Origin of the sequence: Bacillus sp. FSL R9-9834 (assembly GCF_038006905.1) — a bacterium.
GTDB lineage: Bacteria > Bacillota > Bacilli > Bacillales > Bacillaceae_G > Bacillus_A > Bacillus_A pacificus.
The window spans coordinates 2131616-2362301 of record NZ_JBBOWD010000001.1; the positions used below are offsets into that span (position 1 = coordinate 2131616).

A 230686-nucleotide genomic window follows, 5' to 3' on the forward strand; every position below is an offset into this window, starting at 1 on the left:
CTGAAGAATGTGAGATGTGTGGCAAAAAGAATCAAGCAATTGAAATGCACCACATTAGAAAGTTAAAAGACCTAAAAGGGAAAAAAATGTGGGAGCAGATGATGATATCCAGAAAAAGAAAAACCATGGCATTATGCCAACAATGTCACATAGATTTACATTTAGGTAAATTAGATTGATAAATGGAGAGCCGTATACTTGGAGACAAGTACGTACGGTTCGGGGGGGAGTATTTGGAAACCTATCATAGAAATATGACAAGGCGCTGGGTGCTTACCCTACTTTGAAGAAACTGTTATAGAATCAGATGGAATAAAAGGATTAAAACACTTCGCTTTGTATCATGATATTACTGATGAAACAATTGCGGAAGCGAAGCGTGTGGCTAGAAAGCGTGTCGTTCTGAAAGACCATTTCCGTAGTTCTAGATTTGAAAAACATAATTTTTACGTATACAAAAGAAAAAGTGCTAAGTTTCACTTTGGTGTAATTGACCCTTGCTAATTGTTTGAAAAGATGTATAATAAGCAATAATTAATTAAATATACTGTCTGTGATGAAGAGAGTAGTCTTTTTTAGAAGGAAAGCGAGCTAGGGATGGTGTGAGCCTAGTGCGGAAGAAAAAGATGAAGCGCACTTCGGAGATGCTTCTTGAACGAATAGTAGAGTAAGCCGAGGCCCCCTGTCCTCGTTATAAACGGGAAAGTGGTTCGTAATGAATAACAAGGGTGGTACCACGGGTTCAAACTCGTCTCTTTTTTAGAGACGAGTTTTTTGTATTTTAAAAATGAAGGAGGTTGTAGCATGGATTATAAAAAGCAGTTTGCAGAAAGTTTATCTAATATTTTTACGAATGAATTAACGCAAAAGCAAATTTTAGATTTAATTGAAACACCGAAACAAGATGAATTCGGAGATGTTGCATTTCCATGTTTTTCACTTGCGAAGCAATATAAAAAATCACCAGCTATTATCGCAAAGGAAGTTGCAGAGAAATTAAGTGATCCGTTTTTTGCGAAAGTAGAGGCTGTTGGTCCTTACGTAAATGTCTTTTTTAATCGTGAAACGGTAAGTGATGAAGTATTAAAAACGATTTTAGCGGAGAAAGAAGAGTACGGTCAAAATCATTTTGGATGTGAAAAGACTGTAGTTATCGATTATTCGTCTCCTAATATTGCGAAACCTTTTTCAATGGGGCATTTACGTTCTACAATGATTGGAAATTCACTGAAACATATCGCTGAAAAATGTGGCTATGAAGTTGTAGGGATTAATTATATTGGAGACTGGGGAACACAGTTTGGAAAGTTAATTACCGCTTATAAAAAATGGGGCAATGAAGCAGTAGTGAAAGAGGATCCAATCCGTGAACTATTTAAGTTATATGTTCAATTCCATGAAGAGGTAAAAGACAACGAAGAATTAGAAGAAGAAGGACGCGCTTGGTTTAAGAAATTAGAAGAAGGTGATGAAGAAGCTGTTGAGCTTTGGAATTGGTTCCGTAACGAATCTTTAAAAGAATTTTCTCGTATTTATGAACTTCTCGGTGTTGAATTTACTAATTTTCAAGGAGAAGCTTTTTATAATAATTTGATGGAAGCTTTTATTGAGATTTTAGAAGAACATGATTTGCTTGAAGAGTCAGAAGGCGCGTTAGTCGTTAATTTAGAAGAAGAGGGAATGCCGCCTTGCTTAATTAGAAAATCCGACGGTGCAACGATTTACGCAACACGTGACTTAACGGCAGCGTTATACCGTCAAAACACATATGCATTTGATAAAGCGCTATATGTAGTTGGCCCAGAACAAAGTTTACACTTCAATCAATTTTTCACTGTATTAAAAAAGCTGGGCTACACTTGGGTTGACGGCATGGAACATGTACCGTTTGGGTTCATTTTAAAAGATGGTAAGAAAATGTCGACACGTAAAGGAAGAATTATTTTACTCGAAGAAGTACTTGAGGAAGCAATCGAACTTGCAAAACAAAATATTGAAGAGAAAAATCCAAACTTAAAACAAAAAGAAGAAGTAGCGAAGCAAGTCGGTGTTGGCGCAGTTATCTTCCACGATTTAAAAAATGAGCGTATGCACAATATCGAATTTTCATTAGAAAATATGCTGAAATTTGAAGGAGAAACAGGACCGTATGTACAGTACACACATGCACGTGCTTGCTCTATTTTAAGAAAAGAAAGTGTAGAATTTGAAACATGTACATTTGCTTTAAAAGACGATCATAGCTGGAGTGTCGTAAAATTACTAAATAAATTCCCGCAAATAATTGAAGCAGCTTTCAATAAAAATGAGCCATCGATTATTTCGAAATATATATTAGATGTAGCACAATCATTCAATAAATATTATGGTAATGTTCGTATATTAGAAGAGAGCAAAGAAAAAGACAGCAGACTCGCATTGGTTTATGCTGTGACGATTGTATTAAAAGAAGGGTTACGTTTACTTGGGGTGGAGGCACCTGAGGAGATGTAAAATAAATAGGTATACGTATCATAATAGATATGTATGCCTATTTATTTTTATAGAAAATATGTAAGTAACAGTTATATTTTATAAAGTTTAAACTTTTTTGGAATTGTTTCAGGTGTAGGAATGTCCGCATAAGATGGAGAATTGTAATGTCATATAAAAAGGAGGCGTTAAACTTGAAAACGTATGATTGGAACAATAAACTAACATATTTAAAAAACACGAGAGATTTATATTACAACGACGATTATGTAAGCTTTTTAGTAAATACAGTTTGGAAGATTACTAAGCCTGTACATATCGTTGATTACGGTTGCGGATATGGTTATTTAGGCTTAGTATTAATGCCATTACTTCCAAAAGGATCAAAGTATACCGGCATTGATAGTGGAGAAACTTTATTAGCTGAAGCGAGAGCGTTATTTCGTTTACTTCCATATGAGTCAGAATTTATGGAGGGGGATGCTACAGAAATAGAATTAAACGATAAATACGATATAGCAATCTGTCATGCCTTTTTGTTACATATGAGTTCACCAAAAACGATGCTAGAAAAAATGATACATTCAATTAAAAAGGGCGGAAAAATAATCTGTTTTGAACCACATTGGATTTCTAATATGGCTTCTTATTTACTAGATGGGGAGAAACAATCGGAATTTATTCAGCTAGGTGTTTTGCAGAAATTATTTGAAAGTGATACGCAAAGAAATGGTAAAGATGGCAATATAGGCATGAAAATACCGATGTTTTTAAGTGAACTAGGCGTAAAAAATATTCAATGTAGAGTAAGTGATAAAGTGAACTTTTTAGATTCTAATATGCATCATAATGATAAAAACGATTTGTATCAATCATTAAAAGAAGAAGGGATTGCTGGTAATCCCGGTGATAAGCAACAATTTGTAGAACGTTTAATGGCTAGAGGATTAACATATGATGATGCGCTAGCTCAATATGAAGCTGAGCTCCGATTTTTTAAGGCATTTCATCTTCATTCTTCTTTAGTATATGCTCCGAATATGAAAATTACATTTGGTGAAATAGAATGTTAAAGGAGCAATACGATGAAAAATGTCGCTTAATGTCGGTAAGTCGATATTCGACATATAATCGCTGATATAATTTGAAAATCGCCGATAAAACGAAAGAATCGCTGATATATTTAAATAATCGCCGATATAATTTCATGTACTGATTTCAACTATATAAAAATAAGATCCATATGTTACGTTATTCCAGTTAATCAAACAAAATACAGAGAAAAACAATCAATTTTACTATATTTTGTTATAAATTCGAATAATATTAAATAATACTATCCATTATAGGAGATTTTAGTTGAATACCTACAATATGATGTGTAAAATCTAAGCAAGTAGCAGTTTAAATATAAATTTGAGGTGAATACATGCTAGATTTTGAGCAGTTAGATGCTTGTTTGAAAGACAAGAGATTTATAGATGGATTACAGGGAATAAATAATGAAATTTCATATATAAAAGAAACGAATACTTTATCTTATGTGAAAAAGTGGCTTGCTAATATTCCTTCACATAAGGAGTTTGATATATTAATACGTCTTACTGATGAAGGGCTTATGCACCAATACAGTTCATTCCTCATTCGCTACGCCTATAAAAAATTCCCAAATATGAGAACGCTCTCTTTATATTGTGATGAGTTAATTGATGAGCGGAAAATACTTGAAGTAGAACAGTTGTTAAAAGACTCATTAGAAGAGGTAAATAAAGAAGAGATAGACGTTGATCTTTTAGCGAAAACATATTTTACGTTAGTACGATGTTTGTTGGAAATGAAACGAAATGAAGAAGCTCTTTTTTATATGCAAAAGGCAGAGGAGTACAGTGCACGTGCTGTATTTGATAAATGGGGCTACGTGTATATGCATACAGGTGAATGGGAGAAAGCAGAAGAACAATTTATAGCTGGTATGCAGCATAAAGATTGTGAAGAGTTATCTATCTATTTATTATCACAGTTATATGCGAATAAGGGAGAACAAAAACGTGCATTACAGCTAATTGATGATGCGATTGTAAAGTTCCCGCAAGTACCATATTTTCATTTTGAAAAGGTGAAATATTTATTAGATTTAGGGAAGTATGAAGAAATGTTAGTGGTAATTGATAACATAAATAAGCAGCTTCCTTATCATGCGTATAAAACTTACTTTGTACATTTACGTGCAGAAGCGCTTTACAAAATGAATAGAATTGTAGATTTACAACAGTTATTAAAAGAAGAAAAAAGTTTAAAAGAGTCTTTATATCATAATTTAGAAAAAAATCCAGATGGCCAAAAGGTTCACTTACCGATCGTTCCAATTGTACAAAAGGATAATTATTGTGTACCGACAAGTTTAGAAATGATGTTGCAGTTATGGGGAGAAAAACGTACACAAGATGAGATAGCAGAGTTTATTTTTGATATGACAGGCTCGAAGTTTTCAGATACTGTTTCTTATTTAGAAGAATTAGGTTATGAATATCGTTATTTTAAAGGGAATGTAGAAAATTATAAGAGACTGTTAGATCAGGGGATTCCCGTCTTATTAAGTATAGATATTGAGCATGCTTCACATGTACAAGTACTAGCTGGATATGATGATACATTGCAGGCCTTTTATGTTCAAGATCCGAACTTTATAGAGCCAGTTATTGTGGAATATAGTAAGTTACAAGAAAAATATCGTTATACAGGTTGTTTAGCGATTACATTTGTTCCGAAAGAAAAGAAGGAACAGCTATCATTTTTAAATGAAGAAGAGAATACTTATTTCAAATCAATTTTTTCTTTAACGGATCATTTAGATGAACAAGATAAAGAGGGGATTCATAAGTTAGTACAGTTTTTAAAAGAGACAAGTGATAATCCGAATATGTGGTTATATACGGTTAAGCATTTAGATGTTGAAGTAGATAAAGAATTTATTTTATATTGTATAGAAAATTTAATGGAGAAGTTTCCAAACTCGGACTTTGTTAAATTACATGGTGCGCAGTGCTTTATTCGCCTTGAAGAGTTAGAAAAAGCTGGGCACATGCTTGTAAGTGTTGAGAAGAAAAATAATCGTGCCTTATATCATTTAATAAACGGAAGGTATGCTTTTGAGCAGGAAAGTTATATAGAAGCAATTTCAAGTTTTCGTTCCTCGTTACAATTAGACGCGGATCAGCCGATTGCTTGGAGTTTTCTCGCTTTATCGTATATGTATATCGACCAGTCTGAAAAGGCGTTGCAGTTTTCTCAAGTAGCTTTAGAGCGTAGTCCTGAAAGATTCACTTTAACGAATCACGGGTTAATATTGATAGATTTAGAAAGATATGAAGAAGCGTATGAAATCTTTAACGATCTGTTAAGAGAGTATAAAAATGAAGCACATGTATGGTATGAGCGAGCGAGATGTGCACATCATTTAGGGAAATTATATTTAGCAATAAAAGGGCTTAAAATAGCAATTCATTTGGATAGTAATGCACCTTACATTTATACAAAACTTTCGGAAATATACGAATCTGATTTGAAGGATGAAGAAAGTACGAAAGAAGTTTTATTAAAGGGTATTGAGAATTGTGATGATAAGGCACCTCTATACGTAAAACTTGGGGATTACCATTTCCAAAATGATAGTCTGGAAGAAGCGGAAACATTGTATACTCGTGCTTTAGAAGAAAATCATGATGATGTATATTCTCACTTCGGACTTACGCAAGTTTATATGGCAAGAGAACAATATAAGGAAGCAAAAGAATATATTCTCAGTATCGAAAAACAAATTGAAAAGAGCCAAGATTTCCTTATGAACGCTGGAATGGTTTTATGGGATGCTGAAGTTGAACTTGGTGGAAGTGAAGAAGGATTTAAAGTAGCATTGTCTAAGTTAGAGAGTGGTATAAAGCAGAGCGAATATAATGTAGCAAGTGCGTTAGATGAATATGTGAATCGAATGAAAGGAACGGTATTTGTACAACGAGGAATAGCATTCTTAAGAACGTTACAAAAAGAAAGAAATGACGTAAGTGAATATGACTGTTATACAGGTATTTTATATGAGTCGATTGGACAGTACGGCCAGGCGATGAAAAGATATAATAAGGCGATAGAACAAAAAGAAACGGCATTACCGTATTACCGAATTGGTGAAACACTTATGGCATTAGGACAATTAACGGAAGCAAAACAAGCGTATGAAAGATGTTTAGAGCTTGATGGGAATTTCATTGGTGTACATTTACAGCTTGCGGAAATATATGAAAAAGAAGAAAATCGTTCTAAAGAACAAAGTCATATGGTTCAGGCGATGAAAGAAGAGCCGTTGCATATTAATATGGAATATTTGGCACAGCTTTCAGTAGAAATGAATCTTCAGGAAGAATTGCTGGCTGAACTAGAACAATTAGCGGACGAAGTACCTGAAATATGGCGATTAGATGCGATTGCATATGTGTATGGAGCAATGAATGAAATAGATAAAGAACAAGTACAGATTGAAGAGGCACTACGATTAGATGGCGAGCATACAGAAGTTTTATATCATTATGCAAAAGTATTAGTGAAAAATAGAAATGCAAAGGCAATTGAAATTGCGATGAAAGTGATACAAAAAGATGTGAATAATGAACGTATATTTGATGTATATGTAAAAGCGATAGAACAACATAAGAAATGGTCTAACATACGAGATTTTCTTCATATATTAAAAGTAAAAAAGGCAGACAGAAGTATGGCGTTTATGTATGCTGCATCTGCGGTTACAGAAAGATGGATTGAACGTCAACAAAATGAACAGCCGAAGAAATCTATAATTACAAGAGCTTTTTATCGCATGAAAAACCGTGCGAAAGAAATTTCTATTATTACTACGATCATTGATTTATATGAAATTTCGTTACAGTTAAATCCGAAAAATAGTATGGCAGCGCAGCGATTTGCGCTATTTTACGAGAATGTGACGATGAATAAAGAGGCAATAGGTGTATTGCAAACATCGTTAGAAAGTAAATGGGATTACGATGTAGCCAAGCAACTTGTAAATCTTTTCATAGAGTGTGAGGAAGAAGATAGGTTACGGGATGCTGCAGAATTAACGAAGCAAATGGTTCGAGAGTTACCAGATGATTATGATACGCTTCTTTTACAAGCACAAGTATTCTTTAAAATGGGAGAAGAAAGAAAAGCAGAAAAGATTACTTTACAATTAACGGAGCAAACACCGTTTGTAAGTAGAGCGTTTCTTGCTTTAGGAGAAATATATCAAAGTCAAGAACGGTTTGAAGAGGCAATTCACGTATTAGAAAATGCTTCTATACATCATCCGAATGAAACAGCAATTCTTCTTTCTTTAGCATCTTCTTATCATGGTGCCGGCCAAACACGAAAGGCAGAAGAAATAGCAAATGAAGCATTAAAAATTGATGCGAGTGATTTGTTAGCGAGATACGATCGTGCTTGTTATTTAGCGCAGTTAAACAGAAATGAAGAGGCGAAGGAAGAGCTTGAAATTGTACTTCGTGAGGATGAGTCGGGATTTTTCGCTGAACTTATCGAGGATGATGAAAATTTAGCAGCATTGCGAGAATTTGAAAAGTAATTGTATAACAATCACGAAAAAGGGTATAAATGAAAATATATTTTGAATTAGTTGACAATTTATTATCCAATGGCATAAAATAGCTTTTAACAAAGTATACAAATCTGAAGACGAGAAAGAGTAAAATAGTGTACTGTTCTACAGAGAGCCGGTATGTTGCTGAAAGCCGGTGTGCAGACGTTATTTGAAAATCATCTCCGAGGAGCCGAGGCTGAAAGTAAGTAAGCCCGGACGGATGTCTACCGTTACAAAGAACACGTATGATAGTACGTTGCTAAGTGCTATTAGCGAAGAGCTAATAGAATTAGGGTGGTAACGCGGTTAAACCCGTCCCTACTTCATAGGGACGGGTTTTTTGTGTGCTTTAAAACATAAAAAGGAGTGATTGTAGATGAAGAAAGTAGATGTAAAAGAGTCAGCTGTAGGGAGAGAAACACGTATTCGTAAGCAGTGGAACGAGCAAAGTATTTTCGAGCAATCAATTCAGAATCGAGAAGGCGCACAATCGTTTGTTTTTTATGAAGGACCACCAACGGCGAATGGATTACCGCATGTAGGTCATGCGCTTGGACGAACAATTAAAGATGTAGTAGCAAGATATAAAACGATGTCTGGTTATAAAGTGTTAAGAAAAGCGGGATGGGATACACACGGTTTACCTGTAGAATTAGGTGTTGAGAAACAACTTGGTATTTCTGGTAAACATGAAATCGAAGAGTATGGAATTGAACCATTTATTAAAAAGTGTAAAGAGAGTGTATTCACATATGAGAAGCAGTGGCGTGAATTCACTGAAAGTATCGGTTATTGGGTAGATATGGATGATCCATACGTTACGTTAGAGAATCCATATATCGAAAGTGTATGGCATATTTTAGGGACGATTCATGAAAAAGGTTTATTGTATAAAGGACATAGAGTTTCACCATACTGCCCAAGCTGTCAAACTTCACTAAGTTCACATGAAGTTGCACAAGGGTATAAAACAGTAAAAGATTTAAGTGCAACAGTTAAATTTAAAGTGAAAGATAGTGAAAATGAATATTTCCTAGGCTGGACGACAACACCTTGGACACTTCCAGCCAATGTTGCGCTCGCTGTACATCCAAATATGGAATACGTGAAAGCGAAACAAGAAGGTCATGTATACATTGTTGCGAAAGAACGTGTACAAGATGTATTAAAAGAAGACTATGAAGTATTATCTGTCCATAAAGGCGAAGAATTAGTAAATACATCTTATATGCCACCATTTCCAATGAAGGAAGTTACAAATGGTTACCACGTTATCGCAGCCGATTTTGTCACGGCAGATAGTGGTACAGGACTCGTTCATATCGCACCGGCATACGGGGAAGACGATTATAGAGTCGTTCAAAGTGAAGGATTGTCATTCTTGCATGTTGTAGATGAGAAAGGTGAGTATACAGAGGCAGTACCATTTTTGAAAGGTAAATTTGTTAAAGATAGTGACGTAGATATCGTTCGTTATTTAGCGAAGGAAGGCTTACTATACCATAAAGAAAAGTATGAACATAGCTACCCGCATTGCTGGCGCTGTGATTCACCACTTCTTTATTATGCAGGAGAGAGTTGGTTAATTCGAACGACTGCAATTAAAGATACATTTTTACAAAATAACGATACTGTTACTTGGTATCCAGACCATATGAAACATGGACGATTTGGTAAGTTTTTAGAAAACATGGTGGACTGGAATATTAGCCGAAATAGATATTGGGGAACACCATTAAACGTATGGGAATGTGAAAGTTGCGATCATCAATTCGCACCGAAAAGTATTGCTGATTTAAGAAAGCATAGTACGAAAGAGACACCTGAAGACTTAGAATTGCATAAGCCATATGTAGATGAAGTGCAAGTTTGCTGCGAAAAATGCGGAAGTAAAATGAATCGTACACCAGAAGTAATTGATGTTTGGTTTGATAGTGGTTCGATGCCATTTGCGCAATATCATTATCCGTTTGAAAATAAAGAGTTATTTGAAGATCAGTTTCCAGCAGATGTAATTGCAGAAGGCATTGATCAAACACGCGGCTGGTTTTATAGTTTATTAGCAGTATCGGCACTATATACTGGAAAAGTACCGTATAAACGAGTGCTATCACTAGGGCATGTATTAGATGAAGAAGGACAGAAAATGTCTAAAAGTAAAGGGAATGCACTAGATCCAGTTGATTTAGTAAATCAGTTTGGTGCAGATGCTTTAAGATGGGCACTTCTCGTTGACAGTGCTCCGTGGAATGCGAAGCGTTTTTCTGAAAGAACAGTATTGGAAGCGAAATCTAAGTTTGTAGATACATTAGTCAATGTGTATAGCTTCTACGTTTTATATGCAAATTTAGATGAGTATAATCCAGATGAAACATATGACGTAAAGCGAACGAAATTGGATGAATGGGTATTATCAAGATTGCATAGTACAACGAAAAAAGTGAGAACTGCACTTGATGATTATCAATTTACGAATGCAGCTCGTGAAATCGCGACGCTTGTAGATGAAGTAAGTAATTGGTACGTAAGGCGATCGCGTAATCGTTTCTGGGAGTCTGGTATGAATGCTGAAAAAGCAGCTGCGTATGAGACACTTCATGAAGTACTTGTGACAATTAGTAAATTAATTGCACCATTTACACCGTTTGTCGCTGAAGATATTCATTTAAATTTAACTGGAAGTAGCGTTCATTTAGAGGATTATCCAATTGTAAATGAATCACTACTTCAACCGAAATTAGAAGCGGAGATGGATGCAGTTTTACAAGTTGTTGAACTTGGAAGAAGTAACCGTAATCAACATTCTTTAAAAGTAAAACAGCCGTTAGCGGAACTTGTATTACTTGAGCATAATGAAAATGATATGGATTGGGAATCTTATCGTGATATCGTCATGGATGAGTTAAATGTAAAAGCGTTCCATGTTGAACTCGATGAAACGAAATACACGTCTTATCAATTAAAGTTGAACTTTAAAACGGCTGGGCCGAAGTTTGGTAAAAATGTGAATGCAGTAAATGGTTGGCTAAAACAATTACCACAAGACGAGGTACAAAACTTTGTTTCTACAGAAAGAGCGGTTTACGAAGTAGCATCAGGAGAAGAAATAGTTGTAACGACTGAAGATGTAGTAGTAGAGAAAGTTGCGAAACCTGGATTCTCTAATACAACTAACGGACAATATACAGTAATGTTAGATACGAATGTAACGGAAGAATTGCTACAAGAAGGGGTAGCACGTGAATTCATTCGCGCCGTTCAAGAATATCGTAAGCAGTTGAATTTACCTGTTAATTTACGAGTAGATGTAATTCTTGATACAGAGGAAGAACTACAGCAAACGTTAACGAATCATAAAGAGTTGTTGGAAGAAAACTTACTCGTTAAACAATTTACATTTGGTCACTTAACGAATGAAGATGATGAACTATCTTTAGGTGAGACGAAAGTTCGTATTAAATTAAGCGCGACTAAGTAAAGAAAAGGAAGTTGGAATCATTCCAACTTCCTTTTTTGTATGATAGATATTTATCCGGCTAATTTTTTCATAATCGATTCGATAGGACCTCAAGAAAATTTCTTTCTAAAGTATTGTTTTCGCTTTACACATAAATATTGAGAAAATTTCACGCCCCCTGAATGGAAAGGTAATAGAATTGTTCATAGAGAATTACTCGTAGATTCAATTTTTATTCCCCCCATTTTATGGGGAATGATTGCCTAGTGGTAATGGGATAAGGTTGAGCTACTTTATTAGGGGGAGTGGTTCTATGTTTAATAAAAAAATGGTGGCAATGGCAATGACTGTGCCGTTAGTAATGGGGACGATTACTACAGTTTCGGCATTGGAAAAACAACAGCAAGTAAAGCTAGAAGCTTATTCGCCGCAGAAAAAAGCAACTGAATATTTAAAAGAAAATGCTGCGCAGTATGGATTAAAAGCAGACCTTTCAGACTTACAATATATTTCTACAACAGAAACGTCAGTAGCTTCATATGTTAGGTTCCAACAAGTTGTGAATGGTGCGCCTGTATTTTCAAAACAAATTACAGTTACTCTTAACGGTGAGGGAAAAGGAGTACTTGCTGTTTCTGATTATCAATCTGTTAAAGGTGTGAAGGAAGCTACGACAAAAATTAGTGAAAAAGATGCAATACAAAAATCAATGGCGTATGTTGGAGAAGCAAGTGAACAAAACTTATGGGCTCCTACAGAGAAAGAATTTGGATATATTATTGAAGAGGGAATTGCTCGTCCAGTATATAAAGTTGTAGTCCATTCTAATAATCCATTTGGTGCATGGGAAACATTTGTTGATGCAGAAAATGGAAAGTTAATTAAAAAGGTTGATATAAACCGTAAAGCAGAAGGATCAGGAAAAGTATTTTTACCTAACCCAGTCGTATCTAGCGGTAGTAAAGTAGGTTTAAAAGATAATAATGATGCAGATTCAACAGAGTTAACAAACCAATTAAAGACTGTTACGTTAAAAGGTTTAGATGGGACAGGATTTTTAATTGGAGAGTATGTAACGATTTCTTCAAAAGCAAAAACGAAATCTACAAACTTACAATTTAACTATACACGTGCAAATGATAGCTTTGAAGATGTGATGTCGTATTATCATATCGATACTTTACAACGTTACATTCAAAGTCTAGGTTTTAAAAATATTAATAATCGCTCTATTAAAGTGAATGTAAATGGAACGACGGCGGACAACTCATTTTATTCTCCGACAACGAAAGCTTTAACATTTGGTACTGGCGGAGTAGATGATGCAGAAGATGCGGGTATTATCGCACATGAATATGGACATTCGATTCAAGATAATCAAGTTCCTGGTTTTGGTAGTTCGGCAGAAGGCGGAGCGATGGGAGAAGGATTTGGAGACTTCTTAGGTGCTACGTATGAAGATGCAGTATCAACTACAGGGTACGGAAAAGCATGTGTTGGAGAATGGGATGCGACTGCTTATTCTAGTTCAGATCCAACGTGCTTACGCCGATTAGATAATAATAAAGTGTATCCGAAAGATATTACGAATGAAGTACATGATGATGGAGAAATTTGGGCACAAGGCCAATATGAAATGGCACAAGCATTTGGTCGTGATGTAGCAACGAAAATTATTTTACAATCGCACTGGTCGTTAACACCAAACTCTAAATTCAGTGATGGAGCGAAAGCGATTAAGCAAGCGGATGCTCTTTTATATGGCGGACAACATGCTGCGGATATCGATCGTATTTGGGCAGCGAGAGGAATTAGTACGAATTAATATAAAAAGTCGTGGCATGTATAAGCCACGACTTTTTAATTTGCTTAAGAACTGGTACTAGTAAAGTAAGCTATATGAATGATAATGTGAATTTATTCGCATTTCATTTGTTTTTTTCGTCTTTAAAAACAAAATGCTCTTTAAATTTTCTAGACTCTACTTTTTGACCATTTCTCATGGAGCGGAAAGGGTGTTCTTGCCAAGTAATAATTACATCAACTTCATCCGCTTTTGTAGAAACTGGAAAATTAACATGTTCAAATCCAGTTTTTCCACTTGCTAAACGACTTTCCTTTAGAGAAAAGAGTTCATATTTCGTTTTTGTTTTTGGTTCGTTGCGGAATACTTCGACTTGTACGTTATATACTTCACTGTTTCCAACATTTTTTACTGAAAATTGATAAGTTTGGAATTCATCTTTTTTAGCTTGAAGCTTTTTTTTGTTTACTTTTTTCGGTTCAGCAATATTCACTTGCCATTGATCAGAGTTTTGAGAGATAGGTAAAGATTTTGGTGAATAGGCGTACGTTTCATTCACTACAATTAGGCATAACAAAAGAAGAAAGAAACTAATCGCTTTTTTCATATAAACACCTCGCTATAAAATTTTTATTAATATGCGTAAATAAAACGGTAAATATGTAATTAAATGGAAAAATGTGATACTTTGATTCAAATGAATTTGAAAAAACTTGAAAAAGTAGTAAATGGTGAAGGATTACAAGAATCGTTTCATCTTATCGAGATGCATGGTGTCTGCATAGATTCCAAAAACATGAAAGAAGGAAATTTATTTGTTCCAATCATTAGGGTGAAAGATGGGCATGAGTATGTGAAAGAAGCAATGGATAATGGAGCTGTCGCTTCCTTATGGAAAAAGTCTTACGGTACTCCGCCAAAAGGGATTCCAATTATATTTGTAGATGACACTTTGTTTGCTTTGCAACAATTGGCACAATTTTATCGAAGAGAGATAAATGTAAAAGTAATTGGAATTACAGGTAGTAATGGCAAGACTACGGTAAAAGATATAATAGGAGGTATTTTAAGTTCAACTTATCGAGTGCATAAAACAAAAGGTAATTTTAATAGTCAAATCGGTTTGCCGTTAACAATTTTAGAGATGAAACGAGATACAGAGTTTTTAATACTTGAAATGGGAATGAGTGAAAAAGGACAAATTCGAAATTTATCACGAATAGCACAGCCAGATGTAGCGATTATTACAATGATTGGACAGTCACATCTAGAGACGCTTGGATCAAGAGAAGAGATTGCAAAGGCTAAATTTGAAATTATAGACGGATTAAATGACGATGGACTGTTCCTATATAATGGCGACGAGCCATTACTTTCTCAAAATATTAATATGCTAGGTATAGAAAGTAAGTCATTTGGTGGAAAGTATACAAATGATTTGTTTCCAACGAACGTACAATTAGATGAATATGGTGTTCATTTTAAATTAAATAATACAAAAATACAGTACGATGTTCCCTTACATGGAAAACATAATATTTTAAATGCGATTGTCGGAATTGCTGTAGGGCAATTTTACAAAGTCCCTATAGAAAAAATACAAGAAGCATTGCAGCAAATAAATATTACACAAATGCGCTTTCAGTTTTTAACCGCTAAAACAGGTTTTACAATTATTAACGATGCATGGAATGCAAGTCCCTCCTCAATGAAGGCTGCAATTGAAACGTTACAGAAATTAAATGCCTATGAGAAAAAAATAATCGTAATTGGGGATATGTTGGAGTTAGGGAAGGAAGCTAAAACATATCATAGAGAAATTGGTAAAATGTTAAATGAAGAGAGCATCCAATATGTATTTACGTATGGAGCGTTATCTGAAATCGTAGCGGAAGAAGCAAGAAAGAACTATCATACAGGAAAAGTACAGTCATTTGATAATAAAGACGAGATAGCAGAGGAAATATTGAAAGTTATAACGAAAAAGGATGTTGTTTTATTGAAAGGTTCACGTGGAATGGCTTTAGAGGAGATTGTACAAAACTGGATGTGAAAAATTTAAATATATTTAAAAATTACTTGCAATTTATAAACCGAAGAGATAGAATACTCTGTAAATATAAAAAGTGATGATCAGGAAAAGTACATGATGCAAAGGTCTACAGAGAGCAATCGGTTGCTGAGAAGATTGTGATACCGCATGATGGAAAGACACCTGTGAGTGTTGCTTTGAACGTGATAATTAGTAAAAGCAAACGGTACCTACCGTTATCAGGACTAAGATGGTCATTATGACAATTTGGGTGGTACCGCGGAAAAATCCGTCCCTATTTATAGGGGCGGATTTTTGTATTCTTTGAAAGGAGGTGAGTGACCGTGGATGATGACGATGATAACAATAACGTAAATAAATATAAATTTACTGGAGGGAAATGTAATGAAGCGTTCACTCACAAAAGAATGTACAAAGCAAAGCGGAAAAGTTGTATTACTTCAAGGATGGGTAAAAAAGATTCGTCATCTAGGTAATGTTAGTTTTTTATTAATAAGGGATCGATCAGGGGTTATGCAATGCGTATTAGAAAACAAGCTAGCTGGATTTAAAGTAGATGTGGAAAGTGTTGTTCAAGTCGTAGGCCAAATAGTAGAGACTTCGAAAACAGAATTAGGGATTGAAGTGCTTGCTCACGAAGTGAAAATATTAAATGGCGCAGAACCACTTCCATTTGAAATAAATAAAAAGAAGTTACAAGTCGGCTTAGATCAACTACTGAATGAACGGGTATTATCATTAAGACATGAGCGAACCGCGGCTATATTTAAAGTGAAATCTACGCTCGTCCAGAGCTTTAGTGAATTCCTTATAGAGAACGATTTCACACGTATATTTACTCCAAAAATTGTTTCGCAGGGGGCAGAAGGAGGAGCAAATGTTTTTAAGCTGCCATACTTCCAAAAAGAAGCGTATTTAGCTCAATCACCACAGTTTTATAAGCAAATGATGGTAGCGGGAGGATTAGAACGTGTTTTTGAAATTGCACCTGTATATAGAGCGGAACATCACAATTCTTCCCGTCATTTAAATGAATATATATCGTTAGACGTAGAGATTGGCTTTATAAATGATTTTCATGAAGTGATGCAATTAGAAACGGATGTTTTAAGATATATGTTTCAACAAGTAGCAAAAAACTGTGAAAAAGAGCTACAACTATTACAAATAGGAATACCTGTTATTACTGAAATACCGAAAATTACATTGTTACAAGCACAAAAAATCTTGAAAAGTAAGTATCGTAAAGAATCTCCTGTAGGGGATTTAGATACAGAAGGTGAAAAGCTACTAGGGAAATATGTGAAGGAAACATATAAGAGTGAATTTGTTTTCATTACACATTATCCGAAAGAAGCGAGACCGATGTATACGATGCCGAATAACGAGAATCCAACTATTACTGATTCGTTTGACTTACTATATAAAGGATTAGAAATAACTTCAGGGGCACAGAGAATTCATAATTATGAAATGTTACTAGCTTCTTTTAAAGAAAAAGGATTACATCCAGATACATTTCAATCTTATTTAAATACATTCCGATACGGTTGTCCCCCGCACGGTGGTTTTGGAATTGGATTAGAGAGAATTGTATACAAACTGTTAGAATTAACAAATGTACGAGAGGCGAGTGCTTTTCCAAGGGACTGTACAAGGCTTATTCCTTAATGATAAGAGAAGGAAATGCATCCGTTGCGCTATTTTATAGTGTAACGGATTTTTTAGTTCGCAAAATTCAGCACTTTCTCATCAAATTTTAATGGAAGCTTAATTGTGCTCTCTTTTTTCATCTTTAATATAAGCGGTAGATACGAAAGATATATAAGGTGAAGGGAGAAATATTACATGCGTATTTTAGTTGTACCATCAGGATTTAAAGAAAGTTTAGGGGCGAAGGAAGCTGCTGATGTAATGAAAGAAGGGATTTTAAAAGTTATGCCACTTGCTACTGTAGAGACTTTACCGATGGTTGATGGCGGGGAAGGGTTTACAGAGGCAATTATAAATATTACTGGTGGAAAAATGTATAACGTACAAGTAACGGGACCTGTTGGAGACGAAATACAATCTTATTTTGGTATTTTTGAAACGAGAAATGGTGAGCGTACAGCTGTTATTGAAATGGCGCTACAGAAAGTACAAGGTGAAATTAAACATACTATATTAGAAAAGAGAAATGAGATAGAAGTGTTTGTAATTACGGTAGAAACAAATGATAAGCAAAGTAAGGTAGTTGAGATTGAAAAAACAACTGGTCAAATTCAATTGTTAGAGAAGCCGATGACAAAAATTACAGAAGAGCAGGCAAAAGAAATTGCAGTGCAGCAAGTGCCAGGGAATGTAAAGAGAATTAGGCTTGAGCAAAAAAATGAAAAGAATATATATGTAATAGAAATAGAGAAAAGTGCAAATGAGAATGTGATAGTAGAAATTGAAGAAAATACAGGCGCTTTTATTGGTACTTCACAAATACAAAAAGTTATAACAGAAGAGCAGGCGAAAGAAGTTGCGTTACAAAAAGTACAAGGTGGTTCTATCGAGAAGGTAAGTATAGTTGATATAAATGGTATGGCTACCTACCAAATTATAATAAAAAAACAAACAGAAACGGTTGATGTAAGAGTACATACAATAACAGGAGAAATTATATCAACTACATCGGTAAATAATGCTATTCAGCAAAAGGAGTCATCACAACAACAAGATGAAGATGATCAAGAAGAAGGCAATGATGATCAAGAAGATGATGACGAAGGATAATCACAACAATAAACGGGTTCTCATCAAATTTTAATGTTTCTCACAGTTTTCTTTCATTTTAACATTTTAGTATGTAAGTAAGAAAGAAATAAAGAGGAGGAACATGAAATGAAATTATGGATTGGAATTGTAATGGTGCTTTTAATTGCTGGAGGGACAGCATATGGTGTAAATGCAATGGAACATGAAGAAACGGGATTTGAAGAGACAAAAGAAAAAAGTTATAAAAGTAAAGAGCTTAGTCCGGAAACAGCTAAACAAATTGCAGTTGAAAAGGTAAATGGAGTTGTAGAGGAAATTGATGTAGAACGTATGGACGATAATGGTGTATATGAAATAGAGGTAGAAACAAATGTAGGTGAGGAAGAAATATATATTAATAAGAAAAACGGGAATATCATAGCGGAAAAGGAATTTGAATTAATAAAAAATGAAGATGATGATGAACAAGATGAAGACGATATGGATCATGATGATCTAGATGATTAATAACACTGCTTTATTGTACAAAGTTACAATGGAACATTCTTTTCGACAAAAAAATTAATATATAGCTTGACAGTTACAAATATAACCGATATACTTCATATTAATTTCAAAAGAAAATATATTCTAAATATTAAAATGTGTTGAATAGGAGTAGTAAGGTCGTATATTTGTACAGAGAGCTATGGGTTGGTGTGACATAGTCAAATGACATCCTGAACTCGCCTAGGAGCAGTAAGGTGGAACGGAATCACATTCTTAGTAAATCTTAACGGTTAACCTTCGATATTAGGTTTGTAATCAAACGATTACTACTAAGGTGGATTCATAATAGAATCAATAAGAGTGGTACCGCGTTAAGCAAATGGCTTAGCGTCTCTTTATATAGAGACGCTAAGCCATTTTTTTATTTTATAGAAATAGAAATGGAGGGTTTATTTGAATTGGTCTATATAATTTGATTATTTATATAAATAAATTTAATTAGGAGGAAAATAAGATGAAACAGACAGAGCAATGGACTTCGAAATTAGGTTTTATAATGGCTGCAGCAGGATCGGCAATTGGACTTGGCGCAATATGGAAGTTTCCTTATATCGCTGGGAAGAGCGGGGGAGGAGCATTCTTTTTAATCTTTATATTATTTACTGTATTAATTGGATTACCACTACTTATAGCTGAATTTATGATTGGACGCAGTACGCAGAAACAAGCAGTTGGCGCATTTAAAAGTATTGCACCAAATACAGGATGGCACTGGATTGGACGCCTTGGTGTTGGAACGTGTTTTATATTACTTTCGTTTTATAGTGTTGTAGGTGGATGGGTATTCATTTATTTATTCAGAGGAGTAACGGGACAACTTATTACTCCAGGACAAAATTACGGTGCATTATTTACTGAAACAATTGGAAATCCGGCTTGGGCAATTATGGGACATTTCGCTTTTATGTTCATTACGATTTGGGTCGTATCAAAAGGTGTACAAAACGGAATTGAAAAGGCAAGTAAATATATGTTGCCAGCGTTGTTCGTTTTATTTGTCGCTCTTATTATTCGTTCATTAACACTTGATAATGCAATGAAAGGTGTGAAGTTTTTCTTACAACCAGATTTTTCAAAGATTACTTCAGAAAGTATTTTGTTCGCAATGGGTCAATCATTCTTTGCGATTAGTATCGGGATTTCAATAATGGTCACATATAGTTCCTATTTAAATAAAAAAGAAAGTTTACCAAAATCAGCAATAACAATCGTTGGGTTGAATTTATTTGTTTCATTATTTGCGGGTCTTGCTATTTTTCCAGCTGTATTTTCATTAGGAATGGAACCAACAGAAGGGCCTGGATTACTATTTATCGTATTACCATCTGTATTTAGTCAAATTCCATTTGGTGGGTTTTTCTTAACAGTATTCCTTGCACTATTTACATTTGCGACATTAACATCGGCATTTTCTTTACTAGAGACAGTTGTTTCAGCATTAGCAAATGGGGAACAAGAAAAGAGAACGAAATTATCATGGATGATCGGTTTCGGCATTTTCTTAGTAGGTATACCATCAGCGTTATCATTTGGAATATGGAGTGATATTACGATTTTCGGAAAGAATATTTTTGATGCAGTAGACTTCTTATCTAGTAATATATTAATGCCACTTGGTGCACTATTTATTAGTATTTTCGTTTCATTTAAAATGGAAAACAAGGTATTAGAAGCAGAGTTTTTTGTAGGTGGTAATTATGGAAAGAAAGTATTTACTTGTTGGGCGTTTTTACTTCGATTTGTAGCACCACTCGCAATCATTATCGTCTTTTTAAATGTAATAGGGATTATTTAACAGTAGATGTTATAATATTCAGTAAAAAAAGAAGGTGATGATCATAAAGGCGAATTTGATAGAAACAGGGGAATACATGCATATTAGAGGGAAAAAGCTATACGTTGAAACACATGGAAATCCTAAAAATAAGCCAGTTCTATACTTGCATGGTGGACCGGGGGAAAGTTGCTATGATTTTTCATTTCATCAAGCGGAACGTTTAAAAGATTCTTTATATGTAATTATGATAGATCAAAGAGGTGTTTGTCGCTCAGAAAAAATTACTGAAGACGAAGCTTTTGGATTAAATGATTTGATTGAAGACTGTGAGGAATTAAAAAAAGTATTACAAATTGAGAAATGGTCTGTAATTGGACATTCTTTCGGTGGATATTTAGCATTGTTATATGCATCGATATATCCAAGTTCAATAGAGAAAATAATATTTGAAGGACCAACTTTCGATTTCGCATTAACAAGTAGGGCTTTGTTACAAAAGGCAGGGCATTTATTAAAAAAGTATGGAAAAGGAGAAGTAGCAAAAGAGTGCTTTGCTTATTCATCTAGCGATGCTTGTTCAAAAGAGTTGTTAGAAGCTTATATAAGAATAAGTGATGAATTAGAAGAAAAAAGAATGGAACTTTACAATTATAAGGAAGATGTGACAGACGAGAGTTTATATAGTGATGAAGAGTGGGAAGAATTTTCAAATCGCTCCAAGATTCATTTTGATAGATTAAAATTAGAAGGAGCATTTCATACTTCATTATTACGAAAAATAAAAGATGTACAAAATCCAATGCTATTAATTGTAGGAAAACATGATGTAGTAACGTGTGAAAAACAAATTGAAATATTTAATAAAGATGCCCGAAACGGCAAGTATATCGTATTTGAAGAGAGCGGTCATTCACCTCATTATGAGGAAGCAGATAGATTTGCAGAAACAGTCATACATTTTTTGAAATGAAGAAAAGGGTGCTTCTCTAAATAAGAAGCATCCTTTCTAAATTTCTGGATATGTGATTGTAATGCTAGGCCACTTACTTTGCCAATTCTTTTTTATAACTCTGTTTTTGTATATATGTAATCGTTCTTTTGATTCAAGAAAATGAGCTGTTGGTCTCACTTGTAAGGAAAGGACATCTTCAATACCGCACGGAGCTGTTAATATAACATTGTTTTTTTCGTCTAATGTAACCCCTAAAGCCGTTGCTGTTTCAGGAAATTTAGAAATAGCATCAACAGAAGAAGAGTACGGTAGCATATTATTCACTACATGCATACGAGCTTGATTTTTTACTGACCAAGGTATAGAGGCATCCAAATTTATTAGTTTCTTTTCTAATAATTGTTCGTATATCTCATCTTTACGAAAAGGGTCAAAATAAATGACATCAACGTCTGGTGTAGTTGTTCTTATTTCGTAGTTATGTAAAGTATCCCAAATTTTAGAACGAACAAACCCGGCGCAAATCCACCAATCAGGTAGCTCAAGTGATTTTGCTAATTGTAATACGTTCATCATCCATTCGTCGTTTTCTATTAAGCGAATGATATGTTGCTCTGTTTGGATATTCATTGATATATTCACCTTTCTAGTAAATTAATGTATTAGTTCAATAATCCATAAAATCCAGTAAGCACCTGGTACAAATAGTAGTTGTGCTAATAATGTACCGAAAAGTCTAGAAATCATTAGCCAACCGTACATTTTACTCATAGACTCAGCACCATTCTCTGATTGTAAAGCACGTTCTGTTAAAAGAGCGATGCGTGGATCGAGTAGTACGGTTAATAAAATTGTAGCAAAACCATTTACAAGACCAGAAGCTGTACTTGCGTTTGTTGCATAATCTGGATTTAGAAAAGAAGCGTAAAGGGCAGAAAGAACACCTGCTGTATAAATAGCAGTAGCAAACATATTAATAAGCATAATACGTTTTGGAATACCACCAATGCGTAGTCTATGAATCATTTCTAACTTTGGAAACCGTACATATTTTTTTGTGTACTTTAACTTTTGAATGTTATTCGTCTTCATCATTCGAATGAATGAACCATCTGTTTCAAAATTTTGAATGACGTATCCAAATAGTTTTGTCAAAGTTGGATACAGTATAATTGCAAGTAATGTACCGATAGAAGCAGATAATAGAACGAGACGTATAATATGCTCTAAATCAATAGAAGAATCTAGTTTTGCTTCATCGACAATACCACCGATTAAAAAGGCTTGTAGTAAGTTAGATGTTCTAGAAATAAGCAGTACCATTCCTACGACGGATAAGGCAACGGCAATCTTTTTTAAACGTACACCAGCTAATCGAATACTATAAGAGCTAGTTTCAACCGCATGGATAATAATTGTGAAAGCCATTATAAAAATTAACGTAATTGACATTTGTTTCACCAGTTTCTATTAAAATAATTGTAACTTTTTCACTTTACCATATGTATCTTTTTTTGTAACTGAAAGTATGTGACATAGGAAAAGTAATTTTTCAGAAAAAAAGATAATGATAGTATTATAATAAAAGAGGTAATAGGAAAAGCTGTTATAGGTTACTTATAAAGTAAAATGAGTGGGGGATTGAAACGTGTACACAACATATTTATTTGATTTAGATGGAACATTGGCGGATCCGAAAGAAGGAATTATAAATTCAGTATTGTATGCAGTGAACTACTCACCACTTAGCAAAGCTTGAAGTGGGAGCTTCTCAGTTCCACGATGAAAGCAACCTTTCGTCTCCCTGAGCGTTACTTCGGGGCGTTCCATCCCTAGATGACCAACGATTGGATGTTCTCTTTATACGGTTGATATTTTACGCAGGAACCGAATGGCTTGGTTTTCGCACTCTATTTTCTTCCTGCAACCTGCTATATCAAGTTATCAAAGAACCTCATATAGCTAGTTTATCAAAATTTTTTGACTACTGTCAAACCGAAATTCATCTCCCACCTATCGTTGGGCTACACCCTTCACACGCCCCAGGAAGGAGAATTCTTTCGGGGAATTCGTTAAAAAAAGTTGGCATCGAAGAATTACATGTAAGTGAATTAGACTCATTTATTGGTCCGCCCATCCAGCAATCATTCGTAGAGAGATATAATATGAATGAAGGAGAAGTTGAACGAGCTGTTTTTTATTTCAGAGAGTATTTAAAGCAGCGTGGATTGTTAGAGAATAAAGTATATGAGGATATTCCAAATCTTTTGAAACAATTAAAAGATACCGGAAATCGTTTATTTATAGCAACTTCAAAGCCTACTATATTTGCTGAACAAGTTATAGAGCATTTTCAACTAACAAATTATTTCGAAGGTATCATTGGAAGTAATTTAGATGGTACAAGAATAAAAAAGAAGAAATCATTGCTCATATTTTACAAACAAATGAAGAACTTAATAAAGAAGAAATTGTTATGATTGGAGATAGAAAGCACGATATAATCGGTGCGAATTATAATGAGATTGCTTCAATTGGTGTTTTATACGGTTATGGTAGTGAAACAGAGTTGACTGAAGTTGGTGCGACTCATATCGTAAATGATGTAAAAGAACTACATCATTTTTGTTTAGAAAATAGTTTGATAAAGAAGTAAATATAGAGACTAATAATCCCTTTATAACGTATGATGATGAAATCGTTTTTGTTTAAAGGGATTTTTTATATGTAATCGAATATGTATAATTAGACATTTTTAGCATGAAAAATTTGTATGAATAAGAGGAGGGATGTCAGAATCAAAAGATTAGTAGTAGAAGTTTATCAATAAAAGTTTGAATCTTCTGTTAAAGGAGGGGTATAATTGGAGCTAGTTATTATATTATTAGCACTTAGTTTACTTATGTTTGTAGCTTATAGAGGCTTTTCTGTTATTTTATTTGCACCGATTTTTGCTTTATTTGCGGTATTTTTGACAGAGCCTAGTTTTGTATTACCTTTCTTTTCGAATATTTTTATGGAGAAAATGGTAGGTTTTATTAAACTATATTTTCCTGTATTTTTACTTGGAGCAATATTTGGGAAAGTAGTAGAAATGTCAGGAATTGCGGACTCAATTGCAAAGACAATTATAGAGTTGGTTGGTGAAAAACGTACAATATTAGCAATTGTATTAATGGGGGCTATTTTAACGTATAGCGGTGTTAGTGTGTATGTAGTAGTGTTTGCTGTATATCCATTCGCAGCAAAGCTGTTTCGACAAGCGAATATTCCAAAACGTTTAATCCCTGGAACGATTGTTCTTGGAGCAGTCACGTTTACGATGGATGCGCTACCTGGATCACCACAAATTCAAAACGTAATACCTACAACTTTTTTCAAAACGGACATTTATGCTGCACCGATACTTGGAATTGTAGGAGCAATTTTTGTTCTTACATTAGGTTTACTATATTTAGAGAGTAGACGTAAGAAGGCAAAGGCAGCAGGAGAAGGATATTTTGGTTTTAACGATGGTAATACTGAAATGGCAGCTTCTTTACAAGTAGAACAAAAAGATATGCCGTTACTGAAAAGCCTTGAAATTACAAGAGCACAGCAAGTAATTGCTTTTATACCACTTATTTTAGTAGGTGTAATGAATAAAGTTTTTACTATTATGATACCGAAGTGGTATCCGAATGGTTTTGATTTTTCTGCAATTGGTATGAAGGCATTTGGAAAAGTAGAGTTAAGTGCAGTAGTTGGAATCTGGTCAGTAGAATTGGCACTTATTATAGGTATAGTAACAACGTTATTATTATATTGGAAACGAGTCGTAACAGGATTTCAAGCTGGATTGAATACAAGTATTGGCGGAGCGTTACTTGCGACGATGAATACAGGAGCTGAGTTTGGATTCGGTGGTGTTATCGCAGCACTTCCAGGTTTTGCGATTATGAGAGATGGCATTTCTGCCACGTTTACAAATCCGCTAGTGAACGGAGCAGTCACGACGAATATTTTAGCTGGCATTACAGGTTCTGCATCAGGAGGAATGGGAATCGTTTTAAGTGCAATGGGTGATAAGTTTATTGCAGCAGCTAATCAATTCGATATTCCGTTAGAAGTAATGCATCGTATCGTATCAATGGCATCAGGAGGAATGGATACATTACCACATAACGGAGCTATCATTACTATTCTTACAGTAACTGGGTTAACACATAAACAATCTTATAAAGATATATTTGCTATTACAGTTTTGAAAACGCTTGCTGTATTTTTAGTTATCGCGTTCTATACTTTAACAGGAATTTATTAAATAGATATTTTATAGACGAAAATATTAATTAGGGAAAGAAGAGGTGGAGTACTTGCAAGAAGTTGCTGAATTTCGTATGCCGAAGTCTGTATTATATGGAAGAAATTCGCTTGAAAAACTGGGGGAACAATCCAAGAAGTTTGGAAAAAGAGCTTTTATAGTAACTGATACAATTATGGAGAATTTAGGATATGTTGAGAGTTGTATACAACAATTAAATACAAAAGGTATTACCGTTATTACATATAATAAAGTAAATGCTGAGCCTACAAATATACACGTGTTAGAGGCGTTAACTATTTGTAAAGAAGAAAAGTGTGATTTTATTATCGGTCTTGGTGGTGGAAGTTGTATTGATGCAGCAAAGGCAGTTGCGGTGTTATATACAAATGGCGGAGAAGTAGAAGATTATGTCCAAAAGGATATGGAAATAGACAATGATCCGCTACCGCTCATTGCAATTCCAACAACTTCGGGTACTGGGTCAGAAGTAACAAGTGTAGCAGTAATTACGAATAAACGAACAGATGTAAAAATGATGATGAAACATCCGAGTTTTACCCCGCAAGTAGCGATTATTGATCCGATTTTAACACGTTCTGTACCACCTCATATTACAGCAGCAACAGGGATAGATGCATTATGTCATGCAGTCGAAGCATATATTTCTAAAGTTTCACAATCACTTACAGATGTACTCGCTCTTTCCGCTATTGAAAGTATTATGAAATATTTACGTATTGCATATGAAGATGGAGAGAATATGGAGGCAAGAGAAGCGATGATGATTGCTTCCTTACAAGCTGGAATTGCATTTTCAAACGCATCTGTTACATTAGTTCATGGCATGTCAAGACCAGTAGGAGCGTTATTTCATGTACCACATGGTATATCAAATGCAATACTATTACCTACAGTTTTAGAGTATACAAAAGTGAGTGCAGTAAAAAGACTAGCAGAAATTGGACGCTGTTTAAATAAAGATATGTATTCCTATTGTGATGAAGAAGTAGCCGATTACACGCTCGGGGAAATAAAAAAACTTTGCTTTGATCTTCGTATTCCAAATTTAAAAGAATACGGAATTGGTGAGGTTGAATTTGAAAAAGCTATTTCTAAAATGGCATCTGATGCAATTGAAAGTGGAAGTCCAGCAAATAACCCACGTGTGCCATCCTATGATGAAATTAAACAGTTGTATCGAGAATGTTTTCATTATCGATATGAAGATTCTATAAAAACATTAGAGTTTTAATTTCAGAATATTCTTATAAAATTTCCTTGGAAATAGTTAAAACAAGACTTTATATTTTGAACGTAAAGTCTTGTTTTATTATGTATAATATACATAATAAAATGTTTGAATCAGGTTATAAAAATAGTGTGAGGTAGGTGTAGTAGTTATGAAAACAATAGGATTAATTGGTGGTATGAGTTGGGAATCAACTGCTGAATATTATCGAATCATAAATGAAGAAATAAAAAAGAGATTAGGAGGGTTACATTCAGCAAAATGTATAATCAATAGTGTGGACTTTGAAGAGATTGAACGGTTCCAATCTAACGGAGATTGGAATGGAGCAGGAGAGGTATTAGGGAATGCAGCATATTCGTTACAGAGTGCAGGGGCAGATTTTATAATTATTTGTACAAATACAATGCATAAAGTAGTTGAGAAAATAAAGGAGAATATTCATATTCCAGTCTTACATATCGCAGATGCAACTGCGAAAGAAATGAAAAGAAAAGGTATTCAAACTGTTGGTTTACTTGGAACAAAATATACAATGGAGCAAGATTTCTATAAATCACGTATTAAAGAGAATGATATAAAAGTCATAGTACCATTAGAAAAAAATAGAGAAAAAATAAACGAAGTCATATATACAGAATTATGTTTAGGAAAAATCGTATCTCAATCCAGAGAGTATTATAAAACAGTTATAGAAGATTTAGTGCAAAAAGGCGCACAGGGTATCATTTTAGGTTGTACAGAAATAGGATTATTAATAAAGCAGGAAGACGTATCAGTTCCAATATTCGATACGACTTATATACATGCAGTTGAAGCAGTTAATTTCGCTGTAGAAGATAGATCATAATTATATTATGTAATCTAATTTGTATATGTGGAAAACATTCAGAAAATATTTTATAATGTAAGTGGTTACATGTAAGGGGGAATGCGTATGTTTTCAGTTCGACCAATCGCATTTGTACATAATGAAAGAAAGGAAATAAAAGACGATGAGTGGGGAGAAGTAAAATCCTATATTACTTTAACTGAAATGTATACAGAAGAAAGTATACAAGGGATTGAAGATTTTTCTCATATTGAAGTTGTTTTTTATTTTCATAAAGTAACTGATGAACAAATTCAATATTTTGCTAGATATCCTAGAAATAATCATGATTATCCTAAAGTAGGTATTTTTGCACAGCGTGGGAAAAATCGTCCGAATCGTATAGGAGCAACCATTGTAAAGGTAATCAAAAGAGAAGGTAAATCCATTATTGTTGAGGGGTTAGATGCTATTGATGGCACCCCTGTATTGGATATAAAGCCAATAATGAAAGAGTTTATGCCGAAAGAAGAAATTGTACAGCCTAAATGGGCAACGGATATAATGAAACAGTATTGGAAGGGGAATGGAGTAAAATGAGAATATATGAGGCAACAATTGCAGATTTAGATGGACTAGCATCAGTTTTTAATAACTATCGTATGTTTTATAGACAAGATTCCGATCTAGAAGGAGCAAAAGTATTTTTACGAAATCGAATCGAGAAAAAAGAATCAGTTATTTTCGTGGCAGTTGAAGATGGGGAATATATTGGATTCACACAATTATATCCATCATTTTCTTCTATTTCGATGAAAGAATTATGGATTTTAAATGATTTATTTGTACAAGCTGCTAAGCGCGGGGCAGGAACAGGGAAAAAATTATTAGAAGCTGCGAAAGGATTCGCCTTAGAAAATGGTGCAAAAGGTGTAAAATTACAAACAGAGATTGATAATTTATCAGCACAGCGATTATACGCTGAAAATGGATATTTGAGAGATAATCGTTATTTCCATTATGAATTAACTTTTTGAGATATGTATAGTTAAATGAGATGTTTTCACTCTGTGAAATAAAAAATCATTTATAGTTCCCTTTCTATACTAAAGGGAAGGAACTTATATAATGTTATATATTATATAAATATTGGTACACTGCTTAATGAAAGTGGTGTACTTTTTTATTTTATAGATCCCGTATACTTCATTTACAATAACAATTAATTTGGTTATAAAAATATATATTGTTTTTTGAATTTCTGGTCTAATTAAAAGTGTTTATATGAGAGTAAATACAGTTAAAGAGATAGCGACTGCTTAAGGAAATATAAATAGCGTTCTTTCCTTAAGAAGAGCGTTCAAGTAGCTGTTTAATTTGGTAACTGCTAGCATCTGTATTTTAGGATGTATAAAGTTAATAACTAATGATTGATAAGAAATCTTATTAACAACAGTTTAAACAAGGTTTCTGATTTTACCAACGTGGCAGGATAGCTGAATAAGAAGATTTAAAGTGCAATTTTCAAATACATACAATTGGATTGTATTTTCATTTGACAATTTTAGTACGTTCGTACTAAAATTGGTGTATGGAAAATAAAAAATTAAATCGTCGAACACAAATTATTGAAGATGCTATAAAAGTACTTGTTGAAGGAGGTTATTCAAATGCTTCGATTGGAAATATTGCTAAAAAAGGAGGGATTAGTAAAGGAGTTGTAACGTACCATTTTCCAAATAAAGAAGAATTGATGAAAGCTGTTGTTGAATATTCTTATGCGCTTGCGGTTCCTTATATGGGGAAATCTATGGAAGGCTTAGATAGTGCCCCTGCATTTCTTCGTGGATATATCGAATCGAATTTAAGGTTTATGTTTGAGCATAGAAAATACGTGATGGCAATTATTGAAGTTGTTTCAAATGCTCGAACTGAAAATGGGGAATTACTTTACAAAAATGAAGATGAATCTATATATGAACCGTTAATCGAGATTTTTAAGTGGGGGCAAGAAATTGAAGGGAGTTTTAGAGAGTTTTCACCTCTTATAATGGCTAAAACTATACGAAGTGTAATTGACTCAATTGGACCGCGAATTGCAAAGGAAGATGTTTCAGATATGGAAAAATTAATAGCTGAAATAACTGATACGTTTGATTTTGCCACTAGAAAAAATATTTAAAAGAAAAGGAGATGAAATAGTGGGGGCTTCTAAATTTAAGCGGTTAAATAAAAAGGTTATTGCTGCAAGAAAGATGGAAGGGATTATCTCCTTATTTGTATACATAGTCATCATTGTTACATTGCTATATTGTACGTTCACATTCCATTGGCCCGAATGGATTGTCATTATTACAACGTGTTTAGCGATTATTTCCCTTCCTTTTGAATTATATTGGGCACCAATGTGGAGATATCGTATATGGCGATACAAAATAAACGAAACTAGTATTCAAATTCAAAAAGGTATTCTGTTTAAAAGAAAAATATTAATACCTATGGGGAAAGTTCAGCATATAGATGCGAAGCAAGGTCCTATTTTAAAAAGGTATCATTTATATACCCTTACGCTATCAACGGCTGCAGGTAGCCATCATATTCCAGGATTAGCTGAAGAAACGGCAGATTCTATCCGAAAAGAAATTGAAATCTATGCGAGGTTATATGATGAACAAGTCTAAGAATAAGAATCAACAGCTTCATCCAGTTTCGATTCTTTACTTCATCGTTGTAGCTATAAAAGAATCTTTATCTTATATTTGGTTGTTTCCCTTATTAGTTTTGTTGGTACATAAACAAATGGGAAACCAAATTTCTACAGTGAAAATTGGAGTAATAGTAAGTGTATTTCTGATTATGATGTTTTTAATTGTAGGAATTTTAAAATGGAAATCCTTTATTTATGAAATTCAAGAGAAGGCGATCTATATTCAATCTGGTTTGATTATGATCAAGAAAAAATGGGTAACGCCTGATCGTATTCAATCTATTGATTCTACAATTCGTGTGTACGATCATTTTTTTTCCACGCTAACACTTACTATTGAACTTGCAGGTGGAGATGAATCCAGTATCACCTTTAGTTGTATATCAAAAGAAGAAGAACGACGTATTCGAGACATTTTACAAGTGAATTTACAGGACGATACCATAGGTGAAATAGATGAATCAATACTTCATTTGTCAAATAGTGATTTAGCTTTACACAGTTTTTTGTCACCGAAATTTGGAGTTATCTTAATGATATTAACCCTGGGCTTACTCAAATATTGGGATATGACAAAAGGAGGCAATCAAAATACCTTATTCACTTTCTTATTCAATTGGTTTGGATCAAATTGGATTGTGATAACAATCGTTCTTGTTTTGATTATATCGTTCATTCTCTCATTATTACTTACTTTTGAAAGTGACTACCATTTCACGATCAAGAAAAATTGTAAAGATGAATTAGAAGTTGAACAAGGGCTATTGGAAAAGAAATATCGAACAATTACCAATAGCCGTATACAGGCACTTCTAATAATTGAGCGACCATTACATCGCTTATTAGGGTATGCATCTATTCAAGCTATTGTTATTCGTAATAGTCAAAATGAGCAAAATGAAAAAAGCATTGCAATCATCCCTTTTGTTAAAAAGAAAAAAGTGAAAACTTTACTGAAGTCTTTTACTGGTTATCAAAAAAGTGATTGCTTACAGCAGCTTACTAAAGGAGCTTCTTTTCATTATAAAGTCCTCCCTTTTATAGTAGGACTTCTTATTGCAATTGCAATATGGTTATATATACCAGCATATTATCATTACTTCGCAATAATAGTCCCCTTTATCCCTTTATTTTTAGGGTGGATGGAATTTAAAATGATTGGTTGGAACCAAAATGAACATTTTTTAACGCTTCAATATGGAAGTTTATCTCGTAAAACAGTCATTATTAAAAGAGGGCGTATTCAGTGGATTTCCGTACGACAGACAAACCTACAGGAAAAACAGCATTTAGCATCTTTGAAGTTAGCAATTGCTTCAGGTAAGGAAAATATTAAGTTTTCATTGAGCCATATTCCAGTAGATGCTGCAAACTATATTTATAAAAATACGCTAAAGATAAAGAAAGAGGGATAAATATGAAAATCTTTTTAGGAATAATCGGGCTTGTTATTTTGGGGATTGGTGTTCGCGCTCTGTTTTCTGGGACATTCATTCTAGAAAACGTCATTCCGAGTATTTCGCATACAGCAGGTAATATTCTTTTGATTATTATTAGTATTGTTTTAATTGCATTTGGATTCAAGGATCATAAAGAGTAATAGAACTAAATAATAAAATAAACCATAATCATTCTATTTTTGTGAAACACTAAACTTAAACTAGTACAAACTTTTTTATGAAAATCCGATATTTAGTTAAAAAGAAACGCCATTTTGATCAATATTTTTTCAAAATGGCGTTCTTCATTATCAAATAAAGAATTCATAAACAACTTTTTTAGCAATCTTTATTCTTATCGGAATTAGCCCCTCAACATGTATTTGAGAAAATCATTCCCAATGTTGTAGAAGATGAAGTTATTTGTGGTGCGAACAGGATCAGATGTACAGAATTATACTGCTTTTTGATATTGTTTAATCTAAACAATGTGAAGACCCTTTGGTGAATTTTTATTGGTAATTTAAAATCCAATTTGTCGCATCTTCAAAGTTTTCTGCAATGTAGTTTGGTTCAATATGTGCCCACTTGTCTCGGTACGTATGTAAAGCGTCGTATCCAGCACCTGTTCGTACTAAAATCGTTGTCGCATTCACTTTTGCTCCTGCAACGATATCAGTCCAGCGATCACCAATTACAGCACATTGTGTTAAATCAAGCCCGTGTTTTTCGGCTGCTTGTAGCAGCATGCCTGTATTTGGTTTACGACATTCGCAACCATCACCGTGTTTATGAGGACATACGTAAATATCATCAAAACCGAAGCCTTTTAATTCTTGTGAGAAATCGGCTATGGTCGCTATCCCATCCGCGATACCTGGTTGATTTGTAAAAGAGAAAAATTTTATATGATTAGCTTTTAATTTTTGCAGTGATGCTTTTGTAAAAGGAAATAATGTAAATGATCCTGGGTAATGTATGGTAGTATCGCCACCAATTGTACCGTCACGATCAATGAAAATTGCTTGAATGTTTGTCATAGTTATAGTCCTTTCAATTAACAAGTAGTTTAAAAATGTTTTACAAATCGATATCCATTCACTTCATATCCTAATTTTTTGTAAAAAGGATGAGCTTCTACTCTTTTTGTTCCACTAACTAGCCATGTGCCAATGCAATTATGCTTCTTTGCTAATTGCTCTGCATAATCCATTAATGCTTGCCCAACGCCTTTCCGTCGTATTGTAGAATCAACGCTAATAATTGAAATTTCTCCATACCGAGTTACATCTTCTAAATTTTCACGTATACGAAACCCAAGTAATCCAAGTATAGTTTTTTCTTCCTCATAAACATATAACAAATCAAAAGGACTCATTTGTACGAATTGCAATCGGTTGTTCATATCTTCATACGAAATAGAGGAACCTTTTAATTCTTTTGTTAAAGAACAAAGTGCATCTATATCGTCTATCGTAGCTTCACGAATTTCAAAAGACATATTATCCACTCCAATTAAATGTAATCAAACATTAAGTATTCTATTAAAAAATATTTATTCCTGCTATGAAAATAAATATTTTATAATGATATATAGATAGTTGTATGTTATTCTTTTCCTAGTTTGTATTGGAAATGGAAAGAAGGGGAATGTATGTTAGAAGTAAATATCCGTTCTGCTGGATATGAAATAGGTGAAAAAACAATTCATGATATTGCCTTTTCGATTGAGCAAGGCGAATTAGTTGCTCTTATTGGCGCAAATGGTGCCGGGAAAAGTACAACGATTAAAACGATGCTCGGGTTACTTGTAAATGTGGATGGTGAAATATCATTTGGCGAGAAGAAAAATCCGTATGCATATGTGCCAGAACACCCGACGTATTATGATTATTTAACGCTTTGGGAACATATTGAATTATTAATGGCTGCTCGCGAGAACGAAGCCGGAAGCTGGGAACGGAAAGCTGAAGAGTTATTACATATGTTTCGAATGGATAAGCATAAACATGAGTATTTATCAAAGTTTTCAAAAGGGATGAAACAAAAATCGATGCTTATATTAGCATTTTTAACTGAACCAGATTTTTATATCATTGACGAACCTTTTATCGGTTTAGATCCGGTAGCTACGAAAGAGTTTTTAAGTTATTTATATAAAGAAAAAGAACGCGGGGCAGGAATTTTACTTTGTACGCACGTATTAGATACAGCTGAAAGAATTTGCGAAAGATTTTTACTCATCTCTCAAGGTACATTAGTCGCAGATGGCCATTTAGAGGCAATTCAAACGTTAGCAGAAAGGCCAGGAAGTTCATTATTAGACTGTTTTGATGTAATTGTAAGGCGTGAACAACATGATTAAAAAACAATTTTATAAAAGATTATGCCATGAACTAGGGCGGAAATGGAAGTCCATACGTTCTATAACGGATTGGACGGTTGCGCTATATATTGTTATTCCAGCATTTATATTTATGGGGATTTATTATCGTTCACTATGGACGGAAGAATTATCGATGGGAGAGACTGTTTATTTCGGATTAAGTCTACTCGCATTTTATGCGATTACATATGGAAGAGGAGTTCGCTCATTTTTTGAGCAAGCGGATAGTTTATTTTTAATTTCGTACCCCGCTCACATGCAAAAATTAATCCAGTATGGCATGACATATACGTTTATTCGAATAGCAATAACGAATGTAGTAGTTGTTGTTGCGATGTTACCAGTGTTGATGAAAAGTATTGGAGTGACGAAGATACAAGTCGTATTATTTTGGCTATTCTTTACTGTATTTCGATTTTTGTTGGCGTTATTAACGAGATTTATTCATGTACGTGTGGGGAAACGATGGCTACTATGGATTATAAAAAATGTAATATTTTCTATAAGTCTATCCTTTTTTGGATTGAGTTTGTTTCTTATTTATAAAAATCCATTGTATTCTATACTAAGTATCGGTCTAACAGTGTTTCTAATTATCATATTGATAAAAGAAAAATTAAATTATAAAAATTGCTTTTTTAAAGAAGTTGAGAGAGAAAAAGAAGAAAGTATGCGCTGGACGAGTCGGATTATACAAGTTGGTGGTCATACAGCTAAACCGAGTAGTTCGAATAAAAAGGCGTGGATGTTTCCATGTTCTAAAAAGTTTTTAGGGAAGAAAAAGGATTCTCGTATTGTTGAATCCTTTTTAAAAGAATTTTTCCGTACAAGTAGTGCGCGAATATTTTATATTCAAATTGTATGTATAAGTACTGTTAGTATTATTATGAGTCCGAAGTGGATTGCCGCTATTATTCTTGCATTTGCTTTATTTGCAATTTCCCGTTATGCGCGCGACTATTGGAATGAGTTTACGAACAAAATGTTTCTTCATTTATATTGTGATGAAGGCAAATTACTCTTGTTAAGATGGAAGACAGATCGCTATTTATTGTTTCCAGTAATACTTTTGTATGGAATAGTTATACTTTCTCATTTTTATTTATTGCCAGCTGTAATTGCCGGGATTATTTTTATAGTATTAATTGGTTGGATAGTATTCTTACCATAGAAAAAAGAGCCGAAAAATGGCTCTTTTTTCTAATCCGTAACACATTGATAAATAAAATATACTAAAACGAGTATGCTTGCGGCGGAATACATGACATCTAAAGTCATCGGATCTCCTCCTCATTGTTGTTGTATTTTATTGTATGAAATCTTACAATTTCATATTCAAGTGAAAAATATGTGAACGTTAACAAAATTGTAAAGTGCAAAAATTACAATCATTTTGTATAATAGAGAAAACAACCGTTATATAAAATATAATGAGTGAAAGGGGAGGAAACATACATGCCAAATTGGTTTAGAAAAACCTTAGTCGCATTAATTACCGTATTTACATTTGGTTTAGTGACGCCTCCTTCCATATTGCTTGATAATGCCAAAGCTGCGGACAAGCCTACGAGCACAGCTGGGCAACAAAATTTGGAGAGTACGTCCTATACATATGAAGAAACGAATGACAGGTTAACCACCGATACTTTTATTACGTATGCAATGCAAGAAGCAGAGAAGCAGTCGATGCAAAAGTTTGGAACTAAAATTGGTCCAGTAATTGAAGATGAATTTAAAGATGTAATATTACCGAAAATTGAAGAGGCAATTGCTGAGCTTGCCAATGATGTACCAGAAGATTCACTACAATCATTAGCGATTTCCCAAAAACCAGCTGGTGGGAATAATGAAAAAATCTTTCACGTTTATGACACGAAATCAGGAAATGACTTATTGCGATTTCATGTAAGGAGAGATCATCCACCGCAAGATGGTTACTATTTTAATTTCCACTATCACCGTTTTGATGATGGGTACTCTGGACACCATGAGTTAGGGAATATTTATTGGAATACGAATGTACCACCAAAGTGGCTTTCTTAAAAAGAACAAGAGAAAATCTTGTTCTTTTTTTATGTGTATAGAAGGGTAAGACAACGGCGGTGTTGAATAAAATAGGTTTAGCAAAAAGAAGAAAAGGGAGTATGGGAATGCAAAAATATATTGTTTTTGACTTTGATGGCACATTAGTAGATTCACAAAATATATTTGTACCAATCTATAATCAAATTGCTAAAAAGCACGGATATAAAACGGTAAAGGAAGAAGAAATTGAGTATTTACGTAAATTAACGATGCCAGAGAGATGTAAACAACTCGATGTACCATTGTATAAACTACCGATATTAGCACTGGAGTTTTATAAATTGTATCAACCTGCCATAAAAGATCTTATTTTGTTCCATGGGATGAAGGATGTATTAGATGAGTTACATAAAAAAGGCTACGGAATTGCAGTCATATCATCCAACTCAGAAGAGCATATTCGGGCATTTTTACACAATAATAATATAGAAAATATACAAGAAGTATATTGTTCTAAAAATTTGTTCGGTAAAGATAAAATGATAAAAAGATTTTTAAAATCGAAAAAAATAACTGAGCAAGATATGTTATACGTCGGTGACGAACAGCGAGACGTAGCAGCGTGTAAAAAGGCTGGGGTGAACGTAATATGGGTATCTTGGGGATATGATGTCATTGAAACAGTGAAAAAAGATGCACCAGATTATATGGTCAATACACCGATGGAAATTGTGCAAGTAGTACAAGGAGCGTATTCTTAATAGGAATAAACTTCGAGCAGGCATTCATCATATGTAATTTTGGGTAGCGTATACACCAAATGTAGAAATGTAAGGGGGAATATACATGAAAACAATTACAACATGGCAAAACAATATACAAATAGTAAAAGATGCAGCGAATATTGTAGAAATTTCTAAAGGTTTTTCACCGGATAAAAAATATATAGTTACGACAATTGATAATGAAAAATATTTGTTACGGATTGGCGATATACAAGAGTATGAAAGAAGGAAAATAGAGTTTCAAATTTTAAATGAAATGGCAAAACGTAACGTACAGGCACAAAGGCCGATTGAAATAGGTATATTGGAAGAAGAAGGTGTATGCTATAGTATTTTTTCATATTTAGAAGGGGAAGATGCGAAGAAGCTATTGCCTACGTATACACCAAAAAAACAATATGAAATTGGCATAGAGGCAGGAAAAGATTTAGCAAAAATGCATACATATGAAGCTCCTAATGATACACTTCCATGGTATGAAAGAGCCATGAAAAAACATCAAAAATATGTAGAGGCATACAAAACATGCGGAATAAAAATAAAAAATGATGATAAAATCATTAAGTTTATTGATGAAAATGAAATGTATTTACAAAATCGCCCCAATCAATTTCAACACGATGATTTTCATTTAGAAAATATAATTGTACGGGATGGGAAATATGTAGGTGTTGTTGATTTTAATGGTTATGATTGGGGCGACCCACTTCATGATTTTGTAAAAATAGCACTATTTGCAAGAGACATTAGTATTCCGTATTCAATCGGACAAATAGAAGGATACTTTAATGGGAGAATACCAGAGGAGTTTTGGAAATTATATGCGGTATACGTAGGTATGACAGTGTTCTCATCAGTTGTATGGACATTACGAGCAGCACCACATATGTTAGATGATACGCTAGAGCGTCTTACTGTAGTTTTAGAGGATCATAAAGACTTTGAGCTATTAAAGCCAATTTGGTTTCAACCAGAAAAAATTGATATAAAAAAATAAAAGGCAGGTGTGAATCACATCTGCCTTTTATTTTTTACCATTCTTCGTTTTGAAGTAGTTGCAATGCTAATTTTAAATCCACATCTTCTTGTATATGTTCCGGAGTCCATGGGATATGTATATGTGGTTGTATACCAATTCCGGACATTCCTTCGCCTTTATCTATAATTGAAAGTCGTGAAGTAGGGTAGTAAAGAACGAATGTATCAGCCCATTCCATTACTGCTAAATTAGAATAATCATTTACACCAGCAGTAGGACGACCTATTACTTTTACTTTCAATGATTTTTTTGCAACTTCTACAAAAGAATCGCCAGAACTCCCACATGTAACATCTGTTAATATAACTACTCTACTAGGTGATTTTCGTCCGTGTATTTTTAATGATTGAAGTTCTTTTGGTAAACTAGAAGTATTAAATGTAACGAATCCTTTTTTATAATTCTTTTTTAAATCTTGAATAAACATATTAGTGAATAATTTGGAAAGTTCGTCTAAAGAATCATAATCTTCCCTTTCGATGTCTTTCATACGTAAATGAAAGTTTCGTTCTGTATGATTTAATTGCATTGTTTCTGAAGAATCGAAAAGAGAAATTTCTTTGTCTTCAAATAAGTAAGGAAGTAGGTTGAAAAATGCATCATCACTCCCGCCACGATTTAATCGCACATCTATGATTAAATTCGGAAAAGCATTAAGCTCCTCTTTGTGTGAGTCTAATAATGTATTGATAGCTTCAGCATTTGCGAAGTCCGTCAAAGTAATTAAGAGTGTATTTTTATTACATTTTTCTATTGAATATATAGGTGTATATTTGCTCTGTTTATACTTTTGTAAAGTAATTGTGTGGGTCAATCCATTTTCATCTATAAGTGTACAATTTGAAAACTTTGATAAAACATATCCCCATTTTTCACGTTCATATGAATTCTCATTTAAATACTTCTTATATTTTATTAATAAATCAGGGATTTTCATATTGTCTAATGCAAGGATAGCTTGTCCTTTTTTTACTCTTTTTTCAGCTGAAGTAGATGTAATATATAAGCGATCTTCGTATCTTTTCACTTGGAAGCCCACATTGTTAAGAGGTTGATCGCTAGTGCTAATTTTGAAAAACATATGATTGTCTTTATAGTCTAGTAAGTAGTCATTTACAATTTCAGTAAAGCGTACTGGTGTTAGTTCTCCTTGTTCCTCTAGTTTCTCGATTGAATGTAAATAAGTAGTGGGATCGTCCCATCCTTTCTTATCTATACAGCCTGAATAATCGTGATGAGTAATTGAAACAACTTCTTTGAAAATTTCTGTGTACATAGCTTTTCCTCCAGATAATTTAATTAGATAAATAATAGAATTCGGTATCCTTTATGTATTATCCTTTTTACATAGAGAAAAGGGGAATAGAGGGAAGAGTTATCGTCCCTCTATTAAAATATTTATTTTGTTTTCTTAAATGCAAGTGGCTGAGTACTAAGTGTAGCTGGCACATGTAACTGAAGCGATGGAAATTCACCACTCACATTCATTTCATAAGCGAATAATAAACTCATTTTCATTTGGAATAAATCAACTTTTGCAGAAAAGATGTCGTAATGATGATGCGTTAATTGAATGTCCATCTCCATAAATTGTACAAATAACGAATCATCTCGTTTGTATACTTGTAATGTTCCGTATGCAGGGTGTTCAAAAGTACCAGTATAATCCTCTAACTTGTGCGAAGGTGTAGTCCCTTTCATTTGTTCTGGGAGGGATTCAGTTGCTTCTTTCATCATTTCCTTCATTTTTTCAGTATCTTCTACAGCACGTTTATGCCAATCAATGGATTCTAATTCAAGTAGTTCGTCATAAATTTGATTAGCGAGATAAGTAGGAAGTAATGTTCCTCCAGCATTCGTTAAAATGACAAGGCCTATGTTTTCTGTTGGTATGAATGAAACAAGCGCTGAAAATCCATCGATATTACCGCCATGATGAATCACTTTTTTACCACGATAAGCGCTAATAAACCAACCAAGACCGTAACTATTTAATGGAGATTCAGGGAGTGATAAAACCGGTTGGTCTGGAATGGAATTGTGTGGTGTATACATTTGTTGTAATAATTCAGAGGAGATTAATTCATGATCTCCAAATTTTCCTTCATTTAAGTGAAGAAGTACCCAATTTGCCATATCTTTAATTGTAGAATTGATACAACCAGCAGCGCCAACGGTATCAATGTTGCGGAATGGAACTTCTTTTATTTCACCGTCATTTTCAATGTAAGGTAAAGCGTATTCATCTGTCGTTTGTGAATCGGTAACAGAGAAGTTTGTATGTCTCATATTTAAAGGTTCTAAAATATGTTCTGTAGTGTATTGCTCCCACGTTTGATTCGTTATGTTTTCTACAATATAGCTAATTGTCGCATACATTAAGTTGTTATATAGAAATGATGTGCGGAACGGTGCATCAAGTGGTAAATGTTTTATTTTTTCAACGAGATCTTTTCGAGATAAGGAAGAGCTGTACCAAAGGGCATCATGACGACTTACCCCGGTACGATGAGAAGCTAAATCTCGTCCTGTAACTTGTGAACTAGCAAGTAGTTCAGATAAAGAGAAGTTAGGTATATAAGACTGGACAGGAGTATCCCAATTAAACCTTTTTTGCTGTGCTAACAAACTTAATGAAAGTGTGCCAAAAGCTTTCGTTGAGGAACCAATTGCGAACAAAGTACGCGGTGTAACTGGTTCTTTTGTCTCTAAATTTCGATAGCCAAATCCTTCTGAAATAATAACTTCACCGTCTTTTATAATAGCTACAGCAGCTCCCGGAACGTTTAAATCCTTCATCATTTTTTCAACCGTTTTTTGTAAAGAAGTCATAACAGGCGTTTCAATTTTAGACATACTTCTAACCTCCAAATATAATTTTTGTTCTACCGCACTATACTTTCGGTAATAGAAAATAAAAACCTTTATAAATATGGAAAGTTAATAATTTTGTAAGGATGAATGAAATTATTATTTATTTAGAATTTTGTTTTTATTATAATTAATTTAAATTAATATTTAGAAAAGATGGTGAAGAAGTGTGCTAATAATAAAGAAATTGCGCTGTGATAATAAAAATAATCCGATAGGTATAGATTCGAAAGTTGTTAAAATTAGTTGGCAACTCGAGTCGAGTAACCGAAATGTAAAACAACTTGCGTATCAATTGCAGGTTGCGAAGGATAAAGAGTTTCAAACTATAGTATTCGATTCGCAGAAGGTAGAGACAGATCAAAGTTTATATATACCAATCAATTCGTTTTCATATAGTAGGGAAACACGCTATTTTTACCGAGTGAAGGCATGGGATAATCATGAAGAAGAGTCAGCTTGGTCAGAAGTAGCATTTTGGGAGACTGGATTACAAGGGCAAGATAATTGGAGCGGGAACTGGATTGCTGCGAAAAAAGAGCGCACGAAGGTAATGTCTTTTAATAAAAGCTTTTCTATTAAAAAATTAGTTGAAAAAGCACGTTTATATATCACTAGTTTAGGATTATACGAGGCTTCTATAAATGGAGAGCGTATTGGAGATTGTTATTTTACCCCAGGATGGACAAGTTATGATAAGAGAGTGTTGTATCAAACGTATGATATAACGCATGTATTAAAGATTGGTCAAAATGATATTTCCGCAATGGTAGGAAATGGGTGGTATAAAGGGCCGATTACTATGCATCATGTACGTAATTATTACGGGAGAAGGAGAGCGATAATTGCTCAAGTACATATCACGTATAAAGATGGAACGAAAGAAAAAATTGTAACAGATGAAACATGGAAAGTAACTCCAAGCCCTATTTTGTATTCGGAAATTTATGAAGGAGAAGTTTATGACGCTAGGCTAGAAGAAAGTGATCAAGAGCTAGAAGATGTTGAAGTAATTGAGCATGCCAAACAAATAATTGTTGCACAGGAAAATGAAGCGATTCGTAAAATGAAAATTATAAAACCAATCGCTATTTCAAAACTACCAAATCATGAATGGCTTATTGATATGGGACAAAATATGGTAGGTTGGGTTCGGTTTAAAGTCCGTCATGTTTATACTGGACAAAAGATAGAATTGCATCATGCTGAAATATTAAATAAAGACGGTAGTTTTTATAATGGAAATCTCCGCAAGGCAAAACAAAAAATAGTGTATATAGCAAAAGGAGAGGAAGAGGAAACGTTTGAACCTCATTTTACCTACCAAGGCTTTAGGTATGTGAAAATAAGTGGATTAACCCAGCCGCCTCAAATAGCAGATTTTGAAGGGTGTGTATTACATACAGATATGGAAAAAGCGACAGCATTTGAAACGTCTAATCCATTAATCAATCAACTTCATCATAATGTGGAGTGGTCTCAAAGAGGGAACTTCTTTGATGTACCAACAGATTGTCCGCAGCGAGACGATCGACTTGGATGGACAGGAGATGCACAAATGTTCATTGGGACGGCTACACAAATTATGAATGTGCAATCGTTCTTTAAAAAGTGGCTCCAAGATTTATCATTAGACCAAAATGTTAACGGAGCAGTGCCGTTAGTTATTCCAGATGCATTTGGGAAAAGACCGGACTTTGATTTAGATACTTCTGGCGGTTGGGGCGATGCAGCAATTATTTGTCCATGGGTTCATTATTTACATTACGGAGATGTATCCATTTTAAAAGAACAATATGACAGTATGAAGAAGTATATAGATTACATACGTTCACAAGGTGAAAATGAGTATTTATGGGATACAGGCTATCATTTAGGGGATTGGCTCGCATTAGATACGAAACCTGATGTATATGAAGGCGGAACAGACAAGCATTTTATTGCGACAGCTTATTATGCGTATTCTACATCGCTTTTACGAAAGGTTGCTGAGATTTTAGGTGAAAATACAGATGCTAAGTTTTATGCAGAGCTACATGGAAATATTGTTCAAGCGTTTCAAAATGAATTCGTTACACCGAATGGTAGGTTAATTTCAAATACACAAACAGCCCACATATTAGTACTTCTTTTTGAATTAGTGAAAGATAATATGAAGGAGAAAGTATTTAATCGCTTAATTGAGCTTTTAAAAGAAAATAAAAATCATTTAACAACAGGTTTTATAGGAACACCGTATTTAAATTTAATATTAAGCAAGTTTAACCGTCATGACCTTGCTTGTAAGCTTCTATTTCATGAAGATTATCCATCATGGTTATACCAAGTGAAACAAGGTGCCACAACGATTTGGGAACATTGGGATGGTGTGAAAGAGGATGGAGCCCTTTGGAATGATAGTATGAATTCGTACAATCATTACGCATATGGTTCTATCGTTGAATGGATATACCGATATATTATTGGATTAGAAGTGGATGAAACAAAACCAGCATATAAACATTTTTATATTCAGCCTCATTTTAATTCTAATCTAGATTGGGTTTGTATTAAGCGTGAAACAGCATATGGGGAAATTAAAATTGATTGGCGTGTAGAACATGGACAAGCAGTATTAAACGTTGATGTGCCAACAAATACATCTGCTACATTACGAATAGTGGAAGATGATTGGAGGTCAAGTGATATGCCTGAAATGAAATTAGGTTCAGGCGCATATGAATTTAGATTTTGTAAGAACATACAGAAGTAGAATTTTGTTAAGTATAGAAATGTTTTTTTATAAATTTAGTTTGTTCAATCTGTTAGCATTAAATTTATGATAAAATCCATATAGACTAGAGATTTGAAAGAAGGTTTTTCTACATATGAAACATGCTGAAAATGAATACTTAAATTTATGCCGCCATGTAATGGAGCATGGTACGAAGAAAGAAGACCGTACAGGGACAGGCACTGTATCTGTATTTGGATATCAAATGCGTTTTGATCTAAGTAAAGGTTTTCCTTTATTAACAACAAAGAGAGTGCCGTTTCGACTTGTAGCAAGTGAGCTACTTTGGTTTATGAAAGGTGATACAAATATTCGTTATTTATTGCAGCATAATAACAACATTTGGAATGAATGGGCATTTAAGAGTTGGGTAGAAAGTGACGAGTATACGGGTCCTGACATGACTGATTTCGGTCTTCGCTCACAACAAGATGAGGAATTTAAAGTTCAGTACGATGAGCAAATGGAATTGTTTAAAAAGAACGTTTTAGAAGATGATGACTTCTCAAATAAATATGGTTATTTAGGAGACGTATACGGTAAGCAGTGGCGTGCTTGGAAAACGACAGCTGGTGAGACGCTTGATCAATTAAAAGATGTAATTGAAATGATTAAAAAAACGCCAGATTCACGTCGCCTAATTGTATCTGCTTGGAATCCTGAAGATGTACCAAGTATGGCATTACCACCTTGTCATACGTTATTTCAGTTTTATGTAGCAGACGGTAAACTTTCTTGTCAGCTATATCAAAGAAGTGGTGATATATTCCTTGGAATTCCATTTAACATTGCAAGTTACTCGTTACTAACACATTTAATTGCACATGAATGCGGACTTGAAGTGGGAGAATTTGTTCATACAATTGGAGATGCCCACATTTATACGAATCATTTTGAGCAAGTAGAAAAGCAATTGGCGCGTGAACCACGTCCGTTCCCAAAACTTACATTAAATCCAGATGTGAAATCTGTGTTTGATTTTGAAATGGAAGATTTAACGATTGAAGGATATGATCCACACCCAGCAATTAAAGCACCGGTTGCAGTGTAATTGTAGAGGAGATGAAAAGATGATAGTTTCATTTATGGTCGCAATGGACGAGAATAGAGTAATTGGTAAAGATAATAATTTACCTTGGCGTTTACCGAGTGAATTACAATATGTAAAGAAAACAACGATGGGTCATTCGCTTATTATGGGAAGAAAAAACTATGAAGCGATTGGTAGACCGCTGCCTGGAAGACGTAATATTATTGTAACTCGTAATGAAGGGTATCATGTTGAAGGCTGTGAAGTAGCACATTCTGTAGAAGAAGTGTTTGAGCTATGCAAAAATGAAGAAGAGATCTTTATTTTTGGCGGAGCGCAAATTTATGATCTCTTTTTACCTTACGTAGACAAGTTATATATAACAAAAATCCATCATGCATTTGAAGGAGATACATTCTTCCCAGAAATGGATATGACAAATTGGAAAGAAATTTTTGTTGAAAAAGGTTTAACGGATGAAAAAAATCCGTATACGTACTATTATCATGTATATGAGAAGCAACAATAGTAAAAAAGATTGATGTGAAAATTCACATCAATCTTTTTATTTGTATCCATCAATATAGGTTTAAAGATGAGATTCGATAGTGCTATAATGAATGGTAGCATGTAAAAATGCTAAAATTTTCAAGAGTATTAAGATAGAAAGAGGAGGAGAATCGATTGAGAAAGGTATGGGGGATTCTTTTTCTTTGCTTAACATTCATGTTAGTCGGATGTGGTAAAGAAGAAAAACCACAAGAAGCATTTGATACATATGCAAAAGCATGGAATAAACAAAAATTTGCAGAAATGTATGATCAATTGTCAGAAAAGGCGAAAAAAGATATTTCAAAGAAAGAATTCACTGAGAAATATGAAAAAATTTATTCTGGCATTGAAGTGAAAGACTTAAAAGTAGAAGCAGGAGAAGTAAAAGAAGATAAAAAAGATGAAGGTCCTGTTCCTTTTAAAGTAAGCATGGATACTGTTGGTGGTAAAATCAATTTTGCCCATGAAGCAAAAATGGTGAAAGAAAAGGATGGAGATAAAGAATCTTGGAAAATAGATTGGACTCCTGATTTTATATTCCCAGGTATGACGAAAGATAGTAAAGTGCGTATGCAAACGACAGAGCCGAAGCGCGGAGAAATATATGACCGTAACGGTAAATATCTTGCGGTAAATGGTAAAGCTTCTGAAATCGGATTGATTCCTGAAAAATTAGGGGATGCAGCTCCGCAAACGAAAGAAACGGTAGCGAAGTTACTAAATATGGCTGTCGAAGAAATTGACCAAAAACTAGCAGCTAAATGGGTAAAACCAAATTACCTTGTACCAATTGGAATATTGCCTGAAGGAGCAACACAAAATACGTACATAGATTTACCTGGTGTTGCAACAAAGCCAGTAAATGTTCGCTCATATCCATTGGGAGAAGAAGCCGCACATCTTACTGGCTATATTGGAAAAGTGAATGCTGAAGATTTAAAAACGTTACAAAAGAAAGGTTATCAAGCAGATGATCCAGTAGGTAAAGCTGGTTTAGAGCAAGTACTGGAAGAAAAGCTACGCGGTAAAAAAGGTGGTCGTGTCTTCGTAGAAGATGCACAAGGAAAAGAAATTAAAAATTTAGCAAAAACAGATGCTGTTGATGGAGAAAATGTAACTTTAACGATTGACAGTGCAGTTCAAACCGAAATTTATAATGAAATGAAAAATGAGGTAGGATCAAGTGCAGCAATTAATCCAAAGACTGGAGAAACACTTGCACTTGTGAGCACGCCAGCTTATAACCCAAATACCCTTACAAGAGGGGCGTCAAAAGCGCAACGTGATGCGGTAAATAATGATCCGAAAAAACCGATGACGAATCGATTTACACAATTATCAGTTCCAGGATCTGTATTTAAGCCGATTACAGCTGCAATCGGTCTTGAAACGAAAACAATTGATCCAAAAGAAGAGTTAAAAATTGAAGGATTAAAATGGACAAAAGATTCTTCTTGGGGTAATTATTATGTAACACGTGTAAAAGATGCAAATCCGATTGATTTTGATAAGGCGATGAAATACTCGGATAATATTTATTTCGCACAAGAAGCTTTGAAGATCGGGAAAGATAAATTTATGAGTGAAGCGAAAAAATTCGGATTCGATGAGAAATTACCAATTGAATATGGATTCCCAGCTTCTAAAATCGCAAATGATGGTATTAAAAATGATATTCAAATGGCAGACACAGGGTATGGACAAGGACAAGTATTAATGACGCCACTCCATCTAGCATTAACGTACGCACCAATTGTTAATGAAGGAAACATACCTTCTCCATATATAATTAAAACAGATAAGCAACCAAAAGCTTGGAAAGAGAATGTAATTTCAAAAGGCAATCAGGATATATTAAAAACTGCTATGACGAAAGTAATTAATGATCCAGATGGTACTGGGAAAATTGCTAAAATTGATGGCATGACTCTTGCTGGAAAAACAGGTACAGCGGAATTAAAAGTATCAAAAGAGGCTGAAGGAAAAGAATTAGGCTGGTTCGCTGCATTTGATTTAAATTCACCAGATATGGTTATTACTATGATGATTGAAGATGTAAAAGGTAGAGGCGGAAGTAATATTCCAGCTGAAAAAGTAAAACATGTATTTCAAAAATAATATGTAATAAAAGGTTAGCTCTATAATTTGTAGAGCTAACCTTTTTCTATGAAGGAATCCTTAATATCTGTATACTGAATTTTAAGGAAACAAAACAAATCATTAACTTACGAAAAAAAAGTAGCTATTTTTTATTGACATCGAACGAAACTTTTCGTATTATACTTACATAAGGTAAGTTATTTACTTTCAAATTATAAATCTCAAATTAAAGATAAAATGTAGAAAAGGGAGAGAATACAATGACAAAAGTACTATTTATTACAGCAAATCCAAATTCAGCAGAAGGTTCTTTCGGAATGGCAGTAGGGGAAGCTTTCATCGAAGCTTATAAAAACGAACATCCACAAGATGAAGTTGTAACAATTGATTTATTCAATACTACAGTACCAGCAATCGATGCAGATGTATTCGCTGCTTGGGGTAAATTTGCAGCAGGTGAAGGATTTGAAGCTTTAACTGAAGCTCAACAACAAAAAGTTGCAGCAATGAACACAAACTTAGAAACATTTATGCATGCAGATCGTTATGTATTTGTAACTCCAATGTGGAACTTTAGCTATCCACCAGTAGTAAAAGCATACTTAGATAACTTAGCAATTGCAGGTAAAACATTCAAGTATACTGAAAATGGTCCAGTTGGCTTATTAGAAGGTAAAAAAGCACTTCACATTCAAGCGACAGGTGGCGTTTATTCTGAAGGAGCATACGCAGCTGTAGACTTCGGCCGCAATCACTTAAAAACAGTATTAGGATTTATTGGTGTAAATGAAACTGAATATATTGCAGTTGAAGGTATGAATGCAAACCCTGAAAAAGCACAAGAAATTAAAGAAGCAGCAATTGCTAATGCTCGTGAATTAGCAAAACGTTTCTAATATAGAATGGTTAAAAAGTCCAAACACTTGTTGTTTGGACTTTTTTTCTTCTTTTTCCTTCGTTTGTCTAGTATAATGAAGGTCGGAATGATAATAGGTGGGGGTTCTGTATGATTCAAACGTTTTTTAAAATCTTTTATTTAATTTTAATCGTAATTGCGATTACACCAAGAATGTGGCGTCTTAAAAGACAAGTAAATACGATGTCGCCACAAGAAAAAGATAACGCTGTGTACAAAACGACAAATTGGTTTGGTAAGAAAATGGTGCGCGTAGCTGGGGGAACAGTAGAAGTTAAAGGACTTGAAAATGTTCCGAAAGATAAGCCGGTACTAGTTGTAAGTAATCACCAGAGTAATATGGATATCCCTGTTTTACTAGGTTATTTAAATAAACCAATTGGCTTCGTTTCAAAAGCGGAGATTAAAAAGTTTCCAGTTGTACCAACTTGGATGGAACTTATGAATTGTGTATTTATGGATCGTAGCGATCGTCGCCAATCACTTCAAGCGATTAAAGATGGAATTGAACTATTGAAGAATGGACATTCTATCGTAATTTTCCCTGAAGGAACGAGAAGTAAGGGTGGCGAAATTGGAGAGTTTAAGGCTGGGAGTTTTCATCTTGCTGTAAAATCTGGTGTAGCAATCTTACCTGTAACATTAGATGGGACATATAAAATGTTTGAAGCGAATGGAAATCGTATGAAGCGAGCTCGTGCAACAGTAACAATTTCTAAGCCGATTACACCTGAAGAGTATGCGACTATGGATATTAAAGAGTTAACGAAGTATACACAGGATGTTATCGCATCACAATTACATAAGTAATAAAAAAGGTTTCAGCTTACATTAAGCTGAAACCTTTTTTATGATGCTGTAGGTAGGACGTAAAAGAGTACGCAGAAGAACATCATCGCACTACCACCTAATACGAAAAGATGCCAAATGGCATGGTTGAAAGGTAACTTTTCCCAAAGAAAGAATATAGCTCCTACAGAATATAAAATTCCACCTGCTAAAAGTAGTGAAAAACCATGTCCAGTTAGATTTTCATAAAGTGGTTTAATAGCAACGATTATGAGCCATCCCATTATGATATAACATAGCGTCGATGCCTTAATAAAGCGACGTACAAAGAAAATTTTGAAGATGATACCTCCGATTGCTAGTGTCCATATAATTGCGAGTAACGTCCAACCTAATGGTCCACGAAGCGTAATAAGTAAAAAAGGAGTATATGTGCCAGCGATTAATAAATAAATGGCTGAGTGATCTAGTATAGTAAATAATTTTTCTACTTTTGGATGGTGAATGCTATGTAACAATGTCGAAAACAAGTACAGTAAGAACATGCTTACACCGTAAACCGTAAATGCAACAACAGCAGATGCGGTACCATGCTTAGAGGCATGAATAATCAATATGATTAAGGCAGGGATGCTTAAAATGGCACCGATACCATGTGTAATTGCATTTGCAATTTCTTCTTTCACAAATTGTGTCATTCGTGTCATTTTTTCAGTCATAATGGTAATCCTTTCTACTATCATAAAATAATATGTCTTTTCCCTTACCATATCATACACAAGGGCAATAGAAAATGAAATTTGTATAATTGATTATATTTTTGAATTTTTTTGACAAAAGTCAATGGATTTGTTGACGTTTTCAAACTTTTTTGACAAAATAAAATTATGTAATAGTAGGACAAGGAATCTACTAATAAAGGGGATGGAGAAATGTTTTCAAATATTGGCTTTCCAGGATTAATTTTAATTTTAGTAGCTGTACTTATTTTATTTGGGCCGAAAAAATTGCCGGAAATCGGAAAGGCTTTAGGGGAAACGTTAAAAGAATTCAAAAAATCAACGAAAGAATTGACTGATGATGCATTTCAAGAGAAGGAAAAGAAAGAAAAAATGTAATGAATTTTCTTCGAAATGGATAAATAAAGTGTGGTGAACGAGATGGAAGATCGGGAAATGAGTGTAGTAGAACATATAGTTGAGCTTCGCAAACGAGTAATATATACCGTGTTATCCTTTGTACTATTTTTAATTGTTGGGTTTACTTTTACGAAGGATATTTATTTTTGGCTTGTAAAAGACTTACCAATGAAATTAACTGTTCTCGGTCCAAGTGATGTATTGTGGATTTTTTTCTCGATTGCTACAGTATTTGCTATCGTTTGTACAATTCCTTTTGCTGCTATACAAATTTGGTTATTTGTAAAACCGGGTTTACATCCAAATGAACAAAAGATGACGTTAATGTATATACCGGTATTGTCTATATTATTTATTGCAGGTTTATGCTTTGGATATTTCGTTGTAATGCCGTTTTTATTTCATTTTTTAACTACTATAGGTAATGAAATGTTTAATACGATGTTTACGACAGAAAAGTATTTTCATTTTGTTCTTAATTTAACAGTTCCATTTGCTGTAATTTTTGAATTACCAGTAGTAGTAATGTTTTTAACGAGTATTGGACTATTGACGGCGGAATTTCTAATAAAAATAAGAAGGTATGCTTACGTAGCATTGATTATCATTGCATCGTGTATATCACCGCCAGATTTTTTATCACATAGTTTAGTTGCGGTACCGCTTATTTGTATTTATGAAATTAGTATCGCTTTATCAAAGATTGTTAATAAGCGAAAAAAGAAAAGAGAAGAAGAAATTCAGTCGAAAAGTGCCTCGTTATAAAGGCACTTTTTTTATCCCACTTTAATGGGCAGTAAGACCCCCACCTCAAAATTTAGCGAAAGCAAAGAAGTTAGGTGGGGGCCGGGCTGCCCATAAAAGTCCGATTGGTTCAACTAATAATCAGTGGGGGCTGAAGAAAACCCCCACTGATTAAAGTTTCACTTTATTTATTTGTTATACTCTAGTTATAAACGTATACAATATAGAGAAGAAAAAAATTATAGAATCTCCAAAATTTAGACAAACTTTGCGCTTTTATAAGTTTATACTGAATATATTAAGCAATATACGGATAACGAGTCCTTGTCTTATTAGGAATTTAGGATGGGGGATGGATTAGGTGAAGATGAATAGAGTATAAATCTTTTAACCATAAGGACTACAGAGATTGTCTAAGGATACTTTTGTATTCATGGGAGTCGCCACTTTAAACAACGTGTTACAGCGTAAAGTAGAAGAAGTTCAAAAATCCAATGAAAAAGAGGATTGATATTGTGATTACGAAAAGTTTTTATTTCACTCATTCAACAGGGGAGTGTATTAAAATATTTGAAATCCCTGTCCTACAAGCGCAGCATCCATTATCGTTTCTAATACAGTCTCGTCTTCAATTATTTATTGCAAAAATTCAAAAACAAAAGCACCCAAGATTTTCGTATTCTTTCCGTGAATATTTACAAAATTGTTTGAAGTGGAATGATTATTTAAATGTATATAAAACAAATACTCTTGAAAAAAATGCATGATATAGAGTGGGGACAGGGTTAAGAGCTCTGTCTTTTTCATTTTAGATATAAAAATATAATTAATTTAATGAAATTTCGTTTCAAATTGTTGAAAGCAATGGGAATACTAGTATAATAACAAGGAGAGCGTATTGGAAAGGGAAGAATATAATATGCAAAAAATTAAAATTGTAACAGATTCAACGGCAGATTTATCACAAGAGGTAATTGAGAAATATGACATTCATGTTCTACCATTATCAATCTCTGTAAATGGACAAACATATTTAGATCGCGTTGATCTACAACCAGATGAATTTATTGAAGAAATGATTAAATCAGAGGAACTACCAAAAACATCACAACCAGCAATGGGTACATTTGTAGAAATGTATGACAAGTTAGGTGAAGATGGAAGTGAAGTACTTTCCATTCATATGACAAGTGGAATGAGTGGTACTGTGGCAACTGCAAATAGTGCTGCATCAATGACCGACACAAAAGTAACAGTTGTTGATTCGCAATTTATTACACATGCTTTAGCATATCAAGTAGTTGAAGCTGCGAAAATGGCAAATGAAGGACGCTCACTAGAAGAAATTTTAAAACGTGTAGATGAAGTAAGGAAGAATACTCGTTTATATGTAGTAGTAGATACATTAGAAAACTTAGTGAAGGGTGGGCGTATCGGTAAAGGAAAAGCGTTTATCGGTTCGTTGCTTAATATAAAACCAATTGCTAGCCTTGAAGATGGTGTTTATAACCCTGTAACGAAAGTGCGTAGCCAAGGTCAAATTGTAAAAACGTTAGCTAAGTTATTTGAGGAAGATACAGCTGGGAAAGTTATAAAAGCTGTGGCAATTCCGCATGCGAAAGCAATTCCTTTAGCTGAAAATGTAAAAGCGGCTGTTGAAAAAGTAAGTGGATTTGCTAAATCAGAAATTTTCTTTACAACGCCTATTATTAGTACTCATACAGGTCCGGGTGCAATCGGATTTATGTATTTAGCAGAGTAATAAAAAAGCTACTTGAAATTTATTTCAAGTAGCTTTTTTATGTGAATAGAAAGTAAGAAATAAGAAGGGCTATACAGGCACTCCCGCTAATGATATAGCGAGTCTGTAAATATTCATTCATAGAAAACACCCACTAATTAAAGTTTCACTTTATGATTTTCTATAGTATATGTTGGATATAGAAGATAAGTAGTTACGTTATACATGTAACGTGTTAATTTTTTCATTCACTTTCTTAGCATGTGTTTCGCCATTATAAGTGAAAGTTTGACCTAAAAAGAGTACATGCAGTTGTTCCCACGGTAACATACGTAAATTCCAATTATTTCGAAGTCTTGTTATTGCCTCACGAGGTGTTTCATCGGCGAGTGCAAAAGCTCCGTAATGCATTGGTATAAAGTGTGTAGCATTTAAATCTAAATAAGCTTGCACTGCTTCTTCAGGTGAAACGTGAGATATTTTCATAAACCATTCTGGTTCATAAGCTCCAATTGGCATAAGGGCAATATCAATTGAAAAGCGTTTGCCAATTTCTTTGAAACCTTGGAAATAGCCACTGTCTCCACAAAAATAAATGGTTTCCTCCACATTTTCATTTTTAATAATCCATCCACCCCAGTGAGATGTGTTCATATCAAATAATGATCTTCTCGTCCAGTGCTGAGCAGGTACGAAGTGAAAGGAAACATCATCAATAGTCGTACTTTCCCACCATTTATACTCTTCTACATTGTTGAATTTTTTACGAGTAAATAATTTTTTTAGCCCAATGGGTACTAAGTATAATACGTCATCATTAAGTTGGCGAAGTGTTGAAAAATCTAAATGATCATAATGACCGTGTGAAATGAGGACAATATCAATTTTAGGTAGTTCTTGTATAGAAAGACCAGGTTCAGTAAGTCTTGAGACTAGCTTCAATTTATTGGCCCATACTGGATCCGTTAATATATTAAGTCCATTCGTTTGGATAAGAAAAGTGGAATGCCCAATCCATGTGACAGTCGTTTTTTCAATATTACTTTGCAAAAATGCACTTTGTTTAACGGGTGATTGTTCTACTAAGAAAGAAAAATCTTTTTTGTTTTGCTTTCGTTCTTTACGCCAGCGTATAAAAGAGCGAATTGATTTTTTTGTACTTACATTATCCATATTTTCATAGCGCTTTGCCATGAACATCACCTCATTTAAAATCGTTGTAATTGTATTGTACCGAAATGTTGTTAAGGAATACAGTGTATAACATGGATGAATGTTTAAGGAATTGTTAAAAAATAGGGGGATCTATTTACAAAAGTAACAATAAAATTAGTTTTGCAACTTCTATTTAGAGAAATAATAGTGAAAAAATATATTTTGTCTAGTAATTCGCTTGAAATAAAGAAGTAACATACGTAAATTCGTACGATTTCGTGAACAAATGTAGTAAACAATTTTCTCGTAGTGTTAACTTTTGTTATGATAAGCATAGCCTATTTAAATTTAGGATAGAGAAAAGAGGTTTATAAATGAAGCGTTATCAAAAAATAATTGGTCTTATGGTTGTATTTTGTCTCTTTGTACTTGCTGGATGTAGTGGATCAGGTTCAAAGCTTCGTAAACCATTAAATTGGGATTTAGAAACTTTCCAATTTACAAATCAAGATGGAAAGCCATTTGGTACAAAAGATTTAAAAGGGAAAGTTTGGGTTGCAGATTTTATGTTCACAAACTGTCAAACAGTTTGTCCGCCAATGACTGCTAATATGGCAAAATTACAGAAAATGGCGAAGGAAGAGAAATTAGATGTTCAGTTTGTATCATTTAGCGTAGATCCTGACCTTGATAAGCCAGAAAACTTGAAAGCTTTCATTCAAAAGTTTACAAAAGATACAAGTAACTGGAACTTGTTAACAGGTTATTCGTTAGAAGATATTACAAAGTTTTCAAAAGATAATTTCCAATCACTTGTAGATAAACCAGAGAATGGTCAAGTTATACATGGAACATCATTTTATTTAATTGATCAAAACGGAAAAGTAATGAAAAAGTATAATGGTATTAGCAATACGCCGTATGAAGACATTATACGTGATATGAAACGATTAGCAGAATAAAAAGAGGGGTGCAGATTAAAGCACCCTTCTTTTTTACATTAGTCTATGGATAAAATGTCATGTTGCTGTGGAAGTTTTGGTGCCCGAATTTCTAAAACGCCATTTTGATATGAAGCTTTCGCTGCTTTTTTATTAATTGAATACGGCAACTTAATTAATCTTGATGCTTCTGAAATGGAACGTTCTCGGCGATAATAGTTATGGGATGTTTGCTCTTCTTCTTCCAGTATCTCTTCTTTTACAGAGACTTTTAAGTATTCATTTTGTATTTCAATTTGAATTTGTTCTTTTTGTATACCTGGTAGTTCAGCTGTAACAACGAGTTCTTCGCCAACTTCGTATAAATCTACAGGGAATGTTAATAAACGATTTCCTTTTTGGAAAAAATGATTTAAATCAGCAATTACATTGCGAAGTGGTGTTTGCTCGAAGAAATCATCAATTTGCTTTAAATAATTGCGAACCGGTGGGCGAGAAGAGTCTTTTTTTTCTTCACTCATGGTATTCCCTCCTAGAAATCAATTTGCAATATCATATGACAAAAGCGGAGAAAGGTGATTGCCTAATTTTCATGTTTTCATAAAAAATTGTTAAAAATGTGAAATGGAGTGATTTTTTTATAGTTTTTGGTCGCCATATTCAGTTGATTATGCTAGTATAAATAGGGTTGATATAGTAGTATAGAGACAGAATGAAAACTGAAAGAGGGTAAGAAGTATGTGTGGTTTTGTAGGATGTTTATGTGAAAACCCTAGAGAGTTTTCAGAAACAGAAAAACATCAATTTGAAAATATGAACACGATGATTTTCCACCGTGGTCCAGATGACGAAGGATATTTTCGTGATGAGCATGTACAATTTGGCTTCCGCCGTTTAAGTATCATTGACTTAGAGGCAGGACATCAGCCGCTAACTTATGAAAATGATCGATATGTAATTATTTTTAATGGTGAAATTTACAACTATGTAGAATTACGTGAAATGTTACTTGAAAAAGGTGCAACGTTTGCAACGCAATCTGATACAGAAGTTATCATTGCATTGTATGCACATATGAAAGAAAAATGTGTAGACTACCTTCGTGGTATGTTTGCATTTATGATTTGGGATCGTGAAGAAAAGAAACTTTTCGGTGCACGTGACCACTTCGGTATTAAACCTTTATACATCGCACAACAAGGTGATACTACATTCTTCGCATCTGAGAAGAAAAGTATTATGCATGTGATGGAAGATAAAGGCGTTAACCCAACGTCATTACAACATTATTTTACGTACCAATATGGTCCAGAGCCAGAAACATTAACAATTGATGTTAATAAAATCGAACCTGGTCATTATTTCGTAAAAGAAATCGGTAAAGAGATGGAAATCCATCGCTACTGGAAACCTTATTTCAATGCTTCAAGTGCAACGAAAGAGGAGCATATCCAAGCAATTCGTGATGTGTTATATGATTCAGTAAAAGTGCATATGCGCAGTGATGTACCAGTAGGTTCATTCTTATCTGGTGGTATCGATTCATCTATCATCGCTTCTATCGCAAGAGAAATGAATCCAAATCTTTTAACATTCTCTGTTGGGTTTGAGCAACGTGGTTTCAGTGAAGTTGATGTTGCGAAAGAAACTGCTGAGAAATTAGGCGTTAAAAACCATAACGTATTCATTTCAGCGAAAGAGTTTATGGATGAGTTCCCAAAAATCATTTGGCATATGGATGATCCTTTAGCAGATCCAGCAGCTGTACCGTTGTACTTCGTTGCTAAAGAAGCACGTAAGCATGTAACAGTTGTTCTTTCAGGCGAAGGTGCAGACGAGCTATTTGGTGGTTATAACATTTATCGTGAGCCAAACTCACTGAAAATGTTCTCTTACATTCCTAGCCCAGGTAAGAGCGTTCTAAAAGCACTAAGTGGTGCTCTTAAAGAAGGCTTTAAAGGAAAGAGCTTCCTAGAGCGTGGATGTACGCCAATTGAAGAGCGTTACTATGGAAACGCGAAAATCTTCCGTGAAGAAGAGAAAGCTGAATTAATGAAGTATTACAATGAAAGTGTTAACTATATGGATATCACGAAACCATTGTATAACGAAATTAAAGATTATGATGATGTAAGCAAAATGCAGTACATTGACATGTTCACATGGTTACGCGGTGACATTTTATTAAAAGCTGATAAAATGACAATGGCAAACTCATTAGAACTTCGTGTACCGTTCTTAGATAAAGAAGTATTCGATGTTGCATCTAAAATTCCAACTGAATTTAAGATTGCTAACGGAACTACGAAAGCTATTTTACGTGAAGCAGCACGCGGAATCGTTCCAGATCACGTATTAGATCGTAAAAAACTTGGATTCCCAGTACCAATTCGTCACTGGTTAAAAGACGAAATGCATGATTGGGCTATCAATATTATAAACGAGAGTAAGACAGAGCATTTAATCGACAAACAGTATGTATTAAACTTACTGGAAGCACATTGTGCAGATAAAGGCGATTATAGCCGTAAAATTTGGACTGTACTTGCGTTTATGGTATGGCATCAAATTTATGTTGAGCATAAATACGATACGAATAAGTTCCACGAAGAAACGAAACGTGCCTATAGCTTAGTTTAATTAGAAAAACCTTAAGATCGTATATGGTCTTAAGGTTTTTTTCATAAATAGGACGTATTATTGATACAATAATAGTAAAAGGATGGACAACATATGATTACGTTTGAAAAAGTAACTGTAGAAAATGAAAACGTTGTAAAAGAAATGTTTCGCTCACATAGTTTAAGTGAGAAACAGGTACAGTATTGTGTGAAAGTCGATGATACATATATTGGTGTAATAGATTATCGTGTTCAAGGGGAGACTGCGATTTTATCTCAGTTAATTATTCACTTTGACTATCAAAGTTACGGTTATGGGACAAATACATATTTCACATTTGAAATGATGATGAAAGAAAGAAATGTGAAAGAGATAAAGGTATTACAAACGGAATTAACAGAACCAGTGAAATCTTTCATAGAGAGCTTTGGATTTAATGTGGAAGACGGAATATATGTGAAGAAAATATAGCGATGAGTAGTTATGCGGGATAAATATAAGGCAGGTGGATGTATGACGATGACTTCTGGTCTTGTATTAATTGGAGGGTGTTTTTTAGTAGCGGAGCTAAGCCATATGTTTATTCGAAAAAGAATGAATAAGAAGAGAAAGCCGTATGAATTACAATATGCTCCAGTGTTTTTCCTTTTGTTTTGTATGCTACTTACATTACAAAACATAACGAACTTTCCACCTCTTTTAAATGTTTTTTTAAAGTTCGGTTTGCTGTATAGTACCACTGGCATAGCCCTTTTATTTCTTTTATTTTGCATACGTTATATTCACTATCAATCGTATATATTTATATTAAATTGGTTAAAGCAAAATGATAGAAACCGCCTTACATAAGGCGGTTTTTTATTTACGTTATGTATTGACTGGAATTACAATTACTTTCTTATGCCCATTACTTTTTTACATGTTACGCTTAAAAAATTTGAGTAGTAAATAGGTACAAAAATATTTTGAATAAAAATGAGGGCGGAATTATATATATTGAAAAAGTTTTCTGATATATCTATTGACAATGTATGAGATATACATTAATCTTTAAGTGTAAATGATAATCAATTTCATCTAGGAGGGCTTATGACACGCACTAAAAATATTCTTATACTTTGCGTTATGTTACTAATGGTCGTAATCGCAGGGTGCGGTAAAGAAGAAGAGAAGAAAGATAAAGATACATTAGTAAAGGCAAAAGATTCTTATAGTATAAAGCATGCAATGGGCGAAACGACAGTAAATGGTACGCCAAAAAGAGTTGTTGTTTTAACAAATGAGGGTGCTGAGGCACTTTTAACTGTTGGAGTAACGCCAGTTGGAACGACGAAACCACGAGCTGGTGATGAATGGTATCCTCATTTAGCGAAAGAGTTAAAAAATACGAAAGTAGTAGGAACTGAGCGTGACATTAATTTAGAAGCAGTAATGAAGCTTCAGCCGGATTTAATTATCGGAAATAAAATGCGTCACGAAAAAATATACGAGCAGTTAAAAGAAATCGCGCCAACAGTATATGCTGAAACATTACGCGGTGATTGGAAAGAAAACTTCACACTTTATACAAAAGCTGTAAATAAAGAAAAAGAAGGGCAAAATGCTCTAAATGATTATAAAAAGCGTATTGCAGCAATAAAAGGACAATTAGGTGATAAAATTAATTCTAAAGTTTCAATTATTCGCTTCGTCCCTGGTGATGTTCGTATTTATCAAAAAAATTCATTCTCAGGTGTTGTATTAAATGATATTGGATTTAAACGACCACCATTACAAGATAAAGATGAATTTGCAATTAAAGGAATTACAAAAGAGCAAATTCCAAATATGGACGGGGATTATTTATTCTATTTCACATCTGATAAAGACGCGGATAAGAATAATGAAGGAAATACATTAGCAAAAGAATGGACAGAAGATCCACTATTTAAACAACTGCAGGCTTCTAAAGATAATAAAGTATTCCAAGTAGATGAAGTGATTTGGAATACAGCAGGTGGTATTGTAGCTGCAAATCTTATGTTAGATGATATTGAAAAATATTTTCTGAAGTAAATGAATAATCTAGTGCATCACTTTAAATAGGTGATGCACTTTTTATTTTGTTAAAATACAGAAAATTCCTTCTTTTGAGTGTGCATAAGTTGTACAATTAAAATAATCATGAAATAAAGGAGTGGGAATAAATGAAAGCTACTCATAAAGATTGGGTTTTATTTAACGGAAGAATTGTAAATACGAAGGAAGAACAGCCGATGATTCCATTAGAGGAGAGAGGCTTTCAATTTGGTGATGGTATATACGAGGTATTCAGACTATATGATGGGAAGCCACATTTATTAGATTTACATTTAGAACGATTCTTTCATTCTATGGAAGAAATAAAATTAATTCCACCGTTTACTAAGGAAGAGTTAGTGGAAGAGTTATATCAAATGATTGAAAAAAATCAATTTCAAGAAGATGGTAATGTATATTTGCAAATATCAAGAGGTGCTCAAGCACGTAATCATGTATATGAGTCAAATATGCAACCAACATATTTTGCAAACATTGTTTCTTTTCCAAGGCCAATCACGGCTATGGAACGAGGAATAAAAGTTACTGTAGAAGAGGATATACGCTGGAAGTTTTGTCATATAAAATCCTTAAATCTGCTACCTAATATTATGATTAAAAATAAAATAAACGAACAAGGCTATCAAGAAGCGATATTAGTACGAGAAGGAATTGTAACGGAAGGGTGTCATTCAAATTTCTTTATGGTGAAAAATAATAAATTGATTACACATCCGGCTGACAATTTCATTCTACACGGCATTACACGTCACTACGTTATTACATTAGCGAAAGAGTTACATATCGAAGTAGAAGAAAGAGAATTTTCACTTCAAGAAGTGTATGAGGCCGATGAATGCTTCTTCACAGCGACGCCACTTGAAATATTCCCAGTCGTTCAAATTGGTGACGAGCAGTTCGGAAAAGGCGAAAGAGGACCGATTACAAAGAAACTCCAAGTTGCATATGAAGAAAGTATTCGTTTGTTTAAAGTTACGAACTAATATTGAAGAAAAAAGCTGGTATTACTCCAGCTTTTTTTCATGATATAATTCAAGCATAGGACAAGATTTGAAAACGCTGTAAAAAGGGGATTTAATGTATGAATTATGAAGATTTTAAAGAAGTAATTCACGGTAGACGAAGTGTTAGAAAGTTCACGGAACAAGAAGTAGCCACTAGTGATATAAAAGATATTATTGATTGTGCTCGTTATGCACCGAGTGATACAAACTCACAAACTTGGGAGTTCTTGGTCATTATGAACCGAGAGAAAATTAAAGAAATTGAACAAATGACATGGGATGCATTACATAAACTTGCGGCAAAAGCGGCAAAAAACGGAGAAGAGAAAGCGGGGAAATTACTTACACGTTCTTTTGGACCATATGCAACAGCTTTCTCGGAGGCACCAGTATTAATCGTATGTTTGGCAACGCCATATGAATCAAAGTTTCGTGAAAAGATATTTGATCCGATTGCTTTTGTTCCAGATTCAGTTTGGGAAGAAGAAGGAATTAAGAGCAGTTGTTTAGCGGCACAAAACTTAATGTTGGCTGCACATGCGAAGGGGCTTGGTACATGCCCAATGACAGGACCGGTATTGTTAGCTCAAGATGAACTACGACAATATTTACAAATTGAGCCTGAAAAGCAAATAAATATGGTTATATCGCTCGGTTTTCCGAAAGATAAGCCGAAGAAACTTCCAAGAAAAGAAGTAGATGAGATTACAACATTTGTTTTTTAAAGCTCAAAATAAAAGGACATTGAATAAACAATGTCTTTTTATTTTGGATAGGTATGTAATTAATCTGTTAGGCTAAAATGATAGATAAGAGGGAATTACTATTTATCCCAATTTATTTCATAAAAAAATTAATGTTCTATTAAGGAAAGTATGATACATTAATCGTGAGCAATATTCTATTTGTTCATGAAAGTGTTGAAAATAGTTTTAAAATTTAAAAGTTATTTTTGTATAATAAATTATAATGAAATGACAGGGGGGATGAATTTTGAAAAAATTCATAATCACTGGATTGTCTGTATTGTTATTAGCCGGTTGCGGCGCTCCACAAGAAAAAGAGGGTGCACAATCAAAGCAGGAAGAAAGAGTTGTAAACGCAAGTAATGAGAATATAGTAGTATTTCCTGAAGGAGCAGTGCCAGTCGGAGAAGGAAAAGTAAAAGTTATTACACCAGACGGTACTTCTGAGAATGGTAATATACCAGCTGTATTCATTAAAAAGGATACTTTAATTCAACACGTTGAATTAGAGCTCTCAAATTTTCAAAATGATAAAGAAACATTCGTATTTGTAGATCGAGTGTTTGCAGATAAATATCAAGTAACTAGTACAACACAGACAACAGTACAATTAAAAGAAAAGACGCTTGAAACAGGTAGTCATACGATTACGGCAGTTCAGTATGAAAACAATGACCCGAAAGGAAAGGTTATTAGTTTTAATCAAGCAACATTCGAAACAAAACCAGCGTCATAAGAAGAATAAAAAGTACATTACTCAAAAAGTAGTGTGCTTTTTTGTTTATACTAGAGGATGTAATAGTGAATCACTTGTTTCGTTTTCTAATATGATTAAATTAGGAAGAGATCACTTGTTACTACTATGACAGAAAAAGCGGTTGAAGAGGTGAACCGGTATATTTTTATCTTCTTGATTAATATGATGATGTCAGTAATTTGGTTTATGATGCAAGTTACGCTCCATTATCAAATTTATGACTTATCGATAGGGTCTATTTGTTTTACCATTGTTTAGCTATTATATGATAAACTCGGAATAAGGTAAGTTTCAGAAGAAAAATGTAGGTATTTCATTTGAAATGTCGAATAGTACGTACGATGTCGTAATAACAAATTTTCTATTGTTTACTGTGAAACAGGAGAAGGAGAGATAGTAATGAAACGAGCTCTTATAAATATTGATTATACATATGATTTTGTAGCAGAGAAAGGTGCTTTAACTTGCGGTAAGCCAGGCCAAGAAATTGAGAAGGAAATTGTCCATTTAACGAAGCAATATATTGAAAATGGAGATTATGTTGTCTTTGCGATCGATAAACATGAAGAAAATGATGTATATCATCCTGAATCAAAATTATTCCCGCCTCATAACATAACGGGTACAAATGGAAGAGATTTGTTTGGTGAATTACAAGATGTGTACGAAACATATAAAGATGCAGAGAATGTATATTACATGGATAAAACGCGATATAGTGCATTTGCAGGAACAGACCTAGAGATGAAGTTACGAGAAAGAGGAATAGAAGAAGTGCATCTTGTAGGGGTTTGTACTGATATTTGTGTTCTTCACACAGCCGTAGATGCTTATAACAAAGGATTTAAAATTGTAGTTTATGAAAAGGCAGTTGCATCTTTTAGTGCGCAAGGGCATGAATTTGCACTTGGACATTTTAAATCTTGCTTAAACGCAGAAGTGAAGTGAAAAAAAAGAGGCCTTTAAAAAAAGGTCTCTTTTTACGTTTAAATTGAGACGAGGTTTTGCTCAATTAATTTTTTTATAAATGGGCTAATATTTTCTGGTAGCTTATCGAAATCAAAAAATTGTACACTTAATGATTCGATCCCATCAGCTTTTAGCAAGCCGCCTTTAATGTCTTTGCAAAGATATGCGATTGTTATAGGATAAAACTCATCCCCGTTTGGTAATTTTACAAAAAATTCTTTTCCAGAAAATACGCTTATTAACTGTAAGGTTCCTATTTCAATCCCTGTTTCTTCGAACACTTCTCGTCTCCCAGCTTCTTCTGTTGATTCACCAAGTTCAACGAATCCACCAGGGACACCCCAAATACCATTCTGCCTTTGTTGAAGTAATATTTGTCCTTGTTTATTGAAAACAGCTACAGCAACTCCTGCTAGATTGAGTGGTCTTGATCCGACAACTTTTCTAAGTTCTTCAATATATCCCATTGTATGTAACCTCCGTAAGAAAAAATAAGAGCAAATATACTATTTGTTGTTGTGTAAATATTTTCCTCTTTATAAGAGGGAGAGATGTCCTATAACCTATTTGTTTTATTTGGTAAAATATACATCAAAAAAGGTCAAACAAAATCTTTGACCTTTTTTGACCAAGTGTTATAATAAAGATAGAAAGAGATAATCTTTCATTCATAAATAATAAGGAGGAAAAAATATGCGTAATTTATTTCCAGAGATAACAAAACGTCAAAATGGTATTTTTGATTTTGGGCCTTCTTTATTAGAAGGGATGACAGATGCTTTCTTTAAACCGATGAACATGGATACTTTTAAAGTAGATGTTCATGAACAGTCTGATAAATATACAGTAAAAGCAGATTTACCTGGTTTTCAAAAAGAAAACATTCGAGTTGAATTTGAACAAGATGTATTAACGATTCAAGCAACTAATCATAATGAAGTGGAAGAAAAAAATGAGAATGGCATATATATTCGTAAAGAACGTTCTATAGGTTCTGTAACTCGACGCTTTAATTTTCAACAAGTTGAGGAAGAAAATGTTAAAGCAAATTATAAAGATGGCGTACTGACAATTGAATTGCCAAAATTGAAAGAAGAAAAAAACAGTAAAACAACAATTAATATCGAATAAAAGAGCTGATAAATTCAGCTCTTTTTTTATCTAGTTAATGAATAAATTAGTTGAAATCGTAATGAGTAGAATAAAGTTTTAACGTTTAAAAAATTTCACGATTAGCTCCCCTTAGGTTATTAAAAAGGGTATATTTAAAGGGAAAGGAAAAGAACAGCTAGACATACTGTTTAAAGTGAATTAGTAATAAAGCCAAAATACATAGTAAGGGTAGCAGCATTTTAGAGTAGATAATAGATTGTTCTAGAACAAACTGAGACGATTATGAATTTTTTAATTAGTAAGGAAGTGGTTAGATGAGTTTATTAACGTATACTGAAGAATTTTTTAATTATGTAAGAGAGTTTTTACTTTTAAGATTTTTACTATTTGCTTTCGTTCTAATCATTATTTCATTTGTCATAAACCGCATTATTGATTGGTTTTTTAGGAAATCAAGCTTTTTTGATGAAGAGGTAGAGCAAACGATTCAAAGTGTGATTCGATCTATTTTTAGATATATCATTATCATTAGTCTAATCATATATTTAATTAGCCAATTTGTAGATATAAAAAGTATCATTGCAGGCGCAGGGATAGCGGGGGTTGTTATCGGTTTTGCTGCACAACAGATGCTGAAAGATGTTATATTAGGCTTTGCGAGATTAGCGGACAAAGAGTTTCGTGTTGGCGATTTTGTTACTTTTAACGGAACAAACTCAGGAACGATTGAGGAAATTAGTATTCGTTTTATGCAAATTCGTGAATGGTCAGGAAAACTCCTTACCATACCACACGGAGAGATTAGAACGATACAAAATTTTAATAAAGGCTGGATGCGCGTAATTGAACGAATTACGGTAAGTTATCAGGAAGATCCGACAAGAGTTAAGGAATTGTTAGAGGAAGTTTGTGTGAACTGTAATGAAAAATTGGCCTCAAGTCTTTATAAAGTAGAGGATGAAGCTGTTGAACCTTTTAAATATGTAGGTGTTACAGATTTAAATCCGAATCTGAAATACGTTGGATATGAATTTTGTATTACAGGTTTAATAAAGCCAGAAGATTATTTTGAAACTTCTAGACAAGTAAGATTTGAATTAATGTCTATATTTCATAAGAATCGAGTACAAATGCCAGCAGCAAATATGGTCGTTACTACTGAAAGTTTACAGCATACCTATAGCGGACAATCTGTATCGGACAGCTAAAGTAGAATAGTTTGGTAACGGAAATGCTGCTTTCAACATTGGATAGAAAAATAATAATAAAATGATCGATATAAACAAAGAGCTGAAGAAATTCAGTTCTTTTTAATTTGTAGAATTTAGAAATTTCTTAATGTTATAATGATAGATGGTGATGAAAATGAACTTTGAAGAAAAAGAGATGCATCGTTTAGAGGCATTAAAAGCAATTGCTGAATTATTAAATGAAGCAACAGACTTACAAGACATGTTGGAAAAAGTGTTACATACATTGTTACAAGTTATGAATTTGCAAACAGGCTGGATCTTTTTTATTGATGAAAGTGGAAAGCACCGTATGCTTGTGGATGAAAACTTACCGCCAGCTCTTACGTGGCAAGAGAAGAAGCCGATGTGTGAAGGAAATTGTTGGTGTGTAGAGCGTTTTGTGAATGGCAGATTGGAAAAGGCGACAAATATTATTGAATGTAAGCGAATAGAGGATGCGATTGAATGTAATTGGGGAGATACCGAAAATGTTACGCACCATGCGACAATTCCTCTTAGGTCTGGATCGGAGAAGTTTGGTCTATTAAATGTCGCCTCTCCTCAAAAAACACATTTTTCAGAGGAAGAATTAGCATTATTAGAATCAATTGCATTTCAAATAGGAACAACTATACAACGTATTCAATTAGTAGAGAAAGAACGTAAATATGTAGTTGTAGCAGAACGAAATCGACTTGCACGTGATTTACATGATTCAGTAAAACAATTGTTATTTTCTATCATGTTAACCGCAAAAGGTACGCTAAATATGACGCAAGATAGAGACTTGCAAGAGATGTTGAGCTATATTGGAGAATTATCACAGGAAGCATTACAAGAGATGACACTCTTGATTTGGCAATTAAGACCGGAAGGATTAGAGAAAGGGTTAGCTGAAGCAATTAAAAATTACGGAAAGTTGTTAGGAATTCACGTGGAAGTTCGAATTGATGGAATGGTTTCAATTGGTGATGAAATAGAAGAAGTTTTATGGCGTATTAGTCAAGAAGCGATACATAATTGTAAAAAACATGCTTCGTGTGAAAAGGTACATGTTCTTTTAAAAATAGAAGATAACGAGTTATATTTTTGCATAGAGGATAACGGAATAGGATTTATACAAGATCAGGTACGAGAGTCAGCACTCGGCTTAAAAAGTATGAAGGAACGTATTCAGTTAATGAGGGGATCATTTCAAATAAAAACGGAGCTGAAAAAGGGGACGAAAATTGAAATTCAATTGCCAGTTTGAAGGGGAGAAGAAGGTTGAAAATTAAATTACTACTAGTTGAGGATCATCATATCGTTCGAAGAGGACTTGTATTCTTTTTGAAAACGAGAGAAGAATTTGAAATTGTTGGGGAAGCAGAAAATGGAGAAGATGCGTTAACATTCGTCCAAACAAAAAGGCCAGATGTAGTATTAATGGATCTATCAATGCCGAAGATGGATGGCATCGAAGCAACAAAACGAATAAAACAATATGATGAAACGATAAAGATACTAATATTAAGCAGTTTTTCAGAGCAAGATTATGTTTTACCAGCACTTGAAGCCGGAGCAGATGGTTATCAATTAAAAGAAGTACAACCTGAGCAACTTGTAGCTTCTATTATTGCAGTACATGAAGGAAATACGAATTTTCATCCGAAAGTAACACCAGCACTATTAGGACGATCAGTAGTCAAGAAAGAAAAAGAAAACCCTTTTTCTATGTTAACGAAAAGAGAACAAGAAGTACTTCGTGAAATTGCGCAAGGGCGAAGTAATAAAGAAATTGCAGCAGTGCTTCATATTACAGAACAAACTGTAAAAACACATGTTTCAAATGTTTTAGCTAAATTAGAAGTAGATGATCGTACGCAAGCTGCATTATATGCGGTGAAATATGGGGTTATTTAGGAGGAGTGTATGAAAGTAAGGACTACATTACAGCGGTACATGTCAAGTTTGTCTGAGGCTAGTTATTTTAATGGTACGGTACTAATTGCAAAAAATGATGAAATATTGTTAAGTGAAGCATTTGGAACAGCGAATTTCACATTTAACATTCCTCATACTATTGATACAAAATTTCGAATTGGTTCATTAACGAAAGGGTTTACCAGTACAGCAATTTTACAATTAGAAGAACGTGGATTCTCTCGGTAGAAGACTCAATTTCAAAATATATAGAGGGATTCTCTTATGGAGAAGATGTTACAATTCACCACCTATTAACTCACACATCGGGTATTTCAAATTTTACAAGTTGGCCTAATTATTGGTCGGATATAATGAGAAAATCTGTATCTAAAGAAGACATTGTGCATGTATTAAAGACGTACCCGTTAGAGTTTAAACCAGGTGAGAGATATAGTTATACAAATTCTGGTTATATTTTATTAACAATTATAATCGAAAAGATTACTGGTTTATCATATAAAGAATATATACATAAATATATATGTCAACCACTTCAAATGCATAATACCGGATGTGAGGATGAGGGTAGAGAAATAGTAGAATCTTTATCAACAGGATATACGATATTTGGAGATATAAAACAAACTGAACATATTGATATGTCATTTCCATTAGGGGCATATGGAATGTATTCGACAGTTAAAGATTTGTTTAAATGGCATAAAGCATTGCGTAGTAGAGAGGTGATTTCAGAAAGTTCACTTCAAAAAATGTTTACTGCATATTCGGATCATTATGGATATGGTTGGGCTATTGAACAAGAAGAATATATTTCTACTAGTCATTTTGGTGATATAAATGGTTTTGTGAATTATTTGATTCGATATGAAAAAGATAATGTTTGTATTATTGTACTAAGTAATATAAATATTACACCGGTCATAGAGATTGCAAATAACATAGCTAAGATTATAAATGGGGAAGAGATTCAGATGCCGAGACCTATAAAGGTGTATGAGGTGAATTTTTTCGATAAATTAAAATGTGTGGGGAAATATATAACAGAAAACAATGAAGTAATTCAAGTTATAGAAAAACAAAATAAACTCTATGTTATAGTGCCGAAACGTTATGGTGTATTGTATAAACTTGAGCTGTATCTTTGTTCTTTTCAAGAGGAAGTTGCAATGTTTCGAACGAAATACGTTGATGAAAAAATAAAAATAAATACAAAAACAGGATCATTATCTTTTGAAGATGTTACGAAAAAATGCATAAAAGCTAATAAAATATATAGTGAAGCTGAATAAAGGTTTTTCTTCTTTCAATAATTAGGTACAATAAAGTGAAACTTTAATCAGTGGAGGGGCTATTCCCCACTGATTATTAGCGCATACCAATTGTGTTTTTACGGGATAAAGCTACGATGGAGGGAGAAGATATGCTATGCCTGGTACAAGAAGTGGGATTGGAAAGATTCAAGCTTCGTTAAACGGTTTATCACCGAAATTGCGAAGTATTGCTGAACATATTTTAAAACATCCACAAGATGTTGTACATAAATCTATTACTGAATTAGCAGAAGTTACGAATAGTTCCGAGGCTACGATATTTCGCTTATGTAAACACCTTGGTTTGCAAGGGTTCCAAGATTTAAAGATTACATTAGCTCGTGAAATTGTCCATACACCGATGCAAAATATTCATGAAGAAGTATCAGCAGAAGACAGTATGGTAACTGTTGCTAAAAAAGTTTTTCATTCACATATTACAGGACTACAAGATACATTGCATTTGTTAAATGATACGGCATTAGAGCAAGCTGTAAAAGCTTTGCAAGAAGCAAATCGAATCGAGTTTTACGGAAATGGTGGTTCTGGTATTATTGCGATGGATGCATATCATAAATTTATGAGAACGGGTATTTCATGTATTGCTCATACTGATTCGCATTTTCAAATTATGGGAGCAGGTTTACTCTCGAAAAATTCAGTTGTTATCGGCATTTCTCATTCTGGTAGCAATAAAGGGTTACTGGAAGCGTTAGAAGTAGCGAAAGCAAGAGGAGCTAAAATTATTGCGATTACGAGCTATCAGAAATCGGCATTAAGTCAACTGGCTGATATTACATTATACACTTCAACACGTGAAACGGAATTCCGCACAGAAGCAAGTTCATCAAGATTAGCGCAGTTAAGTTTATTAGATACTTTGTACGTTGGGTTATCGTTACAACGCCAAGAAGAAACGTTGCAAAATTTACAAAGTATCCGTGAAACAATTTCGATGAAACGAATATAAAAAAGAGGCTGTCCCAAAAGGTGCTTTTTAGCCAAAATCGAATAAAAAGTGAAAGGCAGAAATGTTGATTTTATAACGTTTCTGCCTTTTCAATTTCATGTGATCTTACTTCGAAAGAGACTTATGAGACAGCCCCTTTTTTATTAGTGAATAGTTTATTTATTTTCTTGTAGAAATATGTGACTTACTTATAGCCAGTGATGACTCTCATTTAAAAAAAATAAAAAACGATTTATACAACAATTCAAACATTGTTCATAATTTCACAATTTGTTTTTGAAGTGTCATGTTATGATGAACATGTAATGATGATTGAACACTTAAACTTGGCACAATGATTAGCCAAACTAGTGAAGACAGAAGTTATGAGATGAACTCATGAAAAATTCTAAAACACTAAAGGGGAGATCACATATGAAAGCAGTAGTAGTTAATAAAAATAGTAAAGCAAACATTGAAATTATTGAAAAGGAATTACGTCCGTTACACTCAGGTGAAGCGCTAGTAGATGTAGAGTATTGTGGAGTTTGTCATACTGATTTACACGTTGCAAATCATGATTTTGGAAACACAGATGGCCGTATTCTTGGTCATGAGGGTATAGGGATTGTGACGAAAATTGCTGATGATGTTACTTCACTAAAGGTGGGGGACCGTGTAAGTATTGCATGGATGTTCCAATCTTGTGGGCGTTGTGAATATTGCGTAACGGGTAGAGAAACATTTTGCCGTGAAGTGAAGAATGCTGGTTATTCAGTAGATGGTGGTATGGCTGAACAATGTATTGTTACAGCAGATTATGCGGTGAAAGTACCAGAAGGATTAGATCCTGCTCAAGCATCATCCATTACATGTGCGGGTGTAACTACATATAAAGCTATAAAAGTATCGGATATTAAACCTGGCCAACCTATCGTCATCTATGGTTGTGGTGGATTAGGTAACCTAGCTATTCAATATGCTAAAAACGTATTTGGTGCAAAGGTAATTGCAGTAGATATTAATGACGATAAATTAGCCTTAGCAAAAGAGGTTGGCGCTGATATGACTATCAATCCAATTTCTCAAGGTCCTGCTGATAAGATTGTTCAAGAAGAGTTTGGTGGTGCTTATGCAGCTGTAGTAACAGCCGTTTCTAAAGTAGCATTCAACTCAGCAGTAGATGCGGTACGTGCTTGTGGTAAAGTCGTTGCAGTAGGTTTACCAGTGGAAACGATGGATTTAAACATTCCACGACTTGTACTAGATGGAATTGAAGTAGTTGGTTCTTTAGTCGGTACTCGTAAAGACTTAGAAGAGGCATTCATGTTCGGTGCAGAAGGAAAAGTAGTGCCGGTCGTTCAAACTTGTTCTCTAGATAAAGTACAACATGTATTCGAAGAAATGGAACAAGGTAGAATTCAAGGACGTATGGTAATCGATTTTAAACACAATAATTGTGATTGCAATTCACTTTAAATATAAAAAGTATGAGTCTAGCTAAAGACATGTAAAAAGTTAGGCGACAGAAAGAAGATGATCCCTGTTAAATGCAGGGATCATCTTCTTTGCATTCCACTACTATCAATATCGAGTAATGGGAAAGGATTAAAGGTTCACTTTATCTACAAACGAAAAAGAATCTTTACCTTTAACAAATTTTTTACAATCTGGAACGCTTTGAATTGCTATAACTTGTGTATCTCTTGCTTTCAGTGCATCTTGAATCCCGATTGTCATAAGCTTAATAAATAGAATCGTAATAAAGAATGAAACGAGAGTATACAAAATAATCCACCATGAAATATTCATTTCATAACGATTTAATCCAATAAGTCCTGCCCAATCATTAGAAAGAGAAACAGGTTTGAGCACTCCGTCATAGAGTTCCCGCATTTGTATCCCGCCAATTACAATGTTAAGCAACGCTAAATGGATAACGAGTATGAGTGTTTGGACGATATGTTCCATAAATAATACAAATAAGCGGTCAAGTAATAAGACTCGTAAGTGTTTTTTCATAATATGAAAACGGCTAGCACCCAATAATTGTGAACTTAAAATGTAATCTCGTTTCATAAATTCATCAACCTCTGAGGATATATATAAAGAAAGTGTAGGCAGAGCGACGAAAATAAGTACGAGTACTTGATAAAACGTAAATGAAATATTTGGATTTAACCCATCAGCATTTGATGTGATTACAATATTAACGGGTGTGATGAGTATGAATGCGATAAATAAAGTTGGAATATAATAAAAAACTTCTGAGCATGCCTGGAAAAATCTCTTGAGTTTTGGAGCAAATAAACTTAAGAGGATTCCTATACATGTTCCGCATAAAATTCGAAAGAAGCTAATTGCCACGGCTAATAAAATAGTGAATTTTGCTCCTTCTATAATTTGTAAGAAAACAGACTCACCAAAACGATCAGATCCAAAAGGCGGAATTAACGATGGTGGAAAGGGGGCCTTTCCAAGTAATTCGTTATTGTCATTGTAAAGTAACTGTGGAGGTTTTGGGATGTTATCTTTAAAGAACCAACTATAAATAAAACTAGCTGAAATAAGTATGAATAAATAAGTGAAACCGATTAAAAAGCGTTTTGATTTCCAAATAGATTTCATAATGCTACTCCTTTCAAGTGCTTGTGCCATCTATTCATCATGAATGAGATTATTTGAAAAATAGTATAAAACGGTAAAATAATCATGACCAGTATGATAAATGCAGCGGGAGGTGAAATAAACGCCTTATTAAATAAAAATTGAATAATGCCATCCATATTAAAAACAAATTCTAAAATGAATAAATTAGAAAGTAAGAAAACAAAAATCGTTTTTAAATGGTGGAAGAAGTGGATAGATATATTTTTGAATAAATGAATGCGTAGTATATAACTTGATGAAAGGCCTTTTCCATAGGCAACTTCTACATAATCTTTTCCATGTTCTTCTTTTATGTATAACACCATCATCCGAAACATTTGTAATGTAGGTAAGACCGCTAAAGATAAAATAGGGAGTAAATAAGCTCGATTTTCATTAAAAGAAATAATGGTGACAGGAGATTCCCCGAATTTCTTAAGTACCCATATGAAAAATATTTGTAAACAAATCATCATCATCATATCAGGGACAGCTTCTAATATGAACACAATTCGATTTATCCATTTTTTTATATAATCTTTTGCTAAAAAATAAAAAAATGCCATGCTAGATGATAGAAAGAGCGCAAGTAAAAAGGCTAAAAATAATACAGTAAATGAATATAGGTAAGGTTCTAAAACGGTTGGGAATAAGGGTGTTTTTTTGAAACTACCAAATTTCGGGTCTGATCCTATAACCACTAATGATTCAGGGGAGAAAACATCCTTTAACATAGTAACAATCTGATTAAAAAAAAGAATTGGTTGAAAGGTAAATCCGTTTTGAGTGATAAATAAATAAGGTAAATTTAATAATAGTAACAGTGATAAAAAAATGGATGAAAGCTTAATTATGAATTGAGATATTTTATGTAACATTAAATCCCTCCGACATCTTTTTACAACATTATACAATAAAGTTCAAAATATTGTTTTATTTTTCTGAAAAATAAAAATATTATTAGATTTTATTTTATGGAACATATATTTACAAGTTAATAAAATGATAGTAGATTCGAGCTCTATGTCCATTAAGATAAAAAGAAGAGTGAAACTAAAACACTAAAAAGAGAAAAATGCATGCCTAATCAATTAACTATTACTTCCTTAATGTTTTTTTGAAAATAGCCCTTATTTTTCGGACTTGTATAAAAAATAAGGGTCTCTAATCATTTTTCTTATATTGTTTTTCAACACCTTTTTCATGCAAATGAGTAAAAAGTAAAGTTTGGAAGGACTATGTATGAATGTGTTGTTAATGAAAGAAAAATAGTGTGTTGCGTAACGAATATAACGTAACTTTACCGCCGGGGGAATTTAATTTTAGTATGTAAGTGAAATGTCATGAGGGGAATTATATTTTGTTATGAAAAAAATTTTCTTTTTAAAACTTGATTAAAGAAAAAATATTTTATATACTAATTCATGTAAACGGTTTACTAGATCATATTTTGCTAGAAACGAAGGGAAGATTCGCATGGAAACAAGGGGGAGAGTAATCGGGATTGATATCGGTACCACAAGTACAAAAACGGTTGTGTTCACAGAAAAAGGAAAAGTCGTTGCATCACATGCAGTAGATTATCCAATTATTCAACCGAACGTCGGATGGGCTGAGCAAGATCCTGATGTAATATGTGCTGCTGTTTATAAAACTGTAAGCGTTGCCATAGAAAAAGGTGACGTGTTACCAGAAGATATTTCTTCAATTGGTATTAGTACAGCAATGCACGCATTAATTGCAGTAGATGAAAAGGGTGTGCCGTTAACGCGCTCTATCATTTGGGCAGATAATCGTAGTACGAAACAAGCGGAAAAATTATTACAACATATGAATGGACATGAAATTTATAGACGTACAGGTACACCAATTCATCCAATGTCGCCACTATCTAAATTATTATGGATGAAAGAAGAGGAACCAAAATTATATAAAAGTGCTTATAAATTTATTTCTATTAAAGAGTATGTTATTTACCAATTGTTTTCACGCTACGTAGTAGATTATTCCATTGCTTCTGCTACAGGGTTATTCAATTTAAAAACGTTAAATTGGGATGTTGATGTGCTGGAAATGTTAAATATTTCTTCAGAACAATTATCAACCCCAGTACCAACTACATATATTTTATCGGGTATGAAACCGGAATTAGCACAAAAGATGGGTATTCGTGAAGATACTCCAGTTGTTATTGGTGCAAGTGATGGTGTTCTTGCGAATGTAGGCGTTGGGGCCATATCGCCTGGATCAGCTGCAATTACGATTGGAACAAGTGGTGCAGTTCGAACAATTTCATCTAATGTTAATACAGATGAAAAAGGAAGAACGTTTTGTTATGCATTAACAGACGAGCACTGGGTGATTGGCGGACCAACGAATAACGGTGGCATATTACTGAGATGGTTACGTGATGAATTTGGTAGCCCAGAACAAGAAGTTGCAAGAAAACTTGGCATTGATCCGTATGATTTATTAATTAAATATGCGGAAAGTGTACCAGCTGGAGCAGGTGGATTGCTATTTTTACCTTTCTTATCTGGAGAACGTGCACCTTACTGGAATGCAAATGCTCGTGGTACATTCTTCGGAATTAATCTTCAGCATAAACGAGAACATTTTATTCGTGCAGTCATGGAAGGGGTTTGTATGAGCGTATATTCTGTTGCACTCGCAATCAGGGATTGTACAGGGCCACTTACTGAAATACGCGTTTCAGGAGGATTTGCGAAATCTGCATTTTGGAGACAAATGTTATCCGATATGATGGGGAAAGAATTGCTTGTTCCTGAAAGTCATGAAGCATCTGCGCTTGGGGCAGCGGCAGTTGCTTTATATGCTGTAGGAAAAATTGATTCTCTTGAAGAGGTTAAGGATTGGATTGATATTGTTCATCATCATGTACCGAATAAAGAAAATACGGCTATATATTTAGAAATGTTTTATATGTATGAACGACTTTATAATCGCTTGAAAGAAGAATTTGATTGTATAGCTGCTTTCCAACGTAAACAATAGGGGGATTGGGAGAAATGGTAGTTGGAATCGTACTAGCGGCAGTTGTCATACTACTTTTACTTATTACGGTAGTAAAATGGCATCCGTTTGTCGCGTTAATTTTAACAGCAATTGGTGTAGGGCTAGCAATGGGAATGCCATTGATTGGAACTTCACCAAAAGATCCAGGGATTATTGATTCTATTAAACTAGGGCTTGGTAATACGTTAGGGTTTTTAGCGATAGTTTTAGCATTAGGAACGATGCTTGGAAAAATGATGGCCGAATCTGGCGGTGCTGAACGAATTGCTAACACATTAATTGATCGTTTTGGGAAGAAACGTGTTCACTGGGCAATGATGTTTGTTGCATTTTTAGTAGGGATTCCGGTATTTTTCCAAGTTGGATTTGTACTACTAATTCCATTGGTATTTACAATTGCATTAGAAACAGGGGTATCACTTATTACAATCGGTATTCCACTAGTAGCAGGATTATCCGTTGTACACGGACTAGTGCCACCGCATCCAGCAGCGATGGCAGCGGTAGGTATTTTTAAAGCAGATGTAGGGAAGACAATTTTATATGCGTTAATTGTCGGACTTCCAACTGCAATTATTTCAGGTCCACTTTATGGAAAATGGATTGGTGCTCGTATACATAAGGAAGTACCATTAGAGATAGCGGAGCAATTTGTTGAAAAAGATAATAAAAAAGAGCTTCCTAGCTTTGGAAATACATTGTTTACAATTTTACTTCCAGTATTTCTTATGCTTGGTGCATCAATAGCGGAAGTTGCATTAAATAAAACGAGTCAACTAGCACAAGTATTACACTTTATTGGAGATCCGATTGTCGCTTTATTAATTGCAACCATTTACTCTTTCTTTAGTCTTGGATATGCAAAAGGTTTCTCAAAAGATAAAGTATTACAATTTACAAATGATTGCCTTGGGCCAATTGCAAACATATTGTTAGTGATTGGTGCAGGCGGCGCATTTAATAAAGTATTATTAGATTCTGGAATTGGAACGACAATTGCAGATATGGCGAAAGAATCGCATATTTCACCAATATTATTAGGGTGGGGAATTGCGGCACTAATTCGAATCGCAACTGGATCGGCAACTGTTTCTATGATGACAGCAGCTGGTATTGTTGCACCGATTGCAGCAAGTACACCAGGTGTAAATGTTGAATTGTTAGCACTTGCAACTGGTGCAGGATCATTAATTTTATCACACGTGAATGATTCAGGATTTTGGATGATTAAAGAGTATTTCGGAATGACTGTGAAAGAAACGTTATTAACATGGACTGCAATGGAGACTATACTATCTGTAGTAGCACTTGGACTCATTTCGTTATTAAATATATTTGTATAGAATGGGAGATTGATTAATATGAAACTAGGTTTAATTGGATTAGGAAAAATGGGGTTCCCATTAGCGGAACATTTATATGAAGACAAGCATGAAGTAGTTGTATATGACGTAAATAAAGAACTTGTTGAAAAAGCGGATAAATTAGGTATCACTGCTCGCCATTCATTAAAAGAAATGATTGCTGAACTAGAAGCTCCTCGTACAATTTGGGTAATGGTACCTGCAGGGGAAGTAGTTGAGTCAGTATTAAAAGAAGTTTATCCATTATTAGAGGAAGGCGATATCGTTATTGAAGGCGGGAATTCATTCTATAAAGATACGTTACGCCGTGCTGAAGAAGCGAAAAGCTTTGGTTTACATTACGTAGATATCGGTACATCAGGAGGTGTAGAAGGAGCTAGATACGGTGCTTGCTTAATGGTTGGTGGAGAAAAAGAAATTTACGATCAATTAGAACCTTTATTTAAAGATTTAGCAGTAGAGAATGGGTATTCTTATGCTGGCCGTGTTGGTAGTGGTCATTTCTTAAAAATGGTTCATAACGGTATTGAGTACGGCATGATGCAAGCAATCGCTGAAGGATTTGAAGTGTTAGATAAAAGTGATTTTGATTTCAATTATGAAGATGTTGCAAAAGTATGGGCGAACGGATCAGTTATCCGTGGTTGGTTAATGGACTTAACTGAAAAAGCATTTGCAGAAGATCCGAAACTAGATGGCATTAAAGGTGTAATGAACTCTTCAGGAGAAGGAAAGTGGACTGTTGAAACTGCACTTGAACTGCAAGCTGCAGCACCAGTAATCGCAATGTCATTATTTATGCGCTACCGTTCTCAAGAAGATGATACATTCCACGGAAAAGTAGTTTCAGCTCTTCGTAATCAGTTCGGTGGACATGAAGTTGTGAAAAAATAGGAAATGATTTTGAAAAGAAACTTGTGTATAAGCGCAAGTTTCTTTTTTTTATAGTGTAAGAAATCTCTAATTTATAAATACCAATCAATCATTGTTTTTTTATCACATATGATGGCTTCAATATGTATTGATTGAACAATGTACTCTATATTTTCGTCTTTCGCTAATAAAAAAGTTGTAAAGGAATCAAACATACTCATGAATGCATAATCCATGTTTTCATCAGTAATAATGAACTCACTACAGAAAAGGTTCCAAATATTTAAAGGGGTTGTATCATGTATCTGTAATGATTTGTTTGTAGCAAAGATTGGTTCAGAGAAATATAGATTTTTTGCACCTTTCGAACCAAGGAGTTTTAGTAAATTCTGTAATAAAAATATAGATGTATAATCTTCCGTTGGATAATAAAGGTCTTGTTTAAAGTTTGAATGTAGCTTTTTAGCTAAGTCATCTCTTTTATATTCTTCTGAAAAGACATTACTGGAAGTTAACATGGCTATTGCTAGTTCTGTGTATGAATTTAGTCCACTATAAGACATTATTTCCTTCCAAGAAACGGATTTCCCATTTTGAATGATTTCTTCAGCACTTGGATATATGTGCTCGTAAGGTCTTTTTCTTACTGAGTTTTCCCACCCTAAAGGCATTTGGACAAAAGGATGAAGTAATATAGCAGCAGACTTAAAGTTGCTTGGTAGTTGTACTAAAATGGGTGATTTGTCATCTAGCCAAATGTAATCCAACAAAATAAAACCTCCTCTTAGACTTTGAAATGTACGGATTCCCGCATTATGTTTTTTGTATTGATTGTATCAAGTATAAAGCGCTGCATGAAATATGTCCCAACATAAAAATAAGAATAAATAAAATGAAGTTTTCATAAATAGTAAAAGGATGGTTATGTCATCAGTGTAGCTAAGAAATGATGTTACATATGAAAAGAGCGTGTTAATAAAATATGAGGTGGTTAAATGGGAAATGAGCAAGTGAAGAATGCAGGGGAAGAAAAAAAGTTATGTCTTTGTATGATTGTTAAAAACGAGTCTAGGATTATGGAAAGGTGTTTAAATGCTACGAAATCAATTGTAGATTTTGTTTCTATTTGTGATACTGGATCGACGGATAATACGCCTGAAATTATTGAAAATTGGTGTAAGGAAAATGAGATACCTGGGACGGTTCATCATGAGCCGTTTAAAAACTTCGGTTATAACAGAAGTTTAGCTGTTTCGTTGGCACAAAAAACATATCCAGAAGCAGATTATTTATTAATATTAGATGCGGATATGATTTTAGAGGTTGATCCGAATTTCGATAAAACGAGCTTAACGGAAGATCATTATCTTACATTGCAATATGATGTTCATATTAAATATTGGCTTACACGTCTGTTAAAAGCTTCTTTACCATGGAAATCAGTCGGTGTTACTCATGAGTATTGGGATATAGATCGTTCCAAAGTTGGAGAGAATTACAATACGAGAGTAGCTAGACTGGAGACGCTTGTCGTTAATGACCCTGGTGATGGTGGGAGTAAAGCGGATAAATTTGAAAGAGATGAGAGGCTGTTGTTACAAGGGTTGAGTGATCCAGAAACTACGCCAGATTTGCATATAAGATATTTATTTTATTTAGCCCAAACTTATTTTCATTTAAGCCAATTTGAAGATTCGATTAAATGGTATAAAAAACGAGTGGAAGCAGGAGGATGGGTTGAAGAGGTGTTCTATTCGTTGTTGCGAATAGGGTTTTGTTATGAACAATTAGCAAACCGTGCAGCAAATAAACAACATGAAGTAACAGAAGCAGATGAAATGGAAAATGCTAAGACGCAAGAAGAGCAATATTCAGCGCTAGCTATTTTTTATTTTCAAAAAGCGTGGGAATATAGACCAACTCGGGCTGAGCCATTATACCAACTTGCAAGAATGTATCGATTAAAATCTCAAAATAATATTGCTTTGATGTATGCCCTGCAAGGGAAGGAAATTCCTTTTCCAAAAGATGATCTTCTATTTGTAGATTATCATGTGTATGATTACTTATTTGACTATGAAATTTCTATAAGTGCATTTTATATACCACATAAAAAACATTTAGGTGCAGTATCACAAAAATTTTTGGAATCGAAAAAAGAAGAGCTACCGTTGCATATAGCAAATATGGTAGAAAGTAATGCGAAATTTTATTGAATACAATTTCGGTTAAAGGAGTAGTGGAGTAATAATGGAATTAATACGATGGGCGCTAGAGCTAGGAGAATCTGTGCATGGAAATACGTATGAAGAATTGTTGCCACTACTAGATTATTATTATGATCGTGATCATTTAAAAGCGTATTGTATCGCAAATCTTCTGTTAAACATGGACGTATCAGATGAACATCAGCAAAGAATCGAATTAAGAAGGTGCATTGCTGCTTATTATGCTGGACTATATAAAGTAGCAAAAAAACATGCGAAGGATCTTTTACTGAAATATCCGGATGTGGATTTATATAAGAATAATTTAAGGCTAATGGAAGCTTATTTGAATAAAGAATATGATTATTGTTTGTTTATATGCCCAAAGACGTATGGTAGTTTTATAGATGTTGCGCGAGCTTTGAAATGGCGATTGGAGCAAGAGGGAAATACAGCAATCATATCAGAAACAATACTCGAAAATGTGGGGAATACAATTGTTTTTGGAGCGCATACATATGCACATAGCCCACATCTCCTTCCGAAAAATGCAATTATTTATAATTTAGAACAGCTATATGAAGGAAGCCCTTATGCGCATCCTCTTTATTTAATGTTATTAAAAGATAGGGAAATTTGGGATTATAGTAAACAAAATATAGAATGGTTAAAACAAAGAGGAGTAGGAAAAGAAATAAAACATGTAGGCATGAACTATGCACCAACTTTAGAAATAAAAAAAGATGCATTTGATGAAGAATTAACTGAAGACATTGATATACTGTTTATAGGTGCTCTTAACCCAAGACGGCAAGCTATATTGGATCAATTAAAAGTCGTTGCCCCGAATTTAAATATTGTTTTTAAAAATAATGCGTGGGGAATTGTTAGAAATGAGTTAATTGCCAGATCTAAAATTATATTAAATATCCACTTTTACTTATCTGGTATTCTTGAAACTCCTCGAGTTTCTTATGCAGTGGCAAATAAGAAATTTATTATTTCGGAAAATAGCAACCCAGAGGACGAAATAGATTGGCCGGGAATTGTATTTACTCCGTATGAAAAAATAATAGAAAATATTATGAAATATGTAGAATTGCCAGAAGAACGTATCAAATTAGCAGAAAAAGCGTATAACCATTTTGAAGCTAAAAGAAGCAATGGCATACTGAGCAATAAAGAGAAAGAAAAGTAAATGTGAAAAACTCATACTTTCGTATGAGTTCTTTTTTCGTCTATCATACTATTTTATTAAGCTAGTTCCCTCTTTATATTGTGTTTTGTATAGAAATTTCTGATAATATATAAGTATAACTTGAAAACAAAGGGGAGAAATGATGATGAAACTAGTTGTTATTAACGGTACACCAAGAAAATTCGGTAGAACTCGTGTGGTGGCAAAATATATTGCTGACCAATTTGAAGGGGAGTTATTCGATTTAGCAGTAGAAGAACTACCTTTATATAATGGGGAAGAATCACAACGTGAATTAGAAGCGGTAAAAAAATTAAAGGCGTTAGTGAAAAATGCAGACGGCGTAGTGCTATGTACACCTGAATATCATAATGCAATGAGTGGGGCGTTGAAAAATTCGCTAGATTACTTAAGTAGTAGTGAATTTGTTCATAAACCTGTCGCATTACTTGCAGTTGCAGGAGGCGGTAAAGGTGGAATTAACGCATTAAACAGTATGCGTACTGTTGCTAGAGGGGTATACGCCAATGCTATTCCAAAACAAGTTGTGCTTGATGGACTTCATGTACAAGACGGTGAACTGGGAGAAGATGCAAAACCATTAATTCATGATTTAGTTAAAGAATTAAAAGCATATATGGGTGTATATAAAGAGGTGAAAAAGCAACTAGGGGTTGAGTGATATGTCATCTCTTTATAAAGATTCACGCTTGTATTTCATTCTAGGGGCCAATAGTCTATCAGCTATTGGTTCCGGTATTGTAATGATAACGATTCCATGGTTGTTAATTAAAGAGAGTGGAGGAGAGACAACGTTTGGTTATGTTTCCATCATCTCAACACTGATTATGTTTTTGTTAACTCCGTTTATCGGACAAAGTATTGATCGTTTTTCAAGAAAATCTTTATTATTATGTAATGAAGGTATATGGACTAGCGATTTTTCATGCGATTGGAAATGCGGGGACAAGAGTGGCGAGAAATGTATTGATGATGGAGGAAATCCCAAACGAAGTAATGGGACGTGTTGACAGCTTATTTCGATTAATTGGTACAGGAATAAGAATTGTATTATTAATGCTGTTTACAGCTGGTGTATCTAAAGCTGGGGTAATGCTGCCGTTTTACGTATTAAGCTACATATTAATCTTCTCATTAGGTATCGCTATTTATTATGTACTATCACAACGTAAAGTAAGAACGAACATTTCTAATAAATCAATCATATAAAAAATACTTCTGCCTTCCTATCTTTTTCTATATAATTAAAAAGAAAGGGAGTGCAAACGTATATATGAACAAATGGATATTACTTATAATCTTATTATTACCACCACTATACATTCTTTATATGACCTTTCGAATGAAGAAAGTTGCTCGTGAAAAGTTGAGCCATCACTCTCCGTACGTTCTTATATTAGGTGCAAAGTTATTTGGAGATAGACCGTCTTTATCTCTTCAAAACCGTTTGGATGTAGCATTGGAATATTTAGTTTCTCATCCTGAAGCGAAAGTAATTGTTTCAGGTGGTCAAGGAGAAGATGAAGATATACCGGAAGCTCATAGTATGAGGAACTATTTAATGGTACATGGTATAGATGAGAGTCGTATTTTAATAGAAGATCAATCTACAAATACGTATGAGAATTTAAAGTTTAGTATAGATTTATATGATGTGAAACATGCGGTAGTTGTAAGCAATACGTATCATTTATATAGAACGAAAATAATTGCGAAGCGTTTAGGCATGAGGATGGAGGCACTAGCTGCTGAAACGCCAATGCGCTCTAAGAGAAAAATGTATGTCCGTGAATATGCCGCTATAATGAAAACAATATTGTTAGACCGTTAGAGCTCAAGTGTGAGCTCTTTTTTTGTTGAATAATGCGTATCATTTGAAATGAATTCCATATTCCATCAAAATAAAGGAAACAACGATAAAGGAGTTGTATTTGTGATTCAGTTTAATCAAGTGTCAAAATCATATGAAGGTGGCACAAAAGCAGTGGATTCATTGCATTTAGAAATTAAAAAGGGAGAATTTTTTGTCCTTATTGGTCCGAGTGGTTGTGGGAAAACAACGACAATGAAAATGATTAATCGTTTAATTGAAACGACAGAAGGCTCAATCTTAATCGATGGAAAAGATATTCAAGAATACAATATTAATGAATTACGCTGGGATATAGGGTACGTGTTGCAGCAAATCGCTTTGTTTCCGCATATGACAATTGCTGAAAATATTGCAGTTGTTCCTGAAATGAGAAAGTGGAGCAAAGAAAAAATAAAAGCTCGTGTCGATGAGTTGCTCCAGATGGTCGGGCTAGATCCAGACGTATATCGCGATCGCATGCCTGATGAATTATCAGGTGGGCAAAAGCAGCGTATTGGTGTTGTACGGGCATTAGCCGCAAATCCGAAAATCGTTCTTATGGATGAACCATTTAGTGCGCTAGATCCATTAAGTAGAGAACAGCTTCAGAAGGATATCGTACAATTGCAAAAGAAGATTCAAAAAACAATTGTATTCGTAACACATGATATGCAAGAAGCATTATCACTTGGAAATCGCATTTGTATTATGAAAGAGGGAAAAATTGTTCAATTAGATACGCCAGAAGAAATTATACATAACCCCAAAAATGAATTTGTAGAAGAGTTCATTGGAAATCGTGGGCGACCTTGGTATGAGGGGAAAAGTATAGAAGATGTATTGCCACTTGATGAAAGTATGCGGATAGAAGGGGAAGCACTATCATTACATTCTTCTTTACAAGAAGCATTAGTTCGCCTGCGAGCTGATGAAGTCGTTCCAGTTGAAGAAAATGGTCGATATGTTGGAGCTTTAACAAGTCGTCATATTGTCAATTATATTGTTGAACAAATGAAGGAAAGAGGCTAAACAGTGACTGATTTTATACAAACGTTTCAAGAACGAAAAATAGAATTACTAACTGCATTAAGTGAGCATTTACAAATATCGCTTATTTCATTATTTTTTGCAGTAATTATTGCGGTACCGCTTGGCATTTTATTAACGAGAAAAGAACGAATGGCTGAGTTTATTATAGGAACTTCTGCAGTTATGCAGACGGTGCCATCACTTGCATTACTCGGATTATTAATTCCGTTAGTAGGAATCGGAAAATTGCCAGCCATTATTGCATTAGTTGTGTATGCACTATTACCTATTTTACGCAATACATATACAGGAATACGGGAGTTAGATGAATCTTTAATCGAAGCAGCGAAAGCTATGGGGATGAATAGCTGGAGAAGACTGTGGAAGGTAGAGCTTCCTCTTGCTTTACCAATTATTATGGCCGGTATTCGTACGGCAATGGTATTAATTGTTGGAACGACTACATTAGCAGCACTTATAGGTGCTGGTGGGCTCGGTAAACTCATATTACTCGGTATCGATCGGAATGATCATGCACTTATCATTTTAGGGGCCGTACCAGCCGCGTTACTCGCTTTATTCTTTGATGTAGTACTTCGAGTGCTTGAGAGGCCAAAACGCTCGTCTAAGCGTGTTATATTGACGATATGTATTGTTTGTATAATGGTTGCTTCTCCATTTCTTTGGAATACAGAAAAGAAAGATATTGTTATTGCGGGCAAACTTGGATCAGAACCTGAAATTTTAATTCAAATGTATAAGCAACTTATCGAACAAGATACCGATTTACACGTACAATTAAAACCAGGTCTTGGAAAAACAGCATTTGTATTTGAAGCGTTAAAATCAGGAGAAGTAGATATATACCCTGAGTTTTCGGGAACAGCTTTATCTACTTTTGTGAAAGAAGAGCCAAAAAGTACAAATCGGGATGAAGTATATGAACAGGCTCGCGTTGGAATGGAACAGAAATATAATATGGTTATGTTGAAGCCGATGGAGTATAACAATACATATGCACTAGCTATGCCGAAAAAAATAGCAGATCAAAATAATATAAGTACAATTTCTGATTTAGGAAAAATTGCACAGAATGCGAAAGTAGGATTCACATTAGAATTTGCTGATCGTGAAGATGGTTATAAAGGAATGCAAAAATTATATAACTATAAGTTTTCAAATGTGAAAACGATGGAACCAAAATTACGTTACAGTGCAATTCAATCAGGGGATGTGAATGTAATTGATGCATACTCAACAGATAGTGAATTGGAACAATATGGACTTAAAGTGCTAAAAGATGATAAAGGATTATTTCCACCATACCAAGGTGCACCTTTATTAAGAAAAGAGACGTTACAAAAATATCCTGAACTTGAAAAAGTATTAAATAAATTATCTGGAAAGATTACAGATGAAGAAATGCGAAAAATGAATTATGAAGTAAATGTAAATGGTAAAAGTAGTGAAGAAGTAGCGAAACAATTTTTACAAAAAGAGAACTTACTTCGTTAAATTTACAAGAAATATACAAATTTATATGTATGAAATGACCGTTCATTACAAAATGAACGGTTTTTTTGTGCATACTTATACATTTTTTCAAAAAAGTATTCCATTTTTCTTCATTTTCTTTTAGAATAAGTAATGTTTTCCTGAAAAAATATAAGAGAAGCGTCTATTAGAGAAAAAGGTGACTTTAATAGTTGAACGAACATAACACCTAGAATGACAGATGGGGTGGTACAAATAGAAAAGAAGTTAGGTTTTTTTCCATTAATTGCATTAGTAGTTGGAACAATGGTTGGTGGCGGTGTTTTTAGTTTACCGCATGATTTAGCAGTAGGAGCAAATAGTGGCTCTATAATAATTGGCTGGTGTATTACAGCGATGGGAATGATTCCACTCGCGCTCGTATATCAAACGTTAGCAAGAAAAAAACCAGAGCTTGAGGGCGGAATTTATAGTTATGCACGTGCTGGTTTCGGTGAATATATTGGATTTAACAGTGCTTGGGGATACTGGCTAGCAGGAATTTTAGGAAACGTTGCAACAATCATGTTACTGTTTAGTACATTAGGCTATTTTTTCCCAATTTTTAAAGGTGGAAATAGTGTTGCGTCTATCGTAGGAGCATCACTTTTATTATGGACACTTCATTTTCTAATTTTATTTGGAATTCGTGAAGCATCTATTATGAATGTGATTGCAACAATAGGGAAATTGGTACCAATCGTATTATTTATTGTTGTAATGGTAACAGCGTTTCGCTGGGATACATTTACACATGATTTTTGGGGAGAAGGAACTATTTCAGTTTCCTCTATACTTGGTCAAGTGAAGAATACAATGCTTGTAACTCTTTGGGTTTTCATCGGGGTTGAAGGAGCGGTAGTATTATCTGGAAGAGCGAAAAATAGTCGAGACGTCGGTAAAGCGACAGTATTAGGACTTATTTTAGTAATGTCTATTTATATTTTAATTTCTGTCTTGTCAATGGGAGCGATGACAAGAGGAGAGCTTTCTGTTTTAGAAACGCCGTCAATGGGACATGTATTAGAACATGTTGTTGGGACGTGGGGCGCAGTAGCGATTAACATCGGGTTAGTTGCTTCACTTGTAGGTACATTAATAGGTTGGTTTTTACTTGTTTCTGAAATTTCCCATGTAGCAGGAAAAGATGGCGTGTTTCCGAAAGTCTTTACGAAAACAAATAAAAAACAAACGCCGCATATGGCATTATGGATCTCAAATGGCGTTGCCCAAGTTATATTTATAATCGTTCTGTTTTCAGAGTCAACATATCAAATTATGTATTTCATAGCGTCAACATCAATTTTAGTACCATATTTATTATCAGCGTTATTCCAATTCAAATTAGTAATTACAAATGAACTAAAAGGTGCAAAAGTGAAAAATGGTTCGCTAGCTTTAATTGCTTCACTTTACTCTATATGGCTTATTTATGCAGCTGGTTTGAAGAATTTATTGCTCGTTTCAATCGTATACGGGATTGGGATCATTGTTTATGTGTATGCAAGAAAAGAAAAAGGAAATCGTTGTTTTACTCGTATAGAGAGATATGTAATGTGTGCAATTGTCGTAGCAGCTGTTACATCTCTTTATATGTTATTGACTGGAAATATAAAAATGTAAAAGTCCTTTTCATTTAAAGGGCTTTTTTCTTTGTCTATAGAATATTTAATACATAAGATATTCAGGAGGGATGAAAATGGAAGAAAAAGAACAGTTGAACAGAATTGTTGATTTAGCGAGTGAAGTAAGGAAAGTATTAGTGCAAGAATCTTTTTTTAATCATCATCCTGAACTGCGAGGAGTGATTGAAAATTTAGCGAGTGCGGTAGAGAATTTGGCGGAATTACAGCAACATAAAGATGAAAACGCTGAAGATCGTTTACGATATGTACTTGCTAAAATGAAAATTGCTCATAATGCCATCTTACAAGAGAAAAACGCATTTCCATCTCATTAATATACGATTTCATTTTGAACCTGGCGGATAACGTCAGGTTTTTTGTTTCTAGTTTTGCGTTTCTTTCATACACTAAGAATAGTATGAAAAAAAGAAGGTGACGAAGGTGAAATTACATAAAGCTCTTCAGCCAAGTTTTATAAAACGAATGTACTATATGAGGTTTATTGGGAAGTTTACAAAAGCAGAGAGTGAGAAGAGTGGAGAGAATTTCTTTGTACAATGCCTATCGCCAATACCATTCACATTGCAAGAGCAATTGAAAAATGAACCATATGTATTTGAAGGTTTATGTAGCAATAAAAAGAATGAAAAAGTCTTTTCGGAATTAAAGAAAAGAAAACTAGAAAAGCAATTGATTATGTTTCGTCTCTATTATGAAAGAGGACATATATACGTGGAGTTAATTTGTACAGAAGAAGCGCGAGAAATAGCAAACGGTTATAAAATGATTCCAGTACCTAAAGTTTCCGATTATAAAAAGGGAGAGTCTTTAGAAAGAAAACTTAGTAATGGTTATTTGTCATTTCTAATGCCAAAATATCCGAAAGACTTTGAGCCTCCTGAGTTATTGTGGCATGAGGGAAGGTTATATGGAAATATATCTTTAAAGTCATCGTCAATTAGTTCAATCGCATATTTTGAACAGCAGCGGGAATGTAAGTATATAGAACTTAATGACTGGATGAAGTATGTAGAAATAGCGGTAGAAGATCAATTATATTTTGTAAGCAATCATGTGTATGAGCAATTAAAAAAACGAATAACTGAAGAAGGTAAGCTTGTAGAGGTAGAGGAAATAAAAGTGCAAAAGGATGAATGGGAATGGGATGAGCGTGAATCCGTCTTTTTACAGTATGTGAAAAGTTTTGTACGTAATAAAGGGCTATATTTGGATGAAACAGATATTTATAACTTTCATATAAGTACAAAAACAAATATGTTGACGATTCTGGGTGGTATACCAGGCGCTGGAAAATCCCGTTTTGTGCAAGCTTATGCAGAAGCACTTGGATTACAATACGGGAAAGAATTGGTTTGGATCCCGATTTCACCATCATATCAAGAACCACATGATTTACTTGGTTACCTTCACCCAAATGGTACTTTTATTGAAAGTGAAACAAAATTAGTTAGGGCGTTAATGAAGGCAAAAGAAAATCAAAATCAGCTGTATATAATCGTTTTTGATGAAATGAATATGTCACATATTGAGCATTGGTTTACTCCATTTCTATCTGTTCTTCAACTTGAAAAGCAAAATCGTATTTTAAATTTATATGAAGGTGTGCAAGAAAAAGAAAATCCAATTCCGCCAACAATTGAAATTGGAGAAAATATTATATTTGTTGGTACTGTGAATTTTGATGAAACGACGAAGGAGCTCTCAGATCGATTATTAGATCGGACGAATGTAATAACTTTACGAAAGATTCCGTTTTGTGAGATGTGTATGGAGCAAGAGAAAGTTGTATTACAACCACCTCTGAAAGTAACTGCAGGAGAATTTCGCATAAATTGGGTCAGGAATAAAACGATGATTGAGGTGTTTTCTGAAGAAGAGTTAGAGCTATTAGATAAGTTACATGGTGTATTGTCATCACACGATACGTCAAAGGGAATTTCTTTTCGATGTGCAAATGCAATTGCTACTTATTTGCAAAATATACCGTTCCAAAATAATCATTCTTATATGATTAGTAGAGAGGAAGGATTTGATTTACAAATAAAGCAACGTGTATTGACGAAAATAAGAGGGACTGAAATGATGGTTGGGTCTTTACTTTCAGAGGAAGTAAAAAGGGGGGCAACATTAGTACCTCTTTTGCAATCTCCACTTGCAAACAGAGTATCTACATTTGAACACTCTTTAGCATATATAAGAGAAAAGCGTAGAGAACTGGAGTTGTATGGTTATGCAAAATGATGGACGATACGAAACAGAAATCGTTGATACGAAAGAAACGCTTCCTTTTGTATTAAAGTTAATTATTGGAACGGAGTCAAAAGGAGAATATATTTTATTAAATCGTCTTTGTACCTCTGCAACAGCATTAGCTCAATGTATTTATAAAGTGCAAGAATTAAAACCAATTAGATTGCAATACCATTATGAAAATCCAATGAATATTACTTTTATATGGAATAAAGTCTATGAGGGACAGAAGAATATAAAAGAGACAAAATATGAAATAAATGACCAAAAACAAAAGGTATTAATATATGAACATGGAAAAACGGAATTCTTTTATCCATGGCGTTGTGGTTTATATCATTTTGAAGTGAATATAGAAGATCGAACGTATTATGGCGCTTTTCAAGTCGTCCCCAAAAATTTTTTTGATGATCAATTTGAAATGATTCAAAACTATGTGAAGTCGATTTTAAATGAGTTGATTTTAGATAGAGGTTATTATAAAAAGACTTTCTCTGCACTTAGCGATATTGAAGATTCTTCTTATTTAGTGTTACTTAGAAAGTTGCCGCAAAAAATGAAAAAGATAAAGCAAATTTTTAAGAAAATAGAATCGAGTTCAAAATTTATACATGAATATAAATGGGAAGAAAAGGAGCGGAAAGCAACGAGGAAAGGAGCGGTAGTGGCGGAAAGAAAACCGTATGCAAAATATTATAATCGTAAGTTTATCGAACAAAAAAATAGTATGGAAAATGCATTTCTTAAATTTAAAGCGATGCAATTTTATCTTTATTTACTTGAAGCGGAAAATTTTTTGCGTCAAACAATTGAAATATTAGAAAGAGAAAAAAAGAAGAAATCAGAAGAATTTCAAGCTGTAAAAACGATTATACAAACAATTGAGCGTAATGGATCAGTGACCGATAGAGAGAAACAAAAATATAAAAATATACATTTACTAAAAGAGGCGGATTTACGAAAAAGTTCTATGAAGATACAAGAATATAAAATTTTAGCGCATTTTGTACATGATAGTGTACAATACTTTCAAACTTTAATGTATTCTCCATTTTGGAGAGAAGTTTCTGAAACGGGTAAGATGAACTCACATAATTTACCGATACCACATCAACAATTACTACAGCATTTAGATTTACTTCCACAATATACAGATCAATCTCCATCTTTATTATTTGTTTATAAACCAACTTTTTTAGTGTATGAATATTACGCTTTCTTTATCGTTATTTCCATGTTAGAGCAAATTGGTTTTGAAGCTAGAAATTCCATTCGTGAACAAATACAAGAACATTTTTATGTAGATGGATTACAAGATGGAACGACAGTAGTTTTACATCGAGATGATATGAAAGTCCATGTCGCATTTAATGATTTAATTGAAACACATCCTCTTATTGCATTAAGTAAAGGGAGTAATTTTTATAATGGAGAAGACACGAAGAAGCCAGATATTCGATTAGACTGTTATGTAAAGGAGGAAGAGAAATACGTATATCAATCTTCTATTATTATTGAAGTGAAGTATAGCCCAATGTACAATATTTTTCAGCACGTTGGGAATACGAAAGCAACTGAGCAAATGTATAAGTACTGGTCTATAAAATTTGTAGAAGAACAGGATGGAAAGCGAATCTATCATCGAAGGGCCATTTATGAAGTCATTTGTGTATACCCAGGAAGTCATATGCATAGTAAAAAAATTGAGTCTGGATGCGGTGTTTTCTTGCAATTATATCCATATAAAACGAAACAAGGAGAAGAGAAATTAGCGGGAAAACATGGAATGGTACAAATTTTTGAGAAGTGGTTAAAAAGCATGAAGAAGTAAAAGAAATCCTTTTTTATAAAGGATTTTTTTAGATTAAGAAGAATTATATGCAGTATGGGAGACAGCTTCATATGATATGAATTTGCAAGTGATAGAAATATATTTTGAGAAGAATGGTACATGAGGGATAAAAGGCGAATATGATGGAATTTAATTTATTTTGCAGAATATAATAAGGCGTAAATGTTTTTAGTTGCATACGAAGATTTGTTCTTATATGATAGATAGTGAAAGCGTTATCAAAAACAGAGCGGCGATGGGAAAGGCGGGGAAATATGTTCCAGCGTGTTCAAACAAAGGAAGAACATTTTTGGTTCGAGCAACTATGGGGAGATTTTTGTGAAGAAAGAAACTTAATGTTCGTAGAACGTAATTTAAATCCATCACGATTTTTATTAATAGAAGATGAACATCATATCGGTACAGTAGAATGTATTAAGTATACGGTACCAGAACAATCAAATTCTGAGTTTTTCTATCCGTTTTCTAAAAATGATTTAGTGAAAGATTTGCAAAATGTATATGAAATAGGCAAGTTAAGTATCGCGAAAACGTCTCGTGGGAGAGGACACTTCAAAAGACTAACAGCTATTTTATTTATGCATGCATTAGAAACGAAAGCAGAATGGTATATTGCAGCGGTTACAAAAAGAATGTATATGTATTTATTAACACTCGGTTTCCCAATTGAACCGATAGATAAGCCATTTCAATTTCATGATACTTTACAAGGTGTACCAGTACGAATTCATGCCCGAAAAGGGGCTACGCATTTGTATTCTTTAAAAGAATTTCGAGATGTAATTCAAGGAAATGCCCATGCACAGGCATTAATCGCAGAATACAGTAAGAATATTATGTTAACCAAATAAAACGAAATGAATATGTATAATAAAGAGAATGCGATTTTAAAATGAAATCATTCTTCATGAAAAAGACCCTTATTATTTTAATAAGGGTCTAAAAATTATAATCCAAATATACTAAAAATCATTTTACGGCGCTTCGGTTTCTTTTCACGTTCATATATTGGCTTTGTATCGGGAGTAATATAGATTGGTTCTTCTTTCTTGAGGGTAGCTTCTAGTTTTTGAATTCGCTCTAACATTTCCTCCATTTCACGGCGATGTTGTAAAAGTTGGTACGTAACAACATCATTTGCCTTATCTTGCATTTGTTCTTCCATTCGATCTAGTCTTCTCGTAATTGTGTTTAATTGAGCGGTTAATTGCTCAAAATCATGTGATGATATGTTTTGAACAATTGTATTTACTTGAGTTTTCAATTCTTCAACATCATTTGATGATGTTTTTTGAGTAGGGTGAGTGTTTTGGGACTTCTCTATTTGTGAAAGATGGTATTCTAACATTTGGTCTAAATCATCTTGTGTAAAAATAAAGTGACCATATTTATTTTTTTCTATAGTAAGATTTAATTGTTGTGCAATCCGGACAACAGCCTTTGGGCTAACACCTAATTTTTTTGCGATAAATGGTGTTTTATATTCCAAAATAATCCCTCCTATATATATCCTGTTGAATGATTTCGATCTATGAAGTAAGTTCCCTTCCAGTGTGACAAAAGAAGTGTGGAATCGGCAAAGAAAGTGTTTTTTCACGAAATGAAGTTAGGAAGAATATATCGTGAATATAAAAGTTTTTATTTTAAAATTTCGAATCATTTGACTGAGGGAAATGAATTAGATTATCATAATGATAAATATCTTTTTTATGTATGCATATAATATATAAAAAGGTGGTTGCTAATGTAGAATTTTGTTAGAGTATTAGAATGCTTACTTCACTTGAATAAAATTAAGTAGGAGGTGGCTTCCTTGCTTACAATGTAAGTAAGGAAAAGTATTTGGACATATATAGTATAAGTATAGTGATTGTTTTAATTGCCTTAACGGCATTTTTCGTTGCAGCAGAATTTGCAATTGTTAAAGTGCGAAGTTCAAGAATTGACTATTTAATTGCAGAAGGAAATAATCGCGCAACATCTGTCAAAACAGTCATTACAAACTTAGACGAATATTTATCTGCTTGTCAGCTAGGAATAACAGTTACAGCACTGGGAATTGGGTGGTTCGGTAAACCTGCGTTAAAGCAAATGTTTGACACATTTTTTGTGAATTTGAACATTTCTACTCAACTAGCAGATATTTTTGCTGTAATTTTAGTGTTTTTGTTTATTACATTTTTACATGTTGTAATAGGGGAATTGGCTCCAAAAACATTTGCGATTCAAAAAGCTGAACAGGTGAGTTTATTTGTTGCTAAACCGTTAACTTTCTTTTATCGTATGGCGTTTCCTTTTATTTGGCTATTAAATGGATCAGCCCGAATAATTACGAAATTGCTAGGGCTGAAACCACCGAAAGGGCACGATGAAGTTCATTCAGAAGAAGAATTACGGTTATTAGTTTCAGAAAGTTACAAAAACGGAGAGATTAATCAGTCTGAATATAAATATGTAAATAAAATCTTTGAATTTGATGATCGTATAGCAAAAGAGATAATGGTACCCCGAACTGAGATGCATATTATAAGTAAAGAAATGCCTGCTGAAGAAGCGTTGCAAAAAATGTCTCGGGAAAAATATACGAGATATCCAGTTGTTGATGGCGACAAAGATCACGTAATAGGCTTTGTGAATTTTAAAGATATTTTCACAGATTTTGTGCAGCATAATGCGGTTAGTAATAAGAAAGTAGAGCAATATATTAGGCCGATTATTTTAGTTATCGACTCCATCCCAATACACGACTTATTTTTAAAAATGCAAAAAGAAAGAACACATATTGCTATATTGATAGATGAATATGGTGGTACGTCTGGACTTGTTACTGTTGAAGACATTTTAGAAGAAATAGTTGGAGATATTCAAGATGAGTTTGATACAGATGAACAGCCAGAAATCCAACAAGTTAGTGAAACGAAAACAATACTAGAGGGAAAAGTACTTGTTAGTGAAGTAAATACGTTATTAGGTTTAACGATTGATGATAATGGTGTTGACACAATAGGTGGATGGATTTTAACGAAGAATATAGAAATTGCTGAAGAGGATTTCATTGAAATCGAAAATTATAAGTTTTGCGTAAAAGAATTAGATGGACACTATATAAAGAGACTAGAAGTTACAAAAACTGTAGAATCAATTGTTATTTTAGAAGATGAAAAACAAATTTCATTGCAAGAACAAATTAGTTCGTAGACTCTGCTAGATGGCAGAGTTTTTTTGAGCATAATGTTTTTTGCAGAATAAGGGCTATGTTACAATGACATAAGTCAGACCTTTCACTAGGTGAAGTATTGTTGTATACATATATTTGAAAGGGGAAGAATTATGAAAAAGCATTTATATATAAATGGAGATTGGAAGTCTGTAAATACGTATAAACCATTATATGCACCATATTCTGAAGAAACATTAGCGGAAATCGCGCAAGGAACGGAAGAAGATGTAAAAGAGGCTGTTATTGCTGCAAAGAATGCAATGAAAGAAATGAATAGATTATCTGCATATGATCGTGCGACTATTTTAGAGAAAGTCGCACAAAAAATGGATGAAAGAAGAGAAGAATTTGCAGAGATTATTGCAAAAGAGGCTGCAAAACCAATACGTGCTGCAAGGGGAGAAGTAGATCGTACCGTTCAGACATACAAATTTGCAGCTGAAGAAGCGAAGCGTATATACGGTGAGACACTGCCACTTGATGCAGCACCTGGTGCAGATGGGCGCATTGCATACACAATACGAAAACCGATTGGGGTTATAGGAGCTATTACACCATTTAATTTTCCATTAAATTTAGTGGCACATAAAGTGGGCCCTGCAATTGCTGCTGGAAATACAGTTGTGTTAAAACCAGCTGATCAAACGCCTCTATCATCTTATGCATTAGTTGAACTATTTGAAGAAGCAGGATTGCCAAAAGGGGCTTTAAATATTATTACTGGTCCTGGTTCAACTGTAGGAGAAGCAATAGTTACAAATGATGATGTTGCTTCCATTACTTTTACGGGAAGTCCGAAAGTTGGACTTGGAATTAAGGCAAAGGCTGGGTTAAAGCGAGTTACGTTAGAACTAGGATCGAATGCTGCTGTTATTATTGATGAAGATGTTGAATTAACAGATGAATTAATTGAACGAGTAAAATGGGGAGCATTTGTTAATAATGGACAAGTTTGTATTTCGGTACAACGTGTTTTTGTACATGAAGAGAGAATGGATGAATTTTTATCTAAGTTACAGAAAGCGATGGAAACAGTTGTTGTTGGTGATCCGTTGCTTGAGGAAACGGATGTATCAGCTTTAATTTCGAAAAAAGATGTCGAGCGTATCGATAACTGGGTGCAAGAAGCAGTTAAAGAAGGAGCGAGCGTTTTGTATGGTGGTAACAAACGTGATGAAAGGATTTTTAAACCAACTGTATTAACGAATGTTCCAGAGCATGTATCTGTACAGTGCCAAGAAGTATTCGGTCCACTTATGACAGTAAATACATTTAAAGAATTTGATGAGGCCATAGAGCAAGTAAATCATTCGCGTTACGGTCTACAAGCAGGCGTATTTACAAATAATTTGTTTAAAGCAATGCGTGCAATTGATGAATTAGAAGTTGGTGGTGTCATGATAAATGATATTCCAACGTTCAGAGTAGACCATATGCCTTACGGTGGTGTGAAAGAAAGTGGTACGGGGCGTGAAGGAATTAAATATGCAATCGAAGAAATGACAGAAATGAAATTAGTGTGTATTAAAAAATAAAGTAACTAGAACTTAAACATCGCAAAAAAACGAGTAGGAAATGTTTACGATTCCATACTCGTTTTTTTGTTTATTTGACGTTTCTTAGAATGATTTCATTTAATCAAGTGTACCTTTTACTTCATTTCTTGTTTGAAAATAGCATCTTCTACATAAATTTGTTCTTTGTCGACAGCAGTGCTATGAGATAATACTAAACCGATTGGTGTTTCTATACCTTTATTTTGAACAATTGTAAAAGGAACATTTTTTTCATTCGCTAATTTAATGTATTTTGATAAATGTGGGTAAGCAATGCCACCATTTAGGAATATTTGTAATGATTGAGAAGAGCGCATGCTACTAGCTACTTCAGAATATACATCACTTTGCATTACTTGACCGATAGTTAAAGCGATTTCTACACGCTCACGTAATGTAGTTAAATACATATTACGTTCTTCTGGTTTGTTTTGCTTTTGGCCGTAAATGCCTTCTTGGAGATAATCTTCCACATTTTTATTTACCATATTTTTCACACCTTTCCTTTTCTATTGTACGAAAGAATGAAGCAGGATGCAAAAAAAAGTCGCATCGAATATAAAAAATTTGAATGAAAGGAAGGAAAATGGAATGTAACAATCTAAACAATTAATAAAGTTATAAAAATTTTATCAACACATATTAACAAAATGTGACAATAATCTATTAACGAATCATGTTTTTTGTGTTAATATTCAAAATATAAAGGGTGTTCGTCGCATGGAAATGGAGGAATGGAGGAATGGAGGTTTTTCCAATCGATAAGGATATTAAAGAAGTATTTTGTTCGCACTTGAAAAACAACAGGCACCAATTCGTTGAGAACTGGAAAAACAAAATGATAATTTCCGATAAAGATCCATTTAGACTAGAAGCAGTTCAAAATGGAGAGGATTTATTAGAGTTTATTATTGAACTTACTATGGAAGAAAAAGATATAAATTATCTTCAGCCATTATGCGAGAAAATTGCTATTGAACGTGCAGGAGCAGATGCGAATATAGGTGATTTTGTTTATAATGCAAATGTGGGAAGAAATGAGCTTTTCGAAGCGATGTGTGAATTAGATGTTAGTGCACGTGAATTGAAACCAATTATGGCCCAAATACATACTTGTTTTGACAAATTAATTTATTACACTGTTTTAAAATACTCGGAAATTATATCAAGAAATTTAGAGGAAAAACAGCAATATATTAACGAAACACATAAAGAAAGGCTGACGATTTTAGGGCAAATGTCAGCTAGTTTTGTACATGAATTTCGTAATCCACTTACTTCCATTATGGGGTTTGTCAAATTATTAAAGGCAGACCATCCTAGTTTATCGTATTTAGATATTATTTCTCATGAATTAGACCAATTAAATTTTCGCATTTCGCAATTTTTACTCGTATCGAAAAAAGAAATGTGGACTGAATCTGAACGGTTTTGGCTAAATGATTTATTTCAAGACATTATACAGTTCTTATATCCAAGTTTGGTCAATGCAAATGTTTCTATTGAAAAGAATTTGCCATATCCAATTCCGCTTACTGGTTATCGGAGTGAAGTGAGACAAGTATTTTTAAATATATTAATGAACTCAATTGACGCTCTTGAATCAATGAAAGAAGAACGAAAAATTATCATTGATGTATTTGAAGAAGATCAATCGATTCGGATTGTAATAAAAAATAACGGGCCAATGATTCCAGCTGAAAATGTAGAAACGATTTTTGAACCATTTGTAACTACTAAAAAGTTAGGAACTGGTATTGGGTTATTTGTATGTAAACAAATTGTAGAAAAGCATAATGGGTCCATCATGTGTCGTTCAGATAATGATTGGACAGAATTTCAAATTGCATTTCAAAAATAAACAGTCTACACCAAATGAATGGTGTAGACTGTTTTAATTCGTAAGTATAACGGCTTCTAATTTAGGATCTTTCGTTGAATAACCTAAAATTGAAATTGTATAAATAATGTTCGGTTCGACTTTGAAATCCGGTATAGTTAGCAAGACACTTTGATGATCTGCGAGTGAAACTTCTATATCCGCTGTACCAGGGCTAACTTCTAAAAAATCTGTTATTTGTTTAAAGAGTACATTTTCAAATAAATGATCGCCACCTTTTAAACTTACATTTACAACAGGGGTATCGGGAGAAAAGTGCGCAAAGCGTATTTTTGCCTGGCCTGCTGGTAAATGAGTATTATCAAGCATAGGTTGTAATTGTAGATGATTATCACTATTTATTGCAGCAAAAGTATAAGTGTGATTTCCCATTATTGGTACTAAAGCTGAAAAGATGGGCGTTTCATTTCCGACAGGAACAATATCTATTCGGTACTTACCTTGTACTAATGTTAAATAGGGACTAAATTGTTTAAATGAAATATTTTTAATTACCTTTTGCCCATTTACTAAAATGTCAACGGCAGGTGTATTTGAAGCAGAGTGAAAAAATCTTATGTGCGATGGTAAAGCAGCTTCTTGTGAATCTCTTTTTTCGTATGCCTGTACAAGATTCGTAAGCGCATCATAATATTTCATATATAGTTCTACATATTTTTTTGGATTATGAAATTGATAGTAACGAGCGAGCTGTTCGTAACGTGCAGCTTCTTGTCCATATTTTTCGATTTCAGATTGAGACATGAACATTCCTCCTTTGTCATCATTAAAACTATATGCTTAGCAAGAATGAGGTTATGCGAAAAAAATTGTTTTTTAAAGGAGAAAGGTTGAAAATTAATAATAAGTATTTTTTAAGGATAAGTTAAGTTTAGGTGAACGAGAGTTATAATTTTCTAGAGGATACAAAAATATATCATCCATATTGGCTGAGGAAGTGTGTATTTCGAAATGAAAAATTTGAGAGCATAATACGTGACATGTCGAAACCATGTCCTGAAACCCTTAGGAAACTAGGGATTTTTTAAATTATGGGCAAATACACATACAAAGTAATAATTGTCCTACATAAATTATAAAGGAAAGGTAGTTTGAAATTAAGGAAAGGAATGAAACCTTGGGATGGGGATATCCCGCAAGGAATTGTGAATGGAGTTATGGACGGTGTTGTGCTTTATACTGTAGGATGAATTGTGATTTTGTAATACTATTGTTTCTATTTACGTTAGCAAGTGACGGTATTAACTGATAAAAGAGCGTCGTGCCGAACTGATTAATGTGGTTAATCGGTTCTTTTTTTATCCGATTTTAATGGGCAGTAAGACCCACATCTCAAAATTCAGCGAAAACAAAGAGGTTAGGTGGGGGGCGGGCTGCCCATTAAAGTCCGATTGGTAAGGGCTGATTAAAGTTTCACTTTATTGTATAAATGGAGGAGAATGTATGTGAATATTAGGTTCTATAAAAATAATTGCTATGCATTTAGTAGGATTAATTGTCGAGATTTGTTTGAAAATATGCAATATAAAGTAGGAGAACAGGAAGGAGTTTAAAGGGAGTTTCGTCGAAGTTTACACAATGTCGGCATTTGAGGGAAGCTGACATTATGTTGGAAAAATATTTAGTGAAGCGTTAATTTTATATAAGGGAGGGTTATTTGAGCGTATAGATAAGGGTTGGTCTTTGATTTAAGTTCTGAATTTTCTGTTTTTAAATTGATATTTAGCACTCATTTGTATATTTTATAATAGTTTTTTGATAAATTCACTGCTTTCGCAGAGGGTTCTTTTTTATGAAAGAAACGTCAATTTTCTTCATATATATATACAAATTGGAGAAATGGGGGAGCGCTATGCGCGATTACTTAATTAAACCACTTGTTGGTCAGCCGTATCCAATGATTTCACATGGAAAAGGTGTGTATTTGTATGATCAAAACGGAAATAAATATTTTGATGGCTCGTCAGGAGCAATTACGGCAGGTATTGGGCATGGCGTAAAGGAGATTGCGGACGTTATCAAAAAGCAAGCAGAGGAGATTGCTTTCGTTTATAGATCACAGTTTACGAGTGAACCAGCTGAAAAATTAGCTAAGAAATTAAGCGATTTAAGTGTAGGAGATTTGAACTGGAGCTTTTTTGTAAATAGTGGTACGGAAGCAAATGAAACAGCTATGAAAATTGCAATTCAACATTTTCAAGAGCGAGGTATTCAAGGGAAACATAAAATTTTGTCACGATGGATGAGTTATCACGGTATTACGATGGGCGCCTTATCAATGTCTGGGCATCCACTGCGTAGACAACGTTTCGTGTCAATTTTAGAAGATTATCCAACTATTCCAGCTCCATATTGTTTTAGATGTCCGGTGCAAAAAGTATATCCAACTTGTCAGCTTGCTTGTGCGACTGAACTAGAAAGATCAATCGAAAGAATTGGTGCAGAACATATCGCAGCTTTTATCGCTGAACCGATTATCGGAGCAGCTGGAGGCGCAGTCGTTCCGCCGAAAGAATATTATAAAGTTATTAAAGATATTTGTAGTCATTACGATATTTTATTTATTGCTGATGAAGTAATGACTGGGCTTGGTCGTACTGGCGCATGGTTTGCGATGGAGCATTGGGGTGTAGAACCGGATATTATGACCCTTGGTAAAGGTTTAGGAGCTGGATACACACCGATGGCAGCGACGGTTGTAAGTGACCGTGTAATGGAGCCAATTTTACGAGGATCGCGTTCTGTTATGAGTGGGCATACGTTAAGTGCAAATCCATTATCTGCAGCAACAGCTCTAGCTGTTATTGAATATATGGAGAAACATAATCTACCTGAAAAAACAGCTGAAAAGGGAGAGTATTTAATAAAGGGATTACAGAAAGTTCAGCAACAATCGACAATCATTGCTGATGTGCGCGGAAAAGGGTTGCTAATTGGAGTAGAATTGCAACCGTTTACAAAAGCGTCGGAACTTATTTCGGTTGCAGCTAAAAATGGTCTTCTTTTATACCAAGCTGTTTCAGGGCAAGCAGGAAAAGAAGATAGTGCACTGCTTGTAGCACCGCCAATGACAACTACATATTCCGAGTTAGATGAATTACTTTCAATTTTTGCAAAAAGTGTTGAAGAAATGATGCAAAAAGGAGGGCATAGTATCGCATGACAACTATTACGAATACATTCAGTAAATTAAAAGAGATAGAGGAAGTAATTTCTTTATTCCACGATGATATGACATTAATGTTTGGGGGATTTGGGGGGATTGGATCCCCTCCATCTTTAATACAGGCGATTTTAGAAAAAGGAGTTACAAATTTAAATTTAATTGGAAATGATACAGGATTTCCTGATGTAGGAATCGGTCGTCTCGTTACGAATGAAAGAGTAAAATCATTAATTACTTCTCATATTGGATCAAATCCAAATGCAGGAAGACAGTTAAACGAAGGAAGGTTACAAATTGAGTTTTCTCCTCAAGGAACATTAGCAGAGCGTATTCGCGCTGGTGGTGTAGGACTTGGTGGCGTATTAGTTGATGTAGGTGTTGATACGATTGTAGAAGAAGGAAAACGTACTGTTGAAATGAATGGTAAAACATATTTAGTTGAAACAGCATTAACTGCTGAGGTTGCGATTGTATACGCGAAAAAGGCGGATCCATTCGGTAACCTTGTGTTTGATAAGAGCGCTCGTAACATGAACCCTCACGTAGCTATGGCCGGGGATATAACGATTGTAGAAGCAGAAGAAATTGTTCCACTTGGAAGTTTAGATCCAGAAGAAATTGTTGTCCCAGGAGTATTTGTAAATTATATCGTACCGTCGGAAGGAGTGAATTGGAAATGGGTATGGGCGTAGAAGTGAGAGATAAGATTGCTAGACGTGCGGCGAAAGAAATACAAAATGGTATGATTGTAAATTTGGGAATTGGTATACCATCGCTTGTACCGAATCATTTGCCTGACGATATAAACGTTATGTTTCATGCAGAAAATGGAATTGTAGGTATGGGACCTACGCCAAGTAAAGGAAATGAAGACGAAAATTTATGTAACGCAGCAGGTTTGCCAACTTCTCTTATTACAGGAGCAAGTTATTTTGATAGTTGCACAGCGTTTGGGATGATTCGAAAAGGTTTACTAGATATAACGATTCTTGGTTCATTACAAGTAAGTGAGAATGGTGATTTAGCAAACTGGATTGTTCCAGGGAAACGCGTTCCAGGTATTGGAGGAGCAATGGATTTAGCTCAAAAAGCGAAGCGGGTCGTTGTTGTGATGAATCATGTCGATAAATATGGAAATGCAAAAATTGTTTCGGAGTGTACATTACCATTAACTTCAAAAAAATGCGTAGATTTAATTATTACGGATATGGCAGTAATGGAAGTGACGCAGGATGGACTTATTTTGCAAGAATTAATGAGCCCATACACAGTAGAAGATATAAAACAACATACAGAAGCAAATTTTAAAATTGGTTCTAATTTACTAGTAATTGAATGAGGGGAGATGTAATATATGGAGCAATTAAAAAAACAAGTTTGTGATTATATTGAGAGTCATGAAGAAGAAAGCGTAAAATTTTTAAAACGATTAATTCAAGAAAAGAGCGTATCTGGTGAGGAAAGTGGTGCGCAGGCAATTGTAATTGAAAAATTACGTGAGCTAGGTTTAGATCTTGATATATGGGAGCCATCATTTTCTAAAATGAAAGATCATCCTTATTTTGTATCACCGCGTACAAGTTTTTCAGATAGCCCGAACATTGTGGCAACCCTTAAAGGAAGCGGCGACGGGAAATCTATGATATTAAATGGGCATATTGATGTCGTACCAGAAGGAGATGTGAATCAGTGGGATCATCATCCTTATAGTGGTGAGAAAATAGGAAATCGTATATATGGTCGTGGAACAACAGATATGAAGGGCGGCAATGTCGCATTAATGCTTGCGATGGAAGCAATTATTGAATCTCGTATTGAATTAAAAGGAGATATTTATTTTCAAAGTGTAATAGAAGAAGAAAGCGGCGGAGCAGGAACATTAGCAACTATATTACGAGGATATAAAGCAGATGGTGTTATTATTCCGGAGCCAACAAATATGAAGTTTTTCCCGAAACAACAAGGATCCATGTGGTTTCGTCTACATGTGAAAGGGAAAGCAGCACACGGTGGGACGCGTTATGAAGGAGTAAGTGCAATTGAAAAAAGTATGTTTGTTGTAGATCATTTGAGAAAGCTGGAAGAGAAGAGAAATGACCGAATTACAGATCCATTATTTAAAGGAATCCCGATCCCAATTCCAATTAATATTGGGAAAATTGAAGGCGGTAGCTGGCCAAGTTCTGTTCCTGATTCGTTAATTTTAGAAGGAAGATGCGGTATTGCGCCGAATGAGACTATAGAGGCAGCAAAAGAAGAGTTCGAGAATTGGATCGCTGAATTAAATGATGTGGACAATTGGTTTGTTGAAAATCCTGTAGAAGTGGAATGGTTTGGAGCAAGATGGGTTCCAGGTGAACTAGAAGAAAATCATGAGTTAATTACAACGCTCGAGCATAACTTCGTTGAAATCGAAGGGAACAAACCGATTATTGAAGCATCTCCGTGGGGGACTGATGGAGGCTTATTTACACAAATCGCCGGTGTACCAACGATAGTATTTGGCCCAGGAGAAACGAAAGTAGCGCATTATCCAAACGAATATATAGAAGTTGATAAAATGATAGCTGCCGCAAAAATTATTGCATGTACATTACTAGATTGGTGTGAGGTGAAAAAATGAAATACTATGAATCTTTTAGAGAACAGACGAATGGCCATACAGTAGAAGGCGTTTTGGACTATTTTAATAAACGTATTCGAGTAGACCACTACACAGGAAATATTGAGAGAATCATCCAAACAATTGACGAATTAGCAGAGAAACATTCTTTCACTAAATGTATTGTTAAAGGAAAGGGAGAGCATGTTTCAACATGGCTCTCTTTCGGTTTTTTATTAGAAGCAACAATACCACATTATTTTCAAGGTCACGATGCATACTTCTTCGTGAAATTTAATAATGATGAAAGACGAAATAGTATTCATTGGGCTGAGGAAGATACTATTTTAAGCGGTGTAAAAGCAAAAGAAGTAAAGGAAAAAATAGTTCCGGAAAAATTCCTATTAAGAAAAGCGACAGAAGAGGACGCAGAAGAATTAGCAGCTGTCTTTGGAGAAGTATTTGAAGTGTATCCGACTCCTTTAAACGAAGCGAGTTATGTAAAACAAACGATGAAAGAAGACGATACAATTTACTATGTGTATGAATTCGAGGGGAAAATAATTAGTACAGCGTCTGCAGAAATGAATATAAAAGAAGGAAATGCAGAATTAACGAATTGTGCGACCTTACCCGAATATCGTAAACATGGGTTTATGAAAAGTTTATTAATTAAGTTAGAAGAAGAACTTCAAGAAAAATCGATTTTCTGTTCTTATACAATTGCTCGATCGCTTTCTTTCGGAATGAATGCAGCCTTTCATCAGTTAGGCTATACGTATACAGGAAGATTGGCGAACAATTGCTACATTTTTGATAAGCTAGAAGATATGAATATATGGGTAAAAGATTTGTCTAAATAGTACGTTATAAAAATAGAACGGAATCGTCATGCTTATAATCGCACATAGGTGTGCCGGAAATTCGGCATAGTATTTGCTGGATTTTCGGCAAGAGGGGGGATGACATTGCTAGCAGTTTCGACACAAGAAGTCATTGAGGCGATTTTGGGCAGTATTGATGAGGCTATACACGCAGTAGATGAAAATGGTATTACAATTTTCTATAATACTGTAGCTGCAAAACACGATGGATCAAAGATTGAAAAAGTGTTAGGTAAACATTTGTTAGAAGCGTTTCCTTCTTTATCTAGGGAAACAAGTACGTTGATGAAAGTATTAGATACAAAAAAACCAATCGTTCATCAAGTGCAGCATTATCAAAACTTAAATGGGGAAGACATTTGTACAGTAAATACGACGTTACCTATTTTCATAGATGGAAATATTGCTGGAGCTGTTGAAATTGCAAAAGATTATTCTACAGTACAAAAACTTACCGATACAATAGTCGATTTGCAGTCGAAAATAAAGCGGTCATCTAGAAAAAAAGCGGTCAAAAAGGATGTTGCATTTGAAACGATCGTGACGAATGATGCTCGGTTTAAACAGACGAAAGAATTAGCACAAAAAGTAGCCCCAACCGATGCGAATGTTTTAATATATGGGGAAACAGGAACAGGGAAAGAGTTATTTGTACAAGCGATTCATGAAGCCTCTAAGCGAAAGAACAAGCCGTTTATTGCACAAAACTGTGCAGCTTTGCCAGAGTCTCTATTAGAAAGTTTATTGTTTGGAACGACGAAAGGTAGTTATACGGGGGCAATTGAACGAGCGGGCTTATTTGAACTTGTAGATGGAGGGACATTGTTTTTAGATGAACTGAATTCAATGCCACTCGATTTACAAGCGAAAATGCTACGTGTATTAGAAGATGGTGTTATTCGTCGTATTGGTGATAATAAGACGAGAAAAGTAGATGTTCGCGTTATTACTGCAATGAATCAGCCACCAGAAATATGTTTAAAAGAGAATAAAATTCGCACTGATTTATACTATCGATTAAATGTCTTTTCATTATATATTCCGCCGCTCCGTGAAAGAACGGAGGATGTATTATTGTTAGCGTCTTATTTTTTAAAAGAATATAATAAAAGTTATAAAAAAGGTGTACTTCAAATGGATAAGGAAGCGAAAGAAAGACTACAAGCTTACCAATGGCCTGGAAATGTTCGGGAGTTAAAACATACGATTGAACATGCTGTCATTATTGCAGAAGGGAATACATTAACAGCTAATTGTTTACCGCGTACATTTCGGAAAGAGAGTTTTCCAAAGAAGAAGGGCATATTGCCTCTTAGAGAAGCACTTCATCAAACGGAAAAAGAATTAATAGATCAAGCGTTAATTGAAACAGAAGGGAATATATTACAAGCTGCAAAAATGTTAGGTATCCCTCGTCAGACGCTTCAATATAAACTGAGTAAGTACGACAAAACCGCCGAATAATTGGCGGTTTTTGTGTATTTGCACCAATAAAAGAGCGTTTACATATATAAAAAGTAATGAATATGATAGTATGTATGGATTTCATACAGTGCTTAAAAATATTTTTTTCGCTTATATAATAGGGTTATCCGTACATTTACTTATCAATAAAGTAAAGTTGGCATAACTATTGCTTATATAAAGGATGAGCGTATAAAAAGGGGGAATAGCAATGTTACATGATGTATACAAACCAAATCGTCACTGGAAGGATATCGAATTATGGAAAGATGTTACTGAAGAGCAATGGAATGATTGGGTTTGGCAATTAACGAATACGATCAAAACGTTAGATGACTTAAAGAAAGTGATTAACTTAACACCTGATGAAGAAGAGGGCGTTAAAATTTCAACGAAAACGATCCCGTTAAATATTACACCGTACTATGCTTGGTTAATGAATCCTGATGACCCACGCTGTCCGATTCGGATGCAATCTGTACCGATCTCGGAAGAGTTATATAAAACAAAATATGATTTAGAAGATCCGCTTCATGAAGATGAAGATTCACCAGTTCCAGGGTTAACACATCGTTATCCTGACCGCGTACTATTCTTAGTAACGAATCAATGTTCTATGTATTGTCGTTACTGTACACGCCGTCGTTTTAGTGGACAAATTGGAATGGGTGTGCCGAAGAAACAATTAGATGATGCAATTGCTTACATTCGTGAAACACCACAAGTACGAGATGTATTAATCTCTGGTGGTGATGGTCTTCTTATTAACGATAAAATTTTAGAATATGTATTAAAAAATTTACGAGAGATTCCGCACGTTGAGATTATTCGTATCGGAACGAGAGCGCCGGTAGTATTCCCGCAGCGTATTACAGAAAACTTATGTAACATTATTAAAAAATATCATCCAGTATGGTTAAATACACATTTCAATACATCTATTGAAATTACTGAAGAATCGAAAAAGGCATGTGAAATGTTAGCGAATGCTGGTGTTCCAGTCGGAAACCAAGCAGTAATTTTAGCTGGTATTAATGACAGCGTTCCAATTATGAAAAAACTAATGCATGACTTAGTAAAAATCCGTGTACGTCCATATTATATTTATCAATGTGACTTATCTGAAGGTATTGGTCATTTCCGTGCACCAGTTTCTAAAGGTCTTGAAATTATTGAAGGTTTACGCGGACATACGTCTGGTTATGCAGTACCAACATTCGTTGTTGATGCACCAGGAGGGGGCGGTAAAATTGCGCTTCAACCAAACTATTTAATCTCGCAAAGTGCAGATAAAGTTGTACTTCGTAACTTTGAAGGTGTTATTACAACGTATCCAGAGCCAGAAAGCTACATTCCAGGAAGAGCAGAAGGGTACTTTAAAGAAATTTATCCAAACTACGAAGAAAAACGTTCAGATGTTGGTATCGCAGGCCTTATGAGTGATAAGAAATTCAACCTTGTTCCAGACGACTTACAGCGTATGAACCGTCGTAAAGACTATGAAGAGAATGAAACGCATGCAACATTAAAAGATAAACGTGATAAGCGGGACCAATTGAAAGATAAAAAATATCAAGCACAAATGGCTAAATTAGAAGAAAACGACAAAAAAACCGAGGGTGATGCAGTATGAATTGTATGTGGTGTGACAGTACAGAAGCAAAAGAAAGCTTAAATACTGTATATTGGGAATTGCCAGATGGTACGAAAGCCATTGAAATCCAAGAGACACCATGCATTTCTTGTTCCTCATGTGGTATGGACTATCAATCAGATCAAACAGTGAAAGAAATAGAAGATCAATTGTTTTTAATTTATACGAAAGATTTACCAAAACAACTAACATATGAAGAATTAATGGGAAGACCCCGTCTATTAAAAAGAAATTATTTTGACTTTTAACCAGCTTTTATGCTGGTTTTTTTCTTTTTTGCCTTGTATAATGTACCCAAGTTAGAAAGGTAGGGAATATTTTTGAAAAAGACATTTTACCACTATATGATGAAGCATCGTGCAGCTTTATTTAGTAATGAAATATCGAATTTAGCAGAGGCAATGTACGATGATTTAAGTTTTCCGAAGCAATCTGAAGATTACGATGAAATTAGTTCATACTTAGAGCTAAGTGGAATGCTAGCAAGTATGTCTATATTTGATGAAGCGTGGGAGTTATACATACAAGATAGATAAAAACTATATGAACTTTTTTGACGTGAAGCTAGTCTATTTGCTAGCTTTTTTTACGTTGTAAATAAATTTTCATATAGTGATATTTTTTATTGAAAAAATTTATGAATATACGCTTCTGTGATAAGCGTTTTTATGTAGGTTGCATATACTGTTATCAAAATCACGACGTCAAAAAAAGGAGAGATATAGATGGCAAGGAAAAAGCAACCTAAATATAACGTAGGGGACATAGTCGTGATTACGCTATATGGAACCGTTGGTAAAATCACAAATATGAAGGTTTTAGATGGAGTTTACGTATACGAAGTCAATAATCATGATGGATTTTACGTAGAGCAAACATTGCAGCATGTTACTGAGCAAGATATGAAAAAAGGTGAAACTGAGTGGATTGAATTAAACTATAATTTCACATTTGGTGATCTCGTGCAAGTAACAGGATACGATAAAGATGTGTTTCGAATTGTTGGTTTTCGTACAGAAGTATGGAGATATAAAAATGACGCATGGGAAGATACAATATATGAACTATCACGAATTACGGATGGTGAATGGTTAGAAGCGGATGAGTCAGATTTAACGTTACTTGCTAATGCTCAAACGGCAAATGCAATTTTGAAGAAAATGAAACAAGATAAAGCAGGTATGAATAAATTAGATTTAGGAAAATTAAAGTCAATTAACAACTCAAAAAAAGTGAGTGTTAAGACAAATCGTCAAGAAATCATTGATGGATTACTTGATATTTATAACGATTATCAATTGTTATTTGATACATTTAAAGATGAAGAATACAAAATTGTTATGGATGTTGTTCATAATTATTTAGTTAAATTGACAGAGAAAAAATAGTTAACTAGAAAGAGAGAATGAATTGAACAACAACATATGCAGTATAAGGTATGCCTACAACTATTAAAAAAATAAAAAGCCATTTAATAAGAGAGTCTGCCCATTGATCTTCATGCATGAACTCTTCTTTTGTTTGCCCTACTTCTTGCGTTACCTCGTATTGATATTCCATAATTATTTCCCCCTTTTGATAGCTTGTACTACCATCGTATGCATCTCGTCCAAAGGATATGACCTATAAAAAAAGAAAAACTATTTTTCTAATCTCATATACATAATTTTGAGATTTTTTCATAAAACAGAAATAAAGGAGTGATGCTCATGAAGGAAATTGAAGTCGTAATTGATACGGAAGAGATTGCGGAGTTTTTTTATGAGCAACTAATTGAAAGAGGATACGTCCCAAAACGAGAAGAAATTGAAGATCTTGCAGATATTACATTCGAGTACTTATTAGAGAAATGTATGATTGATGAAGTTTTTGATGAAGAGGATGAGTGAAAGTAACGACGGGCCTAACTCGTCGTTTTTTACTCTTTACAAACTTGTCACAAATGTAGCCAGCAATAGTTGGTATAATTAAAAGAAAATTTTACTCAAGAGGTGAAGGGATGTTCAAAAAAATTATTGATTCTTTATTAGGAAAGAAAAAATATCGTTCGTATTCTAGTAGTGATTATCGCCATAGAGGTCGCTCTTATTCAAGTAGCGATTATAAACGACGTTCATCTGGTTATGGGCATCATCATTATAAAAGAAAACGTAAAAGCCGTAGCTTCTTTTCAAGTAGCTAATGAAATGGCGTCGTATACTAGCTTTATTAGATAGACCACTACGAAAAAACACAATTGTCGCAGAACGTTATAAAATTGAATCAGTAATTGGAATGGGCAGTTATGGGGTTACATATGTCGTTAATGATTTACAAATAAATAGATATAAAGTCTTAAAACAATTAAGACAAAGTAAACAAAGATATGAGTCCGGTAGAAAATCATTTGAGCATGAGAAAATGATTTTACAAACATTAAACCATCATGCAATTCCTAGTTTATATGATCATTTCGTATGGGAGAAAAAAAGCTTTTTTGTGATGGAATATATGCCTGGTAAAAATTTCGAGGATTATATTTTCTCGGATGGGCATGTATATACAGAACGTGAAGTTTTTAAAATTTTATATGAAATATTAGAAATTGTATCAGTTTTTCATAGTAAAGGTATTATTCACCGAGATTTACGCATTCCAAACATATTAATGAAAGAAAACGAAATTAGTATTATTGATTTTGGATTGGCGAAATTGAAAGGCGAGGGGGATGAACGAGCTACAACTTATGAGGGTGAACAAGCTTTGATGCGAGAAGTTCACTTTCGTAGCGATTTTTATGCGCTTGGTCATTTCTCATTATTTTTATTATATGCAGGCTATGAATCTAATGAAAAACATGAAAAGCCATGGTATGACGAATTAACTTTGGAAAATTACAACCGTGAAATGTTGATGCGTATGTTACAAATAAAAACGCCGTACTATGAGAATGTACAAGATTTAAAAAAAGATGTAGCTTTTGCTTTAGAAAGGATGGAGGATCCATGTTTCAAAAGTTTTTAGCAAGCGTTGGTATTAGGTTTTAAAGCGCGTCATATAGAATGTGAAGAATTACCGTATCGATTACGTAAGCAAGTTCCATTTGCACAAGAATTTGAGTTTGTTCCTGTTTCCGGAGAGTATTATGGAAAATTAGATGAACTAGAATTATTAATTTTACCAAGTGCTTACGATCGCCTAGAGATTATTATGGAAGTAGACAGAAAATCTCGCGGATTAGCAGGTTTATTTGCAGAAGCACTTGATCTTGATGAGAAAGTGAGTCGCTTTACAGTAACGAATGAAGATATTCCAACGATGAAAGAAACAATTAACAATTATATTTTTTAATAAACTATGCATAAAAAAGAAATGGAGAGGAAAACTAAAACAACCGCTCCATTTTTTTGCATAGTGAGGTTATGTATGTGAAACGATATCGACATTTATACTTGTTAAGTTTTACGCTACTCATTTGTTTTGTCGTATTATCACTTTCGTATCATACCGCTTGTATTGAGAAATTTGACAATATAGTCGCACATTTTATTCAAAGTTTTCGAAACGATTATTTGACAGCCTACTTTACTTGGGTGTCTTTTATCGGTTCCAAAAGAATATATTTTCCGTTACTCATTATTCTTGTAATGTATTTTCTCGTTAGAAAAAAGTTGCTTAGTGCTTTACTTCTAACAATTAATTATTATGGATCTCGTTATTTAAACAGTATGCTTAAACTATGGTACGAGCGAGCAAGACCTGATGTAACACAGCTTGTTACTGCAACTGGATATAGTTTTCCGAGCGGTCATACGATGAATGCTACTGCTTTTTTAGGATTTATTGCATACGTCACGATTACAGAAGAACGTATTACGTTGCATAAAAAATTGTTGATTATTTTTATAGCGAGCTTTGTTGTATTATCTATTTCAGTTAGCCGAATATATCTTGGCGTTCACTATCCATCTGACATATTAGCAGGATGGGCAGCTGGCGGTAGCTGGCTCGTTTTATGTGTTATATTTCATAAAACGTTCATTAAAAAAGAACCTATGTCATAATAGGTTCTTTTTCCATTGGTTCAACATGAATGTGTGCATGATAAATGCCAAATTTTTTCCGAAGCATTGCCTCGATGTTGTCAGTAATACAGTGACTTTCTCCAACATCCATACGAGCATCTACCTCGATTGTAATATCAACGTACGTTTGATTCCCGTACATACGAGCGCGAATATCTACGATGTTTTCCACGCCACCAATATGTTCAATCGCATCAGCGTACTCTTCCATCTTATCTGGATCGATTCCATCCGTTAACATATGAGAAGATTCTATGAAAATCTCCCATGCAGTTTTACAAATAATAAGACCGACAATTAAAGCAGCAATAGGATCTAAAATAGGCATTTGGAACTGCGAACCGACAATACCTACTACTGTACCAATACTTACGAGGGCATCTGATAAATTATCCTTTGCAGCTGCTTCTAATGATTTACTTCTTGTTCGTGCTGCAATCTTTTTCGTATACAAATACACACAGTACATAACGACAGCAGAAAATAAAGCTACCCATGCAGCAAGTACATTAGGTGCAGCTTGTTTCGGATTTAAAAAAGATTGAATGGCACTAATAACAACTTCTAATCCGACCGTTGCCATAATAAAAGAAGCAACAAGTGATGCAATTTGTTCTGCACGCGAATGCCCATAAGGATGATCTGGATCACGAGGTTTCCGAGAGATTTTTAGACCAATTAATATAGCTAAAGAAGCACCGATATCCGTTAAGTTATTTAAACCGTCAGCACGTAATGCGCTAGAGAGGGTAATATAACTGATGATGATTTTCATAGAGGATAAAAATATGTAGGCCATAATGCTGACAATCGCACCTTTATCAGCTTCTTTATGAGAAAGAGTATCCATTTTAATCACTCACCTTTCTACAAGGAATTTCTTTCTATAAATAGAGTATCAAACGAAAGTCGTGTGGGTCTATACAAACATTGTTGACGTTTTATAGCTTTTTAAGAAGTGGATAACAAAGTTTCGTGAAGGAAAAATATGTTGTAAAGTGCAAAGTTAGGGTATGAACGCGATTTTTTAAGAGAGGAGAAGGGAGTTCAAATATGTACACTTCTGACAGCTAATTTTGAAAAAATAAAAACCCTCTAGAAAATATTTTTCAGAGGGTTTTCATCTTAGTATGCTTCTAAAAACTCAGTAACTTGCTCTTCAGTTTTTGCATTAGCACTATGTAAGTGGCCTAGCTTCTCGCCATTTTGATATACAAGTAAACTTGGAATACCCATTACTTGATACTCTTCAGCGATACTTGGGAACTCATCTTTATTAATAGAATACCATTCAAACTTATTGAACTCTTCCATTACTTCTCCGATAAAGTTATCCATACGAACACAATCTGGGCACCATGTAGTAAAGAACTTAACAACTACTGGCTCCTCACTTGCGATGATGTCTTTGAATTCTTGTTCTGATTTGATTTCTTTCATGTTTTGTTTCTCCTTTTTTACTATTAATATTTTAGGTTGATTAGTTGGTGTATTTGCTTTGAAACGAAAACTTCTAACGAAAGTTTTCTGTCCGAATAATTCGTTTGCAAATTGATCCACCGTAGTTTCTTAAATTCCTGGTACAACATCTCAATAAGTGTCCAGTGTGATACCTACTAAACGTTTACTTGTAATCTTTTAGATCCTAGAAACGAATATTAGGAACCTTACTTTTCTTTATAAGCTTTTTCATGAGCTGTGTCAAACTTCTGAATTGCGTGGGTTACTATTATAGGCTGAGCAAATTAAATCATAATTATTGTACCCTTTGTTATAGCATTCTTTATTTATTTTTTGAATCCATTTTTGAAATGTCTGTAAAGTAATTTCAAGTAGTACAAATGATTGATCTTTAAAATAGATGAAATCTTGGAAGCTAACAACTATCATCGATTTGTGTTTAAGTGAGTTTCCTGAAGTGTTTGTTGTGAACGAGGGGTTAGATAAACAGAGGGAGAGTATCGGTGGAAATAACAATTAATCCTAGTTGCAGGAATACATCATTAAAGGCACTGTTTTAAGAATGTATTTGGTGATGTATCCCTACATAAAGCTCATATTGCACCCTATTTTAAATTACCAACCAGGTCCCCTGAGGAAGTGCTAGAGCACCTAGGAAAATAGCGAAATTGATTAGCATAAGCATTACCTCCGGTAATAATTTTTTCTGCACCAAGAAGTTAGAAACTACTTGAATGGAGTTGGAAATTAAACCAGCAATAAATGTGGCAGTAAACCATCCTCCATCAGTACTTAGCCATTTCACTAAGGTCAGGGGTGTTTGAATTGAACAAACAGTATTTAAAACCAAAATAATATATAAATAGCTTATTATATGCGAAGGATAGTGTCAAATTAATCCATTACTTAAATCGAACTGAGAGGCACCGTATCGTATGAATCAATTGTCATTTTTCGAAGACATCGATGAAAAGGAGATGCGAAGACTTGTGGTGAAGGAGTTGAAAAACTACAAAGTATTGTGCGTCCGGATGAAGAATCAAGAAGAACAGGCTCAAGCTAGATGTGTTGTTCTTTTTCCTAAAATGAAAGGTGACGGTAAGAATCATGAGATACGTTTTAAACAAATTGAACGGACGCTAAAACATGCTCTTGATGAAGATGAACGCAGGATAATTGAGATGAAGTACCTTGGGAATCGGAAGGTTAAAGATTCGTATGTGTACAACGAATTGATGATGAAACGTGATCCGTTTTACGAGAAGAAAAGAAGTGCTATTCAGTTGATTGCTACGGCATTGGGGATTATATAACTTTTAAGTTTAGTAGGATTCTGATAATATTTGTATAGGTAAATATTCAATAGAAGGAGTGTATGTATGCTTTATGAAAGCTTAAGTAAGTTTATTGTATGTATTGCAAGAAATAATCCACAAGGAGCGAAACTATTGGGGACTGGTTTCGTAGTTGGAGAGGGATTAATTGCAACGACAATGCATGTTACAGGCGGAGATGATAGAAATCTGTGTATTTTGCCTCCTAAATATAGCTTTTTTGATTATCAAGATACCTCTGACAATCAAATCGCTTTCGCTGATGCAAAAATTCATGCGATTGATCCTATTAAAGATATTTGTATTTTATCAATTAAGTCACCTATTGCCCCAATCTATGATTTAACTGGCACAGATAATATTTTCCCTGGGTCTAATGTCAGCGTGTTTGGTTTTCCACATGCCGATTTTGATAGATTTGTTTTAACTTTACATCAGACACAAGTTGGAGCGAAAATTCTTATCGACTCTAAGGGAACAGGTATTAAAAGTAAACATATTGTGTTAAATACCCAAGCTAGACCAGGGCAATCAGGTGGCCCGGTTTTTGATTCTAATACAAACAATGTTATTGGTATGTTAATTGGATCATATGCTCCAGGAGGCGGGGGAGGAATGAGCCTTGGTGGCGTGGATCCGCATACATTACACCAAACTACTCATGTTATCTCCGCTGAATATATTAAGGAGATGATTTAAATGGACATGCATATATGGGATGTTTTAGAACCTAATGCTAATTATTTGGAAGCTTTACCAGCATACCAACGAAATACTATTGAGAAGTTGTTGGAAAATGGTTTAGACTATGAGGATGCTGCTAATGTATGGCTTTCAGCTAATGGACCTGCTAATACATTTCCGTTTGGAGCGGAGGTTAAAAAAAATTCGTTCGTGGAAAAATTGAAAGATGAAGTTGGAGCACTAATGTGTAATGAAGAAAAATATGTAGAAGAACGAAAAGAAATACTTGCTAAATGCAAAGGAGCTGGCTCTGCAATAATAACTATAATTACGGCTTATCTTGCTCCAATAGTTGGAGCAACGCCAGCTTTAATACTACCGGCAGTAGCTCTAATATTCAATGTTATTTCTAAAATTGGAGTGAATGCTTGGTGTGCATGTAGGGTAGAATCATCTAATAATTAATTTTTCACGTGATCATATACTTAGGTTTAGTTCGAATTGGCTCTGTCTATATGGCAGGGCTTTTTTATTTATCGACAAAAAAGGGGACAAACTTGGGGATGTTTTTGGGGATTTCTCAAAACAAAATCAATATTACGCTATACCTATACAGTTCTTTGGAAAAAGAATAGTGTGGGGATAGCGTAGCCCCTTTATCAAAACGTTACTCGGTCGGAATGGACGGAGAATGAAAAGGGTGAAAAGACCAAATACATTTATATATTCAGCCGCGGTGCGTAAGTGTCGTGGCTTTTGTGTTTCTTATTGAGCCTGGTAAATTTGCTGGGTTGATTGGTGATACAAAATATTTTTTTGTGAAATCCCCAAAAATGTCATTTTCAATTTGTCCATTTTATGGAATAGGTGGTAGAGTTATCTTATAGGAACCTGGGAGCCTATACATAATTGAAAATACATGATAAAGGGGAAAGAAAAATGAAAGTAATAATGAAAAATGATTATTTTGAAATTGACACAGCTAGAGAACAAGCACTGCGTAATGGAAGAGAAACGGAATTTTTATACGTAGAAAACTTAGTGAGAAAATTCCATACATTTTCAAATGACAGTATTTTTTATTCGAAAAATATGTTCGAAAAAGATAAAAATTATCAGTTATATTTCTTCCTTGAGGAAGAAGTTGTAATTGGAGAATTTATACTTGATGAGGAATGTGAAGAATTAGCAACAATAACTCGAATGAAGTATAAAAATATAGATGAGGTAAAACTGTCTTATTTGGAAGGGGATCCAAATAAGGAATTTCCTAATAAACTTGAAATTGTATTTAACACAGGGAAAACAATCGAATTAAATAGTATTGTGGATGGTAATGGTGAAAAATTGCATTCATTCATTAATAAAATTGAAAGAATTTATTCGATTTTATAAAAAGCGCCCATTTGGGTGCGTTTTCTTTTGCGCAAAACAAACTCGAATGTGGCATTATTGGAGGACCGATGTATGTATGGAAGAATTTCAAAATACGAACTAATAAACTTAATAAAATAATTTTAATGGGTATTAACAATCCGAACTCTTATATGATATTATATTTATAATATGATATAAGAGAAGGATGATTAGATGTATGTTAGAAAAGATCCTAAATTCACAAATGTTACTTCTTATATGGATGGGAAATTAAAAGAATATTGTGGTGAAAAGAGTACGGTTAAAAACATTACTTTTAAACAATGTGAAGAGTTTATTGAAAAAGCAACGCAAGATCATTCGGAAGAAGAGGTATCCCTTTTAGAGGATAGCCTAGAAATAGAGACAGATATGTATAAGCAATCTGGTCTTAAACAAACGACATTGAGTATATGGAGTTCAATTCTTGTGGGTACAACAGTAGCTATTTTTACTTTCTATAATACATACGTTCAGACTCTGTTTAATTTATTTGGGAAAGCATTCATAGATAATAGTGAAAACAAAGAAGATGCAATTAGCGAAATGCAAAAGGTATACAATGAATCTTTTCATACTTCTTTAGATCAGGTTGCAACTTTTATTTTTTACTCATTATTGTTTGGCATTAGTGCTATGTGTATGTATACCGTTTGGAGCCATAATAGAGCCATGAAAAAAAGATTGTTTTATTACAAAATAATCAAAAGATGTATAGAATTAAAGAAAAAACAGGATATAGGACAGGAAATTAAAGAAGTGGATAATAATGTTGAAAGCGCCTAAAAATAGGCGCTTTTTATTTTGTACAAAACAAACTCGAACGTGAGGTGGCAGGTGAAATGTAGATGGCGAGACAACGTAGTCCAGACCGTGATAAGGAATTCGAAATATACAAAGCAAGTAATGGTGAGAAGCCACTTGTTGAGATTGCAAAGGAATTAAACCTAAAGCCATCTCAGATCAGAAAGTGGAAATCACAAGATAAATGGGACGAACAATTAAAAGGTAACGTTACCAATGTTAAAAATCCCAAGACAAAAGCCAAGTTAAAAAGATGCTAGATGATGAAGAGCTGACGGAACAAGAGCGGCTCTTTTGTTTGTATTACGTGAAGTATTTCAACGGTACACAAGCTGCATTGAAAGCCGGTTATGCCAAGAGCATCATACATTCGAGAGATTAAAGGCGAAATGGTTGAGAATATCTTTGTGGAAGCGATGGATGTATTGAATGAGTACATCAAGATTGCTTTTGCTGATATTACGAATTAAGTAACCCTTGGTCAAAAAGTTGTAGAAGTGATGGGGCCGTTTGGAGCTGTAAAAGATGAAAAAGGTTTATACCTTAAAAATCCGAACCTTGTAACGTTTCTAACAAATTTTATGAGTGAATGAAACAACAAGCAGGAAATTCAAAAAAAGATGTAGGGGATGCAAATATGAATTTAGAGGAATTGTTATAAGAACTTATTCGTGAAGTTGTGAGAGAAGAGATTAGGGAGGCGTTATCTAAGTTCCGGTAATAATCACAACCAAATAAAGTAAGGTGGGTGAAAGAAGCGTGACTAACAAATGGTGAAAGAAACTGTTTTTAAAAAACGCCCACCCTGCATTGTTTGTGAGAAACAAGAAGGTGAGCTTCATTTAAACGAATTGGATTTGTGAAAATTGTGCCCCGAATACGCATGAACAAGGTATTGAAATAGATACCTATACCTATACCCTTTTACACCTTATTCCATAAATAAGAAAGCTGGTGGGCTTCGGATTCGAGAGCTATTAAATGATCATTATTAATAGAGTTATTCGTATGCATTCTGTTCTTTTGGATGTTAAGGACCGTATAATTCACATCGTTATATTCATTTGAAAATGTTGACTCATTTAATAATGTCAGTGTTGAGTTGATGTTATATTTATCAATTCGCTCTTTTTTTCCTTTGAAAAACAGTTTAATAAGATGCGGCTCATCATTAATGAGCAAACCGAGTTCAGGTGATGAGCGGACGATTAAATTATCTGATAACCAATGTGATTTACCTGGATCAAACCAAGAGACGTCTTTGTTTTTAATAAATTTTTTGTACTGCTTTATAACATCAATGTAGTTTTGCTTTTTCTTCTGATCAACAGTTTGTACTAATGTTTCAAAACAGTCAAAAGCTAGTTTGTTTTTATGGAATTTAATAACAGTTTCTCGTAATTGTTTCCAGTAATCAAAAACCGGGTGATATTCAGGTTGAGATTTTAGATTCTTGACAAAATTCGTTTTAGCTGCACTACCTTTCAGTGTGAAGTCTAAAAATTGTGTAAGTCCCACTTTAATTTCCGCCATGTTACACCCCCTTTCCAAACATTACTAATTCGATATTGGAAAGGGAAATCCTGCATTTTTAAGGAGGTAAACTAGATGCTAGAAAAACCGATGTTCATACACAATGGCTATTGTAAAGCTGATCCGCAAGAATGAAGAAAATACAAATTCATTTTATATATCCAGCCACGGTGCTTGAGTGCCGTGGCTTTTGTGTTTCTTATTGAGTTTGGTAATCATGGAATACTTTCTAAGAGGAGGTAACTGCAATGGATCTACACTCACTAAATGATAATAATACGAAAAAAGCATTGGAAGGGTTTTTAAAAGTAGTGGAGAAAGCTCAGAAAGAAGAGAATGAAAAATCAAAGAAACCAAATAAAGTAGATGAGTGAAGCAGGCTATCGTCAAAATGACGAATAACGTGCTTGTTTATTTTCTTTATAAAGCGCATGCACATTCTTTGATTTACAGATGTGTGATATGTGAGCATAGTGTTTTTGATAAATAATAAAATGGTTATAAGTCGGAAATAAACGAAAATGCAATTATACGAAAAAAGGTCCTGTTGTTTCCAACAGGACCTTTCCTAAAATGGCAAAGAGTAACTCTTACCTTACTCTTCTCGTATATAATACCTGAAAAAGATAGATGTGTATACAACAAGAAATTCCAATATAATTATTCGAATATAGTGTTTAAAAATAAAAGGGTGGAATTTTAAATAAGGAATTAAATTACAAACGCTGATTTATCAGGTGATACAAATGAATTCCTATCAAATTGTAGTTAATAAAGTAATATTGAGATAATAAGATATGTAATTTTGCATACCGGATTGTAAAAGCGAACAAGGGTATAAATGATCTAAATAATACGGAATTTGAGGGAGAGTAATACTAAAATTTCATTTGTTTTTTACTGTAATAAATAAATTCATTTGAATAGAAGTGAAAAATAGAGGTTTGCCTTAGTCATTTATGAAAGGCAAGAATATTTATAACCATAGGAGTAAATACACAGGTCCGATTTTTGTAATGATGGAGGGAATTGATGTGGACATAACTCAAAGCATGGTAAGAATAGTGGTGAATGGGAAGGATCTTCCGTTTATTTCAGTTAGAACTTCTGTATGGAATCAAGGACCTGTAAATGATTTAATTGTTTCGACCAACTTGAGAGTCGAGGAGCTTTATCAGTTTATGTGGTCACAAGTTCCAGTAATGCTTGCGATGTATTTTCTTCAAGGGGCGGACTTAATGAGGTTTGCTAGAATTAATGGGATTAATCAAAGTGTAACGGGAGAATATATATATCATTTCACTTGGGGGTGAAACGAATATAAAGTAGGTTAACAGTTTTTTATAAATGAAATAGAAATGGGTGGGGAGAATGTTTTATTCATGTTTTGCTTCTCAAGCAGGTATGCGACCAGCGTATGGTACATCAATAACGTTTAGCGGAGCACAAAGTACAGTTCAAGCTGTTCAACAAGCGTTACAAATGCAACAACAAATGCAAATGCAACAACAAGGTATCCAGCCGTATTATTCATCTATGGAGTATGTTTACCCAGTGCATCAAATCACACCGTATGGAAGTTCTTTTCTTACTATCCCATATGGAACTGTATTTAATTTATAAATGGAAAGTTTAATCAGTAGGGGGCAGGTAACCCAAACCGATTATTAGTCCTCACTAATTGGACATATACGGGCGACCCGGCTCCTACCTAACTTTCTCGCATGTGCCGAAATTTTTTTTGGAGTCTTATTACCCGCAAATGGCGAGGTGTATATGCAGGCGCTAAATAGTCCCCACCTACAATTTGTAATTAACTGATGAGATAATCTCCGTACATACTACAATTGTTTTTTGATGAGAAGGTACCGATTAAAGAAAAAGTGGGAATTATTTTATCATGAAAAATGATGGTTAGTGGCGCTATATGAAAGGGTACATGAACATTTACTTACGCGAATCCTGTCGTGATGTACAACGAAGTCCTATCTGTGGTTATATCGAACAGGACGATTGTCTTATAACTATTAACCTACAAATAAGATTCGAACCGTTTTTTCTAATCTTGAAAGATATTCACAGTTATAGCATCACATATTTTGTTTATAATTGTAAATAGTTATTAAAATGTATAAATGTTCTTTTTTTATTAATAAAAAAAGAAAAAAGGTAAAATAATGCAACTTTTTAATTTGTTTATTCGTGTTATATATGAAAGGAGGAGGGGGATGGAGATTGAAGAAATATATAAGGTTTATATAAACGATGTGTACCGGTATTTATTTTCCCTTTCTCGTAGCCATCACGTAGCGGAGGACTTGATGCAGGAGACTTTTTATAGGGCGTATCTTTATTTAGAAGACTATGAAAACCAAAAGGTAAAATCATGGCTATTTAAAGTGGCATATCATACGTTTATTGATTTTGTTAGGAAAGAGAAAAAAGTAACCTTTGTAGGAACGGAGGAATTAGAGACAATACAAGCAGGGGAATCCATAGAAGAGTATGTGGTCGCAAAAAATAGTTACGAAAAATTAATTCAGATTATTCATACTTTACCAGTGGTGGAGGCGCAAGTAATTTTATTATGTGACGTACATCAATTAACGTACGAAGAGGGTGCATCTGTATTAGATTTAAAGTTAAACACGTATAAAAGTCACATATTTCGCGGGAGAAAGAGATTAAAAGAATTGTTAAAGGAGGAAAAGAGTCAAAATGACAAATGATAAACCTCATTCTGAACAAGATGATTATAAAGAATTGTTACAAGAAGCTCTTCAGCAAAGACCGGCTTCACTACCTGATGGAAAACAAGAGCAAGTGTTGAAAATAGGTAAAAAAAGAGCGCGTATTACGAATATTTTAATTGTATTTACTTTTTTATTACTCATTCAACCTATTTTATATATATCTACACTCTTATATTATACATTGGCACCTACAAACGCAATGGAGATACGGAATGTAGTAAATCAAACGTTAAGTGTAACAGAACCAAATGTATTTTTGAAAGATAGGGACATGGAGCAAACATTGCTACCGCTTAGTTTGCAATTGCATTTTGATTTGTATAAAAGGGTAGGAAAGAAAGATATTCGAATAGGAGAAGAGAAAACAGATTATGTATTAAGTACAGCAACGAAAGTAAGCCGTGAATATACAACAGATGAAAAAATTCCAGAAATCCCGTATATAGATAACGAAGTATTGTCTCATCCTAATAATTATAATGCGTCCTATAATAGTAGCGAAGAAGCACAGGTATTAAAGGGTCTTCCGCAAGAGTCTGTTGTAGAAGCATTTGTGTCTTTTAGGGAATTATTAAGTGTACAAGAAGTAACAGATATGTTTCCTACTATTGATATCGTTTGGTATGCCGTTAATACAGGATTAGAGGAGAAGCAAACGAATGATGAGGGTATGTATGTAGCCCCGATTGGCTTCCCGGCAGATATGATTGCAAGTCCAAGTGGTGCTTTTGAAAGTGATTCACCTCATGAGGAACAATTTATTACTGTTTTAAAGTCATTACAGAAGCATGAAAATTTAGCAGTGAAGCTATCTAGAGCGAAAGTATTAGAGTTGTCAAAGCGAATTTCTTTCCTTGAAAAAAATGGGGTGAAAACTTATGGGGCAGTTGTAACTGGACCTAAAGGAGAAGTTGAAAAATTAATGAGCCACGAAAAAGTTAGAAAATTGAAAGTAGGTGAAGCGAGGTTATGGAATTGGCATTCTTAAAAAAAAGAAAGAATCATATGTATAAACAGGAATCGTGGATGGGGACTATTTCATTAATTATTGCCTTTTTAGCTCTAATGTATTTGAACATTATATTGCTTATTCAAGAAACATTTATAGGTAAAGGTTTTCTACAAATAGTTGGTATTGGAGTGTTGTGCTCAGTTGTAGGTATGATCACAAAAAGAAAAAGTCGAAAATATGCATTGTGGGCTTGTAGTTTATTTGTTTTTATGCTGCTGTTTGCTTTCTTTGGATTTATGTTAGGTTGGATGATAAGTTTTGGGCCATAAATATGTGGGAAAGAGCGAATGTAGATTCGCTCTTTTTTATATTGAAAGTAAAATAAATAAGAGAAGAATCTATCAAATTTGAATGGAGTGCACTATACATCTAGGTTGTGTTTTTATTGATATCTTTTTCGCTCACGTACACATAAAATAGGTGGCAAGTATAGTACTAAAATAATAGCTCGTCCAAACATTACAAGTCCCTCTTACATAATATGTAGGAATAAGCATGAAAGGGGAACTAGTATGTCTTGCTATAACTACTGTAAGTTTTGTAAAGAGTATAAAAAGAAACAGCATGATTGTTGTAAGAACACGAGTAAGTGTAATAACAACAAGGACATGCTTATAAGGGCATCAGCATTTAGAGCTAGAAATACGGTGGATCAAACGGTTCCTGCCAATACTTTTGTAAAGGTATTGTTCCAAGATGAACAATTTGATTTAGCAAATGAGTATAATCCGGCAACGTCTATTTTTATTCCGAAGACTAGAGGGGTTTACTCTATTATTGGAACGATTGGTTTCTTTCCAAACGATTTTAACTTAAATTATAGAGCTCGTGTAGAAATTCGTGTAAATGGAAACGCAGCAATAGCTATAGATAATGATTTTTTTGGTCCAATAAGTTTTGGAAATGTAGTAAGTGTTTCGACGATTATTCAATTGAATGAAGGAGATCAAGTTGAGGTTTATGCACAAAGTAGCATAGACGGAGTTTTAAGTACTTCAGAAGACGGCTCACATTTTGAAGCTGCAAGATTCCCTTCGCCAATTAAATAACGAATAGAATAAAATATTTTTCAGCATGTTTAGTTAATCCCCTTTACCAAGTGGTGGGGGGGATTATTATTGTTTTTCTAAAATATATAAGTAAATAGGCTTAATATAGTTTGTTTTAAGAGAATTTTGCATGCTAGGATGTAAGGCTGAAAGTGCTATCTTATTATGAGTAATAGATATTCTGCAGGCAATAAAAAGCCTACAACGAAACGAGTAACATGGTTGTAAAAGTTCTCTGGCATTACATTTGCTAGTCGGCGTATGGAATAGAAAAGACATCTTAATTTACAAATACATAAAAGTCCGTATAATTACGGGCTTTTTCTTAACTATATAGAAATTACATATTTAACATAAGTTTTTGTAGGTATTGTTATTGAATGGAAAGGAATAACATTAAGGCGATTACACTATATAAAAATAAAATAAATCCTAAGATGAGTAGAATCGGATGCAACTTGAACATATTTGACCTCCTTGATTATATAAAGATTTTAATACATTTATGGTCAATTAAGAAGGAAAATATTTTAGATGAATGAATACACGAATTTAACAGAGGATATTTTAAAAGAAAAAGAGCCCGATCTAGCTATCAAGCTCTTTTCTGAATGGCGTCATTTGATACGTTAAAAACTATAGCGGACTTTAAGGGGAGAGTGTCAAACCCTATTAAACTAATTTATGATCTGAGTTCACGCCCATTCATAGTTCTGAGTAGTTATTTTTTTATCAATTAATCCTCTTTGTCCAAAGCTGATAACTTCTAAGTTTTCTCTTCCTATATAGTAATTCGTACATTGGGTGTTTTCTAGCGGTGTATGCCAAGAAATTAAAAGAGCCTCTACATCGGATAATTTTTGCTCAGAATACTTACCTCCATTAGGAAATTCTAAAATCCCTAGCCTCACATGAATTCCTCTTGCTCCATGAATCCAATCTTTGTAATGTTCATGTAATCGTTTCGAAAAACTTCTTTTTGTTTTTCCGATGTATAGTAATTTTTCCTTTCCACGATACACTCTATAAATTGCATATATACCTTTTGAAAAAGCTTCTTCATAATGATTGATTTCAGATAAATTATAAAGTTTAGACCACCTAATATGTACAACAGTCATACGTTCGCCCCTTTTATCGAGATATTAAAATAAAACATTTTCTTTCAATTTCTCAAAAATCGAAAGAAAATGCAAGGATTATAGTGAACATATAATAAATAAAGGAGGATTGTTACACCTTGATTAGATTGCTTATAAGTAGCAGGTGGGTTTACCACCCATGAAATATAAGAGTGAACAAGCTTATGTACAGGATGAGGGATAAATAAAAAAAGAGCATACATAAAAAGTACGCTCTAAAGAAAGATAGGTTTTATGAGTGGATAATCTCCATACGATAATATATGCTCGGTTAATAAAAACGTGTGAAAAATCAATAGATTATCAAAGGAATATCATGAAATGAGTAATTTTAGTCTTTTACCGAAGTCGTTTAGTTAACCCAATTGTAGATTGAATGGATTAGCAATTTGATAAAGATCGCACTTCAGTTTCGTATTTCTTATAGTTTGGATATTGCGTAATAGTTTGGCACTTAGGTGTGGAAAGTTGATTAATTATAGAAACATTTGTAATTACCTCGTTACAAGGACCGAAAAATGTAATTTTCAGCTTTGAATTTGGTGGAACTTTGACCACGATAGGTTTTTTTTTCATAAAATCAGCTCCTCATCTGCAGTATCATATACTGCGCTTTTTCGTTCAGATTATAAAGGTGTATTAATATAATATGAAATTTTAGTTGAGTTGATAACGATATGGAGCTTTATGGCGTGGTAAGAATGTGGAAAATGCACTGGAAACTGAGAATGTTTTATAAAATGTTTAATCGATATAATAGGTAAAAGTAAAAAATAAGTAATTTATCTAATACACTTTTTTCTTTGATACATATTATAATAGTAAGAATTGTATTAGGAGGTAATGAAAGAGTGCAAGAAAATGTACAAGCTCAGCTTTCACCACCGTGGATCACATATTTCAATGAGTTAAAAAATTCAATTGGTGCTGATCCAACTATTTCAGTTGGCCCGCTAATTCCAGTTGGCGGGAATTATATTATTTTAGTGCATGCGTTAAGTAATGAAAAAGCGATAGCGTTAGCAACGCTTCTAAAATCTTTTGTTGAATTTGGGAATGTAAGTGTAACAGTTATTGTAACGAATAATGAAAATAACATTGTAAATCCACTTCCATGTCCACTAGATGCATTTGAAATTGCTCATTTATTTCAAGTGGCGTTAGAAAATAATCCTTATTTTGAACAAGTTGTTGTACAGCCGCAGCTCCCTGGTGGATCAAATGTTGTCTTTCCAGTTTTTGCTGCGCAAGTGATTCAATTTTTTAATGATGATATTTCAAATTTATGTCAAACATTTACTGGTGTTGCTGCAAATGTATTTCATGATGTAATGAACGATGACATTTGTGATATCCCAATTTTATTCTCCACAAGCTGTGTTCCGAGCGGCGAGAGTGAACAATTACAAAATACAGATTTGACACCAAAACTGTTTTACTAGATTGTAAGTAGACATTTTCTTTAATAGAAAATGTCTTTTTTGTATGCATTAACGATACAGTGTCTAGCTAATTGCGGATGGTGACTGAAATTTCCACTGATAAATATATAGCGTATAAAGATAGTATGTTTCATGTGAAAATATATAAGAAATGAAAGAAAAATTATTTTCGTTAATATAGAGTAACCGTAAGAAACACAGGAAGTTAGCTGTCATACATATGTTTATTAGCCTAAAGAAGATTAATATCGATGGGTTTTAATAATGAAAACGTTTCTAATAATAGCGCTAATGAAAGGTTAATGAATTGATATTATTTACTAATAGATGATAGTGCATATTTAGAATTTGTGAATGGACGGAATGAAAAATAAATAAAATTAGTGGAGGTTTAATTAAAAGGTTATACGTTTTTGAAAAATAATATAGATTCTCCTTATTTATATTATAGAAAGCTAGTACTAGGCATAAGGAGCTTTCTATAAGACAAGCTGTGAATATGATAATAAAAAGGGGATGATTTGTATTGGGGTATATTATCGATATTTCAAAATGGAATGGAACGATTAATTGGGATATTGCAACACCTCAGCTAGATTTAGTTATTGCTAGAGTTCAAGATGGGTCGAATATGGTAGATTTTATGTATCAAAATTATGTGAATGAAATGAAGAAACGCAGTATTCCATTTGGTAATTATGCATTTTGTCGCTTCATTTCTATTGCTGATGCAAGGAAAGAGGCACAAGATTTTTGGAATCGCGGAGATAAGTCTGCTAAGTTTTGGGTGGTGGACGCAGAAATTCAAACGATGATGGATATGCAAGGGGGGACACAAGCGTTTATAGATGAATTACGCCGTTTAGGTGCGAAAAAAGTAGGGCTATATGTGGGGCATCATACGTATGTATCATTTGGTGCACGTAATATTGAAGTTGATTTTGTATGGATACCTCGTTATGGAGGGAATAAGCCAGCATATCCATGTGATATTTGGCAATATACTGATTCAGGAAATGTTCCTGGTATTGGGAAATGCGATTTGAATCAATTAATAGGAAATAAGTCGCTTTCTTGGTTTATAGGCTCAGATGAAGTAAATCAATCTATTCTATCTGACAAAGAGGATACGCAGCAACCAAATGGTATTGGTATTGCAGTTTCAAAATATGATGATGGGTATGGCATAAACGTATATGAAAATCCTGCGAATCCTCAGTTTACAGGTACAATCACTCAAAAAACGCCATATGTAGTCATACGTGGTTATTGGGAAGGTGAAGATAAAAATATGATTTGCTTAGGCAATGATAAACAGTGGGTATATGTAAAACATTTTGATGTGAAATGGTTTTATGCATCTTCAAAATATCCCGTTGGGTATGGGGTTAACTACTATGCAGAGCCTGAATGTATAAACAATAAAGGAAATATTGATGGGTCAAAATCTTTTCGTGTGTGGGACAGAGCGAAAAATGCGGTAGATATCGGGCAAAATAATTGGATATTGGAAGAACATTTAAATATTAAGCACTTATAAGTAAACAAATGTTTTAGGAATACGTAAAGGGTTATCTTGCTGATACATAGTAAGATGACCTTTAATTATTGAAAAAAGAACAAGATCCATAGTTCAATCAAATGAAATGAATTACATGTGGAAAACACATTGTTAACACAAGTACATTGTATAGTTATTCTTATATAATAATAAAAGTGAGGTATTTTGAATTGAAAAAGAAAAAGCTATTTGTAGGAACAATTATTTCATGTGTAGTACTGGCATTATCTGCATGTGGTTCCTCAGACAACGTAGTAACATCAAAAGTAGGAAATGTTACAGAGAAAGAGTTAAGTAAAGAATTAAGACAAAAATATGGGGAAAGTACTTTATACCAAATGGTGTTAAGTAAGGCGTTGCTAGATAAATATAAAGTTTCAGATGAGGAAGCAAAAAAACAAGTAGAAGAAGCAAAAGATAAAATGGGCGACAACTTCAAATCGACTTTAGAGCAAGTTGGATTGAAAAACGAAGATGAATTAAAAGAAAAAATGAAGCCAGAAATTGCATTTGAGAAAGCGATTAAAGCGACTGTCACAGAAAAAGATGTAAAAGATAACTATAAACCAGAGATTAAGGTAAGTCACATTTTAGTGAAAGATGAAAAGACTGCTAAAGAAGTGAAAGAGAAAGTAAATAATGGTGAAGACTTTGCGGCTTTAGCGAAGCAATACTCAGAGGATACCGGTTCCAAAGAACAAGGCGGAGAAATAGCTGGTTTTGCACCAGGGCAAACGGTGAAAGAATTTGAGGAAGCTGCATATAAATTAGATGCAGGACAAGTAAGTGATCCAGTAAAAACAACTTACGGTTACCATATTATTAAAGTGACAGATAAAAAAGAATTGAAGCCATTTGATGAAGTGAAAGATGATATTCGTAAAGATTTAGAACAGCAAAGACTACAAGACACGACAGGTAAATGGAAGCAACAAGTAGTCAATGATTTATTGAAAGATGCTGATATTAAGGTGAATGATAAAGAGTTTAAAAAGACATTTGAATTTCTAGAAAAGAAATAATGACTGTAATTAGAAAAGGGAACCTTTAAAGGTTCCCTTTTCTAGTTAGTGTGTGAGTTATAAATAGATAGTAAGACAATACAATATTACATATAAATATTAAGAATTACAATGGAAATTTATGTAATTGTCTTGAAGTAGGTTAATCATTACTTCGTAGAATATTGATATTATAATGTTTTGTTTCATCTCATTAAATATAAAACGAATTAATTAATTTTAGCCCATTATTTGTAGGCAGTAAGATTTGCGTAGGCTAATTATTAGTCAGGAATGAACAAAGCTTGAGTGGATTAAAGTTTCACTTTACCCCACTTTAATGGGCAGTAAGACCCCCATCTCAAAATTCAGCGAAAGCAAAGAAGTTAGGTGGGGGGCGGGCTGCCCATAAAAGTCCGATTGGTTCAACTAATAATCAGTGGGGGATGAAGAAAACCCCCACTGATTAAAGTTTCACTTTATAGAAGTGGATAAACATAATTTGCAGAATGAAACATACAATAAGATTGAAATATATTGACGTTAAATGAAGTGAAAAGCAGAGCATTCTATTAAGATGGATGTTCTTTTTAGTATGAAATTTTAAGGAGAAGAATGAATACTTTTAAATGAATTATTGAATAGATAAATAAATTATGTAGGGGGAGAAAATGTGAAAGTAATTTTTCAAAGAGAAGACGGAGGAAAAATTTTTGAATCGTATGATGAAGATATAAATAACCTATTAGCTATTTTAAAAGAAACGAAAGGGATTAAAATCGGGATGGTTGAATATGAGGTATTAAAATACGAATTAGAGTATTTTCGAAACCCGAAAAAAGCAGTAACAGAGAGGGAGTTACATATAATAGTACAACCAAAATATATTTAATAATTAGAGTGAATTATTAATGAATAGTTTTATGCAGTATGTACGAAAAGAGAGTGTTTAAATTGCTCTCTTTTCATAGAAATTCATAAGGAACGAATGGAGGTCCATTATAAATCCCTTAAATTTTGTGAGTTCGTTCTTTATAATATATGCTTTCATTTATAGATGGTTAATAAACTCGAAAAAATTAAAACTTTTTAGTTGATCTTTTCACCTCCCATTTAATAGGAAGTGAAAAGATCATTTGATGAAGAAAAAATAAATCTCTTCTCAAAAGAACGTAAGTTCGTGTATAATTAGAACGAATGTTCTTTTTAGTGTAGATAGTATAAGATTTAGAAATAAAGTGAAACTGTAATTAGCGGGTGTTTACGGGGAGTTGATTTTCGACTTACTTTCCTTGTATGTCTTGAATTTTGAGGTAGGAGATTTCTTACCTGTTCATGCGGGAGAAATATGAGCCGAGCAATTATTAAAGAATAATCGAAGCACAATATGTTTGAAATAGAATGGATAAATAATCGAGGAGATAGAGAAATGAATGATGTAAAGATGCAAAGAGCAAAAAGAGAATGGGTTCCATTTACAGTAATGTCGGAACAGTTATTAAGTATGCGAAAGGTTATTGGGGAGAAATTTAAAGTACAAAAACCATTCTTAACAAAAGAAGCAAAAGAGGGAATTTCTGATAAATTATTAATGTCATTATTGTCTGAGAAAGAAATATTGGTGACATATTTTGAAGATGGGTACATACTTACAAGCTATATGACAGTTGTACATATAAATCCGCTAAAGCGCATTGTAATGTGTACTGACGCGTTTTATAAAACTTACGTATTTAATACTACGGATATTATTGAAATAACGTAAAGTAAGCTAAAATTTAACTTTTAGCTTACTTTACGTTATGTTAGATGTGGAACAGAAAAAATGAAACGGAAAAGCAGCTAGCTTCATACTAGCTGCTAAGCCCCAGGGAAAGGGAGAAAAAGATAGGGTACTCCAAAAATCAACAATAGCTGTATAACAGCCTGATTATAGTATGGACAAATTTAAAATTCTTAAACAGAACGATGAAAAAATAGGGTTAAGCTGTACCGACTTGGTTTTGATCCGCAAGGTCAGAATCAAACGTATTAGTCGCACTCACACCATTAAAAGTATTAACAACAAAACCAACGTTGGAAGCGCCAGATCCATTATAAGCCTTCGTATTTTCTTTTGGAGAAACGTTGTAGAAATCACCTAAGTTAAATGAACCGTTACTATTTTGTACAACTAAATTCCCTACAACTGAGGGCATAGTTTTCACCCACTTTACAATCATTTGTTAACACTACTATATGGTCTTATAGTCCAAATGGTTCATCTAACAAAAATTGCGGAATAGTAAAACGTTTGAAGTGTAGCTTAATCCCATAATAAAAGTGTGTTAAACTGAATGTAAGGTTACGTAATTAAAAATGAAAATTGTATAATTATCATATACGAAAACAAAGGAGGCAAAATGTAATGAATAATGTTATAAAAAAAGTAGATTTAACAGATGCAAAGTCAAGTAATCTTGTTGCACTTATTTATAGCAATGAAGTTATATTGATTGAAGAAGCATTTTGTCCAAATGAAATAAAATTAAAGTTTAATGAAATTGCAATTTTATCGGCTATTAAAACGGCGCATATAATGAAAGTATCCATTAGAAAAGAGCTTGACGCGTTTTTTCATGATACGGGTGTTTTATTGGTGAAGCATAGTGCTGAGTATGGAAACAGTCAATCTATCACTATGCATTTTGAACAATTTAAAAAGTTACAACATGAGATTGAGTATTTAAGTAAAAGTATGTAATAAGACAAGATGAAGATTCTTTCATAGAGGTGAACAGTTCTATGTTGAAAAAATGGTTTGAAAATTTTTTAGACGAATCTCACTGTAAACATAAATATAGTTTTATTAAGATGCAGGATAATGAAGATTTCAAAAGTGGTAAGCTAGGTGTAGCTTATGTGTATAGGTGTGAGAAGTGCGGGAAAGAGAAGTTGAAATTTAAAAGCAATAACGAAATAAATAATGATTTTTTTGATATATAGGAAAGAGTAACTGTTATGGGTTACTCTTTTTTTGTATTTTTAACACACTATAGAATGCACAAAATTAAATGTAGAAAATAAATATGAGTTAAAGGAGGCCATTTATGTATTTCGAAAGTACTAGAAAACTTCTAAATAGGTGATAAGAATGAATCTAAGCGGTTTAAAAGTGACAGGAGCATGGTTTCAAGTAGGAGGAAATCTTACAGCGGCAATTGGGACGACAAGAGGATTTATCGGGGAGGAGAAAGCTGAATCGAAAATTGTAATTGTAGGAAGCTCATTACAAGCCCTCGGGTATATATTGCAAATTATAGCGAGTAATGAAACCGAAGATGAAGGTGAAAGAGAAAATCAAAGTATGTGTTTGGAGAATAAAAGTGAAATGCTCGATAAAATGGGCATTGAGTTATTAGCGTTAGGAAATATATCAAATGTAATAGGAATATATTTTAATATAAAGGAACAATTGAAAGAGAATGATTATCTTATAATTATAGGGAATAGCTTACAATCGATTGGAGCTTTTTTAGGAGTAGAAGCGGCTTTGCTTCAGATGAAAACGGTACAGAAAATAATAATACTAGGCAATTCTCTGCAAAGTTTAGGGGCTGGACTTCAAGCGTATCAAGGCATTATTAATGTGATGAAGAATAGAATCGAAAATGAAGACAGTATAGTTGATCAGAAAGATGAGAGAATAATAGCACTCATTGGTGTTTGGATACAAGCGATAGGAACTGTTATTTCTGCAATTGGATTAACTATAATAGAGAAAGAAGAAAGATTAGAAAAAATAATCATATGAAATTGTTCATGGAAAGATTGTATGTAAAATTTCAATTTTACATAAATAGAAAAGTTGAAGTGGTAGGTTTTTTGACATTGAAAGAGAATATATAACAGTAGAACAGTTATTAGTGGTTAATAAAAATATTAGAAATGCAAAAGTCATTGGTTTGTATAGCGTATGGAGAGAGAAAAATACAAAATAAGGAGTTTTCAAGAAATGATGTATTTGTTGGCAATTCTTCTTCCACCTGTAGCCGTATTATTTTGTGGAAAACCATTTCAAGCAATAATTAATTTCATATTAACATTAATATTTTGGGTTCCAGGCGTTATTCATGCGATATTAGTTGTACATGATAAAAAAGCAGATCGGCGTTTAAAAAAACAAATTCAAGCATATGATGAAATAAATAAAAAGAACAGAAGATAGCTGAGTTGTGAAACGATTTTAAAAAGAAAGGGGGGACCACCTCCTTTCTTTTTTTATTCTGGTTAAGTTTATATTTTGGTGTAGCGGTAAGAATTTTTAATATAAGTATTGTGATAATTCGTTTTTGAGTGTGCGTTTAGTAAACCGGTGTAAATGTTTTCAGGAACGTTAAAGAAATCATACAGTCCATTCTTTAATTGAATGCGTAAAATCATAGAAAAAGGATTATATCCAACAGCAACTATAGTTTTGGAAATCACGGGAGATAACTCCATCATTACGCAACTCCTCACTTTTCATTTTTAATAATTTCTTATAGCTGTTGAGGTTGTGATGTTGAAATTTTTATAATTAAAGAGGTATTATACTTATATGCAATATATTAAATGTTCGTTATACGTAATTATAAGGAAGTTCACACGAAGTACATATCGTTGTGCTATTTTTATTTCACCTTTGATTTATAAATAAGAAAATATTGACCATTTGAAAAAAAGGTATATTATTTATACGAGGTATTAAAAATTCACTTTTTACATTCTATGCTTAAAGGGGCAGCATTATTAGAAAAATAGAAGTGAAAATACTTTGTGTAACAAGCATTCTAAAATTTATAATCTGTGAATTAGGAAAATATTGAATGCTCCAGGTCAATATACTTTCTTAATTAAATTTATTTTAGAAAGTGACCTCAATATTTTTAAGTAAATCAACGGGAGAATTGAAAGGCAGGAGAAAGTAACATGTCAGAAAATTATCGTTCTCGAGAGGAGCGACGACAAGTTAAAAAGAAAAAACAGCCAGCTTCTAAAACACAAAAACCAAAAGGTAAAACATCATTTTTTCGCAAGTTTTTAATTACTTGTTTATTACTTGGTATTGTTGGTTTAGTGGGGGGAGTTGCTACCTTCTTCGTAATGATTAAGGATGCACCGAAACTTGAGAAAGCAAAACTTGTTAATCCGTTATCCTCAAAAATTTATGATAAAAATGGCGATTTGGTATATGAATACGGGAAAGAAAAGCGGACGAATGTTACGTATGATCAAATTCCTAAATTAGTAGAAAATGCATTTTTAGCAACAGAAGATTCACGTTTTTATGAGCATAGTGGAGTAGACTTTAAAGGTACTGCCCGTGCTGTCTTGGTGAGTCTTAAAGGAGATTACGGTTCACAAGGTGGAAGTACAATAACGCAACAGGTTATTAAAAACTACTTCTTATCGATGGAAAAAACATCAAAACGTAAGGTCCAGGAAATATATTTAGCGTATAAACTAGAACAACAATATTCAAAACATGAAATTTTAGAAATGTATTTAAATAAAATTAACTTAGGAAACCGTTCATATGGTATCGCAACAGCAGCACAAAACTACTATGGTAAAGAATTGAAAGATTTAACATTACCAGAAGTTGCGATGCTTGCAGGTTTACCGAAAGCACCGAATAACTATGATCCAACGAAAACGGAGAATATTCAAAGAGCAACAGAAAGAAGAAATGTTGTACTAGGATTAATGAATCGACATGGCTATATTACGAAGGCAGAAATGGAAGAAGCTTCAAAAGTTGAAGTGACAAAGGGACTTAAGACAGCAACGGAACTTCAAACAATGCCGCATACTGCATTTATGGATGCCGTAGTGAAAGAAGTAGAAAAAGAAATACCAGATGTTAATATTGGATCTGATGGCTTAGAAATTTATACAACATTAGACCCGAAAGCACAAGAATTTGCTGATAAGATTTTAAATGACAATATTATTAATTATCCAAATGATAAGTTCCAAGGTGCTTTCACATTTATGGATACGAAAACAGGAGAAGTTCGTGCTATAGGTAGTGGACGCGGTGAAAATAAAGCAGTATTTAAAGGGCATAATATGGCAATTGAATTAGATCGTGCAGCTGGTTCAACTATGAAGCCAATCTTTGATTACGGTCCTGCAATTGAATACTTAAAATGGGCTACGTATCATCAAATTGATGATTCTCCATTTAAATATTCAACTGGACAAGAACTTCGAAATGCGGATAGAAGTCACTTAGGCCCAATTACTATGCGTGAAGCGCTAAAAATGTCACGTAACGTTCCAGCAGTTAAAACTGCAAAAGAAGTAGGACTGAATAAATCAAAGGAATTCTCTGAGAAATTAGGTATTACATTTAATAAACCGCCGGCAGAATCTACAGCGATTGGTACAAACGAAGTATCACCAACTGAAATAGCAGGTGCTTATGCGACATTTGGTAATGGTGGAAAGTATGCAAAACCGCATTTTGTTAAGAAAGTAGTTTATCCAGACGGTAAGTCACAAAGTTTTGAGCAAAAACCAAAACAAGTTATAGCTGACTCTACAGCATATATGATTACTGATATGCTTCGTTCAGTAGTAACATCTGGTACTGGTACAGCGGCAAATATAAGTTCTTTAGATGTAGCTGGTAAAACAGGTACAACAAACTATGATTCAAAACAACTAGCGAAATATAACATTCCAGAAAGTGCAACCCGGGATAGTTGGTTTGCAGGTTATACGCCGCAATATACGATGGCAGTATGGACTGGATATATGAAAGATGGTAAAGAGGAGTATATTAGTAGTAAAAACACGAAAATTGCACAACTGATCTTTAAAGAAATGATGAGTGAAATGGCTACAGATAAATCACGTTTTAAAATGCCAAGTAGTGTAATTCAAGAAGGTAGTGAGTTACGTATAAAAGGCGAAAAACGTGATTCTTCTCCAAATACGAGCGTACCGGACACGACAGAACAACCAAAACAAGATCAGCAGCAAAAGACTGAAGAAGAGAAAAAGCAAGAAGAATTAAAGAAACAGGAAGAACTGAAAAAACAAGAAGAACAAAAGCAACAAGAGGAACTTAAGAAGCAAGAAGAACAAAAGAAACTAGAAGAGCAAAAGAAACAAGAAGAAGAAAAGAAACAAAATGAACAAAATAATGGTAATGGTCAAGGAACGACCCCTCCAGCAAATAACGGAGGAGGTCAAGGAAATACGACCCCTCCAGCAAATAACGGAGGAGGCCAAGGAAATACAACCCCTCCAGCAAATAACGGGGGAGGTCAAGGAAATACGACCCCTCCAGCAAATAACGGAGGTCAAGGAAATACGACCCCTCCAGCAAATAACAGCAGAGACTGGCGGTAATGCAGGAGAGGCCCCTGCTAATAATGGACAATAAGAAAATTTTATAAAAAATATTAAAAAGCACTTAAGATTTGTAAAAATTACAATCTTAAGTGCTTTTTTCTTTTAAATGCAGTAGCTATGAGACAATGTATTTTAAATATTAAAAGTACCATAGAAGTTTTGAAAATAAATTGAAGGAAAATGATAAAAAATTTGAGACTGGGGTAACGGAGGATAAGCGTGGCTTTGAAAGGTGGTACTACTTGGATGTGCGCCATGATGCCAAAATGAGGGAGTAATTTGACCTGGAATTTGATATTGTTGCCAAGTTGCAGGAAGTTCAATTCCTACATCGGAACTAGCTGTATGAATGGCTGGAACGTGTATCCCAGGAGTCGAGGGAACGACGGCTGTTACTCTTGAAGAGATCCACATAACATAATCACTCCTAAATTGCGATAATAAAGTAGTATATTCTTTTCACACATATAAAGGTACAAATAAATGGGACTTTAGGCTAAAACATACGTATAAAGTTGTAAGACCAATTTAAATTGATTTTGGACCATTTATTATAAAAAGATACGTCTATTTACGGACGGAAAAGGAACGAAGAAACTGTAAAATGGAGGTGTTAATTGCAATAACTTACGTGTTTATGGAGGAATATGAATGGAACGATTATGGACGAAATCATTTATTCAAATGACTTTCGCAATGTTATTTTTATTTACAGGATTTTATTTACTTGTTCCAACGCTCCCACTTTTTATTAAAGAGATAGGTGGCAATGAATCACAAGTCGGACTTATGATGGGAATGTTTACAATAGCGGCGGTTGTAATACGACCAATTATTGGAGGGATGTTGGATCAATATGGTAGAAGATCCTTTACTATTTTCGGGCTCATCTTTTTTGGGTTAACGATGTACTCTTATAATTTAGCGACGACTATTATCCTTTTAGCTATTTTACGTGTTATTCACGGAGTAACATGGGCTGTTTCTACAACAGCTATTGGAACAGCGATAACTGATATTATTCCAGATTCACGCCGTGGCGAAGGTATGGGTTGGTATGGGATGGCTATGACGATTGCAATGGCAATCGGCCCAATGATTGGATTATTGGTTGTACAAAATTATTCATTTCACGGCCTTTTCTTATTAGCAACTCTTTTATCCATTATGGCAGTCTTATTATCATTAATGACGAAAATGCCATTCACACCACAAAAAGAAAAAGGGAAAATGCAACTGTTTGAAAAATCCGTACTATCCATTACGATAGTTGTATTTTTTTTATCATTTGCATATGGAGGGATTACGACGTTTTTACCGCTATTTGCATCGTCAATTGATGTGAATCCTGGGACATTCTTTCTTGTGTATGCAATTGCTTTAACAATTGTAAGGCCAATTTCAGGGAAACTATTAGATAAATTTGGAGAAGTATTCATCATACTCCCAGCATTATGCATTACTATTTTAGCTATCGTTGTATTAACTCTTTCAAATGGTTTGACGGGTGTAATGATTGCAGCAATATTATACGGTATTGGATTTGGCTCAGCACAACCAGCTTTGCAAGCGGCGATGCTTACAATTGTTGACCCGAGTAAAAGAGGAGTTGCTAACGCTTAATTTTTTACTGCATTTGATTTAGGAATTGGATTGGGTGCGATTTTACTTGGAGTTGTTTCGCAAATGTTTGGTTACCGTATTTTATTTGCGGGTAGTGCAATTTCAGGGTTAATTGCTTTAATTATTTTTGTCGTTCTTGTAAAACAACGATTAAGTAAAAAAGAATTTGCGTAAACTGGAGGAACAAAGATGAAAATTTCAATTGATGATAAAGCTCTACAATGGTTTAAAGAAGAATTACGTATATCTTTAGAGATTGTTGCAGAGCAACCAGATGGGGAAATCGTGTCAGTTGAGAAGGAAGGCATTCTATTTTTTGTAGATGTTGATGATCTTTGGTACTTTCAAAACTATGATTTAGTTGTAGGTTATCATGAGGAAATGGAAGGAATTTAATTTAATTACGTAAAATAATAACTTTATTAAAAATAAATAAATTTTATATGGAAATTATATTTAGAGAATAGTGAAATAAATATAATGCGAAAAGCGAGCTGTATATGAATACAGCTCGCTTTTTTATTTAGTAAAAGCAATTGCAAAGTAGATACATATTTAATGGGATTATATGAATCAACTTTATATTTTGTTTTAAAGATAAATAAAGAGAAGTCTGTCCTTTCTTTATAAAATATGAAAATTATTGTTGAAAAACTGTATTGTTACATCGGTAAAAGTATAGGAAACTTATCATTATAAAATAAATTGAAATCTTCTAAAAACTCTGATACATTGAAATAGAAATGTAGTTTCGCAATATTGTAAAGGCTTACAGTTATGTGCACGAAGATCTATTAGGATTGGAGGAAATAATGATGAAAGCTGAAGAAAAATTTTCCCCGGGATTAGATGGTATAGTGGCAGCGGAGACGAAGATCTCGTTTCTTGACACAGTAAAAGGTGAAATTGTAATTCAAGGGTATGATTTAATCGAACTCTCAAAAACAAAAGAGTATTTAGACATTGTGCACCTTTTATTGGAAGAACATCTACCAAATGAGGATGAAAAAGCAAGACTTGAAAAGAAATTAAAAGAAGAATACGCGGTACCAGAAGGTGTATTTAACGTATTAAAGGCATTACCGAAAGAAACACACCCTATGGATGGATTGCGTACAGGTGTGTCCGCATTAGCTGGTTACGATAATGATATTGAAAATCGCTCGTTAGAAGTAAACAAAAGCCGCGGATACAAATTATTGAGTAAAGTACCAAACATTGTAGCGAATAGCTATCATATTTTAAATAATGAAGAGCCAATCGAACCACTTAAGGAATTATCATATAGCGCGAATTTCTTCTATATGTTAACAGGTAAAAAACCAACTGAACTTGAGGAGAAGATTTTTGATCGTTCCCTTGTTTTATATAGTGAACATGAAATGCCAAACTCTACATTTACAGCGCGCGTTATTGCGTCTACGCAATCCGACTTATATGGTGCTTTAACAGGTGCGGTTGCATCTTTAAAAGGTAGCTTACATGGCGGTGCGAACGAAGCGGTTATGTACATGCTTTTAGAAGCTGGTAATGTTGAAAAGTTTGAAGAGTTATTACAGAAGAAACTATATAACAAAGAAAAAATTATGGGCTTTGGACATCGTGTATACATGAAGAAGATGGATCCAAGAGCATTGATGATGAAGGAAGCTTTAAAGCAGTTATGTGATGTGAAGGGTGATTATACACTGTATGAGATGTGTGAAGCTGGAGAAAAGATTATGGAGAAGGAAAAAGGAATTTATCCAAACCTTGATTATTACGCAGCTCCAGTATATTGGATGCTTGGTATTCCAATTCAACTGTACACACCAATCTTCTTTAGCTCTAGAACAGTAGGGCTTTGTGCACACGTTATTGAGCAACATGCGAACAATCGTTTGTTCCGTCCACGTGTAAATTATATTGGCGAGCGACATGTGCTTAGTAAATAAGAACAACTGGGGAGTTGTTAGCGCCGCCCGCCAGATGGGTGTTTGACCGACACCCATCCTTAATAATAACGAATTTTCGACAGAAAGGGAAGGATAGCATGATTAAAACAAATGAAATTAAACAAAAAGATGCATTATTAGAAGAGATTACCGATTATGTATTAAATAAAGAGGTAACAAGTGCAGAAGCATTTAGTACTGCTCGTTACGTATTACTTGATACACTTGGATGCGGAATTTTAGCATTACAATATCCAGAATGTACGAAATTATTAGGACCAGTTGTACCAGGAACAATCGTGCCAAATGGTACACGTGTACCAGGTACGTCATATGTACTTGATCCTGTGAAAGGTGCATTTAATATCGGCTGTATGATCCGTTGGTTAGACTATAACGATACTTGGCTTGCAGCAGAGTGGGGACATCCATCTGATAACCTAGGCGGAATTTTAGCTGTGGCAGATTATATTAGCCGTGTTCGTATTTCAGAAGGAAAAGAACCGTTAAAAGTACGTGAAGTATTAGAAATGATGATTAAAGCACATGAAATTCAAGGTGTACTTGCTTTAGAAAACAGCTTAAACAGAGTTGGTCTTGACCACGTATTATATGTAAAAGTAGCAACAACTGCAGTAGTTGCAAAAATGCTTGGCGGAACACGTGAAGAAATCTTTAATGCATTATCACATGCATGGATTGATAATTCTAGTCTTCGTACATATCGTCATGCTCCAAATACAGGCTCACGTAAATCATGGGCAGCAGGTGATGCAACGAGTCGCGGTGTTCATCTTGCAATGACTGCCTTAAAAGGTGAAATGGGTTATCCGACAGCATTATCTGCACCGGGCTGGGGATTCCAAGATGTATTATTTAATAAACAAGAATTAAAATTAGCAAGACCACTAGAGTCATATGTAATGGAAAATGTATTATTTAAAGTTTCATATCCTGCAGAATTCCATGCACAAACAGCTGCAGAATGTGCTGTGAAATTACATCCAGAAATTAAAGAAAGATTAGATGAAATTGACCGTATTACAATTACAACTCATGAATCAGCAATTCGTATTATTGATAAAGAAGGTCCATTAAATAACCCGGCTGATCGTGATCACTGCTTACAATACATTACGGCAATTGGTTTATTAAAAGGAGATATCGTTGCGGATGATTATGAGGATGCAGTAGCAAATGATCCACGTGTAGATGAATTACGTAATAAGATGGTTGTTGTTGAAAATAAACAGTACAGTTTAGATTACCTTGACCCGAACAAGCGCTCAATCGCCAACGCTGTTCAAGTTCATTTCAAAGATGGAACTGTAACAGAAAATGTGGAATGTGAATATCCACTTGGTCACCGTTTCCGTAGAGACGAAGCAATTCCAAAAGTTGTTCAAAAATTCACTGCAAATATGGCAGGTCATTATTCTAGTAAGCAACAAGAACAAATTCATGAAGCTTGTTTAAATGAAGAGAAACTAGAAAATATGAATGTAAATGAATTTGTAGATCTATTCTTAATTTAATAATAGGGGGAATTTAGAATGGCTTGGGTTGTGAATAAACAGTCAACACAAGAGGAGCTTGCGAATCGCTTCCGAGCTTTAGTAGAAGCAAATGAAATTTTGCAAATTCCAGGTGCTCATGACGCAATGGCAGCTCTTGTTGCGAAAAATACAGGTTTTTCAGCTCTTTATTTATCAGGAGCAGCTTATACTGCAAGTAAAGGGCTACCTGATTTAGGAATCGTGACTTCTACTGAAGTAGCAGAGCGAGCGAGGGATCTAGTAAGAGCTACAGACTTACCAGTTCTTGTTGATATTGATACTGGATTCGGTGGTGTCCTAAATGTAGCGAGAACAGCAGTAGAAATGGTGGAAGCGAAAGTAGCAGCTGTTCAAATTGAAGATCAACAATTACCAAAAAAATGTGGACATTTAAATGGTAAAAAACTCGTTACGACAGAAGAATTAGTTCAAAAGATTAAAGCGATCAAAGAAGTTGCACCGAGCTTATATATTGTAGCGCGCACAGATGCTCGCGGTGTAGAGGGCTTGGATGAAGCAATTGAAAGAGCAAACGCCTATGTAAAAGCAGGTGCAGATGCAATATTCCCAGAAGCGCTTCAATCAGAAGAAGAGTTCCGTCTATTTAATAGTAAAGTAAATGCACCTTTACTTGCCAACATGACTGAGTTTGGGAAAACGCCGTATTATAGTGCAGAGGAATTTGCGAATATGGGCTTCCAAATGGTTATTTACCCTGTAACTTCACTTCGTGTTGCAGCGAAAGCGTATGAGCATGTGTTTACTTTAATTAAGGAAACTGGTTCTCAAAAAGATGCACTTTCAAATATGCAAACGAGAAGTGAGTTATATGAAACAATTTCATATCATGACTTTGAAGAATTAGATACTGGAATTGCAAAAACAGTATTATCAGAAGATCAATAGATAAAGTGAAACTTTAATCAGTGGGGGTTTTCTTCATCCCTCACTGATTATTAGTTGAACCAATTGGACTTTTATGGGCAGTTGATCCCCCGCCTAACTTCTTTGCTTTCGCTGAATTTGGAGGCGGGGGTCTTACTGCCCATTAAAGCGGGATAAAACAACTAAGGCGATGAGAGTACATCTTTGGCAAAATAAACTGCTTGATGTGAAAATTCATCGCCTTCTGTTTTCAAAAATAAGATATTCCACTCATCGTAGACGAGCATATGTAGTAGCAAGTAAGGCCGAAATGATAGGGGGATTCAGATGGAGAAAACGAAGTTACCGTGGGATGAATTTTTTTCACTTAATAAAGATGTGAATCATGCTTTCTTTACGCCAGAAGATTTTTCAGGAGATGAAGATTTAATCGCAAAAACGACAGAACAATTCGTTAAACAAGAAATTGTTCCACAAATGGAGAATATTGAACAACATAACTATAAAGTTTCTCGTCAATTGTTTGAGAAAGCTGGAGAACTTGGATTATTAAGTATCGAAGTCCCAGAAGAATATGGTGGATTCGAATTAGGAAAGGCAGTTTCAGGGCTTGTAGCAGAAAAAATGGGATACGCTGGTGCATTTAGCGTTTCATTTAATATACACGCTGGTGTAGGTACATTGCCTTACATATATTACGGAACGAAAGAACAAAAAGAAAAATATTTGCCGAAAATTGCATCAGGAGAATGGGTTGGGGCTTATGCTTTAACTGAGCCAAATGCTGGTTCTGATGCTTTAAGCGCAAAAACGAGCGCAGTATTAAATGAAGATGGAACTGCTTGGAAGTTAAATGGTGAGAAGCAGTGGATTACAAATGCTCATATGGCAGATGTATACGTTGTTTTTGCGAAGACAAATAAAGGAATGACAGCGTTTATTGTCGAAAGAACATGTGAAGGCGTATCCATTGGACTAGAAGAAAAGAAAATGGGGATTAAAGGATCTTCAACAGCGACTCTTATTTTAGAAGATGTTGTCATACCTGCTGAAAATGTTTTAGGGGAAGTTGGGAAAGGGCATCACGTAGCTCTTAATATTCTTAACTTCGCTAGATTAAAACTTGCCTTTGGAAATATTGGAACAGCAAAGCAAGCAATTGGATTGTCCGTTCAATACGGAAAAGAACGCAAACAGTTCCAAACGGAATTAGTAGACTTTACGATGATTCAAGAGAAAATTGCAAATATGATCATTGCTACATATGGAGCAGAAAGTGCAGCTTATCGTACAGCAGGTGTAATTGATGAAGCAATTCATGAGAGTGATGAGGATCTTATGAAGCAAATGTCTCAATTTGCTATTGAATGTGCACTGAATAAAGTAAATGCTTCTGAAACACTTGGTCATATCGTAGATGAAGCTGTACAAATTCATGGTGGTTACGGTTATATGCAAGAGTATGAAGTAGAACGATTATACCGTGATGCTAGAATTAGTCGTATTTTTGAAGGGACGAACGAAATTAATAGATTAACAGTTGCCAAAATGTTAATGAAACAAATGAAACAAATGGAACAAATTGAAGATACTGAAATAGAGATTGATGTAGAAAATGTCGAAAGAAACCATCGTTACATTTTATTAGCGAAAAAATTGTTGAAACAATCTTTGAAAACGCTCTCTAAAACTCCAGGTTTAAAAATTGATCAAGAGCAAGAATATTCACGTGTATTATCAAATATGTTAACGGACGTGTACGTCATGGAATCAGCATTTTTACGTACGAGTAAAGCAATTAGTAAAAATGGTGCAGAAAAAGAGGGTACGAAACAAATGATAACTGACGTTATTTGTGAAGAAGGCTATCGCAAAGTAGAAGAAGCTGCGATTTCTATACTTTCCGCAGCTATTACAGAAGAACAAGATAGACACGTGATTTTAACTGAAATTCGTCAATTACTAGTGCCTTTATACACGAACGTATTTACAAAAAAGAGAGAAATTGCGAAAGCTATTATAAATCGCGGAAAGTATATTGTGTAAATAGGAGGAAAGCGATATGAAAAAGATTGGTTTTATCGGTTTAGGTAACATGGGTCTTCCGATGTCTAAAAATTTAGTTAAATCAAGTTACACAGTATATGGTGTGGATTTAAATAAAAATGCTGAAGCTTCTTTTGAAAAAGAAGGCGGAATTATCGGCTTATCAATTTCAAAACTAGCAGAAACATGCGATGTAATTTTTACAAGTTTACCTTCACCTCGCGCTGTTGAAGCGGTATATTTTGGCGAAGAAGGATTATTTGAAAATAGTCACTCGAATGTAGTTTTAATTGATACAAGTACTGTATCTCCACAGTTAAACAAACAGTTAGAGGAAGCTGCAAAGGAAAAGAAAGTAGACTTTTTAGCAGCACCTGTTAGTGGTGGGGTGATTGGAGCTGAAAACCGTACATTAACATTTATGGTTGGTGGATCAAAAGAGGTATATGAGAAAACGGAATCTATCATGGGTGTACTAGGTGCGAACATTTTCCATGTTAGTGAGCAAATTGATAGTGGGACAACAGTTAAATTAATTAATAACCTATTAATTGGTTTTTATACAGCTGGTGTGAGTGAAGCTTTAACATTAGCGAAAAAGAACAATATGGATTTAGATAAAATGTTTGATATTTTAAATGTAAGTTACGGTCAAAGTAGAATTTATGAACGTAATTATAAAAGTTTTATAGCACCCGAAAACTACGAGCCAGGATTTACTGTGAATTTATTAAAGAAAGATTTAGGGTTTGCAGTTGACTTAGCTAAGGAAAGCGAACTCCATTTACCAGTAAGCGAAATGTTATTAAACGTATATGACGAAGCGAGTCAAGCTGGATATGGAGAAAACGATATGGCTGCCTTATATAAGAAAGTTAGCGAGCAATTAATTTCTAATCAAAAATAAATTATACAAAGGAGAGAATACAATGATTACAACTGAAATTAAACGAGTAAAAAATCATATTAATGGTGAGTGGGTAGAATCTACTGGTACAGAAGTAGAAGCAGTTCCAAATCCAGCGACTGGAAAAATTATCGCTTACGTTCCGCTATCTCCGAAAGAAGATGTTGAAAAAGCTGTTGAAGCGGCAAAAGCAGCATACGAAACGTGGTCTAAAGTACCAGTTCCGAATCGTTCAAGACAATTGTATAAATATTTACAGCTTTTACAAGAAAACAAAGAAGAACTTGCAAAAATCATTACGCTTGAAAATGGTAAAACATTAACGGATGCAACTGGTGAAGTACAACGTGGTATTGAGGCAGTAGAACTTGCAACATCTACTCCAAATTTAATGATGGGACAAGCACTTCCGAATATTGCTAGCGGCATTGATGGATCAATTTGGCGCTACCCAATTGGAGTTGTTGCTGGAATTACGCCGTTTAACTTCCCGATGATGATTCCATTATGGATGTTCCCGCTTGCAATTGCTTGTGGTAATACATTCGTATTAAAAACATCTGAAAGAACGCCGCTTTTAGCAGAGCGACTTGTAGAGTTATTCTATGAAGCTGGTTTTCCAAAAGGAGTATTAAATTTAGTACAAGGTGGAAAAGATGTTGTAAATAGCATTTTAGAAAATAAAGATATTCAAGCTGTTTCGTTCGTTGGTTCTGAGCCGGTAGCTCGTTACGTATATGAAACAGGTACGAAACATGGGAAACGTGTACAAGCGTTAGCTGGTGCGAAAAACCATGCGATTGTTATGCCAGATTGCAATCTTGAGAAAACGGTACAAGGTGTAATTGGATCTGCATTTGCAAGTAGTGGAGAGCGCTGCATGGCATGTTCAGTAGTAGCAGTAGTTGATGAAATTGCAGATGAGTTCATCAACGTACTAGTAGCAGAGACGAAGAAGTTAAAAGTAGGTGACGGTTTCCACGAAGATAATTATGTTGGACCATTAATTCGTGAGTCTCATAAAGAACGCGTATTAGGCTATATTAACAGCGGTGTAGCAGATGGAGCTACTTTATTAGTAGATGGCCGTAAAATTAAGGAAGAAGTTGGAGACGGTTACTTTGTAGGTGCGACAATCTTTGACGGTGTAAATCAAGAAATGAAAATTTGGCAAGATGAGATTTTTGCTCCAGTATTAAGCATTGTACGAGTTAAAGATTTAGAAGAAGGTATTAAACTAACAAATCAATCTAAATTTGCAAATGGTGCAGTTATTTATACGTCAAACGGTAAACATGCACAAACGTTCCGTGATCACATCGATGCGGGTATGATCGGTGTAAACGTAAACGTTCCAGCACCAATGGCATTCTTCGCATTCGCAGGAAATAAAGCTTCATTCTTTGGTGATTTAGGTACAAATGGTACAGATGGCGTTCAATTCTATACACGTAAAAAAGTTGTAACTGAGCGCTGGTTTTAATATAAAGTAGACAGCCAAATCAGTTGTTAAAAGAAAACCACCACTATGAATAGTGGTGGTTTTCTTCTTGTTAATTGCTTTTTTCAAAAGCTAGTTTAATACCAAAACCAATTAAGACAATTCCCGTTAACCCTTGAATATAACGTTGTGTCTTCGGTTTTTTCATAAAAGCACTAATTTTATCAATTAAAAATATATAAAAAGCGAACCAAATAACTGTTAAAACTAGGTAAGTAAGGCCCATTATAAGAAGTTGGATAAACGTATTATGATTTGGATTTAAAAATTGCGGTAAAAATGTTAAAAAGAAGACTGCGATTTTAGGGTTTAATAAATTTGTAAGAAACCCTTGGCGAAAGCAAGAAGTATGCTCGTTTGCGTTATTCAAAGATATATCGTTCGTATTGACGCCTTCTTTATTTCTTACTGCTAAAAGGGCTTTAATACCAATATAAATTAAATATAGAGCTCCAACGTACTTGAAAATAGAAAATAAAAGAGCTGACTTTACAATAAGTGCGGAAAGTCCGATTACTGCTGCTAAAGTATGAATCAATAGTGCAATACATGTACCGAACACTGTTTTCACCCCGCCTACCTTACCAGCAACTAATGTGTTTTTCGTAGCCATTGCAGTATCAGGACCAGGTAAAATAATAAGACAAATAGACATAATGATGAAAAGAAAATAATTTTCAATCATAGTCGCTCCTCCTTCTTTTATTTTTAGAATATTTAATTAAAAATAGTGTAGCACATAATTCGATTTAATAAAATTAAATTTTATTAAAATTTATTAAATAGGAAAAAGGCTATATAGGCGTGTAATTATACGACTATATAGCCTCAATTTTATCCCGTATGAAAGGGCGATTGCTTCTACTAATAATAAGAGGGAGATAAACCCTACTTATTAAATTTTCACTTTACGCATTAAGTAAGTTAAAGAATCTATTTACATCTTCTTCTGAAACATCACTTAACTGCTTATATTTATAATTTGGATTTTGGTCTTTATCAACGACAACAGATCGTACTCCTTCAAAGAAATCTTCATGTCTCATGAAGTTTTTAGCAAGTACAAGGTCAGTAGCGAAACATTCTTCTACGGACTTATTTTGTCCATCAATAAACTGTTTTAATGTTACTTTTAGTGAAATAGGAGATTTTGATAATAACGTTTCTTTCGCTTTTAAAGCAAAGGAACTTTGATCTTTCTCTAATGAATGAATAATTTCTTCAATTGTATCGAATGCAAAATGTGAATTAATTTCTTCTAATGAAGGAGCAAGCTCGCTTTCTAATGTTGGAGCAGTTGCAAATGTACGAATGACTTCTTTTAAATGAGTATGTACATCATCTTCTTTATGCCAATTTACACTTTCCAGTTCAGTAAGGAAATTTGGTAATGAATCAGATTCCATAAAATAATCAGCAGCGTTTATAAATAATACGTCAGAAGCTTTTAAAATAGATGCTGTTAAAGCAACATATCGGCCAGCATACCCTGGAGCTTTATTTAAGAAATAAGCAGCACCGACGTCTGGGAAGAAGCCAATATTCATTTCTGGCATTGCCCATTTCGTACGCTCTGTTACAATTCGATATTTCGCACCATTTGTAAGACCGACACCACCACCCATTACAATTCCATCTAAACAAGCGATAATCGGTTTTTTATATTGATAAATATATGTATCAATTTCATACTCTTCTTCAAAAAAACGTTCCGCATACTGCAATGCAGCTTCATTTGAACGTGCTTCATATAGAGTTTTAATGTCGCCACCTGCACAAAAACCTTTTGTGCCAGCTCCTTTTAATACGATAAGCGCAATTCGCTCATCATGTTCCCACTCTTTCAGTTTTTGCCCAATTGGTTGCAACATGTCATAAGATAAAGAATTAAGTGCTTTTGGGCGGTTTAAAGTAATTGATGCAACGCCGTTTTCACTAACAGAAAATAAAACGTGTTCAGTCATAATTCATCCTCCCTTACATATCCTCTTATTCTTAATTCTTTATACGTACTGAAATGTCCTTTATAAATTTTGTCTAAAGTTGGCGGTACGTGTTAATTTACTCATTGCATATTTTGACGAGTTATATTTGCAGGATTTTGGAGGTTGAAAATGAATATTACAACATTACTGTAATTGTAATTATTTGAAGTTATCATGAGAAACACGCTATTATATATGTGTAAATTGTATATAATCACTTCGAAAAGAGTATTTCAAGTGATTATAATGAAAGAAAAATTGCTTTTCATTAGAAATAGAGAAAGGAGAAATCGGAATGCCAGTACCTTTACTATTGTCGGTGATTATTTTGTCTTCTTTAATGATAGGGATAACGCAGTATTTTCATCATACAGATACGACAGAGGAAGTGAAGGATAAAGTACGACTTGTATTTCCGATTTTTATCATATCTATTTCTTTTTGCATTTTATTAAATAAAGATGGCTACATTGTCGCAGTATTTTCATTTTTTGTAGCGATTGTTTTCATTACAGTTTTATATTATGTAATGAAAGACTTTATTCAAAAATAAAGATGTCACATGAGACATCTTTATTTTTGTAACGAATAAAATTTCACATACCGTATTGTATGTGAAAATAAAAAAACATATGGCAATAGAAAAGTATGTACTTTACCGTGTATTTACTTGTCAATCTTGCATAGCCAATATACTATTAATAGTGTAGAGATTAGAAAAAGGGGTTGTATCTATCATGAAATTTGAGATGCACACAAAAATTATTTCAAATGAAAAAGAAGTAAGATTACATATAGAAGAAAACATATTTCAATTAAAATTGGATGGTTATCACTTATTTACAGTTCAAGAAATATTACCTTTATATAAATCAAATGAAGAAAGAATCGGTAGTGCAATGATACAAAAGTTAGAATGGGAGAACGGAAAAACTACAATAAACTATCAACTTGTATCATTAAATTCAGTAAATTAAAAGGAGCAGGAAACCATGAAGTTATTTCATACAGCCGATTGGCATTTAGGAAAACTTGTTCATGGCGTATATATGACTGAAGATCAAAAGATTGTATTAGATCAGTTTGTACAAGCCGTTGAAGAAGAAAAACCAGATGCCGTAATTATTGCAGGGGATTTATATGACCGAGCAATTCCACCTACAGAAGCAGTAGACTTATTAAATGATGTGCTGCAAAAAATAGTGATTGATTTACAAACGCCAGTTATTGCAGTTGCAGGAAACCATGATAGTCCAGATCGTATTCATTTTGGAAGTAGTTTAATGAAGAAACAAGGATTATTTATTGTGGGGCAATTTCAATTTCCCTATGAACCAATTATTTTAAATGATGAATATGGCGAGGTTCACTTCCATCTCGTTCCATATGCGGATCCAAGTATAGTTAGACATGTATTGAAAAACGAAGACGTACGTTCTCATGATGATGCGATGCGTATTTTTATGAATGAGCTTTCTGAAACGATGGATAAAGAAGCGAGACATGTATTTGTTGGTCATGCATTTGTAACTTCTGCTGGGGAAGCGGAAGAGAATACCAGTGATGCTGAACGACCGCTTTCAATTGGTGGTGCTGAATACGTAAATAGTCATTATTTTGATAAGTTTCATTACACAGCGCTTGGACATTTACATCAAGCGCATTTCGTACGTAATGAAACAATTCGATATTCAGGTTCGCCACTTGCGTATTCTATTTCTGAAGAAAAACATAAAAAAGGATACTATATTGTGGAGCTGAACGAGCAAGGTGAAGCAACAATTGAAAAAAGGTTACTTACACCACGTCGTAAAATGCGAACAGTAGAAGCGAAAATAGATGAATTATTACAGCATCCAGTAAGTGAAGATTACGTGTTTGTAAAATTATTAGATGAAAATCCTGTCTTGCAGCCAATGGAAAAAATACGCTCTGTATATCCAAATGCAATGCATGTTGAAAGATCTATTCAAAGACGAGAGTTCACAGAGTCAAATGAAGTAACGGTTTCAAGACATAAAATGGATGATTTATCACTATTAAAAGCTTTTTATAAAGAAATGAAAGGTTTAGATTTATCAGAAGAGAAAGAACGTCTATTTGTAGAAGTATTACAAACAGTGCAAGAACGGGAAGGTGAACGAGGATGAGACCGATTCAGCTTATTATGACGGCATTTGGCCCGTATAAACAGAAAGAAGTAATTGATTTTGACGATTTGGGAGAGCATCGTATTTTCGCCATTTCTGGGAACACAGGCGCTGGAAAGACAACGATTTTTGATGCGATTTGTTATGTGTTATATGGTGAAGCAAGCGGAGAAGAACGAAGTGATACGAGTATGCTCCGCAGTCAATTTGCTGATGATAATGTGTATACAAGTGTAGAACTAACCTTTCAATTAAAAGGGAAACGTTATGAAATAAAACGACAACTGGGACATAAAAAACAAGGGAACAAGACGATTACGGGACATGCAGTAGAATTATATGAAGTAATCGATGAAGAGAAGGTTCCAGCTGTTGATCGTTTCCATGTAACGGATGTAAATAAAAAAGTAGAAGATTTAATTGGTTTAAGTAAACATCAATTTAGTCAAATTGTTATGTTACCGCAAGGTGAATTCCGAAAACTATTAACATCTGAGACTGAAAACAAAGAAGAAATTTTGCGTCGTATTTTTAAAACAGATCGTTATAAGTTAATGCGAGAGTTACTTGATCAAAAACGAAAACAATGGAAAGACGTCTTACAAGAAAAACAGAAAGAGCGAGAGCTATATTTTCGTAATGTTTTTAAATTACCGATTCGAGATGGCGCATTATTAGAGACATTAGTGGAACAAGAGCATGTAAATACGCATCAAGTAGTAGAAGCATTAGAACAAGAAATAGCTGTGTATAAGGCAGAAGTTGAGCAATTACAAGTAGAACAAGATGTTCAAACGAAGCAATTAAAAGATGCTGAAACACGTTTTCACGCAGCGAAGTCTGTAAATGAGAAATTTATAGATTTACAACAAAAGAATGAGAAATATAATACTTTACAAGAAAATCGTACAGTTATTGAAATGAAAGAAACATCTTTTAAGCGTGCGGAACAAGCGAAGCGCTTAATACCATTTGAACAATGGCACGAAGAAGCGATGCAAAATGAGCAGAAGGTTGAAAGTTTGTTAAAACAAATAATCGCCAAAAAAGAAAATATAACGAAGAGCTTCGAACTTACTCAGGAGAAATATGAAGAGGTAAAGAATAAAGAGCCTGAGAGAGAAAATGCAAAAAAACTCGTTCAAAGATTAGAAGAGTTACAATTGATTATTGCATCATTAGCTGAGAAACAGTTGAATTTACAAAATGCAGAAATTCAAATAGGAAAATTAAAAGAAAGTATGCAAAACTTAGATCGACAATTAGAAGAGCATACAGATCAAAAACAGCTAATGTCTAGTGAATTACAGCAATTAGAGCGAGCACTTGAACAATATGTAGATAAAGTAGAAGAACTAACGAATATGCGAGAAGATGCAAAAGTTTTAAAGCAAGCATATGATGTATGGCAAGAAAAACAAAAATTCGAGAAAGAAAAAGAAACCGCATTTACTAAGATGCAAGAGGCAGTTCATGCATATGAGAATATGGAACGTCGCTGGTTAAGTGAACAAGCTGGTATATTGGCTCTTCATCTACATGATGGCCAATCTTGCCCAGTATGTGGTAGTACGAACCATCCGAAAAAAGCTACAGAGCAAAGTGATGCAATCGATGAAAAAGAGTTAAACGATTTAAGAGATAAGAAGAATATTGCTGAAAAATTACATGTGCAAGTAGAGGAGAAATGGAATTTCTATCATCATCAATATGAACAAGTAATAGAAGAGGTTAAGAAGCGAGGCTACCAATCGGAAGAATTAGTTGAAACATATAGTGCGCTTGTTCAAAAAGGAAAACAATTAGCAACTGAAGTGAATACGTTAAAAGCTAGTGAAGAAACGCGTAAGCAAATAGCTGTGAAAATAAAAAGCGTAGAAGAAAAAGTAGATGCACTTCAGAAACAAAAACGTGAAGTAGAAACAGAGCAGCACCGTATCGAAATGGATTGTATGCAGCTTCGTACGTCATATGAACATGATAAGAAAAACATTCCTGAAAACTTACAGACAGTCCAAGCTTGGAAAGTTCAATTTGATCAAGCTATGCATGAACTCAGATTAATGGAGGACGAATGGAAGAAAGTGCAGGAAGCGTATCAACATTGGCAAAATGAAAATATACGCATTCACGCAGAACAGGAAGGTGCTTCTACTCAATTTGAAAGTGCAAAATCGAAGAAAGAAGAGACTTTCACGCGCTTTATGAAAGAGCTTGAGCAGAGCGGATTTACAGATCAATCTACGTATAAAGAAGCTAAATTAAGTGATGCTGAGATGGAAATGATACAAAAAGAAATTCAAAGCTATTATTCATCTCTTGAAGTACTTGCGAAACAAATTGAAGAGTTACAGGGTGAATTAAAAGATAAAGATTATATGGATATTACAGCGTTAGGTGAACATATAAAAGATCTAGAAATTAACCTTGATATCATTAAAGAAAAACGTCAACGTGCGCAAAGTGCTGTCGCATATATTTCTGATTTACATGAAAATATTAGACGTATTGATGAACAAATTCATGAGGAAGAAAAAGCATTCCAAGAACTTGTTGATTTATATGAAGTAATGAAAGGTGATAACGAAAGCCGTATTTCATTTGAACGTTACATCTTAATTGAGTATTTAGAACAAATTGTTCAAATCGCAAATGAGCGATTACGTAAATTATCAAATGGACAATTTTATTTAAAACGAAGTGAACGAGTTGAAAAGAGAAATCGTCAAAGTGGATTAGGTCTAGATGTATACGACGCATACACAGGCCAAACACGCGATGTAAAAACATTATCTGGCGGCGAGAAGTTCAATGCCTCACTTTGCTTAGCGCTCGGCATGGCAGACGTGATTCAAGCGTATGAAGGCGGTATTTCAATCGAAACGATGTTTATCGACGAAGGATTCGGTTCATTAGATGAAGAATCATTAACGAAAGCAGTTGACGCCTTAATTGACTTACAAAAATCAGGCCGATTTATTGGTGTAATCTCACACGTTCAAGAGCTGAAAAACGCAATGCCAGCTGTATTAGAAGTAACGAAGCAGAAGGATGGGTGTAGTCAGACAAGGTTTGTGGTGAAGTAAGTTCAATTGTAATTCATATTATTTGTGATTCTTTAGTATAGAACTTTTGATAAAATAAATGCCTCCTCTGTATTGAGGAGGCATTTATTTGTTATTCAAAATTAGATAATTCATCTATGAGTTATCTGTAGACGGCGGCGTATTTTCCAAACGGTTATAAGTTTTAAAAGCCGAAATTGCAGATATAACACCACCTACTAAAAATAAAGCCGATCCACCGACCAAGATGATACGACTGACATATGTTTCGCGCGCTTCTTCAACTTCTTCTTGTAACATTGTTGGCATTTGAAATCCCCCTTAACAACATTTATTTTGTAGATAGTATATACAAATGCCTAAAATATGTTAAAATCACTGGATAGTGTTAGGAGGAAGTGAATAGTTACATGTGAATTGTTTGAAAAATCTTCATTACAAATTTATGCGAACTTCACATAGAGCACATATTAACATTGTATTATGTATATGTACCAAATAAATAAAGTGAATTGTATTTCGTTCTGTTTTTAAAAATTTAAAATTCTATTATTTTTATATAAAGGTTTCTCGTCGGAGTTTTAAATATTTTGGAAATAGATCTAAATAAAAGGAATTCATATAAAAGGGGAATGTCTTATGACAACATATACGAGTGAAATGAGAAAAAGTTTAGTTTCAGAAGAAGATGTAGATATTTTAAAAATTATGGCGCACCCAATCCGATTACAAATTGTAAATGAATTAAGCACGAGAAAAACTTGTAACGTAACACAACTAACAGAATTACTAAATATTCCACAATCGACTGTTTCGCAACATTTATCAAAAATGAAAGGTAAAGTGTTACGAGCTGAGAGAAGAGGTTTAGAAATTTATTATCATATTAATAATTTAAAAGCGAGTAAGATTGTAAGTGTTTTAGGATATATAAACTAATGAAGTATTTTCATATAAAATAGCCGCTGCTGATGAGCAGGGGCTATTTTGTGTTGTTTTATCCCGTGTTAACGGACAGTAAAACTCCCATCTCAAAATTCAGTTGGAGCAAAGAAGTTAGATGGGAGTCGGGCTGTCCGTAAACGTCCGATTGGTTCAACTAATAATCAGTGGGGGATGAACAAAACCCCCCACTGATTAAAGTTTCACTTTATGTATTCGTATTTAATATTTTATAGTTTTTATGATTTACAATTGTTCGTTCAAATTCAAAAGTACCACCGCTTACATTTGTAATTTCAACTAAGACCGATTCAGTATAAAGTTTTAGTACAGATCCTGTAATCTTTAAATTGTTTCGTTGAAAAAGTATAGTATCCCCTACGTTTGCTTTCATAGTACCTCCTCATTAAAGACAGAAATATTTTTTATTATATATATTAAACCACGTATAAGTATATTAGTGAATATTTAGTTTTATTTATCAAAAAAATATTTGTTGTCTATGTGTGCAGAATGAAAAGAAGTTTTAACAAAACGTATTAAAAATGCTTTCATTATAATGGAATTTGTAGAGCCGATTGTTACATTTGAAGAAACAATGATAAACGTATAAAGAAAGTCAGGATTATGAATTGACCTAATAAAACCGTCTCTTTTATGAACATTAAAGAGACGGTTTTATTGTTTCATTTTTTAGAAAGGGTTCAAAAACAAATGTGAATCAAACTTATACAAACCAATTTAAATAACTGTTACGTATTTAATAAGTAGTTTTTTGTATTTCATCCTTCGTTTTCTGTAACTGATTCCATGTTTTTGACGCTCTGTCTTGTAAGTGCTTACATAACTGAAAACATCTTATACAATGAAGGTGTTAAATCAAAAGAGGTGACCAAAATGAATATAAAAAAACAAGACTTAGCGAAAAGCATTGAAATAGAAAGAGGAGGCGGAAAGGTATGAAAAAATCAGCTGTTAATCCATGGCTTGTTGTCCTTGGTACAGTCATAGTTCAAATGGGACTTGGAACGATATATACATGGAGTTTATTCAATCAGCCTTTAGTTAGTAAATACGGTTGGAGTCTTAACGCGGTTGCGATAACTTTCTCAATTACTAGTCTTTCCTTAGCATTTTCAACTTTATTTGCAAGTAAATTACAAGAAAAATGGGGACTTCGTAAACTTATTATGATAGCTGGACTAGCATTAGGACTAGGATTAGTACTTAGTTCACAAGTTTCTTCGTTAATATTGCTTTATGTACTAGCAGGAGTTGTTGTAGGTTACGCAGATGGTACAGCTTATATTACTTCACTATCTAATTTAATTAAGTGGTTCCCTGAACGTAAAGGTTTAATCTCTGGTATATCTGTAGCTGCATATGGTACAGGTAGCTTAATTTTCAAATATATAAATGCAAAGTTAATCGATTCAGTTGGTGTATCGCAAGCGTTTATATATTGGGGTTTAATTGTTACAGCTATGATTGTCCTTGGAGCTTCTTTAATCCATCAAGCTGCTGATCAAGGTGCAGTTCAGGAAACAAACACTCATGAATATACAATGAAAGAAATGTTAGGCACAAAACAAGTATACTTATTATTCATCATGTTATTTACATCATGTATGAGTGGCTTATACTTAATTGGTATGGTAAAAGACATTGGTGTTCAACTTGTAGGGCTTAGCGCAGCGACAGCAGCTAATGCGGTGGCTATGGTTGCAATATTTAACACATTAGGTCGTATTATTCTAGGACCGTTATCAGATAAAATCGGCCGCTTAAAAATCGTTACGGGTACTTTTGTGGTTATGGCGAGTTCGGTATTAGTTCTAAGTTTCGTAGATTTGAATTACGGTATCTACTTCGTATGTGTAGCAAGTGTAGCGTTTTGCTTTGGTGGAAATATTACTATTTTCCCAGCTATTGTTGGTGATTTCTTCGGTATGAAAAACCATAGTAAGAATTACGGAATTGTGTATCAAGGATTTGGATTTGGAGCGCTTGCAGGTTCCTTTATCGGTGCACTTCTAGGTGGATTCAAACCAACCTTTATGGTGATCGGTGTATTATGTGTCGTGTCATTCATTATCGCAATTTTAATTCAAGCACCTAAACAGAAAAAAGAACAAGAAGAAGAGTATCGCAGTGTAGCATAAGTATATAAATCTTCTATAACACTATAGTTACGAAAAAGCATCCTGTTAAATAGGGTGCTTTTTTTGAGTTATTTTAACAAGGTTAAATTATTTTTTATTTTTTTTTGATATAAAAGTGAGTGAAATGTCCATTTGGATTATATTGGAATATAATGAATCGATACATCATATTCGAAATATGTATTAAATCTTAAATAATAAAGAAAATATGCATTGATGTTTGCAAGATATATTTTCAGAAAAATATTGAGAAAATAAATGCTCGATTTTTTGTTAAGGCTTTGTAACTGAAGGGATCTCCAGTTTATCATCTTCAATTTTTACAAAGAGGAGTAAGAATTAAAGTATTAATGTAAGTATTTATTAATACTTTTAGATGTAATTGTATTGAAAAGAACTAAAGTTTTTGTCTGAAAAATAAAAATAGGTTGACAAGTTTATTGAGAAAGATTATCATTTCGGTGTAAGAACGTTAAATGAAAAACATTATCAATGAATAATATTTTAATGAAAAGTACACTTGACCAATTAGTTTAGTAAGTGTATTATTTTTTACATCGATAATGATAATCATTATCATTTTTTTGTTTAATTAGATTGATTTTTAAATGAAAGGATAGAGGAAATGAACTTAGGGGAATTTGATGGGAAAACTGTTTTAGTAACAGGTGCAGCTCAAGGTATAGGTAGTGTTGTTGCCAAAATGTTTTTAGAAAGAGGAGCTACAGTTATTGCGGTTGATCAAAATGAAGAGGGATTAAACGAACTCTTAAATGAAATACATTTGAAAACGTTTTGCTTAGATGTGAGTGATAGTACCGCAGTTGAACAGATGGTAAATGATATTGAAAATGAAATAGCGCCAATAGATATATTAGTAAATGTTGCAGGGGTTTTACGTATGGGAGCGATTCACTCGTTAAGTGATGAAGATTGGAATAAAACGTTTTCTGTAAATTCTACAGGAGTTTTCTATATGTCCCGAGCAGTAAGTAAACATATGATGCAAAGAAAGTCAGGGGCAATTGTTACAGTTGGTTCAAATGCAGCAAATACGCCGAGAATGGAGATGGCTGCATATGCTGCATCAAAAGCTGCTACGACGATGTTTATGAAATGTTTAGGATTAGAACTTGCAGCGTACAACATTCGCTGTAACGTAGTTTCTCCAGGTTCTACTGAAACTGAAATGCAAAGGCTACTATGGGCTGATGAGAATGGAGAAAAAAATATAATTGCTGGTTCTCAAAGTACATATAGACTCGGTATACCGTTACAAAAAATTGCACAGCCTTCAGAAATTGCTGAAGCAGTATTGTTTTTAGCTTCAGATAAAGCTAGTCATATTACAATGCATAATTTATGTGTTGATGGCGGAGCTACATTAGGCGTTTAATAAAAAATTCAGGGGGTTACTATACAATGAAGGAATTTACGGCTGTAAAGGAACTGTCAGAAAAATTACTAGAAGATTATAAGACTGAATCTTCATTCTTTTTCGCTTCACCAACTCGAACGATATTAGCAGAAGGAGAGTTTACTACAGTAAAGCATCATGAAATTGAAAGTTTCCCAGAGCTTGTACAAGCAGTATTATGTAATGCAAAACAAGCCGGAAATCCGAATCCTATCGTTGTCGGTGCTTTGCCATTTGATCATAGAAAAGAAGTCCAACTTATCGTACCAGAATATAGTAGGACTTCTGAGCGATTACAATTGGATACAACAAATCAGCTTGAAATAAATGAGAACTTAACATTCGAAATGACGCCTGTACCAGCGCCTGAAGTGTATATGAATGGTGTGAAGCAAGGAATTGCAAAAATAAAGGGCGGGGATTTAAAAAAAATCGTTCTATCCAGATCGTTAGATGTTAATTCTTCCGAAAAGATTGATAAGCAAAAACTTCTTCGAGAATTAGCAGCGCATAATAAGCACGGATATACATTTGCTGTGAATTTATCGAAAGATGAAAATGAGAATAGTAAGACGTTAATTGGAGCGAGCCCTGAATTACTCGTCTCACGTAATGGTATGCAAGTTATTTCTAATCCGTTAGCTGGTTCAAGGCCACGTAGTGAGGATTCAGTTGAAGATAAGAGAAGAGCAGAGGAATTACTTTCTTCTCCAAAAGATTTACATGAACATGCGGTAGTAGTAGAAGCAGTTGCTGCAGCGCTTCGTCCGTACTGTCATACATTACATGTTCCGGAAAAGCCATCCGTTATTCATAGTGAAGCGATGTGGCATTTATCTACTGAAGTGAAAGGTGAATTAAAGGATCCGAATACTACTTCTTTGGAATTAGCAATTGCTCTTCATCCGACGCCAGCAGTTTGCGGCACACCGATGGAAGAAGCGAGAGAGGCGATTCAAAAAATTGAGCCATTTGACCGTGAATTCTTTACAGGAATGCTAGGGTGGAGTGATTTAAATGGAGACGGTGAATGGATTGTTACAATTCGTTGTGCTGAAGTACAAGAAAATACACTCCGTTTATATGCAGGAGCGGGCGTTGTTGCTGAGTCAAAACCAGAAGATGAATTAGCAGAAACATCAGCTAAGTTCCAAACAATGTTGAAAGCTTTAGGATTAAATGATAGTTCACTTAATGAAAAGTAGGGGGCAGAAAGAATGCTAACAGGTTATACAAAATGGCCAAAAGAATTTGCTGATCGTTATCGAGAGGAAGGCTGTTGGCTTGGGGAAACATTTGGCGTGATGTTAAGAGAGCGAGCTGAAAAATATGGCGATCAAATTGCAGTTGTAAGTGGTAATACGCATATTACGTATAGTGAGCTTGATAAAAAAGTAGATCGATTAGCTTCAGGGCTACTGAATTTAGGAATAAAGCAAGAGGATCGAGTTGTAATCCAGCTACCTAACATTATTGAGTTTTTCGAAGTATGTTTTGCGCTATTTCGAATTGGGGCACTTCCTGTTTTTGCATTACCTTCACATCGAAGCAGTGAAATTAGTTATTTTTGTGAGTTTGGTGAGGCGAGTGTTTACGTTATTTCAGATAAAACTCTCGGTTTTGATTATCGAAAACTAGCAAGAGAAGTGAAAGAGAAAGTGCCAACTTTACAACATGTAATTGTAGTGGGAGAAGAAGAAGAATTTGTGAACATAAGTGATTTATATATAGATCCCGTTCCATTACCAGAAGTTCAGCCAAGTGATGTTGCGTTTCTCCAATTATCAGGGGGGACAACAGGACTTTCTAAATTAATTCCTCGAACGCATGATGATTATATTTATAGTTTACGTGTTAGCGCTGAAATTTGTAATTTAAGTGCAAAGAGTGTCTATATGGCCGTTCTTCCAGTAGCACATAATTACCCGATGAGCTCTCCTGGAACATTTGGAACTTTCTATGCGGGTGGAAAAGTAGTGCTGGCAACTGGAGGTAGTCCAGATGAGGCGTTTGCACTTATTGAAAAAGAAAAAGTTACGATTACTGCTCTCGTACCGCCATTAGCAATGATATGGCTTGATGCTGCATCTTCACGTAATAACGATTTATCGAGTCTAGAGGTGATTCAAGTAGGTGGCGCGAAATTTAGTGCTGAAGTTGCAAAACGTATACGCCCTACATTTGGATGTACATTACAGCAAGTATTCGGTATGGCGGAAGGATTAGTGAACTATACAAGATTAGATGATCCTGAAGAAATTATTATTCATACACAAGGTAGACCAATGTCTGCACTCGATGAAGTACGAGTTGTTGATGAAAATGACAACGATGTAAAACCTGGCGAAGTAGGTAGTTTATTAACAAGAGGGCCATATACAATTCGTGGTTATTATAAAGCAGAAGAGCATAATGCACGATCGTTTACAAAGGATGGATTTTATCGCACAGGAGATCTTGTGAAAGTAAATGAACAAGGTTACATCATTGTAGAAGGAAGAGATAAAGATCAAATTAATCGTGGCGGTGAGAAAGTTGCCGCGGAAGAAGTTGAAAATCATCTATTAGCACATGATGCAGTACATGATGTAGCGATTGTATCTATGCCTGACGATTATTTAGGAGAACGTACTTGTGCATTTGTTATAGCTCGCGGACAAGCTCCGGCAGTAAGTGAATTAAAAATGTTTTTAAGAGAACGCGGTATAGCAGCTTATAAGATTCCAGATCGAATTGAATTTATTGAATCATTCCCGCAAACAGGCGTTGGAAAGATAAGCAAAAAAGAATTACGTAAAGTCATTGCTGAAAAACTTATTACAGTAAAATAATAATAAAAACAGGAAGGAAGTGATTAGATGGCTATCCCATCTATTTCAGTATATAAAATGCCAATTGAATCAGAACTACCAAAAAATAAAGTGAATTGGACACCAGATCCGAAACGTGCAGTACTTTTAATTCATGACATGCAAGAATATTTTCTTGATGCATATAGCGATAAAGAATCACCGAAAGTAGAACTTATTTCAAATATTAAAATGATAAGAGAAAAATGTAAGGAACTTGGTATACCAGTTGTTTATACAGCGCAACCTGGTGGGCAAACGTTAGAACAACGAGGTTTATTACAAGACTTTTGGGGTGACGGTATTCCTGCTGGACCAGATAAAAAGAAAATTATTGATGAACTTACTCCTGATGAGGATGATATATTCTTAACAAAATGGAGATATAGTGCATTTAAAAAGACAAATCTATTAGAAATTTTACATGAACAAGGAAGAGATCAACTCATTATTTGCGGTATTTATGCGCATATTGGCTGCCTTTTAACAGCTTGTGAAGCATTTATGGATGGTATTCAGCCGTTCTTTGTAGCAGATGCAGTTGCTGATTTTTCACTAGAACATCATAAACAAGCATTGGAGTATGCATCTAATAGATGTGCAGTAACGACATCAACAAGCCTATTGTTAAACGATTTACAAAGTGTCAAAGGTGATGAGAGTGAAGGGATCACTATACAGGAAGTGCATGAATTAGTTGCACAATTACTTCGTGAGCCAGTAGAGAGTATTGATATTGATGAGGACTTATTAAATAGAGGGCTTGATTCGGTCAGAATTATGAGTTTAGTAGAGAAGTGGCGTCGTGAAGGGAAAGAAATCACTTTTGCAGATTTAGCAGAACGTCCAACTGTTGCGGGTTGGTACAGTTTACTATCTTCACAAACAGCACAGGTGCTGTAACAAATAGACTACATAATAAAGGGGTAGTAAAGAATGCCTAACAGTCAAAAGATTCGTCATTCGTTATCATCTGCGCAGTCTGGCATGTGGTTTGCGCAACAATTAGATCCACTTAATCCGATTTATAATACTGGGGAATATGTAGAAATAAACGGAAATATGAATCAAGAAATTTTCGAATTAGCAGTACGTAAAGTTGTAATGGAAGCTGAGGCACTTCATGTTCGTTTCGAAGAAGATGAAATTGGCCCATGGCAAGTTATTGAAGAATCACAGTTTCATATGCATTTTATTGACGTTCGTAAAGAAGAAAATCCTGAAGAGGCTGCTAAAGCATGGATGAAAAATGATTTATCTATGCCAGTCGATTTGAAAAAAGATACTTTATTTATTGAAGCACTTATTCAAGTTGAAAATAATCGTTTCTTTTGGTATCAGCGCATCCATCACATTGTGATGGATGGCTATGGATTTTCACTTCTTAGCCAAAAGGTAGCGAATGAGTATACATCACTTATAGAAGAAACAAACAAGAATGAAAAGACATTTGGTTCTCTTGCAAAAGTTGTGCAAGAAGATATGGAGTATCGTGAGTCTAAACAATTTCAGGAAGATCGTGCTTTTTGGTTAGAAAAATTTGCGGATGAACCAGAAGTTGTAAGTTTGGCAGAACGAGCACCGAGAACATCAAATGGATTTTTACGCGAAACAGCTTGTTTATCTAGTTCTAGTACAAAAACTTTACTAGAAGATATCAATATTTCGTTAACAAGTTGGCCGGAATTCATTGTCGCTGTCACAAGTATTTATATGCATAAATTAACAGGTGAAAATGATATTGTTTTAGGTTTACCGATGATGGGGCGTCTAGGTTCTGCATCTATTCATACACCTAGTATGGTAATGAATTTAGTACCACTTCGTCTTACTGTAACTCCAAATATAACTCTCGTAGAATTATTACAGCAAGTTTCTAAAGAAATCCAAGATGTACGTCGCCATCATAAATACCGTCATGAGGAATTAAGAAGAGACTTAAAGTTATTAGGTGAAAATCAAAGATTATTTGGACCGTTAGTGAATGTTATGCCTTTTGATTACGGGCTTAACTTTGGTGGGAATCGTGGTATTACGCATAACTTATCAGCAGGACCTGTGGATGATTTATCGATAAATGTATATAAACGTTTTGATCAAAATGAGCTAATGATTCATTTTGATGCGAATCCGGAAGTATATAATGGTGCGGAGCTAGCATTGCATAAAGAAAGATTTATGCAATTATTAGAATTAATGATAAATGCTTATCAAAAAGACGAGTCGATTGGAAAGATAAATATTACTCTTCCTGAAGAAAATCATAAAGTTTTATTGGAATGGCATGAAACGAAGGAAGACGATGAGTTAATCAGTCTACCTATATCATTTGAAAAACAAGTGCAAAAAACTCCAAATAAACTAGCGATTACTTGTGACGGTGTAAACTTTACGTATAAAGAGCTAAATGAACGAGCGAATGAACTAGCACATTATTTAGTAGAAGAAGGAATACGACCAAATCAGTTTGTAGCTTTAGTATTTCCAAGATCAACGGAAATAGTGGTTAGTATGCTAGCAGTTTTAAAGGCTGGTGCAGCGTATTTACCAATAGATCCAGAATATCCAGCTGAGCGAATAAATTATATAGTAAATGATGCAAAACCAGTTTGTATCATAACACATTCATCTGTTTCATCTAAGTTAGTTATAAAAAATGATATAAAAAAAATTGTATTAGATGATGAAGAAACGAAACTAGCATTACATACATCTTCTCGTATGAATATAGCATGTAAGAATGATGTATCACTTTTAAACTCAGCCTATACAATATATACTTCAGGCTCAACAGGAAACCCAAAAGGTGTAATTGTTCCTATGAGAGGTTTAAGTAACTTTTTAATGGCTATGCAACAAAAGTTTTCGTTACATGAACATGATCATTTATTAGCAGTTACAACATTTGCGTTTGATATTTCTGCTCTAGAAATTTATTTACCTCTTATTAGTGGCGCGAGTTTAACAATTGCGCAAAAGGAAGACATACAAGAGCCTTCTGCATTAACGACACTTTTACATGAAGAAAGAGTGACCATTATGCAGGCTACACCGACGCTTTGGCAGGCGTTAGTAACTGATTATCCAGAGAAGTTACAAGGGCTAAATATACTTGTTGGTGGTGAAGCTCTTCCAGGGCATTTAGCAAATAAATTAAGAGAATTAGGCTGCTCAATAACTAATTTATATGGGCCAACTGAAACGACGATTTGGTCTACCTTCATGAACATTGATGAAAGTGAAAAGGGGATACCTCCTATCGGAAAGCCAATTTGCAATACAGAAGTGTATGTATTGGATGCAGGGTTACAACCAGTTCCACCTGGAGTTATTGGTGAATTATATATTGCAGGGGAAGGACTTGCAAGCGGATATTTAGGAAAACCAGAGTTAACAGCTGAACGGTTTGTTGCAAATCCTTATGGAAAACCAGGGCAGCGCATGTACCGTACAGGTGATCTAGTAAAATGGCGCAGTGATGGTGTTTTAGAGTACATGAACCGCGCAGATCATCAAATTAAAATTCGTGGTTTCCGAATTGAATTAGCTGAAATCGAAATGGTAATACAACGACATGAAAATGTTAAGGAAGCAGTGGTTATGGTACGAGAAGATCGTCCAAATGATAAACGAATCATTGCGTATATTGTTGCCAAAGAGAAGGAAATGATTAACCTTGCAGAAATTCGTTCTTATGTTTCAGAAAGTTTAGCGAATTATATGGTGCCATCAGCATTTGTATTACTAGAAGAATTACCATTAACGCCAAATGGTAAGGTTGACAGAAAGAAATTACCTGCTCCTGATTTTAATGGAATGAACAATGAGAGGGTTGCTAGAAATCCGAAAGAAGAAATATTATGTCATTTATTTGCAGAAGTACTTAGTGTTTCTCGCATTAGCATTGATGATAATTTCTTTGAAATGGGTGGACATTCGCTTCTTGCATCGCGTTTAATGGCAAGAATTCGTGAAATGTTAAGTGTCGAATTAGGAATTGGAAAACTATTTGAATCGCCAACTGTTGCTGAATTAGCGAAACAATTGGATCAAGCGAAAACTGCAAGACCAGCGATTAAGAAAGTAAGAAGACCAAATGAAGTTCCACTTTCATTTGCACAACGTAGATTATGGTTCTTGAATTGTTTAGAAGGTCCAAGCCCTACTTATAATATTCCGTTAGTTATACGTTTGTCTGGAAAGTTGAACGAGGAAGCATTGCAAGGTGCCTTTTATGATGTAGTCGAGAAACATGAAACACTTAGAACAATTTTCCCTAACGTATTAGGTAGTTCCTACCAGGAAATTTTACATATGGAAAATTTAAATCTAGAAATGATTAGAACAAAAACATGTAAAGGTGAATTAGAAAGTGCACTTGCGGAAGCGGTAAGATATAGCTTTAACCTCGATGTTGAACCAGCAGTTCGTTTGCAACTTTTTACAGTGAGTGAAAACGAACATGTAATATTAATTCTATTACACCATATTGTAGGGGATGGCTGGTCATTACAACCGTTAACGAGAGATTTTACAGCGGCGTATAAAGCGCGATGTCAAGGTAACAAAGTACAGCTAGAGACACTTCCGGTTCAATACGCAGATTATGCACTTTGGCAACAACAATTGTTAGGGGATGAAACTACACAAGAAAGTCTCATTTCAACACAATTAGATTTTTGGAAGAAAGAGTTAAAGGGATTACCAGATCAATTGGAGTTGCCTACAGATTATCAGCGTCCAATGGAAACGAGTTACAGAGGAGAAACCATTCATTTTCATATAGATGTAGGTATGCATAGTAGGTTAGTAGAGCTCGCACGGAAAAACGGAGTTAGTTTGTTTATGGTATTGCAAGCAGGACTAAGTGCGCTATTTACAAGATTAGGTGCAGGTACTGATATACCAATCGGTAGTCCGATTGCTGGAAGAAACGATGATGCACTCTCTGACATAGTCGGTTTATTTGTAAATACGTTAGTGTTACGTACAAATACTTCAGGAGATCCAAGTTTTAAAGAATTATTAAATAGAGTGAAGCAGGCAAATCTTGCAGCTTATGAAAATCAAGATGTTCCATTTGAACGACTCGTTGAAGTGTTAAACCCGGTGCGTACTCGAAATAGTCATCCGCTATTTCAAGTTATGTTAGCTTTCCAAAATACGCCAGAAGCAATCTTTGATGTCCCGGATATAGAAGCGAGCCTTGAAATTCAAAGTGTTGGCTCTGCGAAGTTTGATTTAACATTTGAAATTAGTGAGAGTAACGAGGTTGATGGTACTCCGAACGGTTTACATGGATTACTAGAGTTTAGTACCGATTTATATAAACGTGAAACGGTTCAAAAACTAATAGAACGATTCATTTTGTTATTAGATGATGCGGCGACAAATCCGGATCAATCCATTGGCAGATTAGAAATATTAACTTTAGCAGAGAAAAATGCAGTGTTAGAAAAGTGGAATGGTGGTTTTCAAATTGTACCAGAAATGACATTATTACAATTATTTGAAAAGCAAGTTCATATAAATCCAAATGCTATTGCTGTCGTCTTTGAAAATAAGAAATTAACTTATGAAGAGTTAAATAGAAAAGCAAATAAAATAGCTCGATTCCTAATAGCAAAAGGAATTGGTCCTGATCAACTCGTTGCTTTAGCGATGCCAAGATCATTAAACATGGTTGTAAGTTTATTAGCTGTTCTTAAAGCTGGTGCTGGATACCTTCCGTTAGATCCAGATTACCCAGCAGACCGTATTTCATTTATGCTACACGATGCGAAACCATCATGTGTTTTAACGAATTCAGAAGTGGAAATTGAATGTAATGAGGCACTAAAAGTTTTAGTTGATAATGTAAAAGTAATAGAAGAAATTGAGAAACATAGTGAAGACAATATTGATGAAATGGAGCGCGTGAAGCCATTAACTCCATCACATATTGCTTACGTTATTTATACATCAGGTTCAACAGGTAGACCGAAAGGTGTTATGATACCTCATCAAAATGTAGTAAGACTTTTAGGAGCAACTGATCATTGGTTCCAGTTTGATGGAAACGATGTGTGGACGATGTTCCATTCATATGCTTTTGATTTCTCGGTTTGGGAAATTTGGGGACCTTTATTATACGGAGGGCGTTTAGTTGTAGTTCCACATACTGTAAGTCGCTCGCCGAAAGAATTTTTACAACTTCTTGTTAAAGAAAAGGTAACTGTTTTAAACCAAACTCCATCAGCGTTCTATCAATTGATGCAAGCAGATCGTGAAAATGAAGAGATTGGCCAAAAATTATCTTTACGATATGTTGTTTTTGGAGGTGAGGCACTTGAGCTAAGTCGATTAGAAGATTGGTATAGTCGACATCCTCATGACGCACCGAAGCTTATTAATATGTACGGTATTACTGAGACGACAGTACATGTTAGTTATATTGAGTTAGACGAAACAATCGTTTCTTTACGAGCAAACAGTTTAATTGGGTGCAGTATACCTGACCTTAAAGTATACGTATTAGATCATTATTTACAACCAGTGCCACCTGGAGTAGTGGGAGAAATGTATGTTGCAGGTGCAGGGCTTGCTCGTGGATATTTAGGAAGGGCAGGTTTAACTGCAGAACGTTTTATTGCAGATCCATTTGGCAAGCCAGGTACAAGAATGTATCGTACTGGAGACTTAGCTCGTTGGCGTCATGATGGGACGCTCGATTATATAGGACGTGCAGATCATCAAATAAAAATTCGCGGATTCCGAATTGAATTAGGAGAAATAGAAGCGGTCATAATGAAACACCCTACAGTTGAGCAAGTAGCAGTTATTGTACGGGAAGATCAACCAGGGGATAAACGATTAGTTTCTTATATCGTCGCATCAAATAATGAAGCGATTGATACGAATGAAATGCGTCTGTTTGCTAGTGGTAGTCTACCAGATTATATGGTTCCATATGCTTTTGTAGTAGTAAATGAGTTGCCTTTAACTCCAAACGGTAAATTAGATAGAAAGGCATTGCCAGTTCCAGAATTTATCGCATCATCTTCTAGTCGTGGACCAAGAACACCGCAAGAAGAACTGTTATGTGACTTGTTTACAGAAGTGCTAAGTGTACCTCAAATTGGAATTGATGACGGATTCTTTGATTTAGGTGGTCATTCACTCCTTGCAGTGCAGCTTATGAGCCGTATTAAAGAAGCGCTTGGGATCGAATTAAATATCGGAACTTTATTTGCAGCACCTACTGTTGCAGGCCTTGCTGAAAGACTTGAAGTGGGAAATGGACAAAGTGCACTCGATGTGTTGCTTCCGTTACGAGCAAGCGGAAACCAATTGCCACTATTTTGTGTACACCCAGCAGGTGGATTAAGTTGGTGCTATGCAGGACTTATGAAATCTTTAGGAACAGATTATCCAATCTACGGCGTGCAAGCACGTGGTATCGCTAAAAATGAAGAACTTCCAAGAAGTTTAGAGGAAATGGCAGCGGATTATTTAAAACACGTTCGTGAAGTACAGCCTCACGGACCATATCGTTTACTCGGTTGGTCGCTCGGAGGAAATGTTGTGCATGCAATGGCAGCGCAACTACAAAATGAAGGGGAAGAAGTAGAATTACTCGTTATGCTAGATTCTTATCCTGGTCACTTCCTACCGAATACGGAAGCGCCTACTGAAGAAGAAGCGTTAATCGCACTACTGGCTCTAGGTGGATATGATCCAGACAACATGGATGGCAAACCACTTACGATGGAAAGTGCGATTGAAATACTTCGTAAAGATGGAAGTGCATTAGCAAGTCTTGAAGAAGAGACCATTTTAAATTTGAAAGAAACATATGTAAATTCGGTAGGATTGTTAGGGAGATACGTACCGAAAGTTTATAACGGAGATATTTTATTCTTTAGATCTACTGTAATACCGGACTGGTTTGATCCTATCTCTCCAAATACGTGGTTAAATTATTTAGACGGACAAATTGTGCAACATGATATTGATTGTAGACATAAAGATTTATGTCAACCAGGGCCACTTACGGAAATTGGACAAGTATTAGCGAAATATTTGCAGAATAAGAAAGGGGTAGGGAGAGTATGACGAATCCATTTGAAAATGATAATTACACATATAAAGTATTAATAAATGAGGAGGGCCAGTATTCTCTCTGGCCTGTCTTTCTTGATGTACCTATTGGGTGGAATGTCGTACATGAAGAAGCTAGCAGGCACGATTGCTTACAATATGTTGAGAATAACTGGAAAGATTTGAATCCAAAAAATAATCAAGCTGACGAAAAAATAATAGTAGGAAAACGATAATGAAAGAAAAAATAAATCCAAAAGTAGTGGTAAGTATCGTATATATAACAGCGATGTTTATGGCTGCTATGGATGCAACGATTGTAAATGTAGCACTACAAACGATAAGTAAGGAACTGCAAGTGCCACCATCTGCTATGGGGACAGTTAATGTTGGATATTTAGTTAGCTTAGCTGTTTTCCTTCCGATTTCTGGTTGGCTAGGAGATCGATTCGGTACGAAAAGAGTATTTCTAACTGCTCTTTTCGTATTTACAACCGCATCTGCGTTATGTGGGATAGCGAACGATATTACTTCATTGAATATTTTTCGTATTATTCAAGGTGCTGGTGGGGGGCTTCTAACACCAGTTGGGATGGCGATGTTATTCCGAACATTTTCACCAGAGGAAAGGCCGAGAATTTCTCGGTTTATTGTGTTGCCAATTGCTGTCGCACCGGCAGTAGGACCAATTATTGGTGGCTTTTTTGTAGATCAAATGTCTTGGCGCTGGGCATTTTATATTAATTTACCATTTGGAATTATGGCGTTACTATTCGGTCTTCTATTTTTAAAAGAGCATATTGAAAAATCAGCTGGTCGCTTTGATTACCTCGGTTTTGTTTTTTCAGCACCAGGGTTTGCGATGCTAATCTATGCGCTCAGTCAAGGACCATCAAGAGGCTGGATTTCTACAGAGGTTATAAGTACTGGAATAGCTGGGATTGTATTTATTACACTGTTTATCATTGTAGAACTTAAAGTAAAGCAACCGATGCTAGATTTACGCTTATTCAAAGAACCAGTCTTTAGAAAAATGAGTCTTATTTCATTGTTTTCTTCAGCTGGTTTACTAGGAATGTTATTTGTTTTTCCGCTTATGTATCAAAATGTAATAGGGGTATCCGCACTGGAATCAGGCCTTACTACATTCCCAGAGGCCATTGGATTAATGATATCGTCACAGATCGTACCATGGTCATATAAGAAATTAGGAGCTCGTAAGGTAATTTCTATAGGGTTAATTTGTACGGCGATTATCTTTATTTTATTAAGTTTTGTAAATCACGATACGAACCCTTGGCAAATACGGGTATTATTGTTTGGCATAGGTATTTTCTTAGGCCAATCAGTTGGAGCAGTTCAATTTTCTGCATTTAACAATATAACGCCGCCTTCTATGGGGAGAGCAACTACTATATTTAATGTGCAAAATCGATTAGGTTCAGCGATAGGAGTTGCTGTTTTAGCTAGTATACTAGCCGGTTTTGGAAATAGCAGTGTACAACATAATACTCATTCAGATTTATTGCCATATCAAGCAGCATTAATTGGATCAGCAATATTTTTACTCGTAGCATTACTATTTTCTTTACGTATTTCTGATAAAGAGGTAATGTCAAAAAAGAAGAAAAAACCGTTACCTGTATTACAAAAAGAGAAAGAAATTGTCAATGAATAAGTTTGGTAATATTATTTTGGAATAAATCTACATTGGGTATTTAGAAGGAGAGAGTTTACATGATAGAAAGTAAAGTTGTAGATTCTATACCAATTTTGAATGAGAATGATTGTCAAATATGGTGGGGAAGGATTTCGGATTTACAATCATGGCATTACAATTTACTAAATGATGTTGAACGAGAAAAAGCAAATTCATATCATCATTCGGCAGATCGTGCCCGTTTTATAATAGGCTGTGTAATTAGTAGATTAGTTCTAGGTAAAATGCTTTCTATGTCGCCAATTCAAGTTCCAATTAATCGAATGTGCCCAGTATGTAAGCTACAACATGGTAGACCACAATTACCAGAGGGGATGCCGCAGTTATCTGTTTCGCATTCGGGTGATTGGGTTGTTGTTGCATTTACAAAGTCTGCACCTGTAGGCGTTGATGTTGAACAAATGAATCCAAATGTTGATGTTATGAAAATGGCAGAAGGCGTATTAACCGACATTGAAATAGCGCAAGTTATGAAATTACCTAATGAACAAAAAATAGAAGGTTTTTTAACATATTGGACTAGAAAGGAAGCTGTGCTCAAGGCGACAGGTGAAGGTCTAATGATTCCACCAGTGGATATTACTATATCAGCTCCAAATGATTCTCCAAACTTGTTAGTTTTTAAGGATAGACAAGAGTTAGTAGAAAATACAGTGATGAGAGATTTAAGGCCAAGTGTAGATTATATGGCTTCAATTGCAATATTTAGTAAAGAAGTCACCGAAATCATACAGCTGGATGCAGTAGCGCTTTTAAATTATAAATAAGTTTAATAAAATATTTTATAGAAGAGGTGTTCCTCATGCTAGTAGCGGAAAATAGAACAAATGAATTCACTTATCATGTACAAGCAATTAAAAATATTTTATTTTCTGGAGATACATCATCTATTCATGCTTTAGAAAAGTTATTGAATGATACAGTTCAGTTTGATGTTCTAGAACAAGAGGTGCTGGATAGACAGTATATCCCGAAAGAAGCAAAGAGTTTCTTTGATAAAAACGGAACATTTCTTTACCGTGTATCCAATATTAGTTATAAAGGAAAAGTATTATCTGAAAATCTCATTTTTGCGGATACCTCGTTTTTACCAAATACAATAAAGAGGGAGCTAGAGAGTGGAAACATTCCAGTTGAAAAACTTATAGAGAAGATGGAAGTAAGAAGGAACGTATTATATAAAGGATATCAGCCTTCTGGGAATATTATTGAATTGTTCGATGGATGCTCTGTTTCGGCGCATGTGTATCCAACAAGAAAATATCAAATTGTAAGTAACTGCAGATGCATATTTTATATTTGCGAGGTGTATCATGCAGAAAATATAAAGCAATTACTAAATTAAAACAAGAAACCAGCCTATAAAATGGCTGGTTTCTTGTTTATTTCACAGCTTCTTTTAACTCTTTACCTGCTTTAAATGCAGGAACTTTACCAGCAGCGATTTGAATTTCTTCGCCGGTTTGTGGATTACGTCCTGTACGAGCAGATCTTTCACGCACTTCAAAAGTTCCAAAGCCGATTAATTGAACTTTATCGCCAGACTGTAATGCAGTAGCAATTGTGTCAAATACAGATTGTACAGCTGCAGAAGCATCCTTTTGAGAAATATCAGCTGATTGTGCGACATTTTTAATTAATTCTGTTTTGTTCATGTTTTCACCTCATAAAAAAATTTTTTGGAATGAATGATTTAGTATAATAGATAGTAAAGATAAAGCTATTTATATTGTTAGAAAGAATGCTATATAGTTATGTTAATTTCGTTGCAAGAAACTGAATCCCTGCTAACAATTAGGGATTAATTAAGAATTGATGAATAGAAAACGCTGTAATATGAGGATGAGGGGGAGTATACGGATGATTTTTCGTGAAAAGGATGAGAAAGAAAGTATATTAATTCGTCAACATGATCATGGTTTTTTAGCTGGAGAGATTGCAAAGCATATAAAAGAAGATTTTTTTGAAGATGATACATATTTAAAAGAGACAATTGATGCAATATATGAGCATGATAGAGGATGGATAGAACTTGATAAAGTACCAATTTTGAATGATGCTAAAAATATCCCATATACATTTATGGATTGTCCAAGTTCATTACGCTTTGTCTTTTATACGATTGGTTTGAATGAAATTGAAGATTCCAATCCATATGGAGCATTACTTTGTAGTAAGCATTTTTTATCATTTCCATTAAATGAGGAAGATGAAGAGATGATGACATTTTATGCAGGTGAATTGGAACGACAAAAAAGAATATTGACAACGCTAACAAAAGAGCAATTTGTGATGTTCGATAAACATTATAGATTATTAAAGTTTTGCGATGAACTTTCTTTATATGTCTGTATGAATAAACCAGGTGTAGAAAAGAAAGATGAAATTGATTTGTTTAAAGATGGTTTTGAAGGAACAGAAATGTTTAATAGTAAAGAAGAGAAACCTATTCAAGCTGAATGGATAGATGAGGAAACTATTCGGATTACACCGTTTCCATTTCAAACGGAATTTCAGACGTATGTAAAATATAAAACGGTAAATAAATATGAAATGAAAGAAAAAGGGATTGCAAAAGTTGATAGGGAATCAGAAATAAAGAAACAAACTATTCGTTTCATACAATAAGGAGGCGATTTCGATTGAAAGAGTACATGTTAAAACAAGTGGATTACCATGCTTGGGCTAATATACGATTATTCAATCGACTAAAAGAATTACCAAAATATGATACTATTTTTACTGAACAGATGCAGAGTGCATTTCCATCAATCAAGGATACGTTTGCCCATATTTATATTACAGATCAAGTGTGGTTACACATATTGCATGGTAAAAGTATGAATGAAGCAATACAAGGCCGAGAAGAATTACGAAAACAAATGGAAAACAAATCGTTACATGAATTAGAAAAAATGTTTGAAAACATGGCAAATCAATATAAAGACTTTTTAAGTACAATACAAGATGTGAATGCTGTATTTGTTATCGAGAATCCATATGTAGGAAAATTAGAAACTTCAATTTTAGAGTTAGTACAACATGTTGTAAATCATGGTACATATCATAGAGGAAATATAACAGCGATGATCCGTCAACTTGGTCATTCGTCGACAATGATGGATTTTGTTCTGTATTTACATATGGTTAAAAAGCAGGGAGAGTAATATAGTTTATAAGAAGGAGAGGGAGAGGCTTTAGTTGTGGAAGTCTCTCCTTCTATTTTAGTAGATCAACTGATTAAAGTTTTACTTTATTTCTTAAGAAGCTTTATTTTCTTGTAATTGCTTCGCATATTGTACAGCCTTATATGCATTGACTCTACCGTTTTTCCAGTACGTACCTGTACCACTAATTTTATCAGAAGTTGACTCAATAATTTGGCGAATTTGTGTATTGCTATATCCTTGATTTGCTAAAAGAGCAGCGACTCCTGCAACGTGAGGTGTTGCCATAGATGTACCACTTAATGATTGATACGTGCTTCCTTTATAAGTAGAATATATATTTGATCCTGGAGCTGCAACATCTACCCAGCTACCATAAGTAGAGAATGAAGATTTTTTATCTGATTGATCTGTAGAAGCGACTGAAATAACTTCGTTGTAATAAGCAGGGTAATTAGCTTTTGTATTTCCAGCATTTCCAGCAGCTGCAACTATAACAGAGCCTTTATTCCATGCATATTGAACAGCTTGTTGTAATGCAGTACCACCATTTGGAGCACCTAAACTTAAACTAATTACTTTTGCACCTGAATCTGCAGCTTCTCTAATACCTTGGGCAACAGCGTCAAGAGTACCACTTCCTTGACTGTCTAATACACGAACAGCATAAATCGATGCTTGTGGTGCAACACCAGCTATTCCGACGCCATTATTCGTAAGTGCCCCAGTAATTCCTGCACAGTGTGTACCGTGTCCATTGCCATCATCAGAGATATTGTCATTATCAACATAATCATATCCGTAAATAACTTTAGAAGCTAAATCGGGATGTGATCCTTGAACTCCTGTATCAATAATAGCCACTTTTACACCAGAATCGCTTCTTTGACTATCCCAAGCTTGCGGGGCTTGAATTTTTTGTAATCCGTATTGATTATTAAAATAAGGATCGTTCGGAGTCCAAAATGCATGAACGTAATAGTTAGGCTCCGCATATTCTACATCTGGATTATTTTTATAACTTTTTATTTTTTCTTTTACAGTACCTTTTGAAAATTGTACGACTTCAAAACCTAACTTATCATCTTTAGATAAGACATTAGCTCCGACAGATTTATGAAAAGATTGCACATTACTTAAAGATGCATTTTGTTTGAACTTAACGATTAATTGGTTAGGAACGTAATCAGTAGATGATGTTTCAGCACTTGAAGTATTCGTGTTAAAGAAGAAACCACCAATAATAAATGATAAAACAGATAGGAAAACAATGATTTTGTTTTTCAAAAGATTTTTCCTCCCTTTTCTTGGATGAGTTTTTCAGCGACACTTTAATGTCGCATTCCTTTTCAACTATATAGTTAGACCATACGATTTATGACATTTATGTGAAAAACTTTTAGTGAAATAAAAAAGAGAAAGATTTATATAAATATATTTTTAATGATATTTACTGAGTAAGAAAACGAAAAAAGGAATGCTCATTATGTATGAGTCATTCCTTTTTTTAGATTAACTTGCCTGTTTTTTATTATTTTCTTTCAATTTCTCTGCTTGTAAAAAGCGATTCGTTTCAGCAACAACAATACCACTTAACCCAATAAGACCAATTAAGTTTGGAATCGCCATAAGTCCATTTGCAATATCCGCAAATGTCCATACGATGCCTAATTTTAAATTCGCACCAATAGCAATCATGACAATAAAGATTGCTTTATAATATTTAACGGCATTTTCTCCAAATAAATAAGCTACACATTTCTCACCGTAATACGACCAGCCTAAAATAGTAGAGTAGGCGAATAAAATAATGGCGATACCAAGAATCATACTACCAGCAGTACCGAATACAGATTGGAACGCAAGTGTTGTAGCTTCAACCCCAGTTTTACCAGACTTCCATGCGCCTGTAGTAATTAAAACTAGTCCTGTAATTGTACATACAATAAACGTATCTAGAAAAGTACCAGTCATTGAAACTAAAGCTTGCTTTGCAGGGGAATCAGTTTTTGCAGCCGCCGCGGCAATAGGGGCACTCCCTAAACCAGCTTCGTTTGCAAATACGCCGCGCGCCATTCCAATTTGAATAGCTGATGCAACTGTTGCACCGATAAAACCACCAGCAGCTGCAGTACCATTAAACGCACCAGAAAAAATAAGTGAAAATGCTTCAGGAATTTGATCGTAGTGATAGAAAATAATGATAAGACCAGCAATGATATAAAAGAAAGCTTTAATAGGAACAACATATCCTGTTACTTTCCCGATTTTTTTTACACCGCCTAAAATAACGATAGCGATTAAAAATGACATTACTATACCAGTTAAAGCAGGAGGGAAAGAGAAATTAATTCGCATTGCCTCTGCAACTGAATTAGATTGCACCATATTCCCGATACCGAAAGAAGCAGTTGTACCGAATATAGCAAATAAAACTGCAAGCCATTTCTTACCTAAACCACGTTCTAAATAGTACATTGGCCCACCTGAATATTCACCATTTTCATTACTAACACGGTATTTCACCGCAAGAATTGCTTCGGCATATTTTGTTGCCATACCGAATAAAGCAGTAATCCACATCCAAAAGATTGCACCAGGCCCACCAATCGTCACAGCAGTTGCAACACCAGCTATATTTCCCATACCGATCGTTGCCGCCATAGCTGTCATAAGTGCTTGGAAGTGGCTAATATCTCCGGAGGAAGATGTATCTTCTGATTTTTTAAAAGCTAGTTTGTGAGCGTATAATAGTTTACTAAACTGTAAACCTTTTAAACGCACTGTGAGAATGATACCAGTACCAACGAGTAACAACAACGTTGGTAATCCCCACACATAGTGATTGATTTGTTCTAATACTTTACTTACTGTCTCCATCTTTATTCTCCTTTTTTAGAAAAAATAAAAACCACTTCAAGTAAATGAAATGGTCTCTGGAGAAACAAGGGATAGAAAAATAAACCGATACAAATCGGCATTTTCTTTCGCTTGTCTCTGTCCTTTTACCTGAGAGATTATCCGCTATAGTAGCGGATTTGCTCCTTCGGTGCTCGTTTTCCTCTACGCTATATAAAGCGAGAGGGAGTCTCTCCAGAGATTCGTCCCCATGCAGTTCTACTTGTAAACAAGACCTGAGAGTTTCAAAGTCGGTTAACAACTTTTTGCCCCGTCGGTAGATCAATAGACCTTCTCCTGAATGGTTCATCCGAATTATAAAATTAATAACCTATACGCATTGAATGTGTATAAGATCAATAAAAATATTATAGATATACAATTAGTGAAATGCAATCATTTTTTATTTTAAAATAGTAAAGAATTCTATTTTTTCGAAAGTCCTAATTTCTCTTCAACTTCAGTTAAAGTAGATAAAGCAATAACAATATGTTGATCCGCAAGCCCTAAAGCATGTTTCGTATTTTCAATTGTTGCACTGTTTAGAGTAGAGTTAGTGGCTCCATCTATAATTAAATCTGCCGCGTTTTTCATAAATTTAGAAGCAGCCTTAAATTCAGTTGTGAAATAAAGAAGTTGTTCTTGTATTTGTACTTCCGATATATTTTCTTTAATTTTCAAAATGTTTATTTCATTCATAATGTTTTCATATTGTTTGGAAACAGCATTCATTGTAACTAATAGTTTATCTCTGTCTACTGAATCACCGTTCGTGTTAATCTCTTCCCAGGCAGGCAACCAATCCTTTTCGATGATATCATTATAATTAGTAGTCAATTCATTAATTTTAGGCTGTAATTTCGTTTTGAAAGTTTTTGTATCCGCTGTTTCTACAGGGGCTTTTTCGGTGTTATTTTTACCATTCGTAACGTAGAAAATTGTACCGAAAATGATGAGAATAGAAATAACAACTGTCCATTTAGTAAAAAGTAATTTTTGCAATATGTAACGCCTCCAAAATTTAAAAACTTATAATTATAATATATAACAATAATGTTGTTTAAAGTAGAGAAAATAGGTTAGAAATGATTTAAATTATATCTTTTCTATACACGGAGGGTGATTATAAAAATATTATGTGAACTAATTATTGTGAGAAGAAGATAAATTATATGCTAAAGGGGAAATTAAAAATGTTACTAAAAACAATCTATTGTAAAGTAGAAGAAGAGAAAAAAGAGTTATTTTCAATGGCACAAGAAAAATGGCGTGATATACAGCATCTAGATGGATTTCATTGGCAATTTGGTGGATGGAATGAAGATGAGGCGTGTGTATTTACTTTATGGGAAGATAAAAGTGCATATCAATCATTTATGAATGGTGCCCACGATACAATTTATTTAAATAGTAATCAAGAGGATACGTTTCTTTCATGTGAAATTGAATTATTTCAAACTTTGTATGATATAACTGATACGCCTCTGAAAGACGTTGTTACAGAGGGATCATTCGTAAGAGTTGCTATATGTGATATTAAAGTGGAAAAAGAAAAGTATTTTTTACATAAACAAGAAACAATTTGGAATAAAGGGATGGAAAAAGCAAAAGGAATGTTAGCTGGCGTTGTTGGGAAGTCTTTAAAAAATGAAAATCGTTACATAGTGTTAACTTATTGGAAAGATGGAATGGCGCATCAAAATTATGTAGAAGAGATTTTCCCTGAGTTGTATAAACTAGCTAATATTCATGAAGATATAGAAGATATAAGAGGTAAACAAGCTATATGTAAGGAAGAATGGCTTGTATATTAAGCACAGAAAAAGTGCATAAATGAATGTATAATAAAGATAATTTCTTATAAACAAGAAATTAATAGAAGACGTTATATACCCTTTCATGTTAATATATTTAAGTTATAATAGGAGGCTTACCCTTTTGTATTGTACGGTAGAAGCAGTGTGAGCTTGAAATTTTTTAGAAAAGGATGTGCCTAATTTGCGTATCAATAAATTTATTAGTGAAGCTGGAAAAGCGTCTCGACGCGGAGCAGATAAATTAATTAATGAGAGAAGAGTAATTATTAACGGTAAGGTTGCAAAAATTGGTGACCAAGTGAACCCAGGTGATGATGTACGCGTAAATGGAGAGCAACTTCGTATTGCTCGAGATCACGTATATATCGCTTTAAATAAACCAGTAGGTATTACATGTACGAGTGAAAAATCAGTAAAAGGTAATATTATCGATTTAGTGAATCACCCTTTACGAATTAGCCATATTGGACGTCTTGATAAAGACTCAGATGGTTTAATTTTGTTAACGAATGATGGTGATATCGTTAATGAAATTTTACGTGCTGAAAACAAACATGAGAAAGAATATATCGTTTCAGTAGATAAGCCAATTACACCTGATTTCTTAGAAAAAATGGCAGCGGGTGTTAAAATTCTAGGTACAAAAACACTTCCTTGTGAGATCACACAGTTATCAAAATATGAGTTCAAAATTATTTTAACACAAGGGTTGAATCGCCAAATTCGTCGTATGTGTGAAGCTTTAGGTTATCAAGTATACACGTTAAAACGTACGAGAATTATGAATATCGAATTGAATAATTTACCTGTTGGACAGTGGAGAGATTTAACGAAGAAAGAGAAACGACGTCTATTTGCAGACTTAAATTACGAACCACAAGATTGGTAAAATTGAGAAGGAGAAACCAAAAACATTTTTTGGTTTCTTTTTTTATTAAATAAAAAATCTTTTCCAAACACTTGCAAAAATAAAATGAATAAGATATAGTAAATAACAATTAATGGATGTATTTAAAAAAAGCAAAGAAAAGGACACGAGTTATTTTCCCCGGTTATACAGAGAAGGAAGGAAAGCTGAGAACTTCCTAACGCAGAAAAATAACTTACCACCTTAGAGCTGCACTGGGGAAACGAAGTATCTAGTGCCGTGTAAGCGACGTTATCGCAAAAGAAGCCATTATGTTTTTTGTAATGGGAATCTGGGTGGAACCACGAATATAAGCATATTCGTCCCTAATTTTTAGGGATGAATATGCTTTTTTGCATTCAATTTCATAATAAGCGAAGAAAAGGACACGAGTTATTTTCCCCGGTTATACAGAGAAGGAAGGAAAGCTGAGAACTTCCTAACGCAGAAAAATAACTTACCACCTTAGAGCTGCACTGGGGAAATGAAGTATCTAGTGCCGTGTAAACGACGTTACCGTAAATGAAGCCATTATGTTTTTTATGATGGGAATCTGGGTGGAACCACGGGTATAAGCACGCTCGTCCCTATTTTAGGGATGAGTGTGCTTTTTATTATGAAATGGAGAGATGAAAAATGAAAGAACAAATGATTGAAATTAAATTTCCAGATGGTAGTGTGAAAGAATTTGTAAAAGGAATTACTTTAGAAGAAATTGCGGGATCCATTAGCAATAGTTTAAAAAAGAAAGCAGTTGCGGGGAAAGTAAATGATGGGTTATATGATTTACGCCGAAATATTGAAGAAAATGCGGAAGTAGAAATCATTACTATAGATTCAGATGAAGGTGTAGAAATTGCAAGACACTCCGCGGCACATATTTTAGCGCAAGCTGTAAAAAGATTGTATGGTGATATAAATCTTGGAGTAGGGCCTGTTATTGAAAATGGATTTTATTATGATATGGATCTTCCAAGTAGTGTAAACATAGAAGATTTACGGAAAATCGAAAAAGAAATGAAAAAAATCATAAATGAAAATATAAAGATAGAACGAGTTGAGGTTTCTCGAGAAGAAGCAGCTAAACTGTTTCAAGAAATGAACGACCGTTTGAAATTAGAACTTTTAGAAGCAATTCCTAGTGGGGAAAGTGTAACACTATATAAACAAGGTGAATTTGTAGATTTATGTAGAGGACCACATTTACCATCTACAGGTTATTTGAAAGCATTTCAATTAACTCACGTTTCCGGTGCATATTGGCGAGGTGATAGTAATAACCAAGTGCTTCAGCGCATATATGGTGTTGCGTTCGCTTCTCAAAAAGAATTAGAAGAGTATTTACATTTCGTTGAAGAAGCAGCAAAAAGAAATCATCGTAAATTAGGTAGTGAGCTTGAGTTATTTATGTTTTCTGAAGAGGCTCCGGGAATGCCGTTTTATTTACCGAAAGGTCAAATTATCCGAAATGAGTTAGAAGCATTTTTAAGAGAAATTCAAAAAGAGTATAAGTATCAAGAAGTACGTACTCCGTTTATGATGAACCAAGAGTTGTGGGAGAAATCAGGACACTGGGGACATTACAAGAACAACATGTATTTCTCAGAAGTAGATAATAAGAGCTTTGCATTAAAGCCAATGAACTGTCCTGGTCATATGTTAATGTTCAAAAATAAATTACACTCTTATCGCGAATTGCCAATCCGTATGTGTGAGTTCGGTCAAGTGCATCGACATGAATTTAGCGGTGCATTAAATGGACTATTAAGAGTTCGTACTTTTTGCCAAGATGATGCTCATTTATTTGTAACTCCAGAACAAATTGAAGATGAAATTAAATCCGTAATGGCGCAAATTGATTACGTATATAAAACTTTTGGATTCCAGTATGAAGTAGAGCTTTCTACACGTCCAGAAGATTCAATGGGCGATGATAAGTTGTGGGAACAAGCAGAATCGGCGTTAGCAAATGTATTACATTCATTGAATTATAAATATAGACTAAATGAAGGTGACGGTGCATTTTACGGACCAAAAATTGACTTCCATATTAAAGATGCTTTAAATAGAAGTCACCAGTGCGGAACAATCCAGCTTGATTTCCAAATGCCAGAGAAATTTGATTTAAATTATATAGATGAGAAGAATGAAAAGAAAAGACCAGTTGTCATTCATAGGGCAGTATTAGGATCTTTAGATCGTTTCTTAGCAATATTAATTGAGCACTTTGGAGGTGCATTCCCGGCATGGGTGGCGCCAGTTCAAGTGAAGGTCATTCCAGTTTCGAATGCAGTCCATGTACAATACGCAGATGAGGTTGCGGATAAATTAGCACAAGCTGGTGTTCGTGTCGAACGAGATGTACGAGATGAAAAATTAGGATATAAAATTAGAGAAGCACAAATGCAAAAAATTCCTTATGTACTTGTTATTGGGGATAAGGAACTGGAGAACGGAGCTGTGAATGTACGTAAATATGGAGGAGAGAAGTCAGAAGTTGTTGCGCTAGATGTATTTGTCTCAAGTATTGAAGAGGAAATAAAGAATAGAGGATATTGAGTGTAAAGAAAACACACCATTAAAAATTGGTGTGTTTTCTTGTTTACCTTACAAAAATGTAAGGTAAATGTAAGCGAAATCGAAGGAACGAGTTGTAGAAAGATGAGAATATGAAGTAGGAAATAGGTTCATGTTATCTGTATAACCTTTTTAGTTAGAATAATTAAAAAATATTAAGAATTTACATGAGAAAAAGATAAGAAATGTGTGAGAAATTAAATTTATACAAAAGGGATGGAGTGAAAGAGATGTCAACAAATGTAGTTACTGTAGAAAGTGTAGAAAAAACGTATGGGAAAAGAAATGAGAATCAGTCAAAAGCATTAAGGGGTGTGTCATTAAATATTAAAGAAGGGGAATTTGTCGGGATTATGGGTCCTTCTGGATCTGGAAAAACAACTTTATTGAATGTGATTAGTACATTGGATCAAGCGACAGGTGGTAGTGTGACAATAGCTGGTACAAATATTACTTCTATGAAGGGGAATGCATTATCAGATTTTCGATCTCAAAAATTAGGGTTCATCTTTCAAGATTTTAACTTACTAGAAAACTTATCAATTTATGAAAATATTGCTTTACCACTTTCTCTGCAAGGTGTACCTTCAAGTGAGATTACTGGAAAGGTAAATGAGGTGGCGAAGAAATTAGGGATTACTGAAATTTTAACAAAATATCCAACTGCTGTTTCTGGTGGACAAAAGCAAAGAACAGCGGCAGCACGAGCTTTAGTACATAATCCAGCAATCGTATTAGCAGATGAACCGACAGGAGCGCTTGATAGTAAAAATGCAAAAAGCTTATTAGAAGCGATGCAAGATTTACATGAAAATCACAATGTAAGTATTTTGATGGTTACACACGATGCATTTAGTGCAAGTTATTGTGAGCGTATATTATTTATTCAAGATGGTCTTCTATATAAAGAGTTAAAGCGCCAAGGAATGCGAGAAGATTTCTATCAAGATATATTAGGTGTGCTTGCTCATATGGGCTCAGCTGCAGAGTCTAAGTAGGGGGTGAGACTATGTTATTCAAATTATCACGTCATAGTATGAAAAAAATGTTAAAAGATTATATGGTTTTACTTATCGGTCTCGTTATTAGCATTAGTATTTTCTACATGTTCCAAACGATGGCGATGAATAGTGAATTTACGAAAGATAATAGTCTCATTAGTAGTATTAGACTCGTATTTTGGGTAGGTGCCATACTATTATCTTTCATTACTGTATTTTATATTATATATGCCAATTCTTTCTTACTCACATTAAGAAGAAAAGAACTCGGTATGTACATGATGCTCGGAGCGAAAAAGAAAAAAGTAGCACAGTTATTATTTATTGAAACATTCGGTATGGGTATTGTTAGTATTATTATAGGAATTTTAGTAGGGATGTTACTTGCAAGTGTAGCAGGAAATTTTTTAATGAATGGTATGGAAATTTCAGCAAAAGGTAGTTATTCATCTGTATATACACCAGCAATCTTAGTTACAGCTATTTTCTTCGTAATACTATTTTTTATTACTGGTTTAATGAATAGTATCCGTTTATTACGAAAAACAGAACTAGAATTAATACGTGAAGATGAAACACTAGATGAAGTGAAGAAAAGTAAAACTCGCATTATTATAATGACTGTACTTGGTGTATTACTAGTAAGTACAGGATACTATTTTATGATAAATATAAAAACGTTTGCTGAACTCGGTTTTATAATAGCAACAATCGTTACAACACTTGGAACATATTTTATCTTTAGTTCATTGCTCCCATTTTTTGTGATGAAAATTAAAGGGAATAAAAAACGAAATGAAACGGGCTTAAATAGTTTTACATATGCACAGCTACGTTTCCGAGTGAATAGCTTATCGAGAGTACTAGGTACTGTAGCAATGTTAATTGCATTGGGCGCAGGTGCGATGACTGCAGGTATGGCATTCCAAAAAAATGTAGGTATTATGACAGACTTCTCACGTGTATATGATGTCGTAATTCATGATCCAAATGAACAAGATACAGCTGCATTAAAAGAAATGGAAATTGTTGAAGAAAGCCAGTACAAGTATAAAGTTGATGGAGAAGCGGTTTATTACTTACGTAACGATTTAACTGCGAAACCACCACTTGTTTCAGACCACTTTGATACAAAAACTTTAAAAGAGCCTGTTCGTAAACGTGTGACTGAACCTTTAACTGAACCAGTATATTCTGCTTTAGAGTCTCCTGAATTAGCAAAATTTCCTCGTATGCCGAGAGATTGGGAAGATGCAATTGTAAGAGAAATACAAATTACACATAATCAATTTAACGGAAAACCTGTAAGAATTGCAGATGAAGCACATTATAAAGGAATTCAAGGAACAGAACACACTGTAACATTAGCAAAAGTAGACGATATGAAAAAATATAAACCGTTGTTGATTGATATAGATAAGAGACAAAAAGAACAAATTGAAAAAGCAACAGGTGTAAAAGTAGACTTATTTACGAAAATGACAATTTATCAATTTATGAACAGCTTCATGAGCGGAACAATGTTTATGGGATTTTTCCTCGGAATTGCATTTTTAGCAATGATGGCAAGTTCCCTTATGTTCAAAATATTAACAGGTGCTTCTCGTGACGTACGACGTTATGAAATGTTACGAAAAATTGGTGTGAGACGTAGTATGTTAACAAAAAGTATATATAAAGAAATTTCATATTTATTTATCTTCCCAGCAATCATTGGTATTTCCCACGTGTTAGTAGGGCTTAACTTATTTAGTTTTATATTAGTTGACCCGTTTGTAAAAGTGTGGGTGCCAATTGGGATTTTCTTAGTCATTTATTTCATCTATTACTGGATAACTGTTCAACTTTATAAAGGTATGGTAATGCCGAAAGAAGAGGTAGCTAAGTAGTTTATGAAAAGAGTCCTTGTTTGAAAACAAGGGCTTTTTTTCTATATTTGTAATACCAGTGATCAAGTTTTTCTACGATTAATGTATTGAAAATTAAGAAAATATTAAGGGTTTATATAGCGGAATGTTAAGAAGTGTATAGGATATTAATAATGTAGTTTTATAGAATTAAATTGTTATTTTTACAAATTTATAAGAAAGGATGCGTCTTATGAAGAAGATAAAAAAATTAATAACATTTATTGGAGTCATAACTACACTAACACTAATGGTAGCGCTAGTATTTCCTACATGGACCTCGCAAATAAATAGGGAAAATAGTATAAGTACATTAGAGCAAGTAGAGATAAATGGAAGTGGTCATGAAATTATGATACGCGGCAAAGATAAGAACAATCCGGTAATTATTTTTGTACATGGTGGACCAGGTACTTCAGAAATACCATATGCTCAAAAGTATCAAAAATTATTGGAAGAGAAATTCACCGTAGTTAATTATGATCAAAGAGGAAGCGGGAAATCGTATCATTTCTTTGAGGACTATTCAAATCTTACATCAGATCTTCTTGTAGAGGATTTATTAGCTATGACAGAATATATTTCAAAACGTATGGGAAAAGAAAAGGTAATATTAATTGGTCATTCTTACGGTACATATATCGGAATGCAAGCTGCTAATAAAGCACCTGAAAAATACGAAGCGTATGTTGGGATAGGGCAGATGAGTGATACAGTAGAAAGTGAAATGGATAGTTTAAACTATGTAATTGAACAGGCACAAAATGCTGGGAATACAGATGAAGTTTCCTATTTTAATGGATTGACTGAAAAAATTAAAAATGGCGATACATACACTCCGCGAAATTATGTTGCGAAATATGGTGGAACATCAAGACTCATTGAAAACCCAGATGGTGATAACATCGGAATGTTACTCAGTAATGAATATAACTTGTTTGACGTAATTCGTTATAACGTTGGATTATCAAAATCTCAAACAATCTTATTAGAAAAGGATTTAAAGAATCCATTGCCTACTAAGGTGACGAAACTGAAGCTACCGTTTTATTTCCTTATGGGGAAATATGACTATAACACTTCATCTCATGCAGCAAAAACATATTTTAATACAATTGAAGCAGAGAAAAAAGAATTTATTACTTTTGAAAAATCCGCGCATTATCCGCAATTTGAAGAGAAGGAAAAGTTTTATGAGTGGATGTCCGATACATTTGTAAAATAAATAAAGTGTATCCGAACTATAGAGAATTAAAAAAAGCGAAGTTAAATAAAAAAGACTCTTCTATAAAAAAACAAGAGTCTTTTTATAATGTTCTCTATATAGAAGGAAAAGATTGGATAATAGTCGAAAAATATAATATAACTTCTGAGAAATGACTAAAATAATACTATTTTGTCGAGAGAAAGGATACGAAGTATGAAAGAAATGTTACAGTTATTTCGCAACAAAGTGTATGCGCGTTTTTTTCTAGCGAATATTTTAGAGCGACTCGGTTCTATGATTGCTGGAGTTTCTTTAATGTTTTATTTGCTAGATCAATATGGAAAACAACCAGTTTACGCAACGATGACACAAATTATGATGGCATTACCTGCATTAATCTTTTTTCTATTAGTAGGGACAGTAGTGGATCGTTTTGATAGACAGCGTATTTGTACGGTAAGTAACATATGCTGTTCGTTCTGTAATATTGGAATTCTAATTTCGCTTTATTACGGGATGATTATACTTGTCTTCATATTTTTATTTTTGGAAAATGCATGTATACAATTTTTCTCTCCATCAGAACAGTCGATGATACAGGGTGTAGTTGAATCAGACCAATACGGTGCAGCAGCAGGTGTGAATCAAATGGTAAATAGTTTGTATGCTTTGTTTGGTGTAGGAATTGCAACGATGGTGTACTGGACTTTTGGAATTTACGGGAGCATTTTAGTAAATACGCTCACTTTTATTATGAGTGGTATTTTAATTCAAACGATCTCCATTCCAGAAAAAGTTCGTTTACCAAATGGGAGAACAAAATGGAAAGAAGTTAATTTGAAGATGTTAATAACAGAGTTTCAAGGAGGGATCAAGTATATATATCGAAATGAAACTTTAAAAAAATTACTTTTAGGATTTATCGTGTTTGGACTATTAAATGGTATTTTAAGCGTATCTACTACTTACATATTAAAATACAAATTGGCACCAGCAACTTATGAAAGTTTAGCGATGGTGGGCGGTGCAGTTGGAGGGATTTCATTACTAATTGGAAGTATAGTAGCAACAAGTGTAGGTAAGAAATATGCACCCAAACCTATTATTGTATTTGGTATGGCGGGCTCAGGGGTCTTTTTCGGTATGTGTTACTTTGTAAACCACGTATGGTCTTTTTACGTATGTATCGCTTTTGCGACATTCTTTTTACCGTTTATTAATGTTGCAATCATGGGCTGGATGTATGAAATTGTAGAAGAGTCATTCATGGGGCGTGTACAAAGCTTACTTAGTCCATTAACGACAGGATTCCAGCTTTTATCTCTCGGTGCGATAGCAATGTTATTCCCAAAATGGATTCGTGCAGATACATTGTATATTATTTTATTTGGTTTATTATTATTTGTTACATGTTTATATCAAGCTATTCTACCTAGTGGGCAAAAGCGAGTACATGCTGTAGCTGAAGAGATGTGATATATTTAGTTTTTGTTTCTGAATATTCTATCGAACGGTAAGGGGAAATCGTTATGTTGATGAGAATGGTTAAGTGGTGTGGGATTACTTGTTTACAACTAGTAGCTGCAATTTTATGTATAATCTGCCTAGGAGCGCTACCGCGTTTATTTAAGGGATTACAAATTGATTTAATCGGTTTTTGGAACACGATTGTATTTCTTGGAGGGAAGTTATTTCAACCGGGTGAAATTACATATGGATTTCGGGATTCAAGAAAATTATTTCCGCAAATATGGATTCATTATATTGAAACGATGATTGTATTTCTATCAGCTTTTTTACTATCTTTGCTTATAGCGTATATACTTGTTGTTTGGGTATTACAGCGTTCTCATATGAAACAGAAAATGTGGAACGGGATTTTTCTTACGCTTGAGAGTATACCAGATATATTACTTATTTTATTATCGCAACTTCTTGTCGTAATTATGTTTCAAAAAACAGGATTTATGCCGATCAAACTGGCTGGATTAGGGGAAGAAAGGATACGTTTGTTACCAATTATATGTCTTACAATACCAACAACATTATTGTTTATTAAACTGTTGTTATTACGGTTTAAAGAAGAATTAGAGAAAGATTATAGTTTGTTTGCTAAGAGTAAAGGGCTAAGCTTACGGTATATTTTGACACATCATATTTCAAGAAATGTTTTATTAACGACAATTTATTACGCGAAAACAAATATTTTATTTATGCTTTCCAATTTATATATTATCGAATGGATTTTCAATACATATGGTATGTTTGTTTTTGTAAAAGAAAATTCGAAATTAGAAATATTTACGGTGAGTCTAGTAATATTATACGTACCGCTTTTTATACTATTTCGTTTATTACATACGTTCTTACAAAATGTTATAAAGGAGCGTGTGTAATATGTGGCAAGTTGTAAAAAGAGATGTGAGATTTTGGATAGGTACTACTTTTTTGAGTGTGCTAATGATTGTTAGTATTGGATATACGTTGTTTTTTGATGGGAATATTCGCGAACTTACGATGATGTATAACGAAAAAGGAGAATTAGAAGCAGCTCCATTTGCACCATCAAGTAAATTTTGGTTTGGAAGTGATGTGAAAGGACGTGACCTTGTTCAATTAATAATAGAAGGCGCGAAATGGACAGTTGGTGCAAGTATAATTATAGCAACTTTACGGGTTATAGTTGGAGGGGGGATTGGTTTACTTCTTGGTATGTATGGTAAACGTTCTTTCCCAGTTATTTCATCCTTTTTTGATCCTTTTAGTATTGTACCAATGGTTATGATTTCTTATTTTATGTTAAATGAAGTTTTAACGTTTGATAGTGGAGCAGAAGTTGTGCCGTTGTATTTGCGGGTAGCATTTCAAATTATAGTTCTTGTATGTCTTGCTGTACCAACAGTGATGTTGTATGTAGCGCAAGAAGTAAAACGTATTAAGAAAGAAGAATTTATGTTGGCAGCTACTGTGCTCGGCGGGAGTAAGTGGCAGAGGTTGAAGCGCCATATATGGCCGCATATGTTACCATCATTTCTTTTATTAGTAGCTCAACAATTTGTAAGTGTACTATTACTTCTTTTACATCTTGGATTACTTAAGTTGTTTTTTGGTGGAACGATATTATTTGGATTAGATGCAGATAGTGTAACAAAGGAATGGACAGGTCTAATTGGTCAAAATTTCCGTCACTTAACTACTCATACATGGATTGTACTTATACCGATTGCTTTTTACAGTATGACAATTCTCGCAGGAAATCTAGTTAGTAATAGTATGCAAGATGCGATTAAACTAGGAAATGTAAGAATGCCTAGGAGTAAGGATAAAGAAGTAAAGGAAGAGAAACAAGTACAATCTACTGTGAATGATTTTTCTTTCTATAGAGATATACAAAAATAAAAAAGATAGCTGAAGACAAATCGTTTTCAGCTATCTTTTTTGTTTATAGTGGAGGTAAATCAATCTTACCTTCTTCAAATAATTCTTTTATCATATGCTTCGTATAACCAGCTGCTTGACCAAATGTGATTTTTGCTGGCATTGGTGCTTCATTAGCATCTACAACTACATCGATAATACATGGTCTACTTTGTTTTACTGCACTTTCGAAAGCAGGAAGTAGTTCATCTAAATTTTCAACGCGGTATCCAATACCTCCGCACGCCTCCGCGTATTTTGCAAAATCAGGGTTTGTTAAGTCTGTACCAAATTCGATATTCCCCATAACTTCTTGTTCGAATTTGATCATGGCGATTTTATTATTGTTTAAAACGACGACAACGATTGGTAGTTTATATTTAACAGCTGTTACGAAATCGTTCATTGTCATTCCAAAACCACCGTCTCCACAAACCGCAAATACTTGTTTATCCGGGAAAGCAATTTTTCCAGCGAGTGCACCAGGTAAACCGCAGCCAAGAGTTGCAAGCCAGCTAGAAATGATAAATTGTTGATTTGTCATACGGAAGTGCCTTGCTGTCCATACTGTTACATTTCCGACATCGACTGATAATATTGCGTCATCTTGAGCTACGTGTTGCAGTGCATGCATAACGCGTTGTGGCTTAATAGGAGTAGAAGAATCGTCTTCTTGATTGTGTAATTTTTCTTCCCACTTTTTCATCATTTCTTGATGATGCTCTAAGAAGGAATGGTCCTCATGTTTTTCTACATTTTCAAGTAACCATTTTAATGTTTTATCAGCATCACCAGCTAAGCCGATATCTGTTACATACCGTTTTCCGATTTGGGCCGGATCGGTATCGATATGGAGTGTTTTTGCTTTTTCAGGTAAGAAACCAGTGAACGGATAGGAAGTACCAACCATAATTAAAGTATCTGCATGTTTCATTGCTTCATAAGAAGGTTTCGTGCCAATTAATCCTAATCCACCAATACAAAGAGGGTGTTCATCAGGAATAATTCCTTTAGCTGGCAATGTAAGTACGATTGGAGCACCAATATGTTCTGCCAATGCAAGTAAAGATTCTCTCGCATGTTTCGTACCTTTTCCAGCTAAAATCACAGGCTTTTTCGCTTCATTTATTGCGAGTTTCGCTGCATCTAAATCTTCTTTTTGCGGAAATAATTCAGGTAAAGTAAAAGAAGTGTTTGTAACACGAGCACCATTTTTTACTTCAAATTTTGGAACATCATCTGGAATCGTAAGAACAGATACACCTTTTTTCGTATAAGCCATTCGAATTGCTTGATTCACGACAGCTGGTAGTTGTTCTGCTGACATAATGCGCTGATTATAAACCGCGACATCATCGAACATTCTTTCCAAGTTTACTTCTTGGAAAAAATCCGTTCCGAGTAAATCAGTTTCTACTTGACCTGAAATTGCTAGCACAGGAGCCTTATCGAGTTTCGCATCATATAAACCATTTAATAAATGAATAGCTCCAGGTCCTGCAATTGCCATACAAACACCAAGTTTCCCTGTTAATTTCGCATAAGCAGCAGCTGCTAATGCGCCAGCCTCTTCGTGGCGAACTTGAATAAATTTGATTTTATCTTGTTTTTTTCTTAAAGCTTCAATAATAGAGTTGATAGAATCTCCAGGCATTCCGTATATGTGTTCTACTCCCCAGTCAATTAACAAATCAACTAGTGCTTCACCGGCCGTTTTCCCAAACATAATTGTTCCTCCTTATAGTAGGTAGATAACATTATGTTTTGGAGAAACAGGAAAAATATACAAATGATTATATTTTTAACTTTAATGATGGCCAGTAAATAGTGTAAATACTGTTATTAATAAAAATCCACTAGTTGCCCACATTAAAAATGTAAGGAAAGAAAGCTGTTTCTTTGCCTTCCAAAGCATTTCATGAATTGTAACATAGCCAAGGGAACCGATAGCACTCCCCATAATGAGTCCTTGTAAATGAAGCGCTTTTCCTTCCATTAAAATACCAAAAACCGTACCGGTACCGAGAATAAGAGAAAGTAATAAAGTTGTTAATAAAAATGAAATATATTTATGTTTTGTAAAGAGAAAGGGGATGATTAATGCTAAGCCTTCAGGAATATGGTGAACGACGATTGCTATTAAAAAAGGTATGGCAGAGTCAGCATGATTAATAAAAGCTGTACCTAGTGCAAATCCACTCGGTATATTATGAATAAATATAGCGAAAGAGAGAAAAAGGAAGGTTTGCCATGCCTGTTGATTTTTTTTATGTATCATTGGATGGTGACAATAGTTGTCTAATAAGCTCATAATTAAAATACCGATAGCTATACCAAGTATAGGTCCAATCATTTCATAGCTTGAAAATGTTTCAGGAATAATTTCAAGGGATAAAAGCCCAAGTAAAATTCCGCCACATAATGCATATAAACGATGCATTTTTTCTTCAATTAGCTGGCGCGTAGCAATGCCAACAGCACCGCCTAATAATAAGCCACCGAATGAAAAAAATGTAACTATCATAGGAATCCATAATCGTTCCATCGTATCACACTCCGATTCTTCCACCTTATTTTTAGCTTACGAAAAGGAAAGTTAGATTAGTCCAAGTAATTGTGTTTGATTATAGAGAAAAAACTAATAATTCGTTATAATTTATATATTAAATTTAAGTGTAAATATGAAATGAGGAATAATTTTGCAAACAAAATGGAGTTTATCTGAATACGCAAATCCAAAACGATATGATATTGAAAATAAAAGTTTGTCAGATTTTCCGTTCTTACTATCATGGGCACAAAAACTAAATATACAAAATGAATGGATTCTAGATATTGCTTGTGGAACAGGAAGAATTACAATTCCATTTATAGAAAACGGATATCAAATGATCGGTGTAGATATACATGAAGGCATGCTTGCTGAAGCGAAGAGAAAAACTACGGATTGTAAGAAGGTAAAATGGTTACAACAAGACTGCTTACAATTGAACATTGAAGATACCATTTCGCTAGCATTTATGGTGGGGCATGGATTCCAGCATTTCCTTACAAATATTCATCAAAATCAATTATTAACATCTATTCATCATGTGTTAGCTGAGAATGGTATATTCATATTCGATACACGTTTCCCTTCAAAAGAAGAATTAATACAACCATCTACAGAAGAATATTGGACAACTGTTAATGATGAAAAGGGTAGGAAATGTGATTTATATACTGAAATGACATACGATTCAATTCAGCAAATACAGCATTACATAACAACAAGAAGGTTTTATGAGGGCGATACTCTAGTAGAGGAAATAAAAACAACGATAGACCTTCGTTATACGTACCCGCAGGAGTTAGAAAGATTATTAGTAGCGAATGGTTTTGAATTATTACATATATATAATGATTGGGAGGGCAATGAGTTAGGGGAAGATTGCTATTCTATGGTAGTAGTCTGCCGGAAGAAAAAATAGTATTATTTTAAAAATATGAATGTGAAAAGCCTTTAAGGAGAGGAAAAAATGACTTGGTACTTAGATAATGTTTATGAATTAAATAAAGAAGCGCCTTATACATTCTACCTTCCTAGCTCAGAAGTGTTGGAGAAATTAAAGGTTGGGGATTTGGTAAAGCTAATTTTTGTATCTAAAAATGAGGAAGAAGATGGATTTAATGGTGAAAGAATGTGGGTTGAAATCATTGAAAGAAATGAGAAGAAGTTTGTAGGGGAACTGAGCAATGAACCATATCGCTTAGATTTAAAAATAGGTGATAAAATTTCATTTGGGATTGAAAATATATGTGATACGGAATATGACGATTCATCTTCAAAAGATTGGGATTTTTATTTTGATACGAAGGTAATTGTTAGTAATGATGTACTTGAAAAAAGAGAATTTAACTTTATGCTTAAAGAGGATGCAAGAGAAGAAGGTGACTCTGGTTGGTCAATTTTAAGTGGCTATGAAAGTGATGACTATGTGAATGATCCTAAAAACTTTCAAATTATTTCAATTGGAGTCATATTGAATATAGATGATACTATTTTGAAATTTCTTGAGGAACCACCTTTATGTGCATATGAAAGAAATGATAAAGGTAGTTTTTATAAGATTGAAGACTATGATTGGGATACTTATTTAAATGGATAGAAAAAGTTATTACGTTTTAAAGAAAGCAATATAATTTCACCCTATGTGCTTGATAAAGGTTCTACAGATAATAATTCAAGAGAGTAATAGTAAATGGAGGAACAAATGATGCAACAAATTAAAAAAATAGGAAACTCATTTTGGTATATGACACCAGTTTCTGAAACAGATAGACCTATATTAGGAATGGTTGTTGGACAAGAAAAAACGTTAATGATCGATGCAGGGAATTCAGAGGAACATGCACAATTATTTTTAGAAATGTTAAAAGAAAAAAATGTATCGAATCCTGATTTTGTAGCACTAACGCATTGGCATTGGGATCATATTTTTGGATTATCTGTATTACAGAATGCATTAACTATTTCACACGCTGAAACGAAAAAAGAAATGCAGGCAATAGTATCTTATGAATGGACAGATGAAGCGTTGGACGCACGCGTAAAAGAGGGTACGGAAATTGCATTTTGTGCGGATTGCATCAAAAAAGAGTTTGAAGAAAAAGCGAGAAATATTAAAATTATTCTTCCAACCTTAACGTTCCAGGATCAAATTGAATTAGACCTTGGCGAGGTGACCTGCGTGTTAAAACATGTGGGCGGAGATCATGCACATGATTCAGTTGTTATGTACATAAAAGAAGAAAAGATATTGTTTTTAGGAGACTGTATATATGCAGATATTTTTTCTTCGAAGTGGAACTATACGACGAAAAGAACGTTTGCATTAATAGATGAATTAGAAAAATTTGATGCTGAGACATATATTCTCTCTCATGGGGAAGCGATAAATCGAGAGGAGTTTTTACAAGAGATTCGTATGTTAAAAACAGTAGGAACTTATACTGAAATACATAAAGGCGATGAAGGGAAGATAAAGGAAGCGTATAAACGAGACATAGATAGAGAATTAAATGAAGATGAATTAGAAACAATAACGTTTTTTGTAAATGGTTATGAAATGAATAATCTGTAAAATACAAATCTAATCAAATAGCATTAAATTACACAAAAAGAGTATTGAGAGTAAGTGCAATACTCTTTTTGAAATTAAATTTGAAGTTATGAAAAGTCATCAATAATCTCGACTACTTCAATTTCGCCATTAATGAGTAGCTCAGGGAGTTCGTTATGCACATTTCCTTTCCAATATTCTCTAGCTTGTTCCATTTTTTGAGAAAAAGGAATAGCATCTTCTTTCGGTAAAAGATTCCCGTCACCTTCAAAAGAATTTCCGATTACTCGTAGTTTAACAATCTGCAAAACTTCTCGATTGTAAGAATCAAATAATGTTTTCCATTTTAAAGCATCTTCATAGTTTTTAGCAGCATATAAACAAGACAATCTTGACGGATAATTAGGATATTCTTGCAGTCTAACCATTTCCACAATCGTTTCTCTAATGGCTCTACTTGTTTGATCCATGTAATTCATAACTACTGTAGCATTTTCATTCTTTATATGTAATTCTTCATTTGTATAATGCTCTTTTAAAATTTGCATAGAATCTTTACCACTAGAATTTAAATGTTTTCTTTCAAAAAAGAAGTGGAATAGCGTATTCGTTTGATTTTTATTAAATTGAATGATTTGTCCGATCTTCATTTTTTTCCTTGTTACGATATGATATACGAAAAATCCTTGTTCATTCATGGTTTTCCTCCTAGTAGTAATGTTTAAATGTAGTAATTCAACATTGAAATATATAAAACCTTTATAAGTAAAAGTGAGAAGTTGAGATGAAAGTAAAGAAAAATATGAAAGCGTTTAAAATTTGTTCACAAAATGTTCACTTACGAAGGGGTTTCCAATATCGATATAATGACAAAGACTCAAAGAGAAAGGATGATGAATTTTGCCAACTACAAGAAAAGAAAACCTCCAATTTGGTATGATGATGTGCTTTGGGATGGTTATTGTAATGACGTTTTATAACTTATTACTGAACGGAGCAGGGGGGCTACTTCATATTAAGGAGATTGCGTTAGAACTATTAATTGGATTCATTATTGCACTATTAATTGAAATATGTATCGTTGGACCTTGTGCGAAAAAAATAGTATTCGCGTTACCGTTTGATAAGTCAAAAAAAGTAAATATTATTATTACGATGGCGACACTTATGGTCATTGGAATGGTATTCTTTATGTCTTTTTACGGAATGGCTATGATGTATTTACATAATGGACTACATGGCGATTCATTCGTTTCAATGTATTTTTCAATTTTTATTAAAAACTTCATTATGGCGTATCCATTGCAATTAATTATTATGGGGCCGCTTGTTCGTTTTTTATTTGGAAAGATTGTTTTGAAGAATAAAGTTGTAAAAGTAGTGTAAATCGATTCCTATTATTCGATTATAAAAATTAAATAATACTAATTTACTCTGTGGTATGTAAAAAGAGGGTTGCAAATGCAACCTTCTTTTTACATTTCTATAAGCTATACCGTGCCAAGGAATATAATATATGTAAGAATATGTGCATTGATAGGATTATTGTTTGGATTGAACCAAATCAAAAAAGGATTGTACGTTTTGAGGGCTTGAAAAATTGTCAAATACAATAAAATCGTCTCCATAGTTCATAGTTATTTTTTTGATAAAGGGGATCGCAGACATCTCTAATACAACTCCATCCGTATGACCGAAATCTTCTATTTCAGTGTATTCGAATTCCCATTTCAGTCCTTTTCCAAACATGGCATCAGAGCAGAACAATAATTTTTTATTTGTAGCAGCTAAAATACCAGATCTGCTCATATAACCAAAATGTATTACGCAGTAGAGTGTAGAAAGAATATCTTCCTCACTGTTTAAGTGTTCTTTTATTGTTTCTAGATTCGCCTTCATGATCAGGCCTCCTTATTGTTGAAAGTAAAGTGTAAAGTTTTCATATCTAGTTTATCATATATTAATCTTTTTTGATTTTACATCCTATAATCAAAAAACCCCTTTAGAATGGAAATATGTAGTGCTGATTTTTATGTAAGGGATGAAAAGAGAGGGGGGGGAAGCCTTCTAGTTTTTGTACAATAAAAAACAAGGAGTAGTGGTGTATGTGTGTGTACCATAATGCAAAGATATTTTAGTTAGAAGCGATGAAGTTGGCGGAACATGTTACAGAGAAAATTAGCGCAGCTTTTCTATGACAACTTCGTTGGTAGTTATAAGGAGCTTTGAACTGAGAAAATCCCCCACTCAATTCAGTTCGTTAAGAGATACTAAGTGGGGAGTTGACTATATAAAGTGTTAATATATTACTTCTTAAACCGCAAATGAACAAACTTCAACATCTTTATTAAGTTTACAATTCTCATCATTATACGCGTACTACCATCCCAATCTTTATTTGTAGGTATATCTTTAAAGAAAGGAGAGCAGCTTAATACTGTTATGTTTGAAGACCATTTTTCTAATGTCTTTGGATTATTTATATAAAAATACATTAGAGCGCCATTATTACCAGATTTTTTTACTGTAGCATTTGAAAGATTCAGTGCGAATTTTGATTCAGCGTCAAAATATAACTCGCCTCCAGGGAATCGTTTTGACATAGCGACTATGATCTTTTTTAAATCTTCTTCTTTAAAGTAATAAAATACACCTGCTGATATGAAAAGAATGCCGTCATTTGGATCATACTTTATATCATCAAACCAAGAAGTATCAAAAAATGATTTAGCTATACTAGTATTCCTCGATGTATCTTCAATTAAAGTTTTGCGAAAGGAAATTGCATCGGGCAAATCAAGATTATACCAATGTATCGTTCCGTTATCAATTCTAGAAAAAGTAGTGTCTAGTCCGGAACCGATATTTATTATAGTAGCATTAGGGTTTTTTGTTATAAATTGTTTTATCATATCGTCAATTTTTCGTGCACGGGTAATGTAAGTAATACATCCGTATTCACCAAATGTATTTGCTATTGTTGAGAAGTCAAAATTACACTCTTTAATAATTCGAATTGCCTCCGTATCATCTAAAATATCTTTATTGTTCTCACTGCCATACGCACGTCCCCATAACGGAATAAGCATCGTACCTTGTACTGAATGTATATCTATTTCTTTAACCATGAAACAGCCTCCGTGTAATAAAAAATTATTTATATTTTTAATCGTTATTTAACATTTTTGAGAGCATTTTATTTGTTTTATACAATCCGTAAGTTAAATCCCGTTGATCTTCTTCACTTAAGTTTTCAAGATTGTGAGTGAAATTATTATATATTTGTTTCCATCTCTCATAATGTACTTTTTCAGCTTTTTCTGTCAGAGAGATTAATATAGCTCTTTTGTCCACCGTATCTTGCTTTTTTACAATGTATCCGTTTTGTTCTAAGTTACGTACTGTTACGCTTAATTGCTGTTTAGGTATGTTTAAATAACTAGCAATCATTTTTAAATTTACAGGCACCTTTTGCTGGGCGATATACTCTACTACGTGTTGCTCTAAATGTGTAAATTCAGAGGATTTCTCCGATAGTAATTTGAAAGTACCCGACATATTTAATAATAAATTCATGTATTCATTTAATAATTCATTTTGGGTCATTGTTTCACTTCCTTTATGCGTTTAGTAAATATTTTATTACTATTTTTATTGCTAATCAAATGTTTTAATTAAAAATAGTAAATTATTTTTTACTATTTTTATTTTTGAAACTAAATGAATTAAAATAAAAGAGCATAAGGGATGCTTTTAGGGGAGGAGAATATGAACGGAAACAAAATATTACTAAATACATATAACTAATGAATCCAATGTCTTTTTCAGTTATTATGTTGTAAATCATTTTATGATAAAATCTTTTACATAATTTAATAAAGGGGTAGTATTCAATGGGTTATTTCTCAAATGGTTTATTGGTTTTGTTTGTGCTAATCGTATGCAGTTGTATAATTTTTGGTTAATAATATAATGAGAGTCTTATATAAAAGAAGTTATCTCTAGTGAGATAACTTCTTTTTATTTTATCACGCTTTAATGGGCAGTAAGACCCCCCTCAAAATTTAGCGAAAGCAAAGAAGTTAGGTGGGGGTGGGGCTGCCCGTAAAAGTCCGATTGTTGAGGGTTGATTAAAGTTTCACTATATGTTGAGAAGGAATTCTATCTTTCTTATTGAAGTTTGTTCTAGTTATTTTCACGCCAATCGCAATTTTCATAAGAGGAATTTTACTGAATATTAACAAAATATAGAATAAGGGAGTGTTTACATGAAAAATAGTATACACTATACAAGTGAACATCCTACAAATTTTACTGAATTATTAGCTTTATATGAATCTTTAGGATGGAATTCTCTTAAATTAACAGTGAATGAATTAGAACAAATGTGTAAACAAAGTTGGTATGCAATTTATGTATTTGATGATAAAAAGTTAGTAGGAATGGGGCGTATTATATCAGATGGTGTAATAACAGGCGTTATTTGTGGTGTTTGCGTGTTGCCAGAGTATCAATCTAAAATGGTAGGGCGGTTAATCCAGCGGTGTGAACAAAGAAAAGTTATTCCTCAACTTATCTGTGTAGAATCGTTACAATCTTACTATGAATCTATAGGATTTGAGGCATTCTCGATTGGGATGACAAAACATATTAAACGATAGCGGTATTAGAAAGGAGAATATAAAGATTCAACTTAAAAATTTGTAAAAGTTGAAGATAATATTTGTTTGATAATAGATGCTAAGGTGTAGTCTAATTGTTGACATATAAATAAAACACTTAAATGATAAAAAAGCATGTTTGAAAAAATTCAAACATGCCCTTTTATTAAAGGAAAGCAGTTTAATATTAGTGAACTAGACCGTTCCAATAAAACGAAACGATTTCTTCTGCTAATTCATCTATATTTACAATAATAGGATTGTCATTTTCATCTTTAAAATTTCCAATTGATAATAAAGATACGAATGCATGAGCAGTGAATTTAGCATTTCTTTTCGGTATTTCTCCAAGTTGCATTGCATTATCGAGTGCTTTTTCTAATACTTCATACATGTTGTCTTCAGCATGTTTTAATTGTTTTAATTGTTCTTCAGATAAAGATAGTTTTGCATCTTTCATAAAATTTTTCATATCAATATCTGTCGTTGCGTGTAAGTAGACTTTAGCGAAATCCAATAACCTTTCTTGTAACGTTTTATTTGTAGAAAGGATTTGAGACATATTCTCTCGTATACGTATCATCATTTCAATCATAGTAGCAGTAAATAAATCTGCTTTTGTTGAATAGTAATAGTAGACGGTTGCTTTCGTAACACCACAAACTTTTGCTACTTCCTCCATAGAAACGACTTGATAATTTTGAGTAAGAAATAACCGAGTTGCAACTTCTAAAATGGTTTCTTTTGTAGATTTTGTATTTTTATTTTGACGAGGCCTTCCAAGAGGGCGTTGTTTTTGTTCCAAATCCATTCGCTCCTGACATGTATTGTTTAGATAATTATAACATAATTTTTATTCATTCTTGATTAATTAACCGACCAGTATATATAATTAATAGTGGAGGAAAAAAGGAAGGTGGGTTTTTTATGAAAAAGCACCCGTTACATATGTTAGGGAGGCTTGTAGCAGGTAAAAATACGCAATGGATCACTTTATCGGTATGGATTCTTATTACATTATTACTTTCATTTACGTTACCACAAGTAAATAGTACGAAAGAACCGAACCCGAAAAATTTACCCGAAACAGCTATGTCACAGCAAGCGGAAGCACTTATGAAAAAAGAGTTTCCGAATAATGCAGGGAATCCTTTATTAGTAGTATGGTATAGAGATGGTGGATTACAGTCACAAGATTATAAACTCATACAAGACGTTTATAAAGAGTTAAAAGCTAGTCCTTTAAAGGAACAATCAACGTTACCACCATTTGATACAATCCCGGAACAAGTATTAGCAAAAAGTGCTTCAAAAGATGGTACATCATTTGTTACACCGGTATTTTTTAACAAGTCGGCTGGAACAGATATATTAAAAGGAAACCTTGAAGATTTAAGAAACATAGTGAATAGTAAAGTCGATGAAGATCCATTCAAACGAAAAATTAGTGACGCTGGTTTACATGTTCGATTATCTGGACCTGTTGGCATTCAAACGGATGCAGTTAGCTTATTTAGTCAAGCTGATGTAAAACTGTTAGTTGCTACAGTACTTCTCGTATTGGTTCTATTAATTTTACTGTACCGTTCACCAATTTTAGCAATTTTACCTTTACTTGTTGTTGGCTTTGCATACGGTATTATTAGTCCTACACTCGGTTTTTTAGCTGATCACGGATGGATTAAAGTAGATGCCCAAGCGATATCAATTATGACAGTACTATTGTTTGGTGCTGGAACGGACTACTGTTTATTTTTAATTTCGAGATATCGGGAGTACTTGTTAGAAGAAGAAAGCAAATATAAGGCGCTTCAACTTGCAATTAAAGCTTCTGGTGGGGCTATAATAATGAGTGCATTAACTGTTGTACTTGGATTAGGCACATTATTGCTTGCTCATTATGGTGCCTTTCATCGATTTGCAGTACCATTTAGTGTCGCTGTATTCATTATGGGAATCGCTGCTTTAACAATTTTACCAGCTTTATTATTAATTTTCGGTAGAGCCGCATTCTTCCCATTTATACCGAGAACAACTTCGATGAATGAGGAATTTACAAGAAAGAAAAAGAGAGTCGTAAAAGTTAAAAAATCAAAAGGTGCCTTTAGTAAAAAACTTGGAGATGTAGTAGTACGAAGACCGTGGACAATCATTATGCTTACTGTATTTGTATTAGGTGGATTGGCTTCATTTGTACCACGTATTCAATACACATATGACTTATTAGAATCGTTTCCAAAGGATATGCCTTCACGCGAAGGGTTTACGTTAATTAGTGATCATTTTTCAGCTGGTGAACTAGCGCCAGTAAAAGTTGTTGTTGATACGAAAGGAAAAGAGCTTCCTATTAAACAAGAACTAGAGAAATTCTCTTTCGTAAAAACAGTGAAAGAGCCAAAAGAGGGGAAAGAAAATAAGCAAATTAAAATGTATGAGATTTCTTTAGTTGAAAACCCATACTCAATTGAAGCATTAGATCAAATCCCTAAATTGAAAACTCGTGTAGAAAAAGTATTAAAAGATGCTGGGGTTAGAAATGCAGAAGATCAACTATGGATTGGCGGAGAAACAGCTTCATTATATGATACAAAGCAAATTACAGAGCGTGATGAAGCGGTTATTATTCCAGTAATGATTAGTATTATAGCTTTATTATTACTTGTTTACTTACGATCAATTGTCGCGATGATTTATTTAATTGTAACTGTTGTTTTATCATTTTTCTCTGCATTAGGAGCAGGATGGATATTACTTCACTTCGGTATGGGAGCACCAGCCATTCAAGGCGCAATACCGTTATATGCATTCGTATTTTTAGTTGCTTTAGGTGAAGATTATAATATCTTTATGGTTTCAGAAATATGGAAAAACAGAAAGACACAAAATCATTTGGATGCAGTAAAAAATGGCGTTATACAAACCGGTAGTGTCATTACATCCGCAGGTTTAATTTTAGCTGGAACTTTTGCTGTGTTAGGTACACTACCAATTCAAGTGCTAGTTCAGTTTGGTATTGTAACAGCAATTGGTGTATTATTAGATACATTTATTGTTAGACCATTACTTGTACCGGCAATCACAGTCGTGTTAGGCCGCTTTGCTTTTTGGCCAGGGAAACTTTCAAGAAAGAATGAAGAGATACAAAAAGTGGATGCGTAGTTGAAAGAGCCAAGGATACTTTCCTTGGCTCTTTCAATGTAATTAATTTTTTGAAGTCAAATCATCAGATGTAGCATGATCAGCATCTTCAATAGCGGTTTCTGGCATTCCATATAAGCCGTTCATTGCTTGCTCTTCGATATTAAGATTTGCAGTAGTATTATTTTGAATAGGTGTAGCGTTTTCGATAACATTTTCTTTTTTATTTACATTTTTGTTATTCATGTATGAATCCTCCAAATTTCATTTGATTTATTTATAGTATGTGGATGGATTTCCAGAAATATGTGAATGGATTCTTATAGATGTTATATAATTAAATAAACAATTAGAGTGAAATGTAAACTGTTAGGAGTGAACATTTATGGTGAAAGCAAGGAAATTAGCCTTCTAAAATAAATAGAAAATTTTAGGAGGATATTAAAATGAAGTTTCATGTAATGGATAGAGAAGATTGGAATAGAGAGCAGTATTTTGAGCATTATTTAAAGTTGAAATGTACATTTAGTATGACTGTTAATGTTGATATCACGATGTTATTAGAGGAAGTATATCAAAAGGGAATAAAATTTTATCCCGTTTTTATATATTTAATTTCTAGAGTAGTAAATAATCATAAAAATTTTCGAACATGTTTTAACGATGAAGGAGTTTTAGGCTATTGGGAGGAAATGATACCGAGTTATACAATCTTTCATAAAGATGATAAGTCTTTTTCAAGTATTTGGACGGATTATTCAAGTGATTTCCGCACTTTCTATAAAAATTATGAAGACGATATGAGAAACTATGCTAATGTTCATGGTCTTTTCACGAAAGAAAATATTCCGCCTAATGTATTTCCGATTTCTAGCATACCTTGGACTAGTTTTACTGGATTTAATATTAATAATGATGCTGATTATCTATTACCTATTATAACTTGTGGGAAATATTTTAATGAAAAAAATAAGGTTATGCTACCAGTTTCATTGCAAGTTCATCATTCGGTTTGTGATGGATATCATGCAAGTCGATTTATAGAGGATTTACAGGCGTTAAGTAATAGTTGCAACGAGTGGCTGAAATAAAACTAATTTTTAATTATATACAAGTGAAAATAAATAATAGAAGAGATCATGTTTATATTGCATGGTCTCTTTTTTATTTATCTAAAGAACAGTGGAAAATATAGGTTAATTTGTAGTTTAATAATAAGTAGAGTGATTAATTTTAATTTTCTTTATTTTATAACTGTATTGTTTACAAAAAAATATTATCTTGTAATAATAAAGGGGAAAACAAAAATGACAATAATATGTATAGAAAAAGCTACAATTTTAGATGCAGAAAAGTTAACAGAAATAATGACAAGAACATTTGATGAAGAAGCAAAACGATGGTTATGTGGTCAAGGTGATGTTATTGACTATAACATCCAACCACCAGGGTATTCTTCAGTAGAAATGATGAGATATTCAATCGAAGAATTGAATTGTTACAAAGTGATAATGGATGGAAAAATAATCGGGGGAATTATAGTTACGATCTCAGGTAAATCATATGGCCGAATTGATCGTATTTTTGTAGATCCTGTTTATCAAGGGAAAGGGATTGGATCAAATGTTATTAAATTAATAGAAGAGGAATATCCAAGCATAAGGGTTTGGGATCTTGAAACATCGAGTAGACAAATTAATAATCACCATTTTTATAAAAAGATGGGCTACCAAACAATTTTTGAATCAGAAGATGAGTATTGTTACGTGAAAAGAATAGGGACGAGCTCAAACAAAGAAATTGTATTTAAAAATAAAGACATGAAAAATAGCCAATACGAAAACTGTAACTTGGAAAATACAGAGTATTATCAAGTAAATTTAAAAAATAGTGCATTTGTTGGTAGTAATATAATGCATATGAATATGAGTAATTGTAATGTAAGTAAATCTAAGTTTAGAAATATAAACTTTAAAAGATCTTTATTTGCAGATTTAAATCTTTCCGGTAGTAAATTTAATTTTGTGACATTAGGTGGAGTGCAATTCAAAAATACAAGTCTTAGAGATGAGAAGGAATCTATTTTATTCGATAGTTGTGATTTGGAAGGTACTGTAATACATAATAGTAATTTGAAAAATATTGAAATAGAAAATTGTGATATAACCGGTATGAAAATAAATGGTATTCCAATTGAAAAACTGCTTGCGTTATATAATAAAGTAAAAAGTTAACCCCTGAGTAGATAAGGAGTTTGTAAATCTAATATTATTCCGGAATAATTATGTAAAAATAACATAAAGAAATCCAGAAGAGAAGGGGTTTCATACAGGAGGATAGAATGTATTATTGTAAATATGGAGGAGGGGAAATATGGCGATCATAGTAAGAGCGGTAGAAATACAAGATGCTAGAGCGATTCACCGTATATGCATACAAGATGACGTATTACCTTATATGGTTTTCTTACCTAGCATGCGTGTAGATGCGATGGAAAATAGAATTCGAAATTTAGCTTCAAATCAATTTGAATTTGTTGCAGAGTATGATGGGGAAGTTGTAGGATTTGTTGGGTTAACCCAAAGCCCTGGACGTAGATCTCATTCGGGTGATTTGTTTATAGGGGTAGATAGTGAATATCATAATAAAGGCATTGGAAAAGCTCTTCTTACAAAAATGATTGATTTAGCGGATAATTGGTTAATGTTAGAGAGAGTAGAACTAGGTGTTTTAGAAACGAATCCGAAAGCGAAATCTCTATATGAAAAATTAGGATTTGTAGAAGAGGGAGTAAAGATAGGAAATTTGAAGGCTCACGGAAAGTTTATTAATGAAATTATGATGAGTCGTTTTAGACCTGACGGTTTAATCGTACATAATGGATAGTTGTGAACTTAAAAGAAAGTTGTACATGTTAAAAGAAAGTTGTACATGTTAAAAGAAAGTACTACAATTCAAAACAAAGTTATACAATTCAAAACAACGTTGTGGACTTATTGTGAAGGTGAGAGAAAATAATACATAATAAAAAGTATGATATATAATTGTCATGCTTTTTATTATGCTCAGAGTTTTAAATAAAAACAATTTCAAAGTAATAAAAATGCGTTAAAAAACTGAATATTTTAAAAAAATAAAACTTTTGTTAGGCGAAAAATGATAATATATTGATAATAGAGGAGGGAGAATAGTGAAGTTAACTAAATTAACGATTCGAAATTTTAAAGGTATAAAGGAACTAAGTTTGGATATAGAAAATATTTCGATTATAATTGGGCCGAATAATTGCAGTAAGAGTACTGTTTTAGAAGCTCTATGTACCTTTGGGTCAAGTAACTCAAAGCTGGATAAAAATTTATATTATAGGCATGATACATCTACTCCGATTACCTTTCATGCCACATTTTCAGAGTTGACTGAAGCAGAGATTAACCTCCATGGAATAAGGGCTTCTATCCATGAACCTTCAGGAAAATTTATAGTCAGATCTATATATACATATGGGGAAAAAGTTGAGAGAGCATCAAAATTGACAGGAAATGAAGAACACGATTTAGGAGAAGAAGGCTGGAATGGTAAGATGGGTGGTGGAAACAATGGTACACATTTTATAAGTGCTTTCCCAGAAGTTATTTATATTCCCGCAGTAAAGAATGCAAGTGATGATATTAAGGATAACTCGCCTTATATGAAAACTTTATATGCTCTATATAAAGATGTGATAAAAGGACTCGATGAGTATAAGGAGGCACAAGAAAAAACGAAACTTTTACAAGATAAAATTAATTCTCATGAAAATGAGAGAATTCAATATTTTGAAGAAGAGGTTCAAGGATTTTTGAAGGAAGTGACTGCAACTAAGATTAAGTTTAATGTTGATATAAATCCTTTAGATGAAATAGTTAGTACATCATTAAAACCAAATTTTGATTACAATGGCTTAGAAACTCTTCTGACTCATCAAGGTAATGGTGTGCAACGTACTTTTATGCTATCAATTCTTAAAGGTTTTAAAATGTATATGAAAAAATACCAGGGTGAAGAAAAAGGAATAAATAGACCTTTAATTATAGCTATAGAGGAGCCAGAACTATATTTACATCCTCACTTGGCAAGAGTGTTTAAAGAAACATTGTATAGTTTAGCAGATGAGGGGTTTTTCCAAGTATTAGCAACTTCTCATTCTCCAAATTTTATTGATTTAGCAAAGCCACATAGAACGCTAGCAAAACTCTCTTTAAATCATGAAAAAAATGTTATAGCAAATCAAGTGGATTCAAATATATATGGACTTCCTCTCCAAGAAAAAGAAAAATTCCAAGCATTATTGCGCTTTAATCCATATATAAATGAAATATTCTTTGCTGAAAATGTTATTTTAGTGGAGGGGGACACGGAGGTAATTGCACTAAAATTAATTGGGGAAAAACTAGTTGTTAATGGCGAGCTAGAGAGAGAAATATATGATAGGACTTCAGTAGTTAATTGTGCAGGTAAGGGAACGATGTATATAGTTCTAAATGTGCTTAATAACTTTGGAATAAAATACACTTGTATACATGATTATGATATAACTGAATTCAATAAAAAAGGAGAGACCAAAACGGTTGCAGCGTTAAAGAAAGTGTTAACTTTAAATCATAAAATAGAAAAGCTTTGCGAGATTAAAAATAACAAAAAATTTGTTTTTCAATATACTTTTGAAGAAGAAATGCCCCATGATTATGTAAAAGGAAGTTCAAAATCATTTGCAGCATATGAATATTTGAAAGATAAAGAATTACAAGAGATGCCTATTGGATTATTAAATATCATTAAATCTTCTTATGGCATAGTACTAACAGAAGAAATAGATCATAAAAACTCCATCTTATTAGAACGCTATAGTTGGGGGAACTTAAATCAAGCAAAAAGCGAATGGAGTGCTCCAAAGGATGATGAATATATTATATCTGTATGGATGGAAAATAGTAGCCAACAAGAACTACCTATATCTGCAGAATAAAATATAATAAGTGTTTTTTGATATATTTAACAATAAAATATTTTGAGGTAGTAGTATAAGTATTTATATGAGAAAAATGCTTTATACTCTGTTTTGAATGTGTTGTACAAGAATGGAGAAATTATCGATTAGGTTTTAGTTTATCTAACTATAAAGTAAAAGGCATGCAGATTAATGTCATGCTTTTTATTTTATGTTAAATGATAAATCAATTTTTTTGATTTATATGTTGTAAAGTAAAAGTTTTTAACATACAATAAAAACATCAAAAAAAATTGATGAAAGGAAATTACCATGAAAGAAATTAAATTGTACACTCAATCAACTACCCGAACCTTTGAAATGTATGAAAAGAAGTTTAAAGCATTGGCAGATCAAAAAAGGTTACACATTTTGTACGAATTGTGCCAACGTGGAGAAACTTGCGTATGTGATTTAACTGGTGTTCTAGAACTACCACAATCAAAACTTTCATATCATTTAAAACTTTTACTGGAAGCGAATCTTATTACAAAAGAAACAAAAGGAACATGGAGTTACTATGACATTAATAAAACAGAAGTAGACGCACTATTATCTGAGCAATTATGCTGTATATTTCGTCCCATGTCATAACTTTGGTGGGGACGAAATAGCGTTTTAATATATATTTAATCAATTTTTTTTGATTAATATAACATTTTGATAAGTGATTAAACTTGAATAATCAATCTGGACTTTAAATCAATTTTTTTTGATTTAAAGAATTCAATTTAGAAACTACACTAATAAATTTAGAGAAAATAAGGAGGTTTTTTCATGAAACCTATTCAACTTTCATTCAAACTACAAGAGTGTTGTGGAACGAAAAATCAAAGAATACAAAACAAAATTGATATGAAGAGATTAAAACAGTTACCAATAGCCATTATTGGGGGAGGACCCATAGGGTTGGCAGCGGCAGCGCACTTAGCAAAACATGGTGGGTCATTTATCTTATTAGAAGCTGGAGAAAATATAGGATCAAACATTCTTACATGGGGTCATGTGCGACTATTCTCATCTTGGCAATATAACATAGATAAAGCGGCTTTGGATCTCCTTGAACAGTCTGGTTGGGAAGCACCCGATATAAAAGCATTACCAACAGGAAAAGAAATTGTAGAAAAATACTTACAGCCACTTGCGAACCTTCCAGAAATTAAACCATTCATCCATTTGAATACTAAAGTACTATCTATAGGTAAGAAAAATGTAGATAAAATGAAAACAGCGAATCGTGAAAAAAAGCCATTCTTGATCTACACAGAAAAAGAAGGTGTACTTCAAATTTATGAAGCTAGAGCGGTGTTAGATGCTTCAGGTACATGGGGAAATCCGAATCCGGCAAATTCTAATGGTATTTGGTTGAAAGAAGAAAAATCCCTTAACGAGCATATTTTTTATGGAATTCCAGATATTTTAGGAAAAGAGCAAAAACGATATGCAAATAAGCGTGTAGCTGTTGTTGGAAGTGGTCATTCCGCAATCAATACTTTATTGGAGTTAGCTAAATTAAAAGAATCCAATCCAAAAACTATTATTGTTTGGATTATGAGGAAACAACGTGTGGAAGAAGCCTATGGTGGAGAGGAGAAAGATGCCCTTGAAGCACGTGGAGCCTTAGGTAGCCGTATTCATCAATTAGTTGATGAAGGAAGTGTGGAAGTAATCACACCATATAAAATTCAACGCGTAGCTAGAACAAAGGATGGAATGGACATTGTAGGTCATCAAGAAGAACAAGAAATAAAAGTCAATGATGTTCATGAGATGATTGTAAATACAGGTAATCGCCCTAATTTATCTATAATAAGTGAAATCCGTACTTCTATTGATTCTGCTACTGAAAGCATAGCGACATTAGCACCACTTATTGATCCTAATTTGCATAGCTGTGGTACAGTTCGACCTCATGGTGAAAAAGAACTTCGCCAACCGGAAAAAGACTTCTACATTGTAGGTTCAAAGAGTTATGGTAGGGCACCGACATTTCTAATGGCAACAGGTTATGAACAAGTTAGATCCATCGTCGCATATCTTACTGGAAACTATGAATCAGCACAAAAAGTTGAACTTGATTTGCCGGAGACTGGTGTTTGTAGCGTAAATTTAAAACCTAATAAAGTCAATGATTCATGCTGTGGAACAAATTCATGTTCTTAAAGAACAGTACTGTAAGGAGGAGTATTTTATATTATTTCTCCTTACAACAACTCTAAAGTTTGAAGGGAGAAACCAATTAAATGATTGTTAATCATGCAGGTAGCTTGAAAAAGGATTATTTTTTGGCCTATATACGGTTAATTATGAATACCCAACAATATAGCGTTGAAAAAGCAAAAGACTATATTTTTCAAAATATGTTCGGACTCCAAGAGGATAGTTTAGGAGAGCACACTTATCAAAATTTCCTTGAAGCTTATCGGGATCTAAGGAAAATATATTAAAAGTAGTGTAATGGTAAGGGAAGTTAGGGGGAGATAATTATGAAGATTAGAAAGGCAACCGAACAAGATGTACGAGAAATTACGACTATTTATAATGAGGGTATCGAGGATCGTATTGCGACTTTAGAGACAGAAATAAAAACAGATAAATATGTGATGGAATGGCTGTTACAACGAGAAAAAAGATATTCAGTACTTGTCATGGAAGAGAATGCTCATATCGTTGGCTGGGCCTCCATTAATCCATACAGTCATCGATGCGCCTACCGTGGAGTAGGAGAATTATCTATATACATAAAAAGAGAATATAGAGGGAAAGGTTTGGGACAGAATTTACTTTTAGCTTTAGAAAAAAATGGACAGCAGAACGAATTCTATAAATTTGTTTTATTTACTTTTTCTTTTAATGATCTAGGGCAAGGGCTGTATCGTAAAATGGGTTATCGTGAAGTAGGAGTATTTGAAAAACAGGGAATCATGGACGGAGAGCATGTCGATATTATGATTATGGAAAAATTATTAGGCTAATATTGTAATGATTTCAAATTCGAAATCAAAAACCAGTGATTAAGTGACATCACTGGTTTTTGATTGTTATTAATCTAATATCTTAATAGTTTAGAACCTAATGTGTTGGCATTCTTAAAAATAAAGTATGAATTATTAATGAATGTTTTTCTTTTTAAACTTCCATAATGATTGGAAGAATCATTGGACGACGTCCGGTTTTAGAATATAAAAATGGACTTAATACTTCTACAAGTGTTTGTTTTATTTGTGCCCAATTTATTATCCCTTCATTTAGTACATTACATATACAATCTTCTACAATATCTTCTATTTTCTTCATAAGTTCCTCTGAGCCACGCATATATACAAAGCCTCTTGTAACAATTGCCGGCTGGGATACTAATCGCTTTTGTTTACAATCTAAATTCAGACTTATAATAATGATTCCTTCTTCTGATAAAATTCTACGGTCACGTAAAACAATGTTTCCAATATCACCTATACCACTTCCGTCAACATACACAGCTTGAGAAGGTATGGTTTTACTACTAATTCTAGCTTCTCCTTTGGAGATTTCTAATACTTGCCCATTATCCATAACAAAGCAATTATCTATAGGAACACCACATTCTACAGCTAATTCTACATGCTTTTTTAACATACGATATTCTCCATGAATAGGCATGAAATATTTCGGCTTTAAAAGTGAGAGCATCAATTTTTGTTCTTCTTGTGCTCCATGACCAGATGTATGAATATCACTTATTTTATGATGAATTACATTTGCACCTACTCGATATAGTTGATTAATATTTCTGTTAACGCTTAACACATTCCCTGGAATCGGAGAGGAAGAAAGGACAACTGTATCTCCTGGAATAATTTGGATTTGTCGGTGATTACTATATGCAATCCTTGATAATGCAGCCATTGGCTCCCCTTGGCTTCCTGTACATATGATAGTTACTTGATGACTGGGAATATGATTGATTTCATGTACACCAACGAATATGTCCTCTGGAGCTTGGATATATCCTAAATTTCTTCCTATTTGAATTGTTTTTTCCATACTTCTTCCTACAATTGCAATTTTACGATTATACAAAATAGAAGCCTCTACAACCTGTTGCAATCTGTGAACGTTAGATGCAAAAGTTGCAAATAAGATACGTCCTTGTGCCTCTGAAAAGATTTCCTTTACGGATTGTCCGACCTTTTTTTCTGACATTGAAAAGCCAGAAACTTCACTATTTGTACTGTCAGATAGTAAACACAATACACCTTCTTTTCCGATTTCAGCAATTTTGTGTAGGTTCGCCTCTGTACCAACGGGTGTAAAATCGAATTTAAAATCACCAGTATGTACAATATTTCCGTTTGGAGTGGTTACTACTATACCAAATGCGTCAGGAATACTATGTGTTGTTCGGTAAAAACGTACTTTCGTGTGTTGAAATTCAACTTCTGTTTCATCCAATATATTTTTTATTTCAACATGGCGGATATTATGTTCTTCAAATTTACTTTTAATTAATGCTGCAGCTAGTTTCCCAGCATAAATCGGTACTTGTATCCGTTTAAATAAAAAGGGAACCCCGCCAATATGATCTTCATGTCCATGTGTTATGAATAATCCTTTTATTTTATCTTTATTTCTTTCTAGATACGTATAATCGGGGATAACATAATCGATACCTAATAGTTCAGATTCAGGAAATTTAAATCCAGCATCTATAATGATGATTTCATCTTCATACTCAATGACATACATGTTCTTTCCAATCTCTCCAAGGCCACCTAAAGCAAAAATCTTTGTTTTTCCACTTTGTAGTGTTTTCATGTGCCAACTCCTTACATATTAAAATATTTCAAGTTTCCTTTATGATAAAAATTCCTGATTTTGAATAAGAATTTTCAAAATCAGGAATCATACAAAAAAATATTATTTTACAATCAGTACAGGACATTGAACCCTTTTAGCTACTTTATGGCTCACACTTCCTAGTACCATTTCTTGCAACGCATTGAGTCCTCGACTACCAAGTACCACTAATTCGAAATGACCTTTATTCGCATGGTCTACAATGGTTGGACCTGGTTCACCATGTAATATTTTAACTTCATAAGAAATACGATTTGCTTTTAATTTTTCCTCAATAGGTAAAAGTCTCTTACGACGGGACAACTCTAATTCTTCTTTCCCTTGTGCATGAATAACTTCATTCTTTGCTTTTGCATAATCGACTACAAATACAATTTCAACTGTGCATTCGCTAGATAAGGATGCAATTTTCATTGCTTCTTGAGTAGCACGTAAGGAATGTTCAGAGCCATCTACAGCTAATAGGATTTTTTTATACATATTTTCCACTCCTAATCATGAATTAATGTGAAGAAGCTTTTCTATTTGGATTATTATATACTGCTAATTTTTCTACGAGTTTCTTACTAGAAGAATTTAAGTTTGTAATGGTAACAATATTTTGATTTTCTTGGTATTTAATAACAACTTTGTCGATAGCTCCAACTGCCGAATCATCCCAAACATGCGTGTTTGAGAAGTCAATGACAATGCTTCTATTTTTAACATTGAAATCAAATGATTCTACGAATCCTTCTACAGATGCAAAGAACAATTGACCATCCACATCAAATCTCATATTTGAGCCATCTTGTTGTTTTGTAACTTTTATCTTTGAAATTTTAGCAACAAAGAATATTGCACTTAATAAAACCCCAGCAATTACACCTTTAGATAAATCATGCGTTGCAACTACGATAATAACGGTCACTAACATAACTACTGCATCACTTCTTGGAGCTTTTACTAAATATGAGAATGAAGACCAATCAAATGTACCAATAGAAACCATAATCATAATACCTACTAGAACAGGCATTGGGATTTGTACAACTAAATCTCCTAATACGATGATGAGAAACATTAAAAATAATCCTGCAATTAGCGTAGACAATCTACCACGTCCACCCGATTTTACGTTGATTACAGATTGCCCAATCATTGCACAACCTGCCATCCCACCAAAGAAACCATTGATAACATTGGCGATTCCTTGACCTCTTGATTCTCGATTCTTATTGCTATCGGTTCCTGTCATATCATCCACAATGGATGCTGTTAGTAAAGATTCTAATAATCCTACAATTGCTAACGCAATTGAATAGGGGAGAATAATTTGTAGTGTTTCAAATGTAAATGGTACGTCTGGAATAAAGAACGATGGTAATGTTCTTGTAATTGCTCCTAAGTCACCGACAGTTCGTAAGTCTAAATGCATATAAATTGCAATAGCTGTTAATAATACAATCGCTATTAATGGAGCTGGAATTGATTTAATAAATCGCGGTACAATATAGACAATTGCTAATGTAATTGCTACAAATACATATGTCAGATTGGAAATGCCAATAAAATGTGGTACTTGAGCCATAAAAATTAAAATTGCTAAAGCATTAACAAAACCAATCATGACAGCACGTGGGATAAATTTCATTAATCGTGCTACTTTAAAAACACCAAAAATAATTTGTATAACACCCGTTAAGATTGTTGCTGCTAATAAATAATTTAGCCCGTGCTCTTTTACTAAAGGAACCATAAGTAATGCCATTGCACCGGTTGCCGCTGAAATCATTCCAGGACGACCACCTACAAAGGCAATAATAACTGCAATACAAAAGGATGCATATAATCCCACCATTGGATCTACACCTGCAATAATGGAAAATGCAATTGCCTCAGGAATTAATGCTAGTGCAACTACAATCCCCGCAAGGATATCAGCCCTAACATTTGAAAACCATTCTGTTTTTAATTTTTCTACCACTGTCTTATACACCTCATATCATTTATTTTGTGGCTTTTAAGTCTCATAAAAGCCGCGTTCACGATTTAATAAAAACAGTCTAACACTTATCGTCCCAAAAAGGAACCTTTTTGATACTGATTTTATAACTCCAAGTTATGGTATGATAAAAGAAACGTCTAAATTGTTAGGAGAGCATGTATGTTAATCGGATATATGAGACCATATCAAGATGACTTGAAATGTGAAGAACAACTCAAAACCTTAGAGAAATGTAGTTGTACGATGATTGTTTCAGAGGAACATTCATCGGCCAAAAAAAGAGTACAACTTAAAAATATGATAGATAACCTAAAACCAGATGATAAAATTGTTGTTACAAAACTATTCACATTAGCTGATTCAACACGTCATCTTGTTGAGTTATTACAAGTCATTGATAATAAAGGTGCTTACATTTACTTTGTTCAAGAAGATATTGATACCAGTAATGCAAATGGGTATCATTTTGGAGATATTGTAAAACATCTTGTTGATTTTCAAAGTGATGTAATTAGTGAAAAAACGAAGAAAGGCTTGTATGAAGCGAAACAAAAGGGAGTTACAACAGGGCGTCCTAGAAAACCTGATGAGAATGTAAAGCGTGCTATTGTAATGTATCAAAGTGGTGACTATAGTTTAGCTGAAATACGAGAAGAAACTGGAATCAGTAAATCAACTTTATATAGATATTTAGAAAACTGAATAAGAAAAACAAGCTTTTGTTCAATAAGAAAATTTTAACCATGAAAAAGTCACTTTCCTGTACGCTGAGGAAAGTGACTTTTTGGTTATCTTTGAATGTATTACGGATGAATGCTTAAATAATACGGAATCATTACTTTGTAAAGGCTTTGTAAATTATTTTATAATTAATTGAAAAAGTGATATGTCAATGATAAATTAATAACGAAGTTCGATATTGCTTTTCGATTTTGATGCTATAGGAGGGGGAAAACTTGGAGGATAAATTATTAAGAAAGTTATTTTTAGGGTTTATCCAAATCCACATTTTACATCATGCTAAGGAACATCCCATTTTTGGTGCATGGATGTTAGAAGAACTAAGGGAACATGGCTATACTATAAGTCCTGGAACCTTATACCCTATTCTTCATGCGATGGAAAGTTATGGTCTTTTGAATAAAGAGGATCGTAATGTAGCTGGGAAAATCAGAAAGTATTATACAGCTACTGAAAAAGGACGAGATGTTCTAGTGGAAGCACGAAAGAAAGCATACGAACTTTTTAAAGAAATTAAAGACTAATAAGAAAGGACGTGTAGAATGAATCATACAACACAGCAAAGCAGATTTAAGATTTTATTAGAAGTACTGCTAGTTTCTATTCGACTTGGACTTACATCTTTCGGGGGGCCAATAGCACATCTTGGTTACTTTCACGAAGAGTATGTTCGCAAAAGAAAATGGATGGATGAAAAAAGTTATGCGGATTTAGTTGCGTTATGTCAGTTTTTACCTGGCCCTGCTAGTAGTCAAGTTGGTATTGGTATTGGTGTAATGCGTGCAGGTGTATTAGGAGGAATTCTTGCTTTTATAGGTTTCACTCTTCCTTCTGTTATTGCATTAATCATATTTGCATTAGTTTTACAAGGTTTAAACATTGGAGATGTTAGTTGGATTCATGGGCTGAAAATTGTAGCGGTGGTAGTAGTAGCACATGCGATTTTAGGAATGGCTCAAAAGTTGACACCAGATTTACAACGTAAATCAATTGCATTATTTGCTTTAGTTGGAACGTTATTATGGCAAACAGCTTTCACACAAGTTGGTGTAATTTTATTATCGGGGCTAGTGGGTTATCTTATCTATAAAAATCATGCGGATAACGATGAAGCGAAACTAAGTTTCCCAATCTCCAGAAAGTTAGGAGTAATTTGTTTATCACTATTTTTTGGATTACTTATTTCCCTTCCAATTCTAAGAGAGGTTACATCGTTAAATTGGATTGCAATGTTTGATAGTTTTTATCGCGCAGGTTCTTTAGTTTTTGGTGGAGGTCATGTTGTGTTACCGTTACTGGAACGTGAATTTGTACCTACGGGCTGGATGGATGAAGCGTCATTTTTAGCTGGTTACGGTGCTACTCAAGCTGTACCTGGCCCATTGTTTACATTTGCAGCGTATATTGGTGCTGTTATTGGTGGATGGCAAGGTGGATTATTGGCAACTGTAGCTATTTTCTTACCAGCATTTCTTCTTATTTTAGGTACATTACCGTTTTGGGATCAACTAAGACGAAATCCTAAAATTAAAGGTGCTTTAATGGGAGTGAATGCGGCAGTAGTCGGCATTTTAATCTCAGCTTTCTATCATCCGATTTGGACTAGTGCAATCTTACAACCTGTTGATTTTGCTTTTGCCGCTGTATTATTTAGTATGTTAGTGTATTGGAAGTTACCACCTTGGATTATTGTAGTGGTGGGTGCTGTTGGAGGTACAATAATATCACTATTATAAAATAAATAATTGTGTTTTAAACTACCATTATATTTGGTGGTTTTTTGTTTCACTTAAAACGAAAGAAAATATGTTTTTTGTAACAAAAACGATAATTTTTGATAAAATAAAAATGTGAGTTGAGCATTAAGGTACAGTGTAAAGATACTATAAATATAAATTTTTTTCAGTTGATTATATAAGCAATTAATTATATACTTATTTCGAGAAGGAGAGAAAAATAAAAATGAATCCATTTAATGAATATTAGGTTTAAATTTCGCTTAATATATAAGTATATACTTATGTAATTATAAAAGGGTGGTGTGGATATGGAAAAAACGGTTATCGAATTAACAAGAGTGTCACAGCTATTGAAACTACTAGGAGACAAAACAAGGTTAACAATTGTATCTATTCTTAAACAACGTGAATGTTGTGTCTGTGAACTTCTTGAAGTGTTTGACATGAGTCAACCCTCAATTAGTCAACATCTTCGAAAGTTAAAGGATTTAGGCTTGGTACAAGAAGAGCGTAGAGGTCAGTGGATTTATTATTCTTTAAATCAAGCAAGTGATTTATACACACTTTTAGAAGATATTTTAGCGCATGTACCAGATCAATCAGAGAAAATTAAACAAATTGAGAAGAGCAATCCTACACTCCGGTGTGGTTGTTAATAAATAGTTAGAAAGGGAAGTGAGAGGGATGAGCAACACGGGGAAAAAACGTCTGTCTTTCCTAGATCGATACCTAACCCTTTGGATTTTTCTTGCCATGGCAGTAGGAATAGGAGTCGGCTATTTATCACCTGGATTTGTTGAGGGCATGAATAGTTTACAAGTAGGAACGACCTCCATACCGCTTGCGATTGGGTTAATTTTAATGATGTATCCTCCATTAGCGAAAGTGCGCTATGAAGAGATGGGACGCGTTTTTAAAGATGTAAAAGTATTAGTATTATCACTCGTACAAAACTGGATTATTGGTCCTGTTCTGATGTTTGCTTTGGCTGTTATATTCTTACCAGATAAGCCAGAATATATGGTGGGCTTAATCATGATAGGTTTAGCTCGTTGTATTGCGATGGTTATCGTTTGGAATGACTTAGCAAAAGGAGATACAGAATATGCGGCAGGATTAGTAGCATTTAACTCTGTATTCCAAATGTTATTTTTCTCAGTATATGCTTATGTGTTTGTAACAGTTATTCCAGAATGGTTAGGAATTGAAGGTGCTGTTGTAGATATAACAATGGCTGAGGTTGCAAAATCAGTCTTTATTTACTTAGGAATTCCGTTTATTGCAGGAATGTTAACACGTTTTATCTTTGTAAAAACAAAAGGCCGAGAGTGGTATGAAAAAGTACTTATACCAAAGATTAGTCCAATTACATTAATTGCATTGTTATTTACAATTATTGTGATGTTCTCATTAAAAGGAGAGGTTATTGTTAGCGTACCATTTGATGTTGTACGTATTGCGATTCCATTACTCATTTATTTTGTAATCATGTTTTTTGTCTCCTTCTATATGGGCAAAAAAGTGGGTGCAAGTTATGGGGTATCAACAACATTAGCATTTACAGCTGGTAGTAATAACTTTGAATTAGCAATCGCTGTAGCTGTAGGGGTATTTGGAATTCAGTCTGGTGCAGCGTTTGCGGCGGTTATTGGACCTTTAGTTGAAGTTCCCGTTATGATTGCTCTCGTAAATGTAGCACTCTGGTTCCAGCGGAAATACTTTCAAACACAACCAAAATAACTATTCATAAAAAGGTGGAATTATCATGGAAAACAAAAAAACAATTTACTTCTTATGCACAGGAAACTCTTGTCGTAGCCAAATGGCAGAAGCTTGGGGCAAAAAATATTTAGGTGACAAATGGAATGTACTTTCTGCAGGTATTGAGGCGCACGGAGTAAATCCGAATGCAATTAAAGCAATGAACGAAGTAGACATTGATATTACAGATCAAACATCGGATACCATTGACCGTGACATTTTAGATAAAGCGGATCTTGTTGTAACACTTTGTGGTCACGCAAATGATGTATGTCCGACAACACCACCACATGTAAAACGAGTTCATTGGGGATTTGATGATCCAGCTGGTCAAGAGTGGTCTGTATTCCAAAAAGTTCGTGATGAGATTGGCGAACGTATCAAAAAATTCGCTGAAACAGGAGAATAATTGAAAATTAAATATTTGTAGCCGAGAATCTTTTTCTCGGCTTATTTTGTAAAGAAGGGGAGAAATCAAAGATGAAGAAGATAGAAATTTTTGATCCTGCAATGTGTTGTTCTACTGGTGTTTGCGGACCGAGTGTTGACCCAGAGTTAATTCGTGTATCAGTTGCTGTTAACAACTTGAAGAATAAAGGTATTGATGTGACCCGTTATAATTTGGCAAGTGAACCAGATGCATTTGCCAATAATATTGTTATCAGTCAACTATTAACAGATAAAGGACCAGACGTGTTACCTGTAACTTTGGTAGATGGAAAAGTAGTAAAAGAAAAAGGTCACCTGACAAATGAAGAACTTACACAATTAACAGATATAACAAAAGAAGAGTTGAGTCAAAAGCCAGTCGTACGTTTAAAGCTAGACGTGAAAAAATAGAGAAAGAAGTGAAAGGCAATGACAAACTTATATAATCCAAACACAATAGCATTCACACCATTTTTATTCTTTACTGGTAAAGGTGGAGTTGGAAAAACATCTACTGCATGTGCAACAGCTATTACGTTAGCTGATATGGGGAAACAAGTTTTATTAATAAGTACTGACCCAGCTTCTAATTTACAAGATGTGTTCGAAATAGAACTTACGAATAAACCGAAAGAAATTCCAAGTGTTCCAAATCTACAAGTAGCAAACTTAGATCCTGAAACAGCAGCACATGAATATAAAGAACGTGTTGTTGGTCCATACCGTGGAAAGCTCCCTGATGCTGTTATTGCAACGATGGAAGAGCAATTATCTGGAGCTTGTACAGTAGAAATGGCCGCATTTGATGAATTCTCTACGTTACTTACAAATATAGAATTAACATCGAAATTCGATCACATTATATTTGATACAGCGCCAACAGGTCATACGTTACGTCTTCTTCAACTTCCTACGGCTTGGAGTGGTTTCTTAGAAGAAAGTATTCATGGAGCTTCTTGTTTAGGACCATTAGCAGGGCTTGGTGATAAAAAAGAATTATATAGTCAAACCGTTGAAGCGTTATCGAATCCGAAGCAAACCTCTTTATTGCTTGTGACACGTCCTGATAGTTCACCGTTGCAAGAAGCAGAACGAGCAGCCAAAGAATTAAAAGAAATTGGAGTTAGCAATCAATATTTGCTTATAAATGGTGTTTTAACGAATTATGTGCAAAATGATGCTGTTTCTAAAGCTTTGTTTACGAGACAAGTACGTGCATTAGAAAACATGTCAGAAGAGCTAAAAGGTCTTCCAGCTTATGAACTTCCATTAGTGCCATTTAATGTTACCGGAATAGAGAATATGAGAAAGTTGGTTCGGCCAATTGAAAGTCTCTCAATTTTAGATGAGTTACAAGAAGAAATTGTTATATCTCCTCTGCAAAACTTGATTGCAGATTTTTCTGAGACAGGAAAAAGAGTTATTTTGACAATGGGAAAAGGTGGAGTAGGAAAAACAACTGTAGCTTCAGCCATTGCAGTTGGTCTTGCTGAAAAAGGGCATCGTGTACATTTAACAACAACAGATCCAGCAGCACATATTAATTATGTCATGCATGGGGAACAAGGCAATATTACGATAAGTCGTATTGATCCAAAGCTGGAAGTTGAAAACTATCGTAAAGAAGTTATAGAGCAAGCAAAAGATACAGTTGATGAAGAAGGTTTAGCGTATCTTGAAGAGGACTTACGTTCTCCTTGTACGGAAGAGATTGCAGTCTTTCGTGCTTTGGCCGATATTGTTGAAAGAGCTAATGATGAAATTGTAGTAATTGATACAGCACCAACAGGTCATACATTATTGTTACTAGATGCAGCACAAACGTATCATAAGGAAATTGCACGTTCTACGGGTGAAGTACCACAGTCTGTGAAAAACTTATTACCACGTTTGCGTAATCCAGAAGAAACAAGCGTTGTAATTGTAACACTTGCAGAAGCAACACCAGTTCATGAAGCGAGCCGTCTACAAGAAGACTTAAAACGTGCGGACATTACTCCGAAATGGTGGGTTATCAATCAAAGTTTTTACGCAACACATACAAGTGACTTCGTGTTAAGAGGAAGAGCACAGTCCGAAATACAATGGATTCAAGAAGTACAAAAGGAATCACAAAATAACTGTGTTATCATCCCTTGGCAATCGGAAGATATTGTAGGATATGAGAAGCTTAAAGAGTTAGTAAAATAAAAAATTCTAATTAGTTACTGTGAAGGGGAGAAATAATAATGAATATTACAGATAAAGCAAAAGAGTTTATTGAAACTGCTATGAAAGAAAATGGTGTTACAACATTACGTTTTACATTTGATGGTGCTGGATGCTGTGGTCCTAGTTACGGTATTAATTTAGGTGAAGCAGAAGAAAGTGATATCACAGAAACAGTAAACGGTATTCAAGTCGCAATGGATCCAAAGGTAGCAGAAATCGTTAATACTTTAACATTAGACTATGTAGAAGATCAACAAGGCGCAGGACTTGTTATCAGTGGCGGATCTAACTGCTGCTAACTAATAATTGAAGGAGACTAACAAACATGACTAACTATCACGAACTAGTAAAAGGAAAAGTATATATTGGTGGAGTAGAAGCTATACAAGACGCAGTAAACAAGCACGGGATCACAGAGGTGTTTGATTTGCGTGCTGGTGGAGAAGAACCAGAAGGGTTTCCGGCTGGAACTAAACGTCATGCTTATCCAATCGTAGAAGGTGTAGAAGGGCAAGATGAATCAGTAAGAAATGCAATTGCAGCGGTCAAGGAAGCTGTTGAACAAGATAAAAAAGTGTTTTTCCATTGTTCTGGTGGACGTAATCGTACAGGTACAGTTGCTACGGGCTTATTGCTAGAATTAGGTCATGCTTCTAATGTTGAAGATGCGGAACAGCAAGTAAAGGCGATTCGTTCAATTATTGCAATTAAACCAGAATTAAAACAAGTGTTACGAAATTTATATAAATAATTAGTGTAAAACGGATATTTTTAAAATATCCGTTTTTTTGTAAACAAGTTAAGTATTATATACATAAAAAAATCCAATAATGGGAATTATAAAGAGTTTTAAAAAAGGGGATAAAACATGACCAAACGTAAAAATGATTGGACGGAAAAGAAAATAGAGAAGTATATAAAAGAAGGTAGGGGAGAAGGAGAGTTTAATAATTATAAACCTTGGTTAACGATTCAAAATATTTCTTCAACAGGAAATAGTTCTAGGTTGAAAGGATGGAAAACAAATAGAAGGCATGAACTGTTATCTGATTTAGAGAGGAATTATTTTTTTATAATGGAATGGATAGAAGATATTATTGATATTCGTGAGCAATTTCCGTTAAATCGGGAAGTAACTTATAACATCGCAAAAGAAAAAGGGATTCGTCATCCTATTTGTACGAAAAATGAAACGTTAATTGTACTAACAACAGATTTTTTCCTTACAGTTCGAGAGGGGAATGGAATAAAATATCTAGCTAGAACTATCAAGCCTAGTAGTGAATTAGAAAATGAAAGGATTATAGAGAAGTTTGAAATAGAAAGAGAATATTGGGAAAGAAAAGGGATTGATTGGGGGATTGTAACAGAAAAGGATATCCCAATCATTATAACCCAGAATATTTCGTGGATTCATAAGTCTTATTATCTTGATGAAATTGAAGATGAAACGTTTGTAAAAGTCTTTTCTAGTTACTTAATGAGATTTCAAAATATCGATAAGGATCTTATGGAAATATGCAATGAGTTTGAGGAACAGTACAATTTGGAACAAGGTTCGTCAATTAAATATTTTAAACATTTGTTAGCTAGGAAGTTATTTTTTGTAGATATGAGTTCTCAAAAATTAAATGTACGAAGTTTAACTTTAAATGATGTAGTTTTTAGTAAAAGAGGTGATGAAAATTGTGATTCAATTATCAGTTAATGAAACATTTAAGTCAATTGATGATTCAAAGGTATATAGATTGCTCTGGATAGATGAAGGTAATGTTATTATTTATTTAATTGATGTTTATGATGAAAAAGCTATGCCTTTTGTAGATACAATTAGTAATATTCATGAGGGCTTTGCAAATGGACAGTACATAAAATTAAGTACAAACGAACTATTTCCAATAGTAAATCATGAAGGATTAAAAGAAAAAGATAAATTAATTAGGGATAAAGCATGGAGGATTATACAAGATTTAGTAAGTAAAGAACCTAATATTTTCAAAAAAAATGAGAGAGGCAAGCTCATTTTACAAGCAACAGAAAAATTTGGCTGTACGTATAAGACTATTTATAAATATTTAAAAAGGTATTGGCAAAGAGGGAAAGTCAAAGATAGTTTACTCCCGGATTATAAAAATTGTGGGAATAAGGGGGAACAAAAGAACTGGAACGAAAATAAAACTGGTAGACCTAGAATTACAAATAGCATTGGAGTTAATATTACATCTGAAATAAAAGAAAAATTTAAGAGAGCTATACAGTCTTATTATTTTTCAAATCAGGAAAATACACTAGCATATACGTATAAAATGATGATTAGAGATAACTTTCAGTCGAGTGTATATTATCAAAATAATACCAAATATATCAAGATTTTGGATGAAGATAATATACCTACTTTAGGACAGTTTTATTATTGGTTTAATAAAGAATATGGGATACAAGAAGTTACAATTGCTAAGTATGGAAGAAAAAAATTTGAAAGAGATTATAGGCCTGTTTTGGGTTCTTCTTCTTTTGAGGTTTTTGGACCAGGATCTAGGTATCAAATTGATGCAACTATTGCTAATGTATATTTAGTTTCTCGCTACAATGCCGACTGGGTATTGAAGCGACCGACGATTTACTACGTAACAGATGTATATACGCATTTAATTACTGGTTTTTATGTTGGATTAGAAGGACCTTCATGGATTGGAATGATGATGGCACTTTTGAATTCTACTGTCAATAAGAAGGATTTTTGTGCGAATTATAATATATCTATTACAGATGATTGTTGGCCTGCTGCACATTTACCAGAAATTATCTTAGGTGATCGGGGAGAATTAGAAGGATATAATGTAAATCATTTGATAGAAGGACTTAATATTACTATTGAAAACAATCCATCTTTTCGCCCGGATTGGAAAGGAATTGTTGAAAAACTATTTGATACATCTCAAGAAAAAATACGGCCATTTTTACCTGGGTATGTTTCAAAAGATTGGGGAAAAAGGGGCACAAAAGACCCACGTTTAGGAGCGAAACTCGATATAGAACAATATACAAAAATTATTATCAATTTTATTTTGCATTACAATAAAAACTTCTATATGAAGAATTACATACGTGATAAAGATATGGTAGTTGATAACGTAAAACCCACACCGATTGAATTATGGAAATGGGGCGTGAAAAATCGTGCAGGGAAATTAAGAGTAGTCCATCCTGATATTATGAAATTTTACTTAATGCCTAGGGGGAGTGCTACGGTAACTGCAAAAGGAATCAGATTTGAAAAAATGTTATACAGCTGTGATACAGCGCTTCAGCAATCATGGTTTTCTACAGCAAGAACAAAGAAAAGTTGGAAAGTAGATTTCTCATATGATCCACGCAATATGAACCATATTTATATTCATACAGGGAATGAAGAGATTTTTGAGAAATGTTATCTGTTAAAGCATCAAGAACGATATCAAAATAAAACTTTAGAAGAAGTTAAACAGTTAAACGCTTTAGAAAATAAAGATTATAAAGATAGCGAACATAGTTTATTACAAAGTGAAATTAACTTTTTTGATAATATTCAATCTATTGTTAAAGAAGCGATTAAAGAAACAAGTGAAAAACAAACAAAGAATGTAACAAAAGTAAAGAAAATTAAAGATATTAGTCCCCATACTAAATGGGAGCGGAATGTACGAAGAACTGATGAAGTGTTTAAAATAGATAAAAATGAGGAAAAAACTTTAACAGAAGGAAATCATTTAGACGATCAACAAGAAAATGAATTCAAGCACCGCTCAGTTAAAGAATTATTTAATAAAAGAAGGGGGCGTAAAAATGAGTGATGCTCTAAGGGAAGTTAAGTTAGATAATGGGACATACGCTTTAATAGCACAATATCAGCCACAGGAATTAGTTGATTATCAGGGGAATCCTTTAATAGAAGCTTTACCTAGTATATTGTCATATGAAGAGGCTTTTAATCAACTTAGTTTTTTACCTAATTACCATGAAAAAGAAAGAAATTTATCAGATCATCATCGATTTCATGCATTATTACGTTTAACTCGTTTTTTCCAACCAATTGCTCAAACATTAGACTTAGAAAGACGTTTTTCAAGATTTTTACGATATGGATATGTGAACAGGAACCCTTTTCAAAAACAACATATTCAAGTACTAAATGAATTACATAATCAATTAGTAGAAAGAAATAATTTAAATTTGTCAGCAGATATACGTACTACTGCATCTAGTTTTACCTTAATGGGTTTCTCAGGTATTGGAAAATCAACAGCTATAGAACGAATCCTTTCATTATATCCTCAACTAATTATGCATAGACACCCCCTCAATACGCTTCAAATTGTTTGGTTAAAATTAAATTGTCCACATGATGGATCGTTAAAATCATTATGTCAAAACTTCTTTGAAAAGATAGATAAATTAATTGGGACAAACTACCTTGAAAGTTATGGTAAGTCCTCTAATTCTATAAGCTCAATGGTAACTAGAATGGGACAAATTTCTAGATTACATTGTGTTGGTGCATTAATCATAGATGAAATTCAACATCTGTTGGCGGCTACTGGGGATGCGTCAGAGAAAATGATGAATTTTTTCGTTACCCTTATTAATGAAATTGGTATACCGGTAATGATAATTGGAACTATGAGAGCTAGAAGCCTTTTACAAAAAGATTTTAGGCAAGCACGTCGTGGTAGTGGACAAGGCGATATGGTTTGGCAACAAATGAGCAATAAAGAAGATTGGGAAGTTTTAATTACAAGTATGTGGGATTATCAGTGGACAAAGCAATATGTAGAACTTGATCAAGATTTATTAGATGTTATTTACGAAGAGAGCCAGGGGATTACTGATATCGCTATAAAGCTATTTTTACTAGCACAGGGGCGAGCGATTGAAACGGGCAAAGAAAAAATTTCATCAGGGCTAATTAGAAAAGTGGGTAAGGAAGATTTAAGGCTTGTTCAACCAATGCTTAAAGCTCTTAAATCGGGTTGTGAAACTGAGATAGCAGGGTATGAAGATATTGTATCGTTAGATATGCAAGACTATATTCTAAATAAACTACCAGTAATCGATATGAGAGCTAGGCTTCAGGATAAAAAAGAAAAAATGGCACAAGAGCGTTTAAAAAAAGAACCAACTAAAGTAGAGAAGTTAATTTTTGCTCTTATAAACTTAGATATGAATGAAAAAGATGCAGAAATAGCAATAAAATATGTAATAAATAAATCACCTAACGCTAATATTAATGAGTTGATGAAAGATGCTTTGCAATATATGAAAGAGAAAGAAAATAAAAAAAGAAAAGAAGTAGTGAAGGATAAAAATATATTAAAGGGTATCATTGATGGCGGTAAGCAGAAAAAACAATCTGCATATGAAAGCCTAAATAATGAGGGATATATTAAGAATCCTTTAAAAGAATTTAATTATAACGAATTAAGGTGATGTTATTTGCTAGAGCATTTTCCAGTCCCGTATGAAGATGAATTGTTTTATAGTATAGTCTCTAGATATCATATGCGAAGTCCAGATTTATCTAAAAGGAAAACTCTTGAGAAGTTATTTGATAAAAGTAGTTTTTTTTTAGGAATCCAATCTATTGGTATATTGAAACATTTAGTGGATAATCTACAAGTGTTTTCAGATATGTATACTATAAAATATTTTATAGAAAGGCATTCACTGATACCACTGATTAGACCATTTAAAACAGAAGAATGGTACGAGCAATTAAATGAAGGAATAGGTTCAAAAGTTTATCATAATCAATTCAGTTTAAAAAAAGGGAATATAAAATCCAAAGAGCATTTATACTGTTGTTCAGCATGTATAAAAGAACAATATGAACTTTATGGCGAAGCTTATTGGAATAGAGTACATCAGGTTCCAGGAGTTTTTGTTTGCATTAAACATCAAATACCTCTAATTAAGCATCCAACTAATATCACACACTTGTATACATATAAATTTATCTATCCTAAACTTACGGATAGTATGGATAATGAGTCTTCTTTTGAAAATAAACTTATGGATGAATTAATAGGGATTGCAGAAGATGTGAAGTATTTGTTAAGTAAAAATTTCTCGTCTTTTGAGAAAGATTATTATGTTGAGAAGTATGAGACACTCCTGGAGATTAAAGGTATCGGATATCCTATGTTAAAAAGAACTCAACGATTAAGTGAATTACTTCAAGATCATTATTCGCAAAATCTATTATGTATGCTGGAATCTTCATTTCAAATAAATGAAAGATCATCATGGGTAAATTATATTTTTGGTCAAGGTAGTATCCGATTTTGTCATCCAATTAGACATATATTGGTTATGCGTTGCTTGTGTGGTTCTGTAAAAAACTTTTTTGAAAATGATTTTATATATGAACCTTTTGGAAAGGGACCATGGATATGTATGAATCCTTTAGCTAATCATTATTTGCAAAAAAACGTTAAAAAGGTGGAAATTAGTGTTCATGGATTCAATCGAGAAGTACAAGGAGATTTCACATGTAATTGTGGTTTCATATATAGGCTTAGAGAAAGAGAAAAAGACCCCTTAAATATCCTTTATTGGAGCAATAGAATTGTTGAAAAAGGACATGTATGGGAGAGAGAATTTAATAAGCTTTTATCAAGTGGATGTACTCAGAAAGAAATCGCAATGAAAACAGGACTTACACCACCTACTATACGAAAAATATTAAGGGATCGTAAAAAAATAATAAAAAAACTAGACAGTAAAGAAACTTTACAAATTTCGCGAGAAAAGAGAACACGGGATTATAAAGAAAAATGGATACAATTAAGATGTAAATATCCAACCTATACAAGAGTAGAATTGGCTCATTTAAATCGAGCAGCGTATGCTTGGTTGAGTAAATTTGAGAGAATATGGCTAGAAAGTCATTTACCGTCCAAAGTTTTGGGTAAAAATTCAATGAAAAAAAGTAAGGAAAGTTACAATAAAGAAGATTTAATACATATAGAAAATGCCAAAAAAATAGTTAATGATTGGGAAGAATATGAAAAAGTTAGAGGTAAGTTAATTCGAAAAACGTACTCAGCTGTTACGAAGATATTAGGAGAATATAAAAGGTGTTCGAAAAGAAAGAATCATCCATTGTTGAAAGATTATATTGCGACAATTGAAGAATCGTTGCAAGATTTTCAAAAAAGAAGGGTTCGATATGTACTTGAACATAAATTCAAAGATGTAGTAGTTAGTTTATCTGAATTAAAAGATGCAGCGAGTGTAAAAGTAGCAGTAAGAAAAGGGGAAGGGGATATAAAAGAATATATAATACGGTTGGTAAAGGAACACAACCAAGCAATCTTAATGAAAAGATAAAGAAATATATAATTGTTTTTGGGAATGTGGAAAAAGCAATGCATTATGCATCTAATATAAATGTATAATGCATTGCTTTTTATATATCAACGAATAGTTTGGAAAGTTGTATTGTACAACTTTCTTTTAAAAAGAAAAAAATTGTAATTTGGAATTGAAGTTGTTATTGTACAACTATGTTTTAATGTTATTTAAAAGGATCTTTAATCAATGGGCTATACAGCAATGTTATTGTACAACTTTGTTTTAACATAACAATAGTGAAAGCATGACAGTATAATGTCATGCTTTTTTATTAGAATTTGGTTGTAATAAAAATAATGCAAGACCAATAAAAATAACTGTAATGCCTAGTCCTTGTTGTAAAGAAATAGTCTCATTTAATATAAAGTACGCTAGTATACAAGTCCCAATTGTTTCTCCTAAAATGCTCATGGAGATTACAGTAGCACTCATCCATTTTAATAACCAATTAAAAATCGTTTGCCCTAAAATCGTAGCAATAAACGCCAAACCAATAAAGCATAGCCAAGTTTGTGTAGAGTAATGGATAAAAGATTCGTGTTTCATATAAGAAAATATACCAAGAAAACAGGCGCTACTTCCATAACTAATGAGCGAATACGGTATAAGTGACAAATCTTTACGAACATGTTGGCTAATGAAAAAATAAGCAGTAATAATTCCTGCCGCAATAAATGCTAAAATATCTCCGTATAAGGCTTCCCCGCTCATTTGGAAATCTTGCCAGCCAATGATGATACTTCCTGAAATAGCAATGAGACAACCGATAACCGCGCCTCTCGCAAACTTCTCCTTGAATAAAAAATAACCACCAATCATTGAGAATAAAGGTTGTAACGTTACGATAACAGTAGAGCTTGCTACAGAAGTATATTGTAACGATTCAAACCATAGTACATAATGTGCAGCTAAAAATAGCCCAGAAATGAATCCGAATGTCCATTGTTTTTTCGTTAAAGTTTTTAGCTCATTTCGACTATTTTTACTAAATAGTAATAACGGTAACAGAATTAGTGTGGCAAAGAATAATCGGTAAAAAGCAATGATTGTCGCAGGAGCATCTGCCAATTTTACAAAAATCGCTGAAGTTGATAAGGCGAATACACCGAAAAATAAGATGCAATATGAAAGAATAGGTGATTTCAAAGTTTGTCCCTCCGATAGATTGTCTATTATAATGAACTAAATACGATAAAATGTACAAAGGTAAGTATATAAGTCTCGGAGACGATAGAAAAGGATTATTTGCCTTTGTTTAGTAAGTCAGCACAAAAGCGATGAAATATATATTATGATGGACGAAGGAAGGATTTACTATGATACATGATAGGCTTGGACAAACTGTATTAAGTTATCGTAAGAAAAATAAAATGACTATTCGCGAATTTGCGGATTATGCAGGGATTAGTACTTCATTAATTAGCCAAATTGAACGAGGACATGCGAATCCCTCGTTAAGTGTATTGGAATTAATAGCGAAAGCATTAAATGTACCGCTATTTACACTGTTTATTAATGAGATTGATACAGATTCGCTCATTTCTAAGAAGAAAGATAGAAAGAAAGTATATCGAGAAAATAGCGATCACATAGTTTACGATGTATTAACACCAGATTTTATGAAAGCGCGTATTGAAATGTTAATGATGGACCTAAATAAACAAGCAAATACAACGGAAAAT

At 33.9% G+C, this 230686-nt stretch carries 212 protein-coding genes, 10 pseudogenes, 1 riboswitch and 6 other annotated features (2 of these 229 cut by a window edge); of the genes and pseudogenes, 175 read left to right on the forward strand and 47 right to left on the reverse strand.

What is annotated here, in order from left to right:
* The 7 genes and pseudogenes from MKY00_RS11085 to MKY00_RS11115 form a co-directional block, all read left to right on the forward strand.
* Positions 1 to 179, forward strand: the end of a protein-coding gene (locus tag MKY00_RS11085; RefSeq protein ID WP_001245660.1) for a reverse transcriptase/maturase family protein. Its footprint begins 1639 nt before the window's first position; the window shows 179 of its 1818 coding nt (coding positions 1640-1818); the start codon falls outside the window, past its left edge; the stop codon is at positions 177 to 179.
* 97 nt (positions 180 to 276) lie between these two features.
* Positions 277 to 504, forward strand: a pseudogene (locus tag MKY00_RS11090) (class I SAM-dependent methyltransferase); the annotation flags it as partial.
* 40 nt (positions 505 to 544) lie between these two features.
* Positions 545 to 759: a binding site (T-box leader), on the forward strand.
* Between the two features lie 45 nt (positions 760 to 804).
* A complete protein-coding gene (gene argS, locus MKY00_RS11095; RefSeq protein WP_016717351.1) occupies positions 805 to 2493 on the forward strand; it encodes an arginine--tRNA ligase in 1689 nt (562 codons plus the stop codon).
* A 146-nt stretch (positions 2494 to 2639) separates the two neighbouring features.
* A complete protein-coding gene (locus tag MKY00_RS11100; protein ID WP_050558050.1) occupies positions 2640 to 3545 on the forward strand; it encodes a class I SAM-dependent methyltransferase in 906 nt (301 codons plus the stop codon).
* Positions 3546 to 3901: 356 nt separating this feature from the next.
* On the forward strand, positions 3902 to 8104 hold the full coding sequence (locus MKY00_RS11105; RefSeq protein WP_016717353.1) for a bacteriocin-processing peptidase family protein: 4203 nt from the start codon (positions 3902 to 3904) through the stop codon (positions 8102 to 8104).
* 98 nt (positions 8105 to 8202) lie between these two features.
* Positions 8203 to 8442, forward strand: a binding site (T-box leader).
* 53 nt (positions 8443 to 8495) lie between these two features.
* The gene (ileS, locus tag MKY00_RS11110) at positions 8496 to 11597 is read left to right on the forward strand and encodes an isoleucine--tRNA ligase (protein WP_016717354.1); all 3102 of its coding nucleotides are present in this window, start codon (positions 8496 to 8498) and stop codon (positions 11595 to 11597) included.
* Between the two features lie 292 nt (positions 11598 to 11889).
* Positions 11890 to 13401 (forward strand): M36 family metallopeptidase, encoded by a 1512-nt coding sequence (locus tag MKY00_RS11115; protein ID WP_016717355.1) that lies wholly within the window; start codon positions 11890 to 11892, stop codon positions 13399 to 13401.
* Between the two features lie 103 nt (positions 13402 to 13504).
* On the opposite strand, the gene MKY00_RS11120 is transcribed toward MKY00_RS11115, so the two are convergent.
* Complete coding sequence (locus MKY00_RS11120; protein WP_016717356.1) at positions 13505 to 13987, reverse strand: hypothetical protein; 483 nt, start codon at positions 13985 to 13987, stop codon at positions 13505 to 13507.
* An 81-nt stretch (positions 13988 to 14068) separates the two neighbouring features.
* Between MKY00_RS11120 and MKY00_RS11125 the strand changes: the two genes are divergently transcribed.
* The 6 genes from MKY00_RS11125 to MKY00_RS11150 all read left to right on the forward strand — a co-directional run bounded on the left by MKY00_RS11125 (position 14069) and on the right by MKY00_RS11150 (position 21474).
* A complete protein-coding gene (locus MKY00_RS11125) occupies positions 14069 to 15433 on the forward strand; it encodes a UDP-N-acetylmuramoyl-tripeptide--D-alanyl-D-alanine ligase (RefSeq protein WP_016717357.1) in 1365 nt (454 codons plus the stop codon).
* Between the two features lie 67 nt (positions 15434 to 15500).
* Positions 15501 to 15712: a binding site (T-box leader), on the forward strand.
* A gap of 105 nt (positions 15713 to 15817) precedes the next feature.
* Positions 15818 to 17104 (forward strand): aspartate--tRNA(Asn) ligase, encoded by a 1287-nt coding sequence (gene aspS / locus MKY00_RS11130; protein WP_016717358.1) that lies wholly within the window; start codon positions 15818 to 15820, stop codon positions 17102 to 17104.
* Positions 17105 to 17281: 177 nt separating this feature from the next.
* Positions 17282 to 18196, forward strand: coding sequence for a glycerate kinase (locus tag MKY00_RS11135; protein ID WP_016717359.1), 915 nt, complete (start codon positions 17282 to 17284; stop codon positions 18194 to 18196).
* A 108-nt stretch (positions 18197 to 18304) separates the two neighbouring features.
* On the forward strand, positions 18305 to 18685 hold the full coding sequence (locus MKY00_RS11140) for a PepSY domain-containing protein (RefSeq protein ID WP_016717360.1): 381 nt from the start codon (positions 18305 to 18307) through the stop codon (positions 18683 to 18685).
* 131 nt (positions 18686 to 18816) lie between these two features.
* Positions 18817 to 19065, forward strand: a binding site (T-box leader).
* Positions 19066 to 19181: 116 nt separating this feature from the next.
* Positions 19182 to 20522, forward strand: a complete 1341-nt coding sequence (locus MKY00_RS11145; RefSeq protein ID WP_000814526.1) for a sodium-dependent transporter — start codon at positions 19182 to 19184, stop codon at positions 20520 to 20522.
* Positions 20523 to 20559: 37 nt separating this feature from the next.
* Positions 20560 to 21474, forward strand: a complete 915-nt coding sequence (locus MKY00_RS11150) for an alpha/beta fold hydrolase (RefSeq protein WP_074585839.1) — start codon at positions 20560 to 20562, stop codon at positions 21472 to 21474.
* A gap of 36 nt (positions 21475 to 21510) precedes the next feature.
* Here the strand turns inward: MKY00_RS11150 and MKY00_RS11155 are convergent, their stop codons facing one another.
* Positions 21511 to 22086 (reverse strand): nucleotidyltransferase family protein, encoded by a 576-nt coding sequence (locus tag MKY00_RS11155; protein WP_001025801.1) that lies wholly within the window; start codon positions 22084 to 22086, stop codon positions 21511 to 21513.
* Between the two features lie 24 nt (positions 22087 to 22110).
* Positions 22111 to 22908, reverse strand: coding sequence for a lipid II flippase Amj family protein (locus MKY00_RS11160; protein ID WP_000028910.1), 798 nt, complete (start codon positions 22906 to 22908; stop codon positions 22111 to 22113).
* A gap of 617 nt (positions 22909 to 23525) precedes the next feature.
* Here MKY00_RS11160 and MKY00_RS11170 point away from each other — a divergent pair.
* The 10 genes and pseudogenes from MKY00_RS11170 to MKY00_RS11215 all read left to right on the forward strand — a co-directional run.
* Positions 23526 to 24112: pseudogene (locus MKY00_RS11170) on the forward strand (HAD-IA family hydrolase); the annotation flags it as partial.
* Between the two features lie 207 nt (positions 24113 to 24319).
* Entirely contained in the window at positions 24320 to 25759 is a 1440-nt protein-coding gene (locus MKY00_RS11175) for a GntP family permease (protein WP_016717363.1), read from the forward strand.
* A gap of 52 nt (positions 25760 to 25811) precedes the next feature.
* The gene (eutG, locus tag MKY00_RS11180; RefSeq protein ID WP_016717364.1) at positions 25812 to 27014 is read left to right on the forward strand and encodes an alcohol dehydrogenase EutG; all 1203 of its coding nucleotides are present in this window, start codon (positions 25812 to 25814) and stop codon (positions 27012 to 27014) included.
* 148 nt (positions 27015 to 27162) lie between these two features.
* Positions 27163 to 27861 (forward strand): aspartate/glutamate racemase family protein, encoded by a 699-nt coding sequence (locus MKY00_RS11185; RefSeq protein WP_016717365.1) that lies wholly within the window; start codon positions 27163 to 27165, stop codon positions 27859 to 27861.
* Positions 27862 to 27948: 87 nt separating this feature from the next.
* Complete coding sequence (locus MKY00_RS11190) at positions 27949 to 28422, forward strand: SAM-dependent methyltransferase (RefSeq protein WP_016717366.1); 474 nt, start codon at positions 27949 to 27951, stop codon at positions 28420 to 28422.
* Positions 28419 to 28859 (forward strand): GNAT family N-acetyltransferase, encoded by a 441-nt coding sequence (locus MKY00_RS11195; RefSeq protein WP_016717367.1) that lies wholly within the window; start codon positions 28419 to 28421, stop codon positions 28857 to 28859. The genes MKY00_RS11190 and MKY00_RS11195 overlap by 4 nt, the downstream gene beginning before the upstream one ends.
* Before the next feature lie 554 nt (positions 28860 to 29413).
* A complete protein-coding gene (locus tag MKY00_RS11200) occupies positions 29414 to 30004 on the forward strand; it encodes a TetR/AcrR family transcriptional regulator (RefSeq protein WP_016717368.1) in 591 nt (196 codons plus the stop codon).
* A 19-nt stretch (positions 30005 to 30023) separates the two neighbouring features.
* On the forward strand, positions 30024 to 30503 hold the full coding sequence (locus tag MKY00_RS11205) for a PH domain-containing protein (protein ID WP_016717369.1): 480 nt from the start codon (positions 30024 to 30026) through the stop codon (positions 30501 to 30503).
* Positions 30490 to 31944, forward strand: a complete 1455-nt coding sequence (locus MKY00_RS11210) for a PH domain-containing protein (RefSeq protein WP_016717370.1) — start codon at positions 30490 to 30492, stop codon at positions 31942 to 31944. The genes MKY00_RS11205 and MKY00_RS11210 overlap by 14 nt, the downstream gene beginning before the upstream one ends.
* Before the next feature lie 2 nt (positions 31945 to 31946).
* On the forward strand, positions 31947 to 32129 hold the full coding sequence (locus MKY00_RS11215) for a hypothetical protein (RefSeq protein WP_016717371.1): 183 nt from the start codon (positions 31947 to 31949) through the stop codon (positions 32127 to 32129).
* A gap of 351 nt (positions 32130 to 32480) precedes the next feature.
* Here MKY00_RS11215 and MKY00_RS11220 read toward each other — a convergent pair whose 3' ends face one another.
* Positions 32481 to 33008: an HAD-IIIA family hydrolase gene (locus MKY00_RS11220; protein WP_016717372.1), complete on the reverse strand. Its 528-nt coding sequence runs from the start codon at positions 33006 to 33008 to the stop codon at positions 32481 to 32483.
* A gap of 29 nt (positions 33009 to 33037) precedes the next feature.
* The gene (locus MKY00_RS11225; RefSeq protein WP_016717373.1) at positions 33038 to 33469 is read right to left on the reverse strand and encodes a GNAT family N-acetyltransferase; all 432 of its coding nucleotides are present in this window, start codon (positions 33467 to 33469) and stop codon (positions 33038 to 33040) included.
* A 153-nt stretch (positions 33470 to 33622) separates the two neighbouring features.
* On the opposite strand from MKY00_RS11225, the gene MKY00_RS11230 reads away from it, so the two are divergent.
* From MKY00_RS11230 to MKY00_RS11250, 5 genes are all read left to right on the forward strand, one after another.
* Positions 33623 to 34333, forward strand: a complete 711-nt coding sequence (locus MKY00_RS11230) for an ABC transporter ATP-binding protein (RefSeq protein WP_016717374.1) — start codon at positions 33623 to 33625, stop codon at positions 34331 to 34333.
* The gene (locus tag MKY00_RS11235) at positions 34326 to 35525 is read left to right on the forward strand and encodes an ABC transporter permease (protein WP_016717375.1); all 1200 of its coding nucleotides are present in this window, start codon (positions 34326 to 34328) and stop codon (positions 35523 to 35525) included. The genes MKY00_RS11230 and MKY00_RS11235 overlap by 8 nt, the downstream gene beginning before the upstream one ends.
* Positions 35526 to 35809: 284 nt before the next feature.
* Positions 35810 to 36397 carry a YpjP family protein gene (locus MKY00_RS11240; protein ID WP_001134412.1) on the forward strand — a complete coding sequence of 196 codons (588 nt, stop codon included), beginning with the start codon at positions 35810 to 35812 and terminating at the stop codon, positions 36395 to 36397.
* A 107-nt stretch (positions 36398 to 36504) separates the two neighbouring features.
* Positions 36505 to 37140, forward strand: coding sequence for an HAD family hydrolase (locus MKY00_RS11245; RefSeq protein WP_029141114.1), 636 nt, complete (start codon positions 36505 to 36507; stop codon positions 37138 to 37140).
* 85 nt (positions 37141 to 37225) lie between these two features.
* Positions 37226 to 38161: an aminoglycoside phosphotransferase family protein gene (locus MKY00_RS11250; RefSeq protein ID WP_016717377.1), complete on the forward strand. Its 936-nt coding sequence runs from the start codon at positions 37226 to 37228 to the stop codon at positions 38159 to 38161.
* Positions 38162 to 38195: 34 nt separating this feature from the next.
* Here MKY00_RS11250 and MKY00_RS11255 read toward each other — a convergent pair whose 3' ends face one another.
* Positions 38196 to 39479, reverse strand: a complete 1284-nt coding sequence (locus MKY00_RS11255; protein ID WP_016717378.1) for a S41 family peptidase — start codon at positions 39477 to 39479, stop codon at positions 38196 to 38198.
* Positions 39480 to 39601: 122 nt separating this feature from the next.
* On the reverse strand, positions 39602 to 41059 hold the full coding sequence (locus MKY00_RS11260) for a serine hydrolase (protein WP_016717379.1): 1458 nt from the start codon (positions 41057 to 41059) through the stop codon (positions 39602 to 39604).
* Between the two features lie 184 nt (positions 41060 to 41243).
* Here MKY00_RS11260 and MKY00_RS11265 point away from each other — a divergent pair, with 184 nt between their 5' ends.
* The 6 genes from MKY00_RS11265 to MKY00_RS11290 all read left to right on the forward strand — a co-directional run bounded on the left by MKY00_RS11265 (position 41244) and on the right by MKY00_RS11290 (position 49255).
* On the forward strand, positions 41244 to 43826 hold the full coding sequence (locus MKY00_RS11265) for an alpha-L-rhamnosidase (protein WP_016717380.1): 2583 nt from the start codon (positions 41244 to 41246) through the stop codon (positions 43824 to 43826).
* 115 nt (positions 43827 to 43941) lie between these two features.
* A complete protein-coding gene (locus MKY00_RS11270) occupies positions 43942 to 44898 on the forward strand; it encodes a thymidylate synthase (RefSeq protein WP_000679600.1) in 957 nt (318 codons plus the stop codon).
* A 19-nt stretch (positions 44899 to 44917) separates the two neighbouring features.
* Positions 44918 to 45406, forward strand: a complete 489-nt coding sequence (locus tag MKY00_RS11275; protein ID WP_014893782.1) for a dihydrofolate reductase — start codon at positions 44918 to 44920, stop codon at positions 45404 to 45406.
* 155 nt (positions 45407 to 45561) lie between these two features.
* Positions 45562 to 47547 (forward strand): penicillin-binding protein 3, encoded by a 1986-nt coding sequence (gene pbpC / locus MKY00_RS11280; protein WP_016717381.1) that lies wholly within the window; start codon positions 45562 to 45564, stop codon positions 47545 to 47547.
* A gap of 242 nt (positions 47548 to 47789) precedes the next feature.
* The gene (locus tag MKY00_RS11285) at positions 47790 to 48425 is read left to right on the forward strand and encodes an FMN-dependent NADH-azoreductase (RefSeq protein ID WP_000170016.1); all 636 of its coding nucleotides are present in this window, start codon (positions 47790 to 47792) and stop codon (positions 48423 to 48425) included.
* Positions 48426 to 48535: 110 nt separating this feature from the next.
* Positions 48536 to 49255 carry a lysophospholipid acyltransferase family protein gene (locus tag MKY00_RS11290; RefSeq protein WP_000616585.1) on the forward strand — a complete coding sequence of 240 codons (720 nt, stop codon included), beginning with the start codon at positions 48536 to 48538 and terminating at the stop codon, positions 49253 to 49255.
* Positions 49256 to 49293: 38 nt separating this feature from the next.
* Here MKY00_RS11290 and trhA read toward each other — a convergent pair whose 3' ends face one another.
* Entirely contained in the window at positions 49294 to 49953 is a 660-nt protein-coding gene (gene trhA / locus MKY00_RS11295; RefSeq protein ID WP_000136895.1) for a PAQR family membrane homeostasis protein TrhA, read from the reverse strand.
* 213 nt (positions 49954 to 50166) lie between these two features.
* Between trhA and MKY00_RS11300 the strand changes: the two genes are divergently transcribed.
* The 4 genes from MKY00_RS11300 (at position 50167) to MKY00_RS11315 (ending at position 52879) form a co-directional block, all read left to right on the forward strand.
* Entirely contained in the window at positions 50167 to 50352 is a 186-nt protein-coding gene (locus MKY00_RS11300; RefSeq protein WP_000492443.1) for a twin-arginine translocase TatA/TatE family subunit, read from the forward strand.
* 42 nt (positions 50353 to 50394) lie between these two features.
* Complete coding sequence (tatC, locus tag MKY00_RS11305; RefSeq protein WP_000390138.1) at positions 50395 to 51138, forward strand: twin-arginine translocase subunit TatC; 744 nt, start codon at positions 50395 to 50397, stop codon at positions 51136 to 51138.
* A 494-nt stretch (positions 51139 to 51632) separates the two neighbouring features.
* Positions 51633 to 51884 (forward strand): DUF2535 family protein, encoded by a 252-nt coding sequence (locus tag MKY00_RS11310; protein ID WP_000629015.1) that lies wholly within the window; start codon positions 51633 to 51635, stop codon positions 51882 to 51884.
* A 152-nt stretch (positions 51885 to 52036) separates the two neighbouring features.
* Complete coding sequence (locus tag MKY00_RS11315) at positions 52037 to 52879, forward strand: DegV family protein (protein WP_011040282.1); 843 nt, start codon at positions 52037 to 52039, stop codon at positions 52877 to 52879.
* A gap of 198 nt (positions 52880 to 53077) precedes the next feature.
* Here the strand turns inward: MKY00_RS11315 and MKY00_RS11320 are convergent, their stop codons facing one another.
* On the reverse strand, positions 53078 to 54052 hold the full coding sequence (locus tag MKY00_RS11320) for an MBL fold metallo-hydrolase (protein ID WP_016717383.1): 975 nt from the start codon (positions 54050 to 54052) through the stop codon (positions 53078 to 53080).
* Between the two features lie 335 nt (positions 54053 to 54387).
* Here MKY00_RS11320 and MKY00_RS11325 point away from each other — a divergent pair, with 335 nt between their 5' ends.
* On the forward strand, positions 54388 to 54975 hold the full coding sequence (locus tag MKY00_RS11325; RefSeq protein ID WP_016717384.1) for an SCO family protein: 588 nt from the start codon (positions 54388 to 54390) through the stop codon (positions 54973 to 54975).
* Between the two features lie 38 nt (positions 54976 to 55013).
* On the opposite strand, the gene MKY00_RS11330 is transcribed toward MKY00_RS11325, so the two are convergent.
* Positions 55014 to 55475, reverse strand: coding sequence for an Hsp20/alpha crystallin family protein (locus MKY00_RS11330; RefSeq protein WP_001288082.1), 462 nt, complete (start codon positions 55473 to 55475; stop codon positions 55014 to 55016).
* Between the two features lie 217 nt (positions 55476 to 55692).
* On the opposite strand from MKY00_RS11330, the gene asnB reads away from it, so the two are divergent.
* The 9 genes and pseudogenes from asnB (at position 55693) to MKY00_RS11370 (ending at position 63110) form a co-directional block, all read left to right on the forward strand.
* Positions 55693 to 57594 carry an asparagine synthase (glutamine-hydrolyzing) gene (asnB, locus tag MKY00_RS11335; RefSeq protein WP_000333816.1) on the forward strand — a complete coding sequence of 634 codons (1902 nt, stop codon included), beginning with the start codon at positions 55693 to 55695 and terminating at the stop codon, positions 57592 to 57594.
* 93 nt (positions 57595 to 57687) lie between these two features.
* Complete coding sequence (locus MKY00_RS11340; protein WP_000627505.1) at positions 57688 to 58047, forward strand: GNAT family N-acetyltransferase; 360 nt, start codon at positions 57688 to 57690, stop codon at positions 58045 to 58047.
* 48 nt (positions 58048 to 58095) lie between these two features.
* A complete protein-coding gene (locus MKY00_RS11345; protein WP_000200470.1) occupies positions 58096 to 58425 on the forward strand; it encodes a hypothetical protein in 330 nt (109 codons plus the stop codon).
* Positions 58426 to 58429: 4 nt separating this feature from the next.
* Positions 58430 to 58528 (forward strand): annotated as a pseudogene (locus tag MKY00_RS30175) (phosphatase PAP2 family protein); the annotation flags it as partial.
* A 137-nt stretch (positions 58529 to 58665) separates the two neighbouring features.
* Positions 58666 to 59631 (forward strand): ABC transporter substrate-binding protein, encoded by a 966-nt coding sequence (locus MKY00_RS11350; RefSeq protein WP_000198716.1) that lies wholly within the window; start codon positions 58666 to 58668, stop codon positions 59629 to 59631.
* Positions 59632 to 59762: 131 nt separating this feature from the next.
* Positions 59763 to 60638 carry a D-amino-acid transaminase gene (gene dat / locus MKY00_RS11355; protein ID WP_000648394.1) on the forward strand — a complete coding sequence of 292 codons (876 nt, stop codon included), beginning with the start codon at positions 59763 to 59765 and terminating at the stop codon, positions 60636 to 60638.
* Between the two features lie 98 nt (positions 60639 to 60736).
* Complete coding sequence (locus MKY00_RS11360) at positions 60737 to 61384, forward strand: nitroreductase family protein (RefSeq protein ID WP_001105292.1); 648 nt, start codon at positions 60737 to 60739, stop codon at positions 61382 to 61384.
* A 268-nt stretch (positions 61385 to 61652) separates the two neighbouring features.
* On the forward strand, positions 61653 to 62141 hold the full coding sequence (locus tag MKY00_RS11365; RefSeq protein WP_000713485.1) for a hypothetical protein: 489 nt from the start codon (positions 61653 to 61655) through the stop codon (positions 62139 to 62141).
* A gap of 420 nt (positions 62142 to 62561) precedes the next feature.
* A complete protein-coding gene (locus tag MKY00_RS11370; RefSeq protein ID WP_016717385.1) occupies positions 62562 to 63110 on the forward strand; it encodes a cysteine hydrolase family protein in 549 nt (182 codons plus the stop codon).
* 38 nt (positions 63111 to 63148) lie between these two features.
* Here the strand turns inward: MKY00_RS11370 and MKY00_RS11375 are convergent, their stop codons facing one another.
* Positions 63149 to 63598, reverse strand: a complete 450-nt coding sequence (locus MKY00_RS11375; protein ID WP_000540519.1) for an NUDIX hydrolase — start codon at positions 63596 to 63598, stop codon at positions 63149 to 63151.
* Between the two features lie 226 nt (positions 63599 to 63824).
* Between MKY00_RS11375 and MKY00_RS11380 the strand changes: the two genes are divergently transcribed.
* From MKY00_RS11380 to adhP, 8 genes are all read left to right on the forward strand, one after another.
* Positions 63825 to 64262 carry an Hsp20/alpha crystallin family protein gene (locus MKY00_RS11380; RefSeq protein WP_016717386.1) on the forward strand — a complete coding sequence of 146 codons (438 nt, stop codon included), beginning with the start codon at positions 63825 to 63827 and terminating at the stop codon, positions 64260 to 64262.
* 296 nt (positions 64263 to 64558) lie between these two features.
* Entirely contained in the window at positions 64559 to 65452 is an 894-nt protein-coding gene (locus MKY00_RS11385; RefSeq protein ID WP_016717387.1) for a mechanosensitive ion channel family protein, read from the forward strand.
* 178 nt (positions 65453 to 65630) lie between these two features.
* Positions 65631 to 66728, forward strand: a complete 1098-nt coding sequence (locus MKY00_RS11390; RefSeq protein ID WP_175574681.1) for a sensor histidine kinase — start codon at positions 65631 to 65633, stop codon at positions 66726 to 66728.
* 14 nt (positions 66729 to 66742) lie between these two features.
* Positions 66743 to 67378 (forward strand): response regulator, encoded by a 636-nt coding sequence (locus MKY00_RS11395; protein WP_000694641.1) that lies wholly within the window; start codon positions 66743 to 66745, stop codon positions 67376 to 67378.
* A 9-nt stretch (positions 67379 to 67387) separates the two neighbouring features.
* On the forward strand, positions 67388 to 67627 hold the full coding sequence (locus MKY00_RS11400; RefSeq protein WP_260665281.1) for a serine hydrolase: 240 nt from the start codon (positions 67388 to 67390) through the stop codon (positions 67625 to 67627).
* Between the two features lie 20 nt (positions 67628 to 67647).
* Positions 67648 to 68691 (forward strand): serine hydrolase domain-containing protein, encoded by a 1044-nt coding sequence (locus MKY00_RS11405; protein ID WP_260665335.1) that lies wholly within the window; start codon positions 67648 to 67650, stop codon positions 68689 to 68691.
* A 136-nt stretch (positions 68692 to 68827) separates the two neighbouring features.
* Positions 68828 to 69682, forward strand: coding sequence for a MurR/RpiR family transcriptional regulator (locus MKY00_RS11410; protein ID WP_001119639.1), 855 nt, complete (start codon positions 68828 to 68830; stop codon positions 69680 to 69682).
* A 414-nt stretch (positions 69683 to 70096) separates the two neighbouring features.
* Positions 70097 to 71140 (forward strand): alcohol dehydrogenase AdhP, encoded by a 1044-nt coding sequence (gene adhP / locus MKY00_RS11415; protein ID WP_000649103.1) that lies wholly within the window; start codon positions 70097 to 70099, stop codon positions 71138 to 71140.
* Positions 71141 to 71269: 129 nt separating this feature from the next.
* Here adhP and MKY00_RS11420 read toward each other — a convergent pair whose 3' ends face one another.
* Both MKY00_RS11420 and MKY00_RS11425 read right to left on the reverse strand, forming a co-directional pair.
* Positions 71270 to 72289 (reverse strand): ABC transporter permease, encoded by a 1020-nt coding sequence (locus tag MKY00_RS11420; protein WP_016717389.1) that lies wholly within the window; start codon positions 72287 to 72289, stop codon positions 71270 to 71272.
* Positions 72286 to 73188, reverse strand: a complete 903-nt coding sequence (locus tag MKY00_RS11425; protein ID WP_074585837.1) for an ABC transporter permease subunit — start codon at positions 73186 to 73188, stop codon at positions 72286 to 72288. Before MKY00_RS11425 ends, MKY00_RS11420 begins: the two co-directional genes overlap by 4 nt.
* A gap of 598 nt (positions 73189 to 73786) precedes the next feature.
* Here MKY00_RS11425 and gntK point away from each other — a divergent pair.
* From gntK to gnd, 3 genes are read left to right on the forward strand one after another with little or no spacing between them, the layout of a single operon-like run.
* A complete protein-coding gene (gntK, locus tag MKY00_RS11430) occupies positions 73787 to 75325 on the forward strand; it encodes a gluconokinase (RefSeq protein ID WP_000450016.1) in 1539 nt (512 codons plus the stop codon).
* Between the two features lie 14 nt (positions 75326 to 75339).
* Complete coding sequence (locus MKY00_RS11435; protein WP_000260197.1) at positions 75340 to 76689, forward strand: GntP family permease; 1350 nt, start codon at positions 75340 to 75342, stop codon at positions 76687 to 76689.
* 18 nt (positions 76690 to 76707) lie between these two features.
* Positions 76708 to 77604: a phosphogluconate dehydrogenase (NAD(+)-dependent, decarboxylating) gene (gene gnd / locus MKY00_RS11440; RefSeq protein ID WP_000765989.1), complete on the forward strand. Its 897-nt coding sequence runs from the start codon at positions 76708 to 76710 to the stop codon at positions 77602 to 77604.
* Between the two features lie 71 nt (positions 77605 to 77675).
* On the opposite strand, the pseudogene MKY00_RS11445 reads toward gnd, so the two are convergent.
* Positions 77676 to 78439: pseudogene (locus MKY00_RS11445) on the reverse strand (DUF2711 family protein).
* Between the two features lie 139 nt (positions 78440 to 78578).
* Between MKY00_RS11445 and MKY00_RS11450 the strand changes: the two are divergent.
* The 12 genes and pseudogenes from MKY00_RS11450 to MKY00_RS11505 all read left to right on the forward strand — a co-directional run bounded on the left by MKY00_RS11450 (position 78579) and on the right by MKY00_RS11505 (position 92022).
* A complete protein-coding gene (locus MKY00_RS11450; protein WP_016717391.1) occupies positions 78579 to 79799 on the forward strand; it encodes a tetratricopeptide repeat-containing glycosyltransferase in 1221 nt (406 codons plus the stop codon).
* Positions 79800 to 79833: 34 nt separating this feature from the next.
* Positions 79834 to 80988 (forward strand): hypothetical protein, encoded by a 1155-nt coding sequence (locus MKY00_RS11455; RefSeq protein ID WP_016717392.1) that lies wholly within the window; start codon positions 79834 to 79836, stop codon positions 80986 to 80988.
* A gap of 145 nt (positions 80989 to 81133) precedes the next feature.
* A complete protein-coding gene (locus tag MKY00_RS11460; RefSeq protein ID WP_014893779.1) occupies positions 81134 to 81670 on the forward strand; it encodes an NADPH-dependent FMN reductase in 537 nt (178 codons plus the stop codon).
* 1 nt (position 81671) lies between these two features.
* Positions 81672 to 82218, forward strand: a pseudogene (locus MKY00_RS11465) (macrolide transporter).
* Positions 82219 to 82282: 64 nt separating this feature from the next.
* Complete coding sequence (locus MKY00_RS11470) at positions 82283 to 82840, forward strand: YdcF family protein (protein ID WP_001045793.1); 558 nt, start codon at positions 82283 to 82285, stop codon at positions 82838 to 82840.
* Between the two features lie 102 nt (positions 82841 to 82942).
* The gene (locus MKY00_RS11475; protein ID WP_016717393.1) at positions 82943 to 83890 is read left to right on the forward strand and encodes an ABC transporter ATP-binding protein; all 948 of its coding nucleotides are present in this window, start codon (positions 82943 to 82945) and stop codon (positions 83888 to 83890) included.
* Positions 83891 to 83893: 3 nt separating this feature from the next.
* The gene (locus MKY00_RS11480; protein WP_016717394.1) at positions 83894 to 85405 is read left to right on the forward strand and encodes an ABC transporter permease/substrate-binding protein; all 1512 of its coding nucleotides are present in this window, start codon (positions 83894 to 83896) and stop codon (positions 85403 to 85405) included.
* Between the two features lie 213 nt (positions 85406 to 85618).
* Positions 85619 to 87046 carry an arginine-ornithine antiporter gene (gene arcD, locus MKY00_RS11485; RefSeq protein ID WP_016717395.1) on the forward strand — a complete coding sequence of 476 codons (1428 nt, stop codon included), beginning with the start codon at positions 85619 to 85621 and terminating at the stop codon, positions 87044 to 87046.
* Between the two features lie 76 nt (positions 87047 to 87122).
* The gene (locus MKY00_RS11490) at positions 87123 to 87383 is read left to right on the forward strand and encodes a hypothetical protein (protein ID WP_000391444.1); all 261 of its coding nucleotides are present in this window, start codon (positions 87123 to 87125) and stop codon (positions 87381 to 87383) included.
* 106 nt (positions 87384 to 87489) lie between these two features.
* A complete protein-coding gene (locus MKY00_RS11495) occupies positions 87490 to 89310 on the forward strand; it encodes an AAA family ATPase (protein ID WP_016717396.1) in 1821 nt (606 codons plus the stop codon).
* Positions 89300 to 91150, forward strand: a complete 1851-nt coding sequence (locus MKY00_RS11500) for a hypothetical protein (protein ID WP_014893777.1) — start codon at positions 89300 to 89302, stop codon at positions 91148 to 91150. Before MKY00_RS11495 ends, MKY00_RS11500 begins: the two co-directional genes overlap by 11 nt.
* A gap of 275 nt (positions 91151 to 91425) precedes the next feature.
* Complete coding sequence (locus tag MKY00_RS11505) at positions 91426 to 92022, forward strand: hypothetical protein (protein WP_000487803.1); 597 nt, start codon at positions 91426 to 91428, stop codon at positions 92020 to 92022.
* A gap of 95 nt (positions 92023 to 92117) precedes the next feature.
* Here the strand turns inward: MKY00_RS11505 and racA are convergent, their stop codons facing one another.
* Entirely contained in the window at positions 92118 to 92660 is a 543-nt protein-coding gene (racA, locus tag MKY00_RS11510; RefSeq protein WP_000456007.1) for a chromosome-anchoring protein RacA, read from the reverse strand.
* 353 nt (positions 92661 to 93013) lie between these two features.
* Here racA and MKY00_RS11515 point away from each other — a divergent pair, with 353 nt between their 5' ends.
* On the forward strand, positions 93014 to 94369 hold the full coding sequence (locus MKY00_RS11515) for a hemolysin family protein (RefSeq protein ID WP_002163665.1): 1356 nt from the start codon (positions 93014 to 93016) through the stop codon (positions 94367 to 94369).
* Between the two features lie 132 nt (positions 94370 to 94501).
* Entirely contained in the window at positions 94502 to 95926 is a 1425-nt protein-coding gene (locus MKY00_RS11520; RefSeq protein ID WP_016717397.1) for an aldehyde dehydrogenase family protein, read from the forward strand.
* 116 nt (positions 95927 to 96042) lie between these two features.
* Here the strand turns inward: MKY00_RS11520 and MKY00_RS11525 are convergent, their stop codons facing one another.
* Positions 96043 to 96435, reverse strand: a complete 393-nt coding sequence (locus tag MKY00_RS11525; protein WP_016717398.1) for a YueI family protein — start codon at positions 96433 to 96435, stop codon at positions 96043 to 96045.
* Positions 96436 to 96689: 254 nt separating this feature from the next.
* Here MKY00_RS11525 and MKY00_RS11530 point away from each other — a divergent pair, with 254 nt between their 5' ends.
* Positions 96690 to 97808, forward strand: a complete 1119-nt coding sequence (locus tag MKY00_RS11530) for a BA2291 family sporulation histidine kinase (protein WP_000451748.1) — start codon at positions 96690 to 96692, stop codon at positions 97806 to 97808.
* Between the two features lie 33 nt (positions 97809 to 97841).
* Here the strand turns inward: MKY00_RS11530 and MKY00_RS11535 are convergent, their stop codons facing one another.
* Complete coding sequence (locus tag MKY00_RS11535) at positions 97842 to 98591, reverse strand: DUF4397 domain-containing protein (protein WP_074585746.1); 750 nt, start codon at positions 98589 to 98591, stop codon at positions 97842 to 97844.
* Positions 98592 to 99699: 1108 nt separating this feature from the next.
* On the opposite strand from MKY00_RS11535, the gene MKY00_RS11540 reads away from it, so the two are divergent.
* From MKY00_RS11540 to MKY00_RS11585, 10 genes are all read left to right on the forward strand, one after another.
* On the forward strand, positions 99700 to 101010 hold the full coding sequence (locus MKY00_RS11540) for an aspartate aminotransferase family protein (protein ID WP_001205894.1): 1311 nt from the start codon (positions 99700 to 99702) through the stop codon (positions 101008 to 101010).
* On the forward strand, positions 101007 to 101705 hold the full coding sequence (gene atoD / locus MKY00_RS11545) for an acetate CoA-transferase subunit alpha (RefSeq protein ID WP_000208119.1): 699 nt from the start codon (positions 101007 to 101009) through the stop codon (positions 101703 to 101705). The genes MKY00_RS11540 and atoD overlap by 4 nt, the downstream gene beginning before the upstream one ends.
* Positions 101690 to 102352 (forward strand): CoA transferase subunit B, encoded by a 663-nt coding sequence (locus MKY00_RS11550; RefSeq protein ID WP_000525281.1) that lies wholly within the window; start codon positions 101690 to 101692, stop codon positions 102350 to 102352. The genes atoD and MKY00_RS11550 overlap by 16 nt, the downstream gene beginning before the upstream one ends.
* 15 nt (positions 102353 to 102367) lie before the next feature.
* Entirely contained in the window at positions 102368 to 103636 is a 1269-nt protein-coding gene (locus tag MKY00_RS11555; RefSeq protein ID WP_016717400.1) for a peptidase, read from the forward strand.
* Positions 103633 to 104478, forward strand: coding sequence for a putative beta-lysine N-acetyltransferase (ablB, locus tag MKY00_RS11560; RefSeq protein WP_000878610.1), 846 nt, complete (start codon positions 103633 to 103635; stop codon positions 104476 to 104478). The genes MKY00_RS11555 and ablB overlap by 4 nt, the downstream gene beginning before the upstream one ends.
* A 99-nt stretch (positions 104479 to 104577) precedes the next feature.
* The gene (gene rocR / locus MKY00_RS11565; protein ID WP_011040293.1) at positions 104578 to 105963 is read left to right on the forward strand and encodes an arginine utilization transcriptional regulator RocR; all 1386 of its coding nucleotides are present in this window, start codon (positions 104578 to 104580) and stop codon (positions 105961 to 105963) included.
* Between the two features lie 211 nt (positions 105964 to 106174).
* Entirely contained in the window at positions 106175 to 107596 is a 1422-nt protein-coding gene (gene ablA, locus MKY00_RS11570) for a lysine 2,3-aminomutase (RefSeq protein WP_000902137.1), read from the forward strand.
* Positions 107593 to 107865 (forward strand): YokU family protein, encoded by a 273-nt coding sequence (locus tag MKY00_RS11575; RefSeq protein ID WP_000995764.1) that lies wholly within the window; start codon positions 107593 to 107595, stop codon positions 107863 to 107865. The genes ablA and MKY00_RS11575 overlap by 4 nt, the downstream gene beginning before the upstream one ends.
* Positions 107866 to 107937: 72 nt before the next feature.
* Complete coding sequence (locus tag MKY00_RS11580; protein ID WP_000750723.1) at positions 107938 to 108153, forward strand: YozE family protein; 216 nt, start codon at positions 107938 to 107940, stop codon at positions 108151 to 108153.
* Positions 108154 to 108342: 189 nt separating this feature from the next.
* Entirely contained in the window at positions 108343 to 109005 is a 663-nt protein-coding gene (locus MKY00_RS11585) for a hypothetical protein (RefSeq protein ID WP_000101501.1), read from the forward strand.
* A 4-nt stretch (positions 109006 to 109009) separates the two neighbouring features.
* Here MKY00_RS11585 and MKY00_RS11590 read toward each other — a convergent pair whose 3' ends face one another.
* Positions 109010 to 109177 (reverse strand): DUF3930 family protein, encoded by a 168-nt coding sequence (locus MKY00_RS11590; RefSeq protein WP_011040294.1) that lies wholly within the window; start codon positions 109175 to 109177, stop codon positions 109010 to 109012.
* A 149-nt stretch (positions 109178 to 109326) separates the two neighbouring features.
* On the opposite strand from MKY00_RS11590, the gene MKY00_RS11595 reads away from it, so the two are divergent.
* The 5 genes and pseudogenes from MKY00_RS11595 to MKY00_RS11615 all read left to right on the forward strand — a co-directional run bounded on the left by MKY00_RS11595 (position 109327) and on the right by MKY00_RS11615 (position 111660).
* Positions 109327 to 109506 (forward strand): YozD family protein, encoded by a 180-nt coding sequence (locus MKY00_RS11595; protein ID WP_000658451.1) that lies wholly within the window; start codon positions 109327 to 109329, stop codon positions 109504 to 109506.
* A gap of 110 nt (positions 109507 to 109616) precedes the next feature.
* The gene (locus tag MKY00_RS11600) at positions 109617 to 109799 is read left to right on the forward strand and encodes a hypothetical protein (protein WP_000473370.1); all 183 of its coding nucleotides are present in this window, start codon (positions 109617 to 109619) and stop codon (positions 109797 to 109799) included.
* The gene (locus MKY00_RS11605; protein ID WP_000872048.1) at positions 109799 to 110620 is read left to right on the forward strand and encodes a serine/threonine protein kinase; all 822 of its coding nucleotides are present in this window, start codon (positions 109799 to 109801) and stop codon (positions 110618 to 110620) included. The genes MKY00_RS11600 and MKY00_RS11605 overlap by 1 nt, the downstream gene beginning before the upstream one ends.
* Positions 110621 to 110632: 12 nt before the next feature.
* Positions 110633 to 110947, forward strand: a pseudogene (locus MKY00_RS11610) (sporulation protein); the annotation flags it as partial.
* A 77-nt stretch (positions 110948 to 111024) separates the two neighbouring features.
* Positions 111025 to 111660: a phosphatase PAP2 family protein gene (locus MKY00_RS11615; protein WP_000833365.1), complete on the forward strand. Its 636-nt coding sequence runs from the start codon at positions 111025 to 111027 to the stop codon at positions 111658 to 111660.
* Here the strand turns inward: MKY00_RS11615 and MKY00_RS11620 are convergent.
* The 3 genes and pseudogenes from MKY00_RS11620 to MKY00_RS11630 all read right to left on the reverse strand — a co-directional run bounded on the left by MKY00_RS11620 (position 111650) and on the right by MKY00_RS11630 (position 113571).
* Positions 111650 to 112531 carry a cation diffusion facilitator family transporter gene (locus tag MKY00_RS11620; protein WP_016717402.1) on the reverse strand — a complete coding sequence of 294 codons (882 nt, stop codon included), beginning with the start codon at positions 112529 to 112531 and terminating at the stop codon, positions 111650 to 111652. The two genes, MKY00_RS11615 and MKY00_RS11620, sit on opposite strands and share 11 nt — an antisense overlap.
* Positions 112532 to 112806: 275 nt before the next feature.
* Entirely contained in the window at positions 112807 to 113121 is a 315-nt protein-coding gene (locus tag MKY00_RS11625) for a thioredoxin family protein (RefSeq protein WP_016717403.1), read from the reverse strand.
* Between the two features lie 129 nt (positions 113122 to 113250).
* Positions 113251 to 113571, reverse strand: a pseudogene (locus tag MKY00_RS11630) (site-specific integrase).
* 506 nt (positions 113572 to 114077) lie between these two features.
* Here MKY00_RS11630 and MKY00_RS11635 point away from each other — a divergent pair.
* From MKY00_RS11635 to MKY00_RS11660, 6 genes and pseudogenes are all read left to right on the forward strand, one after another.
* Positions 114078 to 114455, forward strand: coding sequence for an ArpU family phage packaging/lysis transcriptional regulator (locus tag MKY00_RS11635; protein WP_016717404.1), 378 nt, complete (start codon positions 114078 to 114080; stop codon positions 114453 to 114455).
* 66 nt (positions 114456 to 114521) lie between these two features.
* The gene (locus tag MKY00_RS11640) at positions 114522 to 115175 is read left to right on the forward strand and encodes a S1 family peptidase (protein ID WP_016717405.1); all 654 of its coding nucleotides are present in this window, start codon (positions 114522 to 114524) and stop codon (positions 115173 to 115175) included.
* Positions 115176 to 115625, forward strand: coding sequence for a hypothetical protein (locus MKY00_RS11645; protein WP_016717406.1), 450 nt, complete (start codon positions 115176 to 115178; stop codon positions 115623 to 115625).
* Between the two features lie 474 nt (positions 115626 to 116099).
* Positions 116100 to 116555, forward strand: a complete 456-nt coding sequence (locus MKY00_RS11650; RefSeq protein ID WP_016717407.1) for a DUF3908 family protein — start codon at positions 116100 to 116102, stop codon at positions 116553 to 116555.
* Positions 116556 to 116750: 195 nt separating this feature from the next.
* On the forward strand, positions 116751 to 117362 hold the full coding sequence (locus MKY00_RS11655) for a hypothetical protein (RefSeq protein ID WP_016717408.1): 612 nt from the start codon (positions 116751 to 116753) through the stop codon (positions 117360 to 117362).
* A gap of 62 nt (positions 117363 to 117424) precedes the next feature.
* Positions 117425 to 117916 (forward strand): annotated as a pseudogene (locus MKY00_RS11660) (terminase small subunit); the annotation flags it as partial.
* Positions 117917 to 118304: 388 nt separating this feature from the next.
* Here MKY00_RS11660 and MKY00_RS11665 read toward each other — a convergent pair.
* Positions 118305 to 118913, reverse strand: coding sequence for a hypothetical protein (locus tag MKY00_RS11665; protein ID WP_016717409.1), 609 nt, complete (start codon positions 118911 to 118913; stop codon positions 118305 to 118307).
* Between the two features lie 248 nt (positions 118914 to 119161).
* On the opposite strand from MKY00_RS11665, the gene MKY00_RS11670 reads away from it, so the two are divergent.
* From MKY00_RS11670 to MKY00_RS11700, 7 genes are all read left to right on the forward strand, one after another.
* Entirely contained in the window at positions 119162 to 119287 is a 126-nt protein-coding gene (locus MKY00_RS11670) for a hypothetical protein (protein WP_016717410.1), read from the forward strand.
* A gap of 585 nt (positions 119288 to 119872) precedes the next feature.
* The gene (locus MKY00_RS11675; protein WP_016717411.1) at positions 119873 to 120226 is read left to right on the forward strand and encodes a hypothetical protein; all 354 of its coding nucleotides are present in this window, start codon (positions 119873 to 119875) and stop codon (positions 120224 to 120226) included.
* Positions 120227 to 120284: 58 nt separating this feature from the next.
* A complete protein-coding gene (locus tag MKY00_RS11680; RefSeq protein ID WP_016717412.1) occupies positions 120285 to 120536 on the forward strand; it encodes a DUF3947 family protein in 252 nt (83 codons plus the stop codon).
* 605 nt (positions 120537 to 121141) lie between these two features.
* Positions 121142 to 121642 (forward strand): sigma-70 family RNA polymerase sigma factor, encoded by a 501-nt coding sequence (locus MKY00_RS11685; RefSeq protein ID WP_016717413.1) that lies wholly within the window; start codon positions 121142 to 121144, stop codon positions 121640 to 121642.
* Positions 121632 to 122654, forward strand: coding sequence for an anti-sigma factor (locus MKY00_RS11690; protein ID WP_016717414.1), 1023 nt, complete (start codon positions 121632 to 121634; stop codon positions 122652 to 122654). Before MKY00_RS11685 ends, MKY00_RS11690 begins: the two co-directional genes overlap by 11 nt.
* Positions 122636 to 122947, forward strand: coding sequence for a hypothetical protein (locus MKY00_RS11695; RefSeq protein WP_016717415.1), 312 nt, complete (start codon positions 122636 to 122638; stop codon positions 122945 to 122947). The genes MKY00_RS11690 and MKY00_RS11695 overlap by 19 nt, the downstream gene beginning before the upstream one ends.
* A gap of 243 nt (positions 122948 to 123190) precedes the next feature.
* Positions 123191 to 123727, forward strand: coding sequence for a C1q-like domain-containing protein (locus tag MKY00_RS11700; RefSeq protein ID WP_016717416.1), 537 nt, complete (start codon positions 123191 to 123193; stop codon positions 123725 to 123727).
* Between the two features lie 695 nt (positions 123728 to 124422).
* Here MKY00_RS11700 and MKY00_RS11705 read toward each other — a convergent pair.
* Together MKY00_RS11705 and MKY00_RS11710 are read right to left on the reverse strand one after the other, a co-directional pair.
* On the reverse strand, positions 124423 to 124848 hold the full coding sequence (locus tag MKY00_RS11705) for a GIY-YIG nuclease family protein (RefSeq protein ID WP_016717418.1): 426 nt from the start codon (positions 124846 to 124848) through the stop codon (positions 124423 to 124425).
* Positions 124849 to 125250: 402 nt separating this feature from the next.
* Positions 125251 to 125445 (reverse strand): hypothetical protein, encoded by a 195-nt coding sequence (locus MKY00_RS11710; RefSeq protein ID WP_016717419.1) that lies wholly within the window; start codon positions 125443 to 125445, stop codon positions 125251 to 125253.
* A gap of 275 nt (positions 125446 to 125720) precedes the next feature.
* Here MKY00_RS11710 and MKY00_RS11715 point away from each other — a divergent pair, with 275 nt between their 5' ends.
* The 5 genes from MKY00_RS11715 (at position 125721) to MKY00_RS11735 (ending at position 130638) form a co-directional block, all read left to right on the forward strand.
* A complete protein-coding gene (locus MKY00_RS11715; protein ID WP_016717420.1) occupies positions 125721 to 126311 on the forward strand; it encodes a hypothetical protein in 591 nt (196 codons plus the stop codon).
* A gap of 526 nt (positions 126312 to 126837) precedes the next feature.
* Positions 126838 to 127851: a glycoside hydrolase family 25 protein gene (locus MKY00_RS11720; RefSeq protein WP_016717421.1), complete on the forward strand. Its 1014-nt coding sequence runs from the start codon at positions 126838 to 126840 to the stop codon at positions 127849 to 127851.
* Between the two features lie 191 nt (positions 127852 to 128042).
* Entirely contained in the window at positions 128043 to 128894 is an 852-nt protein-coding gene (locus tag MKY00_RS11725) for a peptidylprolyl isomerase PrsA (RefSeq protein ID WP_016717422.1), read from the forward strand.
* Between the two features lie 652 nt (positions 128895 to 129546).
* Positions 129547 to 129765: a hypothetical protein gene (locus MKY00_RS11730; protein WP_000864286.1), complete on the forward strand. Its 219-nt coding sequence runs from the start codon at positions 129547 to 129549 to the stop codon at positions 129763 to 129765.
* Between the two features lie 537 nt (positions 129766 to 130302).
* Entirely contained in the window at positions 130303 to 130638 is a 336-nt protein-coding gene (locus MKY00_RS11735) for a YolD-like family protein (protein WP_001000621.1), read from the forward strand.
* Between the two features lie 217 nt (positions 130639 to 130855).
* Here the strand turns inward: MKY00_RS11735 and gerPF are convergent, their stop codons facing one another.
* Positions 130856 to 131071 carry a spore germination protein GerPF gene (gene gerPF, locus MKY00_RS11740; protein ID WP_001141565.1) on the reverse strand — a complete coding sequence of 72 codons (216 nt, stop codon included), beginning with the start codon at positions 131069 to 131071 and terminating at the stop codon, positions 130856 to 130858.
* Between the two features lie 209 nt (positions 131072 to 131280).
* Between gerPF and MKY00_RS11745 the strand changes: the two genes are divergently transcribed.
* The 4 genes from MKY00_RS11745 (at position 131281) to MKY00_RS11760 (ending at position 133080) form a co-directional block, all read left to right on the forward strand.
* Positions 131281 to 131616 carry a hypothetical protein gene (locus MKY00_RS11745; RefSeq protein WP_001066864.1) on the forward strand — a complete coding sequence of 112 codons (336 nt, stop codon included), beginning with the start codon at positions 131281 to 131283 and terminating at the stop codon, positions 131614 to 131616.
* A 41-nt stretch (positions 131617 to 131657) separates the two neighbouring features.
* Complete coding sequence (locus MKY00_RS11750; RefSeq protein WP_000915130.1) at positions 131658 to 131858, forward strand: hypothetical protein; 201 nt, start codon at positions 131658 to 131660, stop codon at positions 131856 to 131858.
* A gap of 148 nt (positions 131859 to 132006) precedes the next feature.
* Positions 132007 to 132666 (forward strand): DUF6944 family repetitive protein, encoded by a 660-nt coding sequence (locus tag MKY00_RS11755; RefSeq protein ID WP_016717423.1) that lies wholly within the window; start codon positions 132007 to 132009, stop codon positions 132664 to 132666.
* Positions 132667 to 132867: 201 nt separating this feature from the next.
* Positions 132868 to 133080: a YqaE/Pmp3 family membrane protein gene (locus tag MKY00_RS11760; protein ID WP_000990223.1), complete on the forward strand. Its 213-nt coding sequence runs from the start codon at positions 132868 to 132870 to the stop codon at positions 133078 to 133080.
* Positions 133081 to 133148: 68 nt separating this feature from the next.
* On the opposite strand, the gene MKY00_RS11765 is transcribed toward MKY00_RS11760, so the two are convergent.
* The gene (locus MKY00_RS11765) at positions 133149 to 133358 is read right to left on the reverse strand and encodes a KTSC domain-containing protein (protein WP_000970366.1); all 210 of its coding nucleotides are present in this window, start codon (positions 133356 to 133358) and stop codon (positions 133149 to 133151) included.
* Positions 133359 to 133823: 465 nt separating this feature from the next.
* Here MKY00_RS11765 and MKY00_RS11770 point away from each other — a divergent pair.
* Positions 133824 to 136290, forward strand: a pseudogene (locus MKY00_RS11770) (PBP1A family penicillin-binding protein).
* 101 nt (positions 136291 to 136391) lie between these two features.
* Here MKY00_RS11770 and MKY00_RS11775 read toward each other — a convergent pair.
* Positions 136392 to 136673, reverse strand: a complete 282-nt coding sequence (locus MKY00_RS11775; RefSeq protein WP_000265000.1) for a hypothetical protein — start codon at positions 136671 to 136673, stop codon at positions 136392 to 136394.
* Positions 136674 to 136910: 237 nt separating this feature from the next.
* Between MKY00_RS11775 and MKY00_RS11780 the strand changes: the two are divergent.
* The 8 genes and pseudogenes from MKY00_RS11780 to MKY00_RS11815 all read left to right on the forward strand — a co-directional run bounded on the left by MKY00_RS11780 (position 136911) and on the right by MKY00_RS11815 (position 146693).
* Positions 136911 to 138056, forward strand: a pseudogene (locus MKY00_RS11780) (MFS transporter).
* Between the two features lie 15 nt (positions 138057 to 138071).
* Complete coding sequence (locus MKY00_RS11785; protein ID WP_000703223.1) at positions 138072 to 138278, forward strand: hypothetical protein; 207 nt, start codon at positions 138072 to 138074, stop codon at positions 138276 to 138278.
* Between the two features lie 416 nt (positions 138279 to 138694).
* A complete protein-coding gene (gene mmgD / locus MKY00_RS11790; RefSeq protein ID WP_016717425.1) occupies positions 138695 to 139816 on the forward strand; it encodes a citrate synthase in 1122 nt (373 codons plus the stop codon).
* Between the two features lie 98 nt (positions 139817 to 139914).
* Entirely contained in the window at positions 139915 to 141351 is a 1437-nt protein-coding gene (gene prpD / locus MKY00_RS11795; RefSeq protein WP_000598132.1) for a 2-methylcitrate dehydratase, read from the forward strand.
* Positions 141352 to 141369: 18 nt separating this feature from the next.
* Positions 141370 to 142278 carry a methylisocitrate lyase gene (prpB, locus tag MKY00_RS11800; RefSeq protein WP_000312648.1) on the forward strand — a complete coding sequence of 303 codons (909 nt, stop codon included), beginning with the start codon at positions 141370 to 141372 and terminating at the stop codon, positions 142276 to 142278.
* Between the two features lie 306 nt (positions 142279 to 142584).
* Positions 142585 to 144303 (forward strand): acyl-CoA dehydrogenase family protein, encoded by a 1719-nt coding sequence (locus MKY00_RS11805; RefSeq protein WP_016717426.1) that lies wholly within the window; start codon positions 142585 to 142587, stop codon positions 144301 to 144303.
* A 16-nt stretch (positions 144304 to 144319) separates the two neighbouring features.
* Positions 144320 to 145210 (forward strand): NAD(P)-dependent oxidoreductase, encoded by an 891-nt coding sequence (locus MKY00_RS11810; RefSeq protein ID WP_000719434.1) that lies wholly within the window; start codon positions 144320 to 144322, stop codon positions 145208 to 145210.
* A gap of 22 nt (positions 145211 to 145232) precedes the next feature.
* Entirely contained in the window at positions 145233 to 146693 is a 1461-nt protein-coding gene (locus MKY00_RS11815) for a CoA-acylating methylmalonate-semialdehyde dehydrogenase (protein ID WP_016717427.1), read from the forward strand.
* 70 nt (positions 146694 to 146763) lie between these two features.
* Here MKY00_RS11815 and MKY00_RS11820 read toward each other — a convergent pair whose 3' ends face one another.
* Positions 146764 to 147396 (reverse strand): LysE family translocator, encoded by a 633-nt coding sequence (locus tag MKY00_RS11820; RefSeq protein ID WP_016717428.1) that lies wholly within the window; start codon positions 147394 to 147396, stop codon positions 146764 to 146766.
* Between the two features lie 223 nt (positions 147397 to 147619).
* Positions 147620 to 148675: an enoyl-CoA hydratase/isomerase family protein gene (locus tag MKY00_RS11825; RefSeq protein WP_016717429.1), complete on the reverse strand. Its 1056-nt coding sequence runs from the start codon at positions 148673 to 148675 to the stop codon at positions 147620 to 147622.
* A gap of 316 nt (positions 148676 to 148991) precedes the next feature.
* On the opposite strand from MKY00_RS11825, the gene MKY00_RS11830 reads away from it, so the two are divergent.
* The 4 genes from MKY00_RS11830 (at position 148992) to MKY00_RS11845 (ending at position 153932) form a co-directional block, all read left to right on the forward strand.
* Positions 148992 to 149249, forward strand: a complete 258-nt coding sequence (locus MKY00_RS11830) for a hypothetical protein (RefSeq protein WP_001145040.1) — start codon at positions 148992 to 148994, stop codon at positions 149247 to 149249.
* A 184-nt stretch (positions 149250 to 149433) separates the two neighbouring features.
* Positions 149434 to 149673 carry a DUF2584 domain-containing protein gene (locus MKY00_RS11835; RefSeq protein ID WP_000667348.1) on the forward strand — a complete coding sequence of 80 codons (240 nt, stop codon included), beginning with the start codon at positions 149434 to 149436 and terminating at the stop codon, positions 149671 to 149673.
* A gap of 15 nt (positions 149674 to 149688) precedes the next feature.
* Positions 149689 to 150846: an exonuclease SbcCD subunit D gene (locus MKY00_RS11840; RefSeq protein WP_016717430.1), complete on the forward strand. Its 1158-nt coding sequence runs from the start codon at positions 149689 to 149691 to the stop codon at positions 150844 to 150846.
* A complete protein-coding gene (locus tag MKY00_RS11845; protein ID WP_016717431.1) occupies positions 150843 to 153932 on the forward strand; it encodes an AAA family ATPase in 3090 nt (1029 codons plus the stop codon). Before MKY00_RS11840 ends, MKY00_RS11845 begins: the two co-directional genes overlap by 4 nt.
* 114 nt (positions 153933 to 154046) lie before the next feature.
* On the opposite strand, the gene MKY00_RS11850 is transcribed toward MKY00_RS11845, so the two are convergent.
* On the reverse strand, positions 154047 to 154220 hold the full coding sequence (locus tag MKY00_RS11850; protein ID WP_001142748.1) for a hypothetical protein: 174 nt from the start codon (positions 154218 to 154220) through the stop codon (positions 154047 to 154049).
* A gap of 330 nt (positions 154221 to 154550) precedes the next feature.
* On the opposite strand from MKY00_RS11850, the gene MKY00_RS11855 reads away from it, so the two are divergent.
* The gene (locus MKY00_RS11855) at positions 154551 to 154850 is read left to right on the forward strand and encodes an ArsR/SmtB family transcription factor (protein ID WP_000214798.1); all 300 of its coding nucleotides are present in this window, start codon (positions 154551 to 154553) and stop codon (positions 154848 to 154850) included.
* 211 nt (positions 154851 to 155061) lie between these two features.
* Here the strand turns inward: MKY00_RS11855 and MKY00_RS11860 are convergent, their stop codons facing one another.
* On the reverse strand, positions 155062 to 155247 hold the full coding sequence (locus MKY00_RS11860; RefSeq protein WP_000646794.1) for a YkvS family protein: 186 nt from the start codon (positions 155245 to 155247) through the stop codon (positions 155062 to 155064).
* Positions 155248 to 155812: 565 nt separating this feature from the next.
* On the opposite strand from MKY00_RS11860, the gene MKY00_RS11865 reads away from it, so the two are divergent.
* From MKY00_RS11865 to MKY00_RS11910, 10 genes are all read left to right on the forward strand, one after another.
* Positions 155813 to 157015 (forward strand): L-lactate MFS transporter, encoded by a 1203-nt coding sequence (locus MKY00_RS11865; protein WP_016717433.1) that lies wholly within the window; start codon positions 155813 to 155815, stop codon positions 157013 to 157015.
* Positions 157016 to 157640: 625 nt separating this feature from the next.
* Entirely contained in the window at positions 157641 to 158411 is a 771-nt protein-coding gene (dhbA, locus tag MKY00_RS11870) for a 2,3-dihydro-2,3-dihydroxybenzoate dehydrogenase (RefSeq protein WP_001048422.1), read from the forward strand.
* A 26-nt stretch (positions 158412 to 158437) separates the two neighbouring features.
* A complete protein-coding gene (gene dhbC, locus MKY00_RS11875) occupies positions 158438 to 159637 on the forward strand; it encodes an isochorismate synthase DhbC (RefSeq protein ID WP_016717434.1) in 1200 nt (399 codons plus the stop codon).
* A 12-nt stretch (positions 159638 to 159649) separates the two neighbouring features.
* Positions 159650 to 161263: a (2,3-dihydroxybenzoyl)adenylate synthase gene (locus tag MKY00_RS11880; RefSeq protein WP_061182857.1), complete on the forward strand. Its 1614-nt coding sequence runs from the start codon at positions 159650 to 159652 to the stop codon at positions 161261 to 161263.
* Positions 161264 to 161290: 27 nt separating this feature from the next.
* Positions 161291 to 162184: an isochorismatase gene (locus MKY00_RS11885; RefSeq protein ID WP_016717435.1), complete on the forward strand. Its 894-nt coding sequence runs from the start codon at positions 161291 to 161293 to the stop codon at positions 162182 to 162184.
* A gap of 33 nt (positions 162185 to 162217) precedes the next feature.
* Entirely contained in the window at positions 162218 to 169375 is a 7158-nt protein-coding gene (locus MKY00_RS11890; RefSeq protein WP_016717436.1) for an amino acid adenylation domain-containing protein, read from the forward strand.
* A complete protein-coding gene (locus MKY00_RS11895; protein WP_016717437.1) occupies positions 169372 to 169596 on the forward strand; it encodes an MbtH family protein in 225 nt (74 codons plus the stop codon). Before MKY00_RS11890 ends, MKY00_RS11895 begins: the two co-directional genes overlap by 4 nt.
* Positions 169596 to 171038, forward strand: coding sequence for an MDR family MFS transporter (locus MKY00_RS11900; RefSeq protein WP_016717438.1), 1443 nt, complete (start codon positions 169596 to 169598; stop codon positions 171036 to 171038). The genes MKY00_RS11895 and MKY00_RS11900 overlap by 1 nt, the downstream gene beginning before the upstream one ends.
* A 59-nt stretch (positions 171039 to 171097) precedes the next feature.
* Positions 171098 to 171847, forward strand: coding sequence for a 4'-phosphopantetheinyl transferase Sfp (gene sfp, locus MKY00_RS11905; protein WP_016717439.1), 750 nt, complete (start codon positions 171098 to 171100; stop codon positions 171845 to 171847).
* Positions 171848 to 171882: 35 nt separating this feature from the next.
* On the forward strand, positions 171883 to 172425 hold the full coding sequence (locus MKY00_RS11910; RefSeq protein WP_016717440.1) for a hypothetical protein: 543 nt from the start codon (positions 171883 to 171885) through the stop codon (positions 172423 to 172425).
* A 37-nt stretch (positions 172426 to 172462) separates the two neighbouring features.
* On the opposite strand, the gene MKY00_RS11915 is transcribed toward MKY00_RS11910, so the two are convergent.
* Complete coding sequence (locus tag MKY00_RS11915) at positions 172463 to 172735, reverse strand: HU family DNA-binding protein (RefSeq protein ID WP_001043907.1); 273 nt, start codon at positions 172733 to 172735, stop codon at positions 172463 to 172465.
* A gap of 205 nt (positions 172736 to 172940) precedes the next feature.
* On the opposite strand from MKY00_RS11915, the gene MKY00_RS11920 reads away from it, so the two are divergent.
* Both MKY00_RS11920 and MKY00_RS11925 read left to right on the forward strand, forming a co-directional pair.
* Entirely contained in the window at positions 172941 to 173708 is a 768-nt protein-coding gene (locus tag MKY00_RS11920) for a DUF3891 family protein (protein ID WP_016717441.1), read from the forward strand.
* Between the two features lie 14 nt (positions 173709 to 173722).
* A complete protein-coding gene (locus tag MKY00_RS11925) occupies positions 173723 to 174247 on the forward strand; it encodes a DinB family protein (RefSeq protein WP_016717442.1) in 525 nt (174 codons plus the stop codon).
* A 93-nt stretch (positions 174248 to 174340) separates the two neighbouring features.
* Here the strand turns inward: MKY00_RS11925 and MKY00_RS11930 are convergent, their stop codons facing one another.
* The 3 genes from MKY00_RS11930 to MKY00_RS11940 form a co-directional block, all read right to left on the reverse strand.
* Positions 174341 to 175534 carry a S8 family peptidase gene (locus tag MKY00_RS11930; RefSeq protein WP_016717443.1) on the reverse strand — a complete coding sequence of 398 codons (1194 nt, stop codon included), beginning with the start codon at positions 175532 to 175534 and terminating at the stop codon, positions 174341 to 174343.
* Positions 175535 to 175759: 225 nt separating this feature from the next.
* Positions 175760 to 177127 carry an alanine/glycine:cation symporter family protein gene (locus tag MKY00_RS11935; protein ID WP_016717444.1) on the reverse strand — a complete coding sequence of 456 codons (1368 nt, stop codon included), beginning with the start codon at positions 177125 to 177127 and terminating at the stop codon, positions 175760 to 175762.
* Between the two features lie 107 nt (positions 177128 to 177234).
* Positions 177235 to 177354: riboswitch (glycine riboswitch) on the reverse strand.
* A gap of 217 nt (positions 177355 to 177571) precedes the next feature.
* A complete protein-coding gene (locus MKY00_RS11940; RefSeq protein WP_016717445.1) occupies positions 177572 to 178147 on the reverse strand; it encodes a hypothetical protein in 576 nt (191 codons plus the stop codon).
* Between the two features lie 191 nt (positions 178148 to 178338).
* Here MKY00_RS11940 and MKY00_RS11945 point away from each other — a divergent pair, with 191 nt between their 5' ends.
* From MKY00_RS11945 to MKY00_RS11985, 9 genes are all read left to right on the forward strand, one after another.
* Entirely contained in the window at positions 178339 to 178959 is a 621-nt protein-coding gene (locus MKY00_RS11945) for a YdbC family protein (protein ID WP_016717446.1), read from the forward strand.
* Between the two features lie 184 nt (positions 178960 to 179143).
* Positions 179144 to 179851 carry a 23S rRNA pseudouridine(2604) synthase RluF gene (rluF, locus tag MKY00_RS11950; RefSeq protein WP_001222167.1) on the forward strand — a complete coding sequence of 236 codons (708 nt, stop codon included), beginning with the start codon at positions 179144 to 179146 and terminating at the stop codon, positions 179849 to 179851.
* 125 nt (positions 179852 to 179976) lie between these two features.
* Positions 179977 to 180200, forward strand: a binding site (T-box leader).
* A gap of 37 nt (positions 180201 to 180237) precedes the next feature.
* Positions 180238 to 180461, forward strand: a binding site (T-box leader).
* A gap of 44 nt (positions 180462 to 180505) precedes the next feature.
* Entirely contained in the window at positions 180506 to 182428 is a 1923-nt protein-coding gene (thrS, locus tag MKY00_RS11955) for a threonine--tRNA ligase (protein ID WP_016717447.1), read from the forward strand.
* Positions 182429 to 182676: 248 nt separating this feature from the next.
* Complete coding sequence (locus MKY00_RS11960) at positions 182677 to 183444, forward strand: ABC transporter ATP-binding protein (RefSeq protein ID WP_016717448.1); 768 nt, start codon at positions 182677 to 182679, stop codon at positions 183442 to 183444.
* Positions 183445 to 183455: 11 nt separating this feature from the next.
* Positions 183456 to 185336 carry an FtsX-like permease family protein gene (locus MKY00_RS11965; RefSeq protein WP_016717449.1) on the forward strand — a complete coding sequence of 627 codons (1881 nt, stop codon included), beginning with the start codon at positions 183456 to 183458 and terminating at the stop codon, positions 185334 to 185336.
* Positions 185337 to 185547: 211 nt separating this feature from the next.
* The gene (locus MKY00_RS11970; RefSeq protein ID WP_016717450.1) at positions 185548 to 186579 is read left to right on the forward strand and encodes an alpha/beta hydrolase; all 1032 of its coding nucleotides are present in this window, start codon (positions 185548 to 185550) and stop codon (positions 186577 to 186579) included.
* A 195-nt stretch (positions 186580 to 186774) separates the two neighbouring features.
* Positions 186775 to 188037 carry an MFS transporter gene (locus MKY00_RS11975; RefSeq protein WP_016717451.1) on the forward strand — a complete coding sequence of 421 codons (1263 nt, stop codon included), beginning with the start codon at positions 186775 to 186777 and terminating at the stop codon, positions 188035 to 188037.
* A gap of 53 nt (positions 188038 to 188090) precedes the next feature.
* The gene (locus MKY00_RS11980) at positions 188091 to 188957 is read left to right on the forward strand and encodes an ABC transporter permease subunit (protein ID WP_016717452.1); all 867 of its coding nucleotides are present in this window, start codon (positions 188091 to 188093) and stop codon (positions 188955 to 188957) included.
* Position 188958: 1 nt separating this feature from the next.
* Positions 188959 to 189960, forward strand: coding sequence for an ABC transporter permease subunit (locus MKY00_RS11985; RefSeq protein ID WP_016717453.1), 1002 nt, complete (start codon positions 188959 to 188961; stop codon positions 189958 to 189960).
* A 43-nt stretch (positions 189961 to 190003) separates the two neighbouring features.
* Here the strand turns inward: MKY00_RS11985 and MKY00_RS11990 are convergent, their stop codons facing one another.
* Complete coding sequence (locus MKY00_RS11990) at positions 190004 to 191704, reverse strand: pyruvate oxidase (protein WP_000467237.1); 1701 nt, start codon at positions 191702 to 191704, stop codon at positions 190004 to 190006.
* Positions 191705 to 191785: 81 nt separating this feature from the next.
* Positions 191786 to 192523 (reverse strand): ZIP family metal transporter, encoded by a 738-nt coding sequence (locus MKY00_RS11995; RefSeq protein WP_016717454.1) that lies wholly within the window; start codon positions 192521 to 192523, stop codon positions 191786 to 191788.
* 154 nt (positions 192524 to 192677) lie between these two features.
* Between MKY00_RS11995 and MKY00_RS12000 the strand changes: the two genes are divergently transcribed.
* The 3 genes from MKY00_RS12000 to MKY00_RS12010 all read left to right on the forward strand — a co-directional run bounded on the left by MKY00_RS12000 (position 192678) and on the right by MKY00_RS12010 (position 195101).
* Entirely contained in the window at positions 192678 to 193448 is a 771-nt protein-coding gene (locus MKY00_RS12000) for a class I SAM-dependent methyltransferase (protein ID WP_016717455.1), read from the forward strand.
* A 48-nt stretch (positions 193449 to 193496) separates the two neighbouring features.
* Positions 193497 to 194126: an immunity protein Imm33 domain-containing protein gene (locus MKY00_RS12005; protein ID WP_016717456.1), complete on the forward strand. Its 630-nt coding sequence runs from the start codon at positions 193497 to 193499 to the stop codon at positions 194124 to 194126.
* A gap of 108 nt (positions 194127 to 194234) precedes the next feature.
* On the forward strand, positions 194235 to 195101 hold the full coding sequence (locus MKY00_RS12010) for an MBL fold metallo-hydrolase (protein ID WP_016717457.1): 867 nt from the start codon (positions 194235 to 194237) through the stop codon (positions 195099 to 195101).
* An 86-nt stretch (positions 195102 to 195187) separates the two neighbouring features.
* Here MKY00_RS12010 and MKY00_RS12015 read toward each other — a convergent pair whose 3' ends face one another.
* Positions 195188 to 195778, reverse strand: a complete 591-nt coding sequence (locus tag MKY00_RS12015; RefSeq protein WP_016717458.1) for a DUF2441 domain-containing protein — start codon at positions 195776 to 195778, stop codon at positions 195188 to 195190.
* Positions 195779 to 195980: 202 nt separating this feature from the next.
* Here MKY00_RS12015 and MKY00_RS12020 point away from each other — a divergent pair, with 202 nt between their 5' ends.
* Entirely contained in the window at positions 195981 to 196466 is a 486-nt protein-coding gene (locus tag MKY00_RS12020) for a hypothetical protein (RefSeq protein ID WP_016717459.1), read from the forward strand.
* A gap of 156 nt (positions 196467 to 196622) precedes the next feature.
* Here the strand turns inward: MKY00_RS12020 and MKY00_RS12025 are convergent, their stop codons facing one another.
* From MKY00_RS12025 to MKY00_RS12035, 3 genes are all read right to left on the reverse strand, one after another.
* Positions 196623 to 196979 (reverse strand): PH domain-containing protein, encoded by a 357-nt coding sequence (locus MKY00_RS12025; RefSeq protein ID WP_016717460.1) that lies wholly within the window; start codon positions 196977 to 196979, stop codon positions 196623 to 196625.
* Between the two features lie 407 nt (positions 196980 to 197386).
* Positions 197387 to 198208 carry a class I SAM-dependent methyltransferase gene (locus MKY00_RS12030; RefSeq protein ID WP_016717461.1) on the reverse strand — a complete coding sequence of 274 codons (822 nt, stop codon included), beginning with the start codon at positions 198206 to 198208 and terminating at the stop codon, positions 197387 to 197389.
* A 37-nt stretch (positions 198209 to 198245) separates the two neighbouring features.
* Complete coding sequence (locus MKY00_RS12035; protein WP_016717462.1) at positions 198246 to 198686, reverse strand: MarR family winged helix-turn-helix transcriptional regulator; 441 nt, start codon at positions 198684 to 198686, stop codon at positions 198246 to 198248.
* A 662-nt stretch (positions 198687 to 199348) separates the two neighbouring features.
* On the opposite strand from MKY00_RS12035, the gene MKY00_RS12040 reads away from it, so the two are divergent.
* The gene (locus tag MKY00_RS12040; RefSeq protein WP_016717463.1) at positions 199349 to 199741 is read left to right on the forward strand and encodes a GNAT family N-acetyltransferase; all 393 of its coding nucleotides are present in this window, start codon (positions 199349 to 199351) and stop codon (positions 199739 to 199741) included.
* Between the two features lie 187 nt (positions 199742 to 199928).
* On the opposite strand, the gene MKY00_RS12045 is transcribed toward MKY00_RS12040, so the two are convergent.
* Positions 199929 to 200552, reverse strand: coding sequence for a TetR/AcrR family transcriptional regulator (locus MKY00_RS12045; RefSeq protein ID WP_073530888.1), 624 nt, complete (start codon positions 200550 to 200552; stop codon positions 199929 to 199931).
* 116 nt (positions 200553 to 200668) lie between these two features.
* Between MKY00_RS12045 and MKY00_RS12050 the strand changes: the two genes are divergently transcribed.
* Entirely contained in the window at positions 200669 to 202900 is a 2232-nt protein-coding gene (locus MKY00_RS12050) for an MMPL family transporter (RefSeq protein ID WP_016717465.1), read from the forward strand.
* 42 nt (positions 202901 to 202942) lie between these two features.
* On the opposite strand, the gene MKY00_RS12055 is transcribed toward MKY00_RS12050, so the two are convergent.
* Entirely contained in the window at positions 202943 to 203125 is a 183-nt protein-coding gene (locus tag MKY00_RS12055) for a DUF4021 domain-containing protein (protein ID WP_062822458.1), read from the reverse strand.
* Between the two features lie 200 nt (positions 203126 to 203325).
* Between MKY00_RS12055 and catA the strand changes: the two genes are divergently transcribed.
* From catA to MKY00_RS12095, 8 genes are all read left to right on the forward strand, one after another.
* A complete protein-coding gene (gene catA, locus MKY00_RS12060) occupies positions 203326 to 203970 on the forward strand; it encodes a type A chloramphenicol O-acetyltransferase (RefSeq protein WP_016717466.1) in 645 nt (214 codons plus the stop codon).
* A gap of 216 nt (positions 203971 to 204186) precedes the next feature.
* Entirely contained in the window at positions 204187 to 205113 is a 927-nt protein-coding gene (locus MKY00_RS12065) for a GNAT family N-acetyltransferase (protein ID WP_016717467.1), read from the forward strand.
* A gap of 139 nt (positions 205114 to 205252) precedes the next feature.
* A complete protein-coding gene (locus MKY00_RS12070) occupies positions 205253 to 205765 on the forward strand; it encodes a GNAT family N-acetyltransferase (protein ID WP_074585747.1) in 513 nt (170 codons plus the stop codon).
* A gap of 304 nt (positions 205766 to 206069) precedes the next feature.
* Complete coding sequence (locus tag MKY00_RS12075) at positions 206070 to 207884, forward strand: ATP-dependent nuclease (protein ID WP_000778951.1); 1815 nt, start codon at positions 206070 to 206072, stop codon at positions 207882 to 207884.
* A 294-nt stretch (positions 207885 to 208178) separates the two neighbouring features.
* Positions 208179 to 208499, forward strand: a complete 321-nt coding sequence (locus tag MKY00_RS12080) for an ArsR/SmtB family transcription factor (protein WP_000658770.1) — start codon at positions 208179 to 208181, stop codon at positions 208497 to 208499.
* A 183-nt stretch (positions 208500 to 208682) separates the two neighbouring features.
* Entirely contained in the window at positions 208683 to 210068 is a 1386-nt protein-coding gene (locus MKY00_RS12085; protein WP_000802653.1) for an FAD-dependent oxidoreductase, read from the forward strand.
* An 80-nt stretch (positions 210069 to 210148) separates the two neighbouring features.
* A complete protein-coding gene (locus MKY00_RS12090; protein ID WP_000636762.1) occupies positions 210149 to 210352 on the forward strand; it encodes a hypothetical protein in 204 nt (67 codons plus the stop codon).
* A 39-nt stretch (positions 210353 to 210391) separates the two neighbouring features.
* Positions 210392 to 210880 (forward strand): arsinothricin resistance N-acetyltransferase ArsN1 family A, encoded by a 489-nt coding sequence (locus MKY00_RS12095; protein ID WP_016717469.1) that lies wholly within the window; start codon positions 210392 to 210394, stop codon positions 210878 to 210880.
* A gap of 154 nt (positions 210881 to 211034) precedes the next feature.
* Here MKY00_RS12095 and rnjA read toward each other — a convergent pair whose 3' ends face one another.
* The 3 genes from rnjA to MKY00_RS12110 all read right to left on the reverse strand — a co-directional run bounded on the left by rnjA (position 211035) and on the right by MKY00_RS12110 (position 214710).
* Complete coding sequence (gene rnjA / locus MKY00_RS12100) at positions 211035 to 212702, reverse strand: ribonuclease J1 (RefSeq protein WP_000854866.1); 1668 nt, start codon at positions 212700 to 212702, stop codon at positions 211035 to 211037.
* Positions 212703 to 212804: 102 nt separating this feature from the next.
* Entirely contained in the window at positions 212805 to 213224 is a 420-nt protein-coding gene (locus MKY00_RS12105) for a universal stress protein (protein WP_000277011.1), read from the reverse strand.
* A 22-nt stretch (positions 213225 to 213246) separates the two neighbouring features.
* A complete protein-coding gene (locus MKY00_RS12110; protein ID WP_000229540.1) occupies positions 213247 to 214710 on the reverse strand; it encodes a SulP family inorganic anion transporter in 1464 nt (487 codons plus the stop codon).
* Positions 214711 to 214890: 180 nt separating this feature from the next.
* Between MKY00_RS12110 and MKY00_RS12115 the strand changes: the two genes are divergently transcribed.
* The 14 genes from MKY00_RS12115 (at position 214891) to MKY00_RS12180 (ending at position 228980) form a co-directional block, all read left to right on the forward strand.
* Positions 214891 to 215433, forward strand: coding sequence for a recombinase family protein (locus MKY00_RS12115; protein ID WP_000904935.1), 543 nt, complete (start codon positions 214891 to 214893; stop codon positions 215431 to 215433).
* A gap of 254 nt (positions 215434 to 215687) precedes the next feature.
* Positions 215688 to 215996, forward strand: a complete 309-nt coding sequence (locus tag MKY00_RS12120) for a PadR family transcriptional regulator (protein WP_000389623.1) — start codon at positions 215688 to 215690, stop codon at positions 215994 to 215996.
* Between the two features lie 18 nt (positions 215997 to 216014).
* Entirely contained in the window at positions 216015 to 217208 is a 1194-nt protein-coding gene (locus MKY00_RS12125) for a chromate transporter (protein ID WP_001017007.1), read from the forward strand.
* 311 nt (positions 217209 to 217519) lie between these two features.
* Entirely contained in the window at positions 217520 to 217867 is a 348-nt protein-coding gene (locus tag MKY00_RS12130; RefSeq protein WP_000416300.1) for an ArsR/SmtB family transcription factor, read from the forward strand.
* 28 nt (positions 217868 to 217895) lie between these two features.
* On the forward strand, positions 217896 to 218951 hold the full coding sequence (gene arsB / locus MKY00_RS12135; RefSeq protein WP_029141118.1) for an ACR3 family arsenite efflux transporter: 1056 nt from the start codon (positions 217896 to 217898) through the stop codon (positions 218949 to 218951).
* A gap of 25 nt (positions 218952 to 218976) precedes the next feature.
* Positions 218977 to 219381, forward strand: a complete 405-nt coding sequence (arsC, locus tag MKY00_RS12140) for an arsenate reductase (thioredoxin) (protein ID WP_000428332.1) — start codon at positions 218977 to 218979, stop codon at positions 219379 to 219381.
* A 71-nt stretch (positions 219382 to 219452) separates the two neighbouring features.
* Entirely contained in the window at positions 219453 to 219812 is a 360-nt protein-coding gene (arsD, locus tag MKY00_RS12145) for an arsenite efflux transporter metallochaperone ArsD (RefSeq protein WP_000717839.1), read from the forward strand.
* An 18-nt stretch (positions 219813 to 219830) separates the two neighbouring features.
* Positions 219831 to 221591, forward strand: a complete 1761-nt coding sequence (gene arsA / locus MKY00_RS12150) for an arsenical pump-driving ATPase (RefSeq protein WP_016717470.1) — start codon at positions 219831 to 219833, stop codon at positions 221589 to 221591.
* A gap of 38 nt (positions 221592 to 221629) precedes the next feature.
* Positions 221630 to 221911, forward strand: coding sequence for a HesB/IscA family protein (locus MKY00_RS12155; RefSeq protein WP_001027745.1), 282 nt, complete (start codon positions 221630 to 221632; stop codon positions 221909 to 221911).
* A gap of 26 nt (positions 221912 to 221937) precedes the next feature.
* A complete protein-coding gene (locus MKY00_RS12160; protein WP_000186250.1) occupies positions 221938 to 222363 on the forward strand; it encodes a protein-tyrosine phosphatase family protein in 426 nt (141 codons plus the stop codon).
* Between the two features lie 117 nt (positions 222364 to 222480).
* Positions 222481 to 223320 carry a heteromeric transposase endonuclease subunit TnsA gene (locus MKY00_RS12165; protein ID WP_000166809.1) on the forward strand — a complete coding sequence of 280 codons (840 nt, stop codon included), beginning with the start codon at positions 222481 to 222483 and terminating at the stop codon, positions 223318 to 223320.
* Positions 223292 to 225445: a Mu transposase C-terminal domain-containing protein gene (locus MKY00_RS12170; protein WP_016717471.1), complete on the forward strand. Its 2154-nt coding sequence runs from the start codon at positions 223292 to 223294 to the stop codon at positions 225443 to 225445. Before MKY00_RS12165 ends, MKY00_RS12170 begins: the two co-directional genes overlap by 29 nt.
* The gene (locus MKY00_RS12175) at positions 225438 to 227078 is read left to right on the forward strand and encodes an ATP-binding protein (RefSeq protein ID WP_016717472.1); all 1641 of its coding nucleotides are present in this window, start codon (positions 225438 to 225440) and stop codon (positions 227076 to 227078) included. Before MKY00_RS12170 ends, MKY00_RS12175 begins: the two co-directional genes overlap by 8 nt.
* 6 nt (positions 227079 to 227084) lie before the next feature.
* Positions 227085 to 228980, forward strand: coding sequence for a TnsD family Tn7-like transposition protein (locus MKY00_RS12180; RefSeq protein WP_016717473.1), 1896 nt, complete (start codon positions 227085 to 227087; stop codon positions 228978 to 228980).
* A gap of 282 nt (positions 228981 to 229262) precedes the next feature.
* Here the strand turns inward: MKY00_RS12180 and MKY00_RS12185 are convergent, their stop codons facing one another.
* The gene (locus MKY00_RS12185) at positions 229263 to 230150 is read right to left on the reverse strand and encodes a DMT family transporter (protein WP_016717474.1); all 888 of its coding nucleotides are present in this window, start codon (positions 230148 to 230150) and stop codon (positions 229263 to 229265) included.
* A gap of 170 nt (positions 230151 to 230320) precedes the next feature.
* Here MKY00_RS12185 and MKY00_RS12190 point away from each other — a divergent pair, with 170 nt between their 5' ends.
* Positions 230321 to 230686, forward strand: partial view of a helix-turn-helix domain-containing protein gene (locus MKY00_RS12190; protein WP_000581024.1) — the 5' portion only. 195 nt of this gene lie beyond the right edge of the window; 366 of the gene's 561 nt are visible here — the first part of the coding sequence; the start codon lies at positions 230321 to 230323; its stop codon lies off the right edge, out of view.

What these genes read in the sequence shown, in the direction of transcription:
- argS (WP_016717351.1), top strand. Translation starts at nt 805, where the DNA reads ATGGATTATAAAAAGCAGTTTGCAGAAAGTTTATCTAATATTTTTACG.
- MKY00_RS11100 (WP_050558050.1), top strand. Translation starts at nt 2,640, where the DNA reads ATGTCATATAAAAAGGAGGCGTTAAACTTGAAAACGTATGATTGGAAC.
- MKY00_RS11105 (WP_016717353.1), top strand. Translation starts at nt 3,902, where the DNA reads ATGCTAGATTTTGAGCAGTTAGATGCTTGTTTGAAAGACAAGAGATTT.
- ileS (WP_016717354.1), top strand. Translation starts at nt 8,496, where the DNA reads ATGAAGAAAGTAGATGTAAAAGAGTCAGCTGTAGGGAGAGAAACACGT.
- MKY00_RS11115 (WP_016717355.1), top strand. Translation starts at nt 11,890, where the DNA reads ATGTTTAATAAAAAAATGGTGGCAATGGCAATGACTGTGCCGTTAGTA.
- MKY00_RS11120 (WP_016717356.1), bottom strand. Translation starts at nt 13,987, where the DNA reads ATGAAAAAAGCGATTAGTTTCTTTCTTCTTTTGTTATGCCTAATTGTA.
- aspS (WP_016717358.1), top strand. Translation starts at nt 15,818, where the DNA reads ATGAAGCGTTCACTCACAAAAGAATGTACAAAGCAAAGCGGAAAAGTT.
- MKY00_RS11135 (WP_016717359.1), top strand. Translation starts at nt 17,282, where the DNA reads ATGCGTATTTTAGTTGTACCATCAGGATTTAAAGAAAGTTTAGGGGCG.
- MKY00_RS11140 (WP_016717360.1), top strand. Translation starts at nt 18,305, where the DNA reads ATGAAATTATGGATTGGAATTGTAATGGTGCTTTTAATTGCTGGAGGG.
- MKY00_RS11145 (WP_000814526.1), top strand. Translation starts at nt 19,182, where the DNA reads ATGAAACAGACAGAGCAATGGACTTCGAAATTAGGTTTTATAATGGCT.
- MKY00_RS11150 (WP_074585839.1), top strand. Translation starts at nt 20,560, where the DNA reads ATGATCATAAAGGCGAATTTGATAGAAACAGGGGAATACATGCATATT.
- MKY00_RS11155 (WP_001025801.1), bottom strand. Translation starts at nt 22,086, where the DNA reads ATGAATATCCAAACAGAGCAACATATCATTCGCTTAATAGAAAACGAC.
- MKY00_RS11160 (WP_000028910.1), bottom strand. Translation starts at nt 22,908, where the DNA reads ATGTCAATTACGTTAATTTTTATAATGGCTTTCACAATTATTATCCAT.
- MKY00_RS11185 (WP_016717365.1), top strand. Translation starts at nt 27,163, where the DNA reads ATGAAAACAATAGGATTAATTGGTGGTATGAGTTGGGAATCAACTGCT.
- MKY00_RS11190 (WP_016717366.1), top strand. Translation starts at nt 27,949, where the DNA reads ATGTTTTCAGTTCGACCAATCGCATTTGTACATAATGAAAGAAAGGAA.
- MKY00_RS11195 (WP_016717367.1), top strand. Translation starts at nt 28,419, where the DNA reads ATGAGAATATATGAGGCAACAATTGCAGATTTAGATGGACTAGCATCA.
- MKY00_RS11200 (WP_016717368.1), top strand. Translation starts at nt 29,414, where the DNA reads ATGGAAAATAAAAAATTAAATCGTCGAACACAAATTATTGAAGATGCT.
- MKY00_RS11210 (WP_016717370.1), top strand. Translation starts at nt 30,490, where the DNA reads ATGAACAAGTCTAAGAATAAGAATCAACAGCTTCATCCAGTTTCGATT.
- MKY00_RS11215 (WP_016717371.1), top strand. Translation starts at nt 31,947, where the DNA reads ATGAAAATCTTTTTAGGAATAATCGGGCTTGTTATTTTGGGGATTGGT.
- MKY00_RS11220 (WP_016717372.1), bottom strand. Translation starts at nt 33,008, where the DNA reads ATGACAAACATTCAAGCAATTTTCATTGATCGTGACGGTACAATTGGT.
- MKY00_RS11225 (WP_016717373.1), bottom strand. Translation starts at nt 33,469, where the DNA reads ATGTCTTTTGAAATTCGTGAAGCTACGATAGACGATATAGATGCACTT.
- MKY00_RS11230 (WP_016717374.1), top strand. Translation starts at nt 33,623, where the DNA reads ATGTTAGAAGTAAATATCCGTTCTGCTGGATATGAAATAGGTGAAAAA.
- MKY00_RS11235 (WP_016717375.1), top strand. Translation starts at nt 34,326, where the DNA reads ATGATTAAAAAACAATTTTATAAAAGATTATGCCATGAACTAGGGCGG.
- MKY00_RS11240 (WP_001134412.1), top strand. Translation starts at nt 35,810, where the DNA reads ATGCCAAATTGGTTTAGAAAAACCTTAGTCGCATTAATTACCGTATTT.
- MKY00_RS11245 (WP_029141114.1), top strand. Translation starts at nt 36,505, where the DNA reads ATGCAAAAATATATTGTTTTTGACTTTGATGGCACATTAGTAGATTCA.
- MKY00_RS11250 (WP_016717377.1), top strand. Translation starts at nt 37,226, where the DNA reads ATGAAAACAATTACAACATGGCAAAACAATATACAAATAGTAAAAGAT.
- MKY00_RS11255 (WP_016717378.1), bottom strand. Translation starts at nt 39,479, where the DNA reads ATGTACACAGAAATTTTCAAAGAAGTTGTTTCAATTACTCATCACGAT.
- MKY00_RS11260 (WP_016717379.1), bottom strand. Translation starts at nt 41,059, where the DNA reads ATGTCTAAAATTGAAACGCCTGTTATGACTTCTTTACAAAAAACGGTT.
- MKY00_RS11270 (WP_000679600.1), top strand. Translation starts at nt 43,942, where the DNA reads ATGAAACATGCTGAAAATGAATACTTAAATTTATGCCGCCATGTAATG.
- MKY00_RS11275 (WP_014893782.1), top strand. Translation starts at nt 44,918, where the DNA reads ATGATAGTTTCATTTATGGTCGCAATGGACGAGAATAGAGTAATTGGT.
- MKY00_RS11285 (WP_000170016.1), top strand. Translation starts at nt 47,790, where the DNA reads ATGACAAAAGTACTATTTATTACAGCAAATCCAAATTCAGCAGAAGGT.
- MKY00_RS11290 (WP_000616585.1), top strand. Translation starts at nt 48,536, where the DNA reads ATGATTCAAACGTTTTTTAAAATCTTTTATTTAATTTTAATCGTAATT.
- trhA (WP_000136895.1), bottom strand. Translation starts at nt 49,953, where the DNA reads ATGACTGAAAAAATGACACGAATGACACAATTTGTGAAAGAAGAAATT.
- MKY00_RS11300 (WP_000492443.1), top strand. Translation starts at nt 50,167, where the DNA reads ATGTTTTCAAATATTGGCTTTCCAGGATTAATTTTAATTTTAGTAGCT.
- tatC (WP_000390138.1), top strand. Translation starts at nt 50,395, where the DNA reads ATGGAAGATCGGGAAATGAGTGTAGTAGAACATATAGTTGAGCTTCGC.
- MKY00_RS11315 (WP_011040282.1), top strand. Translation starts at nt 52,037, where the DNA reads ATGCAAAAAATTAAAATTGTAACAGATTCAACGGCAGATTTATCACAA.
- MKY00_RS11320 (WP_016717383.1), bottom strand. Translation starts at nt 54,052, where the DNA reads ATGGCAAAGCGCTATGAAAATATGGATAATGTAAGTACAAAAAAATCA.
- MKY00_RS11325 (WP_016717384.1), top strand. Translation starts at nt 54,388, where the DNA reads ATGAAGCGTTATCAAAAAATAATTGGTCTTATGGTTGTATTTTGTCTC.
- MKY00_RS11330 (WP_001288082.1), bottom strand. Translation starts at nt 55,475, where the DNA reads ATGAGTGAAGAAAAAAAAGACTCTTCTCGCCCACCGGTTCGCAATTAT.
- asnB (WP_000333816.1), top strand. Translation starts at nt 55,693, where the DNA reads ATGTGTGGTTTTGTAGGATGTTTATGTGAAAACCCTAGAGAGTTTTCA.
- MKY00_RS11340 (WP_000627505.1), top strand. Translation starts at nt 57,688, where the DNA reads ATGATTACGTTTGAAAAAGTAACTGTAGAAAATGAAAACGTTGTAAAA.
- MKY00_RS11345 (WP_000200470.1), top strand. Translation starts at nt 58,096, where the DNA reads ATGACTTCTGGTCTTGTATTAATTGGAGGGTGTTTTTTAGTAGCGGAG.
- MKY00_RS11350 (WP_000198716.1), top strand. Translation starts at nt 58,666, where the DNA reads ATGACACGCACTAAAAATATTCTTATACTTTGCGTTATGTTACTAATG.
- dat (WP_000648394.1), top strand. Translation starts at nt 59,763, where the DNA reads ATGAAAGCTACTCATAAAGATTGGGTTTTATTTAACGGAAGAATTGTA.
- MKY00_RS11360 (WP_001105292.1), top strand. Translation starts at nt 60,737, where the DNA reads ATGAATTATGAAGATTTTAAAGAAGTAATTCACGGTAGACGAAGTGTT.
- MKY00_RS11370 (WP_016717385.1), top strand. Translation starts at nt 62,562, where the DNA reads ATGAAACGAGCTCTTATAAATATTGATTATACATATGATTTTGTAGCA.
- MKY00_RS11375 (WP_000540519.1), bottom strand. Translation starts at nt 63,598, where the DNA reads ATGGGATATATTGAAGAACTTAGAAAAGTTGTCGGATCAAGACCACTC.
- MKY00_RS11380 (WP_016717386.1), top strand. Translation starts at nt 63,825, where the DNA reads ATGCGTAATTTATTTCCAGAGATAACAAAACGTCAAAATGGTATTTTT.
- MKY00_RS11385 (WP_016717387.1), top strand. Translation starts at nt 64,559, where the DNA reads ATGAGTTTATTAACGTATACTGAAGAATTTTTTAATTATGTAAGAGAG.
- MKY00_RS11390 (WP_175574681.1), top strand. Translation starts at nt 65,631, where the DNA reads ATGCATCGTTTAGAGGCATTAAAAGCAATTGCTGAATTATTAAATGAA.
- MKY00_RS11400 (WP_260665281.1), top strand. Translation starts at nt 67,388, where the DNA reads ATGAAAGTAAGGACTACATTACAGCGGTACATGTCAAGTTTGTCTGAG.
- MKY00_RS11410 (WP_001119639.1), top strand. Translation starts at nt 68,828, where the DNA reads ATGCCTGGTACAAGAAGTGGGATTGGAAAGATTCAAGCTTCGTTAAAC.
- adhP (WP_000649103.1), top strand. Translation starts at nt 70,097, where the DNA reads ATGAAAGCAGTAGTAGTTAATAAAAATAGTAAAGCAAACATTGAAATT.
- MKY00_RS11420 (WP_016717389.1), bottom strand. Translation starts at nt 72,289, where the DNA reads ATGAAATCTATTTGGAAATCAAAACGCTTTTTAATCGGTTTCACTTAT.
- MKY00_RS11425 (WP_074585837.1), bottom strand. Translation starts at nt 73,188, where the DNA reads ATGTTACATAAAATATCTCAATTCATAATTAAGCTTTCATCCATTTTT.
- gntK (WP_000450016.1), top strand. Translation starts at nt 73,787, where the DNA reads ATGGAAACAAGGGGGAGAGTAATCGGGATTGATATCGGTACCACAAGT.
- MKY00_RS11435 (WP_000260197.1), top strand. Translation starts at nt 75,340, where the DNA reads ATGGTAGTTGGAATCGTACTAGCGGCAGTTGTCATACTACTTTTACTT.
- gnd (WP_000765989.1), top strand. Translation starts at nt 76,708, where the DNA reads ATGAAACTAGGTTTAATTGGATTAGGAAAAATGGGGTTCCCATTAGCG.
- MKY00_RS11450 (WP_016717391.1), top strand. Translation starts at nt 78,579, where the DNA reads ATGGGAAATGAGCAAGTGAAGAATGCAGGGGAAGAAAAAAAGTTATGT.
- MKY00_RS11455 (WP_016717392.1), top strand. Translation starts at nt 79,834, where the DNA reads ATGGAATTAATACGATGGGCGCTAGAGCTAGGAGAATCTGTGCATGGA.
- MKY00_RS11460 (WP_014893779.1), top strand. Translation starts at nt 81,134, where the DNA reads ATGAAACTAGTTGTTATTAACGGTACACCAAGAAAATTCGGTAGAACT.
- MKY00_RS11470 (WP_001045793.1), top strand. Translation starts at nt 82,283, where the DNA reads ATGAACAAATGGATATTACTTATAATCTTATTATTACCACCACTATAC.
- arcD (WP_016717395.1), top strand. Translation starts at nt 85,619, where the DNA reads ATGACAGATGGGGTGGTACAAATAGAAAAGAAGTTAGGTTTTTTTCCA.
- MKY00_RS11490 (WP_000391444.1), top strand. Translation starts at nt 87,123, where the DNA reads ATGGAAGAAAAAGAACAGTTGAACAGAATTGTTGATTTAGCGAGTGAA.
- MKY00_RS11500 (WP_014893777.1), top strand. Translation starts at nt 89,300, where the DNA reads ATGCAAAATGATGGACGATACGAAACAGAAATCGTTGATACGAAAGAA.
- MKY00_RS11505 (WP_000487803.1), top strand. Translation starts at nt 91,426, where the DNA reads ATGTTCCAGCGTGTTCAAACAAAGGAAGAACATTTTTGGTTCGAGCAA.
- MKY00_RS11520 (WP_016717397.1), top strand. Translation starts at nt 94,502, where the DNA reads ATGAAAAAGCATTTATATATAAATGGAGATTGGAAGTCTGTAAATACG.
- MKY00_RS11525 (WP_016717398.1), bottom strand. Translation starts at nt 96,435, where the DNA reads ATGGTAAATAAAAATGTGGAAGATTATCTCCAAGAAGGCATTTACGGC.
- MKY00_RS11530 (WP_000451748.1), top strand. Translation starts at nt 96,690, where the DNA reads ATGGAGGTTTTTCCAATCGATAAGGATATTAAAGAAGTATTTTGTTCG.
- MKY00_RS11535 (WP_074585746.1), bottom strand. Translation starts at nt 98,591, where the DNA reads ATGTCTCAATCTGAAATCGAAAAATATGGACAAGAAGCTGCACGTTAC.
- MKY00_RS11540 (WP_001205894.1), top strand. Translation starts at nt 99,700, where the DNA reads ATGCGCGATTACTTAATTAAACCACTTGTTGGTCAGCCGTATCCAATG.
- atoD (WP_000208119.1), top strand. Translation starts at nt 101,007, where the DNA reads ATGACAACTATTACGAATACATTCAGTAAATTAAAAGAGATAGAGGAA.
- MKY00_RS11550 (WP_000525281.1), top strand. Translation starts at nt 101,690, where the DNA reads ATGGGTATGGGCGTAGAAGTGAGAGATAAGATTGCTAGACGTGCGGCG.
- MKY00_RS11555 (WP_016717400.1), top strand. Translation starts at nt 102,368, where the DNA reads ATGGAGCAATTAAAAAAACAAGTTTGTGATTATATTGAGAGTCATGAA.
- ablB (WP_000878610.1), top strand. Translation starts at nt 103,633, where the DNA reads ATGAAATACTATGAATCTTTTAGAGAACAGACGAATGGCCATACAGTA.
- rocR (WP_011040293.1), top strand. Translation starts at nt 104,578, where the DNA reads ATGACATTGCTAGCAGTTTCGACACAAGAAGTCATTGAGGCGATTTTG.
- ablA (WP_000902137.1), top strand. Translation starts at nt 106,175, where the DNA reads ATGTTACATGATGTATACAAACCAAATCGTCACTGGAAGGATATCGAA.
- MKY00_RS11575 (WP_000995764.1), top strand. Translation starts at nt 107,593, where the DNA reads ATGAATTGTATGTGGTGTGACAGTACAGAAGCAAAAGAAAGCTTAAAT.
- MKY00_RS11585 (WP_000101501.1), top strand. Translation starts at nt 108,343, where the DNA reads ATGGCAAGGAAAAAGCAACCTAAATATAACGTAGGGGACATAGTCGTG.
- MKY00_RS11590 (WP_011040294.1), bottom strand. Translation starts at nt 109,177, where the DNA reads ATGGAATATCAATACGAGGTAACGCAAGAAGTAGGGCAAACAAAAGAA.
- MKY00_RS11595 (WP_000658451.1), top strand. Translation starts at nt 109,327, where the DNA reads ATGAAGGAAATTGAAGTCGTAATTGATACGGAAGAGATTGCGGAGTTT.
- MKY00_RS11600 (WP_000473370.1), top strand. Translation starts at nt 109,617, where the DNA reads ATGTTCAAAAAAATTATTGATTCTTTATTAGGAAAGAAAAAATATCGT.
- MKY00_RS11605 (WP_000872048.1), top strand. Translation starts at nt 109,799, where the DNA reads ATGAAATGGCGTCGTATACTAGCTTTATTAGATAGACCACTACGAAAA.
- MKY00_RS11620 (WP_016717402.1), bottom strand. Translation starts at nt 112,531, where the DNA reads ATGGATACTCTTTCTCATAAAGAAGCTGATAAAGGTGCGATTGTCAGC.
- MKY00_RS11625 (WP_016717403.1), bottom strand. Translation starts at nt 113,121, where the DNA reads ATGAAAGAAATCAAATCAGAACAAGAATTCAAAGACATCATCGCAAGT.
- MKY00_RS11635 (WP_016717404.1), top strand. Translation starts at nt 114,078, where the DNA reads ATGAATCAATTGTCATTTTTCGAAGACATCGATGAAAAGGAGATGCGA.
- MKY00_RS11640 (WP_016717405.1), top strand. Translation starts at nt 114,522, where the DNA reads ATGCTTTATGAAAGCTTAAGTAAGTTTATTGTATGTATTGCAAGAAAT.
- MKY00_RS11645 (WP_016717406.1), top strand. Translation starts at nt 115,176, where the DNA reads ATGGACATGCATATATGGGATGTTTTAGAACCTAATGCTAATTATTTG.
- MKY00_RS11650 (WP_016717407.1), top strand. Translation starts at nt 116,100, where the DNA reads ATGAAAGTAATAATGAAAAATGATTATTTTGAAATTGACACAGCTAGA.
- MKY00_RS11655 (WP_016717408.1), top strand. Translation starts at nt 116,751, where the DNA reads ATGTATGTTAGAAAAGATCCTAAATTCACAAATGTTACTTCTTATATG.
- MKY00_RS11665 (WP_016717409.1), bottom strand. Translation starts at nt 118,913, where the DNA reads ATGGCGGAAATTAAAGTGGGACTTACACAATTTTTAGACTTCACACTG.
- MKY00_RS11670 (WP_016717410.1), top strand. Translation starts at nt 119,162, where the DNA reads ATGGATCTACACTCACTAAATGATAATAATACGAAAAAAGCATTGGAA.
- MKY00_RS11675 (WP_016717411.1), top strand. Translation starts at nt 119,873, where the DNA reads ATGAAAGGCAAGAATATTTATAACCATAGGAGTAAATACACAGGTCCG.
- MKY00_RS11680 (WP_016717412.1), top strand. Translation starts at nt 120,285, where the DNA reads ATGTTTTATTCATGTTTTGCTTCTCAAGCAGGTATGCGACCAGCGTAT.
- MKY00_RS11685 (WP_016717413.1), top strand. Translation starts at nt 121,142, where the DNA reads ATGGAGATTGAAGAAATATATAAGGTTTATATAAACGATGTGTACCGG.
- MKY00_RS11690 (WP_016717414.1), top strand. Translation starts at nt 121,632, where the DNA reads ATGACAAATGATAAACCTCATTCTGAACAAGATGATTATAAAGAATTG.
- MKY00_RS11695 (WP_016717415.1), top strand. Translation starts at nt 122,636, where the DNA reads ATGGAATTGGCATTCTTAAAAAAAAGAAAGAATCATATGTATAAACAG.
- MKY00_RS11700 (WP_016717416.1), top strand. Translation starts at nt 123,191, where the DNA reads ATGTCTTGCTATAACTACTGTAAGTTTTGTAAAGAGTATAAAAAGAAA.
- MKY00_RS11705 (WP_016717418.1), bottom strand. Translation starts at nt 124,848, where the DNA reads ATGACTGTTGTACATATTAGGTGGTCTAAACTTTATAATTTATCTGAA.
- MKY00_RS11710 (WP_016717419.1), bottom strand. Translation starts at nt 125,445, where the DNA reads ATGAAAAAAAAACCTATCGTGGTCAAAGTTCCACCAAATTCAAAGCTG.
- MKY00_RS11735 (WP_001000621.1), top strand. Translation starts at nt 130,303, where the DNA reads ATGAATGATGTAAAGATGCAAAGAGCAAAAAGAGAATGGGTTCCATTT.
- gerPF (WP_001141565.1), bottom strand. Translation starts at nt 131,071, where the DNA reads ATGCCCTCAGTTGTAGGGAATTTAGTTGTACAAAATAGTAACGGTTCA.
- MKY00_RS11745 (WP_001066864.1), top strand. Translation starts at nt 131,281, where the DNA reads ATGAATAATGTTATAAAAAAAGTAGATTTAACAGATGCAAAGTCAAGT.
- MKY00_RS11750 (WP_000915130.1), top strand. Translation starts at nt 131,658, where the DNA reads ATGTTGAAAAAATGGTTTGAAAATTTTTTAGACGAATCTCACTGTAAA.
- MKY00_RS11755 (WP_016717423.1), top strand. Translation starts at nt 132,007, where the DNA reads ATGAATCTAAGCGGTTTAAAAGTGACAGGAGCATGGTTTCAAGTAGGA.
- MKY00_RS11760 (WP_000990223.1), top strand. Translation starts at nt 132,868, where the DNA reads ATGATGTATTTGTTGGCAATTCTTCTTCCACCTGTAGCCGTATTATTT.
- MKY00_RS11765 (WP_000970366.1), bottom strand. Translation starts at nt 133,358, where the DNA reads ATGATGGAGTTATCTCCCGTGATTTCCAAAACTATAGTTGCTGTTGGA.
- MKY00_RS11775 (WP_000265000.1), bottom strand. Translation starts at nt 136,673, where the DNA reads ATGTGGATCTCTTCAAGAGTAACAGCCGTCGTTCCCTCGACTCCTGGG.
- MKY00_RS11785 (WP_000703223.1), top strand. Translation starts at nt 138,072, where the DNA reads ATGAAAATTTCAATTGATGATAAAGCTCTACAATGGTTTAAAGAAGAA.
- mmgD (WP_016717425.1), top strand. Translation starts at nt 138,695, where the DNA reads ATGATGAAAGCTGAAGAAAAATTTTCCCCGGGATTAGATGGTATAGTG.
- prpD (WP_000598132.1), top strand. Translation starts at nt 139,915, where the DNA reads ATGATTAAAACAAATGAAATTAAACAAAAAGATGCATTATTAGAAGAG.
- prpB (WP_000312648.1), top strand. Translation starts at nt 141,370, where the DNA reads ATGGCTTGGGTTGTGAATAAACAGTCAACACAAGAGGAGCTTGCGAAT.
- MKY00_RS11805 (WP_016717426.1), top strand. Translation starts at nt 142,585, where the DNA reads ATGGAGAAAACGAAGTTACCGTGGGATGAATTTTTTTCACTTAATAAA.
- MKY00_RS11810 (WP_000719434.1), top strand. Translation starts at nt 144,320, where the DNA reads ATGAAAAAGATTGGTTTTATCGGTTTAGGTAACATGGGTCTTCCGATG.
- MKY00_RS11815 (WP_016717427.1), top strand. Translation starts at nt 145,233, where the DNA reads ATGATTACAACTGAAATTAAACGAGTAAAAAATCATATTAATGGTGAG.
- MKY00_RS11820 (WP_016717428.1), bottom strand. Translation starts at nt 147,396, where the DNA reads ATGATTGAAAATTATTTTCTTTTCATCATTATGTCTATTTGTCTTATT.
- MKY00_RS11825 (WP_016717429.1), bottom strand. Translation starts at nt 148,675, where the DNA reads ATGACTGAACACGTTTTATTTTCTGTTAGTGAAAACGGCGTTGCATCA.
- MKY00_RS11830 (WP_001145040.1), top strand. Translation starts at nt 148,992, where the DNA reads ATGCCAGTACCTTTACTATTGTCGGTGATTATTTTGTCTTCTTTAATG.
- MKY00_RS11835 (WP_000667348.1), top strand. Translation starts at nt 149,434, where the DNA reads ATGAAATTTGAGATGCACACAAAAATTATTTCAAATGAAAAAGAAGTA.
- MKY00_RS11840 (WP_016717430.1), top strand. Translation starts at nt 149,689, where the DNA reads ATGAAGTTATTTCATACAGCCGATTGGCATTTAGGAAAACTTGTTCAT.
- MKY00_RS11845 (WP_016717431.1), top strand. Translation starts at nt 150,843, where the DNA reads ATGAGACCGATTCAGCTTATTATGACGGCATTTGGCCCGTATAAACAG.
- MKY00_RS11850 (WP_001142748.1), bottom strand. Translation starts at nt 154,220, where the DNA reads ATGCCAACAATGTTACAAGAAGAAGTTGAAGAAGCGCGCGAAACATAT.
- MKY00_RS11855 (WP_000214798.1), top strand. Translation starts at nt 154,551, where the DNA reads ATGACAACATATACGAGTGAAATGAGAAAAAGTTTAGTTTCAGAAGAA.
- MKY00_RS11860 (WP_000646794.1), bottom strand. Translation starts at nt 155,247, where the DNA reads ATGAAAGCAAACGTAGGGGATACTATACTTTTTCAACGAAACAATTTA.
- MKY00_RS11865 (WP_016717433.1), top strand. Translation starts at nt 155,813, where the DNA reads ATGAAAAAATCAGCTGTTAATCCATGGCTTGTTGTCCTTGGTACAGTC.
- dhbA (WP_001048422.1), top strand. Translation starts at nt 157,641, where the DNA reads ATGAACTTAGGGGAATTTGATGGGAAAACTGTTTTAGTAACAGGTGCA.
- dhbC (WP_016717434.1), top strand. Translation starts at nt 158,438, where the DNA reads ATGAAGGAATTTACGGCTGTAAAGGAACTGTCAGAAAAATTACTAGAA.
- MKY00_RS11880 (WP_061182857.1), top strand. Translation starts at nt 159,650, where the DNA reads ATGCTAACAGGTTATACAAAATGGCCAAAAGAATTTGCTGATCGTTAT.
- MKY00_RS11885 (WP_016717435.1), top strand. Translation starts at nt 161,291, where the DNA reads ATGGCTATCCCATCTATTTCAGTATATAAAATGCCAATTGAATCAGAA.
- MKY00_RS11890 (WP_016717436.1), top strand. Translation starts at nt 162,218, where the DNA reads ATGCCTAACAGTCAAAAGATTCGTCATTCGTTATCATCTGCGCAGTCT.
- MKY00_RS11895 (WP_016717437.1), top strand. Translation starts at nt 169,372, where the DNA reads ATGACGAATCCATTTGAAAATGATAATTACACATATAAAGTATTAATA.
- MKY00_RS11900 (WP_016717438.1), top strand. Translation starts at nt 169,596, where the DNA reads ATGAAAGAAAAAATAAATCCAAAAGTAGTGGTAAGTATCGTATATATA.
- sfp (WP_016717439.1), top strand. Translation starts at nt 171,098, where the DNA reads ATGATAGAAAGTAAAGTTGTAGATTCTATACCAATTTTGAATGAGAAT.
- MKY00_RS11910 (WP_016717440.1), top strand. Translation starts at nt 171,883, where the DNA reads ATGCTAGTAGCGGAAAATAGAACAAATGAATTCACTTATCATGTACAA.
- MKY00_RS11915 (WP_001043907.1), bottom strand. Translation starts at nt 172,735, where the DNA reads ATGAACAAAACAGAATTAATTAAAAATGTCGCACAATCAGCTGATATT.
- MKY00_RS11920 (WP_016717441.1), top strand. Translation starts at nt 172,941, where the DNA reads ATGATTTTTCGTGAAAAGGATGAGAAAGAAAGTATATTAATTCGTCAA.
- MKY00_RS11935 (WP_016717444.1), bottom strand. Translation starts at nt 177,127, where the DNA reads ATGGAGACAGTAAGTAAAGTATTAGAACAAATCAATCACTATGTGTGG.
- MKY00_RS11945 (WP_016717446.1), top strand. Translation starts at nt 178,339, where the DNA reads ATGTTACTAAAAACAATCTATTGTAAAGTAGAAGAAGAGAAAAAAGAG.
- thrS (WP_016717447.1), top strand. Translation starts at nt 180,506, where the DNA reads ATGAAAGAACAAATGATTGAAATTAAATTTCCAGATGGTAGTGTGAAA.
- MKY00_RS11960 (WP_016717448.1), top strand. Translation starts at nt 182,677, where the DNA reads ATGTCAACAAATGTAGTTACTGTAGAAAGTGTAGAAAAAACGTATGGG.
- MKY00_RS11965 (WP_016717449.1), top strand. Translation starts at nt 183,456, where the DNA reads ATGTTATTCAAATTATCACGTCATAGTATGAAAAAAATGTTAAAAGAT.
- MKY00_RS11970 (WP_016717450.1), top strand. Translation starts at nt 185,548, where the DNA reads ATGAAGAAGATAAAAAAATTAATAACATTTATTGGAGTCATAACTACA.
- MKY00_RS11975 (WP_016717451.1), top strand. Translation starts at nt 186,775, where the DNA reads ATGAAAGAAATGTTACAGTTATTTCGCAACAAAGTGTATGCGCGTTTT.
- MKY00_RS11980 (WP_016717452.1), top strand. Translation starts at nt 188,091, where the DNA reads ATGTTGATGAGAATGGTTAAGTGGTGTGGGATTACTTGTTTACAACTA.
- MKY00_RS11985 (WP_016717453.1), top strand. Translation starts at nt 188,959, where the DNA reads ATGTGGCAAGTTGTAAAAAGAGATGTGAGATTTTGGATAGGTACTACT.
- MKY00_RS11990 (WP_000467237.1), bottom strand. Translation starts at nt 191,704, where the DNA reads ATGTTTGGGAAAACGGCCGGTGAAGCACTAGTTGATTTGTTAATTGAC.
- MKY00_RS11995 (WP_016717454.1), bottom strand. Translation starts at nt 192,523, where the DNA reads ATGGAACGATTATGGATTCCTATGATAGTTACATTTTTTTCATTCGGT.
- MKY00_RS12005 (WP_016717456.1), top strand. Translation starts at nt 193,497, where the DNA reads ATGACTTGGTACTTAGATAATGTTTATGAATTAAATAAAGAAGCGCCT.
- MKY00_RS12010 (WP_016717457.1), top strand. Translation starts at nt 194,235, where the DNA reads ATGCAACAAATTAAAAAAATAGGAAACTCATTTTGGTATATGACACCA.
- MKY00_RS12015 (WP_016717458.1), bottom strand. Translation starts at nt 195,778, where the DNA reads ATGAATGAACAAGGATTTTTCGTATATCATATCGTAACAAGGAAAAAA.
- MKY00_RS12025 (WP_016717460.1), bottom strand. Translation starts at nt 196,979, where the DNA reads ATGAAGGCGAATCTAGAAACAATAAAAGAACACTTAAACAGTGAGGAA.
- MKY00_RS12030 (WP_016717461.1), bottom strand. Translation starts at nt 198,208, where the DNA reads ATGGTTAAAGAAATAGATATACATTCAGTACAAGGTACGATGCTTATT.
- MKY00_RS12035 (WP_016717462.1), bottom strand. Translation starts at nt 198,686, where the DNA reads ATGACCCAAAATGAATTATTAAATGAATACATGAATTTATTATTAAAT.
- MKY00_RS12040 (WP_016717463.1), top strand. Translation starts at nt 199,349, where the DNA reads ATGAAAAATAGTATACACTATACAAGTGAACATCCTACAAATTTTACT.
- MKY00_RS12045 (WP_073530888.1), bottom strand. Translation starts at nt 200,552, where the DNA reads ATGGATTTGGAACAAAAACAACGCCCTCTTGGAAGGCCTCGTCAAAAT.
- MKY00_RS12050 (WP_016717465.1), top strand. Translation starts at nt 200,669, where the DNA reads ATGAAAAAGCACCCGTTACATATGTTAGGGAGGCTTGTAGCAGGTAAA.
- MKY00_RS12055 (WP_062822458.1), bottom strand. Translation starts at nt 203,125, where the DNA reads ATGAATAACAAAAATGTAAATAAAAAAGAAAATGTTATCGAAAACGCT.
- catA (WP_016717466.1), top strand. Translation starts at nt 203,326, where the DNA reads ATGAAGTTTCATGTAATGGATAGAGAAGATTGGAATAGAGAGCAGTAT.
- MKY00_RS12065 (WP_016717467.1), top strand. Translation starts at nt 204,187, where the DNA reads ATGACAATAATATGTATAGAAAAAGCTACAATTTTAGATGCAGAAAAG.
- MKY00_RS12070 (WP_074585747.1), top strand. Translation starts at nt 205,253, where the DNA reads ATGGCGATCATAGTAAGAGCGGTAGAAATACAAGATGCTAGAGCGATT.
- MKY00_RS12080 (WP_000658770.1), top strand. Translation starts at nt 208,179, where the DNA reads ATGAAAGAAATTAAATTGTACACTCAATCAACTACCCGAACCTTTGAA.
- MKY00_RS12085 (WP_000802653.1), top strand. Translation starts at nt 208,683, where the DNA reads ATGAAACCTATTCAACTTTCATTCAAACTACAAGAGTGTTGTGGAACG.
- MKY00_RS12090 (WP_000636762.1), top strand. Translation starts at nt 210,149, where the DNA reads ATGATTGTTAATCATGCAGGTAGCTTGAAAAAGGATTATTTTTTGGCC.
- MKY00_RS12095 (WP_016717469.1), top strand. Translation starts at nt 210,392, where the DNA reads ATGAAGATTAGAAAGGCAACCGAACAAGATGTACGAGAAATTACGACT.
- rnjA (WP_000854866.1), bottom strand. Translation starts at nt 212,702, where the DNA reads ATGAAAACACTACAAAGTGGAAAAACAAAGATTTTTGCTTTAGGTGGC.
- MKY00_RS12105 (WP_000277011.1), bottom strand. Translation starts at nt 213,224, where the DNA reads ATGTATAAAAAAATCCTATTAGCTGTAGATGGCTCTGAACATTCCTTA.
- MKY00_RS12115 (WP_000904935.1), top strand. Translation starts at nt 214,891, where the DNA reads ATGTTAATCGGATATATGAGACCATATCAAGATGACTTGAAATGTGAA.
- MKY00_RS12125 (WP_001017007.1), top strand. Translation starts at nt 216,015, where the DNA reads ATGAATCATACAACACAGCAAAGCAGATTTAAGATTTTATTAGAAGTA.
- MKY00_RS12130 (WP_000416300.1), top strand. Translation starts at nt 217,520, where the DNA reads ATGGAAAAAACGGTTATCGAATTAACAAGAGTGTCACAGCTATTGAAA.
- arsB (WP_029141118.1), top strand. Translation starts at nt 217,896, where the DNA reads ATGAGCAACACGGGGAAAAAACGTCTGTCTTTCCTAGATCGATACCTA.
- arsC (WP_000428332.1), top strand. Translation starts at nt 218,977, where the DNA reads ATGGAAAACAAAAAAACAATTTACTTCTTATGCACAGGAAACTCTTGT.
- arsD (WP_000717839.1), top strand. Translation starts at nt 219,453, where the DNA reads ATGAAGAAGATAGAAATTTTTGATCCTGCAATGTGTTGTTCTACTGGT.
- arsA (WP_016717470.1), top strand. Translation starts at nt 219,831, where the DNA reads ATGACAAACTTATATAATCCAAACACAATAGCATTCACACCATTTTTA.
- MKY00_RS12155 (WP_001027745.1), top strand. Translation starts at nt 221,630, where the DNA reads ATGAATATTACAGATAAAGCAAAAGAGTTTATTGAAACTGCTATGAAA.
- MKY00_RS12160 (WP_000186250.1), top strand. Translation starts at nt 221,938, where the DNA reads ATGACTAACTATCACGAACTAGTAAAAGGAAAAGTATATATTGGTGGA.
- MKY00_RS12165 (WP_000166809.1), top strand. Translation starts at nt 222,481, where the DNA reads ATGACCAAACGTAAAAATGATTGGACGGAAAAGAAAATAGAGAAGTAT.
- MKY00_RS12170 (WP_016717471.1), top strand. Translation starts at nt 223,292, where the DNA reads ATGAAAATTGTGATTCAATTATCAGTTAATGAAACATTTAAGTCAATT.
- MKY00_RS12175 (WP_016717472.1), top strand. Translation starts at nt 225,438, where the DNA reads ATGAGTGATGCTCTAAGGGAAGTTAAGTTAGATAATGGGACATACGCT.